The sequence below is a fragment of the Streptomyces sp. NPDC023573 genome (genome assembly GCF_055559735.1).
Genome location: NZ_JBVHKB010000001.1, coordinates 281,774 through 508,551 on the forward strand (window position 1 = coordinate 281,774; position 226,778 = coordinate 508,551).

The following is a 226,778-nucleotide window of genomic DNA, read 5'->3' on the forward strand; positions in this document are numbered from 1 at the left end:
GAGGCGTACGACGGCGAGGGCACGGGCCCCGGCCCGGCAGGCGGCGTCGACCTCGCCGAGGACCAGGGCCGAGGCGCCCGCCCGCAGGAGTTCCCCGGCGTCCTCGGCGCGGTCGGCGGAGTCGAGGCAACACCGCAGGAGGGCGTGGCCACGGTCGGGGTGCCCGGCGAGCACGGCGCACATCCCGGCGCGGTACTGGGCCATGGACCGGTCGGCGGAGGCGACGGGGACGCGGTTCATGGCGTCCAGGTACGCGATGGCGTCGCCCATGTCCCACGCCGCCTCCGCCGCACCGAACAGGGCGTCCAGGGTGCGGCGTCGATCGTGCGGGGCGAGCAGCTCCGCCGCGGTCAGGAGGGCCTCCCGGGCGTCGGCGACCGGTCCGTCGCGCAGGGCGAGCATGCCGCGTACGTAGGGTGCGGCGCCTCCGGCGAGGTGGGGGCCGACGCGGGCCAGCATGGCGCGGGCCCGGCCGGTGTCGCCGGCCAGCCGCGCCTGCTCGGCGGCGGCGGTGAACCGTGCGGCACGCAGGGCCTCGTCGGTGGAGAGCGCGGCGGCGCGGGCCAGCGCGGCCGACCGTTCGCCGTGCGGGCGCGGTGCGGTGGCCGCGGCCTCCAGCTGCCTGGCGAGGGAGGGGTCCGGCCCGGGCGCGGCGCAGGCCAGCTGGACGAGCGCGGGCAACGGAGCCGAGCCGGGCCCGGTGAGCAGCCCGGCGAGCAGTTCGTGCGCGGCCCTGCGGCGGCCGGGCGGCGCCCGGTGCAGGACCGCTCGACGCAGCAGCGGGTGGCTGAAGTGCACCCGGCTGCCCGCGCGTTGGAGCGCCCCCGCGGTGCCGACGGGCGCGAAGAGCACCCGGTCGAGATGTGCGGTCGCCAGCCCGGCCCGGGTGCCTGCCCGCAGCAGCAGGGCGGCGTCTGCTCCGGCCCCGTCCGGCTCGTGCTCCTCCGCGGCAGCGGCCAGCAGGAGCAGGGTGCGGGTGTCGGGGGGCAGGCCCTCCAGGTGCTCGGCGTGGGCGTCGAGGACACCCTCCGCGCCGGGGAGCGGGTACGGCAGCGCGGTGCGTCCGGCCAGCTGCCCGGGGGTGAGACGGCCGGCCAGGCCGGCCAGCAGCCGCGGGTTGCCCGCCGCCTCGCGCAGGAGTTCGCTGCGTACGACGGGGTCGACCTCGGCCGTGCCGTCGGTGAGCCGGTCCAGGAGCGCGGTCGCCGCGTCGTCGTCGAGCGGGCCGAGGCGCAACGCGGGAAGCCCGGCGAAGGCGGTCTCGTCGGCCGAGCCGATCACCACCGCGACGCGGCTGCCCGCACCGAGTCTGCGGGCGGCGAAGCCGAGTGCGGCACGGGAGTCGGGGTCCCAGGCGTGCGCGTCGTCCACGCAGACCAGCAGGGGCTGTTCGGCCCCCAGACCCCGGAGCAGGCCGAGCAGCCCGCCCGGAGTGATCCCGGAGCCGAGGATGGTGTCGGGGGTGACGGGCAGCGGACCGGGGGCGGAGCAGAGAAGGGCGTGCAGGCCGCTGTAGGGCAGTCGCTGTTCGGTGGGGGCCGCGGCGGCGTACAGGACGGGGCCGCCGTGCCTCCCGAGGTAGTGGGCGGCGGCCTGCCGCAGCAGGGCGGTACGGCCGAGGCCGGGCGGCGAGGTCAGCACGAGCGCTCCGCCGTCCCCCGCCCGCAGACGTGCCGACAAGGTTTCCAGGATGGCCAGTTCACCGCTGCGGCCGTACAGCCGGAGCGGACTGTGCACGGTCGTCGATGGGGTCACGCTGTCACGTTACTTCTGCGTAAACAGCGGCGGAAGGCTCGCGTCCGCTCCCTGTTCCCGGTCGGCCAGGAGCGGTGCGGGCTCCCAACGGAACGGCGTCCGTGCTGTGCCGGGGCACAGTTCCGGCCCGTTCCGCGGTGGCCGCCCGTAACGTCGGTGCATGACTCATGAATTGCGTACACACGACGGTTTGACCCTGCGTTACCGGTTCTGGTCGCGGAACCCGGACGGCGCCCTGCCCCCGGTGGTCCTGCTGCACGGCTTCGCCGCGAACGCCCGGCTGAACTGGGAGGGCCCCGGCGTCGTCGAGTCGCTCGTGGCGCGGGGCCGGCGGGTGTACGCCCTGGACGCGCGGGGCCACGGCGAGTCGGACCGGCCGCACGACGACACCCGTTACGGCGAGTCGCTGATGGCCCGTGACGTGTGTCTGCTCATCGACCGCATCGGCGCGGATCACGTGCATCTCGTGGGGTATTCGATGGGCGCCGTGGTGGCTGTCCTGGCCGCGGCGCAGGACGCGCGCGTCAGCCGCCTGGTGGCCGGGGGGATCGGCGCGGGTGCGGTGGAGGTGGGCGGCCTGGACACCCGGGTGATGCCTCCCGAGCTGGTGTCGGCGGCTCTGACGGCCGACGACGCGGCGGACGCGCCCGAGCGGACCCGGGCGTTCCGGGTGCTGGCCGACACGGCGGGCTGCGACCGGCTGGCGCTGGCCGCGCAGATACGGGCGGTGCACCGGGACGCGCTGCCGCTGGACCGCATCGTGGTCCCCACGCTGGTCCTGGCCGGTGCGGGCGATCCTCTCGCGACCCGGCCCGAGGTGCTGGCCTCGGCGATCGCGGGGGCGGAGCTGACCGTGCTGCCGGGCGACCATCTGACGGCTGTGCGCGATCCCGGATTCGCCGGGGCCATCGCGGCGTTCCTCGCGCGCGGCTGAGAGCGGGGCAACGCGAAGGGGCCGGACCACGGTACGCGTGGTCCGGCCCCGGTCGCCCCCCGGATCAGTGCGGGCAGTTGCCCCGGTACTCCGCGATCGTCAGGCTGGCCGACGGGATCGGGCAGAGGAACTGCTCGTAGCGGGTGTCGTTGTCGATGAAGCGCTTCAGCCACGAGATGCTGTACTTCGCGATCGTCGTGTTGGACGTGTTCGGGGTGAAGTGGCTGGCACCCCGGAGCTCCAGATACGCCTTGTCCAGCGAGCTCGGCAGCGAGTTGTAGAACGGCTCCGAGTGCGAGGCGACGGAGGCGACCGTGTCACCGTCCGCCCCGACGACCAGGGTCGGGGTCTGCACCTCCGGCCACGTCTTGTCCGTGTTCCAGCCGGTCAGCGGGATCGCCGCCTTCAGCGAGGGGCGGTCCTTGGCGGCTTCGAGTGTGCCGCCGCCGCCCATGGAGTGGCCCATCACGCCGAGCCGGGAGGAGTCGACCCGGCTGCGCACCGAGCTTTCCTCGGTCAGGTAGTCCAGAGCGGCGAGCAGCTGGTCACCGCGGCTGGCCGGCTGGTCCAGCGTGGTGTTGGTGTCGATGGTGAACACCACGAAGCCCTGCGACGCCAGACGCGGCCCCAGCCACGCGATGCTCGACTGGTAGGCGGTGAAGCCGGGCGAGATGACGACCGCGCCGAACGTCCCGTCCGAGGTGGACGTCGGGTAGTAGATCGTCCCGCCGCCGAAGCCTCTGACGCGCAGTGAGGACACGGACGTGTCCGAGACCGCGTACGTTCCGCGGCTCGCCTCGATGCTCGAATTGCTGGGCGCCGGACCACGCTCGTACGGATTGTCGGCGGCCTGGGCTCCGCCGGGGACCAGCGCGGTGAGCAGACCGGCGGTCGCCGCCGCTGCCGCCAGGGCGCCCTTGACGGTGCGGGAGCGGCTCTTCGACGTCCGGTGGCGGCGGGGGGAGATGTCGCCGGAGGGGAGGTGCTGCTGCACGGGGGATTCCTCTCGGTTGTGGCGGAACGGTGCGGCGGAACGGTGGGGCGGAACCGCATCGGGGCCGCCGACCGCCCCGTCGTCCGGGGGCTTCGGAGTGCACCGCGTCGGTAGCGCCGTCGTTCATCGGCCTGCCGCCACTTTCGCGGTGGGTCCCCCGCGCGGGCATCGGCGAGATCGCCGGTCTTCGCCGCGGGCCGCGCGTCCGGCGGACCGGGCGGCAGCACGAAGGGCCGGACCGCGTGTGCGCGGTCCGGCCCCTGGTCCTGTCGGTCAGGAGGTGTGCGGGCAGTTGCCCCGGTACTCCGCGATCGTCAGGCCGGCCGACGGGATCGGGCAGAGGAACTGCTCGTAGCGGGTGTCGTTGTCGATGAAGCGCTTGAGCCACGAGATGCTGTACTTCGCGATCGTCGTGTTGGACGTGTTCGGGGTGAAGTGGCTGGCACCCCGGAGCTCCAGGTACGCCTTGTCCAGCGAGCTCGGCAGCGAGTTGTAGAACGGCTCCGAGTGCGAGGCGACGGAGGCGACCGTGTCACCGTCCGCCCCGACGACCAGGGTCGGGGTCTTCACCTCCGGCCAGGACTTGTCGAGGTTCCAGCCGGTCAGCGGGATCGCCGCCTGCAACGACGGCCGGTCCTTGGCGGCTTCGAGTGTGCCGCCGCCACCCATGGAGTGGCCCATCACACCGAGCCGGGAGGAGTCGACCCGGCTGCGCACCGAGCTGTCCTCGGTCAGGTAGTCCAGAGCGGCGAGCAGCTGGTCACCGCGGCTGGCCGGCTGGTCCGATGTCGTGTTGGTGTCGATGGTGAACACCACGAAGCCCTGCGACGCCAGACGCGGCCCCAGCCACGCGATGCTCGACTGGTAGGCGGTGAAGCCGGGCGAGATGGCGACCGCGCCGAACGTCCCGTCGGACGTGGATGTCGGGTAGTAGATCGTCCCGCCGCCGAAGCCCCTGACGCTCAGCGAGGAGACGGTCGTCTGTGAGGTCGCGTACGAGCCGCGGCTCGCCTCGATGCTCGAATTGCTCGGCGCCGGACCACGCTCGTACGGATTGTCGGCGGCCTGCGCGCCCGGCATCAGCGCCGTGACCAGACCGGCCGTCGCGGCCGCCGCCGCGACGGCGAACCTGACGGTGCGGGAGCGGTTCTTCGACATCCGGTGGCGGCGGGGGGAGATGTCGCCGGAGGGGAGGTGCTGCTGCACGAGGGGGGATCCTCTCGGTTGTGGCGGACCACACCGCGGCAGCCGGCGGCCCCGTCGTCCTGGGGCCTTCGGGGGAGCACCGCGTGGTGGCGCCGTCATGTTGTTGACGGCGCCACTCTGGCGGCGTGCCCTCCGGGCGGACATCGGCGAGATCGCCGGTCTTCGCGACCGGCGATCTCCCTGTCGTGGGTCAGCGCACGGGGTGCCCGGCCTCGCGCAGGGCGCCCTTGACCTCGGAGATCCGCAGGTCACCGAAGTGGAAGACCGACGCGGCGAGGACCGCGTCGGCGCCCGCGCCGACGGCCGGCGGGAAGTCCGCGAGGCGGCCCGCGCCGCCCGAGGCGATGACGGGCACCGTGACGTGGGCCCGTACCGCCTTGATCATCTCGGTGTCGTAGCCGTCCTTCGTGCCGTCCGCGTCCATCGAGTTCAGCAGGATCTCGCCCGCCCCGAGTTCGGCCGCCCGGTGCGCCCACTCGACGGCGTCGATGCCGGTGCCCCTGCGGCCTCCGTGGGTCGTCACCTCGAAGGTGCCCTCGGGGGTGCGCCGGGCGTCGACGGAGAGCACGAGGACCTGGCGCCCGAAGCGTTCGGCGATCTCGCGGATCAGGTCGGGGCGGGCGATGGCGGCGGTGTTGACCCCGACCTTGTCGGCTCCGGCGCGCAGCAGCTTGTCGACGTCGTCGGGGGTGCGGACCCCGCCGCCGACGGTGAGCGGGATGAAGACCTGCTCGGCGGTGCGGCGCACCACGTCGTACGTCGTCTCGCGGTCACCGCTGGAGGCGGTGATGTCGAGGAAGGTCAGCTCGTCGGCGCCCTCGGCGTCGTACAGCTTGGCCATCTCGACGGGGTCGCCCGCGTCGCGCAGGTTCTGGAAGTTGACGCCCTTGACGACGCGGCCCTTGTCGACGTCCAGGCACGGGATGACCCGTACGGCCAGGGTCATCGCTCACCTGCCCGGTAGGCCTCGACCTCGACCTCGACGACCAGGGAGGGGTCGACGAAGCCGGACACGATGATCATGGAGGCGGCGGGGCGGACGTCGTCGAACAGCTCCTTGTGGGCGCGGCCCACCTCGTCGACGTCGCGGGCGTGTGTGACGTACATCCGGGTGCGGACGACATCCTCGCGACCGAGTCCGGTCTGCTTCAGTGCGTCGAAGGCGACCTGGAAGGAGGCGACGGTCTGCTCGTACGGACTGCCCGCGGAGATCTGGCCGTTGACCACGGAGGTGCAGCCGGAGACGAGGACGAGGCCGTTCGGGAGCTGGACCGCCCGGGAGTAGCCGAACTTCTCTTCCCAGGGTCCGCCCGAGGAGACGCGGCGTACGGAGTCGGTCATCCGGCGACCGCCTTGAGGGCCTCTTCCAGGGTGAACGCCTTGGCGTACAGCGCCTTGCCGACGATGGCTCCCTCGACGCCTTCCGGGACCAGCAGGGAGATGGCGCGGAGGTCGGCCAGCGAGGAGACGCCGCCGGAGGCGACGACGGGCTTGTCGGTGGCGGCGCAGACGTCGCGCAGGAGGGCCAGGTTGGGGCCCTGCAGCGTGCCGTCCTTGGCGATGTCGGTCACGACGTAGCGGGCGCAGCCCTCGGAGTCGAGGCGGGCGAGCGTCTCGTAGAGGTCGCCGCCGTCGCGGGTCCAGCCCCGGCCGCGCAGGGTGGTGCCCCGGACGTCGAGGCCGACGGCGATCTTGTCGCCGTGCTCGGCGATGACCTTGGCGACCCACTCGGGGGTCTCCAGGGCGGCGGTGCCGAGGTTGACCCGGCGGCAGCCGGTGGCGAGGGCGGCTTCGAGCGAGGCGTCGTCGCGGATGCCGCCGGAGAGCTCGACCTTGATGTCCATGGCGCCGGCCACCTCGGCGATGAGGGCGCGGTTGTCGCCGGTGCCGAAGGCGGCGTCCAGGTCGACCAGGTGCAGCCACTCGGCGCCGGAGCTCTGCCAGGCGAGGGCCGCCTCGAGCGGGGATCCGTAGGAGGTCTCGGAGCCGGATTCGCCGTGCACGAGGCGGACGGCCTGTCCGTCGCGGACGTCTACGGCGGGGAGCAGTTCAAGCTTCGGCATTACAGCGTCTCGATCCAGTTGGTCAGCAGCTGGGCGCCGGCGTCGCCGGACTTCTCGGGGTGGAACTGGGTGGCCCACAGCGCGCCGTTCTCCACGGCGGCGACGAACCGTTCCCCGTGCGTGGCCCAGGTGACCTTGGGGGCACGGATCTTGGCGTTGGTCACTTCGAGGGACCAGTCGTGCGCCGCGTAGGAGTGCACGAAGTAGTAGCGGGCCTCGGCGTCCAGGCCCGCGAAGAGCTGGGATCCCTCGGGGGATTCGACGGTGTTCCAGCCCATGTGGGGCACGACGTCGGCCTTCAGCGGTCCGACGGTGCCGGGCCACTCGTCGAGGCCCTCCGTCTCGACGCCGTGCTCGATGCCGCGCTCGAACAGGATCTGCATGCCGACGCAGATGCCCATGACGGGACGACCGCCGGACAGCCTGCGGCCGATGATCCATTCGCCGCGCGCCTGCTTCAGTCCCGCCATGCAGGCGGAGAAGGCCCCTACGCCGGGGACGAGCAGCCCGTCGGCGTTCATCGCGGTGTCGAAGTCGCGGGTGATCTCCACGTCCGCGCCGACGTGGGCGAGGGCCCGCTCGGCGGAACGGACGTTGCCGAAGCCGTAGTCGAAGACGACGACCTTCTTCTTGTCGCTCACAGTCCTCCTACCTCAGTCCCAGAGTCCCTGGATCCGCATGATGCCCGCCACCAGGCACATCACGGATCCGATCCCGAGGAGCACGACGACGCCCTTGGGCATGCCCTGCTTCCAGAAGGAGTAGACGCCGCCGGCCAGGAAGAGGCCGACGATGATCAGAACGGTGTTGAGGCCGGTCACAGGGCGCCCTTCGTGGACGGAAGGATGCCGGCCGCGCGCGGGTCGTGCTCGCTGGCGTAGCGCAGGGCGCGGGCGAGCGCCTTGAACTGGCACTCCACGATGTGGTGGGCGTTGCGGCCGTACGGCACGTGGACGTGCAGGGCGATCTGCGCCTGGGCGACGAAGGACTCCAGGATGTGCCGGGTCATCGTCGTGTCGTACTCGCCGATCATCGGCGCCATCTTCTCCGGTTCGGTGTGCACCAGGTAGGGGCGGCCGGAGAGGTCGACGGTGACCTGGGCGAGCGACTCGTCCAGCGGGACGGTGCAGTTGCCGAAGCGGTAGATGCCGACCTTGTCGCCGAGCGCCTGCTTGAAGGCGGCGCCGAGCGCGAGGGCGGTGTCCTCGATGGTGTGGTGCGAGTCGATGTGCAGGTCGCCCTCGGTCTTGACCGTGAGGTCGAAGAGGCCGTGGCGGCCGAGCTGGTCGAGCATGTGGTCGTAGAAGCCGACCCCGGTCGCGACATCGACCTTGCCGGTGCCGTCGAGGTTGATCTCGACGAGCACGGAGGTCTCCTTGGTGGTCCGTTCCACCCTGCCTACGCGGCTCATGCGTCGTGCTCCTTCTTCAGTTCGCGCACCGCATCGAGGAACGCGTCGTTCTCTGCCGGGGTTCCCGCGGAGACCCGCAGCCACCCCGGTACGCCGTTGTCCCGGACCAGGACTCCCCGGTCGAGGATCTGCCGCCAGGCGGCGCGGCTGTCGGCGAAGCGGCCGAACTGGACGAAGTTGGCGTCCGAGTCGGTGACGGCGAAGCCGGACTCCCGCAGCGCGTCGACCAGCCGGTCGCGCTCGCTCTTGAGCTGCGCGACGTACCCGAGCAGCGTATCGGTGTGCTCCAGGGCGGCGAGCGCGGTGGCCTGCGTGACGGAGGACAGGTGGTACGGCAGGCGCACCAGCTGGACCGCGTCGACGACGGCCGGGTCGGCCGCGAGGTAGCCGAGGCGCAGACCGGCGGCGCCGAACGCCTTGGACATGGTGCGCGAGAGCACCAGGTGCGGGCGGCCCTCGATCAGCGGGAGGAGTGAGGGGCGGTGGCTGAACTCGCCGTACGCCTCGTCGACGACGACCATCGAGGGCCGGGCGGCCTGGGCCGCGTCGTACAGCGCGACGACGGTCTCCGCGTCCACGGCGGTGCCGGTGGGGTTGTTGGGCGAGGTGATGAAGACCACTTCGGGCCGGTGCTCGGCGATGGCCTTCTTCGCAGACTCCACGTCGATGGTGAAGTCCTCGTTGCGCGGACCGGAGATCCAGCCGGTGCCGGTGCCGCGTGCGATGAGGGCGTGCATGGAGTAGGAGGGCTCGAAGCCGATCGCGGTGCGCCCGGGGCCGCCGAAGGTCTGCAGCAGCTGCTGGAGGACCTCGTTGGATCCGTTGGCCGCCCAGACGTTGGCGGCCGCGACCTCGTGGCCCGCGGTGCGGGTGAGGTAGCGGGCGAGCTCGGTGCGGAGCTCCACGGCGTCGCGGTCGGGGTAGCGGTTGAGGTCGCGGGCGGCCTCACGGACCCGCTCGGCGATGCGGTCGACGAGCGCGTCGGGCAGGGGGTACGGATTCTCGTTGGTGTTCAGCCGGACCGGCACGTCGAGCTGGGGCGCCCCGTACGGGGACTGGCCGCGCAGTTCGTCGCGGATCGGGAGCGCGTCCCAGGCGTTGGTGCTGTTCGTCACGCTTGCGGAACCTTCCAGCCGAACCTGGCCTTGAGCGCGGCGCCGTGGGCGGGGAGGTCCTCCGCCTCGGCGAGGGTCACCACGTGGTGGGTGACCTCGGCGAGGGCGTCGCGGGTGTAGTCGACGATGTGGATGCCGCGCAGGAAGGACTGCACGGAGAGGCCCGAGGAGTGGCAGGCGCAGCCGCCGGTGGGCAGGACGTGGTTGGAGCCGGCGCAGTAGTCGCCGAGGGAGACGGGCGACCAGGGGCCGACGAAGACCGCGCCGGCGTTGCGGACCCGGTCGGCGACGGCTGCGGCGTTCTCCGTCTGGATCTCCAGGTGCTCGGCGGCGTACGCGTCGACGACCTTGAGGCCGTCCTCCAGGTCGTCGACCAGGACGATCGCGGACTGGCGGCCGGCCAGGGCGGGCTCGATCCGGTCCGTGACGTGCTTGGTCGCGGCGATCTGGGGCGTCAGCTCGGCCTCGGTGGCGGCGGCCAGTTCCTCGGAGTCGGTGACGAGGACGGCGGCGGCCATCGGGTCGTGCTCGGCCTGGCTGATCAGGTCGGCGGCGACGTGCACCGGGTCGGCGCTCGCGTCGGCGAGGATCGCGATCTCGGTGGGGCCGGCCTCGGCGTCGATGCCGATGCGGCCCTTGAGGAGGCGCTTGGCGGCGGCGACGTAGATGTTGCCGGGGCCGGTGACGAGGTTCACGGGCAGGCAGTCCTCGGTGCCGTACGCGAACATCGCGATTCCCTGGGCACCGCCGGCGGCGTACACCTCGTCGACGCCGAGGAGGGCGCAGGCGGCGAGGATCGTGGGGTGCGGCAGGCCGCCGAACTCCTTCTGGGGCGGGGAGGAGACGGCGAGGCCCTCGACGCCCGCCTCCTGGGCGGGGACGACGTTCATCACGACGGAGGACGGGTAGACCGCACGCCCGCCCGGCACGTAGAGCCCGACGCGCTCGACGGGCACCCACTTCTCGGTGACCGTCCCGCCGGGGACGACCTGGGTGGTGTGCGTGGTGCGGCGCTGCTCGCGGTGGACGAGGCGGGCGCGGCGGATGGACTCCTCCAGGGCGGCACGCACGGCCGGGTCGAGCCGCTCCAGCGCCCCGGTGATCGCGTCGGCGGGGACCCGGATCGAGTCGAGCCGGACGCCGTCGAATTTCTCTCCCCACTCGATCACGGCCGCCGAGCCACGATGGCGTACGTCCTCGCAGATGGGCCGCACCGTCTCCAGGGCGGCTTCCACGTCGAACTCGGCACGGGGCAGCAGGTCGCGCAGGGCGCCACCCTCGGGGAGGGCGGTACCGCGCAGATCGATTCGAGAGATCACACCCCAATTCTCTCAGACCGGTTCAGCCGTCCGGTCGCCCGTATCACTGGCTGATACATGTCCCGGCTGTCACTGGTGACCATTAGCGTTCACCTGGTCACACAGAGGGAAGAACGACTGTACGAAGCGCGGGTGGCCCGCGCAGGCGGAGGTGGTGAGGCAGTGACCGAACCGCACGACGGCGGGATCCCCGACGGGCTCAGCGCCGCGGAGCTGGGTATGTGGCAGTCCTTCCGTAACGGCACGACCTACGATCTGCGTGTCCACGATCCGGTGCGCGACGATCCGTTCGCCCCGCACATCTGGGGCCCCGAGCGCAGTGTCGGCGCGCGCACGGTGGCGCGCCTGCTCCTCGACGGCCCGCCGGCGCGGCCGGGGCGGGTGGCGGCGCTGAAGCTACGGGGCGTGCGGATCACCGGGAAGCTGGACCTGGCGGGCGGCCGGGTGTCTCCGTACGTCGAGTTCACCGGCTGTCGTTTCGAGCAGGAGGTCGTGCTGCCCGAGTGCCACTTCACCACGTTGCGGATGGTGGGCTGCGCGGTGCCCAGGCTGGACGCGGCCCGGCTCCACACGGAGGGCGATCTTCATCTGCCGCGCTGCCGGATCGAGCGTGGCGTCCGGCTGACCGACGCCCAGATCGGCACGGATCTCCTGATCAACCAGATCGCCATCGGCCCGGACCGGCGCGGCCGCGCCTTCGTGGGTGACGGGATGTCGGTGGCGCAGGACCTTCAGGCCGAGATGATCGAGACGCGCGGCGAGCTGAGTCTGCGCGGGGCGAAGGTCGGCGGCTCGCTGAGCCTGCGCGGCAGCCGGCTGCGTGCCACGGACGGGCGGCGGGCGCTGAACGCCCCCCAGCTGAGCGTGGAGCGCACGCTGTACATGACGGAGGCGTGGGTGGTCATCGACACGGGCAACCAGGGCACCACTCCCCCCTTCGGTGTCGCGCGCGGCGGTGGTCCGGCGCGCGGGACGCGTGCGCAGGTCTTCGAGTGCCGGGGCGCGGTGCGGCTCGACGACGGAAGGTTCGGCGACGCGGTGGACCTGCACAAGGCCCGGTTCGTGCTCGCCGACCGCGAGGAGCTCTCGCTGCGCCGGATCGTCACGCCCGAGCTGCGCTTCAACGCGGAGCGCCCGAGGGAGGGCCGGGTCGTGCTGAACGGCGCGAAGGTGGTCACCCTGATCGACGTGTCGACCAGCTGGCCGGGCCCGGGCGGCCTGGCGATGGGCGGCTTCGTGTACGAGAACCTCGTCCCCTACGGCCATTTCCCGCTCTCCCGCCGCCTGGAGTGGGTGCTGGCCGCGACCCCGGAGTACGTCCCGGAGCCGTACGAGCGTCTCGCGGCGGTCCTCCGCAGCTGCGGGGAGGACGCGGACGCCCGCGAGGTGCTGCTGGCCAAGCAGCGGCGCCGGCGCGAGACGCTGCCGGCCGCGGGACGGATCTGGGGCTATCTGCAGGACTGGACGGTGGCATACGGCTACCGGCCGGGGCGGGCCCTGGTCTGGATGGCGGTGCTGTGGGCGGCGGGGGCGGTGGCCTTCTCGCAGTACCGCCCGGAGTCGATCAAGGGGAGCGAGCATCCGCAGTGGAATCCCGCGCTGTACGCGCTGGACCTGCTGGTGCCGGTGATCAATCTCGGGCAGGACGGCTACTGGCTGCTGGAGGGCGGATGGCAGTGGACGGCGGCGGCTCTCGTGCTGCTGGGTTGGATACTGGCCACGACGGTGGCGGCGGGCGCCTCCCGGCTCCTGCGGCGTGGCTGACCGGAGGCCGGCGCCCCCGTCCCGCCGGATCCCTGCCGGCTCAGCGGCCGAAAGGGCCGGCTCAGCGGTCGAATGGCCGGTCGAGGTCCGGCAGGACGGGCGGTCGCCGGCAACCGTACGGTCGGAATCGCGCCACTCACGCGCTCTTCCTTTGCCCTTTCTTGACCCTGCTCAGGGCAACCCTTCCACTCGCTACAGAAGCTTCACAGAGGCCCTCTGGCGCAGCCCTCACCAGGGCTTTTCAATGGTCTGCACCATGGCTTTCCTCCGTGCAGTGCTGAACTCCGCGCGCACGTTCCGGTACGGCCCCGGGCTGTCCGCCGGGCTGCCGGCGGACGACGCGGTGATGCTCGACGCCCCCGACGAACGGCTCTCCCCCGCGCTGGTGGCGGCTGCCCTCGGCGACTTCGGGCCCGCGGCCAAGCTCCTCGCCACCACCAGGGACGCCGCCGACTGGGAGGCCCGGGACCGCACGCTGGCCCGGCTGGTCGTGTTCGGGCGCAGTCGCGACGGCTGGCTCACCGGCTGGCTCGCCGCCGCCCCGCGCGACCCGGACGCCCTGCTCGTCAAGGCCGCGCTGGCGGTGCGCCGCGCCTGGGAGTCCCCCGCCCACGCCGAGCTGCTGCGCGAGGTGGGGCCGCTGATCACGGCGGCGGCCGAGGCCGATGCCCATGACCCGGTGCCGTGGCGGCTGGCGCTCGACCACGCCCGGGGCACGCATGCCTCGCACACGGTCTTCGAGGCGCTGTGGGAGCAGGCCGTCCGGCGGTCCCCGCACCACTACGGCAGCCATGTCTCCGCTCTCCGGTATCTCTCGGCCGAGTGGTACGGCTCCCACCGTGAGTGCTTCGACTTCGCCGAGCGGGCCGCCGAGGACGCCGCCGCGGACTCCCTGGTGCAGGCCCTGCCCGTGCGGGCGGCCTTCGCCCTGCTGCGGGACGAGAAGGCGTCCGCGCAGGCGACCTCCGTGCAGAGGGACCGGATCGACGCCGCCGCCGACCTCGCCATCCGGTTCTCGGCCGGTTTTCCCGCGGGCGACCCCTGGCCGGCCGAGGTCCGCAACCTGCTGGCCTACGTCCTGGTCGCCCGGGGCCGCGCGGCCGAGGCGCTGGAGCAGTTCCGGCTGATCGGGCCCTACGCGACCTCGTTCCCGTGGGCCGCCGTGACCGGGGAGGCGCTCGGCGGATTCCTCGACGCGCGGACCGATGTCCGGCTCCGCGTGGCCTCTTCCACACCCCTGTGCGGGCGGCCGGAACACAGCGGGCGCCGTGGCCATTAGGCTTGGCGGTTGTGACCACCGCTCGCCTGCCCCTCTTCCCGCTGAACGCGGTGCTGTTCCCCGGCCTCGTGCTGCCGCTCAACGTCTTCGAGGAGCGTTATCGCGCCATGATGCGCGACCTGCTCGAGATCGACGAGGACGAGCCGCGCCGCTTCGTGGTGGTCTCGATCCGCGACGGCCGCGAGACCGCCCCCACGGCCACCGGCATGCCGGACACGGCCGCCACCGCGCCTCCGGCCGAACGGGCTCCGGGTGACGGCTTCGGGGCCGACCCCCTGCAGACCTTCCACCGGGTCGGCTGCGTGGCCGACGCGGCGAAGATCCGTGAGCGCGCCGACGGCAGTTACGAGGTCCTGGCGACCGGCACCACGCGGGTCCGGCTGCTCGCCGTCGACGCGAGCGGCCCGTTCCTGACGGCCGAGGTCGAGGAGCTGCCCGAGGACCCGGGGGCCGACGAGGGCGAGGACTCGCCCACGGACGAGGCGGGCGCGCTGGCGGAGGGCGTCCTGCGGGCTTTCCGCAGCTACCAGAGGCGGCTGGCCGGGGCGAGCGAGCGTTCCCTGACGACCGGTGCGGACCTGCCGGACGACCCGTCCGTGGTCTCGTATCTCGTGGCCGCCGCCGCGGTGCTCGACGTCCCGACGAAGCAGCGGCTGCTCCAGGCCCCGGACACGGCGACCCGGCTGCGCGAGGAGCTGGCGCTGCTGCGCAGGGAGACGGCCGTCATCCGGCACCTGCCGTCTCTGCCCGCGTCCGACCTGACCCGCGACCCGACGTACCCCAACTGACCCGAGGACCGGCCCCGGTGGCGAAGAAGTCCAGGAAACAGCAGTCCGGCTCCACCCCGGCCACGGTCGCCCTGACCGCGGCCGGCACGGCGTTCACGGTGCACGCGTACGAACACGACCCCTCGTCGCCGTCGTACGGGGAGGAGGCGGCAGAGGCTCTCGGTGTCCCGCCCGGCCGGGTGTTCAAGACCCTGGTCGCGGACGTCGACGGTGAACTGGTCGTCGCGGTGGTCCCTGTGGCGGGATCCCTCGACCTGAAGGCTCTGGCGACGGCGGTGGGCGGCAAGCGTGCGGCCATGGCCGACCCGTCGGCGGCCGAACGCACCACGGGCTACGTGAGGGGAGGCATCTCCCCGCTGGGCCAGCGCAAGCGCCTGCGTACGGTGCTGGACGCGTCGGCCGGGTCGCACCCCACGATCTGCGTCTCGGCGGGCCGGCGGGGCCTGGAGGTCGAGCTCTCCCCCTCCGACCTGGCCGCTCTGACGGACGCCACCCTGGCCCCGGTCGGCCGGCCGTAGCGGGAATCCCGGCGCGTGGGGTCCGCGGAATGCGGACCCCCGGTGCGACCGTTTCCGCCCAGGTGAACGAACTTCCTTCCGCGGGAGCCGGACCGGGCGGCCTCGCGGCCACCCGGGAGCGGCTGCTCGCGGAACGCCGCTCCACGGAGTCCCGGCTCACGGCCCTGCGGAGCGATTTCGACGGGATCGTCGAGGCGAACGCGCTGGTGGCGGTCGACGACGAGCACGACCCGGAGGGATCCAGCACCGCCTTCGAACGGGCCCATGTCGCCTCGTTGCTGGACCGGGCGCGGGACCACCTGGAGGAGGTGGACTCGGCCCTGGAGCGGCTGGAGCGAGGCGAGTACGGGTGCTGCGAGGCGTGCCGCGAGCCGATCCCGCCGGGCCGTCTCGAGGTGCGCCCGGCAGCGAGGACCTGTGTGCGGTGCGCTGCCGGCCCACCCCGCTGACGCCGTGCGCGACGGGCCGGAAGCGTGAACCGCTTCGACGACGGGCCGGGAAGGGAAGCGTGCACCGCTTCCGCCCGCGCGCGGTCAGCGCTTGAAGGCGCCCTTCGACTTCTCCTTGGTGTCCCGGCCCTTGCCGCGGGCCTCCAGGGCCGCTCCCTTGGCCGCGGTGGTGTCGTCGCCGACCGCGTGGGCCACCTTGCGTACGGCCTTCCCGACGATCTGCTCGGTCTTGGCCTTGCTCTTCTCTCCGGCGCTCATGTCGGTCCTTTCGTAGGTGTTCACCCGGTCGCCTGCCCCTGTCCGGGAGGCGGAAACGGACCTGACGGAAACAACCGGGCGCAGCCGGAGGGACACCGCGGAGCCGAGCGGCTCCCGCACGGGACGCACGGGAAGCGCTACGGCCGTCCCGGGTCCGGCTTGTCCGCCGGCCGGCCGGCCTCTGCCGCCGGCCACTCGGGGGCATCGGCCGCAGGCCCGTCCCCCGCCTCGGCCCGGGGCGCCCCGTACGGGCTCTCCCACTCGGGCTCAGGATCCCGGGGCCCGAACAGCGCCGTCAGCCCCAGGTGGACGATCATCGCGGCGATGGGCCAGGCGAGCATCGCCGCACCCACCGCGTGCAGCTCCAGCGGCGCGTCGAAGGTGACCCCCTGGCCGGCCTCCTTGGCATGGGCCACCACGTCGGACGTCGGACCCAGCCAGGTGCCGACCCCCCACGCGAGCAGGGAACCGAGCAGCCCGCCCAGGGCGAGCCCCACCACGAGCGGGATGCCCCCGCGCCGGCGGAGGAGGAACACGACGGCCGCCGAGACCAGGCCGAAGGCGAGTGCCAGCAGCACGAACGTCCCGTCGGCGCCGATGGCCTCCTCGCCCTCGCTGTTCTCGAGGAACACGGCGGTCTCGTCGGAGACGAGCGGCACCCGGGGCGCCAGCCACACCCAGAGCAGCCCGAGGCCCGCACCGGCCACCGCCAGCACCGCCGCGATCACCCCGGCCTGCCGTAGCTCCGCACGCCGCTCGTCCGGGCCCGGCTGCTCGCCGGACACGAGGTGCGACCCGGCGGGCGGGGCCTGCCACGGGTCGTTCGGCTGGGGCTGGTGCGGCGGCGTCAACGGTGCGGTCACGGTGCCATCGTGCCAGGCGGACGTGTGTGCCGCCTCACCGGACCGCCGCACGCCGGTACGCCCAGGTGGCCACGGCCAAAGAGAGCACACCGACCGCCGCGCAGACCGCGAGGTCGAGAGCGACGACCGCCCAGTCGGGGTGGGCGTCGAAGGACCGGGTCAGCGCCTCGACGCCGTAGGTCGACGGGAGCAGATCCCGCGCCCACCCGACCGGTCCGGGCAGCCGCTCGGCCGGCAGCACGCCCAGCAGCAGCGCCGCCGACATGCCCAGCTGCCCGAGCAGGGTTGCCACCTCCTGCCGCGGCGCGAGCAGCCCGAGCGCGGCTCCGAGTCCGGAGAGCGCGGCCCCGGAGAGGGGGATGACGGCGACGAGCACCCACAGGTGCGTCATGGGGAGTCCGAAGAGCGCGCTGCCCGCCACCGCCGTGACGATCGTGCCGGGCACGGTGAACGAGGCGTACGCGCCCGCCGCCCCCAGCACCACGGCGGCCGGCGGCACCGGCAGCGTCGCGTAGTGGTCGAGCCCGCCGCCGGCCCGGAGCTGGCCGAAGTACTGCGCGAGCAGGTTGAGCGCGACGAAGGCCACGACCAGCACGCTGGAACCGGCGACGACGGCCCGTGCCTCCGCGCCGCCGTCGACGACCCCGCGCATCAGCACCATGATCCCGACGGACTGGAAGGTCGCGACGAACAGCAGCGGAATGCGCGCGACCCTCGCCCGAGACAGCTGCGCCCGGTAGACGGCGGCCAGCGAGGGGAGCAGCCTGGCCCGCGGCGCGAGGGCCGCGGGGGCCGTGCGGGCGGACGGGTCGGTCCGTACGGCGGAGGTCCGCACCTTCGGGCCGGTCGCCTTCGCGGACTCCGTGGGAACGATGCTCGTCACCTGGCAGTGCTCCCGTCCGACTCCGACACGTTTCGTGACACGTTCACCGTCCTGCTCACGCCTTCACCAGTCCCTCGGCCCTGGCGGCGTCCCCGCCGAGCGCCAGATAGACATCTTCCAGGCTGGGCGTGGCCAGTGTGAAGTCGTCGAGCGAGGAGAACGCCGCGCCGCCGGTCACCGCGGCGACCGCTGCCCGCGCCTCGTCGGGTCCGAGCCGCAGCACCCACTTGCGCCCCGACTCCTGCGCGGATTCGCGGAGCGCGGCCACCTCCGGGACGTCGAGCGGTGCGCGCTCGCGCCACACCAGCTCGACCCGCACCTCGCCGGCGACCCGTTCCTTGAGTCCGGACGGGGTGTCGCAGGCGATGACCTTGCCGCGTTCCATGACCGCCACGCGGTCCAGGACGGTCTCGGCCTCGATGACGTTGTGGGTCACGAGCAGCACCGTCGCACCGTGCTCGGCACGCCTCCGGTCGACGGCGGACCAGACGGAGCGCCGGGCGACGGGGTCCATGCCGGTCGTCGGCTCGTCCAGCACCAGGAGGGGACGCTCGCCGACCAGGGCCGCGGCGAAGCAGGCGAGCCGCCGCTGCCCGCCGGACAGCTTCTTCAGCGGGCGTCCGGCGAGACCGGTGATCCCGAGCTCCTCGAGCACGTCGTCGCGGGCGGCACGCGCCTCGCGTACGGGCAGGCCCCTGAGCCGCCCGGTGGTCTCCGCGGCGAGCGACACGGTCAGTTCGTCGAGGGCGGTGGACTCCTGGCCCAGGTAGCCGATGAGCCGCGAGGCCCGCTCGGGATGGCGCACCAGGTCGTGTCCCAGCACCTCCACGCTCCCGGAGTCGGGACGCATCAGTCCGGTGAGCTGGCGCACGAGCGTGGACTTGCCCGCGCCGTTGGGTCCGAGCAGTCCGAAGATCTCGCCGCGCCGGACATCGAGGCGGACCCCGTCGGTGGCGCGCACCTCGGGGGTGGCGGCGCGGCCTCGCCGGCCACGGACGGCTGGGTAGGTCTTGACCAGGTCACGCACCGCGCACACGGTGCCGGTCTGTGCCTGCGCTGCGCCCGTAGCCTGTGCTGTGCCCGTACTCACGAGGGATGAGCCTACGGGGTCGGATGCCCCGTATCGCGTCCGGGGCCGGGCACTGCCGCCCCGCTCACTCCGCCGCGGGAGCGTGCTCGGCGGCGGCCCGTACGTCGATCTCGCGCCAGAACCCCGCCCTGATCGCATAGCGGTCGTGCTCGTCGATCTGGTCGTCCTTGTGCGCCAGCAGCCCGAAGCGGGCCGCGTATCTGAGGAGTTCCCCGTCGATGCGGTGCGGGATACGGGGGTACATGGTGGACAGCTTCTGCAGGTGGACGGTCTCCGGCAGCCGTTCCATCCAGCGCCGGGCGAAGACCTGGCCGACCTCGAAGGGGTCACCGCCGACGGTGGTGATGTCCTCCTCCCGGTCCGCCCAGCGCTGTTCCGCGCTGGTGAGCTGGGCCAGGGTCGGCAGGGACGCGGTCTCGGCCGGTTCGCCGAGCGGTCCGCCGCGCTCGACCCAGCCCTTGTCGGACGACCAGCGCAGTGTCGCGTTGGCTGCCGGCGGCTGCGCGGTCTGCTGCGCCGTCCCCGCTCCGGGTGCGCGCAGGCTCGCCAGGTCCTTGGGGGTGGGGACGCCCTTGTGCCCGGGCGCCGGCTGGGGGTGCGGGACGGCGGCTTCCGTGTCCGCCGTGCCGGTGCCGTTACGGGCCGCGGCGGCCTGGGCCTCCGACGCCCGCTCGGCGGAGGCGGCGAGGGCGGCCTCGGGCAGCGGCGCGGACAGGATCGCGGCGATCTCGGGGCGCGGGACGGGCGGGGGCGCGCAGACGCCGCCGGTCTCCTTGGCGCGGACGGCCTTGGTGATCCAGACCCGGTCGAGCACCCGCCGCTCGTCGGCCTCGGCGACGAGGTCCTCGGACTGGTTGTAGTCGCCGTCGGCGGCCTGGACGGCCCAGAGGTGGACGGCGACGCCGTGCTCCTTGGCCGACATGAGCCCGGGCAGCAGATCGCCGTCACCGGTCACGAGCACCACGTCGGAGCAGGCGCGGTTCCTGGCCAGCTCGGTCAGTTCGGCGTGCATGGCCGCGTCCACGCCCTTCTGCGCCCACCGTCCGTCACTGCGTGTGAGGGCTCCCAGCCGGACGGTCACCCGTGGCATGACGCGCAGCCTGCGGTGCTCGGGCTGCGGCACGCGGTCGGGGGCGCCGTCGAACCAGTAGATGCGCAGCAGGGGCTGTTCCGTATCGGCCTCGGCGCGCTCACGCAGGCCCTGGATCAGCGCCGCGTGGTCGACGGTGATGCGGGAACGGGCGGGCTCTCCTGCCAGCAGACTCGCGGCTGCGCCCAGCAAGTAGCCGGCGTCCACCAGGACGACGCAACGGTCCACGCGTTCCACCCTCTTCCAGTTCGGGAGCGGATCAGCGGCCCCTGACATGGGGGTGCGTCCGCCGGCCCGGGGTTCGCTTACTCAGGGTTTCCTTCGAGTCTGCCCGACGGCACGGGGGTTAAGGTCCGGAACTCGATCATCGGCGTGGCGGATCCGGGAACGGCGGATGATACCTCGCCTACTACGCTCGGTAATGATCCAACATGCGTCCTTTGTGGTGATATGTGAGTCTGACAGCGGTTCTGGACCCCCCAGAGCTTCCACAGGAGGCATCACGATGGCGAAGAACAAGAACCGCAAGCAGGGCAGCCAGCACGACCGCGCTTCGGCCGCGGAGCGTGGCGCCGAGGAGGCCAAGTCGACGGCGTACGAGTCGCAGACCCAGCCCCAGGCGCAGGCGCAGGGCAGCCCGGCGGACGTCGCCCGCAAGCACCAGAAGCGGTTCGGCCACAACTGACCCGTGCACGGGCCGACAGGCCGAGAGGGGCGCCCCGCCAGTGGCGGGGCGCCCCTCTCACGGGTGCGGGGCGGGCCGTCAGCCGGCCAGGCAGGACGGGCCGAGCAGCACCTTGAGGTCGCCGAAGAGGGCGGGGTCCGGCTTGACGCGGTGCCGGTCGAGCCGGAGCACGGTGGTCTTGCGGGGGCCCTGGAGCCTGATGCGCACCTCGGTGTCGCCGCGGTGGTTGCTGAGGACCTCACCGAGCCGGCTGACCATGGGCGGGGTGACCCTGACCGTGGGGATCGTCAGGATGACGGGGGCGTTGGACCCGGCGTTGGAGATGTCGGGGACCTGCATCTCCATGGCGACGAGGCGCGGCACGTCCTCGCGCTTGTCGAGGCGTCCCTTGACGAAGACGACGGTGTCCTCGACGAGCTGGGTGGAGACCAGCTGGTAGGTCGCGGGGAAGAACATGCATTCGATGGAGCCCGCGAGGTCCTCCACGGTCGCGATGGCCCAGGCGTTGCCCTGCTTGGTCATCTTGCGCTGGAGGCCGGAGATGATGCCTCCCACGGTGACGATCGCTCCGTCGGAGTGCTCACCGCCGGTGAGCTGCGAGATCGCCGCGTCCGACTTGTCGGACAGGACGTGCTCCAGACCGAAGAGCGGGTGGTCGGAGACGTACAGTCCGAGCATCTCGCGCTCCTGCGCGAGCAGGTAGGACTTCTCCCACTCGATGTCGGAGAACTCCACGTCGAGTCCGAAGCCGGGTTCGCCGCTGTCCTCCTCGCCGCCGCCGAAGAGGTCGAACTGCCCCTCGGCCTCCTTGCGCTTGACCTGCACCACGTTGTCGATCATCGGCTCGTGGTGGGCGACGAGCCCCTTGCGGGTGTGCCCCATCTCGTCGAAGGCGCCGGCCTTGATCAGCGATTCGACGGTGCGCTTGTTGCAGACGACCGCTTCGACCTTGTCGAGGAAGTCGGGGAACGTGGAGTACTTTCCCTTCGCCTTACGGCACCTGATGATCGAGTCGACCACGTTCTGCCCGACGTTGCGGATGGCGGTCAGCCCGAAGAGGATCACGTCGTCACCCTGGGCGGCGAAGTTCGACTCGGACTCGTTGACGTTCGGCGGGAGCACCTTGATGCCCATGCGGCGGCACTCGTTGAGGTAGACCGCGGACTTGTCCTTGTCGTCCTTGACGGAGGTCAGCAGGGCCGCCATGTACTCGGCGGGGTAGTTCGCCTTGAGGTAGGCGGTCCAGTAGGTGACCAGCCCGTACGCGGAGGAGTGCGCCTTGTTGAACGCGTATCCGGCGAAGGGCACCAGGACGTCCCACAGGGCCTTGATCGCCGCGTCGGAGAAGCCGTTCTTCTTGGCGCCCGCCTCGAAGAGGACGAAGTTCTTCGCGAGCTCGTCGGCCTTCTTCTTGCCCATCACGCGGCGCAGGATGTCGGCCTCGCCGAGCGAGTACCCGGCGACGATCTGGGCGGCCTTCTGCACCTGCTCCTGGTAGACGATCAGGCCGTAGGTGAGGCCGAGGACCTCCTTGAGCGGCTCCTCCAGCTCCGGGTGGATCGGGGTGATCTCCTGGCGGCCGTTCTTGCGCTCCGCGTAGTTCGTGTGCGAGTTCATTCCCATCGGGCCCGGCCGGTAGAGGGCCGAGACGGCGGAGATGTCCTCGAAGTTGTCGGGCTGCATCTGGCGCAGCAGCGACCGCATGGGGCCGCCGTCGAACTGGAAAACCCCGAGCGTGTCACCGCGGCAGAGCAGCTCGTACGTCTTGGGGTCGTCCAGGGGCAGGGAGAGCATCTCCAGGTCGACGCCCTTGTTGGCCTTCACCATCTTGATGGCGTCGTCCATGATCGTCAGGTTGCGCAGGCCGAGGAAGTCCATCTTCAGCAGGCCGAGCGACTCGCACTGGGGGTAGTCCCACTGCGTGATGGTGACGCCGTCGGTGTGCCGCACCCAGACCGGGGCGTGGTCGACGATGGGCTCGCTGGACATGATCACGCCTGCGGCGTGCACGCCCATCTGCCGGACGAGGCCCTCGACGCCCTTGGCGGTGTCGATGACCTTCTGGACGTCCGGCTCGTTCTCGTACATCCCCCGGATCTCGCCCGCCTCGCTGTAGCGCGGGTGCTTGGGGTCGGTGATGCCGCTGAGGTCGATGCCCTTGCCGAGGACGTCGGCGGGCATGGCCTTGGTGAGGCGGTCGCCCATCGCGTAGGGGTAGCCGAGGACGCGGGCGGAGTCCTTGATCGCGTTCTTGGCCTTGATCTTGCCGTAGGTGCCGATCATGGCGACCTTGTCGGCGCCGTACTTCTCGGTGACGTACCTGATCACCTCGACGCGCCTGCGCTCGTCGAAGTCGATGTCGACGTCGGGCATGGAGACGCGCTCGGGGTTGAGGAAGCGCTCGAAGATCAGCCCGTGGGTGATCGGGTCGAGGTCGGTGATGCCCATGGCGTACGCGACGATCGAGCCGGCGGCGGAACCACGGCCGGGGCCGACCGCGATGCCGTTGTTCTTGGCCCACATGATGAAGTCGGCGACGACGAGGAAGTACCCCGGGAACCCCATCTGGATGATGATGTCCATCTCGTACTCGGCCTGCTTCTGCCGGTCCTCGGGGACACCGCCGGGGTAGCGGCGCTCCATGCCGACCCGGACCTCCTCCTGGAACCAGGTGACCTCGGTGAAGCCCTCAGGGATGTCGAACTTCGGCATCAGGTCGCGCTTCTCGAACATGCCGGTGGTGTCGATCTGCTGCGCGACCAGGAGGGTGTTGGCGCAGCCCTCCTGCCAGGCGTCCGAGGAGTCGACGGCGTACATCTCGTCCGTCGTCTTCAGGTAGTAACCCGTGCCGTCGAAACGGAAGCGGTCCGGGTCGGAGAGGTTCTTGCCGGTCTGGATGCAGAGCAGCGCGTCGTGCGCGGTCGCCTCGTGGGCGTAGGTGTAGTGCGAGTCGTTCGTCACGAGCGGCGGGATGCCGAGCTTCTTGCCGACCCGCAGCAGGTCGTCGCGGACCCGGCGCTCGATGTCGATGCCGTGGTCCATCAGCTCCAGGAAGTACCGGTCCTTGCCGAAGATGTCCTGGTACTCGGAGGCCGCCTTGACCGCCTCGTCGAACTGGCCGAGGCGCAGACGGGTCTGCAGCTCACCCGAGGGGCACCCGGTGGAGGCGATCAGGCCCTCGGACCACTGGGAGATGGTCTCCTTGTCCATGCGCGGCCACTTCTGCAGCCAGCCCTCGGCGTACGCGTCCGAGGAGAGCTTGAAGAGGTTGTGCAGTCCGGTGCTGTTCGCCGCCCAGATCGTCTTGTGGGTGTAACCACCGGAACCCGAGACGTCGTCCCGCTTCTGGTGCGGCTGGCCCCACTGGATCTTGCGCTTGTGCTTGCGCGACTCGGGGGCGACGTACGCCTCGATCCCGATGATCGGCGTCACACCCGCCTTCTTGGCCGAGTGGAAGAAGTCGTAGGCGCCGTGGAGGTTGCCGTGGTCGGTCATCGCGATGTGCGACATGCCCATCGTGTTCGCGGCCTCGAACATGTCCTTGAGCCGCGCGGCACCGTCCAGCAGCGAGTACTGGGTGTGGACGTGCAGGTGCGTGAAGGGCGGCTTGGTCACGGCGCTGTGCCTCCGGAAGAACTCGGGATGACGGCTGGGGAAGAGCCTGGGGGACAGCGTGGAAGTCTACGTCTCCGAGGTGACAAGCGGCGGGCACTCCGGGGTACGGTCGCGCGTTGGAAGACCGGGGACGCCCGTCCCATTTGTCATGAACGCCATGTACCAGGAGGCACCCAGCGATGTCGGACACGCAGACCGGCGCAGAGCGGCGCGGGGAGCAGATTCTCGCAGTTTTCGACACCGCGTTCGGGCAGCTCCTGGCCGCCGACCCCGCAGCCTTCAGGGTCAAGTTCCGCAAGATGGCGGGCTCGGCCTTCGCGTTCTACCGGGGCTCGGCCGGCCTCTTCTACGCCGACCTGGACCGCGAGCAGCACACGGGCGCCTATCTGGACGAGCGCACGAGCAGGGTGTGGATCCACGGCGACCTGCACGCCGAGAACTTCGGCACGTACATGGACGCCAACGGCCGGCTCGTGTTCAACGTCAACGACTTCGACGAGGCCTATGTGGGCCCCTTCACATGGGACCTCAAGCGCTTCGCCGCCTCGGTCGCCCTGATCGGTTACGCCAAGGCTCTGGGCGACGACCAGATCGGTGAGCTGGTCCGGGTCTACGCCGCCGCCTACCGCGAGCGGATCCACGCCCTGGCGACGGGTGCGAAGAACGACGAGGTACCGCCTTTCACCCTGGACACCGCCGACGGCCCGCTGCTGGGCGCGCTGCGCGACGCCCGGGCGCTGACCCGGTTCGGCCTGCTGGACTCGATGACGGAGATCCGGGACTTCGAGCGCCGGTTCAGCGCCGACGGCGGCGCGATCGATCTGGACGCGGCGACGCGCTACAAGGTGCTCGCGGCGTTCGACGGCTATCTGGAGACGCTGCCTGAGTCGAGCCTCACACGCCCCGACTCGTACCGCGTGAAGGACGTCGTCGGCCGCCGGGGCATCGGCATCGGGTCGGCCGGCCTGCCCTCGTACAACATCCTCCTGGAGGGCAACAGCGACGCCCTGGAGAACGATGTGGTGATCTATCTCAAGCAGGCGCAGACCCCGGCCGTGTCCCGGCACATCACGGACGCGGCCGTGCGGGACTACTTCCAGCACGAGGGACACCGCACGGTGATCTCGCAGCGCGCCCTCCAGGCGCACGCCGACCCGTGGCTGGGCTGGACCGAGCTGGACGGCTCCGGGCAGCTGGTCGCCGAGGTCTCGCCGTACGCGGTCGACCTGGACTGGTCCGACATCGACGAGCCGGAGGAGATCGCTGCGGTGGTCGCCGACCTCGGCCGGGCCACGGCGACGATGCACTCGGCGGCGGACGACGAGAGCGGCCACTCGCTGGTGCCGTTCTCCACGGAGCGCGCGATCGACGCGGCCATCGCGGCCGACGAGGAGGGCTTCGCCGAGCTGCTGGTGGACTTCGCGCACAGCTACGGCGCGCGCGCCCGTGCCGACCACCAGATCTTCGTCGACCTCTTCCGCAACGGCCGTATCCCGGGCCTCTAGGGCCTCCGCAGCTCTTTAGGGCTCTCCTACAGGAACGCATGGCAAACTCTCCGGCGATGGACGTATCAGGGACACGGATCAGAGCGGTACGCGCGGCGCTGTTCACCGCGCTCGTCGTCACGCTCTCGTCCGCGTCCCATGTGCTGCTCTCCCGGGTCCCCCTGCCGATGGCCGCCGTGGCCCTGCTGGCCGGGGCCGTCTTCGCCGTGGCGTTCGCGCTGGCGGGCCGGGAGCGGGGCTTCGGGGCGATCGCCGGGCTGCTGGTCCCGCTGGAGCTGGCCGCCGACACGGTGTTCACCACCGGCCAGCACCTCTGTTACGGGGCGGCGGGGGGCCCGATCGCGGGCCCGCTGCGCTCCGTGGGCGTCGACGTGCTCTGCGGCGGCGAGCCGGGGCGCGGCGCCGACGGACTCTCCGGTGTGGCCTCGGTCGGCACGCCGCTGGCCGGGGTGACGGGCGAGGGCGGCCACGCCGCCGCGCTGCTGTCCTCCCCCGGCCCCGCGGTCCCCTGGCTGCTGCTGGCAGCGCACGTGACGGTCGGCCTGCTGGCAGCCGCCTGGCTGCGGCGCGGCGAGTCCGCGCTCGCGGGGCTGCTGTGCGCGGCGGCCGCCGTCGCCTTCCGGCCGCTGCTCACCGCGGTCGGCGTGGTGGGCACGGCAGGGCGCCGCGTGCGGTCCGGCGCCCGGCGTGCCGGGCGCCCGCACCCGCTCGCCCCGGCCCGCTTCCTGGTGCACTCCGTGGGACGGAGGGGCCCGCCGCGTCCGGCTCTCACCCCTGCCTGAGTACGCGGTAAGTCCCCGAGCCACCCCATACCTCCACGGAGCACCCCCATGAGCAAGCGCAACAGCCAGGCCAACAAGAACGCCGCCCGCGAGCGGCTGCGCGCGGAGCGCGAGCGCCAGGCCAAGAAGGACAAGACCCGCAAGCAGATCGTCGTCGGCGTCTCGGTCGTCGCCGTGCTCGCGATCGCCGGCGGTGTCAGCTACGGCGTGATGCAGCTGAACAAGCCCTCCGCCTGGGAGGCCGCGGCGGACGCGAAGAACGTCACCGCCCCCAAGAACACCTCGGGTGACGACGGCACGACCGTCGTGATCGGCGAGTCGAGCGCCAAGAAGACGCTGGAGCTGTACGAGGACTCGCGCTGCCCGATCTGCGCCACGTTCGAGCAGGCGGTCGGCGAGACCGTGACCAAGGACGTCGACGCCGGCAAGTACAAGATCAAGTACGTCGGCGCCACCTTCATCGACAACTCGGACAACGGCGAGGGCTCGAAGAACGCCCTGAGCGCGCTGGGCGCGGCGTTGAACGTGAGCCCTGACGCGTTCATGGAGTACAAGGCCGCGCTGTACTCGGCGAAGTACCACCCGGAGGAGACCTCCGACAAGTTCGCCAAGGACAGCTACCTGATCGAGGTGGCGGACACCGTGGACGCGCTGAAGGGCAACAAGGCCTTCCAGAAGGACGTCGAGGGCGGCACGTACGACGCCTGGGCGATCAAGATGTCCAAGGCGTTCGACAAGAGCGGGGTCCAGGGCACGCCGACGCTCAAGATGGACGGCAAGACGCTCACCGCCGAGGGCAGCGAGAACGCGCCCATGACGGTGGCCGACTTCAACGCCGCTGTCACCAAGGCACTCAAGGGCTGACGGGACAACCCGCGGCCCAACGGTTGCCGCGGGCGTAACTCCTGGCGTCATCCGGCCAACAGGTGGGCGAACTTCCTTTGTTCGCCCACCTGTTCGCTCTACCCGCCAGTAGGGTGATCGTCCGTGACCAGACGACTCCTCTCCGCCGCACCCAGCCGACGCACGGTGGTGAAGGCCGCCGCCGCCACCGCGGTCGCCGGCACCGTGCTCACCGCCACCGGTGCCCAGGCCGCAGACGGCCCCGCCTTCCTGCACGGTGTCGCCTCCGGCGACCCCCTGCCCGACGGCATACTCCTGTGGACCCGCGTCACCCCCTCCCCGGACGCCGTGCCCGGCTCGGGTCTCGGGCCCCCCACGGGGGTGGTCTGGGAGGTGGCCGAGGACCAGGCCTTCTCCCGGGTCGCCGCCCGGGGCACGGCCGTCGCACGGGCCGAGGCCGACCACACCGTCAAGGCCGACGTCAGGGGGCTGCGCCCGGCGACGACGTACTGGTTCCGCTTCATGGCGGCGCCCCCGGGCGGTCCGGAGGGCGGGCACGGTGTCGTCTCCCCCGTCGGCCGCACCCGCACGGCGCCCGCCGCGGGGGCCGCCGTCCCCGGGATCCGCTTCGGGGTGGTCTCCTGCGCCAACTGGGAGGCCGGCTGGTTCTCCCCGTACCGCCATCTCGCGGACCGCGCCGACCTGGACGCCGTGCTGCACCTGGGCGACTACATCTACGAGTACGCGTCGGGCAGTTACCCGACCCAGGACACCGTCGTACGCCCCCACGCCCCGCTGCACGAGATCCTCACCCTCGCCGACTACCGCCTGCGGCACGCCACGTACAAGACCGACGCCGACCTCCAGGCCCTGCACGCCGCCCATCCGGTGATCGCGATCTGGGACGACCACGAGTTCGCCAACGACGCCTGGTCGGGGGGAGCCGAGAACCACACACCGGACACGGAGGGCTCCTGGGCCGCCCGGGTGGCGGCCGCGAAGCAGGCGTACTTCGAGTGGATGCCGGTCCGTGCCTCCACCGAGGGCACCGTCTACCGGCGTCTGAGCTTCGGCGGTCTCGCCGAGCTGCACCTGCTCGACCTGCGCAGCTTCCGCTCCGAACAGGCGTCGATCGGCGACGGCGCGGTCGACGACCCGGGGCGCTCGGTCACGGGGCGGGCCCAGCTGGACTGGCTGAAGGCCGGGCTGGCCGCGTCGAACGCCCGCTGGAAGCTCGTCGGTACCTCGGTGATGATCTCGCCGGTCGCCTTCGGGGCGTTGCCGGCCCATCTCCTCGCGCCGCTCGCGGAGCTGCTGGGGCTGCCCGCCGAGGGGCTGGCGGTCAACGTCGACCAGTGGGACGGCTACACGGCCGACCGCAAGGAGCTGATCTCCCATCTGCGGGACAACGGCATCGGCGACACGGTCTTCCTGACCGGCGACATCCACATGGCGTGGGCCAACGACGTGCCCGTGAGAGCGGCGACATATCCGCTCTCCGCCTCCGCGGCCACCGAGTTCGTGGTGACGTCGGTGACCTCGGACAACCTGGACGACATCCTGAGGGCCGCTCCGCAGACGGTGTCGCTCGTCGCCGCGACCGCGGTGAAGGCGGCCAACCGCCACGTGAAGTGGGTCGACCTGGACTCGCACGGCTACGGCGTCCTCGATGTGACGGCCGAGCGCTCGCAGATGGACTACTACGCGGTCTCCGACAAGACCGCGAAGGACGCGACGTCGTCCTGGGTCCGCTCCTACCGCACGCTCAGCGGCACCCAGCGCATCGAGCGGGTGAACGCGCCGGTGCGCTGACCGGCGAGCGCCCGGGCGGGGCCGCGCGCCGCGCGGCCCCGCCACGTGGCTACAGCGTGGCGAGGAAGCCGAGCGCCACCTTCCAGGTCAGCTCGGCGGCGTCCTGGTCGAAGTCGGGCAGCTCGGGGTCGGTGTAGAGGTGCCCGGCCCCGGGGTAGCGGTAGATCTCGACATCGGCGCCGGTCCGCTGCATCTGGAGGTACCAGCTGTTCAGCCAGTCCGGCGACTCGAACACGTCGGGGTCGGCGACGTGCAGCTGTACGGGCAGTTCCTCCACCGAGGCGTTCTCGGCGATGTCCGACGTGCCGTGGAGCAGCAGCAGGCCGCGGGCCTTGGCGTCGCCGAGCGCGAGGGTCTGCGCGACGGACGCCCCGAACGAGAATCCCGCGTACACGAGGCCCTGGTCGGAGTAGGGCGCCGCGGCCAGGACGGCGCGCTTGAGCAGCTCGTCCTTGCCCACCTGCTCCTTGAAGGCCATTCCTTCCTCGACCGTTTCGAAGGTGTGCCCTTCGAAGAGATCGGGCACGCGCACCTCGTGCCCGGCTGCGCGCAGCCGCTCGGCGGACGCGTGCACGGCCGGCCTCAGACCGTAGGTCGAGTGGAAAAGCATGATGTTCATGCGGTCCATGGTGCCAGGCCTGCCCCGACTCTTGGAGGACGACGGAATGGAGAACATACTGCGGCCGCTGCTCGTGCTGGGCGGGTCGCTGGTGATCACTCTGCTGGTGGGGTGGCTGGTCGACCTGCTGCTGCGCCGTGCCGACGGCCGCCATCACGAGACCCCTCTCTGGGGCCTGCTGCGGCTCTGCCGTCCGCCCATGCAGGTGGTCCTCTGCACGGCGCTGCTGAGGGCCAGCTTCGATCAGCTCCGGGTCGAGGTGGTGCGGGACAACCGGGAGACGATCGGCCAGGTCCTGACCCTGGTGCTGATCGCGGCGTCGGCGTGGCTGGTGATCCGCGTCGCCGCCACGATCGTGCAGTCCTCGTACGCCCGTTACGCGACCTCCACCCGTGATCCCGCCCGTGTCCGCCGGGTCCGGACCCAGGTCACGCTGATCCAGCGTGTGGTCACCGCGGTGGTGGCGACGGTCGCGGTCGCCGCGATGCTGCTCACCTTCCCCGCGATGCAGACCGTCGGCACCTCGATGCTGGCCTCGGCCGGTGTGCTCGGCATCGTCGCCGGTGTCGCGGCCCAGTCGACGCTCGGCAACCTCTTCGCCGGCTTCCAGATCGCCTTCGGTGACATGGTGCGGCTCGGTGACACCGTGGTGGTGGACGGGGAGTGGGGCACGGTGGAGGAGATCACCCTGACCTTCCTCACCGTGCGGACCTGGGACGAACGGCGGTTCACGATGCCCGTGTCCTACTTCACGAGCAATCCGTTCGAGAACTGGTCGCGCGGCGGCGTGCAGATGACCGGCACCGTCTTCTTCCAGCTCGACCACTCGGCCCCGGTCGCGGCGATGCGTGACCGGCTGCGCGACATCCTCGGCGAGTGCGCCGCCTGGGACGGCCGCGACTGGTCCCTGGCCGTCACGGACACCACCCCGACCACGATCGAGGTGCGGGCGGTGGTCACCGCGAAGGACGCGGACGACATCTGGACGGTGCGCTGCGCGGTGCGGGAGCAGATGATCGGCTGGCTCCGGGACCACCACCCGTACGCGCTGCCCCGTGTCGTGACCTCGCCGGCCGCGCTGCCGCCGGGCGACCACTGGCGGGAGCTGACGGGTGCGGACACCGACCTGACATCGTCCAACGGCCACGTCCCCACGCCGGGCAGGACGCCCCGCACCGGACGCGGCTGAGCGGTCCCCGGCCCGGTGGGCCGGTCAGCGCAGGCTGCGTACGTCCAGGTAGCGCAGCACCCGGTCCACCACCTCGGGGTCCGACCCGGGCTCGCTGCGCGCGGCGAGCACCGCGTGACGGGCGGCGGACATCATCTCGCGCTGGACCCGGGCGACCTCCTTGAAGCGCTCGGCGCGCTGCGCGTACGCCTCGCGCCGCTCCTCGTCGACCATGTCGGGGCTGATCCGCGCCCCGATGTCGTACGCGGCTCGCTGCAGCCGCTCCAGGACCTCCTCGGGAAGCCCCTCGGTGTCCTCCACCTCCTTGAGGCGGGTCTTGGCCGCCTTGGCCGCCCGGATCGCGAGGTCGCGCTCCAGTGCCTGTTCGGCCTCGGTGTCCGCCCGGACGCCGAGCTTGCGCACGAGCCACGGCAGGGTCAGGCCCTGGAGGACGAGGGTCACCATGATGACGACGAAGGCGATGAAGACGATCCCGTCCCGGCCGGGGAACGGCTTGCCGTCGTCCGTCTCCAGCGGGATCGCCAGCGCCAGCGCGACGGAGGCGACGCCGCGCATCCCCGCCCACCACATGACGACGGTCTCGCGCACGCCGGTGGGGATCTCCTCGCTGACGTCACGCCGGGTGTGCAGCCGCTTGGCGAGCCAGGCGGCGGGCAGGAGCCACAGGAGCCGGACGCCGATGACGACCGCGGCGACGGCGAGCCCCCAGCCCAGCAGGCGGGGTACGTGCCCGCCCGCGGTGCCGAAGACGTTGTGGAGTTCCAGGCCGATCAGGCCGAAGGCGACGCCGGTGACGAGGGTGTCGACGATCTCCCAGAAGGACCGGCCGGTGAGCCGCCCGAGGACGTCGTCGGCGTCCGCGGTGTGCTCGGCGAGGAAGAGCGCGGTGGTGAGGACGGCGAGCACGCCCGAGCCCATCAGCTCCTCGGCGAGTACGTAGCTGACGAACGGCACGAGGAGGGTCAGGCCGACCTGGAGGGTGGTGTCGCCCAGGTATCCCATGAGTTTGATGGTGAGCCAGGCGAGCACCAGGCCGACCACCACGGCGACGACGGCGGAGAGGATGAGCAGTCCGAACGCGGCCGGCAGCGAGAAGGTGCCGCTGACGGCGGCGGCGATCGCCACGTGGTAAAGGACGATGGCCGTCACGTCGTTGAACAGCCCCTCGCCCTCCAGGATCGACACCAGGCGGCGCGGCAGCCCCACCGATCCGGCCACGGCCGTCGCCGCGACCGGATCGGGCGGGGCGACGAGCGCCCCCAGGGCCACGGCGGCGGCGATCGGCAGACCGGGTACGAGCGCGTTGGCGACGGCCGCGACGGCCGCCGTGGTGACGAAGACGAGGGCGACGGCCAGCAGGAAGATCGGCCGCCGGTTGGCCGCGAACTGCCGCCAGGAGGTGCGCTGCACGGAGGCGTAGAGCAACGGCGGCAGGAGCGCCGGGAGGATGAACTCCGGGGGGATGTCCACGTCGGGCACGAAGCTGGCGAAGGCCATGACGATCCCGGCCAGGGTCATCAGGATCGGTGCCGGGAGACGCAGGCGCTCCCCGAGCGGCACCGTGACCACCGCTCCGATCAGGAGCAGGAGCAGGAGCGCCATCTGGTCCACGTTGTGCCTTCCGCAGCGCGCGCGGGCCTCCGGGCCCGTGTTGATCAGCCGGTCAGACCTCCCAGCCTGTCACGCGTGCCCCGCGGACCTGCGGCACCCCTGCGGGGCGCGCGGTCAGAGTGCGCGGCGCATGGCCCGGTGCGGGATCCCGGCGTCCGGGAACTCGGGGCCGTACGCCGTGTAGCCGAGCCGTTCGTAGAAGCCGAGCGCGTGCGTCTGGGCGTGCAGGTCCACGGCGGTCAGGCCGAGCGCGCGGGCCTGCTCCTCTATGGCACGGACCAGTGCCGCGCCGACGCCCAGCCCACGGGCCTCGCGGGTCACGGCGAGCCTGCCGAGCGAACCCACGGCCGGGTCGCCACCGGTCCTGTCCGCCACGTCCTCGCCGTACAGGAGCCGTCCCGTGCCGAGCGCGGAGCCGTCCGCGGCCACGGCGACGACGTGCACCGCGGAAGCGTCATGGACGTCGTACTCGATCTCCTCGGGGACCTGCTGCTCGCCGACGAAGACGTCCTTGCGGACCTGGAAGCACGCCGCGAGGTCGCTCTCGCCGAGGGCCCTGCGGGTGCTGTACGGGGAGGACCCGGGGTTCATTCGCTCTCCGCGGCGATCGTGTCGAGGGCGTGGCGCAGGTCGTCCGGGTAGCCGCTCTCGAATTCGACCCAGCCGCCGTCGGCCGGGTGCTCGAAGCCGAGCCGGACCGCGTGCAGCCACTGCCGGGTCAGGCCGAGGCGCTTGGCCAGCGTGGGGTCGGCGCCATAGGTCAGGTCGCCGACGCAGGGGTGGCGGTGCGCGGACATGTGCACGCGGATCTGGTGCGTGCGCCCGGTCTCCAGCTTGATGTCGAGCAGGCTGGCCGCACGGTAGGCCTCGATGAGGTCGTAGTGCGTCACGGAGGGCTTGCCCTCGGCGGTGACGGCCCACTTGTAGTCGTGCTGCGGGTGACGGCCGATGGGGGCGTCGATGGTGCCGCTCATCGGGTCGGGGTGGCCCTGCACGAGGGCGTGGTACTTCTTCTCGACGACCCGGTCGCGGAACTGCGCCTTGAGCAGGGTGTACGCCCGCTCGGACTTGGCCACGACCATCAGGCCGGAGGTGCCGACGTCCAGCCGGTGCACGATGCCCTGGCGCTCGGCGGCGCCCGACGTCGAGATGCGGTAGCCGGCCGCGGCGAGGCCGCCGATGACGGTGGTGCCGGTCCAGCCGGGGCTGGGGTGGGCGGCGACGCCGACCGGCTTCATGATGACGACTATGTCGTCGTCGTCATGGACGATCTCCATGCCCTCGACGGGTTCGGCGACGACCTGGACCGGAGCGGGTGCCTGGGGCATCTCCACTTCCAGCCAGGCACCGCCGTGCACCCGCTCGGACTTCCCGGCCACCGCGCCGTCCACCTGGACCTTCCCGGCAGCGGCCAGCTCGGCGGCCTTGGTGCGGGAGAAACCGAACATCCGGGAGATGGCGGCGTCGACACGCTCGCCCTCCAGGCCGTCGGGTACGGGCAGGGTGCGGACCTCGGGATACGTACTCACCAGTCGAGTATGCCTTGCGCCCGCTAGTCCTTGTGCACGGTGCCGTCGGGGTCCAGGCCCTTGAAGGAAAGGATCACGATGAGGATTCCGCCGCAGACGATCGCCGAGTCGGCGAGGTTGAAGACGGCGAAGTGCGCGGGGGCGATGAAGTCGACCACCGCACCCTTGAAGACCCCGGGCGCGCGGAAGATGCGGTCGGTGAGGTTGCCGAGCGCTCCGCCGAGCAGCAGCCCCAGGGCGATGGCCCAGGGCAGGCTGTAGAGCTTGCGGGCGAGCCGGACGATCACGACGATCACGACGGCCGCGATGGCGGTGAAGATCACGGTGAACGCCTCGCCGATCCCGAAGGCGGCGCCCGCGTTGCGGATCGCGTCGAACTTCAGCCAGTCGCCGAAGATCTCGATCGGCTCCTCGTGCTCCAGCTTCGCGACCACGATCATCTTGCTGATCAGGTCCAGAAGGTAGGCGAGGACCGCCACACCGAGGAGTACCAGGATCTTCTTGTTGCCCCGGCCGCTGCCGGGCTCGTCGCTCCCGGCCTGGGTCGAGCCCCCGGCGGGCTGCTGGGGCTCAGCCCCGTCGGCCCCCTCGGCATCAGGGATGTCCGGCGTACCGATGATGCGCTCCGCCTCTGTCACGTGAGTCCCTCAACCTAGGTGCCTGACTGAGGACGAGGGTACGACACACCCGGGGGATCAGGGGCGTCAGGACCCGGACCGGCCTCCCGGCCTCCTCTGCCCTGGGGCCACCGTGCGGCTTCGACGGCCGCCGGGGCCCTTCCGTCCGGATCGGACCCGATCCGGACGGAAGGCGGTCCTAGCCGCGCCGCTCCTGCTTCTGCTTGTCCTCGACGCAGAGCGTGGCCCGGGGGAAGGCCTGCATCCGCGCCTTGCCGATCGGCTTGCCACAGACCTCGCAGAGCCCGTAGGTGCCCGCGTCGAGCCTGGCGAGCGCCCGCTCGGTCTGGTCCAGGGTCTCCTGGGCGTGGGCCGCCAGGGAGAGCTCGTGCTCCCTGGTGATGTTCTTCGTGCCGGTGTCCGCGTCGTCGTCCCCCGCACCGTCCCCCGAGTCGCGCATCAGGCCGGCGAGCGCCGCGCCCGACACCTCCAGCTCGGTGCGCAGCCGCAGGACCTCACCGGCCAGCTCGGTCCGCGCCGCGTCGACCTCCTCCGCGGTCCAGGGGTCCTCCCCCGGCCTGACCGCCAGGTCCCCGGGCGCCGTCGCGGCGGCCCTGGCCGGGGGGACCGCGGTCGCGGTGCCCTCTCCCGCAGCCGCGGCCCGGGCCGCGCTCTTCTTGGCTACCACCGTGTGGACTCCTGTCTGCTCGGCGGCCTGGGCCGCCCCCGTGGCCTTCTTCTTCGACGCCTTCTTGGCTGCGCTCTTCTTCGCCGTGCTCTTCCTCCCCGGCTCGTGGTGCGCCGGGTCCTGACCGGTCTGTTCCGGTTCCGGCGGATGTGCCGCCGTCTTCCTCCCTGCGGCCTTCTCCTCGGCAGCCGCAGCCGTGGATCTCCCGGACGCCGATCTCGATGCGGCGGTCTTCTTCGCCACCATGGCCGCGGCCCCTTCACATATTGTGATCTTGCACGCGAATCGTGCTGGGACGATAAGTCGACCGCAGCTCCGCGGCAACGGGGCACGCCGCCGGTTCGCCCCCTCCCGCTGCCGGTCGGTGGCGCGCCTGCAACCGTTGTGCCCAGCTCCCCGCCGGGTAATCCGCCTCCGCGGGCTCTCCGGAGACTCCGCCGGCCCCGACTGGCCATTCGGGTGCAAGCGCCTTCCACGTCGCCGTACGGCGAAAACCGGTCGGCCGTCGCCCGCGGGGGCCCGTACACTGGCCGCAGCGAGAGGCATGGATGGGACGAGTAGCGTCGTACGCAGCCAGGAGCGACCCGGGGACGGTGGGAGCCCGGGGGCGAGCGCGCCGTGAAGATCAGCCCGGAGCCGTCGGAAGAAAGCTTTGGACCATGGGGGCCCGCCCCCGGGCACAAGGCGACTAGACCCGGCATCGCGACCCCAATGAGGGGGCCACGGGCGCACGCCCGGGGCCAAGGAGGGTGGTACCGCGGGAGCCGGCCAGGCTCTCGTCCCTCCGACGGAAGTGGAAGACGTCCGCCGGAGGAAGCCCGCACATGACATCGCCGCAGTACCGCCAGGTACCCGCCCAGGTCGACCTGCCCGCCCTCGAGCACGCCGTGCTCGACTTCTGGCGCGACAGCAAGGTCTTCGACAAGAGCCTCGAACAGTCCGAGGGCCGCCCCGAGTGGGTCTTCTACGAGGGCCCCCCGACGGCCAACGGCATGCCCGGGGCCCACCACATCGAGGCCCGCGTCTTCAAGGACGTCTTCCCGCGCTTCCGCACCATGCAGGGCTACCACGTCGGGCGTAAGGCCGGCTGGGACTGTCACGGCCTGCCGGTCGAGCTCGCGGTGGAGAAGGAGCTGGGCTTCAACGGCAAGAAGGACATCGAGGCGTACGGCATCGCCGAGTTCAACGCGAAGTGCCGTGAGTCCGTGACCCGCCACACCGACGCGTTCAGCGAGCTGACGACCCGCATGGGTTACTGGGTCGACCTGGACGACGCCTACCGCACGATGGACCCCGAGTACGTCGACTCCGTGTGGTGGTCGCTGAAGGAGATCTTCAACAAGGACCTGCTGGTCCAGGACCACCGCGTCGCCCCCTGGTGCCCGCGCTGCGGCACCGGCCTCTCGGACCACGAGCTCGCGCAGGGGTACGAGACGGTCGTCGACCCCTCGGTCTTCGTGCGCTTCCCGCTCACGTCCGGTCCGCTGGCCGGCGAGGCCGCGCTGCTGGTGTGGACGACGACCCCCTGGACCCTCGTCTCCAACACGGCCGTCGCCGCGCACCCCGACGTCGACTACGTGGTCGCGACGGACGGCGCGGAGAAGCTGGTCGTGGCCCGGCCGCTGGTCGAGAAGGCGCTCGGCGAGGGCTGGGAGCTCACCGGCGAGACCTTCACCGGCCGCGAGATGGAGCGCTGGACGTACGAACGCCCGTTCCAGCTCGTCGAGTTCCCGAGCGAGGCGCACTACGTCGTCAACGCCGAGTACGTCACGACCGAGGACGGCACGGGTCTGGTCCACCAGTCCCCCGCCTTCGGCGCCGACGACCTCCTCGTCTGCCGCTCGTACGGTCTGCCGGTCGTCAACCCGGTCCGTCCCGACGGGACCTTCGAGGAGGACCTCCCGCTGGTCGGCGGCGTCTTCTTCAAGAAGGCCGACGAGGCCCTCACCGAGGACCTGGCCGCGCGCGGGAAGCTCTTCCGCCACGTCCCGTACGAGCACAGCTACCCGCACTGCTGGCGCTGTCACACGGCCCTGCTGTACTACGCGCAGCCGTCCTGGTACATCCGCACGACGGCGGTCAAGGACCGGCTCCTCCAGGAGAACGCGAAGACCAACTGGTTCCCGGACTCGGTCAAGAACGGCCGCTTCGGCGACTGGCTGACCAACAACGTCGACTGGGCGCTGTCGCGCAACCGCTACTGGGGCACACCGCTGCCGATCTGGCGCTGCGAGGACGGCCACCTGACCTGCGTGGGCTCCCGCGCCGAGCTGTCGGAGCTCACCGGCGCCGACCAGTCGGGGCTCGACCCGCACCGGCCGTTCGTCGACGAGATCACGTTCACCTGCTCGCACGAGAACTGCCAGCTGGAGGCGTACCGCGTCCCGGAGGTCATCGACGCCTGGTACGACTCGGGTTCGATGCCGTTCGCGCAGTGGGGCTATCCGTACAAGAACAAGGAGGTCTTCGAGTCCCGCTATCCGGCGCAGTTCATCTCGGAGGCCATCGACCAGACCCGCGGCTGGTTCTACACGCTGATGGCGGTCGGCACGCTCGTCTTCGACAAGTCGAGTTACGAGAACGTGGTCTGCCTGGGCCACATCCTCGCCGAGGACGGCCGGAAGATGTCCAAGCACCTGGGCAACACCCTCGACCCGATCCCGCTGATGGACCAGCACGGCGCCGACGCGGTCCGCTGGTTCATGGCGGCGGGCGGCTCCCCCTGGGCCGCACGCCGGGTGGGCCACGGCACGATCCAGGAGGTCGTCCGCAAGACGCTCCTCACGTACTGGAACACGGTGGCCTTCCAGGCCCTGTACGCCCGTACGTCGAACTGGGCGCCGTCGGCGGCCGACCCGGCCCCCGCCGACCGCACGGTCCTGGACCGCTGGCTGCTGAGCGAGCTCGGCGCCCTGGTGGACGGGGTCACCAAGGCTCTGGAGGGTTACGACACCCAGCGCGCCGGCAAGCTGCTCTCGGCGTTCGTCGACGACCTGTCCAACTGGTACGTCCGCCGCTCGCGCCGCCGCTTCTGGCAGGGCGACAAGGCGGCGCTGCGCACGCTGCACGAGGTCGTGGAGACGATCACCCGGCTCCTGGCCCCGCTGACGCCGTTCATCACGGAGCGGGTCTGGCAGGACCTGATCGTCCCCGTCACCCCGGACGCCCCTGAGTCGGTCCACCTGTCCGACTGGCCGAAGGCGGACCCGGCGGCGATCGACCCGGCGCTCTCCTCGCAGATGGCGCTGGTGCGCCGCCTGGTGGAGCTCGGCCGTGCCACGCGTGCCGAGTCGGGGGTCAAGACCCGGCAGCCGCTGTCGCGGGCCCTGGTCGCGGCCTCGGGCTTCGAGTCGCTCACACCGGAGCTGCGCGCCCAGATCACGGAGGAGCTGAACGTCTCCTCCCTGGCCTCGCTGTCGGAGGTCGGCGGCTCGCTGGTCGACACCACGGCGAAGGCCAACTTCCGCGCACTGGGCAAGCGGTTCGGCAAGGGGGTCCAGGCGGTGGCCAAGGCCGTCGCGGACGCCGACGCCGCCGCGCTCAGCCTGGCGCTGCGCGAGGGCACGGCCTCCGTGGAGGTCGACGGCGAGCGGATCACCCTCGCCCCCGACGAGGTCATCATCACGGAGACCCCCCGCGAGGGCTGGTCGGTGGCGTCCGACTCCGGCGCGACGGTCGCCCTGGACCTGGAGATCACCCCGGAACTGCGGGCCGCCGGACTCGCCCGTGACGCGATCCGGCTGATCCAGGAGGCACGCAAGAACAGCGGCCTGGACGTGGCGGACCGGATCGCGGTCCGCTGGACGTCCACATCCCCGGCGACGGCCGAGGCCCTGACGGCCCACGCGACGCTGATCGCCGACGAGGTCCTGGCCCTGGACTACGCGCAGGGCGAGGCGGACGACTCGTACGGCGCCCCGTTCGAGGACGAGGGCCTGTCCCTCACGTTCCGCCTCCGCAGGACCGAGCGGTAACCAGCAGCACGCAGAGGCCCGGCCGGACATGTTCCGGCCGGGCCTCTGCTGTTCCCCCCACCCGCGCCTCGAACGCCGGCGAGGCCGGGCATCGCGGCCCTGGGGATCGAGCCGAGCGGGACAGAATCAAGCGCCTCCGGCGATCGAGGAGCGGGGGCCCGGGGGCAGAGCCCCCGGATACACGGCACGCAAAAGGGCCGGGCCCCGGGAAAACCCGGGGCCCGGCCCTCAGCCTGCCGACGGCTACGCGCTCAGCGAGCGCGAGCCGCTCAGTTGTCGTCCTCGTCGATCAGGAACCCGCGCATCGGCGAAGGCGCCTGCTGCATCGGCTGCGGCGCCTGCGGCCGCACCGGTGCCATCGGCTGCGTCATCGCGGGCGACATCTGCTGCTGACCGCCGCCGTACGACGGGCCGCCGCCCATCGACTGGTTGCCGCCGCCCATCTGCTGGTTGCCGTGACCACCGTGGTTGCCACCCATGGTGTGCCCCATCGCACCCGCACCGGCCGGAGCCAGCGAAGGCGACGGCGGCAGCGAGGCGGCGGCGGGCGTCCGCGGCGGAGCGAGCGAGTCGTCGGCCTGGGTCTCCAGCTGACGCAGCTGGCTCTCCAGATAGGACTTCAGACGGGTCCGGTACTCGCGCTCGAAGCCACGCAGGTCCTCGACCTTGCGCTCCAGCGTCGCGCGGGCGGACTCCAGCGAGCCCATCGCCACGCGGTGCTTCTCCTGCGCGTCCCGCTCCAGGGCGTCCGCCTTGGCACGGGCGTCACGCTCGAGGCCCTCGGCACGGCTGCGCGCCTCGCCGACGATCTTGTTGGCCTCGGAACGGGCCTCCGCGATCGCCTGGTCGGCGGTCTGCTGAGCAAGCGAGAGGACACGGGCGGCGCTGTCGCCACCGGGACCGCCCTGACCGGGCTGCTGCATCTGCTGCTGCTGCTGTTGCATCTGCTGCATCTGCTGCTGCGGCGCGTGACCGCCCATGGGGCCGCCCATCGGGCCGCCCATGGGACCGCCCTGCATAGGGCCGGGGCCGTGCTGGCCCTGCGGGCCGGGGCCGTGGCCACCCTGGGGGCCATGGCCGCTGGGACCGGCAGGCAGCTGCGGAGCTCCACCGGGCAGCTGGGGGGGACCCATCTGCGGGGGCTGCTGCTGCTGTACCGGCGGACCAGATATGGCGGCGGGCACCGGGGCCCCTGGCCGGTCCTGCTGCTCCGGCGGTTTACGCATTCCCTGCTGCTGCTGGTTCTGCGCGGCGGCACGCGTGGCCGCGGCCAGCTTGGCGCGCAGGTCCTCGTTCTCACGGAGCAGTCGGGTCAGTTCCGATTCGACCTCGTCGAGGAAGGCATCGACCTCGTCCTCGTCATAGCCTTCTCGGAGGCGGACGGTCGTGAACTGCTTGTTCCGCACGTCCTCGGGGGTCAGCGGCATCTCTTCTTCACCTCTACGTAGTCGTCGGCAGTCGGCAAGACCGTATCGTTCACACGCTGCTCGCAAGCTTGCCCACGAGGTTGAGCAGAATGTAGACGATGATCATCAGAACGAAGAAGGACAGGTCAAGTGCCACGCCCCCGAGACGCAACGGCGGTATGAACCGCCGCAGAAGCTTCAGCGGTGGATCCGTGACAGTGTAAGTGCCCTCGAGAACGACCACCATCGCCTTGCCTGGCTGCCATGAACGTGCGAACTGGAAGACATAGTCCATGACCAGCCGGAAGATCAGCACGATGAGGAAACACATCAGCGCGATATAGACCACATCCAGTGCGATGCCCATGTCCCGCGCTTCCCTCTCCCCTGGCTCTCGTAGCCCCGGCCACCCGGCCGGGTTTGTTCCCGGTGTTCTCAGCTCTGGTTGAAGAACCCGCCCTCTGCGATGCGGGCCTTGTCCTCCGCCGTGACATCGACGTTAGCAGGCGACAACAGGAACACCTTCTGCGTCACACGCTCAATGCTGCCATGGAGACCGAAGACAAGTCCCGCGGCAAAGTCGACAAGTCGCTTCGCATCCGTGTCGTCCATCTCCGTGAGATTCATGATCACCGGAGTGCCCTCGCGGAAGTGTTCCCCGATGGTACGGGCCTCGTTGTAGGTCCTGGGGTGCAGCGTGGTGATCCTGTAGGGCTCCCGCTCGGACACGACCTTGGGCATGATCACCGGTGCGTTCTTCTCCATGTTCGGGCGGTCAGGTGTGATAGATGCCACGGGGGCGATTCGGGCGGGTCGTCCGCTTTCCGCCGGGAGCTGAACCGGTTCCCGTGGCGCAGGCGGCTGCACCGATCGCACCGGTTCGTCCCGTTCCCGCTCCACAGGATGCGCGGGCTGATGCCGCCGCCGGTCCCGCTCGGGCTCCGGCTCGGGTTCGAATTCGTCGTCGGGGTCGAACCCCGGACCGTCGTACCCATCGTCCTCCACGAGGCCGAGGTAGACCGCCATCTTGCGCATCGCGCCGGCCATGCTCCGAGTCCTCCGCTCTGTGGTGGATCGGCATTCGTGTCACCAAGTGCCCGAGATCCACTCCGGCCTGCCCGCTTCGAGCGGGAATGACCATATTTTCTGCTGTGGTCCGACTTGCTTCGCGACGTTACCCGAGCCGGGGTCGGACTCCGAGTACCGCCGTACCGACGCGTACATGTGTCGCCCCGGCCGCCACCGCGTCCTCGAGATCCCCGCTCATCCCAGCAGAGACCATGTTCGCAGCCGGATGGTCCCCGCGCAGGCGGGATGAGAATTCCATCAGGCGGTCGAACGCGGCCCGTTGCCTGCCGGCGTAGGGGCCCGCGAGCGGGGCGACGGTCATCAGGCCGTCGAGCCTGAGCCCTTCCGCCGCTTCCACCGAGGCCGCCAACTCCTCGATACGGTCCGGCGCGACCCCGCCCCGCTCCCCCCGCTCGCCGCTCTCGGCGTCGAGGGCGACCTGGATGAGGCAGCCGAGCTCGCGCTCACGCCGGACGGCCGCAGCCGAGAGGGCGGTGACCAGCTTCACGCGGTCCACCGATTGCACGACGTCGGCATAACCGGCCACGGACCGGACCTTGTTGGTCTGCAACTGTCCGACAAAGTGCCATGTGAGCGACAGATCCGCACAGGCCTCGGCTTTTGGCGCCGCGTCCTGATCGCGGTTCTCCGCGACCTGTCGCACACCGAGTTCGTGCAGAATGCGCACATCGCTCGCCGGGTACGTCTTGGTGACCACGATGAGGGTCACCTCTTCCCGCTCACGGCCGGCCGCGACACAGGCGGAAGCGATACGTTCCTCCACCTGTGCCAGGTTCGCCGCGAGTTGAGCCCTGCGATCCGTCATGTCCTATCAGTCCAACCAGACATATCCGGCGAGCCGTCCAGTGGTGCGGTCGCGGCGGTACGAGAAATGGTCGCCGGATTCCAGGGTGCAGAACGACGAGCTGTGGAGGTCCCCGACGCCGAGCTCCGCGAGCTGGGCGTGGACCCCGGCCGTGACGTCCACCGCGGGTGTTCCCCAGGCGGTCTCCGACCACGAGGCCGGGACGGCCTGCGCGACCTCGGCGCGCATCTGCTCGGGAACCTCGTAACACCGTCCGCAGACGGCCGGACCGGTGTGCGCGGTGATCCTGGAGGGTTCCGCCCCGAGTGCGATCATGGCCTCGACCGCGGCCGGTACGACTCCCGCGACCAGACCGGGCCTTCCCGCGTGGGCGGCGGCCACGACACCGGCCGCCGGATCGGCGAGCAGCACGGGCGTGCAGTCGGCGGTGAGCACCGCGAGCGGGAGTCCGCGCCGCGCCGTCACCAGCGCGTCCACCGCGGGGATGTCCGCGGTGTCGCCCCAGGGGCCCTCGACCACGGCCACGTCGCGCCCGTGCACCTGGTTCATCCAGACCACCCGGTCCGGGTCGAGACCGAGGGTGCGGGCCGCGCGGGCGCGGTTCGCGCCGACGGCGGCGGGGTCGTCACCGACCGCACCGCCGAGGTTGAGCTCCTCGTACGGAACGGCGCTCACTCCGCCCCACCTGTCGGTGAAGGCGAAATGGGCGCCGCCCGCCGAAGACTCCGCGGCTTTCACCGCGTGCTGCGGACCTATCACTTCAAGAAGTCCGGTACGTCCAGCTCTTCGGCCTGGCTGTCCTGGTAGGGACGGGCCGTCGGGACGTGCGGCGGGCTGACCGGCGGCAGCGAGGTCTCGTTCGCCGCCGGCGCCGGCTCGGCCGGCGTCTGGGGCTCCTCGCGCGGGGGCACGGAGCCCAGACCGCCGGTCTGGCGCGCCGGCTCGGCGGTCCGGGCCGGCGGAGCCGACTCCTCCCGCTTGCCGGCACCGGCTCCGAGGACGTTCTCCCGGCGGGCCGGCGGCTGTCCGCCGTCGAAGCCCGCCGCGATGACGGTGACCCGCACCTCGTCGCCCAGCGCGTCGTCGATGACCGCGCCGAAGATGATGTTCGCCTCGGGGTGGGCCGCCTCGCTCACCAGCTGCGCGGCCTCGTTGATCTCGAAGAGACCGAGGTCGCTGCCGCCGGAGATCGAGAGCAGGACGCCGCGGGCGCCGTCGATGGACGCCTCCAGGAGGGGCGAGGAGATCGCCATCTCCGCGGCGGCCACCGCGCGGTCGTCGCCGCGGGCGGAGCCGATGCCCATGAGCGCCGATCCGGCCTCGGACATGACCGACTTGACGTCGGCGAAGTCGAGGTTGATCAGGCCCGGGGTGGTGATGAGGTCGGTGATGCCCTGGACACCCGAGAGCAGCACCTGGTCGGCCGACTTGAACGCGTCGAGCACGCTGACCTGGCGGTCCGAGATGGACAGCAGCCGGTCGTTGGGAATGACGATGAGGGTGTCGACCTCTTCGCGGAGTTCGGCGATGCCGTCCTCCGCCTGGTTCGCGCGTCGCCGGCCCTCGAATGTGAACGGGCGGGTGACCACACCGATCGTCAGGGCGCCCAGCGAACGGGCGATGTTGGCGACGACGGGTGCGCCGCCGGTGCCGGTGCCGCCGCCTTCTCCGGCGGTGACGAAGACCATGTCGGCCCCCTTGAGGACCTCCTCGATCTCCTCACGGTGGTCCTCTGCCGCCTTACGACCGACGGCCGGGTTCGCCCCGGCGCCGAGGCCACGGGTGAGTTCACGGCCGACGTCGAGCTTGACGTCGGCGTCGCTCATCAACAGTGCTTGCGCATCGGTGTTGATCGCGATGAACTCGACGCCCTTGAGACCGACCTCGATCATTCGGTTGATGGCATTGACACCACCGCCGCCGACACCGATGACCTTGATGACTGCGAGGTAGTTCTGCGGTGCTGCCACGTCGAAGGCCTCTCGCCTCGAGTTACGTGTCGTCGCTTCGCGGTAGTCCCGCCGCGACGACGGATGCCGATTGGGCCGGTCCGAACGCCGACCCAAACCCTAACCTTGAAGTTTAGGGTTACCAGTGTGTCTGCTTCTTGGACTCTTCCGAACAGGACACTAAGTCGACAAGTGGCGCACGTTCAACGAACACGCCGAACCTCCCGTTTTTCTTTTCACCCTATGTGATCACCCGTAGCGCTGACCAACCAGGGGGCTGGCCTGGCCAAACGCGCGTCAACTCTTCGACACCGCAGGGGCGGTGGGAGCGCTCACGTCGAAGTGTCCCGCTTTGGGAGACGCTTTCATGAGAGCGGTGAGCACCCGCGCCTTCACGGGCCCCTCCTCACCACTGCCCCACATCACGGTCCGTCCCCGGGTCAGTTCGAGGACGGTGGAGTCGTACGAGGTGACCCGCACGGTCTCCGTCTCCCTGGCCACCTGCCCCGGAAGGTCCCCCGCGACACGGACCGCTTCGCGCAGCAGACGGTCACTGCCGAAACGGCGCAGGCTCGCCGACCGATCGGGCGTCAATTCGAGCAGCGGCACATGCGGCGGCGCTTTGTCCACGGTTGCGAAGCGCACGCCCTTTGCGTCCACTTCGATGAACTTCGCGCCCTTTTCGATCAACAGGACCGGTTTCCGTTCGGTCACCTTAAGACTGACACCGTGCGGCCATGACCGTACGACATCCACGGAGTCGACACGAGGCAACTTCTGGCGCAACCGGTCCGCGATCGCCCCGGTGTCCACGGAGATCAGCGGTGATCCGACCGGGGCCGCCGCGGCGGCCTCCACCTCGCTCCGCGTGAGCACGTCCGTGCCGGTGGTCGTGACCCGCTCCAGCCTCAGCCAGGACGAGCCGTAGAGCACCCAGGCCGTGGCCGCGGCGGTCAGCACGAGGCCGACAGCGGCCAGGACGAGCCGTGTACGGCCCGTCGGTCCGCGCCCCCGAGGGCCGATGTGCGGCGGGCGGGCGGGGGTGTCGGCCCGCTCGGCCTCACCGCGCTGGGCGGTCGTCGGTCCGGCCACGCTCGCTCCTTCGCCGGACCCGGGGCGCGCGCCCCGGGTCCGCACCGCCTCACGCCTTGCGGCGTGCGGCAATCGCTTCGTACACCATGCCGACGAGCAGGTCGTCGGCGTCACGTCGCCCGAACTCCGCGGCGGCACGGGACATCTCGTACAGCCGGTGCGGGTCCGAGAGCACCGGAAGGACGTTGCCCTGCACCCATTCCGGGGTGAGCGCCGCGTCGTCCACCAGCAGACCACCGCCGGAGTTGACCACCGGCTGGGCGTTGAGCCGCTGTTCGCCGTTGCCGATCGGCAACGGGACGTAGGCGGCGGGCAGCCCGACGGCGGAGAGCTCGGCGACGGTCATCGCGCCCGCGCGGCAGAGCATCATGTCGGCCGCGGCGTACGCCAGATCCATCCGGTCCACGTACGGTACCGGGATGTAGGGCGGCATCCCCGGCATGTTGTCGATGCGCGGCATTTCGTTCTTCGGGCCGACCACGTGCAGGATCTGGATCCCGGACCGCTGGAGCAGCGGTGCGATCCGCTGGACCACCTCGTTGAGGTGGCGGGCGCCCTGCGAGCCGCCGGAGACGAGCAGCGTCGGCAGGTTGGGGTCGAGCCCGAAGGCGGCGCGCGCCTCCGGGCGGACCCGGGCCCGGTCGAGGGTGGCGATGGTGCGGCGCAGCGGGATGCCGATGTAGCGGGCGCCGCGCAGCTTGCTGTCCGGGGTGGAGACGGCGACGCCGTGGGCGTACCGCGAACCGATCTTGTTGGCCAGGCCCGGCCGGGCGTTGGCCTCGTGGACGACGATCGGGACCCCGGCGCGCTTGGCCGCGAGGTAGCCGGGCAGGGCGACGTAGCCGCCGAAGCCGACCACGCAGTCCGCCTTGGTGCGCTCCAGGATCTGCTCGGCGGCCTTGATGGTGCCGCGCAGCCGCCCCGGGACCGTGATCAGCTCGGGTGTGGGCTTACGCGGCAGCGGTACGGCAGGGATCAGTGCCAGTTCGTACCCCCGCTCGGGTACGAGCCTGGTCTCGAGTCCGCGCTCCGTGCCGAGGGCAGTGATTCCCACGGTCGGGTCCTGCCTCCGCAGGGCGTCTGCGAGGGCAAGCGCGGGCTCGATGTGCCCGGCGGTCCCCCCGCCGGCGAGTACGACATGCACCGAAATTCACCGCTCTCCGGACGGACGCTTCATGACGCGCCGTCTCATCGTCTTCCATCTGACCCCGGGCCTCCGCATGGCCAGGGCCGCTCTCGCCGCCGGGTCCTCTCGCGCGAAGGCGATCAGGAGTCCGACGGCGAACATGGTCGGCAGCAAGGCGGACCCTCCGTAGGAGAACAGCGGCAACGGGACACCGGCGATCGGCAACAGGCCGAGCACCGCACCGATGTTGATCACGGCCTGCGCCGTGATCCAGGTGGTCACGCCTCCCGCTGCGTACCTCACGAAGGGGTCCTCCGTGCGTCCGGCCACGCGGATACCCGCATAGCCTAGAGCCGCGAAGAGGGCCAGTACCGACAGCGTCCCCGCCAGGCCCAGTTCCTCCCCGGTGATGGCGAAGATGAAGTCGGTGTGGGGTTCGGGAAGTTGACCCCATTTTTCCACACTCGCACCGAGCCCGGAACCGAACCATCCGCCTGAGGCGAGAGCGTAGATTCCGTGCACCGCCTGCCAGCACGAGTCGCCGGGGCCGGGCTCGGACGCTCCGATGCAGCCGAGCCGGGACATCCGGTTGGGGCTGGTCTTGATGAGCAGGAAGCCGATGAGACACGCGAAGGCGAGCACTCCGGCGAAGAGCCTGGTGGGAGCGCCTGCCAGCCAGAGCAGGCCGAAGAGGATCGCGGTGAGGATGATCGCGGTCCCCATGTCGCCGCCCAGCATGATCAGCCCGAGCAGCATGAAGGCGACCGGGACGAGCGGCACGAGCATGTGCTTCCACTGGGCCAGCAGCCGCTTGTCCTGTTTGCGGGCGAGCAGGTCCGCGCCCCAGAGGATGAGGGCGAGCTTGCCGAACTCGCTGGGCTGGAGCTGGAAAGGGCCGCCGAGGTAGATCCAGTTCTGGTTGCCGTTGACCGACATCCCTATCCCCGGCACCTGGACCAGGACCATCAGGAAGACGGTACCCGCGAGCAGCGGGTAGGAGAGCGCTCGGTGGAGTTTGACGGGCATCCTGGAGGCCAGAAGCAGCAGGCCGGCGCCGATCACGGCGGCGAGGAACTGCTTGCGGAAGAAGTAGGTGCCGGGCCGTGACAGCTCCAGCGCCTTGATCATCGAGGCGGAGTACACCATGACGAGGCCGAGGACGGTGATGAGCAGGCCGGCGCCGAGGATCAGGTAGTACGCCGTCAGAGGCCGGTCCCAGGCCCGTCGTGCCTGCTCGTACGTCCGCCGCACCCGGGCGCCCCGGCGCGGCCCTGGCTGCCCGCCGCCGGGTCTCGACGGTCCCCCGCCACGCGGCGAGGGCGGCCTTCGGGGACCGGCGGCGGGCCGGCTGCGCAGGGCGAGCCCGGCCGGCGGTCCGGAGCCCGCGGGCAGCGCTCCGGCGAGCAGGGGCGGGATGAGCACCCGGCTGATCGCGGCGGTGGCCCGTGAACGGCCGGCTCCGCGCGCGGCTGAGCTCTCGTCGGCCGGCATTGTCGCTGTCCCCTCCACTGCTCGTGCCCGGGGCTGTCGCCCGGGGCCCCGGCCCCCGGCGGTGCTGCTCGTGCCGGGTCCCGGGACCCTCCCGGTCCTCCGGGACAGTACGACGCGGGGGCCGGGCCCGTCAGGCGCTCTCGTCGGCGAGTTGGCGGACCGCGTCCGCGAACGCCTCGCCCCGCTTGTTGTAGTTGACGAACATGTCCATCGAGGCACAGGCCGGGGCCAGCAGGACGGTGTCACCGCGCCGGGCCAGCCGTGCCGCTTCGCGGACCGCTGCGGACATCGCCCCAGTGTCGGTCCGGTCGAGGTCGACCACGGGTACCTCGGGGGCGTGTCGCGCCAGGGCTTCGCGGATCAGCGCCCGGTCGGCGCCCATCAGCACGGCACCCCGCAGCCGCTTCGCGGCCCCGCTGACCAAGTCGTCGAAGGTGGCGCCCTTGGCCAGGCCGCCGGCGATCCAGACGATCGGCTCGTAGGCCGCGAGGGAGGCCTCGGCGGCGTGGGTGTTGGTGGCCTTGGAGTCGTCGATGTAGGTGACTCCGGAGACATCGGCGACGTGTTCGATGCGGTGGGCGTCGGGGCGGAAGGCCCGCAGCCCGTCGCGCACGGCCGTCGGCGGTACGCCGAAGGCGCGGGCGAGGGCCGCCGCCGCCAGGGCGTTGGCGATGTTGTGCGGGGCCGGCGGATCGACGTCGCCGACCTCGGCGAGCTCCTGGGCCTGCTTCTGCCGGTTGGCCACGAAGGCCCGGTCGACGAGGATGCCGTCGACCACCCCGAGCTGCGAGGGGCCCGGCGTGCCGAGGGTGAACCCGATGGCCCGGCAGCCCTCCTCGACGTCGGCCTCGCGCACGAGGTCCTCCGTCGCCCCGTCCTGCGCGTTGTAGACGCAGGCGACGCTGTTGCCCTCGTAGATCCGGCCCTTGTCGGCGGCGTATCCGGCCATGGAGCCGTGCCAGTCGAGGTGGTCCGGGGCCAGGTTGAGCACGGCGCCGGAGTGGGCGCGCAGCGAGGGCGCCCAGTGGAGCTGGTAGCTGGAGAGCTCGACGGCGAGCACGTCGTACGTCTCTTCGCCGAGCACGGCGTCCAGCAGGGAGACCCCGATGTTGCCGACCGCGGCCGTGCGCAGGCCCGCGGCACCGAGGATCGAGGCGAGCATCCGCACGGTCGTGGTCTTGCCGTTGGTGCCGGTGACCGCGAGCCAGGGTGCCGCGTCGGGGCCCCGCAGCCGCCAGGCCAGCTCGACGTCGCCCCAGACGGGGACGCCGGCCTCGGCGGCCGCTCGGAAGAGCGGCTTTCCGGGCTTCCAGCCGGGGGCCGTGACCACGAGCTCGGTGGACTCCGGCAGGGTGTCGCCGTCGCCGAGGCGCACGGTGACCCCGAGCGCCTCCAGCTCGGCGGCCTGGGCGCGGGAGCGCTCGTCGTCGCCGTCGTTGACGACGGTGACGAGGGCTCCCCGCTCGTGCAGGGCGCGGGCGGCGGGGATGCCGCTGACGCCGAGCCCGGCGACCGTGACGTTCTTGCCCTGCCAGTCCACGTCGTTCACTTCTTGGCTGCCCATCCCGCGTAGAAGAGGCCGAGTCCGACGATCACGCACATGCCCTGGATGATCCAGAAGCGGACCACGACAAGGACTTCGGACCACCCCTTGAGTTCGAAGTGGTGCTGGAGCGGCGCCATCCGGAAGACCCGCTTGCCGGTCATCTTGAACGAGCCGACCTGGATGACCACCGACATCGTGATCATCACGAAGAGGCCGCCGAGGATGGCCATCAGGAACTCGGTGCGGGAGCAGATCGCGAGGCCGGCGAGCGCGCCGCCGAGGGCGAGCGAACCGGTGTCACCCATGAAGATCTTGGCGGGCGAGGTGTTCCACCACAGGAAGCCGAAGCAGGCGCCCATCAGGGCCGAGGCGACGACGGCCAGGTCGAGTGGGTCCCGTACCTCGAAACACGCCTCCGGGTTGGTGAGGGTGGTCGCGTTGGCGCAGGACTCCTGGAACTGCCACAGCCCGATGAAGGTGTACGCGCCGAAGACCATCACCGACGCGCCGGTGGCCAGGCCGTCCAGACCGTCCGTCAGGTTCACGCCGTTGGACATGGCGAGAATCATGAACAGGGCCCAGACGACGAACAGCACCGGCCCGATGGACCAGCCGAAGTCCTCGACGAAGGAGAGCCGGGTCGATGCCGGGGTGTTGCCGCGGAGGTCGGCGAACTGGAGCGAGAGCACCGCGAAGGCGATGCCGACGATCAGCTGGCCGGCCATCTTCGCCTTGGCGCGCAGGCCCAGCGAGCGCTGCTTGACGATCTTGATGTAGTCGTCGAGGAAGCCGACGAGGCCCATCCCGGCCATCAGGAACAGGACGAGGACGCCGGAGAAGCGCATCTCCTCGCCGGTGATCACCTTCGCCAGGACGTACGCGATGATCGTCGCCAGGATGAAGGCGATCCCGCCCATGGTGGGCGTGCCCTTCTTGCTGCCGTGGGTACGCGGGCCGTCGTCCCGGATGAACTGCCCGTAGCCCTTGCGGGCCAGAAGTTTGATCAGCAGCGGCGTGCCGACCAGGGTCAGGAAGAGCCCTATGGCTCCCGCGAAGAGGATCTGCCTCATCGGACGGCGACCTCGCCCTCGGTCGTCTCCAGCAGTGCCAGGGCGACCTTCTCCAGGCCGACCGACCGGGACGCCTTCACCAGCACGACGTCTCCCGGGCGCAGTTCACTGCGCAACAGGTCGACGGCCGCCTGTGCGTCGGACACGTGCACCGACTCCTCACCCCACGAACCCTCGTTATATGCGCCCAGTTGCAGCCAGGAGGCTTCTAGCCCCCCGACAGCGACGAGCTTGCTGACGTTGAGCCGGACGGCGAGCCGTCCGACCGCGTCGTGCTCGGCGAGCGACGCGTCACCGAGCTCGGCCATCTGACCGAGCACCGCCCACGTGCGCCCCCCGGCTGCCTGTCGGGCCTTGCCCATGGCGGCCAGCGCACGGAGTGCGGCCTTCATGGATTCGGGGTTCGCGTTGTAGGCGTCATTGACGACCGTCACACCGTCCGGACGCTCGGTGACCTCCATGCGCCAGCGGGAGAGGGTGCCCGCCCCGGAGAGCGCATCGGCGATCTCGGACACGGACATGCCCAACTCATGGGCGACGGCGGCCGCGGCGAGCGCGTTCGACACGTGGTGCTCACCGTACAGGCGCAAGGTCACGTCGCTGCACCCGGTCGGGGTGTGGAGCGCGAAAGCGGGGCGGCCGTCGTCCGTGAGCCGCACGTTCTCTCCCCGTACGTCCGCATCCGCGGCCTCTCCGAAGAGGAGCACCCGTGCCTTTGTGCGGGACGCCATGGCCCGCACGAGCGGATCGTCGGCGTTGAGGATCGCGGCGCCGTCCTCCGGGAGGACCTCGACGAGCTCGCCCTTGGCCTGGGCGATCGCCTGGCGGCTGCCGAACTCCCCGATGTGGGCGCTGCCCACGTTGAGGACCAGGCCGATCTTCGGAGGGGTCAGGTCGGCGAGGTAGTGGATGTGGCCGATGCCCCGCGCGCCCATCTCCAGCACGAGATGGCGCGTTTCCGCCGTCGCGCGCAGCGCGGTGAGCGGCAGACCGATCTCGTTGTTGAGGGAACCCGGCGTCCAGACCGTGGGCGCCTTGCGCTCCAGGAGCTGGGCGATCAGGTCCTTCGTGGACGTCTTGCCGGCCGAGCCGGTCAGAGCGACGACGGTGGTGCCGAGGCGTTCCACGACGGCGCGTGCGAGGGCTCCGAGCGCGGCCACGACGTCGTCGACGACGATCGCCGGGGCACCGACGGGGTGAGCGGCGAGCACGGCCACCGCGCCCGCCTCGACGGCGCGCTGCGCGTAGTCGTGGCCGTCGACACGCTCGCCCGCGAACGCGGCGAACAGGGAGCCCTGCCGCACCTCCCGGGAGTCGATGACGACGGGGCCGGTGACGACGGCGGAGCCGTCCGGTACGTCGTGCGGCTGCCCGCCGACGATTCCGGCGATCTCGGCGAGGGAAAGGGCGATCACTTGGTCATCCCTGACTGTTGTTCTCGTGGGTGTGTACGCGGTCCTCGGGGGCGTGCACGGCGCCCGTGCGCCCCAGGGAGCGTTCGATGGCCTCGCGCAGGACCTTCCGGTCGTCGAAGGGGCGCACCACTCCGTGGATGTCCTGGCCCTGCTCGTGTCCCTTTCCGGCCACCAGCACGGTGTCGGCGGGCTCGGCCCGGGCGACCGCGGCGGCGATGGCCGCGGCGCGGTCGGCCTCCACGAGTACGTCGCCGCGCTCGTGGACGGGCACCTCGGCCGCGCCGGAGAGCATCGCGGCGAGGATCGCGAGCGGGTCCTCGGAGCGGGGGTTGTCGGAGGTGAGTACGGCGGTGTCGGCGAGCCGCGCCGCGGCCGCGCCCATCGCTCCGCGCTTCGTCGTGTCGCGGTCGCCGCCGCAGCCGAGCACGATGTGCACCCGGCCCTCGGTGACCTTCCGCAGGGAGCGCAGGACGGATTCGACGGCGTCGGTCTTGTGCGCGTAGTCGACGACCGCGAGGTACGGCTGTCCGGCGTCGACGCGTTCCAGCCGGCCGGGTACGCCGGGAACGGCCGCGACCCCGTCGGCCGCGGTCTGCGGGTCGACGCCCGCGACGGCCAGGGTGACGATCGCGGCGAGGGTGTTGGCGACGTTGAACGGGCCGGGCAGCGGTGCCCTGGCGGTGACGCGCTCGCCCTTGGGGCCGATCACGGTGAAGCTGCTGTCCCGGGGGCCGACTTCGACGTCCTCGGCCCGCCACTCGGCGTCCGGGTGGCCTTCCGCCGAGAAGGTGACGACCGGGACGGACGCCTCCTTGACCAGCCGGCGGCCGTACTCGTCGTCGAAGTTGACGACGCCGAGCTTGCTGCGCTGCGGGGTGAACAGCTGCGCCTTGGCCTGGAAGTAGTCCTCCATGCCGGAGTGGAACTCCATGTGTTCCGGGCTGAGGTTGTTGAACACGGCGACGTCGAAGACGCAGCCGTCGACCCGGCCGAGCACCAGGGCGTGGCTGGAGACCTCCATGGCGACGGCCTCGACCCCGCGTTCCCGCATGACGGCGAAGAGTGCCTGGAGGTCGGTGGCTTCGGGGGTGGTGCGCTCCGACTTGATGCGCTCGTCGCCGATCCGCATCTCGACGGTGCCGATCAGCCCGGTGCTGCGTCCGGCGCCGCGCAGCCCGCCCTCGACGAGGTACGCCGTGGTGGTCTTGCCGGACGTTCCGGTGATGCCGATCTGGAGAAGGCCGACTCCCGGCCGTCCGTAGATCTCGGCCGCGAGGTCGCCCATCCGGCCGCGCGGGTCGTCGGTGACGAGGACCGGGAGGCCGGTTCCGGCGGCGCGCTCGGCGCCCGCCGGGTCGGTGAGGATCGCGGCCGCGCCCAGGCCCGCGGCCTGGGCGGCGAAGTCGGCGCCGTGGAAACGGGCACCGGGCAGGGCCGCGTACACGTCCCCGGGGCGCACGGCCCGGGAGTCGTGCGTGATTCCGGTGACCTCACCGGAATCCTGCGGTCCGGCACCGAGCCGGGCGGCCAGCTCTCCGAGGGGCGTGGGCCGGAGCCGGTCCGGTCGGGGCGCTCCCGGGTAGGTCACAGGCGCGTCCTTCTGAGTGGTTTGACACTGATCAGCGTGGGGCACGGCGGTGAGCGTACCGGGCGGACCCGGCCTCTCGCGAAGTGAGGGGCCGGGGTCGCGGTACTTCTCGTTCCGGTTCCCGGGATCAGGGGTGATGGTCGTCACTGAGGGTTCCCCCGAGTTACTCGCCCGGCTTGAAGGACACCGGCAGCCGGGCGGGATCGCTGCCGGAGGGAGGGGTCTGGAGGGTCTTCAGGGCGAACTCCATGACCTTCTTGTAGATCGGGCCACAGATCTGGCCGCCGAAGTAGCTGCCCTTGGTGGGGTTCTGGATGGCGCAGTAGACGGTGATCTGCGGGTCGTCGGCGGGGGCGAACCCCGCGAAGGACGCGGTGTAGCCCTTGTAGACGCCGCGTACGGGGTCGACGCGGTTGGCCGTGCCGGTCTTGCCCGCGACCCGGTAGCCCTCGATGTGGGCCTTGGTCCCGGTGCCCTCCTGGTCGTCCACCACGGACTCCAGCATCTTCGCCAGTGTCCTGGCCGTCTTCTCGCTGACCACCCGGGTGCGTTCGGGGGCTTCGGACGCCGTGTAGCGGCCGTCCGCGTCCTTGGTCCCGCGGACCAGGGTCGGCTCGATCCGGACCCCGTCGTTGGCGATGGCCTGGTAGACCGATGCGGCCTGCATGGCGTTGAGCGAGAGTCCCTGTCCGAACGGGATCGTGTACTGCTGCGAGGTCGACCAGTCCTCGGGCTTGGCGAAGATGCCGGGCGACTCGCCCGGGTAGTCGAGGCCCGTCTTGCTGCCGATGCCGAACTTGCGCAGGTAGGAGTACAGGACCTTGTTGGCCTCGGCCTGGGTCTTCCCCAGCTGCCCGGTGGCCAGGATGGTGCCGATGTTGCTCGACTTGGCGAGTACGCCGTTGAGCGTGAGGTACCAGGTGGGGTGGTCGATGTCGTCCTTGAAGAGCCGGTCGCCGCGGTGCAGCCGGTTGGGCACGGTGACGTGCGTACCGGGCGTCGCCACCCCCTCCTCCAGCACCGCGGCCATGGACATGACCTTGCTGGTGGAGCCGGGTTCGTACACGTCCTGGAGGGCGGCGTTGCCCAGGGCGGCCGCGTTGCTCTGCGCGAGGTCGTTGGGGTCGTAGCCGGGGGCGTTGGCCATGGCCAGCACCTCGCCGGTCCTCGTGTTCTGGACGACCACGTAGCCCCGGTCCGCCTCGGACTTCTCCACCTGGTCGGCGATGGCGCGCTGGGCCGCCCACTGGATGTCCCGGTCGATCGTCAGCTCGACGTCGGTGCCGGCGACGGCCGGGATCTCCGTGGAGCCGGCGGTGGGCACGGGCCGGCCGCCCGCCTGGGCGTAGCGGATCTTGCCGTCCTCGCCCTGGAGCTGCTTGTTCAGCTGTGCTTCCAGGCCGCCGCCGCCCTTGCCCTCGGCGTTGACGAACCCCAGTATCCCGGCGGCGAGGTCGCCGTTGGGGTACACGCGCTTGGTGGTGGGCTCCTGGAGGACTCCGGCCAGCACGTTGGCGCCGGGGCCGCCCTTCGCCTTGTCCTCGGCCGCCTTGTCGGCGAAGGCGGACTTGAGGTCCTTGATCTGCTTCCAGACCTGGGGGGTCTGGCGCCGTGCCAGCACGGTGTAGCGGCTCTTGGCGGAGAGCTTCTTCGCCAGGTCCGCCTCGTCCTCGCCGAGGATCGGGGCGAGCAGGGCAGCCGCCTGCTGCGGCGCGTCCGGGGCCTTGCTCTCCGCGGGTGTGAAGAGCTTCGGGTCGGCCGTGATGTCGTGCGCGTCGACGCTGGTGGCCAGGGCGATGCCGCTGCGGTCCGTGATCTCACCGCGTTCGGCGGCGATCGTGTACTCCAGGTAGCGGTTCTTCTCGGCCTTGGCGGAGTAGGTGTCGGCGTCGACGGCCTGGACCTGGAGGAGCCGGACGACGAACGCCATCATGACGAGGGTCAGGCAGAGGCTGATGAGGCGGAGCCGGGGACGCGGGCTGCCCAGCCGGATGGACCGCGCGGAGCCGCCGCGTCGCTTCCTGGCCGTCTGGCTCCGTGGGCGCCGGGCGTCAGGGCGGGCGGCGGGCCGGGGACGCCCCGGCCCCCCGCCCGCGTTACGGGAGCGCGCGGGGCCGGGGACACGGCGGCGCGGCGGTTCCTTGGACGGCACTGCGTCACCTGCCGGGGCTCGTCGGGGGCGGGGTCGGGGTGTTCGTGGCCGGTGCGGTGAGGGCCGTCGACGGCGTCGCGGCGGACGCGGAGGGCGAGACGGCGGGCGACGGGGAGGCGGGGGGCGTGGCCGGTCCGGCCGCACTCGCCTCCGGCTCCGGGGCCTCGGTGGGCAAAGGCTGCGCGGTGGCCCGCTCGGGCTCACCGCGTACGGTGCCGTCCGGGTCCAGGAAGGCGGGGCTGCCGCCGGGCACCATGCCGAGCTCCCTGGCCCGGCGCTCCAGCGCGTCCGGTTCGGAGTAGCTGTCGACGTCCCTCTGGAGGGCCTGCTGCTCGTCGGTGAGCTCGGTGGTCTCCCGCTCCAGCTTGCTCAGCCTGAACGATCCTTCATTGAGCGCCGAGTTCAGCAGCAGGAGCGAGATCAGGCCACCCGCGAGCAGCAGCACGACCAGCAGGACGAAGGGGGTGCGGGCGGCGGTGCTCGGCCCCGACGGCATCAGCCGGGCGAGCCGGCCGGCCCGCCCCTTCATCTGCTCGGCCGTCCTGGTCACCGCGGTGCCACCGTCCTCGTACGGGCCCGGCCGGCCGGGCGGGATCCGCTCATCGCTCCTCCTCGCGGATCCGCTGGGCGCCGCGCAGCCTGGCGGGGGCGGCGCGCCGGTTCTCGGCGACCTCTTCCTCGGTGGGCAGCTCGGCGCCGCGGGTCAGCAGCTTCAGCCGGGGCTGGTAACGCTCGGGGACCACGGGCAGTCCGGGCGGCGCCGTGTTGGCCGCGCCGGCGGCGAAGACCTGCTTGACGAGGCGGTCCTCCAGCGAGTGGTACGAGAGGACGGCGATCCGGCCGCCGACGGCGAGGCTCCCCACCGCCGCCGGAATCGCCCGCTCCAGGACGGTGAGTTCACCGTTCACCTCGATGCGCAGGGCCTGGAAGGTGCGCTTGGCCGGATTGCCGCCGGTGCGCTTGGCCGCCTGCGGCAGGGAGTCACGGATCAGCTCGACGAGGCGGGCGCTGTTGCTGAAGGGTTCCTTCTCGCGTTCGCGGACCACGGCGGAGACGATGCGCTTCGCCTGCTTCTCCTCGCCGTACGCCCGCAGGATCCGCACGAGTTCGCCCGGCGGGTAGGTGTTGAGCACCTCGGCCGCACCGATGCCGGTCGTCTGGTCCATGCGCATGTCGAGCGGCGCGTCCTGGGCGTACGCGAAGCCGCGGTCCGCCTCGTCCAGTTGCATGGAGGAGACGCCGAGGTCGAACAGCACGCCCTGGACCTTGGGGATTTCCAGCCGGTCGAGGACCTCGGGGAGTTCGTCGTAGACCGCGTGCACCAGCGTGGCGCGGTCGCCGTACGGGGCGAGGCGCTCGCCGGAGAGCCGCAGCGCTTCCTTGTCCCGGTCGAGGGCGATCAGCCGGGCCTCGGGGAAGGCGGCGAGCAGTGCCTCGCTGTGCCCGCCGAGCCCGAGGGTGCAGTCGACGACGACCGGGGGCCGCGGGCCCGCCGCCTCCAGAGCCGGGGCCAACAGGTCCAGGCATCGCTGGAGCATCACCGGGACGTGTCGGGTCTGGCTCAAAGCGCCCTCTCAGGCTATGTCCCGTGTGGCCGCACATACGGCCTGGTCCCCGCCCGCCCGGAAGGGGAGGCCGGCCGGCGCCGGGGAAGGAGGCGTCGGCCGGCCGCGAGCGGGAGAGGGCCGGACCGCATGTACGCCGCACATCACGGGGAACTCGAAACATGTAGAAATACGCAGAATGTGCAGGCGTGTCGGTAACTTCGCGTCACTTTAGAGCATCCGGCAATTGGGGTGCTCTCAGTCCACCCTGCCATTCGATCCATTTCCGATCAACGAACCGCTGGGCGCGTCGCACCGCCGCGACGGACCGGGAACCTCACCCGGCCGGGTGCGTGGCGGTGAGGTTTGTGGGTTAGCTCACAACAAGCGACGTTGACGCTCTTTGTCCCCTTCCACAGCACGCCAGGCGCGGTCGCGAACGCTAACGTCTTCAGCATGTCGACTTCTGCGCAGACTCCCGCCGAGACCGATTCCCTTTCGTCCTCCGCCACCCGCTCCGGCGGGACGGTCACCGACCGCCTGGTCGAACTGAACACCCGCTACGCGGAGGAGTTCAGCGACCCGGGCATGGACGCGCGGCCGGTACTGCGGGTCGCCGTGGTCGCCTGCATGGACGCCCGCCTCGACCTGCACGCCGCACTGGGCCTGGAACTGGGCGACTGCCACACCATCCGCAACGCGGGCGGCGTCGTCACCGACGACGTCATCCGGTCGCTGACGATCAGCCAGCGGGCGCTCGGTACCCGCAGCATCGTGCTCATCCACCACACGAACTGCGGCATGGAATCGATCACCGAGGAGTTCCGGAAGGACCTGGAGTTCGAGGTCGGACAGCGCCCGGCCTGGGCGGTGGAGGCCTACACGGACGCCGACCAGGACGTACGGCAGTCGATGCAGCGCGTGCGCACCTCTCCGTTCCTGCTGCACACTGACGACGTCCGCGGTTTCGTCTTCGACGTGACCACGGGCTCGCTCCGCGAGATCCTGCCCGCCTCCTGACCCCTCGACATAAGGACCACATCCGGCATTTCGCCCCCACTTGTCCACAGGCGAGTGACACGAAGCGGTAACGGCAACAAGAATGCGGGTGTGACATCCCTCCGGGTCCTCCGGAGAGTGTCCGTATTTCGGGGCGGGCCGTGCAGCTTTGTGCGTCGGCCCGTGCACAAGGGGCCGAGGAGGGCCGGGTGACGACCTATGACGATCGAGCGAGCCTCACAGATCTGACCACCACAGCGGAGCGGGTACGCAGGTCGGTCGAGGGTGTGATCGAGGGCAAGCCTGAGGTCGTACGGCTTTCTCTGACCGTGCTGCTCGCCGAGGGGCATCTTCTGATCGAGGATGTGCCCGGGGTCGGCAAGACGATGCTGGCCAAGGCGCTGGCACGGTCCATCGACTGTTCGGTGCGGCGCATCCAGTTCACGCCGGACCTGCTGCCCTCGGACATCACCGGGGTGTCGATCTTCGATCAGCAGCGACGGGACTTCGAGTTCAAACCGGGCGCGATCTTCGCCCAGATCGTGATCGGCGACGAGATCAACCGCGCGTCGCCCAAGACCCAGTCGGCGCTGCTGGAGTCGATGGAGGAACGCCAGGTCACGATCGACGGGCACACCTACGAGCTGCCCGACCCCTTCATGGTCGTCGCCACCCAGAACCCGGTGGAGATGGAGGGGACCTACCCCCTGCCCGAGGCGCAGCGCGACCGCTTCATGGCGCGGGTGTCGATCGGCTACCCGAGCGCCGAGGCCGAGCTCCAGATGCTCGACGTGCACGGCGGGGTCTCTCCCCTGGACGACCTGCAGCCGGTGGCCCACGCCCACGACATCGTGAAGCTGATCGACGCGGTGCGCACGGTGCACGTGGCCGAATCCGTCCGGCGCTACGCCGTGCAGCTGGTGGCGGCCACCCGCCAGCACCCGGACCTCAGACTCGGGGCCTCGCCGCGCGCGACCCTGCATCTGCTGCGCGCCGCCAAGGCGTCGGCCGCGCTGAGCGGGCGGGACTACGCACTGCCGGACGACGTCCAGGCCCTCGCGGTCGCGGTGCTCGCCCACCGGCTGCTGCCGACCGCCCAGGCGCAGCTCAACCGCCGTACGGCCGAGCAGGTCGTGCTGGACATCCTGCAGCGCACTCCGGTGCCGACGTCGGGCGGCACGGCGGCCCCCGCGCCGCCCCAGCACCAGCCGGGCACCCCGGTGTACGGCCGGCAGCCCGGCGCACGGCGGCTGTGATGACGTCCGGGGCGCCCGGCCCCGTGGACGAAAGCGACGACAAGGGCGGCCTGCGGGCGGCTCTCGGCGGACTCACGACGCGGGGGCGGTCCTTCCTGGCCGCCGGCGTGGCGGCGGCTGTCTGCGCCTATGTGCTGGGCCAGGGCGACCTGCTCCGGGTGGGCCTGCTGCTGGCGGTGCTGCCGCTGGTCTGCGTCACCGTCCTCTACCGCACCCGCTACAGGGTGGCAGGCAGCCGCCGGCTGTCGCCGTCCCGTGTGCCGGCGGGCTCGGAGGCGCGGGTCCATCTGCGCATGGACAACGTGTCGCGCCTGCACACGGGCCTGCTCATGCTCCAGGACCGCGTTCCGTACGTCCTCGGGCCCCGGCCCCGCTTCGTGCTGGACCGGGTGGAGCCCGGCGGCGTACGGGAGGTGTCCTACCGGGTCCGCTCCGACCTGCGCGGGCGCTACCCGCTGGGCCCCCTGCAACTGCAGCTGAGCGACCCGTTCGGGATGTGCGAGCTGACGCGCTCCTTCAGCGCCTACGACACGCTGGTGGTCATCCCCCGCACCGAACCGCTCCCCCCGCTCCGGCTGGCCGGGGCGACCTCCGGGTACGGCGACGGCAGGCAGCGTTCGCTGGCGCTGGCCGGCGAGGACGACATCATTCCGCGCGGTTACCGCCACGGTGACGACCTGCGCCGGGTGCACTGGCGCTCCACCGCACGCTACGGGGAGCTGATGGTGCGGCGGGAGGAACAGCCGCAGCGCGCCAGGTGCACGGTGCTGCTGGACACGCGGCGGATCGCCTATCAGGGGGCCGGCCCCGGGTCGGCCTTCGAATGGGCGGTGTCCGGGGCGGCTTCCGCGCTGGTGCACATGCTCGAGCGGGGCTACGCGGTGCGGCTGCTCACGGACGAGGGGAGCTCCATGCCGGGCGGGAGCGAGGACGGCTTCGCCGGAGCGGCGCAGGAGTCCGCGGACGCGGCGGGTCTGATGATGGACACCCTCGCGGTCGTCGACCACTCCGACGGAGGCGGTCTCTCCCGGGCGTACGACGTCCTGCGCGGGGGCGACGAAGGGCTGCTGGTGGCGTTCTTCGGCGCTCTCGACGAGGAGCAGACCGCGGTGGCGGCCAGGATGCGGCAGCGCACCCGGGGGGCCGTCGCGTTCGTGCTGGACGGCGCCGACTGGGCGCGCGGCGCGGAAGCCGTGCCGCCGGCGCCGGTCTCCGACCGCTTGCGGCTGCTGCGCGAGGCGGGGTGGACGGCGATGGCGGTGCCACCCGGGGCGGAGCTCGCCCGGCTGTGGCGGCAGGCGGGCCAGGAGGGCGGCTCGGGCGACCGGTCGCCCGCGGCCGGCACGACGACGGGGCACTCCGGGAGTTGGTCATGAGCGGGCGTACCCGGCTGGCGCTGTGCGCCTTCGCGGCCACGATGCTGGCGGCGGGCTCCCTGCTGCCCCTGGTCGAGGAGTCGAAGTGGGTCCTGCAGGCCGCGTTCCTGCTGGCCCTCCAGAGCGGGGTGGGCGTGCTCGCCCGCCGGATGCGCGTGACACGGGTCCTGACGGTCTCCCTCCAGGTGCTCGTGACCCTGCTTGCCCTGACCGTCGCGTTCGCCAGGGAGCAAGCCCTGTTCGGTGTGGTTCCGGGGCCGCAGGCGGTCCAGCGGCTCGCCGAGCTGCTGGCCCTGGGCGCCGACGACGTCAACAGGTATGCCATCCCGGCACCGGCGACGGACGGCATCCGGCTGATGCTGATCGGCGGCGTGCTGCTGATCGGGCTGGCCGTGGACGTCCTCGCGGTGACCGTCCGCGCCGCGGCGCCGGCCGGTCTGCCGCTGCTCGCGCTCTACTCGGTCGCGGCCGGGCTCTCCGACGGCGGGGCGGGATGGCTCTGGTTCCTTCTCGCGGCGTTCGGCTATCTGCTTCTGCTGCTGGCCGAGGGCCGGGACCGGCTGTCCCAGTGGGGACGGGTGTTCGGCGGTGTGTCCCGCACATCGGGCGGTCTGGCGGCCGGCCTGGAGGGGTCCGGGCGCGCCGTGGCGTCGGTCCGTACGGGCCGGCGGATCGGCGTGGTGGCGCTGGGCATCGCGCTGGCCGTGCCCGCAGCCCTTCCCGCACTCGACGGCGGGCTCCTGGGCGGCACGGGCGGCGGGTCGGGCAGGGGCAGCGGCGGGGGCACGATCTCCGCGGTGAACCCGCTGGTCTCGCTGCAGAACAATCTCAACCAGCCGGAGAACCGCGAGGTGATGTCGTACCGCACCAACGCGGGGAACCCGCAGGACTTCTACCTGCGCATCCTGGCCCTGGACCAGTTCGACGGCAGCGAGTGGCGTCCGTCGACCCGCCGGCTGAGGGATGTCCCGGCCCGGCTGCCGCAGCCGGCCGGGCTGGACGGAAGTGTCTCCGTCACCGAGATCCGGACGAACATCTCGGCGTCGCGCTCGTACCAGCAGACCTATCTGCCGCTCCCCTATCCGGCGAGCGAGGTGGACATCCAGGGCCGCTGGCGGTTCGAACCCGAGGGGCGCACCCTCGTCGGCGACGACGGCCAGACGACGCGCGGCGCCCGGTACGAGGTCAGCAGTCTGGTGGTGGAGCCGACGGCCGCGGAGCTCGCCGCGGCGATGGAACCGCGCTCGGACCTGGTCCGTGAGTACACGCGGGTTCCCGCGTCGCTGCCCGAGGTGGTCGAGGAGACCGCCCAGCAGGTGACCGCGGGGGCCGCCAACGACTACGAGCGGGCGGTGAAACTGCAGGACTGGTTCGCCTCGGAGGGTGGTTTCCGTTACGACACGACGGTGAAGTCGGGTACCGGCACCGCGGCGATCGAGCGCTTCCTGAAGGACAGGGAGGGCTTCTGCGTCCACTTCTCCTTCACCATGGCCGCCATGGCCAGGACCCTGGGCATCCCGGCCCGGGTCGCGGTGGGCTTCACGCCCGGCACGGTCCAGGCGGACGGTTCGGTGTCGGTCGGGCTGCGGGACGCGCACGCCTGGCCCGAGCTGTACTTCGAGGGCGTGGGTTGGACCCGCTTCGAGCCGACACCGTCCCGCGGTACCACCCCGGCGTACACCGTGCCGGACGCTCCCTCGCAGGACCCCAGCGATCCGGCGCTGCCGACGGAGGGTGCCTCCACGGCCCCCACGGCCGCCCCTTCCGCCACGGAGTCCTGTCCCGCGCAGATGCGTCAGCAGGGTGAGTGCGGTGCGTCCACGGCCCCCGGTGCGACGGACTCCGCCGGCCCGGGGACCCCAGCCGGCACGGTGGCGCTCCGGGTGATCGGCTCCCTGGTGGTGCTCACACTCCCGCTGCTGCCGATGCTCTGGCGGATACGGGTCCGTGGCCGGAGGCTCGGCTCCTCAGGCGGGCGTACGGCCGCTGACGCGATGGCCAGGGTGATGGCCGCCTGGCGGGAGATCACCGATTCGGCCTGGGATCACGGCATTCCGCCGGACGAGTCGCAAACCCCTCGGAGGACGGCGGCGCGCGTCGTGCGGCTGGGGCACCTCGACGGGCAGGCGGCCGCCGCGGTCCACCGGGTGGCGGGAGCGGTGGAGCAGGTGCTGTACGCGCCCGAGCCGGGCGCCGCCTCCGCCTCGGCCGAGGATGTGCGGGCCGTCAGGGCCGGTCTGTGGGCCTCGGCCGGCCGGTGGGCGAAGGTGCGGGCGACGCTCGCACCCCGTTCGGCCGTCCGGGTGATCTGGGCGCTGTCGGAGCGCCGGACGGAGTTCGGCCGCCGGTGGTCGGACCGCGCGGGACGCGACCGCTGGGCGGCACGGCTGCGCCGCCCGTCACGGCAGCAGGGCTGAGTCCACGGAGCGGGGTCGCGCCCGACCGCGGGCCCCGCTCTCCTGGACCGTGGTCCAGGAGAGCGGGGCCCCGGCGGTCGGGGCCGGGGCCCAGGGCGGCCGACGGCCGCCCCCGTTTCCGGACCGGCTCCGGGTGGCGCGGGAGACACGTGAGGGGCGGTCGCTGTGCAGCGACCGCCCCTCACGTGCGAGGTCCAGCGTCAAGTTCTCGGTGTGCGCGGACCGCGTCCTGTGCCGGTGGCTGCCCGCCGCCGGCCGGGAAGCGGAAAGCTCACTGGCCCTGTTCGTCGCGGCGGCGTTGCCACCTCTGTTCGATCCGGTTCATCATCGACCGGCGCTGCCTGGGATGTCGGCGTTCGCCTCCGCCCCCGCCCGCGCTCCCCGCCGGCTGCTGCTCACCGGGCTTCGGCGCCTTGCGCCATCCGGTGACCGCCAGCACGGCACAGCCCAGCATGACGAGGAACCCCGCCACGCTGACCCAGGTCTGCTGGAAAACCATTCCGGCCATGAGGAGCGCGATACCCACCAGAAAACCGGCTACCGCCTGGTAGACCCGTCGCCGGGTGTACCTGCGCAGCCCGCTTCCCTCAAGCGCTGTAGCGAACTTGGGATCTTCGGCGTACAGCGCTCGCTCCATCTGCTCGAGCATTCGCTGCTCGTGCTCCGAGAGCGGCACGGAGTCCTCCTCGTCGTCGGCCGCGGGGGCGACCGGTATGCGGCCCTTCCAGGATAGGCAGGGATTCGCCCCCGTGAAACCCGCCCTCTAGCCATAGCCAGTCCGGACCGCCATTTCGGCTCGGCTGCTGAGGCGTAGATTCCCCGACCTCCGATCCGTCATGCCGGATGGTGTCACCCGATCATACGGGGCTCGCGGCCCGATCGGGTGTTCCCGGCAGTACTCCGTCTGCAGCTGCGTTGCTGATCAGCCGTGCTCCCGCCGCTTTCGCGGCCGTACTCCGGCAGAGTCACCGCCGCCGCTCAGGCGCGCTTCTCTCCCAGAACGTGCAGCTGGGTCGCCACCGAGTGGAAGGCGGGCAGTTCCGCGACCGCCGCTTCCAGCCTGAGGAGCTCCTCCATGGCGCCCGGTTCGGTGTCCACCAGGACGCCCGGCACGAGGTCGCCGAAGACCCGTACGCCATGGACGGCGCCGACCTCGACACCCGCGGCGGCGACCAGTCCGGTCAGCTGGTCGGCGGTGAACCTGCGGGGCACGGGGTCGCCGTCGCCCCAGCGCCCGGCGGGGTCCGACAGCGCCTGACGGGCCTCGGTGAAGTGGCCCGCGAGCGCCCGGGCCAGCACGGCACCGCCGAGGCCCGCGCCGAGCAGGCTGAGGAAGCCGGACGGGCGGAGCGCGTCGACCGCGTTGCGCACGCCCTCGGCGGGGTCGTCCACGTACTCCAGGACGCCGTGGCACAGGACCGCGTCGTAACCGGCACGGTCCACCACCTCGAAGAGGCCGAGGATGTCGCCCTGGACGCCTCGGACGCGGTCGGCGACACCGGCCTCCTCGGCACGGCGCTCCAGTGCGAACAGGGCGTTCGGGCTGGGGTCGACGACGGTGACGCGGTGGCCGAGCCGGGCGACGGGCACGGCGAAATTGCCGGTGCCGCCGCCGGTGTCCAGCACGTCCAGGGCTTCCCTGCCGGTCGCCTTGACCCGGCGCTCGAGAGCGTCCTTGAGGACCTCCCAGACCACGGCGGTACGGAGGGAGGCGCGGGGGCGCAGCTGGTCCGACACGGCAGTTGACTCCTCGGCACGGTGCCGCCACGGACGGCGGAGCGTGAACAGTGCAGGTGGTACGGGTGGTACGGGTGGTCTCCACCCTATTGCCTCGCACCGCCGGCGCGGTCATCCCGCGTCGGACCGCTGATCGGAGCCGTCCCTCCGGGGCTGCGGCAGGACGGGCTGGAGGGCCAGCATCCGCTCGACCAGGCGCAGGAACATGGCCACGTGGCGCAGCAGGTCGTCGGCGTCGCGGCTGGTGGCCGCGCCGGGTATGCCCGCCTCCGCCCGGGCCCTGCGTGGGGCTCCGGAGGCGAACAGCGCGCTCCATTCGGTGAGTTCCGGCGCGATGTCGGGGAGGACCTCCCAGGCGCTGCGGATCCGCTCCCTGCGACGCCCGCCGCTCTCGGGCCGTCCGCGAGCGGCGAGCACGGCGGCCGCGGTCCGCAGCGCGGCGAGGTGGGCGGTGGCGTACCGCTCGTTGGGCACGTCGAGTACGGCGGCCTCCTCCAGGCCGGCGTGGGCCTGGGCGAGCAGATCGAGAGCGGCGGGCGGCGCCGTGGTGCGGCGCGGCACGGGGTGGACGTCGGTTGCCGGACCGGTCAGCGAGGGGGCAGGGCTGCCTGCGCGGCGCCGCGGGGCGGCGGCTGCGGACGAGCTGGCCATGACGAACCTCCTGTCGTCGTGTGACGGCTCCGTGGCCGTATGTATCCATCGTGACGGCCCCCACTGACAATCCCTCAGATCTCGCCTCCGACCAGGCACTTTGCTTCGCGCACAAGTTCGGGCTAGTTTTTTGCACTGACCAGTCAGTGCAAAAAATGGGGGTGGGGTCGTGGACAGCCCGCACGGGGCGTCTCTGAGCGCCGAGGACTTCGGGCTGAAGGGCCCGCGCGGCTGGGCCTTCCGGGGAGTGGGCTTCACCGCCGGCCCCGGATCGCTCGTCGCGGTGGAAGGGCCCTCCGGCTCCGGCCGTACCTGTCTGCTGTTGGCGCTCACCGGCCGGATGCGTTCCACGCACGGGCACGCCGAGGTCGGGGGTGAACGGCTGCCCGGACGGCTCGCTGCCGTGCGCCGCTTCAGTGCCCTCGGCCCGGTCCCCGGGGTCAGCGACCTGGATCCCTCTCTCACCGTGGCCGAGCATCTTCGGGAACGTGCCCTGCTGCGGCGCCGCTTCGGCGCCTCGCCGCGTGCCCTCCTGCGGCCCCGCGCCGAACGCGTCGCCACGGCACGGGCGTCGGTCGACACCGCGCTGGAGGCAGCGGGGCTCGACCTCGCGACGCTGCCCAAGGCCGGACGGACCTCCGTGCGCGATCTTGAGCGCCTGGAAGCCCTGCGCCTGTCCGTCGCCCTCGCCCTGATGAGCCGTCCGCGGCTCCTCGCCGTCGACGACACGGACCTCAAACTCTCCGCCGAGGACCGCGCCCTGGCCTGGGAGCTGCTGCGCACCCTCGCGGCCGGCGGCACCACCGTGCTGGCCGTGTGCAGCGAGTCCCCGGAGGACGCGCTCACCGTGCGCACCCGCCCTGAGGGCGGAGCGGACATGCCCGACGACACGACGACCGGGAAGGACACGGCCGATGCGATCGCCGAGACTGGCCGCGCTTGAGCTGAAACGGTTCGGGAGGGGCCGGATGCCGCGCGCCGCGCTCGTGGCGCTCCTCCTGCTGCCCCTGCTGTACGGGGCGCTCTACCTCTGGTCGTTCTGGGACCCGTACGGGCGGCTCGACCGCATCCCCGTGGCGCTGGTCAACGACGACAAGGGCGCGAGCGCCGAGGGCGAACGCCTCGCGGCCGGTGACGAGATCGCCGGCCGGCTGCTCGACTCGAAGGTCTTCGACTGGCACGAGGTCGGCTCCGCAGAGGCGGAGAAGGGCGTCGAGGACGGGACGTACTACCTCTCCCTGACCATGCCCGCGGACTTCAGCGAACAGATCGCTTCGAGCGGCGGGGACTCCCCCGAGAGCGGCGCCCTCGAGGTCCGCACGAACGACGCCAACAACTACATCGTCGGGCAGATCTCCAGGACGGTCTTCGCCGAGGTCCGCAGCGCCGCGTCCACCAAGGCCTCGCGCGGCTTCCTGGACCGGATTTTCGTCAACTTCTCCGGTCTGCACGACGCGACCGCGAAGGCGGCCAAGGGAGCCGACGACCTCCGGAGCGGTCTCACGAGGGCGAAGAAGGGCTCCGAGGACCTCGCGGACGGCCTCAAGGACGCCAAGTCGGGCAGCGGAACGCTCTCCACCGGCGTCACCAAGCTGAACAAGGGCGCGGGCGACCTGGAGACGGGTTCCCGGCAGGTCGCCGGCGGCACCCAGCGGCTCGCCGACAAGGTCAACGCGGTCGCCGCCGACGTACGCCCCTTCCTGAAGGACAACGGCAAGTCCATCGGGGACACGGCCCGGCTGGTCGCCGACTCCTCGAAGACCGTACGCGACAACCTCGACCTGCTGGCCGAAGCGGCGCCCACCGCCTCGGCCGCCGCCCACACGGCCTCCGACGACCTGACCGAGGTCTACCGCGACCGCTGCGAGGACCAGCCGCTGCCCGACCCGGGGGTCTGCCCGCAGCTGAAGCGTGCCAGGACCGCGGCCGAGGACGTCGCCAAGGTGTCCGACGACGTGAACGCGCTGGTCACGAACCAGAAGGGCGACCTCGCGAAGCTGCGCACCCGGCTGACCGACCTGGAGAAGCAGGCCGACGCCCTGGCGAAGCGGGCGCCGAACCTGGACACGGACCTGGAGTCGGCGGTGAAGAAGGTCAACGCGCTCAACACCGGCGCGCACAAGGTCGCCAAGGGCGCCGACGCGCTCCACACCGGCCTCGGCACCGCGAAGACGGGGGCCGGGGACCTGGACGCGGGCGTCAAGAAGCTCAAGGCGGGCGCCACGACCCTGGACAGCGGGCTGTACCGGCTGGGTGACGGCTCCTCGACGCTCGCGCAGGGGCTGAACGACGGGGTCGGCAAGATCCCGGACTACGACAAGAAGGACCGCGACGCCCGTACCGGCGTCATGGCCGACCCCGTGAGGCTGGCCTCTTCCTCGCTGCACGCGGCGCCCAACTACGGCACCGGCTTCGCCCCGTACTTCATCCCGCTCTCGCTGTGGGTCGGCGCGATGGTGGCGTACATGCTGATCCAGCCGCTCAACCGGCGGGCGCTCGCGGCCGGGGCGCCCGCCTGGCGGATCGCCTTCGCGGGCTGGCTGCCCGTCGCCGCGACGGGCCTGCTCCAGGTCGCCGCGCTGATGTCGGTGCTGCACTGGCAGCTCGGTCTGCAGATGGCGCACGCCGCCGGGACGGTGGGCTTCCTGGCCCTGGTGACCTGCTGCTTCGCCGCGATCGTGCAGTGGCTCAACGCCCGCTTCGGCGCGGCGGGGCGGATCCTCGTCCTGGCGGTGCTGATGCTGCAGCTGACCTCGGCCGGGGGCACCTATCCCGTCCAGACCAGCCCGGGGTTCTTCGGGGCGATCCACCCGTACCTGCCGATGACCTACGTCGTCGACGGGCTGCGCCGGCTGATCACGGGCGGTGGGCTCGGCCCGGTCTGGCAGGGCTGCGCCGTGCTGCTGGCCTTCACCGCGGGGGCTCTGGCGCTGACCGCCCTGTCCGCCCGCCGCAAGCAGGTGTGGACCCTGGACCGGCTGCACCCGGAGCTGAGTCTGTGACCGTACCGGGACCTGTGAGAATCAAGGGCATGGACAGCAGTGGCACCACGCGCCGACAGGTCACCCGGCAGAAGCTCTACGAGGCGGCGGTGACCCTCATCGCGGAGAAGGGGTTCTCCGCGACGACGGTCGACGAGATCGCCGAACGCGCCGGGGTGGCCAAGGGCACGGTCTACTACAACTTCAAGAGCAAGACCGAGCTGTTCGAGGAGCTGCTGCGGCACGGTGTCGGTCTGCTCACCCAGTCGCTGCGTTCGGCCGCCGACTCGGCGCAGGCGCGTGGCGGCACCCGTGTGGAGGCGCTGGACGCGATGATCAGGGCCGGTCTGGTCTTCATCGACCGCTACCCGGCCTTCACCCAGCTGTACGTCGCCGAGCTCTGGCGCACCAACCGTGCCTGGCAGTCGACCCTCCTGGTCGTGCGCCAGGAGGCCGTGGCCGTCGTCGAGGACGTGCTGCGCGAAGGCGTCGCGGGCGGCGAGCTCAGCGAGGAGATCGACATCCAACTGACGGCCGCCGCGCTGGTCGGGATGGTCCTGGTGGCGGCTCTCGACTGGCAGGCGTTCCAGCCCGAGCGGACGATCGACGACGTGCACTCCGCGCTGTCCCTGCTGCTGCACGGCCGGGTCAGCGGGCGCTGAGACGGCCCACGCACGGCAAACGCCGGTCCGGTGGAATTCGATCCCCCCGAATTCCGCCGGACCGGCGTTCCGTACCGCCGCGAAGCCCTCCCCCGTGACCCAGTGCTCTCCCCCGTGGTCCCGGAGCTCCGCGTCGTGCGTCCCCCGTCACGGTCCGGGGTGCCGCGCCGTTCCGCCGCCCCGTGCCGGCGGTCCGGGCGCCACGCCCTTTCCGTGGTCCCCACTCTTCCGTCCGCGCAGGTCGGAGCCCATCCGCGCGCCTACTCATCTCCGGCACTAGGTAGAGGTACTCAGCCCTGCGCCGCGGGGCCCAGCCCGCGCGGAGAGACGTCCGGCGGGAACGGGCAGGCACCGGCCTCACGAATGAGCTGTCGGTGGCACCCCTTAGGGTCACTGACATGGCACGAATTGCGGTGATCGGCGCCGGGACCGGCGCGATGGCGGCGGCTGCCCGGCTCTCCGTGGCAGGCCACCGGGTGACGGTGTACGAGCGGTCGGAGACCCACGGCGGCTCGCTCGGCCGGTACGCGCGTGACGGTTTCGTCTTCGACACCGGCCCCGGACTGCTGCATCTCCCCGCGGTCTACCGCGACCTGTTCGTGAAGACGGGCAAGGAGAGCCTGGAGCAGTGCGTCACACTCACCCAGGTCGACCCGGCGAGCCGTCATCTCTTCGCGGACGGCACGACGGTGTCCCTGCCCAACGCCTCCCGGGCGGGGGTGGTCGGCGCGCTGGACCGTGCACTCGGTGAGGGGGCCGGGGCCCTCTGGGGTGAGTTCCTCGGCCGGGCCGGGGCCGCCTGGGACCGGTCGCGCAGGCCTCTGCTGGAGGAGCCGCTGCCCGAGGATCAGCGCCCCCTGGGCCGCGACCCCTACCCCGCCGTGCGCCGGCGCAGGCTGTTGCGCGCCGCCCGGGAGGCGGGGACGGTGGCGGAGGTGGGTGCCTGGGAGCTGGCGGACCCCCGTCTGGCGGCCCTGCTCGACGGCTACGCCCTGTCGTACGGGCTCGACCCCCGCCGCGCCCCGGCCGCCGCGGCCCTCCTGCCGTACATGGAGGAGACGTTCGGCACCTGGTACGTCGCCGGGGGCATGCGCGCGCTGGCCGACGCGGTGTACGAGCGGTGCCTGGCGCGCAGGGTGGAGTTCGTCTTCGGCGCGGAGGCGGTCCGGGTGTCCGAGAAGGACGGGCGGGCGGCAGGGATCGAGCTGGCGGACGGCACCGGCGTGGAGGCCGACCATGTGGTCCTCGGTGCTCAGCCGGCGCCCGGGCTCCTGCCGGCCCTGGAGGGGTGGCCGGCCAGGGAGCACGGGGCTCCGGCACCGGGACGCTTCGTCGTCCTTCTGTCCCTGCGCGGCGCCCGGGAGGCCGGCTCCGCGCACCGGACCGTGGTGCACGCCGCGGACCCGGGCGCGGAGCAGGAGGCGGTGTTCGGCGGCCGGACGGCTGAGCGGCCCACGGTGACGGTGCTGCGCCCGGACGACCCGGCGACCCGCCCCGACGAGGAGCACGAGGCGGTGACCCTGATGGTGACGGTGGCGCCGCACGGCCCGGTCGACTGGACGGACGCCGAGGTGCGCCGGGGGTTCGCGGACACGGTGATCGACCGGGCCGCCGAGGCCGTCCCGGGGCTCCGCGAGCGGATGATCCACGCCGAGGTGCGCACGCCCGCCGAGACCGCGGCCGACACCGGAGCCGAGGGCGGCTCGGTGCCGGCTCCCGCGCTGGCCGGGGCGGGGGGCACGTATCTGCACCCCGGGAACCGCACCCCGCTGCCGGGCCTGTATCTGGCGGGCGGCTGGTCGCATCCGGGCGGCGGGCCGGCCCACGCCGGGATGTCGGGCGCCCTGGTGGCCGGACTCGTGGTGGAGGGGGACGGCTTCCGGGGCTCCCGATGAGCTCGCGCCCGGCGCACCGGAGCCGGCCGCCGGGTGCAGGCGGCCGGTCCGCGGATCAGTAGCGGTACTGCTCGTTCTGGCCGGTGTCGTGTCCGTTGCCGTACGGAGCGGGCTGGACCGGTGCTTCCGGCGGCAGCGGGGGGTACCGGTCGCTGTCCCGCTGCTGCGGGACCCAGACGCCGCCCGGCGGCGTGTCGGTGTACTGCTCGGTGTACGGGTCCGCGGGCTGCTGCCCGGCGCCGTAGGAGGGGTCGTAGCCGCTGCCGTAGCCGTCGTACGCCGCGTACTGCCCGGTGCCCGTGGTCGTGCCCGTGCCGGTGTAGGGGTCGGAGTAGGCGGCGTAGCCCGCCTGGTCCGTCCCGTGGTCGTACTGGCCCGCGTAGGTGCCCTGGTCCTGGTGGGTGTCCTGGCTGCCGTAGCCGCCCTGCCCGCCGTAGGAGTCGTGGCCGGCCGGCCGGCCGTAGTCGTTGAACGGGTCGTAGCCGGCGTGCTGGGGCTGCGGTTCGCCGTGCTGGTCCTGGCCGTCGCGCCCCGCGGGGGCGGGATCGGTGTAGACGCCGTACTGCCCGGTGTCGTCCGGCAGCGGCTCCGGTGCGTAGACGGCGGCGGGGGCCGCGTCCGTCTGCCGGTCGTTCCCCTCGTACTCCACGCCGGAGACCTCCAGCGTGGGCTTCTGCCCTGCCGGGCCGCCCGCACCGCGCCGGCGGCGGCTCGCACCCGGGCTGCCGCCGATGGCCCATCCCGTCGAGAAGCCGCGCCTGAAGGAGAGCGTCACATACGTCTGGCCCGTCGCGAAGGCGATCGCCCCGAGGGCGATCACCAGCACGGAGGGGATCAGGACCCCGAGGACGACACCGAGGAAGCCGGCGAAGGCGAGCAGCCGCCAGCGCAGGCGTGCCTTGTACTGCAGGAGCACCTCGCCCAGCAGCCACAGCGCCACTATGCCGAATGCGATGTAGAGGACCGTCCAGCCCACGCCCGCCCCCTCCTACGGCCACCGCCCCGGTCGGTGGCGGGTACGGCCGGTCAGGACTGCTTGTGCAGTCCGAGATTCTCGTAGATCTCGAGTGTCGCCGTCGAGTTGTTGAGCGTGATGAAGTGCAGCCCCGGGACACCCTCGGAGAGCAGTTTCGCGCAGAACTCCGTTGCGAACTCGATGCCAATGGAGCGTACAGCCGCCGGGTCGTCCTTCGCGGCGAGGATGCGCTCTTTCAGCGAGGAAGGCAGGGACGCGTTGCTGAGCTGCGCGAATCTCTCCAGCTGTTTGACACTGGTGAGCGGCATCACCTCGGGGATGACCGGGGTGTCGCAACCCGCGGCGACCACACGGTCACGCATCTGCAGATAGCTCTCCGGGTGGAAGAACATCTGGGTGATCGCGTAGTCGGCACCGGCGCGGCACTTGTCCACGAAATGACCGATGTCGGTGTCCCAGTCGGCGGAGCGCGGATGCATTTCGGGGAAAGCCGCGACGCCGACGCAGAAATCACCGGCTTCCTTGATCAGCCGGACGAGATCCGCCGCGTAGCGCACGCCCTGCGGGTGCTCTACCCACTCACCCATCGGGTCGCCGGGCGGGTCGCCGCGCACCGCGAGGATGTTGCGGATACCGGCGTCGGCGTACTGCCCGACCATGTTGCGCAGCTCGGCCACGGAGTGGTCGACGGCGGTGAGGTGGGCGACGGGCGTGAGCGTGGAGTCCGCGGCGATCTGCTGGGTCGCCCGGACCGTCCCGGCTCGGGTCGAACCGCCGGCCCCGTACGTCACGGAGACAAAGCTCGGTCCCACCGCCTCGACGCGGCGCAGGGCGTTCCAGAGGTTCCGTTCGCCCTTCTCCGTCTTGGGCGCCCAGAACTCGAACGAGAACGACGTCTCGCCGGTCGCGAGCAGCTCACGCACGGTGCGCGCGTGATCTGTCCGGGTGGAAGGTGTACCAAGGGCCATACTGGGAGGTTAACCAGGGCCTGGCGGTACCCCAACCAGAGCGAGCGAATTGCCCGGAATGAGGGGGGTCTTGTCCACCCTTCGGACAGCTGGTCCGGCCGGGCGCGAGGCCGCCGGGTTCATAGGGCGCGCGCCCGGACGCGTCGTGCGAGCGAGGCCGCCGCCTCGGCCGGGTCCGCCGCCTCCGTGATCGCCCGCACGACGACGACGCGGCGGGCGCCGGCGTCCAGCACCTCGTCCAGATTGCCGGCGTCGATCCCGCCGATGGCGAACCACGGCCGCGCCGTGCCGAGCGAGGCGGCGTAGCGCACCAGGCCGAGGCCCGGGGCGTGCCGGCCCGGCTTGGTCGGGGTGGGCCAGCAGGGGCCCGTGCAGAAGTAGTCGACGCCGGACTCGGCGACGGCGGCGTCGACCTCGGCCTCGGCATGGGTGGAGCGGCCGATCACCACGTCGTCGCCCATGACGGCGCGGGCGGCCGGCACCGGCAGGTCGCCCTGGCCGAGATGGAGCACGTCGGAGCCGATGGCATGGGCGACATCGGCCCGGTCGTTCACCGCGAGGAGCGCTCCGTGGCGCTTGCAGGCATCGGCGAACACCGCGAGGTGGTCCAGCTCCTCGGCCGCCTCCATGCCCTTGTCCCGCAGCTGCACGATGTCCACGCCGCCGGCCAGCACGGCGTCGAGGAACTCGGGGAGGTCCCCCTGCCGCTTCCGGGCGTCCGTGCACAGATAGAGCCGGGCGCCGGAAAGCTGGTCGCGAGGCGTGGACATGAAGATTTCCCCCGTCGGTACGTCGTTGGGTCGTGATGCGGCGACAAGGCGCCGTACGTCGATGGACCGTCGTGCCGGCAGACCCGGTCACGGCGGGGTGCGGGCCGTGATGTGCCACGGCCCGCACCCCGCTCACGGTCGTCCGGTCAGACGGCGAGCGCCTGGGCCCGGCGCTTCACCTCCGTACCGCGATTCTCGCTGAGCGCCTGCGCGGGCGTGCCGGGCAGGGTCGGGTCGGGGGTGAAGAGCCAGTCCAGCATCTCTTCGTCGTTGTAGCCGTCGTCCCTCAGGAGCGTCAGGGTCCCTACGAGACCCTTGACCACCTTGTTGCCGTCGATGAAGGCGGCAGGCACCTGGAGCGCCCGGTTCTCACCACGTCGTACGGCGATCAGCTGGCCTTCCTTGACCAGCTGCCGTACGCGCGTCACCTCGACATCGAGCATTTCCGCGATGTCGGGAAGGTGGAGCCATGCGGGGACGAGAGCATCGATCTTTGCGTCAATCTCGGTCACAGGGACAAGCGTGCCATCCCGGACCGACAGCCGGTAGCCGGGCCGGGCGTACGAGGCCGTGCCTAGCCCTGGAGCACCGCTGATTTCAGCGGTACGGAGGAGTCGGCGGCCCGCGCCGGATCGATCCGCGCGCCCGCTTCGACGAGCTTGCGCCCCTGCGCCAGGTCGCGGGGCCTGCTGACGGCCAGCACGGCGACCAGGACCCCCTGCCGCAGCCAGCAGACCGTCCAGGACGGGTCACCGGGGTCGCCCCGCCACAGCAGTGTGTCGGCGCCCGCGTGATGGCCGGCGTACTGCACGAAGCGGCCGAACTGCTCGGACCAGAAGTAGGGCACCGGGTCGTACGTCCCGACCGCGCCGTCGGCGAGGGCGGCGGCGACCGTCCGCGGCCCCTGGAGGGCGTTGTCCCAGTGGTGGACCAGCAGCCGTTCCCCGTAGCGGGCGGAGGGGAAGGAGGCGCAGTCGCCCACGGCGTAGACATCGGGCAGCGACGTGCGGAGCGAGCTGTCCGCGGTGACCGAACCGTCGGGGCCGAGGGCGATGCCCGAGCCGGCGAGCCACGCTGTGGCGGGCCTGGCGCCGATGCCGACGACCACCGCCCCGGCGGGGATCACCCGGCCGTCCGTGAGGTGGACGGCGCCCTCCTCGACGCGTGCGACCCGGGCGCCGGTGAGGAGTTCGGCTCCGCTCTCCGCGTACCAGGCGGCCATCGGCTCGGCGACCGCGGCGGGCATGGTGCCCGCGAGGGGTCGGCCGGCGGCCTCCACGACGGTCACCGCGCACCCGGCCGCGCGGGCCGCCGTGGCGAACTCGGCGCCGATCCAGCCCGCGCCGACGACGACCACGTCGTGCTGCCGCTCCAGGACGGGCCGCAGCCGTGCGGCGTCGTCGAGGGTGCGCAGCAGATGGACGCCGGGCACGCCCTCGGAACCGGGCAGGGCTACCGGTTCCGCTCCGGTGGCGAGGACCAGGACGTCGTAGCCGACGGGCCCCTCCGGGGTGTCCAGCTCGTGCGCCTCCGCACGCAGTCCGGCCACGTCGAGCCCTAGGCGCAGAGTGATGTCCAGGGCCTCGAAGTCGACGTCGAAGGCGGAGTCCTCCGCCTTGCCGAGCAGGACCGCCTTGGACAGGGGCGGCCTGTCGTACGGCTGGTGGGGTTCGGCACCGATCAGGGTGACCGGGCCGGTGAAGCCCTGTTCGCGAAGGGCAACGGCCGTCTGCACTCCGGCCATGCCGGCGCCCACGATCACGACTCCGCCCGGCCGCTGTCCCGCTGCCGGTTCCTGTGTCTGCTGGCTCACCCGTCCACCCTAGGGTCTGCCGCCGGCGGGCGGGCCACGGGTACCGGTCCCTTACGGGCCGCGAGGCGTGGGGTCTAGGCTGGCCGCCGTAAGGCACTCGCGGGAGTCCGGGCGTACCGGGCTGAGAGGGAGGCTGGCCGGCCTCCGACCGTACGAACCTGATCCGGGTCATGCCGGCGAAGGGAGGGGCTGGACGCCCATGCGTATCTCCGCAGACAGTTCCGACGTCCTGGTCGTCGGAGGCGGCATCATCGGGCTGGTGACCGCCTGGCGGTCGGCCCTGCACGGGCTGTGCACCACGCTGGCCGATCCCGCGCCGGGCGGCGGCGCGGCCCAGGTCGCGGCCGGGATGCTGGCCGCCGTCACCGAACTCCACTACGGCGAGCAGACGCTGCTCGGCCTCAACGTGGCTTCCGCCGCGCGCTATCCGGCGTTCGTGGCCGAGCTGGAGGAGGCGAGCGGCCAGGAGACCGGCTTCCGCGCCTGCGGCACCCTGTCGGTCGCGCTGGACTCGGACGACCGGGCGCATCTGCGGGAGCTGCACGCTCTGCAGCAGCGGTCGGGGCTGGAGTCCGAGTGGCTGAGCGGCCGCGAGTGCCGCCGTCTGGAACCGATGCTCGCCCCCGGCGTCCGTGGCGGGCTGCGGGTCGACGGCGACCACCAGGTGGATCCCAGGCGGCTCGCCTCGGCCCTGGTCACCGCCTGCGAGCGGGCGGGGGTGGTGTTCCGCCGGGACTGGGTCCAGCGGCTCTCCGTCACGGGCGGCCGGGCGACGGGAGCGGTCCTGGCGGACGGCACGCAGCTCGCGGCCGGCCAGGTGGTACTCGCCGGCGGCAGCCTCAGCGGCCGGCTCCAGGGCGTCCCCGAGGCTGTCCTGCCGCCGGTACGCCCGGTCAAGGGCCAGGTGCTGCGGCTGAAGGTTACTCCGGCCTACGCGCCTTTCCTCAGCCGGACGGTGCGGGCGGTCGTGCGCGGCAGCCAGGTCTATCTGGTCCCGCGTGCCGACGGTGAGCTGGTGGTCGGCGCGACCACGGAGGAGATGGGCTGGGACACCACGGTCACCGCGGGCGGGGTGTACGAGCTGCTGCGGGACGCCCATGAGCTGATGCCCGGCATCACGGAGCTGCCGCTGACCGAGACCCGGGCCGGACTGCGGCCCGCCTCGCCGGACAACGCCCCGCTGCTGGGCCCCACGACTCTGCCCGGGCTGCGTCTCGCCACCGGGCACCACCGCAACGGGGTGCTGCTGACCCCTGTCACCGGCGATGTGATGGCCCATGTGCTGACCACCGGCGAGCTGCCCGAGCTGGGCCGCCCCTTCGCGCCGCATCGCTTCGCCACCGCCTCCCCGGAGAGCTCACCGGCCTCCTCCCCCGAAGAAACCGCCCCCGCGCCGCAGGAGCAGCCCGTATGACACAGCCCGTGCCCGCCGCCGCACCCGGTTCCGAGCCCGAGGCCGGCTCCGTGCCCGTTTCCCGGCCCATGACCGCTTCCCGGCCCGTGTCCGTTTCCGAGGCCGTTTCCGTGTCCGTCAACGGGGAAGGCCGCACCGTGCCCGCCGGCACCGCGCTGGACACGTTGGTCGCGGCGCTGACCACCGCGCCCTCCGGGGTCGCCGCCGCGGTGAACGAGGCCGTCGTGCCACGCGGTCAGTGGCCGGCCACCACGCTCGCCGACGGCGACCGCGTCGAGGTCCTCACCGCGGTCCAGGGAGGCTGACCGATGTCCGACGACCTCCTCACGCTCGGTTCCACCGCGTTCTCGTCCCGGCTGATCATGGGGACGGGCGGGGCACCCAGCCTCGACGTCCTGGAGCGCTCCCTGATCGCTTCGGGCACCGAGCTCACCACCGTGGCGATGCGCCGGCTCGACCCGACCGTGCAGGGCTCGGTGCTCTCCGTCCTGGAACGCCTCTCCATCCAGGTCCTGCCGAACACCGCGGGCTGTTTCACCGCGGGCGAGGCCGTGCTGACGGCCCGACTGGCCAGGGAGGCGCTGGGCACCGAATGGATCAAGCTGGAGGTCGTGGCCGACGAGCGGACCCTGCTGCCCGACCCGATCGAGCTGCTGGACGCCGCCGAGATCCTGGTCGACGACGGCTTCACGGTCCTGCCGTACACCAATGACGACCCGGTGCTGGCCCGCAAGCTCCAGGACGTGGGCTGCGCGGCGGTCATGCCGCTCGGCTCCCCCATCGGTTCCGGGCTCGGCATCCGCAATCCCCACAACTTCCAGTTGATCGTCGAGCAGGCCGCGGTCCCGGTGATCCTGGACGCCGGCGCCGGGACGGCCTCGGACGCGGCACTGGCGATGGAGCTGGGCTGTGCCGCTGTGATGCTCGCCTCGGCGGTGACCCGGGCGCAGGAGCCCGAGCTGATGGCGGCGGCGATGCGGCACGCGGTGGACGGCGGACGTCTGGCGTACCGGGCTGGGCGCATCCCGCGCCGCCATTTCGCGGAGGCGTCCTCGCCCGCGGAGGGCCGCGCGGTGCTGGATCCGGAGCGCCCCGCCTTCTGAGGGCCGTGCACCGGCCGGGTTCCCCCCGTCACAGCACGCGCATGCCCCTGTCACGGCTCCGCACCGGAACGGCCCACCGGAGGCCTGGCCCATCCGCGGTGTCCGTGGCAGCTCGTAGACTCGCCCCGTGGACACGACCCTCCAGGACCCCCTCGTCGGGCAGCTGCTCGACGGCCGCTATCGCATCGATGCGCGCATCGCCGTCGGCGGTATGGCCACGGTCTACCGGGCCGTGGACACCCGGCTCGACCGGGTGCTCGCCCTCAAGGTGATGCACCCGGCGCTGGCGACCGACGCGGCGTTCGTCGAACGCTTCATCCGCGAGGCCAAGTCCGTCGCCCGGCTCGCCCACCCCAATGTGGTGGCCGTCTTCGACCAGGGCGCCCAGGGCGCGTACGTGTACCTCGCGATGGAGTACGTCGCCGGGTGCACCCTGCGCGACGTACTGCGCGAGCGCGGGGCGCTGCAGCCCCGGGCGGCGCTGGACATCCTCGAACCGGTGCTGGCCGCCCTCGGCGCCGCGCACCGGGCGGGCTTCGTCCACCGCGACATGAAGCCGGAGAACGTCCTGATCGGGGACGACGGCCGGGTGAAGGTCGCCGACTTCGGTCTCGTACGCGCTGTGGGGACCGCCACGGACACCACCGGTTCGCTGCTGGGCACGGTCTCGTACCTCGCTCCGGAGCAGATCGAGCAGGGCACGGCCGACACCCGGTCCGATGTGTACGCCTGCGGTGTGGTGCTCTACGAGATGCTGACCGGCGGCAAGCCCCATGGCGGGGACACCGCCGCCCAGGTCATCTACCAGCATCTGAACGAGGATGTCCCGGCGCCGTCCGGTGCCGTCCCCGGCCTGGCGGCCGGGCTGGACGGGCTGGTGGCCTCGGCGACGGCTCGCGACCCCGACGTCCGTCCGTCCGACGCGGTGGCGCTGCTCGCGCGGGCCCGTGAGATACGGGCGGCTCTCACCGAGGAGGAGCTCGACGCGATGCCTCCGCAGGCCATCGCGGAGGAGCACGACGGCGCCGAGGACCGTACGAGCGTGATCCCCAGGGTGATCCCGGCCGGCCAGGGCACCGCGCACCACACCAGCCGGCTGGAGATGCCGCCGTCCTCACCGCGGGAGCCCGGGCGCGGGCGGCGCGGGGCCTTCGCCGGACGCGGCCGGCGCGGGACGCTCGCCGTGCTCGTCGCCGTCCTGCTGGTGCTGGGCGCCGGCGTGGGCGTCTGGTACATCAACTCGGGGCAGTTCACCCGGGTCCCGTCCCTCCTGGGGCAGACCCGGAGCGCTGCCGAGAAGCGGCTCGCGGACGAGGGTCTCGACCTGAAGGGTGTCGAATACGCCTACAGCGACACGGTGGAGCGCTCCACGGTGATCAGCAGCGATCCGGGCTCCGGTGAGCGCATCCGGGGCAACGACGCGGTGAAGCTGGTGATCTCGCGCGGCCCGGAGATCGTGAAGGTCCCCGATGTCGAGGCGCTCGCCCTCGCCGAGGCCCGGCGTGAGCTGAAGAAGTCGGGGCTCACGCCGGGCATGGTGACCCGGGAGTTCGACGAGGAGATCGACCGGGGCAAGGTCATCCGTACGGATCCGCGGGCCGGCACCGAGCGCCGTCCCGACTCGGCGGTCGCACTGGTCGTCAGCAAGGGCAGCCCCGTCGACGTGCCCGATGTCTCCGGCCTCTCCGTCGAGGACGCCACGGCAGCGCTGGACGAGGCGGGTCTCCGGGCGAAGGTGCTGAGCGAGCGGGTCAACTCACGCGAGGCCGCGGGCGAGGTCGCCCGGCAGTCGCCCGGAAGCGGCGCCGAGGCCGCCGAGGGCGACACGGTGGAGCTGACGGTCTCCAAGGGCCCGCGCATGCTCCAGGTCCCCGATGTCACGGGGAAGGACGTCGACGAGGCCCGGGGCACACTGGAGGACGCGGGGTTCGAGGTCAAGGTCGACCGCCCGTTCCTCTCCTTCAGCGACACGGTCGGCAGCCAGTCGGTCGAGGGCGGCGAGAAGGCCGCGGAAGGCTCCACGATCACCATCAGGACCAAGGCCCTGTAGACCCACGAGGACTGGCAGCACATGCGCAACCCCATCGGCGGACACGTCCCCGTGGCCGGCGGACTCGCCAAGGTCGGCCTCGGCTACGCGCGGGAGCTGGCGGCGGAGACCGTGCAGGTCTTCGTCGCCAACCCGCGGGGCTGGGCGACGCCACCGGGGAACCCGGCACAGGACGAGCTGTTCCGCTCGGAGTGCGCCGCCGGGCGGATTCCCGCGTACGTCCACGCCCCGTACCTGATCAACTTCGGCTCGCACACCGAGGCCACGGTCGAGCGGTCGGTGGTGTCGCTGCGCCACTCGCTGCGCCGGGCGAGAGAGATCGGCGCCCTGGGTGTGGTGGTGCACACCGGTTCGGCGACCGGCGGACGTCCGCGTGAGGTCGCCCTCGCCCAGGTGCGTACGCACATGCTTCCGCTGCTGGACGAGCTGACCCATGACGACGACCCGTTCCTGCTGCTGGAGTCGACCGCGGGGCAGGGCTCCTCGCTCTGCTCCCGGACCTGGGACTTCGGCCCGTACTTCGAGGCCCTGGACTCCCACCCCAGGCTGGGTGTCTGCCTGGACACCTGCCACATCTACGCGGCGGGCCACGATCTGACCGGCCCCGCCGGCATGCGGCAGACCCTGGATCTGCTGGTGGACACGGTCGGCGAGGGCAGGCTGAAGCTGATCCACGCCAATGACTCCAAGGACGTGGTGGGCGCCCACAAGGACCGGCACGAGAACATCGGCGCGGGCCACATAGGCGCCGGGCCGTTCCGCGAGCTGTTCTCGCACCCGGCGACCGAGGGCGTGCCGCTGGTCATCGAGACGCCTGGCGGCAAGGAAGGCCATGCGGCGGATGTGGCCCGGCTGAAGGAGCTGCGGGAATCCCGCCGGCCATAGCGGGGACCGTCCCGCGGGGTCCCGGCGGGACCTTCAGAGCTCGGGGCCGTCCCCGGGCTCCTCCTGGTAGGAGTAGCGCTGCTCGCTCCACGGGTCGCCGATGTTGTGGTATCCGCGCTCCTCCCAGAACCCACGGCGGTCGGCCGACATGTATTCGATGCCCCGGACCCATTTGGGCCCCTTCCAGGCATACAGATGCGGCACGACGAGGCGCAGCGGGAATCCGTGTTCGGCAGTGAGCAGTTCGCCGTCCTTATGGGTGGCGAACAGCGTCCGGTCGGACGCGAAGTCGTCGATCCGGAGGTTCGAGCTGAATCCGTATTCGGCCCAGACCATCACATGGGTGACGTGAGGCGCGGGAGGTGCCAGCTCCACCACCTCACGGGCCAGGATTCCGCCCCATTCGGCGCCGAGCATGCTGAATTTCGTCACGCAGTGAAGGTCCGCGACGACGGAGGAGAAGGGAAGTGCCGTGAATTCCTGGTGATTCCAGCAGTGCTTGTCGCCGTCGGCCGTGGCCCCGAAGACCCTGAACTCCCAGCGGTCCGGTTTGAACTTGGGCACGGGCCCGTAATGGGTGACCGGCCAGCCGCGCTGCAGCCGTTGCCCCGGTGGAAGCCCGGACTGCTCTGCTGTGCCGCGTTCCCGGCTTTCCGGCTGACCCATGCCTCCATGGTGACAGACAGGCAGGGGTGGTCATGACCAGGGGAGAGTTGATTCGGGCAACTCATACTAAGCGTGCACTTACTGGACGGCCGCAGGGTGCGATGCGAGGATGCGCGCACACGTGCCCCGTTCACCGGTTGGAAGGAGCCTCTGCGATGCAGGGCGACCCCGAGGTCCTCGAGTTCCTGAACGAACAGCTGACCGCCGAATTGACTGCCATCAATCAGTACTTCCTGCACGCGAAGATGCAGGAAAACTTCGGCTGGACGAAGCTCGCCAAGTACACCCGGGCCGAATCGTTCGACGAGATGAAGCACGCGGAGATCCTCACCGACCGGATCCTGTTCCTGGACGGCCTGCCCAACTATCAGCGGCTCTTCCATGTGCGGGTCGGCCAGACGGTCACCGAGATGTTCCAGGCCGACCGCCAGGTCGAGGTGGAGGCGATCGACCGCCTCAGGCGGGGCATCGAGGTGATGCGCGGCAAGGGCGACATCACGTCGGCGAACATCTTCGAGTCCATCCTCGAGGACGAGGAACACCACATCGACTATCTCGACACCCAGCTGGAGCTGGTCGAGAAGCTCGGCGAAGCGCTCTACATCGCCCAGCTGATCGAGCAGCCGGACAGCTGATCCACGGTTGCGGCAGCAGTGTTCCGAAGGCCCGGGGCGAATGCTCAGGCGGCGTCGGAAAGGCCGGCGTCCGGCGTGGCGCCCAGAGTGACGGGCGCACCGGCCGGGGCGCCCGCCGGCGCCGTACGTCCCTCGATGAGCTCACGGCGCGAGCACTCGCCACGGCCGAGCAGCGCCTGGATCCTGCGGACGCAGCCCCCGCAGTCGGTACCGGCCTTGCACGCGGAAGCGATCTGGCGGGGTGTGCACGCTCCGCCGTCCGCATGTTGTTTGACCTGGTCCTCCGTGATGCCGAAGCAGGAGCAGACGTACATGCGGTTCACCTCCCGACGGGTCGATCGCTGCGCCGTCCCGAATGTCGGTGAGGCTAACCTAACCTTACCCGCGAGCCCTCGCGCACAAAAGCCCCGGTACGCCTGTGGGGCACGGATCACATCGATCCGTGCCCCACATGCGTCACCAGGGGTGATCCCTACTGGTCGCGGTACATCTCGGCGACCAGGAAGGCCAGGTCGAGGGACTGGCTGCGGTTGAGGCGCGGGTCGCAGGCCGTCTCGTAGCGCTGGTGCAGATCGTCGACGAAGATCTCGTGGCCGCCGCCGACGCACTCGGTGACGTCGTCGCCCGTGAGCTCGACGTGGATACCGCCGGGGTGCGTCCCGAGCTCCTTGTGCACCTCGAAGAAGCCCTTGACCTCGTCGAGGACGTCGTCGAAGCGGCGCGTCTTGTGGCCGGACGCGGCCTCGAAGGTGTTCCCGTGCATCGGGTCGGTCACCCACACCACCTTGGCACCGGACGCGGTGACCTTCTCGACCAGCTCGGGGAGCTTGTCACGGACCTTGTCGGCGCCCATGCGGACGATGAAGGTCAGCCGGCCGGGCTCGCGCTCGGGGTCGAGGCGGTCGATGTAGCCGAGTGCCTCGTCGACAGTGGTCGTCGGGCCGAGCTTAATGCCGATGGGGTTGCGGATCTTCGAGGCGAACTCGATGTGCGCGCCGTCCATCTGGCGGGTGCGTTCGCCGACCCAGACCATGTGGCCCGAGGTGTCGTACAGCCGGCCGGTGCGCGAGTCGGTGCGGGTCAGCGACGACTCGTAGTCCAGGAGCAGCGCCTCGTGCGAGGCGTAGAACTCGACCGCCTTGAACTCGGCCGGGTCCGTGCCGCACGCCTTCATGAAGTTCAGCGCGTTGTCGATCTCGCGGGCCAGGGCCTCGTAACGCTGCCCGGACGGCGAGGACTTCACGAAGTCCTGGTTCCAGGCGTGCACCTGGCGCAGGTCGGCGTAACCACCGGTGGTGAAGGCGCGCACCAGGTTCAGCGTGGAAGCGGACGCGTGGTACATCCGCTTCAGCCGCTCGGGGTCCGGGATGCGGGCCGCCTCGGTGAACTCGAAGCCGTTGACGGAGTCGCCGCGGTAGGTCGGCAGGGTCACGCCGTCGCGGGTCTCGGTCGGCTTGGAGCGCGGCTTGGAGTACTGCCCGGCGATCCGGCCGATCTTGACGACCGGCACGGAGGCCGCGTACGTCAGGACGGCGCTCATCTGGAGCAGCGTCTTCAGCTTGGCCCGGATGTGCTCGGCGGACACGGCGTCGAAGGCCTCGGCGCAGTCGCCGCCCTGCAGCAGGAACGCCTCGCCCTGGGCGACGGCTCCCAGACGGGCGCGCAGCTGGTCGCACTCGCCCGCGAAGACGAGCGGAGGATACGACTCGAGGTCCGCGAGTACGTCGCGCAGAGCCTCGGCATCGGGGTACTCGGGCTGCTGCGCCGCGGGAAGGTCTCGCCAGGTGTGGCCACCGGCGACGGAGGTATTGGCGTTCACGGTCACCTTGACAACATTACGGGGTCGGCAAGCGCGCCCCGTCCGCCCGCTCAGCAGATGAGACGCGCGCTCGTTCGTCCACCGCGTCCGCTAGGGTACGGGCATGTTCGCGCAGACAGTCCAGAACTGGTGGTGGACCGCTCATCCGGCGGCCCGCTGATTCATCGCGCGTACAGACTTCGCGAAGGCCGCCCGAGGGGCGGCCTTCTCTGCGTTCCGGAGCCGGGAGCCGTTCCTCATCAGGAAGGAACGCCCATGCCCGAGCCCTTGTCCGAGCCCGTGTCCCGGCCCACGCCCGGCCGTGCCGTCGACCTGCTGTCCATGCTGCTCCGTGACGACTCCCCGCCCTTCGCCCTGCTGCGCAGGCGCACGCCCGGCAGGGACCACGACGCCGTCGAGGTCCTGACCGGTGAGGTGCGGGAGGTGGAACGGCTCGCCGACATCCCGGTGGGTGAGCTGCCGTCGCTGGCCCTGGTGCCCTTCCGGCAGATCGCCGAGCGTGGTTTCGACGTACGCGACGACGGCACCCCGCTCTCCGTGCTGGTCGCCAAGGAGGCGTACGAACTGCCGCTGGCCGAGGTGCTGGCGGAGCTGCCCGGCCATGACGTGCGGGTCGAGGGCGGCGCCTTCGACGTCCCCGACGAGGAGTACGCCGGGATCGTCCGGCGGGTCGTCGAGGACGAGATCGGGCAGGGCGAGGGCGCGAACTTCGTGATCCGGCGGACTTTCGGCGGCGAGATCCCCGGCTTCGGCCGGGCCGACGCGCTGGCTCTGTTCCGGCGGCTGCTGTCGGGTGAGCGCGGGGCGTACTGGACGTTCGTCGTCCACACCGGGGACCGGACGCTGGTGGGTGCCAGCCCGGAGGTCCATGTGCGGATGTCCGGCGGGACCGTCGTGATGAACCCGATCAGCGGGACCTACCGCTACCCGGCCGAGGGGCCGACCGCGGAGAGTCTGCTGGCCTTCCTCGGCGACCGGAAGGAGACCGAGGAGCTCTCCATGGTGGTCGACGAGGAGCTCAAGATGATGTGCACCGTCGGTGACATGGGCGGCGTGGTGGTCGGGCCCCGGCTCAAGGAGATGGCCCATCTCGCGCACACGGAGTACGAGTTGCGCGGGCGTTCCTCGCTGGATGTGCGCGAGGTCCTGAGGGAGACCATGTTCGCGGCCACGGTCACCGGCTCCCCCGTGCAGAACGCCTGCCGGGTGATCGAGCGGTACGAGCCGGGGGGCCGCGGCTACTACGCGGGCGCCCTCGCGCTGGTGGGCCGGGAGCCCGGCGGGGCACAGACGCTGGACTCGCCGATCCTGATCCGCACCGCCGACATCTCGGCGTCCGGTCGGCTGCGGGTGCCGGTCGGGGCCACGCTCGTGCGCCACTCCGACCCTGCGGGGGAGGTCGCCGAGACCCATGCGAAGGCGGCTGGTGTGCTCGCGGCGCTGGGTGTCCGGCCGGGGCGGCCCGAGGCGGAGGCGGACCGTCCGCGGCTGGCGTCCGATCCGCGGGTGCAGGCGGCCCTGGACGACCGGCGCGGGGGGCTGGCGCCCTTCTGGCTGCGGATGCAGGAGCGCACGCGGGACCTGTCCGGTCATGCCCTGGTGGTGGACGGCGAGGACACCTTCACCGCGATGCTCGCCCATCTGCTGCGCTCCTCGGGCCTCACGGTCTCGGTGCGCCGGTACGACGAACCCGGGCTCCGCGAGGCCGTGCGGGCGCACGAGGGGCCGGTGGTGCTGGGGCCCGGGCCCGGGGACCCGGGGGACTCGGCCGATCCGAAGATGCGGCTGCTGCGGGGGCTGGCCGCCGAGCTGGTGCGGGAGCACCGTCACGGGCTGCTCGGCGTCTGCCTCGGCCATGAGCTGATCGCGGCGGAGCTGGGTCTGGAGATCGCGCGGAAGGCCGTGCCGTACCAGGGGGCGCAGACCCGGATCGATCTGTTCGGCAGGCCCGAGACGGTCGGCTTCTACAACAGCTTCACCGCGCTCTGCGACGACGCGGCGGCCACGGAGCTGGGCGCGCACGGCATCGAGGCGAGCCGGGACACGGCCTCCGGTGAGCTGCACGCGCTGCGGGGCCGGGGCTTCGCCTCGGTGCAGTTCCACCCCGAGTCGGTGCTGACGCTGCGCGGCGCCGAGATCGTGACCGGGCTGCTGGCGGAGCTGCCCGTGCCCAGCTGACGGACCAGGGCTCCGGCACACTCCGGCCGACAACTTTAGTTGCGTCAGTGGATTGCGGTAACTATAGTTGTCGGCATGGCAGCCAACGAGGTCACGCACAAGGAACTGACCACACTCGAGCGATCCCTCTGCGACGCCCTGGCCCCCCTCGCAACGGCCCTGCGGGCCCGAGCCTCGGGGCTCCCCGAGGACCGCATGTGGGCGGAGGACCCCGTCGAGGTGTCACTGTCGGTCCTCGCCGGCTGGAAGGTGGTGGACTCGGCGGTCTCCCGGCTGACGGCGCGCGCCGCACGCACCGCCGGCTCCTACGGCGCGAGTTACGAACAGCTGGGCGCGGCCTGGGGGATAACGCGGCAGGGCGCCCGTAAGAAGTGGCCCGACGCGGTCGACCGGCCGTCGGCAGCGGCGGAGCGGGGCACCGTCGAGCTGTTCGGGGGCACGGCCGAGCTCTTCCTGGAGTCCTCGTCGGGCAGCTGGCGCTGGACGGGGCGCGGTGCGGACGGCACGGCCGGCGCGGCCGACGGGGACTCCCCCTGCGGCTCCAAGGAGGAGGCAGCGGCGTACGCGGGCGCGTTCCTGAAGGAGCACGCGGAGGGAGACGTGGGCTAAGGCGCGGGGAGCGCCGGTACCAGGACGTTGTCGCTGCGGCGGCCCGCCAGGTAGTCGGTGACGTTGCGTACCGTGGCGTCGATGATCTGCCCCACCGCGTCGCGCGTGTAGTACGCCTGGTGAGAGGTCACGATGACGTTCGGGAAGGTGACGAGCCGGGCGAGGGTGTCGTCGTCGATGCCCTCCATGGACTTGTCGACGTAGAAGAGCCCCGCCTCCGCCTCGTAGACATCGAGCCCGACACCGGTGAACCGGCCGGTGCGCAGCTCGGTGACGAGAGCGCGAGTGTCGATGAGACCGCCACGGCTGGAGTTGACCAGGATCGCGTCGTCCTTCATCACGGAGAGGGCTTCCTCGCCGATGATGTGCTGCGTGGCCGGCAGCAGGGGCACATGGAGGCTGATCAGGTCGGACTCGGCGAAGAGGCGCTCCTTCTCCACGTACGTCATGCCGAGCGCGGTGCAGGCGGGGTTCTCGGCGACGTCCCATCCGAGCAGCTCCATGCCGAAGCCGTGGGCGATCCGGGTGAACGCCTCACCGATCTTGCCCGTGCCGACCACCCCTGCCGTGCGGCCGTGCATGTCCCGGCCGAGGAGCCCGTCGAGCCGGAAGTCGAAGTCCCGGGTGCGGCTCACCGCGCGGACGATCCGGCGGTTGACGGCCATGGCCAGGGTCCAGGCGAATTCGGCGACCGAGTGGGGCGAGTAGTACGAGACGCGGGCGACACGCAGGGCGAGCCGTTCGGCGACTTCGAGGTCGATGTTGTTGAAGCCGGTGGAGCGCTGCGCGATCATCTGCGTGCCGGCCGCCGCCAGTGACTGCAGGACGCGGCTGCCCAGGTCGGCGTTGACGCTGGTGGAGATGATCTCGTAGCCCGCGGCGATCGGGGCGGTGTCCTCGGTGAGGAAGACGTCCAGGCAGCGGACGTCGTGCAGGCCGGCGAAGGCTTTCTCGATCAGTGGCTTCTCGTCGGACTGCACGCCGAATGCCAGGATTTCCACGACGTCTCCCGGAAGAGGGGGCTGGGCCGGTCCTCGCGAATATACGGCCCTCGCCCCCCGGGCGCCGCCCGGCCGGAGCAGGCCGGCCGGAGCGGGATCAGCCGAAGAAGACCCCGGCCTCCGCGTACAGGGCGGGGTCGACCGTCTTCAGGCGGGCCGTCGCCTCCGAGATCGGCACCCGCACGATGTCCGTCCCCCGGAGGGCGACCATCACCCCGGTGGCGCCCTCGTGGACGGCGTCGATGGCGTGCAGCCCGAAGCGGGTCGCGAGCCAGCGGTCGAAGGCACTCGGCGTGCCGCCGCGCTGGACATGGCCGAGAACCGTGGTCCTGGCCTCCTTGCCGGTGCGCCGCTCGATCTCCTTGGCCAGCCATTCGCCCACACCCGAGAGCCGGACATGACCGAAGGAGTCGTGGGAGTCGTCCTTGAGGATCATCCCGCCCCGCGCGGGCGCCGCCCCCTCGGCCACCACCACGATCGGCGCGTAGCTCGCCCGGAAGCGGGAGGTGACCCACTCGCAGACCTGGTCGGTGTCGAAGCGCTGCTCCGGGATGAGGATGACGTTGGCCCCGCCGGCCAGACCGGAGTGGAGCGCGATCCAGCCCGCGTGGCGCCCCATCACCTCGACGACGAGGACCCGCATATGGGATTCCGCCGTGGTGTGGAGCCGGTCGATGGCCTCGGTCGCGATGGAGACGGCGGTGTCGAAACCGAAGGTGTAGTCGGTGCCGGAGAGGTCGTTGTCGATGGTCTTGGGCACGCCCACGCACGGGACGCCGTAGTCGTCGGACAGCTTCGCCGCGACGCCGAGGGTGTCCTCCCCGCCGATCGTGATCAGCGAGTCGATGTCGTACTCGGCGAGGCTGTCCTTGATGCGGCGGACCCCCCGGCCCGCGTACTCGGCGTCGAACGGATTGGTCCTGGAGGAGCCGAGGATCGTGCCCCCGCGCGGCAGGATGCCCCGCACCGCCGGTATGGAGAGCGGCACGGTCACGCCCTCCAGGGGGCCCCGCCAGCCGTCGCGGAACCCCGTGAAGTCGTAGCCGTACTCCTGCACGCCCTTGCGGACGATCGCGCGGATGACCGCGTTGAGCCCGGGGCAGTCGCCGCCCCCGGTCAGTACTCCGACCCGCATGAAAGCATCCCTTCGCCGAAGTGAGCTCGCTACGGGCCACGCTAATGGTGACCCAGGTCACTCCGGGATGGGTCGGACGGCCAATTCCCTCGCCGTACGCGCCGATTGTCCGTCAGGCGTCGTCGAGACCGGCCTGGATGGCGTAGCGGACGAGCTCCACCCTGTTGTGCAGCTGAAGCTTGCCCAGGGTGTTCTGGACGTGGTTCTGCACGGTGCGGTGGGAGATGACCAGCCGCTCGGCGATCTGCTTGTACGAGAGCCCCTTGGCGACCAGCCGCAGGACCTCCGTCTCGCGGTCGGTGAGCTGCGGGACCTTCGGCTGGTCCGGGGCCGCGGGGGCTGGGTCGGAAGCGAGCCGGCGGTATTCGCCGAGGACCAGTCCGGCGAGGCCGGGCGTGAAGACCGGGTCGCCGGCCGCGGTCGCGCGCACGGCGTCGGTCAGCTCCTGGGTACTGGCCGACTTCAGCAGATAGCCGGTGGCGCCCGACTTCACGGCCTCCAGGACGTCGGCGTGCTCCCCGCTGGCGGAGAGCACCAGGACCCGCAGCCCCGGGTGCGATCCGACCAGCTCCTTGCAGACCTGGACGCCTGGCATCCCGGGCAGATTCAGGTCGAGCACCAGGACGTCGGGACCGGCCGCCCTGGCCCGGCGCACGGCGCCCGGGCCGTCGCCCGCGGTCGCGACCACGTCGAAGCCGGACTCGGTCAGATCGCGGGCGACGGCGTCGCGCCACATCGGGTGGTCGTCGACGACCATCACCTTGATGGGCCGTTCCTCGGACGTCTGTGTCTGCGGTGTACTCATCGGGCCGTTCCTGCCTTCCCCCGTGAAACCTTCGGGACCTTCAGTTCGACCTCGGTGCCCTGGCCGGGGACCGAGATCAGTTCCGCTGTGCCGCCCAGATCGCGCAGCCGCCCGCGGATCGAGAGGGCGACGCCGAGCCGGCCCTCCCCCTCCGCCTGGTCGAGTCTGCCCTCCGGGATGCCCGGGCCGTCGTCCCGGACCGTGACGATCACCTCGTCCGGCTCGTCCTCGACCAGGATCCAGGCCTGGGCGTCCGGCCCCGCGTGGACCCGGACGTTGTCCAGCGCGGCGCTCACGGCGGCGGCCAGCTCACGCGCCGCGCCTGCCGCCAGCACCACCGGGGCGCCGGGCTCCGCGAAGGTGACCCGGGACCCGGCGTGCGGGGCGAGCAGCGCGCGCAGGTCGGCCTCGGCGCTCTCCGTCTCGTCGTGGGTCTCCACCGTGCGGACCACCGCACCCTCGGAGCTGTCCTCGGAGACCCGGGTCGGGGGCACCAGGCCGCTGGAGACCAGGGTCCGCAGGGCGACCTCCTGCTCCCCGGCCATCCGGCCGAGCTCCGCCGCCTCCCCGCCCAGGGCCGTGCCGCGCCGCTGCACCATGGCCAGGACCTGGAGGACGCTGTCGTGGATGTCGCGGGCGAGCCGCTCCCGCTCCCGGGTGGCGGCCTCGATCTCCAGGGCCCTGGCCAGGGTGCGCTCACTGGCCCGGGCCACCTCGACGACGTAGCCGATGGCGATGGAGGCGACCCAGACCAGCAGGACGTTGTGGAAGGTGTCCTCGCTGGGCTCGCCGCGCTCGACGATGTTGGCGGCGGCGACGAGGGTGGAGGCGAAGGCCGCCCAGCGCCAGCCGCCCTTGAGAGCGAAGGCGAGGACCGAGCCCGCGGTCCAGATCGACGGAAGCGTCGGGCCGTCCATGTGCTGGGCGTCGAAGTCGGCCAGCGGCGTCAGGAGGATGCCCGTCAGGGCGACCGCGAGGTCCAGGCCGAGGAAACGCTTCGTGCAGCTCGCCGCGTTGGCCACCCGGGGAAGGGTGACGATCGTCCAGAGCGCGAGGAACGCCAGGAAGGCGACGGCGACCCAGGGACGTTCCCACTTGTCACGGCCGAAGCCGGCGAGGAGCGCCGCGTAGATCAGCGTCAGCACGCGGTACGCGGTCAGCGCACGCCACAGCGGCTGCTCGACCGACATCCGTACGACTCGTTCACGCCCGGCCATGTCCCTGCGTCCCCTCCCCCGGTTCCCCGCCCCTGCCGTGTTGCCCGTTCCGGGCGGCCGGCCCCGCTCCTACGCGCTGCCCGGCCTGTCCGGTCCCTTGTTCTTCGCCTCCTCGGCGATCTGCCGTTTGGCCGCGGTCGCGTAGATGTCCACGTACTCCTGGCCGGAGAGCTTCATGATCTCGTACATGACCTCGTCGGTCACCGAGCGCAGGATGAACCGGTCACCCTCCATGCCCTGGTAGCGGCTGAAGTCCAGCGGCTTGCCGATCCTGATCCCGGGCCGCATCAGCCTGGGCATCACCTGGCCGGGAGGCTGGATCTTCTCCGTGTCGATCATCGCCACGGGGATGACGGGCGCACCGGTGGCGAGGGTCACCCGGGCGAGGCCTCCGGGCTTGCCCCGGTAGAGCCGTCCGTCGGGCGACCGGGTGCCCTCCGGGTAGATCCCGAAGAGCCCGCCGCTCTCGATGACCTGGATGCCCGCCCTGATGGCGGCCTCGCCCGCGCCGCGGCCGCCTGAGCGGTCCACCGGGAGCTGCCCGACGCCCTTGAAGAAGGCGGCGGTGAGCTTCCCCTTCACCCCGGGGGCGGTGAAGTACTCCGCCTTGGCGATGAAGGTCACCTTGCGGTCGAGCACCGCCGGCAGGAAGAAGGAGTCGGAGAACGACAGGTGGTTGCTCGCGAGGATCGCCGGCCCGTGTGCGGGGATGTTCTCCAGGCCCTCCACCCACGGCCTGAAGGCGAGCTTCAGGGAGCCGCCGATGGAGAACTTCATTGCGCCGTAGATCAACTCGGGTGCCTCCTGTGTGCCGTCGATGAGACCTTAACCTGTGGGGCCGCGGCCTCCCCCGCCCGCTCGGGACGGGGTCCTTCCCGGACGCCTCCGCAGGTGACGGCTGCTCGGGCGGTGACGGCCCTGGTCGGTGTCGGTCCGGTCGCGTACGGTGAAGTAATCCTTTTGCACACCCCTCGCACCCCCGCCCCGCTTCATGAACAGGAGACCCCGGTGCCGGTCCTCCCTGGAGCCGAGCCGTTCCGCCATGAGGGCGGAGAGGTCGGCGTCCTCCTCTGTCACGGATTCACGGGTTCGCCGCAGTCCCTGCGCCCCTGGGCCGGCTATCTGGCGGAGCGCGGACTGACCGTGTCGCTCCCTCTGCTGCCCGGCCACGGCACCCGCTGGGAGGACATGGCGGTCACGGGCTGGCAGGACTGGTATGCGGAGGTGGACCGTGAGCTGCGGGCGCTGCGGGCGCGGTGCGAGCGGGTCTTCGTCTTCGGCCTCTCCATGGGCGGCGCCCTGGCGCTGCGCCTCGCCGCGAAGCACGGGGACGAGATCGCGGGCCTGGTGCTGGTGAATCCGGCGAACAAGGTGCACGGCCTCTCGGCGTACGCCCTGCCGGTGGCCCGCCATGTGGTGCGGACGACGAAGGGGCTGACCAGCGACATCGCGCTGGAGGGCGCCGAGGAGATCGGCTACGACCGGGTGCCGCTGCACGCCGCGCACTCCGTGCGGGCGTTCTTCCGGCTCGTCGACGCCGATCTGCCGCAGGTCACCCAGCCGATCGTGCTGCTGCACAGTCCGCAGGACCATGTCGTGCCGCCGGCCGACTCCGCGCGGATCCTCAGCCGGGTCTCCTCCAGGGACGTCGAGGAGATCCTCCTGGAACAGAGCTACCACGTCGCGACGTTGGACCACGATGCGGAGCGGATCTTCGACGAGAGCTACCGGTTCGTCGGCCGCCTCGCGACCGACGCCGTCAAGAAGGGGAGCACGTCCGGTGGCTGAGCACGACGCGGAGCGCGCGGGCAGTGACGAGGAGCGCGAACCGCGCCCCACGGAAGGAACGGCTGTCCCCGAGGGCACGGAGGGGGCCCGGCCGATCGACGAGGCCGCGGCCTGGGAGGCGATCGTCGCGGGGTACGGCGAGGAGCCGCCGGACCCGCCGGGCGCCAAGCCGTTCAAGTCGATCGAGGATCTGGCGCTGCTGGAGGACGGTCAGGTCAACGTCCTGGACCCCTCCACGGAGTCCGGCGCGGGTGACGACGCCGACAAGGGTGTGGGCGGGAAGACGTCCGGCAGGCCGCCGGAGAAGAAGCCACTCGGCGGTTCGGTCGTCTTCGCGCCCGGGGTCGCGGGCCCGCGCGACTACGGCCTGGAGGAGCCCGGGGACGGCGACACCGACGATCCGGACGACAGCGAGGAGGGGCACTTCGTCCCGCCGGAGCCGCCGCCGCTTCCCGAGGCCGACGTGACGGCCAAGTTCGCCTGGCTCGCGGTCGTCGGCGGCCCCGTGCTGATGCTCGTCGCGGTGCTGCTGCAGTGGGAGATGACGTGGTGGCTCACCACGCTCTCCATCGGCGGCTTCCTGGGCGGGTTCGCCACCCTGGTGGCGCGCATGCCCCACGACGACGAAGAGGACGACGACCCGGGACGCGGCGCGGTCGTCTGATTCTCCCCGGCGCGGGCTCAGCTCCCCGCGGGCACCCTGAGGGCGGCCAGCACGGGCAGGTGGTCCGTGGCCGCCCGCAGGTCCGCGCCGGTGACGCCGGGCAGGTCCTCGGGCACGCCGCAGCCGAGCACCTCGATGCCGCCGGTCGCGAACACCGCGTCGATCCGCTTGCGCGGAGCGTCGGGCGGGAAGGTGAGCTCGCCGCCCCAGGGCACCACGGCCCGGCAGTCCTGAAGCCGTCCCGCCAGCCGCCGGAAGGCGCTCCCGTCCGGTACGTCGTTGAGGTCGCCGGCCACGACGGCGTGCGGGACGTCCATCGCGTCGAGCCGCTCCAGCAGCAGCCCGGCCTGGGTCTGCCGTTCCTCCCGCCGCAGGCTGAGGTGGCAGCTGACGACACCGATCCGCGCCCCGGCGATCCGTACGACCGCCGTGGCCAGGCCCCGCCGGTGCAGTCCGGGTGTGAGCGGCAGCAGGACGTCCTCGGTGCGTTCCACCGTGGCGCGCAGGGAGCAGAGCAGCAGCGGTCCCGCCGCCGTGGCGCCGCCGCTGAGGACCACCAGGTCGGTCATGGCCGCGAGCCGGGCCGCCGCCTTGCGCCAGCGGAAGAAGCGCGGGGCCTCCTGGACGCACACCAGGTCGGGTGCGCAGGCGCGGATGACACGGGCCAGTGCCTCGGTGTCGTCGCGCAGCGAGCGGACGTTGTAGCTGAGCACTCTGATGACGGCCGAACCGTCCGGCTCGGTACGGGAGTCGGGCAGCGGCATCGGCTTCGTGACCATGGGAGGCACGATACGACGGACGCCCGCCGCTCCCGGTGGGGCGCGACGGGCGTCGGACGTGCTGCGGATCGGGTCAGCCCTGGCGTGCCAGGTCCGCCGCGCCCACCAGGCCCGCCTTGCCGCCCAGTTGGGCCGCGAGGACCTGGGCGTGCGGGCGCCATTCGCCGCCAATCAGCCAGCGCCGGAACGACTTGCGGATCGGGTCGAGGACGAGCTCGCCCTCGTCCGAGACGCCGCCGCCGACGATGAAGGCCGACGGGTCGAAGAGCGAGGCGAGGTCGGCCAGTCCGGCTCCGGCCCAGCGGGCCAGCTCACGGAAGGAGTCGACGGCCACCGGGCAGCCCTGCCGGGCGGCCTCGCTGATGTGCTTGCCCTCGATGCCGTCCACGGTGCCGTCGCCGAGCCCCAGGAGGATCGGCGCGTTCTCCGGGGTGGCGTTGGCGCGCTGCTTGGCGTACCGCACGAGGGCGCGCCCGGAGGCGTACTGCTCCCAGCAGCCCTGGCTGCCGCAGCCGCAGAGCAGGCCGTCCGGGACGACCCGGATGTGGCCGAATTCCGCCGCCACACCGAAGCGTCCGCGGCGCAGCTTGTTGCCGATGATGATGCCGCCGCCCAGGCCGGTGCCGAGCGTGATGCAGATGACGTCGTCGTGGCCCTGGCCGGCACCGAAGCGGTATTCGCCCCAGGCCGCCGCGTTGGCGTCGTTCTCGACGACGACGGGCAGGCCGACGCGCTGCTCGACCTTGTCCTTGAGCGGCTCGTGGCGCCAGTTGATGTTCGGGGCGAACAACACGGTGGCACGCTTGTCGTCGACGTATCCGGCCGCGCCGATGCCTACGGCCTCGACGTCGTGTCCTTCGCTCGCCCCGGACACGGCGGCGCTGATCGCGTCCACGATGCCTTCGGCGGTCGGGGGGGTCGATACCTTGAACGTCGAGAGGATCCGGCCCTCTTCGTCGACCACTCCAGCCGCGATCTTCGTGCCGCCGATATCGACGCCGATGGTGAGTCCCATGAATCCCTCAGTTTCGGTCGAGCCCCGCTACGGCCAACCGTACCCGAGCCGGGGACGGGTATTTCCTGTCCAGGGTCAGAAGCCGTCGTCTTGCTCCGGTCGGGATCAGGACGGGGTGAGACGACAGCTTCCTAGTCCAGGTCGATGTGTTCGCTGCCGCCGGTGCCCTCGTCACGCGGGTCCGAGGGGTCGTCGGCGGCCTTCTTCCCCGCGCCGGGGGCCGGTCCGGTGCGGCCCGAGGCGCCTCCGGCGCCTTCGGTGCCCCGGGTCCAGCGGCCCTCCTGGCCCTCGACGGCGGAGCGGTAGGCGGCGAGGAGTTCGTTCCCCGCGGCGGCGAGATGGTCGAAGAGGTCCGGATTGCGCTCGATGACGGGCTCGACCGCGGATTTGGCCTGCCGGATCACCTGCTGGACGGTCCCCTGGGCGGCCATGCCGAGCAGCGGCGACTGCAGCGAGGAGACCTTGTCGGCCACGGCGTCGATGAGTTTGCGCAGCTCGTCGGCGGCGGACCCCGGCTGCTGCCCGTACTGTGCGCGGCGGCGGGCCTTCTCCGCTTCCAGGTCCTCGGCGCAGGCCTCCGCCCACGCGTCGTCGTCGACGGGACGATCGGTGGCTTCACTCATGACGGGCTCCTGCGACGCGGTTGTCTGCGTGACCGTGCGGGCCACGTACTACCGACGTTACCCGAACGGTGGTACGCCGTTCATGGTGTCCGGGGCCAGAGCGCCGGGTCAGGCGTGAACCGGACATGCAGGACGCCGTCGGTGAGCGCGGCCCCGGAGACGGTGCAGCGGCGGAGCGCGGACTCCAGGCGGACGATCCGGTGGAACGGTCCGGCGGTGAGGAAGAGTTCGTCGCCGCGCCGGACGAGCTTCAGGTCCTCCTTGACCGCCCCCGGCAGCGGCAGGCACCACGCGATGACGCCGTCCCCGGCGTCCTCGGTCCACCAGGGCTCCCCGGCGTGTCCCGGCGCCCGGTCGTCCGGCGCACAGGTCTCGGCGAGCGGGGCCAGGTCCTCGGCGGTGCGGGGCTCGCGGCCGAGGTGGGCGGCCTCGCGTACGGGCACCCCGGGCGCCCACTCCTGGCGCCAGTGGTCCACGCACTTCTCCTGCCGGGCGGCCAGATCGGCGAACCAGGGGTCGCAGGAGTGACGGGGAAGGACCCGGGAGGCCACGACGGAGTCGACGCGCAGGCCGTGCAGGGCGAGCCCGGTACGGGCGGAGCGCAGCGCCTCACCTGCGGCCTGCCCGGGTTCGGCGACCAGGCGCACGGTGGTCGCGTTGTCCTCGATCAGGGCCTCTACCGCGGCCAGTTCGGCGTCCTTGCGGGCCGCGGCCTCGTACAGCCACTGGGCCGGCATCGGGACGCCGGCGAGCTGGGCGAGCACCGGGCGCAGGGCGCGGGCCGCCTGGCGTTCGGCGGGCAGGAGGCGGCGGAGATAGCGGCGCAGCTGTCCGGGCAGGGCGAGCAGGGCGAGGGCGTCGGGGAGCGGGGGGAGGTCGACGACGAGGACCTCGTGGCCGGCCGCCGGCCCGTCGCCCCCGGCCGCCCGGCGCAGGGTGTGCAGGAGGGCGAACGGTGCGCTGCCCGGCAGTTCGGTGAGTTCCTCGCCGTCGAGCCGGTTGGCGCCGAGCAGGTCGAGCACCCCGGACGCCCGGTCCTGGAGCTCCAGGAGCTCGTCGCGGAAGTGCGCGGCGGAGTCGATACGGGCGCAGGACAGGCCCTCGGTGCCCGCGGGCAGTGCCGGCACGGCGTCCGCGGAGATCAGGAGGGTGCGGCGGCCGGCGCGTGCCGAGGCGAGCGCGGTCGCCGCGGCGACGGTGGTACGGCCTGCGCCGCCGGGGCCGGTGACGAGGACCGTACGCACGTGATCAGGCCTTCGGGACGGACTCGACGCGCTTCTTCAGCCCGGCGAGTGCCCGGTCGATGATGACCTTCTCGGCCTTGCGCTTGATCATGCCGAGGAGGGGGATCTTGACGTCGACGGCGAGGCGGTAGGTGACCTCGGTGCGGTCTCCGTCGCCGAGCGGCGCCAGCGCGTAGCTGCCGTCGAGGGCGCGCAGCATCTGGGACTTGACCAGGGACCAGTCGACCTCGTACGGGCTGTTCCAGGTGTAGGCGAGGACGTGGTCGTCCTTGATCGCTCCGGCGTCCAGGACGAGGCGGACCTGTTCGGCGCGGCCCTGGTCGTCGGTGGCCAGGATCTCGGCCTCCTTCACCTCGCCGGTCCACTCCGGATAGCGGGCGAAGTCGGCGATCACTCCCATGACGTCGGCCGGTGCCGCCTCGATCGTGATGCTCGAGCTGGTGTGTTCAGCCATCGCCGTGGCCCTCCAGTGCGGTGTACCGGTCGCGTTCGGCAGAGGCCTGCCGTGTGCAGGCTATCGCGTGCCGGTGGCCCTCCCGCCCGCGCCCCGGCCCCCGGGCGACGGCCGTGTCGCTCACCACTCCAGGGCCCACGGGCGCCCGCTGGAGGCGAAGTGGCCGACGTTGACGCACTCGGTGACGCCGATCCGCATCCTGCGGACCAGCGGCTGGTGGACATGGCCGAAAAGCGCGTAGCGGGGGCGGGTCCGGTGGATGGCGTCCAGGAGCGCGCGGCTGCCCCGCTCGAAGCGCCGGGCCACGGTGTCGTACGTCAGCTCCGGCACGTCCGGCGGGATGTGGGAGCAGAGGACGTCCACCGGACCGAGCGCCTCGACCTTGGCGGCGTACTCCTCGTCGCTGATCTCGTACGGGGTGTTCATGGGGGTCCTGAGGCCTCCTCCTACGAACCCGAAGACGCGGCCTCCGATCTCGGCACGTTCGCCGTCCAGCACGGTCGTACCGGAATGGGCGTACTCGGGCCAGAGGGTCGGGACGTCGACGTTGCCGTACGTGGCGTAGGTAGGGGTGGGCATGACCGCGAACATCTCGGCGTACTGCTTGCGCACCGCGGACAGGATCGCCGCGTTACGGTCCCTGCCCGCCCAGAGCTCGCGGCCGAAGGCGCGCGCCTCGTCGAAGCGGCGTGCGGTGCGCAGCTCGACGATGCGGTCGGCGTTGGCGACGCCGAACAGGTCGGGGAAGATGCCGCGCGAGTGGTCCGCGTAGTCGAGGAAGAGGACCAGGTCACCCAGACAGATCAGGGCGTCCGCGCCGTCCCCGGCGCGTGCCAGCGCCTCCGCGTTCCCGTGCACGTCGCTGACGACGTGCACGCGTGTCCGCCGAGTGGGGATTATGTGCTGATTGTGCGGTGTGCCGACTCCCATGGAGATCACCCTAGGTGTCCGCCCGCTGCTCTGGGTAGATGCCGCCGGACCTGCGATTACTTCCGGATCGGGACACGGGTGGACTAATGTGCGCCGAAGGACCACGGATATGTGTGATGCATAAGACATCTGGCCGGAACCCCCTTTCCGGAACCGAGTACCGGTGGGTAACGTCCCGCCAGTCCAGTCGTGCTCACCCCACTGAGCATCTGCCAGTCTTGGACCGATCCGGTGCGTCGCACAGAGCCGTGGAACCGGAGCCCGATGAGGAGCAGCAGTCTTGCGCGAGTTCAGCCTTCCGGCCCTGTACGAGGTCCCTACGGACGGCAACCTGACGGATCTCATCCGCCGCAACGCCGCTCAGCATCCCGATGTGGCGGTGATGAGCCGGAAGGTGGCCGGTGTCTGGACGGACGTCACGGCGACCCGCTTCCTCGCTGAGGTCAGGGAGACCGCCAAGGGGCTGATCGCGGCGGGCATCCAGCCCGGCGACCGGGTCGCGCTCATGTCCCGCACCCGCTTCGAGTGGGTCCTGCTGGACTTCGCCATCTGGAGCGCGGGCGCCGTCACCGTGCCGGTGTACGAGACCAGCTCCCCCGAGCAGGTCCAGTGGATACTCGGCGACTCGGGCGCGGTCGCGGTCGTGGTGGAGAGCGGGACCCACGCGGAGTCCGTCACCTCGGTGCGGGACCGGCTCCCCGGTCTGCGGCACGTCTGGGAGATCGACCGGGGCGCCGTCGCCGAGCTCGTCGCGGGGGGTGCCGGGGTCTCCGACGAGACGCTGGACCTGCGCATGGTGAGCGCCAAGGCCGACGACCCCGCGACGATCGTCTACACCTCGGGCACCACCGGGCGCCCCAAGGGCTGTGTGCTGACGCACCGCAGCTTCTTCGCGGAGTGCGGCAACATCGTGGAGCGGCTCAAGCCGCTCTTCCGCACGGGCGAGTGCTCCGTCCTGCTCTTCCTTCCCACCGCGCACGTCTTCGGCCGGCTGGTCGAGATCGCGTCGGTGATGGCCCCGATCAAGCTCGGCTGCGTGCCGGACATCAAGAACCTGACGGACGAGCTGGCCTCGTTCAGGCCGACGCTGATCCTCGGCGTGCCCCGGGTGTTCGAGAAGGTCTACAACTCGGCGCGGGCCAAGGCCCAGGCCGACGGCAAGGGCAGGATCTTCGACCGGGCCGCCGACACCGCGATCGCGTACAGCCGCGCCCTGGGCACGCCCGAGGGCCCGTCGGTGGGCCTGAAGATCAAGCACAAGGTCTTCGACAAGCTGGTGTTCAGCAAGCTGCGGGCCGTGCTCGGCGGCCGTGGCGAGTACGCGATCTCCGGCGGCGCCCCGCTGGGCGAGCGGCTCGGCCACTTCTTCCGCGGCATCGGCTTCACGGTGCTGGAGGGCTACGGGCTCACCGAGAGCTGCGCGGCCACGGCCTTCAACCCGTGGGACCGGCAGAAGATCGGTACGGTCGGCCAGCCGCTGCCGGGCTCGGTCGTGCGGATCGCGGACGACGGCGAGGTGCTGCTGCACGGCGAGCACCTGTTCACCGGGTACTGGCAGAACGAGGCCGCGACGGCCGACGCGCTGGCCGACGGCTGGTTCCACACGGGTGACATCGGCACGCTCGACGAGGACGGCTATCTCGCGATCACGGGCCGCAAGAAGGAGATCATCGTGACGGCGGGCGGCAAGAACGTCGCTCCCGCGGTGATCGAGGACCGGATCCGCGCGCACGCCCTGGTGGCCGAGTGCATGGTGGTCGGCGACGGACGCCCGTTCGTCGGCGCGCTGCTCACCCTCGACGAGGAGTTCCTCTCCCGCTGGGCCGAGGAGAACGGCAAGCCGGCCGGGTCGACGGCGGTCTCGCTGCGCGAGGACCCCGATCTGCTGGCCGAGGTGCAGCGGGCCGTGGACGACGGCAACGCGGCGGTCTCCAAGGCGGAGTCCGTACGCAAGTTCCGCGTCCTGGCAGCCCAGTTCACCGAGGAGGCGGGTCACATCACGCCGTCGCTGAAGCTGAAGCGAAACGTCGTGGCGAAGGACTTCGCGGACGAGGTCGAGTCGATCTACCGGGGCTGAGCCGGGCAGACGGACAGGAAGGAGGGGCCCGCACCGGTCATGGTGCGGGCCCCTCCTCGTGCGCGTTCAGAGCAGCGTCCTCAGCTTCTCCGCGAGCAGGTCCCAGCGCCACTTCTCCTCGACCCACGCCCTGCCCCGCTCCCCCATGCGGCGGCGCAGTTCCGGGTCGCGGAGCAGGGCGACGATCCGGTCGGCGGACTCCTCGGCGGAGCCGCCCCGCACCACCCATCCGGTCTCGCCGTCGAGCACGGCGTCGGGGGCGCCCCCCGAGTCGCCCGCCACGACGGGCAGTCCGGTCGCGGACGCCTCCAGGTAGACGATGCCGAGGCCCTCGACGTCGAGCCCGCCGCGCCGGGTGCGGCAGGGCATGGCGAACACGTCGCCGGCGCCGTAGTGGGCGGGCAGCTCCTCCCAGGGCACCGGCCCGGTGAAGCGCACGGAGTCCTCGACGCCGGTCTCGGCCGCCAGCTTCTTCAGCTGCCCCGCGTACGGGCCGCCGCCCACGACGAGCAGGACCGCGTCCGGCACGCGCGCCAGGATCGCGGGCATGGCCAGGACGAGTGTGTCCTGGCCCTTGCGCGGCACCAGGCGCGAGACGCAGACGACGACGGGCCGGTCCGCGAGCCCGAGCCGGGCCCTGATCCGGTCGCCGCCGGAGGCCGGGTGGAAGGTCTTCTCGTCGACCCCGGGCGGCAACTGCACCATGCGGGCCGCGGCCTCGGGGGTGAGCGCGGCGGCGATCCTGGACCGGGTGTACTCACCGAGGTAGGTGAGGGTGTCGGTGCCCTCGCCGATGCGGCGCAGCAGCTGCCGGGACGCGGGCAGCTGCGCCCAGCCCGCCTCGTGGCCGTGCGTGGTGGCCACGATCCGGCGGGCTCCGGCCTCGCGCAGCGCGGGCGCCATCAGCCCGAGGGGTGCGGCCGCGCCGAACCACACGGAGGAGCAGCCGTGTTCACGCAGCAGCCGGACCGCCCGCCGGGTGACTGCCGGGGTGGGCAGCAGCATCGTCGTACGGTCGCGTACGACGGTGTACGGCTGCTCGGCGTCGAAGGCGGCGGTGGCCTCGGTGCCCTCCGCGGAGCGCTTCCAGGTGGAGGCGTAGACCACGATCCGGTCGGGGTCCATGCGCAGCGCCATGTTGTGGAGGAAGGCCTGGATGCCGCCGGGGCGGGGCGGGAAGTCGTTCGTCACGATCAGCGTCTTGTCCATCGCCGCCGACAGTACCGGGCGGCCCGACGGCCCTGCCTGACGGCTCCCGCACAGCCCGGGCCTGCATCATGGCGTGCATGACGGTCAGGAAGGACGCGAGTGGCCGGGCTCTGTCCCTCGCCGTATGGGGTCTCACCCGGGCGGTGCTGCTGCTCTGCGTCTTCAAGGTGTTCACGGTGCCGGGCCCCGACGTCACGAGCGACGTCTCGGTGATCTACCGGGGCTGGTACGAGGTGCTCCGCACCGGCACGTACCCGCTGGACGACGTCACGTGGCAGTATCCGCCCGCCGCCGCCCTCGCCGTGCTCTCCCCGGATCTGCTGCCCTTCCTGGAGTACGCCTCCGCCTTCTTCGTCCTCGTACTGTTGTGTGACGCCCTGGTGTTCGGCCTTCTGCTGTACGCGGGAAGCCGTCCGGGCATGCGCGACGCGGGGGCCTGGCTGTGGGTGGCGGGCGTGCCGCTGCTCGGGCCGACCGTGTACGCGCGCTACGACCTGATGGTGACGGCCGTCGCGGTGGCGGCCCTGCTGGCAGGTGTCCGTCACCCCCGGGTGCTGGGGGCGCTGGCCGCCTTCGGCACGCTCCTGAAGGTCTGGCCGGTACTGGTGCTGGTGGGTACCGCCCGGGGCAGGGCCACCCGGCGTTCCTGGTCGGCGGCGGCGGTGACGCTCGCTCTGCTCGCCCTGGTGGCGGCGGTGGCGGTGCCCGGCGCGTTCGCCTTCCTGACGTTCCAGCGGGACCGGGGGCTGGAGATCGAGTCGCTGGGGGCGCTGGTCTTCCATGTGGCCCGGCAGTTCGGCTGGGAGGGCCGGGTGGAGCTCCGCTACGGCTCGATGGAGTTCGCCGGCCCGCATGTGGCGCTGGTGAGCACCCTGGCCCTGGCACTGAGCGTGCTCGCCTTCGGCTGGCTGCTGGTGTGGCGTCTGCGGGCGCGTACGTTCGCGGTGCACACCCCGGCCGACGCCGCGTTCACCGCGGTGCTGCTGTTCACCGTGACCAGCCGTGTCATCAGTCCCCAGTACATGGTGTGGCCGCTCGGTGTGGCCGCCGTGTGCCTGGTCTTCCGGGGCAGCAGGATGGCGCTGCCCGCGTGTCTGGTCCTGGTGGCCACGGCCGTCACCCTGCTGGAGTTCCCGCTGGGCTTCGGGCATGTGGTGGCAAGTGACGCGGAGGGCCTGGAGCTCATGGCCGTACGCAACGGTCTGCTGCTCGCCGCGACGCTGAGCGCCGGGCGGCGGCTCTGGCGGGACACCGTGCCAGGGACGCGGCGGGGGCGGGCGGCGGAGCGGGTCAGCCCAGCCGGGCGCGAAGATACTCCCGCCAGCGCGCCGTGAAGTCCTGGGGCGTGGTGCCGAGCACCGTGTGCATGGCCTGCTCGACGGCGCCGTCCCGCTCGGAGCGGCTCCCCACGGCCTTGTAGAGGGCGATCAGCTCCTCCTCGCCCCACTCCCGCGCGATCAGCTCGCAGGCCAGCCAGGCGCCCTCGTAGGCCTGGGAGAGCTGCGCCGCGTCCTCGCCGAAGCCGAAGTCCTCGTCGGTCGGGAGCCGCGCGGGCAGGTCACCTCCCCGGACGGCCTGGGCGAGCTCCGGCGCGATCTCCGGAGCCGTGCGGCTCTCCCGGCGGTAGGCGGTCCAGTCGGCGAAGCCCTCGGAGAGCCAGACGGGCGTGGCGGCGGAGGTGTGCGCACGGGTCGCCACATGGGTGGTCTCGTGGGTGAGGACGACCCGCTGCCCGAAGTCCCCCAGCATTCCGTACGCCTGCGGGTTGACGATCACCCGGTCCGCGGGCTCCCGGCCGCTTCCGCCGACCTTGCCGGTCGTGACAGCCGCTATGCCCCGGTAGCTGGCCGCGGGTGAGTCCAGGAGCCCGGCCATGTCCTCCACGGACTCCGGGACGAGCACCACGACCCGCTCCGCCCAGGGCTCCGGCCAGGTGCCGGTGACGGCAGGGACGGCCCGGTCCGCGGTGGCCGCGATCCGGCGCAGCTCCGCGGTACGGCGGCCGACCCCGAGGACCAGGCTGTGCGTGCCCCGTACGACCTCGACGTCGCCCTGCTGCCAGAGCTGCGCCGGGGTGCCGTCGGCGGCCCGGTCGGCGGCGACGTACCAGCGGCCGTCCTCCCCCCGGCGGACCAGCTCCACCGTGCGGGAGGAGGACATGGGGGCCATGTCGTAGCCCTTGATCCGGTAGCGCAGCTCGACCTCGGCGCTCACCCGGCCCGCGCCCTCGTCGGTCACGTCCCTGACCTTGTACGCCCATGACTCGAGCGGTACGTCGGCGAGGTTGCCCAGTTCGGTGCGCTGCGCGGCCCGGAAGGATGCGGCGCGGGGGTCGAGCGCGGCCAGGTAGGCATCGGTGTCGTGCTCCATGACCGCCTCGGCCCTGCGGTCCAGGGCGGCGCCGACCTCCCGCGCGGTGATGCCGGTGGCGGGGTCCCGGGGGCCGGCGCAGGCGGGCGCGAGCAGCAGAGCGGCGAGCACGGCACCCGCCGTGCTCCGTCTGCGGGTGCGCTCCCGCCGCGCGTCCTGTGTCCGAACAGCCATCGGGCCGATCGTACGGTCATACGCGGGTGACCGAGGAGACGGGCGTCACGGAAGCAGCTCCGCCCCGCCGGTGACCTGTGGTCTCCGGCGGGGCGGGGTGTCGTCGAGGGGTGCCGCGATTCGCCCGTTCGGGCGTCAGACGCGCACGCCGAACTGGAAGGTGCCCATGTAGTCCATCGACTCGTAGCGGACCACGGCGCCGGGCTTCGGGGCGTGCAGGATCTGGTTGTTGCCCGCGTACAGGCCGACGTGCGAGGTGTTGTTGAAGAAGACCAGGTCGCCCGGCTTCAGGGCGCTGCGGCCTATCCGGACACCGTCGTTGATCTGGGTGTACGTGGTGCGGGTGATCTGGACGCCGGCCTGGGCGTAGGCCCACTGGGTCAGACCCGAGCAGTCGTAGGCGTTGGGGCCGGTGGCGCCGGAGACGTATGCCTTGCCCTGCTGCGTGGACGCGGCCTGGAGGGCGGCGGCGCCACGGGCGGAGGCGGGGACCTCGTTGCCGAGATCGACCCGGTCACCGGCGGCGCGGCTGGCCCGCTGATCGTCCGCGGCCATCTTGGCGCGCTCGGCGGCGGTGAGGGTGTTGAGCAGCTTCTGGGCGTCGGCCAGCTTGCCCTGGTACTTCTTCTTGTTCTCGTTGAGCGACTCGCGGACGTCGGCGAGGTCCGCGAGCTTGCCCTGCGCCTCCTCGCGCTGCTGCGCGAGGGTGCGCTGCTTCGCCTGGATCTTCTGCAGCGACTCGGCCTGCTTGGCCGTCAGCTGGTCGAGCGCGGAGGCCTGGTCGAGGAAGCTGTCCGGGTCCGAGGAGAGCAGCAGCTGGACCGACGGGTCGAGACCACCGGAGCGGTACTGCGCGGTGGCCAGCGAACCGAGCTCGCCGCGCAGGGTGTTGAGCTCGTCCTGGCCGCGGGCGACCTTGTCCTGGAGCGCGTCGGCCTGCTTCTTGAGCTTGTCCTGCTGCTCCTTGGCGCCGTTGGCCTTCTCGGTGGCGACCTCGGCCTCGTGGTAGAGCTTGTCGACCTTCGCCTTGACCTCGCTCTTGGTCGGCTTGGGGTCGGCGTGCGCGGCCTGGGAGGTCAGGGCCACGGCTGCGGCGGCGGTCGCGGTGAGCACGGTCACGCGGGTGCGGCTCGGCTGCTTGGGACGACGGTGGGACGCCACGAAGGCGAGCTCCTTCTTCCTCGAGCCGCCTACCGGGCTGTGGGGGAAAGAATCCCCGGCTCCGTGCACGTCACGGACTCGGCGGTTCCTTCGCCGTCACCCCGGGTGGGCAATCAACCGTGCGAAGGTTCGAGGCCTGACCCTAGTGACCATCTTGTGATCAGTTCAAATCCTCACGAGCAAAATCTCGTCACACCAGGCACTTCTTTACTTTCATCACACTGCGTGTAGCGGTGACTTGACGGTACGTTCCAGAAATTCCGACAAGTCACCCATGCCTCACATGGCACATCAGACGCGCGAAAGGCGCTTCAGGAGCAAGGCGGACGCGACCGGCCGCGCACCGGCCTTCGCCACCCCGTCGGCGACTTCGCGGTCGGTGGAGACCACGACGACGGGCCTGCCCGGCGGTTCGGCGCGCGCCAGTTGCCGGATCAGCTCGTCCGCGGTCACTCCCGCCTTGCTGAAGAGGACGCGGACCCCGCGGGGCGGTGCGAGCAGGACCGGGGCGGCCAGTTCGGCGCCGTCGAAGACACAGGTCATCTCGGCCCCGGTCTGCGCCGCGAGGACCGAGAGACCGCCCAGGAGGCGCAACCGCTGCTTCTCCAGCGGCATCTGCGGATAGCCGGTCTTGGTGACGTTGTAGCCGTCGACGATGAGGTGCGCCTGCGGCAGGGCGAGCAACTGGTCGAGCAGCGCCGGATCGGTCTCCGAAAGGGCCCTGGCGGCGATGTCCTTCGGTGACATCCGGCCGGGCTCCACGGCCTCGACACCGTCCGCGGGGCGCAGCGAGGAGGGGGGCAGGGCCAGTTCGCGGCGGAGACCCTGTGCCGCGTCGAGCACGGTGTCCAGGAGCAGCCGCAGCCGCATGTCCTCGACCGAGCGCCCCTCCCTGGCCGCCCGGCGGCCCGCCTCGACCGAGGCCTCCGCCTCGGCCAGCCGCGCCTTGAGCCGCCGGGACTCGCTCTCGGCCGCGGAGACCTGGGCAGCGGCCTCGGCCCGCACGGCGTCGGTCTCGGCGCCGGCCTTGCGCAGAGCGGCCTCCTTGCGCTTCACCTCGCTGAGGGCGCTGCGCAGTTTGCGGTGCAGGGAGTCGCTCTCCTTGCGGGAGGCGTCCAGCTCCGAGCGCAGCCGCTCGGTGTCGGCCCTGGTCTGGCCGCGGGCGTGGTCGAGTTCCTCACGCAGCCGCTCCAGCTCGCGTCTGGCCTCCTCGTCCGCACGCTCGGCGTGGGCCCGCTGGACCTCCTCGCCGGCCGCGGCCACCAGCTTGACCCAGCCGGCCGGCCGCAGCACATAGGCGGCCGCCGCCACATCGACGGGGTCGGCGGCGGCGGGCGGGGCACCGGAGGTGAGGGCGTCGGCCAGTTCCGGCTGGGACTGGCCGATCCGCTCACCGATGCGCCGGCGGAACACCGGATCGCTCTCCAGGGCCGCGGCCATCGCGTTACCGGCGAACTTGGCCCGTCTGCTCGGGGTGAAACGAGCGTACTGACGGAGCTGGGCGGGGAGTTCGCCGACGGTCAGACCGCCGAACGCGTCCGAGACCAGCGCCACCACCTTGCGGCGTACGCCCTCGGGCAGCGGACGGTCGAGCGACTCCGCGGTGCCGTCGGCCGCGTCGGCCGGTCCGGCGCCGCCTGTCGGCTGCTCCACCATCCATCACCCCAATGTCTGTCCGCACGGCCCCGTCAGGAGTCGGCACCGGGCCTGTCGACCAGTTCGATCTGGTCCACGGCGTTGCACCAACGACAGCGCACCGACTCGATGGTCTCACTGACCACCTCGCGCTCCTCGACACTCGACTCCCCGGCCAGGTCGAGGTGCACGTACTCCACGACCTTGGAGGAGCGCGTCACATCGAAACGGGTCAGGTTGCCGCAGAGCGTGCAGCGCCAGCGGGTCCCGTCCGTCGGCTGGGGAACCGTCGTCATCGTTGCGTCCTCTTTCGTCGTTCGTCGAGTCTCGTGCGTGCCCAGGCTTCGATCTCGCGGTGCGCCGTCGAACTGCGGATGTCCTGCCGCAACCCTACGGCCTTGCGCATACCTATCGACACGGCGAGGCGGTCTGTGCCGTTCTCGCCCGGTGCGTCATGCTCTGTACGTGACCATTCGGCGGGAAGTCCACTGGCGGAGGCGTGCCGGAGAGCTCCGGGCCGCCGCCGCGGCGGACGGCGCCCCGGTCACGTACGGACTGATCGCGCTCTGCTGCGCGGTGTTCCTGATCAGTCCGCTCTCCGGGTTCAACCCCGTCCACGGCAGCGCCGACGCGCTGCTGGCCGCTCAGGCCGGGTACTTCGAGCGCTGGGGTGTGATCCCCGCCGAGCTCATGGAAGGCTCGGCCCACGCCGCCCTCACCCCGCTCACCGCACTCTTCGTCCACGGCAGCTGGCTGCATCTGCTGGGCAACATGCTCTTCCTCTACGTGTTCGGCGCGATGGCCGAGGAACGCATGGGCCGCACCGAGTTCACCGTCTTCTACCTCGCCTGCGGCTATTTCGCCCTGGTGGCCTACGCGGTGGTGCACGCGGACTCCGACCAGACGCTGGTCGGCGCGTCGGGGGCGATCTCCGCGGTGCTCGGCGCGTTCCTCTTCCTCTTCCCCAAGGCCCGCGTCACCAGCCTCTTCCCCTTCCTCTTCTTCCTGCCGCTGCGCTTCCCCGCCTGGATCGTCCTCGTGTTCTGGTTCGCCCTGCAGTGGCTGGCGGCGCAGAGCGCGGGGAGCGGCCCGGGCGTGGCGTACCTCGCGCACGTGGCGGGTTTCGCCGCCGGGTTCCTCTACGCCTGGGTGCGGTTCCGGGGGACTAGAGTGAAGTCTCCAGCCACGGCCACTGAGGGAGAAAGCCAGCCGTGATCACCGCGATCGTGCTCATCAAGACCAGCGTGGACCGGATTCCCGAGATCGCCGAGGCCATCGCCGCGCTGGACAGTGTCAGCGAGGTCTTCTCGGTCACCGGTACGTACGACCTGATCGCCATGGTCCGGGTCGCCCGGCACGACGATCTGGCCGACGTCATCCCGGGCCGGATCAGCAAGATCCAGGGCGTCGAGGGCACCGACACCCATGTGGCCTTCCGCACCTACTCGCAGCACGACCTCGAGGCGGCCTTCGCCATCGGGCTCGACGCCTGAGACCGCGTACGGCTCCGGCCGGGGACGGGAGGCGTGTCGCCCCGTCCCCGGCCGGAGCCGTGTCCGGACCCGCTCAGACCTGCGAGACACCCCGGTCGGGGACGCAGCGGCCCTCCTCGGTGCGGTAGGTCCAGCGGGCACCCTCGCCGACCAGCTCGCGGACGGCGCCCAGGAATCGCTCGATGTGCTCGTCCGGCGTGCCGGCGCCGAAGCTCACCCGGATGGCGTTGAGCGACTTCTCCCCGGGCGCGGCCTCCGGCGCGCCGCACTCGCCCGGCTCCTGCGGCTCGCTGCCCAGCAGGGTCCGCACCAGCGGGTGCGCGCAGAACAGTCCGTCGCGCACCCCGATGCCGTACTCGGCGGAGAGCGCCGCGGCGAAGTGCGAGCTGTTCCATCCCTCGACCACGAAGGAGATGACGCCGACCCTCGGGGCGTCGTCACCGAAGAGCGAGAGCACCTTGACCTCGGGGACGCCGGCGAGCCCCTCACGGACCCGTGTCACCAGCTGCTGCTCCCGGGCGACCAGCCGGTCGAACCCGGCCTCGGTCAGGGCCTTGCAGGCCGCGGCGATGGAGTAGACGCCGATGACGTTGGGCGATCCCGCCTCGTGCCGGGCCGCGGTGGTGTGCCACTCGACGTCCACGCCGCCGTCGGCACGCCTGGCGACCTTGCGGGAGGCGCCGCCGCCCGCGAGGTACGGCTCCGCGTCCACCAGCCAGTCGGCACGGCCCGCGAGGACGCCCGAGCCGAAGGGCGCGTAGAGCTTGTGCCCGGAGAAGGCGACCCAGTCGACGTCCAGCCCGGCGATGTCCACCGGGTGGTGGGGCGCCAGCTGCGCCGCGTCGAGCACGATGCGCGCGCCGTGGGCGTGGGCGGCGGCGGCCAGTTCCCTCACCGGCCACAGCTCACCGGTGACGTTGGACGCGCCGGTCACGCAGACCAAGGCGGGGCCGTGGGGCTTGCGGGCGGCCAGCGCCCGTTCCAGCGTGGCGACCGCCTGGGCCGGGGTGCGCGGGGCGTCGAGGCAGGTCACCCGGGCGTCACGCCAGGGCAGCAGCGAGGCGTGGTGCTCGGTCTCGAACACGAACACCTCGCAGTCGGCGGGCAGCGCGGCGGCGAGGAGGTTGAGGGAGTCGGTCGTCGAGCGGGTGAAGACCACCTGGTCCTCCGCACGGCAGCCGAGGAACTCCGCGACGGTCTCGCGGCTGTTCTCGAACAGGTCGGTGGAGAGCTGTGAGAGGTAGCCGGCGCCGCGGTGCACACTGCCGTAGTACGGGGCGTAGGCGGCCACGTCGTCCCAGACGCGCTGGAGCGCCGGGGCGCTGGCCGCGTAGTCGAGAGCGGCGTAGGTGACCTCTCCGCCGGTGACGAGCGGAACGGTGACATCGGCACCCAGAACCGGCAGCGGGGCACAAAGGGACTGGTCGACGGCAGCGGTGGAGACAGACATGGCGAACTCCCGTAAGAGGCAGGCGAAATCCTCGCGCCGGCGGCAGTGCGCGGCAGCGCGGGAACGTAAGGAAAAAGGCGTGCGGAGGAGGGCGTGGCGCCCTATCGCATTCGCTTGCTCACAGAAGGCTCCCTGGGACCAGGACCCCAAGGGGTGGCATCGAACGATGCCGAGGGGCCCGCGCTTGCCACAGACCTCGCTGCCTGCGGCCTGGTCTTCACCCGGGGCACCCCGCCACGGACGGAGGGTTGCCGGACAGCGGGCCGGGGCCGTAGTCGCTGTCACTCATGACCTGCGCAGCATCTTGCCATACCCACGGCGACGCGCAAGGGCGCGGTCCGCGATCCGGACCGCGCCCCCGCTCACACCGTGCGCGCTCAGGCGTTGCTGGCCGTCACCCAGCGCTCCAGCGCGCTCCTGGCCGCCCCCGAGTCGACCGACTGCGCGGCGCGCGCGATCCCGGCCGAGAGCTGCTCGTCCAGAGAGCCCTCGCCCGGCTCCAGCGCGACCAGCGCGGCAGCCGAGTTCAGCAGCACCGCGTCGCGCACGGGGCCGGTCTCCCCGTCGAGCAGCCGGCGGGCCACATCCGCGTTGTACGAGGAGTCAGCGCCCCGCAGCGCCTCGACGGGGACCAGGTCGAGGCCGACGTCGCGCGGGTCGAAGGCCTGCTCGCGCACGGTGCCGTCGCGGACGATCCAGACCCGTGAGGTAGCGGTGGTGGTCAGCTCGTCGAGACCGTCGTCGCCCCGGAAGACGAGCGCCGAATTCCCCCGGTCCGCCAGCACGCCCGCGACGATGGGCGCCATCTTCGGGTCGGCGACCCCGATGGCCTGGGAACGCACCCGGGCCGGGTTGGTGAGCGGGCCCAGGATGTTGAAGGTGGTCTGTGTGCCCAGTTCCTTGCGCGCCCTGGCCGCGTACCGCAGGGCGGGGTGGAACTTCACGGCGAAGCAGAAGGTGATGCCCGCCTCCTCGGCCACCGCGACGACGCGCTGCGGCGTCAGTTCGAGGTTGACGCCGAGCTTCTCCAGTACGTCGGAGGCACCGCTCGCCGAGGAGGAGGCACGGTTGCCGTGCTTGACGACCTTCGCGCCGGTCCCCGCGACGACGATCGCCGACATGGTGGAGATGTTGACCGTCTTGGCCATGTCGCCGCCGGTTCCCACGATGTCGACCGTACGACCGGGCACCTCGATGGTGTGGGCGTGCTCGTACATGGCGCGGACGAGTCCGGTGACCTCGTCGACGGTCTCTCCCTTGGCCCGCAGCGCGACGGCGAAGCCGGCGATCTGCACGTCCGTGGCCTCGCCGCTCATGATGCGGTCCATGGCCCACGCGGTGTCGTCCGCGCCCAGGTGCTCACCGCGCAGCAGAGGCGTCAGCACGCCGGGCCAGGTGCGTGCCGCCACGCTGTCGCCGCCGTCCGGGGTCACCACGTTCATGGTCCGCTCCTGGGGGTCCACAGCCGATACAAGGGATACCTCCCACCCTATCCAGGCCCGGGGACAGCGAAGAGCCCCGTCCATCGGATGGACGGGGCTCCCGCTGTGGCGGTCAGCTGAGGTGATCAGTGGTGGCCGTGGCCGCTGGTGATCTCCTTGTACTCCTCGGCGGTGGGCTTGGCGATCTGGTTGTCCTCGCCGTAGTAGCTCTTGCTGAGCCTGACCCGCAGCCTCTGCACTGCCGACGGCTTGCGCTCGACGCCGTTCTTGTCGACCCGCGGGCCGAGCTCGAGCGGCTTGTACTGCTCGTGCGCCGTGAGCGTGTGCAGCTGCTCCTGGCTGAGCGGCTCGTGGATCTCCACGAACTCACCGTGCGGCAGGCGCTTGATGGTGCCGGACTCGCGCCCGTGCAGCACCTTCTCCTTGTCGCGGCGCTGGAGACCGAGGCAGATCCGCCGGGTGACGACGAACGCCAGGACAGGTCCGACGAAGAAGGCGATCCGTACGAACCAGCTGATCGCGTTGAGCGACATGTGGAAGTGGGTCGCCCAGATGTCGTTACCGCCGCCGATCAGCATGACGAAGTAGATCGTCACCCAGGCGACGCCCAGCCCGGTGCGGGTCGGTGCGTTGCGCGGCTTGTCCAGGATGTGGTGCTCGCGCTTGTCCCCGGTGATCCAGGACTCGATGAACGGGTACAGGGCGAGTGCCCCGAGTACGACACCGAAGAGGACCAGCGGGATGAGGACGCCCAGGACCAGCGTGTGGCCCCAGAGGTTGATCTCCCAGCCAGGCATCACACGGACGAAGCCTTCCGCGAAGCCCATGTACCAGTCCGGCTGGGCGCCCGTGGACACCTGGTCGGGACGGTAGGGGCCGAGCGCCCAGATCGGGTTGATCGTGGCGATCGCCGAGAGGATCGCGATGAAGCCGAAGACCAGGAAGAAGAAGCCCCCGGCCTTGGCCATGTACACCGGCAGCAGCGGCATGCCGACGACGTTCTTGTTCGTCTTGCCCGGTCCGGCGAACTGCGTGTGCTTGTGGAAGAAGACCAGGATGAGGTGGCCGACCACGAGCCCGAGCATGATGCCCGGCAGCAGCAGGATGTGGATCGAGTAGAACCTCGAGATGATGTCCGTGCCGGGGAACTCCCCGCCGAACAGGAACATCGAGATGTACGTGCCGACGATCGGCATCGACAGGATGGCGCCCTGCGTGAAGCGCACACCCGTGCCGGAGAGCAGGTCGTCCGGGAGCGAGTAGCCGGTGAACCCGGTGAACATGCCGAGGACGAACAGCAGGAAGCCGAACAGCCAGTTGATCTCACGCGGCTTGCGGTACGCCCCGGTGAAGAACACCCGGAACATGTGCACGAACATGCCGGCGAGGAAGATGATCGCGGCCCAGTGGTGGATCTGGCGGACCAGCAGACCACCGCGGACGTCGAAGCTGATGTCCAGCGTCGACGCGTAGGCCGCGGACATCCGGATGCCCTGCATCGGCTCGTACGAGCCGTGGTAGACGACCTCGTTCATGCTCGGGTTGAAGAACAGCGTCAGGTACACACCCGTGAGGATGATGATGATGAAGCTGTAGAGGCAGATCTCACCCAGCATGAAGGACCAGTGGTCCGGGAAGATCTTGCGCATGTTGGCCTTGGCCAGGCTGTAGATGCCGAGCCGGCCGTCCGCCCAGTCGGCCACCCGCTCGCCGGCGGGCGCCTTGCGCTGTGTGTCTGTCGCAGTACTCATCCGCGCTCCCAGAAGGCAGGACCGACGGGCTCTTCGAAGTCACCGAGCGCCTCGAGGTTGCCCTCGCTGTTCACGCCGATCCGAAGCTGCGGAAGGGGGTGACCGGCCGGACCGAAGATGACGCGGGCGCCGTCGGAGAGGTCGAAGGTGGACTGGTGGCACGGGCAGAGCACGTGGTGGGTCTGCTGCTCGTACAGGCTGATGGGGCAGCCGACGTGGGTGCAGATCTTGGAGAAGGCCACGATTCCCTCGTGGGCCCACTCGCGCTCGCGCTTGTCCTTGATGTTGTCCGGCTCGATACGGATGATCATCAGGGCGGCCTTGGCGATCTGCGACTGGAAGTCGTGCGCGTCCTCCTCCAGCCCCTCGGGCATGGCGAAGGTCAGCGAACCGACCACGACGTCCTCGGGACGCAGCGGCTCCATGGTGTTCATGTTGACGAGCTGCTTGCCCTTGGCCCACAGCGTCTTGCGGAGCTTCTTCTCCGGCAGCGGACCGAGGTCGCGCAGCAGCACCACACCGGAGAGCGGCACCAGGGCCAGCGCGCCGAACATGGTGTTGCGGATCAGCTTCCGCCGCCCGATCGCGGACTCCTTGGCGCCGGCCGCGAAGTCGGCCATGACCTTCGCCTTGACCTCCGGCTCCGCCGCGATGGCGTGCCGGTCGTCGGCCACCTCCACGTCGGACATCAGGGTGCGCGCCCAGTGGACGGCCCCCGCGCCGATGAGGAAGAGCGCCAGACCAAGGGTCATGCCCAGGGAGAAGTTGAGCGCGCTCACATGGCCCAGCGGCCAGATGTAGACGATCTTGTCGACCGGGAAGATGACGTACGAGGCGATGAAGCCGACCGTCGCCAGCATGGACAGCGTGAACATGAAGGCGACGGCCCGCTCGGAGCGGTTCGCGGCCCGTTCGTCGATGTCCTGGATGCGCGGCTTGTGGGCCGGCAGCCCCGGGTCGGCGAACGGGTCGCCCGCACCCTCTACCGCGCCGTGCGCGGTGCCCTGCTCAACCGGCAGGTTCTCTTCTGGAATCTGTTGGCTACTCATGACTTCTTGGCCTTAGCGGTGTGGGCCGCGACCCATACGGCGACGGCGATCAGGCCGCCCAGGCCGAAGATCCAGCCGAAGAGACCTTCGCTGACGGGCCCGAGGCCGCCGAGCGAGAGCCCGCCGGGGGACTCGGACTCATTGCCGTTGACGGTCTGGACGTACGCGATGATGTCTTTCTTCTGCTGCTCCGGCATGGTGCTGTCCGGGAAGGACGGCATGCTCTGCGGGCCGGTCTGCATGGCCTCGTAGATGTGCTTCGGGCTCACGCCTTCCAGGTCCGGGGCGAACTTGCCTTCCGTCAGCGCGCCACCCTTGCCCGTGAAGTTGTGGCACTGCGCGCAGTTGTTGCGGAACAGGTCGCCGCCCTTGGCCACGTCCGCGCCCGAGGGGTCGACCTGGCTCTTGGTGGGCGTGATCGGGCCGGCGCCCAGGGACGCGACGTACGCCGCGAGCTGGTCGATCTCGGCCTGGTTGTAGATGACCGGCTTCTTCGGGACCTGGGCGCCCGGCTGCTGGGCCGGCATACGTCCGGTACCGACCTGGAAGTCGACGGCGGCGGAGCCGACGCCCACGAGGGACGGCCCGTCGGTGGTGCCCTGACCGCCGGATCCGTGGCAGCTTGCGCAGCCCACGGAGTAGAGCTTCTTGCCCTCGTCGATGGCGAGGGACTGGGCGGTTTCGTCGGCCTGCGCCTTACCCGCAGGCGCGAACGCGGCGTACAGCCCCCCGGTAGCCGCCAGCGCGAGGAGTAGTACGACGACCGCCGCCAGCGGATGGCGTCGTCGTGCGGAGAGCTTTTTCACGGATTACCCCGGTGTCAGGATCTTCTGCGTCGATGATGGGTGGGTGCGAGCCCGGTTACTTGATCATGTAGATCGTGGCGAACAGGCCGATCCAGACGACATCGACGAAGTGCCAGTAGTAGGACACGACGATGGCGGCGGTGGCCTGTTCATGGGTGAATCTCGAGGCCGCGTATGTCCTGCCCAGGACGAGCAGGAAGGCGATGAGACCGCCTGTCACATGCAGACCGTGGAAGCCGGTCGTCAGGTAGAACACCGAACCGTACGGGTCGGAGGACAGGGAGAGACCCGCCTCCTTGACCAGCTCGGTGTACTCGAGGACCTGGCCTCCGATGAAGATCGCACCCATCACGAACGTGATGATGAACCAGGTGCGGAGCTTCTTCACATCGCCCCGCTCCGCGGCGAAAACGCCGAGCTGGCAGGTGAGAGAGGAAAGCACCAGGATCGTGGTGTTCGTCGCCGAGAACGGGAAGTTCAGATGGTGAGCCATCTCCTTCCAGTGATCGGGTCCCATCACCGATCGCAGGGTGAAGTACATCGCGAAGAGGGCCGCGAAGAACATCAGCTCGGAACTCAACCAGATGATGGTTCCGACGCTGGTGAGGTTCGGCCGATTGACCGACGGGTGCGCGTGCCCGGTTTCTACTGTCGTTGCTGTCGCCACGACCGACATTATGTCGGTCGCTTATCCCGCCCTCACTCCGGGGGGTGCCGTTCGGTGTGTCAGAGGCGTGTGTCCTCACCGAACGGCCCATCGAATCGTCGTCCTTACCGGTGCTGACAGGCAGTCCGCCGGAGTACGATCCGCCCATCGGTTCATGCCCACAGAGCCCCGAAGACACAGACGTCACGGAGGAACAATGCAGCCGACCGCCACGGTCCTGGTCTACAGCGACGACGCCAACACCCGTGAGCAGGTGAGGCTGGCAGCCGGGCGCAGGCCCGCGGCGGACGTGCCGCCGGTGGAGTTCCTGGAGTGCGCCACCCTGCCCGCCGTCCTGAGCGCGCTGGACCGGGGCGGTGTCGACGTCTGCGTGCTGGACGGCGAGACGGCCCCGGCGGGCGGGATGGGCGTCTGCCGACAGATCAAGGACGAGATCTTCGACTGCCCGCCCGTCCTGCTGCTGATCGGACGCCCGCAGGACGCCTGGCTGGCCACGTGGAGCCGTGCGGACGCCGCTGTGACGCATCCGGTGGACCCGGTCGACTTCGCGGACGCCCTGGCCTCCCTGCTGCGCCACAGGCTGTCCGTGGGCGCCTGAGGCGCGGCGGCCGCGAAGCCCTCGGCGGTGTCCTTCCGGGGCGCGGCGCACTCCCGGCCGGTCAGACCTGGGGGCGCAGCCGCGCCGCCTCGACGTCGGTGGCCGAGTCCGGTGTGCCGCCCCCGTGCAGGGCGCTGCCCTTGCGCCAGGCGTCCCAGTCCAGGTTCCAGTCGCCGAAGCCGTTGTCGAACGGCGTCATCGTCTCGCCGTCGCTCCCGACGACCTTGACGATGTCGCCCTCGCGTACGGTCTCGAAGAACCACTGGGCGTCCGCGGTGCTCATCCCGGTGCAGCCGTGGCTGACGTTGGCGCTGCCCTGCGAGCCGGTCGACCAGGGCGCCGCGTGGACGTACTCACCGCTCCAGGTGACGCGTGTCGCCCAGTAGACGGGCAGGTCGTACGACTCCGAGGAGCCGGCGGCGATGCCGATGCTCTCCCCGCGCATGCGTACGAACTGCTCCTTGGCCAGCACGACCTTGACGCCGTTGCGCGTCTCGAAGCCGGGCTTGCCCGTGGTGACCGGCAGGGTGTTGATCACCTCACCGTTGCGCAGCACGGTCATGGAGTGGTCGGAGGCGTCGGTGATCGCTTCTATGCGGTCGCCGGTGGTGAGCTTCAGGGGCTTCGCGGCGGCCCCGTAGAGGGCGTTGGTGACCTTTATGCCCTTGAGGTTGCTGCGGACGTCGATGGTGGCGTCGGCGGGCCAGTACTCCTTGGGCCGGTAGTGCAGGGTCTTGGCGTCGACCCAGAACCAGGAGCCCGTGACGGCGGGGGTGGAGCGGACCTGCAGTCCGCGTTCCACGGTGGCTCTGGAGGCCTTGTCCGTGACCGGAGCGCTGAGTTCCGCTGTGACGGGCTGTCCGACGCCGTAGGTGCCCGCCTGCGGGCCGAAGGCGACCTTCAGGAACTTCTTGGCCGAGGTCGTGCCGAAGCCGTACGTACGGCTGCCGGGGGCGCCGTCGCCGTTCTCGGTGGAGACCTTGACGGTGTACCGGGTGCCGGCCGCGAGCGAGGTGGTGGAGTGCCACCGCTTCCCGTCGGCGTCGAGTTCGCCCGCCAGGTGGCGGCCCTCCCTGTCGACGGCCGTCACGTCCGTGATCTTCGCGTCGTCTTCCTTGACGGTGACTTCGAGGGGCTTGTCGGGGTCGGCCTTCTCGTTGCCCGAGGGGCCGTTGAAGGAGACCAGGTCGGCCGCGTCGTACGGCTTCAGCGACAGCGGATGACCATCGGGCTCGCCACAGGCGGTCGCACCCGCTACCAGGGTCACGACCAGCAGGGTGCAGCTCACTACGGTGCGGATGCGCGGCGTGTGGTTCATGAACCCACGCTAAGAAGATTCATCCGATCCAGCGCGTTCAGTGACTGCAAACGGGGGCCCGCCCCGCTCGTTGCTGAGCGGAACGGGCCCCCGTAAGGGTGTGACGCGTCCTGTGCGGGCGTGTCCTACTGGGTGCGGTTCTCTCCCCGGTAGTACTCGAAGACCCAGCCGAAGAGGCCGATCAGGAGCAGCGGGGCCGAGAAGTAGGCCAGCCACCAGCCGAAGACGACGGCCATGAAGAGGAAGGCTCCACCGATGGCCAGGGAGAGCGGCTGCCAGCTGTGCGGCGAGAAGAAGCCCACCTCACCGGCTTCGTCCGCGATGTCGGCTTCCTTGTTGTCCTGGGCCATCGCGTCGACCCTGTTGGCCGTGAAGGCCAGGTAGAAGCCGATCATGATGGCCAGCCCGAAGGCCAGGACCAGCGCGGTGGTGCCGACCGGCTCCTTGGACCAGACGCCGTACGTGACGGCCATGGCCAGCATGAAGACGCTCAGCCAGATGAAGAGCTTGCCCTGGATCTTCACTTGCCGTCCTCCTTGCCACCGACGAGGACCTTGTCACCCTCGGACAGGTGATCGAGCTGCTCGAGTGCCGCGATCTCCGGGTGGTGCAGGTCGAACGCCGGGGATTCGGAACGGATCCTCGGCAGGCTGAGGAAGTTGTGCCGCGGGGGCGGGCACGACGTCGCCCATTCGAGCGAACGGCCGTAACCCCAGGGGTCGTCGACCTCGATCTTCTTGCCGTACTTCGCGGTCTTCCAGACGTTGTACATGAACGGAAGCATCGACAGTCCGAGCACGAACGAGGAGATCGTCGAGATCGTGTTCAGGGCGGTGAAGCCGTCGGCCGCGAGGTAGTCCGCGTAGCGACGCGGCATGCCCTCGGCACCGAGCCAGTGCTGCACCAGGAAGGTGCCGTGGAAGCCGATGAACAGCGTCCAGAAGGTCATCTTCCCGAGCCGCTCGTCCAGCATCTTGCCGGTGAACTTCGGCCACCAGAAGTGGAAGCCGGCGAACATCGCGAAGACCACGGTGCCGAAGACGACGTAGTGGAAGTGCGCGACGACGAAGTACGAGTCGGAGATGTGGAAGTCCAGCGGCGGGGAGGCCAGGATCACGCCGGTCAGACCACCGAAGGCGAAGGTGATCAGGAAGCCGACCGACCAGAGCATCGGTGTCTCGAACGACAACGACCCCTTCCACATCGTGCCGATCCAGTTGAAGAACTTCACACCGGTCGGCACCGCGATGAGGAATGTCATGAAGGAGAAGAACGGCAACAGCACGCCGCCCGTCACATACATGTGGTGCGCCCACACCGTCACCGAAAGACCGGCGATGGCGATCGTCGCGCTGATCAGACCGACATAGCCGAACATCGGCTTGCGGCTGAACACCGGAATGATTTCGGAAATGATTCCGAAGAACGGTAGCGCGATGATGTACACCTCTGGATGGCCGAAGAACCAGAAGAGGTGTTGCCAGAGCAGTGCGCCGCCGTTGGCCGCATCGAAGATGTGTGCGCCGAATTTACGGTCGACCTCCAGCGCGAAGAGCGCGGCGGCCAGGACCGGGAAGGCCAGCAGGACCAGGACACCGGTCAGCAGGACGTTCCAGGTGAAGATCGGCATGCGGAACATCGTCATGCCGGGGGCGCGCATGCAGATGATCGTGGTGATGAAGTTGACCGAACCGAGGATCGTGCCGAAGCCGGAGAAGGCCAGACCCATGATCCACATGTCGGCGCCGACGCCCGGCGAGCGGACCGCGTCCGACAGCGGGGAGTAGGCGAACCAGCCGAAGTCGGCGGCACCCTGCGGGGTGAGGAAGCCGGCCACGGCGATCAGTGAGCCGAAGAGGTACAGCCAGTACGCGAACATGTTCAGCCGCGGGAACGCCACGTCGGGCGCGCCGATCTGCAGCGGCATGATCCAGTTCGCGAAGCCTGCGAACAGCGGCGTCGCGAACATCAGCAGCATGATCGTGCCGTGCATCGTGAACGCCTGGTTGAACTGCTCGTTCGACATGATCTGCGTACCCGGACGGGCCAGCTCGGCGCGCATGAAGAGCGCCAGGAGGCCACCGATGCAGAAGAACGCGAACGATGTGACCAGGTACATCGTGCCGATCGTCTTGTGGTCAGTGGTGGTCAGCCACTTGACGACGACACTCCCCGGCTGCTTGCGCCGCACCGGCAGCTCGTCCTCGAACGAGTCGTCTGCTGCCGCGGCACCCTGGGATTCATTGAGGATGCTCACAGTTTGTTCGTCTCCGCATTCCTGGCCGGGTCCGTCTGCTCGATGCCTGACGGCACGTAGCCCGTCTGACCCTTCTCCGCCAGCTCCTTGAGGTGCTGCTGGTAACGCTCCGGAGAAACGATCTTGACGTTGAAGAGCATCCGGGAGTGGTCGACGCCGCAGAGCTCGGCGCACTTACCCATGTACGTGCCCTCCTTCTTCGGCGTGACCTCGAAGGAGTTCGTGTGGCCCGGAATGACGTCCTGCTTCATGAGGAACGGCACCACCCAGAAGGAGTGGATGACGTCACGCGAAGTCAGGATGAAACGGACCTTCTCGCCCTTCGGCAGCCACAGGGTCGGACCCGGGTTGCCGTTCTGCGGGTTACGCGTACCAGGGACACCCACGTCGTAGACGCCGTTGGCGTTCGCGGGGAAGTCCTTCTGGAACTTGTCGGGGATGGCGGCGAGCTCCTTGGAGACCTTGCCGCCGGTGGAGGGCTCGCCCTCCACGTTCTCGATGTAGTTGAAGCCCCAGCTCCACTGGTAGCCGACCACGTTGATCGTGTGGGCCGGCTTCGGGCTGAGCTCGAGGAGCTTCGATTCATCGCGCGCGGTGAAGTAGAAGAACACCGAGACGATGATGAGGGGGACCACTGTGTACAGCGCCTCGATAGGCATGTTGTACCTGGTCTGCTGAGGTACCTCCACCTTGGTCCTGCTTCGCCGGTGGAAGATGACGCTCCACAGGATCAGCCCCCAGACAAGGACGCCCGTGGCGAGCGCTGCCGCCCACGAGCCCTGCCAGAGGGAGAGGATCCGAGGGGCCTCTTCCGTTACCGGGGTGGGCATACCGAGGCGGGGGAAATCCTCCCAGTTGTATGAACAACCGGAGGCCGTCGCCAGGACCAGGCCCGCAGTCAGCACCTGCGGCAGCTTCCGCCGCATCGGGCGCCGCGACGAGCGGTCGGAGCCGTTGGGACTCACGTAGCGCCTTCCCGAGAGTCTCGCCCGCACGGTCGGCGCGGCCGTCTCGCTTGGTCGGTCGCCGGCCCTGACGCGGGCAGGGGTTTGGATGTTTATGCGGACCAAACCCTACTGGACGCTATTTGGGGTCGCGCGGGGAGGGTGCCCAACGCGCCGCACGACACCCCGAAGGGATGGAATGCGAGCCTCCGACCGCCATCTGACGCTCCCTCTCCCCGTCGCCGAGGTGGCCGGTCACCTGGTCACGCACCTGCGCGGGCTAGCGTGAGGGTGTGCCCTACTTCGACGCGGCTTCCTCCGCCCCCCTGCACCCCGTCGCCCGCCAGGCGCTGCACGCCTCGCTGGACGAGGGATGGGCCGATCCCGCCCGGCTCTACCGCGAGGGGCGACGGGCCGCGATGCTGCTGGACGCGGCCAGGGAGACGGCGGCGGAGGCGGTCGGCTGCCGTCCGGACGAGCTCGTCTTCACCTCGTCCGGCACCCGGGCGGTGCACTCGGCGATCGCCGGCGCGCTTTCCGGGCGTCGGCGTGTCGGCCGCCATCTGGTGCTCTCCGCCGTCGAACACTCCTCGGTACTCCACTCGGCCGCGGCCCTCGAGGCCGCGGGGGGATCCTTCACCGAGGTGCCGGTGAGCCGCAGCGGCGCCGTGGATCCGTCGGCGTACGCCCGGGCCCTCCGCCCGGACACCGCGCTGGCCTGTCTGCAGTCCGCCAACCACGAGGTGGGGACCGAGCAGCCGGTGGCCGAGACCGCCGAGGTCTGTGCCGACGCGGGCGTGCCGCTGCTGGTGGACGCCGCGCAGTCGCTGGGCTGGGGGCCGGTGCCCGGCCACTGGTCGCTGCTGGCCGCCAGCGCCCACAAGTGGGGCGGGCCGGCCGGGGTCGGACTGCTGGCCGTGCGCAAGGGGGTCAGGTTCGCGCCCCAAGGACCGGCCGACGAACGGGAGTCGGGCCGGGCGGCCGGCTTCGAGAACATCCCCGCGATCGTGGCGGCAGCGGCCTCGCTGCGGGCGGTGCGCGCGGAGGCCGAGGCGGAGGGTGCCCGGCTGCGCGCCCTCGTGGACCGGATCCGGGCCTCGGTGGCGGGCCTGGTGCCCGATGTGGAGGTGGTCGGTGATCCGGTGCGGCGGCTGCCGCATCTGGTCACCTTCTCCTGTCTCTATGTCGACGGGGAGACGCTGCTCCACGAGCTGGACCGGGCCGGATTCTCCGTTTCATCCGGTTCGTCCTGTACGAGCAGCACGCTGACGCCCAGCCACGTCCTCAAGGCGATGGGGGTGCTCACCGAGGGGAACGTCCGGGTGTCGCTTCCGTCCGGGACGACGGAGGAAGAGGTCGGCGGCTTCCTGGGCGTGCTGCCCGGGGTGGTGGCCGAGGTGCGGGAGAGGCTCGGCGCGCCCGTCCCGGCGGCCCCCTCCCCGGCGCCGCGGGCCTCCCTCGTGGTCGACGCGCTGGGCCGGCGCTGCCCCGTTCCGGTGATCGAACTCGCAAAGGTGATCGCAGAGGTACCTGTGGGCGGCACGGTGACGGTGCTCTCGGACGACGAGGCGGCCCGCCTCGACATCCCGGCCTGGTGCGCGATGCGCGAACAGGAGTACGTGGGCGAGGAGCCGGCGGACCACGGCTCGGCCTATGTGGTCCGCCGGCTCCTGTGAGCCCCGTACTGCTCCCGGACCCTAGGAGAGGTGCTTGCGGACCTCGGAGGCCGCCTCGTCCCCGTACGCCTTGGTGAAGCGGTCCATGAAGTTGGTGCGGCGCAGGGTGTACTCCTGGGTGCCGACCGTCTCGATGACCAGGGTCGCGAGCATGCAGCCGACCTGGGCGGCGCGCTCGAGGCCGACGCCCCAGGCGAGGCCGGAGAGGAAACCGGCCCGGAAGGCGTCGCCCACGCCGGTCGGGTCCGCCTTCCGCTCCTCCTCGGCGCAGCCGACCTCGACGGGGTCCTGGCCGGCCCGCTCGATGCGGACGCCACGGGCGCCGAGGGTGGTGACGCGGTGGCCGACCTTGGACAGGATCTCCTCGTCGCTCCAGCCGGTCTTGGACTCGATGAGCCCCTTCTCGTACTCGTTGGAGAAGAGGTACGTCGCACCGTCGAGGAGGATCCGGATCTCCTCGCCGTCCATCCGGGCGATCTGCTGCGAGAAGTCCGCGGCGAACGGGATGCCCCGCGACCGGCACTCCTCCGTGTGGCGGAGCATCGCCTCGGGGTCGTCGGCGCCGATCGAGACGAGGTCGAGGCCGCCCACGCGGTCGGCGACGCTCTTGAGCTCGATCAGCCGGGCCTCGCTCATGGCCCCCGTGTAGAAGGAGCCGATCTGGTTGTGGTCGGCGTCCGTGGTGCAGACGAAGCGCGCGGTGTGCAGCACCTCGGAGACGCGGACGGAACCGGTGTCGACGCCGTGCCGGTCGAGCCAGGCGCGGTAGTCGTCGAAGTCCGACCCCACGGCGCCCACGAGGATGGGCTGCGTGCCGAGCACGCCCATGCCGAAGGCGATGTTGGCGCCGACCCCGCCGCGTCGCACGTCGAGGTTGTCGACGAGGAAGGAGAGCGAGACCGTGTGCAGCTGATCCGCGACCAGTTGGTCGGCGAATCGGCCGGGGAAGGTCATGAGGTGGTCTGTGGCGATGGAGCCGGTGACTGCGATGCGCACGGAGGCTGCTCCTGCGGAAGGCGGAGGGAGCGCGTGAACGCGCCCTCCGGGACGGCGTGACAGTTCACGCTACCCGGTGAGACCTCCGGGCCCGAAGGGGTAAAACTACCCGATAGTAGGTCTTTCTACGTGGGTACTCCTGTGCGTACGGTGCGGATATGTCGAACACCATGGTTCCGCGTGAGTCCGCTCCCCGTGAGTCCGAGATGAGCCTGGCCGAGCTGCGCGGTGACTGCGCGCGGATGGCGCCTCACTGGGTGGCGCCCACGAGGGCCACCACGAAGCCGGTGGAGCCGTCCCGCATCCACGGGGTCACGGTGCCGCCCTCCTCGGCCCGCCTGGTCGATTCCATGTCCGACTACGGGGACTGACCGGAGGCTTCCCCGGCGGCTCCCCCGCGCACGCGGTGGAACCGCGCGCTCCCCTGGCCCGTCCCACCGGTGTCCCCGCCCTTGGGGACGGATGATGTGCCCGTGACGGCCAGGCAGCCGAAGGAGCGATCCGGTGAGCACCGAGCAACCCGAGAATGACATGACGGGCCCCCGGCGGCGGCGGTCGCCGCTCGCCGTGGCCTCGGTTGCGGCAGCCGTGCTGCTGGCCGGGAGCGGCGGTGCGTACTGGGCGTCCAACACCCCGGGCGAGGCCGCGCCGGGCCTCCGCCCCGATCCCGGGACCGGTGCGGCCCCTGTCCTGGCGCTCGACGCCCCGGCGGACGGCGGCGGCACATCGGCGCCTGCGGGCATCGCGCCGGGTGAGCCGGATCCCCATGGCGGCACAACCGTCTACCGCGCCTCGGGCGAGCTGCCCGAAGGACCGGACGCGGCGGCCGTCCACCGCGCGACGGGCACGGTGACCGCGGCCGAGGTGACCCGCCTCGCGAAGGCCCTCGGAGTCAGCGGAACACCCCGCGCGGAGGGCACGGCCTGGAAGGTGGGCAGTGACGGGGACGGCTCCGGACCCCTTCTGCGGGTGGCCGAGCGGGCGCCGGGCACCTGGACGTTCGCGCGGTACGGCCAGGGCGGCACGGACGCGTGCGAGTCGCCCGCGGCCTGCTCGAAGGGCACCGCACCGGGCACCGGCACCGGCTCGCCGGTGGACGAGAAGGCCGCCGAGGCCGCGGCGGTACCGGTCCTGAAGGCGGTGGGGCAGGACGGCGCCTCGCTCGACGCGGCCCAGCTGATGGGCTCCGTGCGCGTGGTGAACGCCGACCCCGTGGTGGACGGGCTGCCGACCTACGGGTGGTCGACCGGGATCCAGGTGGGCGCGGGAGGCGAGATCGTCGGCGGCAGCGGGCATCTGAAGTCGTTGGTGAAGGGCGACAGCTATCCGGTGACGGGCGCGGACGACGCGCTGAAGCAGTTGAACGCGGAGAGCCGGCGGGGAGCGAAGTCGTCCGGCACCGGCGGCTGCGCCACACCGGAGCCGCTGGAGGGCGATCCGGGGTCACCGAAGGCCGACTGCGCCAGGACCCCGCCGGCCGCCACGGCGACGGTCGAGAGGGCCGAGTTCGGGCTCGCGGCGCGGTACTCGGACGGCGAGCCGATTCTCGTGCCCTCCTGGATCTTCTCCGTACGGCCCGAAGGGGGCGGCCCCGCGAGCACGGTCGTCCAGGTCGCGGTGGACCCGGACCGCCTGGCGCCGGAGAGCACCGGGCCGGCCCCGGAGCCCACGAAGGACCCGCGGGGCGAGGGCGCGAGCCTCATCGCGTACAGCGCGGACGGCCGGACGCTGGAGGTGACGTTCTGGGGCGGCGTGTGCGGCACCTACACGGCCCGCGCCACGGAGGACGCGACGACGGTGCGGGTCACGGTCTCCGAGTCGAAGCCGGACCCCGGGAAGGCCTGCATCATGATCGCCAAGGAGCTGACCCGGACGGTGACCCTGGACGCGCCGCTGGACGGCCGGAAGGTGGTCGACGCGGGGTCGGGTGAGGCGGTACCGCGCGCCTGAGGCCGCACGCGGAGACGACGGCGGCGGCGTTCCCGGAATCCGGGAGCGCCGCCGCCGTCGTACGACTCAGAGGTTCAGCTGAAGGAGTCACCGCAGGCGCAGGAGCCCGTGGCGTTCGGGTTGTCGATCGTGAAGCCCTGCTTCTCGATGGTGTCCACGAAGTCGACGGAGGCGCCGCCCAGGTACGGGGCGCTCATCCGGTCCGTGACGACCTTGACGCCGCCGAAGTCCTTCACGACGTCGCCGTCGAGCGAGCGCTCGTCGAAGAAGAGCTGGTAGCGCAGGCCCGAGCAGCCGCCGGGCTGTACGGCGACGCGCAGCGCGAGGTCATCACGGCCTTCCTGCTCCAGCAGGGTCCTGACCTTGTCTGCGGCGGCGTCGGACAGGAGGATGCCGTCGCTCACGGTGGTGGTCTCGTCCGATACGGACATCTGCTTCTCTCCCGGGGTTGTACGGACTGCTTGCCGACGGTCCAACCATCGGGGCCGCGGATTCATTCCGGGCCAGGCGCGTGTCTGTTCCCTTCATGCTCGCACACCGCGCGTGCGGGGGGATGCGTCACATCGACGCTATGGACATCGTCAAGCTGACACAAAGCGGTTATGATAGATAGCGTCAATTAGACGAAAAGGCTTTTCGCAGAAAAGAAAGGGTGCGTGTCGTGACCACCGCCCAGCCCCTGGATGTCCAGCCGACACCCCTCGCCCTTCTGCTGCTCGGCCGCGAGGCCGACCCGCGGAGCGAGCGCGGGGTCGAATGCCCCGGCGACCTGCCCTCCCCGTCCGACCCGGACCTGGTGGAGCGGGCTCGCGCCGCCAAGGAGAAGCTCGGGAACAAGGTCTTCGTGCTCGGGCACCACTACCAGCGCGACGAGGTCATCCAGTTCGCGGACGTCACCGGCGACTCCTTCAAGCTCGCCCGCGACGCGGCGGCACGGCCCGAGGCGGAGTACATCGTCTTCTGCGGCGTGCACTTCATGGCCGAGTCCGCGGACATCCTGACGGGCGACGACCAGAAGGTCGTCCTGCCGGACCTGGCCGCCGGCTGCTCGATGGCCGACATGGCCACCGCGGAGCAGGTCGCCGAGTGCTGGGACGTGCTGACGGAGGCGGGAGTCGCCGAGCAGGTCGTGCCGGTCTCGTACATGAACTCCTCCGCCGACATCAAGGCCTTCACCGGTAAGCACGGCGGCACGATCTGCACCTCGTCCAACGCGAAGCGGGCGCTGGAGTGGGCGTTCGAACAGGGCGAGAAGGTGCTCTTCCTGCCGGACCAGCACCTCGGCCGGAACACGGCCGTGCGGGACATGGGGATGACCCTGGAGGACTGCGTCCTCTACAACCCGCACAAGCCGAACGGCGGACTGACCGCCGAGCAGCTGCGCGACGCGAAGATGATCCTGTGGCGCGGGCACTGCTCGGTGCACGGACGCTTCTCGGTGGAGTCCGTCGAGGACGTGCGCGCGCGCATCCCGGGCGTCAACGTGCTGGTGCACCCGGAGTGCAAGCACGAGGTGGTGGCGGCCGCCGACTACGTGGGCTCGACCGAGTACATCATCAAGGCCCTGGAGGCGGCCCCGGCCGGTTCGAAGTGGGCGATCGGTACGGAGCTGAACCTGGTGAGCCGGCTCGCGAAGCGGTTCGCGGCCGAGGACAAGGAGGTCGTCTTCCTCGACAAGACGGTCTGCTTCTGCTCGACGATGAACCGGATCGACCTGCCCCACCTGGTGTGGACCCTGGAGTCCCTGGCCGAGGGAAACCTGGTCAACCGGATCCAGGTCGACGCGGAGACGGAGAAGTTCGCGAAGCTGGCGCTGGAGCGGATGCTGGCGCTGCCGTAGCCCCTGTCGGCTCCCTCGGCACAAAGGAAGGCCCCCGACGCCGTACGACGGCGTCGGGGGCCTTCCTCGCTGTTACCGCAGGGTGTGTCAGGCCTTCGCGGGCTCCGGCTCCACAGAGGTGGTTTCCTCGGCGCCGGACTTCGCCTCGCCGGATTTCGCCTCGCGCTTGGCCGCCTTCTTCTTCGCGCGGCGCTCCTTGCGGAGCTCGACCATCGCGTAGAGCGTCGGCACCAGGAGCAGGGTCAGCAGCGTGGAGGTGATCAGACCGCCGATCACCACGACCGCCAGCGGCTGGGAGATGAAGCCGCCCTCACCCGTGACGCCGAGCGCCATCGGGAGCAGGGCGAAGATCGTCGCCAGTGCCGTCATCAGGATCGGGCGCAGCCGGTGCCGGCCGCCCTCGACGACGGCTTCGACGACGCCCATGCCCTGCGCCCTGTACTGGTTGATCAGGTCGATCAGCACGATCGCGTTGGTCACCACGATGCCGATGAGCATCAGCATCCCGATCATCGCCGCGATGCCCATCGGGGTGCCGGTGACGACGAGGAGGCCGATGGCGCCCGTCGCCGCGAACGGGATGGAGACCAGCAGGATCAGCGGCTGGACGAGCGAGCGGAAGGTGGCCACCAGCAGCATGAAGATGATCGCGATGGCCGCCAGCATGGCCAGCATCAGCTTCGTGGTGGCGTCGTCCTGTTCCTGGGTGACACCGGCGATGGTGGCGGTGGCGCCCTCCGGGAGGTCCAGGGCGTCGAGCTTCTTCTGGAGCTCCATGCTGACCGCGCCGGTGTCGTCGGCGGTCGGCTTGGCGGTGATCGTCGCCGCGCGCTGACCGTCGATCCGGGTCATCGAGACCGGGCCGGGGACCAGCTTCACGTCGGCGATGTCGCCGAGCTTCACGGGGCCGAGCGGCAGCGCCTTCAGCTCGGCCATGGTGGTGGCCGGCTTCGCCGCCTTCACCAGGACGTCGCGCTCGGTGTCGTCCATGATCGCCGTGCCGGACGGGGTGCCGCGCACCGCACCGGCGACCACCGCGCCGAGGGTGGTCTCGTTGAACCCGGCGTCGGCCGCCTTGTCGTTGGCCTTGACCGAGATGCGCGGGACGCTCTGTGCCAGGTCGCTCTGGACGTCGGTGACGTCCGTGAGGCCGGCGACCTCGCCCCGTACCGCTTCGGACGCCTTCTTCAGGACGTCCGCGTCGGCCGCCTTGACGATGACGCTGAGGTCCTGCGAGCCGAAGCCGCCGTCGGCGACGATCGTCGTGTCACCGATGCCGTCGAGCTTGCCGAGCGCCTCGTCGATCCGTTCCTGGGCGGCGTCGTAGTCCGCCGCGTCCTCGAGGGTGATCTGGTAGGAGGCCTGGTTGGCGCCCGTACCGCCGCCGAAGGCCGCCATGAAGCCCGAGGAGCCCACGGTCACCTGGTAGTCCTCGACGCCCTTGTCGGCGGCGAGGACCTTCTCGACCTTCTGCGCGGCCTCGTCCGCCGCGGCCAGGCTGGTGCCGGGAGTCAGCTCCTGCTTGATGGAGAGGACCTCCTGCTCTCCCTGCTCGAAGAGGGTCGTCTTCAGCAGGGGTGCCATGCCGAAGGTGCCGAACAGGACCACCAGGGCGATCACGATGCTGGTGGCACGGCGCCTGGTGGCGAAGCGCAGCACCGGGACGTAGATCCGCTGGAGCCGGCTGGCGGCTTCCTTCTCCTCCGCCTCGCGACGCGCCTCGTCCGGGTTCGCGGCGGTGCCCTTGGGGGCCCGCAGGAACCAGTACGACAGGACCGGGACCACGGTCAGCGAGACCAGCAGGGAGGCCAGCAGGGCGGCCGTGACGGTGAGGGAGAACGAACCGAAGAGCTGGCCGACCATGCCGCCGACCAGACCGATGGGCAGGAAGACCGCGACGGTGGTGAGCGTGGACGAGGTGACCGCGCCGGCCACCTCCCTGACCGCGGTGATGATCGCCGACCGGCGCTCCTCTCCGTAGCCGAGGTGCCGCTTGATGTTCTCCAGGACCACGATCGAGTCGTCGACGACGCGGCCGATCGCGATGGTGAGCGCGCCGAGCGTGAGCATGTTCAGGGAGAGGCCCCGGGTCCAGAGCACGATCAGCGCCAGGACCACGGAGAGCGGGATGGAGACCGCGGTGACCAGCGTCGAGCGGATCGACGCGAGGAACACCAGGATCACGACGACCGCGAAGAGCAGGCCGAGCGCGCCTTCGGTGGTGAGACCGGAGATCGCCTTGGAGACGGCGGGCCCCTGGTCGGAGACGACGGTCAGCTCGGCGTCGGCGCCGAGGTCCTCGCGCAGGTCCGGGAGCTTGTCCAGCACCGCCTCCGAGATGGCGACGGCGCTGCCGTCCTTGTCCATCGTCGCCATGACGGCGAGGCTCGGCTTGCCGTTCGTACGGGTGATGGAGACCGCGGTGGCGGGCTCCTGCTTCACCGTGGCGACGTCGCTGACGCGGACCGGCTTTCCGGCCTTGCCCGTCGCCGGGTCCGCCGCGGAGACCTTCAGGTCCTCGATCTGCCGCAGCGAGGTGAAGGAGCCGCCCACCTGGATGGTGCGGCTCTTGCCCGACTCGGAGAAGGAGCCGGCCGGGACGGTGGCTCCGCCGCCCTGGAGCGCCTGGGCCAGCGAGGCGGCGTTCATCCCCGCCGCGGCGAGCTTCCTGTCGTCGGGGACGACGGAGACCTGGAGTTCCTGGACACCGTCGACCGTGACCTGGCCGACGCCCTCGATGCCCTCGAGCGCCGGGACGACCGTGCGCTCCAGCTTGTCGGCGAGCGCCTGCTGGTCCTCGTCGGAGGTGACGGCCAGGACGACGGTCGGGATGTCGTCCGTGGAGCCCGCGATGACCTGCGGGTCCACCTCGTCGGGCAGTTGGACGCGGGCGCGGTTCACGGCCTGCTGGATGTCGGCGACGAGCTGCTTCGTGCCTTCGTCACCGAAGTCGAAGCTCGCCATGATGACGGCGTTGCCCTCGCCGGCGGTCGAGGTGATGCCCTCGACTCCGTCGACGGCCTTGATCGCGTCCTCGAGGGGTTCGACGACCTGCTTCTCGACCACGTCGGGGGACGCACCCTGGTAGGGCGCCAGCACCGACACCATCGGGAGTTCGATGGTGGGCAGCAGCTGCTGCTTGAGCTGCGGGATCGCTATCGCTCCGAAAACGAGCGCGACGATCGAGATCAGCCCGATCAGGGCCCGTTGCGCGAGGCTGAATCTGGACAGCCAGGACATGGGTGGGTCTCTCTTCTGTGGCGTACGCGGCAGAAGGCGGGCCGTCCGGTGCTCACTCCGGTGAGCGCAGGGGACACAGCCCGCCCATCCATACGATCGCCGCTCCCGTGGCCGGAATCGTCCGCCCCCGGGTTGCTTTCTCGTCCCGCGCATACCGCAGCTGGAGTATCCGCCTCTCCACCCGTCACTCCACCCGGGGGCGGACCAGACCCGATTCGTAGGCAATGACGACCAATTGCGCACGGTCCCGGGCACCCAGTTTCGCCATGGCCCGGTTCACATGGGTCTTCACGGTGAGGGGGCTGACGACGAGCCGGTCGGCGATCTGGTCGTTGGAGTGACCGCCCGCGACCTGGACGAGCACCTCGCGCTCGCGCCCGGTGAGCGCGGCGAGGCGCTCGGTGTACTGCGTGCCGTCCGGGTCGTCCGTGCCGCCGCCCTGGGCCAGGAAGCTGGCGATGAGGCCCTTGGTCGCGACCGGGGAGAGCAGTGCCTCCCCGGCCGCCGCGACCCGGATGGCGTTGAGCAGCTCGTCCGGTTCCGCGCCCTTGCCCAGGAAGCCGGACGCGCCGGCGCGCAGGGACTGCACCACGTACTCGTCCACCTCGAAGGTGGTGAGCATGACGATCCGTACGCCCGCCAGGTCCGGGTCCGCGCTGATCATCCGGGTGGCGGCGAGTCCGTCGGTGCCCGGCATCCGGATGTCCATCAGCACGACGTCGGCGAGGGTCGAGCGGGCCAGTTCCACGGCCTCCGCCCCGTCGGCGGCCTCGCCGACGACCCGCATGTCGGGCTCGGAGTCGACCAGTACCCGGAAGGCGCTGCGCAGCAGCGCCTGGTCGTCGGCGAGCAGCACCTTGATGGGCGTCATGGGCGTCCCCCCGTCGTCCCCGCCGTGTCCGGCCCTTCCGGAGCGTGCGTCCGGGACGTGACGGGCAGGATCGCATGGACCCTGAACCCGCCTCCGTAACGGGGTCCGGCCGTGAGGGTGCCTCCCAGGGCGGTGACGCGCTCACGCATGCCGATCAGGCCGTGCCTGCCGCCGTCGTCCGGCGCGGGGCGCGGGTCCGCTCCCGTGCCGTTGTCGAGCACGGTGATCTCGGCGGTCCTCCCGACCCGTACGACGCTCACCTCGGCCTTCGCGTCGGCGCCCGCGTGTTTGCGTACGTTGGTCAGCGCTTCCTGGATGATCCGGTAGGCCGCGAGGTCGACCGCCGCCGGCAGCGGGCTCTCCGGGTCGGTGCCGGCGACCTCGACGGGGAGCCCGGCGTTGCGGAAGGTGGCGACCAGGGTGTCGAGGACGGCGAGCCCCGGGGCGGGTTCGGTGGGTGCCTCCGGGTCGCCGGACTGGCGCAGCAGCCCGACCGTGGTCCGCAGTTCGTTGAGGGCGGAGCGGCTGGCTTCCCTGACGTGGGCGAGCGCCTCCTTCGCCTGGTCGGGGCGCTTGTCCATGACGTGGGCCGCGACCCCGGCCTGGACGTTGACCAGGGCGATGTGGTGGGCGACGACGTCGTGGAGGTCCCGGGCGATCCGCAGCCGCTCCTCGGCGACCCTGCGGCCGGCCTCCTCCTCGCGGGTGCGCTCCGCGCGTTCGGCCCGTTCCCTGATCGCGTCGACGAACGCGCGCCTGCTGCGCACGGCGTCGCCCGCGGCGCCGGCGAGGCCGGTCCAGGCGAGGACACCGAGGTTCTCCTGGCTGTACCAGGGCGTCGTGCCGACCGCCATCGCGGAGACGGTCAGCGCCCCCATGGTCAGCAGGCCGACCCGCCAGGTGGTGGGGCGGTCGGTGCCGGCCGCGACGGAGAAGAGCGCGACGACCGCGCTCATCACGACGGGGGCGGGCGGGTCCATGAAGACGAACTCGACGACGGAGAGCAGCCCGGTCACCGCCAGCACCGGCACGGGCCGGCGCCGGCGCAGGACGAGCGCCGCGGCGGCGAGCACCATCAGCAGGACGCTGGGCGCCCCGGGCGTCCTGGCTCCGAAGACGGGCCCGTGGCCCGGGTCCGGCTCGGCGAACGACGCGCAGACCATGCAGGCGAGCACGGCCAGGGCGAGGCCACCGTCGAAGGCGAGGGGATGGCCGCGCAGCCAGCGGCGGGCGCGCACGAGCCCGGGTCCGAAGGTGGTCACATCGGGCTACGGTACGGCGTGCCGCCGGCGGTCCGGTCCGGAGCCGCGGCACGGGCTGGTGCGCACGGCGCGATGCCCCGCACCGGCCGGGCCGGTGCGGGGCATCGTGGGAGTGCGGAGCGGGTGGGCCGGTCAGCCGGGGATCAGCCCGTCGTCGCGGAGCATGGAGCGCACCTCTTCGAGGGTGGCGTCGGGTGACGGCAGGATCAGTTCGGACGGCTCCAGGGAGTCGTCCGGGAGCGGCGAGCCGAGCTCGCGCACCTTGTCCAGGAGAGCGTGGAGCGTGGTGCGGAAGCCCAATCCGTCACCGCTCTCCATCTCCGCGAGGAGTATGTCGTCGAGCTTGTTCAGCTCGGCGACATGACTTTCGGCCAGTACGACCTGGCCCTCCCCCATGATCCGTACGATCATGACGCCGCCCTCACTGCTTGTCGAACTTGTGCGGGGACTGCTGCGCCTGCGGTGCCGCGTCCTCGGCGCCGCCCTCGATGGCCTGCTGCTGCCCGGCGGAACCGCCGGCCAGCTCGGCCTTCATGCGCTGCAGCTCCAGTTCTACATCCGTACCACCGGAGATCCGGTCCAGCTCGGCGGCGATGTCGTCCTTCGCCGTGCCGGACGGGTCGTCGAGGGCGCCGGAGGCCAGCAGCTCGTCGATGGCACCGGCGCGCGCCTGGAGCTGCTGGGTCTTGTCCTCGGCCCGCTGGATCGCCAGGCCGACGTCGCCCATCTCCTCGGAGATGCCGGAGAAGGCCTCTCCGATCCGCGTCTGGGCCTGCGCGGCGGTGTAGGTGGCCTTGATGGTCTCCTTCTTCGTCCGGAAGGCGTCCACCTTGGCCTGCAGACGCTGGGCCGCGAGGGTGAGCTTCTCCTCCTCGCCCTGCAGCGTCCGGTGCTGCGTCTCCAGGTCGGTGACCTGCTGCTGGAGGGCGGCGCGCCTGGACAGCGCCTCGCGGGCCAGGTCCTCACGGCCGAGCGCGAGGGCCTTGCGGCCCTGGTCCTCCAGCTTGGACGACTGTCCCTGCAGCTGGTTCAGCTGCAGCTCCAGCCGCTTGCGCGAGGTCGCCACATCGGCGACACCGCGGCGCACCTTCTGCAACAGTTCGAGCTGCTTCTGGTACGAGTAATCGAGGGTCTCGCGCGGATCCTCGGCCCGGTCAAGGGCCTTGTTTGCCTTCGCGCGGAAGATCATTCCCATACGCTTCATGACACCGCTCATGGGCTTCGCGCGCCCCCTTCTGACGGACTGAGCTCCAGCACTCCAACAGAACCCACAGTACGGGCCCTGTCTCCATTACCGCACTGTTCGAGCACGGATGTGCTCCTCCGCAAGGACGACTGCCGCCGGTGATCGCTCCCGCGCAGGGAGTAGAAGACCATCAGGGATGACGTCGGCAACGTCCGTTCTGCCCCTGTCGGGACACTTTTCAGGACGCAGGCCGTTGCCGGATCGTTCCCGGCCGGTCCCCGGTAGTACCGGACGACCCCGTACCCTTGGGTTTTGTGTTCCGTAGCCGTTCCAAGGAAGAGAAGGCCCCCACCGGCAAGGTGACGGCGGACCTCTCCAAGCAGCCCCGCGACCCCCAGGCTCCCAAGGGTCGCCCCACCCCCAAGCGCAGCGATGCCCAGACGCAGCGCCGGCGCGCGTCCAGCGGTGCGCCGACCGACCGCAAGGAGGCCGCCAAGCGCCAGCGCGAAGCACGCCGGGCCGACATGGCCCGGCAGCGGGAGGCTCTCGCGTCCGGTGACGAGCGCTATCTGCCGGTGCGTGACAAGGGGCCCGTGCGGCGCTTCGTCCGTGACTTCGTGGACTCGCGCTTCTGCATCGCGGAGTATTTCCTTCCGCTCGCGGTGATCATCCTGATCCTCAGCGTGATCCAGGTGCAGAACATCCAGAACATCTCGCTGCTGCTCTGGCTCGGCGTGATCGTGCTGATCGTCGTCGACTCCATCGGCCTCGGGTTCCGGCTCAAGAAGCAGCTGGCCCAGCGCTTCCCGGACACCCCGAAGCGCGGCGCGGTGGCCTACGGCCTGATGCGTACGCTCCAGATGCGCCGGCTGCGTCTGCCCAAGCCCCAGGTCAAGCGGGGAGAGCGGCCCTGAGCACGGAGACCTCCGGCTTCACGGGGGTGTCCTCCCAGTGGCTGGGCGGGCTCGGCGGACTGCGCAACACGGTCCGCCAGGAGCTCGTCGCCCGGCAGCTCGACGAGCAGATAGCCGCGCGCTATCCCGTGGGGCAGCGGCTGCGGGTGCTCGACGTCGGCATGGGCCAGGGCACGCAGGCACTGCGCCTGGCCCGGGCCGGGCACTCCGTGACGGGCCTCGAGTCCGACGGCGAGATGCTGCGGTCGGCCAGGGAGTCCCTGGCGGCCGAGCCCGAGGGGATCCGGGAGCGGGTGCGGCTCATCGAGGGTGACGGCCGGGACACCGGGGTGCACTTCCTGCCCGGCAGCTTCGACGTGGTGCTCTGCCACGGGGTGCTGATGTATGTCCCCGAGCCGGACCCGCTGCTGGCCGGCCTGGCCAGGATGCTGGCACCCGGGGGGCTGCTGTCCCTGCTCGTGCGGAACGCCGACGCGCTCGCGATGCGCCCGGGAGCGGCCGGCGACTTCGGCGCGGCCCTCGCCGCGTTCGACACGGACACGTACACGAACCGGCTCGGCCTCGACGTCCGGGCCGACCGGCTCGAGGTCCTGCGGGCCACCCTCGCCGGGATCGCCGCCCCGCTGCACACCTGGTACGGCGTGCGGGTCTTCACGGACAACGTGAGCAACGAGGCGGAACTCCCCTGCCCCGAGGAGCTGGCGCGGGTGTTCGCGGCCGAGGACCGCGCGGGACGGACCGATCCGTACCGCGGGGTGGCGGCGCTGCTGCACCTCTGCGGCGTACGCGGCTGACGCGGCCCGCCGCCACGGCCTGACCGGCTGAACCCGTCGCCGCCGTACGCCTGATCGGCCCACCAGCGCAGGCCGCGGACCACGGACCCTGGCGATACTCCGGGCATGGACGCCACCCCTTCCCCCAGCCGGGTACGCCGCTCGCTCCCGCCCCTGGCCGCCGGTGCCTGCGCCATCGCCCTGGCGGTCGGCTGCGCCGGTCCGGGCCCCGCCCCGTCCGCCGCTCCGGCCCAGCAGGCGGTGGTGTCCCAGGCGACGGGCGATCTGGAGGAGCAGTACCAGACCGTCATCAAGGACGTACTGCCCTCCGTCGTGCAGATCGGCGCCGGGGACGCGCTCGGCTCGGGCATCGTCTACGACGACAAGGGCCACATCGTCACGAACGCCCATGTCGTGGGCCGCGAGAAGACCTTCGACGTCAGCGTCGCCACCGGCGAGAAGGTGCTCAAGGCGTCCCTGGTCTCCTCCTACCCGGAGCAGGACCTGGCCGTCATCAAGCTGGACAGCGTCCCCGACGGGCTGCGGGCCGCCCGGTTCGGGACCACGGACGAGGTCGAGGTGGGGCAGATCGTCCTGGCGATGGGCTCACCTCTCGGCCTCTCCAGCAGCGTCACCCAGGGCATCGTCTCGGCGGTGGGCCGGACGGTCAGCGAGGGCCGCTCGGGCGGCGGCACCGGGGCGACGCTCGCCGACATGGTGCAGACCTCGGCGGCCATCAACCCGGGCAACAGCGGCGGCGCCCTGGTGAACCTGGACAGCGAGATCATCGGCATCCCGACCCTCGCGGCGACGGACAGCGAGCAGGGTGGCAGCGCGGCGCCCGGGATCGGGTTCGCCATCCCCGTCTCGATGGTGCGGACGGTCGCGGACCAGATCATCCGGTCGGGGAAGGTCACCGACTCGGGGCGGGCCGCTCTGGACATCACGGGCCGCACCGTCGTCGACGACGAGTACCGGCCCGCCGGTGTCGCGATCGTCAGCGTCGAGGAGGACGGGGCGGCGGCGGAGGCCGGACTGCGCGTCGGGGACGTCATCACCCGGATCGGCGGCACCCCGGTCACGACGATCACCTCGCTCTCGGAGGCCCTGGCGGGCGAGGAGCCCGGCCGGAAGGTCCGGGTGACCTACACGCGAGGGGACTCGAGGAAGACGGCCGAGGTCACCCTCGGCGAGATCTGAGGGCCGGCCGGGTGAGGGGCCGGGAGACGAAGTCCCGCCCGGGCCCCGGGGCCCGGGCGGTCGCGGGGGCCTCAGTCGGCCTGGAGGCTCATCGGGCCGTAGATCTTCGTCGCGTCCTCGAAGAGCGTCACCTGGTCCGCGCCGCCTTCGAGGAGCTCCTTCCAGAACTCACCGATCCAGGACTCCGCGTCGCCCTGAGTCGTGAACTCCTCCGGCTGCAGCGCCGGCTCCGTCTCCGTACCGTCGGACTTCTCGAACCGCCACGTCCACGCCATGTCCGCCTCCTGGGTCACGTTGCTCCCCGAAGACTAGTGGGTGTCCCGGGCGCGCAGGTGGTTCATGGACACGGGAGGATCGACACGTGGAACTGACACTGCTCGGCACCGGAGCCCCCGACGGGCTGCCGCGGCCCGACTGCCCCTGCGCCGTCTGCGCGTCCTCCCGCGGCGCCGGCGCGCGCGCCGCGACCGCGCTGCTCGTGGACGACGCGCTGCTGCTGGACCTCACCCCGGGCGCCGTGTTCGCCGCCGCCCGCGCGGGACACTCGCTCGCCGGCGTACGGCAGGTGCTGCTGACCCACCCTCATGACGGGCCCGCCGTGGAGCTGCCCGCCTCGCTCCCGCCCGCGGGACGTGTTCCGGACGGCCAGGAGCTGACGCTGATCAGCGGGCACCGGATCCGGGCCCTGGCGATGGACGCCCCGGGCACCGGTTACGAGGTGACGGCACCGGAGGGCGAGCGCCTGCTCTATCTGCCGCCCGGGGCCTCCCCCGCCGGTCTCGCCGACCCGGTGGCGGAGCCGTACGACATGGTCGTGTGCGATGTGATCGGTCGGCCGGACGCCGTGGCGAGGCTGCGGGCCGTGCGGGCCGTGGGGCCCGCCACCGAGGTGATCGCCGTCCATCTGGACCACGACGCGCCGCCCGGCGCCGCGCTGGACCGCAGGCTCGCGGCGGGCGGGGCGCGGGCCGTGCCGGACGGGACGACGCTGCCGGTGGGCGCCTACCACGCGGTGCCCGAGGTGCCCCGGCGCACGCTGGTCACGGGCGGGGCGCGGTCGGGGAAGTCGGTGGAGGCCGAGCAGCGCCTGGAGACCTTCCCCGAGGTGGTGTACGTGGCGACGGGCGGCCGACGCCAGGGCGACGCGGAGTGGGAGGCGCGGATCGGTCTGCACCGTGAGCGCAGGCCGGCCGCGTGGCGCACCGAGGAGACCTGCGAGCTCGTCGGTCTGCTGGAGGAGGACGGCCCGCCGCTGCTGATCGACTGTCTGGCGCTGTGGCTGACGGACGCGATGGACCGGGTCGGCGCGTGGGACGACGACCGGTGGGCGGGCGGCGGGGAGGAGAAGCTGCGCGGCCGGGTCGCCGAGCTGGTCCGCGCGGTGCGCGGAACCCGTCGTACGGTCGTCGCCGTGACCAACGAGACCGGCTCGGGTGTCGTCCCGGCGACGGCGTCCGGGCGGCGCTTCCGGGACGAACTGGGCCGTCTGAACGCCGCGTTCGCCACCGAGTGCGAACAGGTTCTGCTGGTGGTCGCGGGGCAGGCGCTGGTGCTGCGGGGCTGAGCGGTGGGCGGACGCGGGGCCGTGGGGCGGGAAGGAGCTCCGGGTACTGTTCCGGGCAGGAGCCCCCCGGCGGGTTCCGTCCCACCTAGCGCCGACCCGCGAGGCAGACCCCCGTGAATCTGGACGACTTCTCCGACCTGATCGAACGCCCCGACGGGGGCGTACGGCGTGATGCCGAGGAACGCCGGGAGCGGCTCGCCGTTCCCGTCGGTGCGCTCGGCCGCCTCGACGAGCTGGGTGAATGGCTGTCGGCCGCCCAGCAGTCGGTGCCCGTCAAGGCGGTCGGGCAGCCGCGTGTCGTGCTGTTCGCCGGTGATCATGGGGTGGCGGAGCTGGAGGTCTCCGGGCGGGCCGCGGGGACCGCGTACGACCTCGTCCGCGCGGTGCTGGACGGCGCGAGCCCCGTCGCCGTGCTGGCCCGGCGCTTCTCCGTCCCCGTACGGATCGTGGACGCCGGCCTGGACTGCGATCCGGAGCTGCTGCCCGAAGCCGTCGTACGCCACCGGGTGCGGCGCGGCAGCGGCCGGATCGACGTCGAGGACGCGCTGACGGCCGAGGAGGCGGAGCAGGCCGTACGCCTCGGGATGCGGATCGCCGACGAGGAGGCGGACTCCGGCACTGATCTGGTGGTGCTGGGCGATCTGAGCGTCGGCGGTACGACGGCCGCCTCGACGCTGATCGCCGCCCTGTGCGGTACGGACGCCTCGGTGGTGACCGGGCGCGGCGGCGCGGGCATCGACGACCTGGCGTGGATGCGTAAGTGCGCCGCGATCAGGGACGCGCTGCGGCGGGCCCGGCCGGTCCTCGGTGACCAGCTGGAGCTGCTGGCGGCCGTGGGCGGCGCGGACCTGGCGGCCATGACGGGGTTCCTGCTGCAGAGCGCGGTGCGCCGGATGCCCGTGGTGCTGGACGGGGTGGTCTCGGCGGCCTGCGCACTGGTGGCGCAGCGGGCGGCCTTCCGGGCGCCGGACTGGTGGCTGGCGGGGCAGCTCAGCGGGGAGCCGGCCCAGTCGAAGGCGCTGGACCGGATGGCGCTGACCCCGTTGCTGGACCACGGCGTGACGGTGGGCGAGGGAAGCGGTGCCCTGCTGGCGCTGCCGCTCGTCCAGGCCGCGGCGGCGCTGGCGGCGGAGCTGCCGGAGCGCGCCGCGGAGCCCTCCGCGGAGTCCGCCTCGGAGCCTGGCTCGGAGTCCACGTCGGATTCCGCTTCGCCGGAGAAGGAAGAAGCGGCGGCCGAGGAGCCGTCGAAGGCCGCGGACACGACCGCCTGATCACCGCTCCCGACGGGCGGCCCGGTCGGCGTGCCTCAGGTTCCGCCGTCGGGAGAGGGGCCCGGCAGCGGGGTCCTGTCCGGCGCCCCACCGATCAGGTCCTGGAAGCGGCGCCGGGGTCCGGCCCAGCGGACGTCGTGGTGATAGGCCCTCAGCAGCGCCCTGGCGCGGGCCCGGTGGCGCCTGCGGTAGAAGCGCTTCGCCCACGGAGAGGCGGGCCGGGCCAGGCGGAGCGCCGCGATCAGCGCGATGAACGGGACGAGGGTGCCGAGGACCGCCATCCTGGCCTTGCCCTTGAACAGGGCGATCAGGACGAAGCCGAAGTTGACGACGTAGGTCAGGACGACGCCCAGCCTGTTCTGCTGCTGCTCACCGCTCAGTTCGTCCACGCCGAGCGGTGAGAAGCCGGCGAGCACGAGCAGGACGAGCGAGGCGGTGAGGACGACGACCTCCACGCTCTGGCGGCCCTCCTCGGTCCAGTACACGTCGTCGAGGTGCAGGATCAGGGCGAACTCGTCGAGGACCAGGCCGGCCCCCACGCCGAAGACCACCGCGAGGATCGCGGCCGCGACACCGTGCTGACCGCTCGCGACCGCTCCGAAGCCGCCGATCACCGTGAGCACGACGCCGGGCACCACGTGGTGGACGTGCACGCCGCCGGGCGTGATGTTGCGGAACGGGCCCTTCCCGGCCCTGATCATCCGGGTGACCGTCCGGGTGACGGCGAAGGTCAGCACGAACGCGCTCAGGGCGAGGAGCAGGGGGAGCTTGCCGGGCTCGACGATGTTCTGCTGGAACCAGTGACCCATGCCACCTCCGCCGTCCGGACAGCCACATGTGCGGCTTATGTGTCACTCTGCCCAATCCGGCACGCCGCCGCACCGGCTAGCCTGCGCGCGGTGACCTCCCTGAACAGCCACGGCCCGCGCTTCGCCTTCGGCACCCTGACCGCGCTCCCCGTCCGCGTCTCCCGCTGGGACCGCGGTACCGCCCGCGCCGGCATGCTGTGCGCCCCGCTCGCCGGACTCGTCGTGGGAGTGCTCGCGGCGGTCCCCGGGGCGCTGTTCCTGTGGGGCGGGTCGGGGCCCCTGGTGGCGGCGGTCGCCTCCGCCGCGCTCCCCGCCGCACTGACCCGTGGGCTGCACCTGGACGGACTCGCGGACACCGCGGACGGGCTCGGCAGCGGCAAGCCGGCCGAGGACGCGCTGCGGATCATGAAGCAGTCGGACATCGGCCCGTTCGGCGTGATCACACTGCTGTTCGTGCTGCTGGCGCAGGTCGCCGCGCTCCACGAGCTGTACGGCCGCGGCTGGGCGGAGGGCGCGCTGGGCACGGTCGCCGCCGCCGTCACCGCACGGCTCGCGCTCACCCTGGCCTCGCGCCGCGGCGTCCCGCCCGCCCGTCCGGAGGGCCTCGGCGCGGCGGTGGCGGGCACCGTCCCCGTCCGGGCCGCGGCGGCCGTCGTCTGCGCGGTGGTCGTCTGCTGCGCGGCGGCCGGTGCCCTTCTGGACGGGTACGGGACCGGCCTGCACCACGCCCTCGCCGCCCTGGCGGGCCTGGGCGCCGCTCAGCTGACGCTGCGTCACTGCGTGCGCCGCTTCGGCGGGGTGACCGGTGACGTGTTCGGCGCACTGGAGGAGACGGCGGCCACGGTGACGCTGCTGGCGCTGTCCCTCGGCCTCTCGTGACGGAGCCCCGAAGGCCCCGCACGGCCGGGCCGGCCCCCCGTACGGCCCCGCCCCCGTGAGCCTGGTGCTGGGGCGCGCGTAGGCTCGTTCCCGGCGCGTCACGGCGGGATCTGCGATGCGCCGGGCACGGTCGGCCACCCTCTCGACCAACACAGACCGGCACACAACTCAACGGAAGCGAGATTTCACCACCGTGACTGCTCTCACTCTCAGCACCTCAGGTGCGGCGACGCTGCGCGCCGACGCACTCGTCGTCGGCATCGCCAAGGGAGCCAAGGGGCCGGTCCTCGCACCGGGCGCCGAGGCCGTGGACAAGGCGTTCGACGGAAAGCTCGCCACCGTCCTGGAGACCCTGGGTGCCTCCGGTGCCGAGGGCGAAGTGACCAAGCTCCCCGCCCCGTCCGGCGTCAAGGCCCCGGTCGTCATCGCGGTCGGGCTCGGTCCGGTCCCGGCGAAGGACGAGGGGTACGAGGCCGAGGCGCTGCGCCGGGCCGCGGGCTCCGCGGCGCGTGCGCTGAAGGGGTCGAAGAAGGCCGGGTTCGCGCTGCCGGCCGAGACCGCCGAGGACGCCGGGGCCGTCGCGGAGGGCGCCCTGCTGGGCGCGTACGCGTTCACCGCCTACCAGGGCGGCGAGAACAAGCTCGCCCCCAAGGGGGCCAGGTCCGACGCGAAGCTGCCGCTCGCCGAGGTCGCCCTGCTCGGCGCCAAGCCGCGTGACAAGGCCTTCAAGGCCGCCGCCGAGCGCGCCGTCGCGGTCACCGAGGAGATCAACCGGGCCCGCGACCTGATCAACACCCCGCCGAACGACCTGTACCCCGAGTCCTTCGCCGCCGTGGCCACCGCCGCCGGCAAGGAGCACGGCATCAAGGTGCAGGTCCTCGACGAGAAGGCGCTCGTCAAGGGCGGCTACGGCGGCCTGCTCGGCGTCGGCCAGGGCTCCACGCACGGCCCGCGCCTGGTCAAGCTCGCCTACACCCACCCGAAGGCGGAGAAGACGCTCGCCCTGGTCGGCAAGGGGATCACCTACGACTCGGGCGGCATCTCGCTCAAGCCGGCGGGCCACAACGAGACGATGAAGTGCGACATGAGCGGCGCCGCCGCCGTGTTCGCCGCCGTCGTCGCGGCCTCCCGCCTCGGCCTCCAGGTCAACGTCACCGGCTGGCTGGCGCTCGCCGAGAACATGCCGTCCGGCAACGCCACCCGCCCCGGTGACGTGCTGCACATGTACAGCGGCAAGACCGTCGAGGTCCTCAACACCGACGCCGAGGGCCGGCTCGTCCTCGCCGACGCGCTGACCCGCGCCTCGGAGGAGAAGCCGGACGCGATCGTCGACGTGGCGACCCTGACCGGTGCGATGGTCCTGGCGCTGGGCAACCGCACCTTCGGTGTGATGGCCAACGACGACGCGTTCCGTACGTCGCTCCACGAGATCGCCGAGGAGGTCGGCGAGGCCTCCTGGCCGATGCCGCTCCCCGCCGACCTGCGCAAGGGCATGGACTCCCCGACCGCCGACATCGCCAACATGGGCGAGCGGATGGGCGGCGGCCTGGTGGCCGGCCTGTTCCTCAAGGAGTTCGTGGGCGAGGGCATCGCCTGGGCTCACCTGGACATCGCGGGCCCGGCCTTCCACGAGGGCGCGCCGTACGGCTACACGCCCAAGGGCGGCACCGGGTCCGCCGTCCGCACCCTGGTGCGGCTGGCGGAGCGGACCGCGGCCGGCGACCTCGGCTGAGTCCGGAGCCGGCACCGCGGGTGGACCCCGCGCGCGAGGTTCGCTCGCGGCGCAGACGGCCCCGGGCATACGTCCGGGGCCGTCGGTGTTCCTCACGGTGGATCCGACCGGCATATTTCCGGAAATATGTACGTATCGGCAACAATCCGGTCCGGATCTTCGTCCGGCCCGGAGCAGGGGCCCGCGTCCCGTCCGGACTCAACAAGTGCGAAGATGGGTTCTCGGCAGGACAGGGCCCCCACCACAGGGCCGAAAAACGCAAGCGGCCGAACACCAGCCGACCGGCCGGTCACACCCCAGCGACGGGGCCCGGCGTACGGCGCACATGCATGGAGGACGTGACGTGGCGAACGACGCCAGCACCGTTTTCGACCTAGTGATCCTCGGCGGTGGTAGCGGCGGTTACGCCGCGGCCCTGCGCGGAGCTCAGCTGGGCCTGGACGTCGCACTGATCGAGAAGGGCAAGGTCGGCGGCACCTGCCTGCACAACGGCTGCATCCCCACGAAGGCGCTGCTGCACGCCGGCGAGATCGCCGACCAGGCCCGCGAGGCCGAGCAGTTCGGTGTGAAGGCCACCTTCGAGGGCATCGACATGGAGGCCGTCCACAAGTACAAGGACGACGTGATCTCGGGCCTGTACAAGGGCCTGCAGGGTCTCATCGCCTCGCGCAAGGTGCACTACATCGAGGGTGAGGGCCGTCTCTCGTCGCCCACCTCGGTGGATGTCAACGGTCAGCGCGTCCAGGGCCGTCATGTCCTGCTGGCGACCGGCTCCGTGCCGAAGTCGCTGCCCGGCCTGGAGATCGACGGCAACCGCGTCATCTCCTCGGACCACGCCCTGAAGCTGGACCGGGTGCCGAAGTCCGCGATCGTCCTGGGCGGCGGCGTCATCGGCGTCGAGTTCGCCTCGGCGTGGAAGTCCTTCGGGGCCGACATCACGATCGTCGAGGGCCTGAAGCACCTGGTCCCGGTCGAGGACGAGAACAGCTCGAAGCTTCTTGAGCGCGCGTTCCGCAAGCGCGGCATCAAGTTCAACCTCGGCACCTTCTTCGACAAGGCCGAGTACACGCAGGACGGCGTCCGGGTGACCCTCGCCGACGGCAAGACCTTCGAGGCGGAGGTGCTGCTGGTCGCGATCGGCCGCGGCCCGGTCTCGCAGGGTCTGGGCTACGAGGAGGCGGGTGTCGCGATGGACCGCGGCTACGTCCTCGTCGACGAGTACATGCAGACCAACGTGGAGACGATCTCGGCCGTCGGCGACCTGGTCCCGACCCTCCAGCTCGCGCACGTCGGCTTCGCCGAGGGCATCCTGGTGGCGGAGCGGCTCGCCGGACTCAAGACCGTGCCGGTCGACTACGACGGCGTGCCGAAGGTGACGTACTGCCACCCCGAGGTCGCCTCCGTCGGCATCACCGAGGCCAAGGCCAAGGAGATCTACGGTGCGGACAAGGTCGTCGCCCTCAAGTACAACCTGGCGGGCAACGGCAAGAGCAAGATCCTGAAGACCGCGGGCGAGATCAAGCTCGTCCAGGTCAAGGACGGTGCCGTGGTCGGCGTCCACATGGTCGGTGACCGTATGGGCGAGCAGGTCGGCGAAGCCCAGCTGATCTACAACTGGGAGGCGCTGCCGGCCGAGGTCGCGCAGCTCATCCACGCCCACCCGACGCAGAACGAGGCGATGGGCGAGGCTCACCTGGCCCTGGCCGGCAAGCCTCTCCACTCCCACGACTGATCCAGTCCCGGGGACGACCGACCACTTCACACTTTCGTAAGGAGCAACTGAAACCATGTCGGTTTCCGTAACCCTTCCGGCGCTCGGCGAGAGCGTCACCGAGGGCACCGTCACCCGCTGGCTGAAGGCCGAGGGCGAGCACGTCGAGGCCGACGAGCCGCTGCTCGAGGTCTCGACCGACAAGGTCGACACCGAGATCCCGGCGCCCGCCTCGGGCACCCTCGCGTCCATCAAGGTCGCCGAGGACGAGACCGTCGAGGTCGGCGCCGAGCTGGCCGTCATCGACGACGGTTCGGGCGCGCCCGCCGCTGCGGCTCCGGCCGCCGAGCCGGAGGCCGCTCCGGCCCCGGCCGAGGAGGCTCCGGCGCCCGCCGCCGAGGCCCCCGCCGCGGAGGCCCCCGCCGCCGAGGCTCCCGCCGCCGCTCCGGCCGGTGGCGCCTCCGGCACCGACGTCACCCTCCCGGCGCTCGGCGAGAGCGTCACCGAGGGCACCGTCACCCGCTGGCTGAAGGAGGTCGGCGAGGAGGTCGCGGAGGACGAGCCCCTGCTCGAGGTCTCCACGGACAAGGTCGACACCGAGATCCCCGCCCCGGTCGCCGGTGTGCTGCTGGAGATCGTCGTCGGCGAGGACGAGACCGCCGAGGTGGGCGCCAAGCTCGCCGTCATCGGCGCTCCGGGTGCCGCACCGGCCGCCGCTCCGGCGGAGGCCACTCCGGCTCCCGCCGCCGCCCCGGCACCGGCTCCCGCAGCCCCCGCCCCCGCCCCCGCGGCACCGGAGGCCCCGGCCGCACCGGCTCCCGCAGCCCCGGCCGCCCCTGCTCCGGCACCGGCCCAGGCCGCGCCCGCAGCTCCGGCTCCGGCTCCGGCTCAGCCCGCCGCTCCGGCACCGGCCGCGCCTGCCGCACCTTCCGGTGACGACGGCGCGTACGTCACGCCGCTGGTCCGCAAGCTCGCCGCCGAGAACGGCGTCGACCTGGGCTCGGTCAAGGGCACCGGCGTCGGTGGCCGCATCCGCAAGCAGGACGTCGTCGCCGCCGCGGAGGCCGCCAAGGCCGCCGCTCCGGCTCCCGCCGCCGCCGCTCCGGCGGCCAAGGCCGCGCCGAAGCTCGAGGCGTCCCCGCTGCGCGGTCAGACGGTCAAGATGACCCGCATGCGCAAGGTCATCGGCGAGAACATGATGAAGGCGCTGCACTCGCAGGCCCAGCTGACCACGGTCCTCGAGGTCGACATCACGAAGCTGATGAAGCTGCGCAACCAGGCGAAGGAGTCCTTCGCGGCCCGTGAGGGCGTCAAGCTCTCCCCGATGCCGTTCTTCGTGAAGGCGGCGGCCCAGGCACTGAAGGCCCACCCGGTCGTCAACGCCCGGATCAACGAGGGCGAAGGCACCATCACGTACTTCGACTCGGAGAACATCGGCATCGCCGTGGACGCCGAGAAGGGTCTGATGACCCCGGTCATCAAGGGTGCGGGCGACCTGAACATCGCCGGTATCGCGAAGAAGACCGCCGAGCTGGCCGGCAAGGCCCGTGGTGGCGGCCTCACCCCGGACGACATGTCGGGCGCGACCTTCACCGTCAGCAACACCGGTTCGCGCGGTGCGCTGTTCGACACGGTCATCGTGCCGCCGAACCAGGCGGCCATCCTGGGCATCGGTGCCACGGTCAAGCGTCCGGCGGTCATCGAGACCGCCGAGGGCACCGTCATCGGCGTCCGTGACATGACCTACCTCTCGCTCTCCTACGACCACCGTCTGGTGGACGGCGCGGACGCCGCCCGTTACCTGACCACGGTCAAGGCGATCCTCGAGGCGGGCGAGTTCGAGGTCGAGCTCGGTCTCTGAGACGTACAGCTGTAACCAGCCTCACCAGCGGCGCCCCCGTCCGGAACACTTCCGGGCGGGGGCGCCGCCGTATTGTCTAGACACCACCGGTCGTCCCCGGCCACCGCATCGGTGAGCAGCACCGGTTTGTTCGCCCGAAGGAGCCCGTCATGACCCCGCCCGTCGTCCACTCGCTGCGCGAGCAGATCCGCGAGCACATCGTGGAGGGGATAGTCAGCGGGCGCTGGAAGCCGGGCGAACGGATCGTGGAGCGCCGCATCGCCACCGAGCTGGAGGTCAGCCAGACGCCCGTGCGGGAGGCCCTGCGGGAGCTGGAGACGCTGCGGCTGATCGAGTCGGCGCCCAACAAGGGCGTCCGGGTGCGCAATCTGACCGCGGGCGACCTGGAGGAGAGTTATCCCGTACGGGCCGGTCTCGAGCAGATCGCGGCGGAGCTGGCGGCCCCGTCGCTCGGCGAGGACTGCTCGGCGCTCGCCCCGCACGTGGCGGCGCTGTACGAGGCGGACCGGCTGGCCGACGGCGAGGCGCAGGTGCGGCACACGGTGGCCTTCCACCGGGAGATGGTGCGCGCCGCGGGGAACGCCGTGCTGCTGCACACCTGGGAGGGGCTGGGCATCGAGGTGTTCACGGCCCTGTCGATCCGCTGGCTGGGCACCGTGCAGAAGTCGTACGCGGAGGAGCACGAGGCGCTCATCGAGGCGTTCCTGCGCCGGGACCCGCAGATCGCCGTGATGGTGAAGGAGCACGTCCTCGGGTGCGCGCCGCGCGCCTGAGCTCCGGCGCCTGACGGGTCCGCACATCTGGGTCGCGCCCCGCTCGACCGTGCAGGTCAGCGCCCGTTTCGCCCCCTTGATCCCGTCACTCCGTGCCCCGTTTCGCGGCACCGCATGCCACTTTTCTTCATATCGAGAAGTTTTGCCCTTCACCCTTTGATCGATCATCGATCGGAGACTTACAGTTCAGTCGCGGGCCCACCCGGCCCCATCGCCCTGTCCTGCCAGCCAGGGACTTCTCCACCCCCTCCCACTCCGGAAGGCGGCGATCATGACCGACCCCGTAGCAACGCTTCCGAGCGAGCTCGACCAGCTCCCGGACCGCGACCCCGAGGAGACCGCCGAATGGGCGGCCTCCCTCGACGCCGTCACCAAGGCCGCGGGCCCGCACCGCGCCGCGTACCTGATGCGGCGTTCGCTCCAGCACGCTGAGGGCGCCGGCATCGCGCTGCCCAAGCTGCTGGAGAGCGATTACGTCAACACCATCCCCACCTCCGCCGAGCCCGCGTTCGACGGCGACCTGGAGATGGAATCGAAGATCACCGCGTGGAACCGCTGGAACGCGGCCGCGATGGTCACCCGTGGCGCCCGGTACGGCGTCGGAGGCCACATCGCCACGTTCGCCTCGGCGGCCTGGCTGTACGAGACAGGCTTCAACCACTTCTTCCACGGCAAGGAAGGTGACGGCTCCGGCGACCAGCTCTACATCCAGGGCCACGCCTCGCCCGGCATCTACGCCCGCGCCTTCCTCGACGGCCGCCTGAGCGAGCAGCAGCTCGACAACTTCCGTCAGGAGTCGGGTGGCGACGGCCTGCCGTCCTATCCGCACCCGCGGCGGCTGCCCTGGCTGTGGGAGTTCCCCACCGTCTCGATGGGCCTCGGCCCGCTCTCGGCGATCTACCAGGCGCGCTTCAACCGCTATCTGACCAACCGCAAGATCAAGGACACGTCGAACTCGCACGTCTGGGCCTTCCTGGGCGACGGCGAGATGGACGAGCCCGAGTCGACCGCCGCCCTCGCCCTCGCGGCCCGTGAGCAGCTCGACAACCTGACCTTCGTCATCAACTGCAACCTGCAGCGTCTCGACGGCCCGGTCCGCGCCAACTTCCGCGTGGTCCAGGAGCTCGAGGGTGCCTTCCGCGGGGCCGGCTGGAACGTCATCAAGACGCTCTGGGGCAACGCCTGGGACGAGCTGTTCCAGCTCGACACCACGGGCGCGCTGATCCGCCGCCTCCGTGAGGTCCCGGACGCGCAGTTCCAGACGTACGCGACGCGCGACGTGGCCTACATCCGCGAGCACTTCTTCGGCACCGAGCCCGCACTCGCCGAGCTGGCCAAACTCCTGAGTGACGCGAAGATCGCCGAGTGCTTCTACAGCTCCCGCGGCGGCCACGAGGCCCGCAAGGTGTACGCGGCCTACCGCGCCGCCCTGGAGCACAAGGGCGCTCCGACCGTGATCCTGGCCCAGACGGTCAAGGGCTACACGCTCGGCAAGGGCTTCGAGTCCAAGAACGCCAACCACCAGATGAAGAAGCTGTCGATCGACGAGTTCAAGAGCATGCGCGAGCTGCTCGGCCTCCCGATCCCGGACAGCGCCTTCGAGGACGGGCTGGTCCCCTACGGCCACCCGGGCGCCGACTCCCCCGAGGTCCGCTACCTCCAGGAGCGCCGTGCCGCCCTCGGCGGTCCGGCCCCCGCCCGCCGGGTGCACGCCGCCGCGCTGCCCCAGCCTGAGGAGCGCGCCTTCAAGGCCCTGTACAAGGGGTCCGGCAAGCAGGAGATGGCCACCACCATGGCGTTCGTCCGCCTGGTGAAGGACCTGATGCGGGACAAGGAGACCGGTAAGCGCTGGGTCCCGATCGTCCCGGACGAGGCCCGTACCTTCGGTATGGAGTCGCTGTTCCCCTCGGCCGGCATCTACTCGCCGATGGGTCAGACGTACGACCCGGTCGACCGCGACCAGCTGATGTACTACAAGGAGGCCAAGGACGGCCAGATCCTCAACGAGGGGATCACCGAGGCCGGGGCCATGGCCGACTTCATCGCCGCCTCCACGTCGTACGCGACGCACGGCGAGACGATGATCCCGTTCTACATCTTCTACTCGATGTTCGGCTGGCAGCGGACCGGCGACCAGATGTGGCAGCTCGCCGACCAGCTCGGCAAGGGCTTCATCGTCGGCGCAACGGCGGGCCGTACGACGCTCACGGGTGAGGGCCTCCAGCACGCGGACGGCCACTCGCACCTGATCGCGTCCACGAACCCGGCGTCGCTGAACTACGACCCGGCGTTCGCGTACGAGATCGCGGTGATCGTCAAGGACGGTCTGCGCAGGATGTACGGCCCCGAGGCCGAGAACGTCTTCTACTACCTGACGGTCTACAACGAGCCGAAGCAGCAGCCCGCGATGCCGGAGGGCGTCGAGGAAGGCATCGTCAAGGGCCTGTACCGCTTCAAGGAGGGCACACCCGCCTCGGCGGACGCGCCGCGCCTCCAGCTGCTGGGCTCCGGTACGGCGATCCACTGGGCCCTGAAGGCCCAGGAGCTGCTGGCCGCCGACTGGGGCGTCACGGCCGACGTCTGGTCCGCCACCTCGTGGGGCGAGCTGCGCCGCGACGCGCTGGAGTGCGACGAGGCGCTGCTCCGCGGCGAGGAGCGCGTGCCGTACGTGACCCAGGCGCTCTCCGGCGCGCCGGGCCCGGTCCTGGCGGTCAGCGACTGGATGCGCGCGGTCCCGGACTCCATCAGCCAGTGGGTGGAGCAGGACTGGTCCTCGCTGGGCACGGACGGCTTCGGCCTCTCCGACACCCGTGAGGGCGCCCGGCGCCACTTCGGTGTCGACGCCGAGTCCGTCGCGGTCGCCGCGCTGGCCCAGCTGGCCCGCCGTGGCGAGATCCCGGCCTCCAAGGTCAAGGAGGCCCGGGAGAAGTACGGCCTCTGAGAGGCCGGGAGCCGGAAGGCCGTCTCCCTCCACACCGCAGGGCGGGCTCACTTCGAGCCCGCCCTGCGGTCGTTCGCGCACCGTGCCCCTACCGCGAGCACACGTCCGTCGCATGAAGCCCGGCACAACGAATCAATAACGTGAGGGGATGAATCCGAGCTTCCGCGCAACGCGGGGCGGTGTTCGGCGGTCTAGGAGGGCGAGTCCTACGCCTCTCGGGCGACGGGTCGGCTTCCGGGGGGAACCGGACGGCACAGATCTGTCCCCTGAGCGGCGATTTATGGGCTCATACGGGTATATCTACCGAGTACCGTTTCGTGCGATTGGGCCGGGTATCCCCCACTACCCCCCGGCACGGCCTTGAGGGGACGCAGTATGACCACTGCCGAAAAGCTCGCACCGCACACGCTGCGGGCCACGATCGTCGTTCCGATCTACAACGCCTCGCACTACATCGAGTCGTGCGCCCCGTCCCTGCTCCGGCAGAGCATCGGGCCCGACCGTTACGAGGTCCTCTATGTCGACGACGGATCGACCGACGACTCCGGGGAGCGCCTGGACCGGCTCGCCGCCGCCCACGCGCACGTCCGCGTCATCCACCAGGAGAACTCGGGCTGGCCGGGCAAGCCGCGCAACGTGGGGGTGGCGAGCAGCAGGGGCGAGTTCATCCAGTTCGTGGACCAGGACGACGAGCTGGGTGAGGAGGCCCTGGAGCGGCTGTGCGCCCTGGGCACGAAGAACGGGTCGGACATCGTGCTGGGCAAGGTCGTGGGGACCATGCAGCCGCCCAGTACCGTGTTCGCCCGGACCATCGACCGCTGCTCGGTGCGCGACCACTCGCTGATGGATTCGCTCACCCCGCACAAGATGTTCCGGCGGTCCTTCCTCCTGGAGAACGGCATCACGTTTCCCGAGGGCAGATGCCGGCTGGAGGACCAGCTGTTCATGGCCCGCGCCTACGTCGCCACCGAGCGGGTCTCCGTGCTGGCCGACCACCCCTGTTACTACTGGATGCGCCGCGAGGACAGGGGCAACAACAGCAGCGCCCCGATCGACGTCAAGGGCTACTTCGGCAATCTCCGCCAGGTCGTCCAGGCCCTGAAGGCCGGCACGGAACCGGGCCCCGAGCGCGACGCGCTGCTGCGCCGCACCTACCGTGTGGAGATCCTCCACCAGGTGAGCGAGCCCCGGGTGCTCAGTTCCGCCCTGGACGTGCGATCCCGGTTCGAGACGGTCCGGCAGCTCGTCGCGGACGAGTTCTCCCCCGGCGTACGGGAAGGGCTCCCGGCCGTGCAGCGGCTGCGCGCGACGCTCCTGGAGGACGGCCGCCTCGACGGTCTGCGCGCCCTGGCCGAGCGCACCCGCACCCTGCGGGCACGGGCCGATGTGGGCCGGCTGCGCTGGCGGGACGGCAGGCTGACCGCCCCTCTCCGGATGGAGATGACGCACGCGGACGGCACGCCGGTGGTGATGGTGGAGCGCGACGGGCGCCTGCTGCTCGATCCCCGGCTGCTGGAGGGGAACCCGGCCGTCACGGAGTGGGAGATCGGCGACCCCTTGCGCGCGGCGTCCGCCCACGTCCTCCTGAAGGACCGCAAGCGCCCCATGGGCTGGTTCCCGGCCTGCGACCTCAGGGCGGCCCTCGTCCCCGCAGGCCCTGGGCGGCGCCGGCTGGTCGTCCGGGGCGAGCTGGAGATCGACCCGCTCACGGCGGCCGGGGGCGGCCCGCTGCAGCGCGGGGTCTACGACGTGCGGGGCTCGCTGCAGCTGCTCGGCGTGGGCAGGAGCGTCCGGATCGAAGGCGACCGGCGCGGTGAGCTCACCGCTGCCGGAGCCACCCGGGTCGGGCCCGGAGCCGTCGGCGTCGTTCCCTACTGGACCGCCGGGCGCACGCTCGCCGTCGACGTGGACGAGTTCTACCACCGCATGGACGCCCTCCCGCCGCGCAGATGGACCGTGCACATCCCGGCACCGGCGCGCCGCCCGCTCGGCCGGACCTGGCGCGGCCTGCGCGCGATGGCTGCCCGGCGCTGAGCCCGTGTCCCCGCGCCGCGCCTCCATGGCCCGGGCTCCCTGTGGAGGTGCGGCGCCGGCCCGCACAATGGCCGCATGCGTGCTGCCCGGCTCATCAAGATGGTGCTGCTCCTGCAGTCCCGGCCCTCCATGACCGCCGCCCAGCTGGCCGAGGAGCTGGAGGTCTCGGAGCGCACCGTCACACGGGACGCCCAGGCGCTCTCGGAGGCGGGCGTGCCCGTGTACGCCGACCGCGGCCGGGCGGGCGGCTACCGGCTCGTGGGCGGCTACCGGACGCGGCTCACCGGGCTGGCCCGCCATGAGGCCGAGGCGCTCTTCCTGTCCGGGCTGCCCTCCGCCCTGCGCGAGATGGGGCTCGACGACGCCGCCTCGGCCGCCCGGCTGAAGGTCTCGGCGGCCCTGCTTCCCTCGCTCCGGGACGCCTCGCGCACCGTCGCGCAGCGCTTCCATCTGGACGCCCCCGGCTGGTACCACGAACCGGCCACTCCTCAGCTGCTGCCCGCCGTCGCGGAGGCCGTCTGGGACGACCGGCTGGTCCGGGCGCGCTACGGACGCCCCTCGGGCGAGGTGGAGCGGGAGCTGGCGCCGTACGGGCTCGTCCTGAAGGCCGGGGTCTGGTATCTGTGCGCCCGGGCCGGGGAGGACTTCCGCGTCTACCGGATCGACCGGTTCGCCGCCGTCGCCGTCTCGGAGACCCGCTTCGTGCGGGACGAGGACTTCGACCTGCCGCGCTTCTGGGAGGACCGGGCCGCACAGTTCGCGCGGTCGATCCTGCGTACCGAGGTGACCGTGCGGCTCTCGGAGGCGGGTGTACGACGGCTGCCGCACGCCATGGACCGGGCGGCCGTGGACGAGGCCCTGGCCGGGGCCGCCGCGCCGGACTCGGAGGGCCGGCGCACGGTGGTCCTGCCGGTGGAGTCCGCCGAGGTGGCGTACGGCCAGCTGCTGTCCCTCGGGCCCGAGGTGGAGGTCCTGGCACCCGCCGCCCTGCGCGAACGCTTTGCCGATACCGCCGAACGCCTGCGCGACCTCTATCGCTGAAGTGGCCCGGAAGTGACGTCGAAGGCTTCAATTCGGTGTCTGGGCGTGCGTCGCCCGCCGCCGGGGCAGATGCTGGACCCGTGATGGACGAGACGGAGTTCTGGGAGATCATCGACAGCACCCGCGAGGCCGCCGAGGGCGACCCCGAGGACCACGCCGACCTGCTCGTCGAGCGGCTGGTGCGGCTCGATCCCGACTCCGTGCTGGACTTCGCCAGGCACTTCGAGGCCCGCTACAACCGCGCGTACCGCTGGGACCTGTGGGGCGCGGCGGCCGTGCTGCTCGGCGGGGCGAGCGACGACGCCTTCGACTACTTCCGCTGCTGGCTGATCGCGCAGGGCCGCGAGGTCTTCGAGGGGGCGGTGCACGACCCGGACAGTCTGGCCGAGCTGCTGGAGGACTTCGACGAGGAGCTCGACGGGGACGGCGAGGAGCTCGGTTACGCCGCCGACGAGGCGTACGAGCAGCTCACCGGCGTCGTCGCTCCCGACCTGGGGCTGCCGGCACAGGCGGCGGAACCGGTGGGCACGCCTTTCGGCTTCGACGACGACACGGCGCTGGCGGAGCGCTACCCGGCCCTCTGGGAACGCTTCGGCCCGGTCTGAGCCCCGGACGGGCGTCCGGGGTTCACGCCGTCAGTGAGCGGCCCATCAGGACGTCGTCGACATACCGCCCGCCCAGGAAGAACTCGCCGGGCAGGACGCCCTCGACGGCGAAGCCCTCGGAGGCGTAGAGCGCCTGCGCGGCCGTGTTGTGGCCGAGCACCCGCAGCGTGAGCCGTCCGGCGCCCTGCCGCCGCGCCTCGGCGTACGAGGCGCGCAGCAGCGCCCGTGCGACGCCCCGGCGCCGTGCCCAGTCGGCGACGACGAGGCCCTGTATCTGGCGGACGTGCGCGTTGCAGGCGAGCGGGGTCGGGCGGGCCAGCCGGATGTAGCCGGCCATGCTCACCTCGTCCGTGCCGGTGACCGCCTCGACGACGAGGTGTTCGCCGGGCAGGTGACGCGCGTCGAAGAAGGGCTCGTACGGCGGCTGCGGCCTCGGCTGCACGGCGTGGAGGGTCGACCAGGTGGCCCGGTCGAGCTCGCCGAGGGCGGTCCCGTCCTCGGGGACGGCGGGACGGACGGGCGCGAGGGACCGAAATCGTGGCACGGACATGCGTGCAACTGTGCCATGCGCGTCCGGCCCGTCCGACTACCGCGTGACCGGGTGCGCATGGGGCAGGATGGACGGCATGCTGCGTTCCCGAATCGCCGTCACCGGATCGACCGGACTCATCGGAGCGGCGCTCGTGCGCTCGCTGCGTGCCGACGGGCACGAGGTGGTGCGCATGGTGCGCCGCCCGGCCGCGACCGGTGACGAGGTGGAGTGGGACCCGAAGCGCCAGTACGTCGACGCGGCGGGCCTGGTGGGCTGCGACGCGGTCGTCCACCTCGCGGGGGCGGGGGTGGGCGACCACCGGTGGACGGAGGCGTACAAGCGGGAGATCCGTGACAGCCGGGTGCTGGGCACGGCGGCCGTCGCGGAGGCGGTGGCCTCGCTGGACGCCCCGCCGAAGGTGCTGCTGTCCGGGTCGGCCATCGGCTTCTACGGCGACACCGGCGACCGTGCCGTCGACGAGGGCGCGCCGCCCGGCGAGGGCTTCCTGCCGTCCGTCTGCGTGGAGTGGGAGGAGGCGACGGCTCCCGCCGAGGAGGCGGGCGTGCGCACGGTCCACGCGCGGACCGGTCTGGTCGTCTCCCGGCGGGGCGGAGCCTGGGGGCGGCTCTTCCCGCTGTTCAAGGCGGGGCTCGGCGGGCGCATGGGGAACGGCCGGCAGTACTGGAGCTTCATCGCGCTGCACGACCACATCGCGGCGCTGCGGCACATCCTGGACACCGAGGCGCTGTCGGGTCCGGTGAATCTGACGGGTCCCTCCCCCGTCACCAACGGCGAGGTGACGGCCGCCATGGGGCGGGTGCTGCGGCGCCCGACCCTGTTCACCGCCCCGGCGCCCGCACTGAAGGCCGCGCTCGGGGAGTTCTCCGGGGACGTCCTGGCCAGCCAGCGGGTGCTGCCCGGCCAACTTCTCGACTCGGGCTTCGCGTTCGCCTTCCCCGGCATCGACGACGCCATCCGCGCCGCACTGCGCTGACCACGGCCCGGCGCTCCCCCGGGCCCCGCAGCCGGCCGCCGTGCGACCCCGTGCACCGGTGCCCGGGGTGCGCGCGACTGCTCCTCTCTCGGCCATACACCTAGCCTCGACCCGAACTCGGGCATTCCGGGGGCCTGTTGGGGGCAATACCTCCCCACAAGTCGCACCGACTCGGGGAGGGGCACGTGATCGGGGCACACACAGCGGACCACGCGGATGTGGTCATCATCGGGGCCGGGATCGCCGGCCTGTCGGCGGCCCACCAGCTCATCGGCGCGGGGGTGGGCGTCAGCGTCCTCGAGGCCGCCTCACGGGTGGGCGGCCGGATGGCCACCCATGACATGGACGGGTTCAGGCTCGACCATCTGGGCCCGCTGCTCAGTTCCGCGTATCCGGAGCTGAGCACCGCCCCGGGGCTCGAAGGCCTGGTGCTGCGGGACTTCGCCCCGGGGGTGCTCGTCCACAGCGGGGGGCGGCGGTACCGCGCCGGGGACGTACGGAGCGCGAGGGGCGCACTCCGAGCGGTGCGCTCCCGGTCGAGCGCTCCTCACGCGCCCCTGGGCGGGGCGATCGAGCAGGCCAGGCTCGGCGCCTGGCTTGCCCGGCTCGCCACCGCTCCGGAGTCCCGGATCCTCGCCAGGCCCGACAGGGCCGCGTCCGAGGTGCTGTCCGGCCTCCCGCCCCGCACGGTCGGCGGGTTCCTGCGGCCCCTCCTCTCGGCGCTGCTCGGCGACCCCGGGCTCACCACGTCCAGCCGCATGGCCGACCTCGCCCTCCGGGACTACGCGCGCGGACGGCTCTGTGTGCCCGCGGGCGGCTCCGCGACGCTGCCCGACCTGCTGGCGGCCGCCCTGCCGCCCGGGACCGTACGCACCGGGGTGCACGTGACCGCGGCGGACATCACCTCCGTACGCACCAAGGAGCACGGCGAGCTCAGCTGCCGGTCGCTCCTGCTGGCCACCGGCGCGGGGGCCGCCGCCGAACTGCTGCCGGGGCTGCGGACGCCCGCCTTCCACCCGGTGACCGTGCTGCACCACACCACCGGGGAGCCACCGGCGACCGGGGGCCGGCTGCTGCTGGACGCGGACCGCTCGGGCCCGGTCGCGCACACCGCCGTGATGAGCGAGGTCGACCCCTCGCGCGCCCCGCGCGGCCGGGCCCTGATCACCTCCACGGTGCTCGGCTCCCCGCCGCGGGACCTCGACGGAGAGGTGCGCGCGCACCTGGCCACGCTCTACGGCACGTCCACCGACGACTGGGAGCTGCTGGCCGCCCACCACGACCCCGAGGCGGTCCCCGCCATGCCGCCGCCGCACGACCCGCGCCGGCCGGTCCGGCTGCTCGCCGGGCTGTACGTCTGCGGCGACCACCGCGACACCAGCACGGTCCAGGGCGCGCTGCGCTCCGGCAGGCGCGCCGCCTCGGCAGTCCTCGCGGACCTGGGGGTGCGCCGGCAGGGTGCGGACGGGGCGGTGCTGCCCACCGCCGCGTAGACCGCCGGTCAGCCCAGCGCCGCGACCCGGTCGCGGTAACCCCGGACGGCGACGGCATCGCGGTACGGCTCCAGGCGGCGCTCGAAGTCCCGTACGTACTCCGTCGCGCGCACCGACCGCATCTCCGCGGCCTGCTGGGCCGCCTCGGCGCCCAGCAGGCACGCCTGGTCCAGCTCCCCGAGCCCGAGCCGTGCCGAGGCCAGTACCACCCGGCAGAACAGCCGGCTCCGGGCATACGCCGGCGCGCGCAGTTGGAGCGACCGCTCGGCGTGCTGGGCGGAGACGCGGTACTGCTGCAGATCACGGTGGCAGTGAGCGAACTCGTCGGCGAGCTGCGCCTCGTCGAAGTAGCGGGCCCAGTGCGGCACGTCGTCCCCGGGCCGGGAGACCCCCAGCGCGCGTTCCGCGCGGACCAGGGCGGCGACGCACTGCCTGTTCTCCCCGAGGACGCCGTGTCCGCGCGCCTCGACCGAGTGCAGCAGGGCCATGACGACGGGCGGCGCGGAGGAGCCGATGCCCTGCTGGGCGACGCGCGCGAGCTGGACGGCTTCCCTGCCGTGCCCGAGATAGACCGCCTGCCGGCTCATCGTGATCAGGACGTAGGCGCCGTACGCCCGGTCCCCGGCGGCCTGGGCGAGCCGCAGTGCCTGGACGAAGTAGCGCTGGGCGAGGCCGTGCGCCGCGATGTCGTACGAGGTCCATCCCGCGAGCCGGGTCAGGTCGGCCGCGGCGGAGAACAGCCGGCGGCCCAGCGCCTCGCCGTAGCTCCCGCGGAGCATGGGCTCGGCCTCGTGCTCCAGGTACCGGACGAGGGCCTGCCTGGCGTGGCCGCCGCCGTAGGCGTTGTCCAGGGTGCGGAAGAGCTCGCCCACCGAGCGCAGGGCGGCGACGTCGCCGCTGCCGACCCGCTGGCCGGCGCCGCGGTCGGTCTGCCGCTGGCGCGGGACGCCCAGGAGCGGTGCCACGGGAGCGGGCGGGCGGGAGGGGACGGGGCCACGGCCGGCGCCGGCCCGTGCGCCGTGGGCCCCCGCCCCGTACACCGGGCCGGGGACGCCGGGCGTCTGGAGGGCTCTGTGGGCCTGCTGGAGCCCCTGCGGGGGCCGGTCCCCCCGGCCGTCGGCGGGCGTGCGGGGGGCGGGCAGGCCGGTGGCGGCGTTGGCACGCTCCTGGGGTTCGCCCCGGCCGACCCATTCGTCGGCCCGCCCGATCAGCCAGTCCCTGCTGGGGACGACCAGCCCGGCGGGGGTGAAGGCGATCTTGCGCAGCTCCGCATGGCTGCCCGAATCCTTGCGCCAGAGCCCGCTGACGATGTCGACGGCCTCGGCGGGCGTGGCCGCGAACTCCAGTCCGGCGTAGACGGGCGCACACGCGTCCAGGCCCAGGTCCTGCGCGGAGAGCCGGCGTCCGAGCCGTCTGGTGAAGACCTCGGCGATCAGTGCGGGGGTGGTGCCCCGGGGCTGCTGGCCGCGGAGCCAGCGGGTCACCGAGGTCTTGTCGTATCGCAGGTCGAGCCCGTGTTCGAGGCCGAGCTGGTCCACCCGGCGGGCCAAGCCCGCATGGGAGAACCCGGCCTCCGCGATGAGAGCAGCGAGCCGCCGGTTCGGGGTGCGCTGCGGAGGTCGTTCCGACATCAGCTGTAAGGTCTCCTGCCTTCGGCGCCGGGCGGGCAGCCCTTACGGGCTCCCCCACGATGGGAGCGGGCGAGCCCGTTATGGAACGGCGCGAACTTAACCGGCCCGGCGGCGGCGCCAGCGGCCTTCGCTCCACGTTCATCCGATCGTGTGAGGATTAACGGATCGCTGACGGGAAGCACCCCGTCCGTAACCTGCCGGACCCGGTGTTCGGGAGCGGTCGTACAGTGGCTCAGGGCGCACACGGATGGTGCCGTGACTCCGGGGACACCCCCCGGCCCTCCGGCACCGCGAGTAGGGAGGCACCCGAGTGAGTGAGCTGCGGTTCGTCCGTCTGGGATTCGGCGAGGAGCGGGTCGACTACCAGGAGGCCTGGCAGAAGCAGCGCGAGGTGCACGCCGCCAGGTTCGAGGACACCGTCCCCGACACCTGCCTGCTCCTCGAGCACCCGTCCGTCTACACGGCGGGGCGGCGCACCACCGAGAGCGAGCGGCCGCTCGACGGCACCCCGGTCATCGATGTCGACCGCGGCGGGAAGATCACCTGGCACGGGCCGGGACAGCTCATCGGCTACCCGATCCTCAAGCTCCCCCGCCCGGTGGACGTGGTGGCGCACGTCCGCCGCCTGGAGGACGCCCTGATCCGCACGGCCGCCGAGTTCGGCGTGGAGACCAGCCGGGTCGAGGGCCGCAGCGGTGTCTGGGTCCTCGGCGACCCGGTCGAGGACCGCCCCTCGCTCGGCGGGCTCTCCCTCGACTTCGACCCCCGGCTGCACGACGAGGAGTTCGACCCCCGGCTGAACGGCCCGGAGTACGCGCCCTCGAACGCCGGACAGCGCCGCGAGGACCGCAAGCTGGCCGCGATCGGCATCCGGGTCGCCAAGGGCGTCACCATGCACGGCTTCTCCCTGAACGTGAACCCGGACAACACCTCGTTCGACCGGATCGTGCCGTGCGGGATCCGGGACGCGGGCGTGACCTCGCTCTCGTACGAACTCGGCCGCGAGATCACCATCGACGACGTCCTCCCGGTCGCCGAGAGGCACCTGCGGGACGTCCTGGAGAACGCGGAGCTCGCGCCCCGCGTCCTCGCGCCGAAGGAACCGGCCGCCTCGGCGTAGGGAATAGGCCCCGTCGGCCACAGGTTGGCCAGACGCAAGGCCGTTCTAACCACGGGCGTACCCTGGTGTTCGCCGAAGAATCCAATGCAGCGAAAGCAAAGGGGTGCCGGAGTGTCCGGTGTCGCACCCGACGGGCGCAAGATGCTGCGCCTGGAGGTCCGAAACAGCCAGACCCCCATCGAGCGCAAGCCCGAGTGGATCAAAACCCGGGCGAAGATGGGCCCCGAGTACACGAAGATGCAGGCGCTCGTGAAGGGCGAGGGTCTGCACACGGTGTGCCAGGAGGCCGGCTGTCCGAACATCTACGAGTGCTGGGAGGACCGCGAGGCGACGTTCCTCATCGGCGGCGACCAGTGCACCCGGCGCTGCGACTTCTGCCAGATCGACACGGGCAAGCCGCAGGCGCTGGACCGCGACGAGCCCCGCCGCGTGGGCGAGTCCGTCGTGACGATGGACCTGAACTACGCCACGATCACCGGCGTCGCACGCGACGACCTGGACGACGGCGGCGCGTGGCTGTACGCGGAGACCGTGCGCCAGATCCACGCCCAGACCGCGGGACGGGAGGGCGGCGCCACGAAGGTGGAGCTGCTCATCCCCGACTTCAACGCGGAGCCCGCTCAGCTCGCCGAGGTCTTCTCCTCGCGCCCGCAGGTGCTCGCGCACAACGTCGAGACGGTGCCGCGGATCTTCAAGCGGATCCGGCCCGGCTTCCGTTACGAGCGCTCCCTCGAGGTCATCACGCGGGCCCGGGAGGCCGGCCTGGTGACGAAGTCCAACCTGATCCTCGGCATGGGCGAGACCCGCGAGGAAGTCAGCGAGGCGCTCCAGGACCTGTACGACGCGGGTTGCGAGCTCATCACGATTACGCAGTACCTCCGGCCTTCCGCGCGGCACCATCCGGTCGAGCGCTGGGTGAAGCCGCACGAGTTCGTGGAGCTGAAGGACGAGGCCGACGCGATCGGTTACTCGGGCGTCATGTCCGGGCCGCTGGTGCGCTCCTCGTACCGCGCGGGACGCCTCTTCCAGCAGGCGATGGAGCGGCGCGGCGCGACCGCCGCGGCCGCGCCCGCCGTGTGAATCGGCGCACAAGAAGCTACTGAGCGTCAATACCCGCAAAGACGCGGTCCGTACGTCCCCCGCAGGCCGGGGGCCCGTATGGGCCGCGTCGGCGTGCGCGCCGCCGAAATCAGAGTTTCATTGGTGTTTGACCGACCGGTCATGCACTGGTAACACCGAGCAGTGACCCTAGGTACATACGCGGTGGCTCCGCAGCCGCCGTCGTCATTGCTTCCCGCTACTCAGTGCGCGCCGGGCGCGCGCATCCGCTCCGAGGGGGAACACCCACGATGCACGCCGCACCGGTACGAGCCAACGCCATCCCGACCGTCACCACCGCACTCCGCGCAGTCGAGTCCCTGCTGATGAGCGGCGGCCAGCGCACCGCCCGCCGCAACGCCTGGACGGCCGTCCTGGAGGACCGCCGCAGGGCGCAGGACCGGGTCGAGGCGGAGCATGTGCTGAAGGCTGTGGCCGACCACCGTTCCTAGGTCACTCCCGCGCCACGTAAACTTCCGTACATGGCGAGGAAGGCAAACACTGACGGCGCGGACAGCGCCGAGAACGCGGGGCGGCTCAAGCAGATCGCCCTGACCTACAAGATGACCAGGCGGTCGGACCCCAAGGTGGGTCTTGTCGTCGCGGGTGTGGGAATCGTCACCTTCGGTGTCATCCTCGCCATCGGTTTCCTGATCGGTCACCCGGTCTACGCGGGCATCCTGGGCTTCGTCCTGGCCTTCCTCGCGATGGCGATCATCTTCGGACGGCGTGCCGAGCGTGCGGCCTTCGGTCAGATGGAGGGACAGCCCGGCGCGGCGGCGGCGGTGCTGGACCGGGTCGGCCGTGGCTGGACCACGACCCCGGCCGTCGCGATGAACCGCAGCCAGGACGTCGTCCACCGGGCGGTCGGCAAGGCCGGCATCGTCCTGGTGGCGGAGGGCAACCCGAACCGGGTGAAGAGCCTGCTGGCGGCCGAGAAGAAGCGGATGGCCCGCATCGTCGTGGACGTGCCGGTGCACGACATCATCGTCGGCGACGGCGAGGGCCAGGTGCCGCTGAAGAAGGTGCGTACCACGATGCTGAAGCTCCCGCGGGTCCTGACCGGCCCGCAGGTGACCGCCGCCAACGACCGGCTCCGGGCGATGGGCGATCTGATGAGCAACATGCCGCTGCCCAAGGGCCCGATGCCGAAGGGCATGCGGATGCCGCGCGGCGGAAAGATGCGCTGACCGAGCACGACGAAGAAGAGCGGCCCCGGACGCGTACACCGCCCGGGGCCGCTCTTCTTCGTGTGTGTGGCTCCGTACGTCTCAGATGCGGACCTGGACGGCACGGGCGAGCCGGTCGTGGAGGCCGCGGCTGTCGCGGTCCCAGACGATGGCCGGGATCACCAGGAGGAGCAGCACGCTCCGCACGACGACCCGCACGACGCCGAGCCGTCCGCCGTCCTCGGCGATGACCCGCAGGCCCAGAATCCGCTTGCCCGGGGTGGAACCGACGGTTCCGACCGTCAGGAAGCTCATGACGAGGAAGACGCCGAGCGCCCAGTTCCCCGCCGACTGCTGGTCACCGCGAGCGAGCAGGCCGTATGCGATCACCATGCACACGGCCCAGTCGATGAAGAGGGCCCCGAAGCGTCGGCCCAGCGGGGCGACGGACCCCGGGCCTTCCTGGGGCAGACCGAGGCGCTCGCCCCGGTAACCGAAGTCGGCGCCCATCTCCTCGGCCGCCGCGCGCGGCCCCGAGAGCCACGATCCGATTGCTTGCCTGTTGTCCACCCGACCACGGTACTGCGCCCGCCCCCGCACCCGACCTGGCGGGGCACGGAACACGTCGTTGAGGTGCCGCTCACAGCCCGCCTGGTTAACTTGTGCGAAACAATTGGGTCATGCTGGAGAAATCCTGTCTGCCTATGGTCGGGTCCAGCGTGTGCCACCGCACTGGCCACACAAACGAGCTGCAACCCCGCCCTTTCCCGGGTCGGGAGTAGGAGGAGTTGGATGTTCCAGAACGCCGACGAAGTCCAGAAGTACATCGCCGACAACGACGTCAAGTTCATCGACGTCCGGTTCTGCGACCTGCCGGGTGTGATGCAGCACTTCACGATTCCCGCAGCGACCTTCGACCCGGCCGAGGAACTGGCTTTCGACGGCTCGTCGATCCGCGGCTTCCAGGCCATCCACGAGTCGGACATGGCGCTCCGTGCGGACCTGTCCACGGCCCGTGTCGACCCGTTCCGCCGCGACAAGACGGTGAACGTCAACTTCTTCATCCATGACCCGATCACCGGCGAGCAGTACAGCCGTGACCCGCGGAACGTGGCCAAGAAGGCCGAGGCCTACCTCGCCTCGACCGGCATCGCCGACACGGCGTACTTCGGCCCCGAGGCGGAGTTCTACGTCTTCGACAACGTCCGCTTCCAGACGTCGGCGAACGAGAGCTTCTACCACATCGACTCCGAGGCGGGCGCCTGGAACACCGGTGCGGTCGAGAACAACCGCGGTTACAAGGTCCGCTACAAGGGCGGCTACTTCCCGACGCCGCCGGTCGACCACTTCGCCGACCTGCGCGCCGAGATCTCCATGGAGCTGGACAAGAACGGCCTCCAGGTCGAGCGCCAGCACCACGAGGTCGGCACCGCCGGCCAGGCCGAGATCAACTACAAGTTCAACACGCTGCTCGCCGCGGCCGACGACCTGATGCTCTTCAAGTACATCGTGAAGAACGTCGCCTGGCGCAACGGCAAGACCGCGACCTTCATGCCGAAGCCGATCTTCGGTGACAACGGCTCGGGCATGCACGTCCACCAGTCCCTGTGGTCCGGCGGCTCCCCGCTGTTCTACGACGAGCAGGGCTACGCGGGCCTCTCGGACATGGCGCGCTACTACATCGGCGGCATCCTGAAGCACGCTCCGTCGCTGCTGGCCTTCACCAACCCGACGGTGAACTCCTACCACCGTCTGGTCCCGGGCTTCGAGGCGCCGGTCAACATGGTGTACTCGCAGCGCAACCGCTCCGCCGCGATGCGCATCCCGATCACGGGATCCAACCCGAAGGCGAAGCGCGTCGAGTTCCGCGCCCCCGACCCGTCCTCCAACCCGTACCTGGCGTTCTCGGCCCTGCTGATGGCCGGCCTGGACGGCGTGAAGAACAAGATCGAGCCGCCGGAGCCGATCGACAAGGACCTCTACGAGCTGGCGCCCGAGGAGCACGCGAGCGTGCAGCAGGTCCCGACCTCGCTCCCGGCGGTCCTCGACGCGCTCGAGGCCGACCACGAGTACCTCCAGGCCGGCGGCGTCTTCACGCCCGACCTGATCGAGACGTGGATCGACTACAAGCGCACCCACGAGATCGCCCCGATCCAGCTGCGCCCGCACCCGCACGAGTTCGAGCTGTACTTCGACCTCTAGGCACACCGCGGTACGCAGGAACATGAGCGAGGGCCGCTGCTCCCCGGCCGGGGGTGGCGGCCCTCGCTCGTGCGGCATACCGGAAGCGCTCCGGCGGCCGGTGCGCTTCCCCGGTCAGTCCGCCAGCAGTACGCGCAGTTCCGCGACCGCCTCGCGGAGGTGGTCCGCGAAGGCGTGCATCTGGCCGGCCACCGCCCGCGGGGTGCTCAGGTAGAGGTTGAAGCGGTCCGGCAGCAGGACGTAGGCGACGCCGATGCAGCGGCTGCTCGTGGAGCCGAAGCCGAAGTACTGGATGTTCTCGGACGGCGCCGAGCTCGTGCTCAGGTAGTCGTCGCGCATGGTGAGCCAGCCCGGGGAGCGGTAGAGGGCGGGCTGCTCGCGCACTCCCAGTTCGTCGCCGCGGCGGCGCTGGATCAGTTCGAGCTCCCAGAGGTGCTGCTCGGGGGCCTCGCCCGCCTGGCACTCCTTCGCCCGCGCCACATGGGCCCCGGCGGCGGCCCGGAACGCGGCGCGGCGGGCGTCGCGGCCGGCCGTCGGGTCGTCCATCGTCGCGACGAAGGCGGACATCCCGGGGGTGACCACGCGCATGGCCTCGGTGCGGCCGTGGCGGTACTGCCGGGTGGCGATGGACTCGTACGTGGCTCCCAGGTGGCCCTTGGCCCGCTGGTGGGCCAGCTGGTACGCGACCTGGACGAAGGCGTCCGGGGACACCCCGAGCGCTTTGGCCGCCGTACTGCCGAAGTCCTCGAACGAAACGGTGCGGGTGGCGGTGGCGTCGCCGTACGCGGCGAACTCCTCGGCCGCGGCGCGCACCCGCGCCCGCTGGGACGCGTCCAGTTCGAAGGCCAGGGGACGCGGGGCCGGCACGCCCTGGGGGCGCGCCCCGGAGAGGCGGGAGTGCTCGTCCGGCGGGGTGCCGAGCAGGGCGTCGGTGAAGCTGAGGATGGTCGTCCCGTCCAGCTCGCAGTGTTCGACGTTGATGCCGGCCCGGCCGTCCGCGTGGACGACGAAGGAGACGGCCTTGTCGAACCAGCGGTTGCCCCGGTCCCCGTACAGCAGTTCGTCGCAGGCCGTCTGGGTGTCCTCGGGTGCGAAGTCCTCCAGGCAGACGCAGAAGAGCGCGGTCTCGATGTCGTCCAGCGTGCGGGCGTTGCCGGGGTGGCCGTCGACGAGGGACGCCCGGGTGGCCGCCCACTCGGCGCGCGCCATGGTGGTGAGGTGCCCGGCCCGCTCCTCCTCGGGCGTGTGGACGTCGGCCTTGGTGACGGCGCGCAGCCCGGCCTCGATCTCGTCGAGGCTGTGCGGCACACCGTCGGGGCCGAGCACGTCCAGCCGGAACATGGTGCCCCGGAAGAACACGACGATGTGCCGGGCCGTGGACGGCCCGGGTGCCTGTTCGCTGTACGGGGCGCGCACCGTGTCCAGCGGCACCCCGGGGATGCGGGTCGTGGAGAAGAGGTACGTGTTCTGCACCATGGACTGGGGAACGCCCCGCTGCTCCACCGGCGCGATCAGCCCTTCGTCGAGCCGCCGCTTGTAGTGCAGCGCGCCCGCGACAAGCCCGGCCGCCCGGTCGAGCTGCCCCTGCCCGGTGTCCTGGAACAGGAAGAAGAAGTTGGCGTTGAGCGCGATCCGGTCCCGGCGGCCGAGGTAGCGGTACGGCCAGAAGGTGTCGAGCCAGCTGTGCACACCCTCCGTGGCGTCGTACTCCTCCAGCGCCGCGTGCAGCGTCCGGCCGGGGCCGCCGGGCCGCAGGAAGGCGGCGACCTCGGACTCCGTCGCGGCCCGCTCCTCGGCGGTCAGCAGTGGGGCGCACCAGGCGAGGAACCTCTCGCAGCTCGCCTCGAGCGTGGGCAGCGGCACGCGCGGAAGGCTTCCTTCACGGGCGAAGGTCGCGCCGGCTGCTGCTTCCTGACTGACGTTCAATGCGGCTCTCTTCTCGGTGAGTTCGGTGAGTTCGGTGAGTTCGGTGAGTGGGGACGAGGAGGTCTACCGGTGCCGCGGCCTGGAGAGATGGAGCTGGGCGTAGAGCCAGCCGTCCTCCTCCAGCCCGCTCGCGTCCACACCGGCCTCGGCGAGACCGTCCAGGACGCCCTGCCGTTCCTCCGGGCCCGCGAAACGCCGCTGCCTGAAGACCCCGTCGACCCGGGTCGTGCGGTAACCCAGCTCCTCCAAGGCTTTCCCGACGGGGTCGAAGGGGAACATCCGCAGCACGAAGTGCGCCATCCAGGGGAGGCGGCCGTCCTGCGCCTCGACGACACGGGTGAGGGTGCGCTCGGTGACGTAGCCGATGCAGCCCGTCGAGATCACCAGGTCCGTCCCGGCGAGCAGGTCGCGCTGTGCGGGGGTGGGGTCGTCCGCCTCCAGGTCGGCGTTGACGGTGGCGTCGAGGAATCCGGCTTCGTGGGCGTAGGCCAGGGCCTCGGTGGAGGCGTCCAGGCCGGTGAAGCGCAGGGCCCGCGCGGGGCTGCGGGAGCGGGAGAGGTCGCGGTCGCGCTCCAGCAGCCCGGCGCGGGTGGCGGGGCCGCTGCCGTCGTAGCGCGCGTACAGCTCGTCCATCGTGGCGTCGTACTTGAGCAGGGCGGCGTTGATCCCGTACGAGCAGCCGATGTCCAGCACGCGGGGGACGGTGACCTGTTCCGTCTCCCGGTACTCCTTGACGAGCTTGTCGAACCAGGGCTTGGCCAGTTGGGGCACGCAGTAGCCGAGCGGGCGGAGCACCTGGAAGTAGGTGCGGGGGTCGGGCGCGGTGTAGATGTGGTCCAGCGAGACTTTTCCGGACGCGTCGAGACGCAAGGGGTTCTCCTCGGTGGGGCGCGTGGCAGTGCCTGAACCGTTCGCCGTGCCCTAGTCCAGGAGCTGGTCACCCCGTACGGCCCGGCCTTCCGCCCTCAGGTGTTCGGGCAGTACGCGGCCGAAGAGCTGCCGGGTGCGCGACACGCTGCCGATGACGCCGGGGCGCTCGCTGTAGGCGAAGATCGCGCTGTGGCGCGCGAGGCCGCCCCGGACGGGGCTGACCCGGTGCAGCGAGTAGCGGCCCTTGAACAGCTGGAGGTCACCCGGCCGCAGGGGCAGGCGCTCCGGTGTGCCCTTGCCGTCCAGGACGTCCCGGACGTCGTCGAAACGCTCGTCGTCGGCGGACCTGATGTTCGGGCAGTACTCGAACGATCCGCCCTCCCGGGCCTCCTGGGTCAGCATGCTGACCGTGTACTCGTTGGTGTCGAAGTGCCAGGGGTGCTCCATGCCCGGCCGTACGACGTTGAGCACCAGCCCGGAGAGCGGGTCGGCGAGTTCGTACAGGCGGGGCAGTCCGAAGCAGTCGGCGACGAAGCGCTGGAAGGACTCGTGGGCGTAGAGCCTGCCGATGAGGGAGTCCACGGGGATGTGGTCGCGGGCGACGAACGCGTTGCCGCGCTCGAAGGTGCGCCGGCCGGGGTGGTCATCGGGCAGGTCCGCGTCCACGTCGATGTTGTAGACGTTGACCGTCTCGACGTCGAAGTACGCGTGCGGGGCGAGGGCGGCGCACTCCTGCCGCAGGACCTCCTGGAGCGAGGGCCGGACGAAGTCCGGCAGTACGGTGCACCCGGCCTCGGCCAGTTCGCGCCGCGCCCGCGCGACGACGGCGCGGGCCTGTGGGCACCCGGGGTCCGACAAGGGGTAATGGTCCGTGTCGACCACCTGATCGAGCGTGACGGCTTGCAGAGTGCTCATAACGACCCTCTCACGCGTGGGCGTCGGTAACTCAACTGGCGGGTAACAGAGTTGAAGTTCCCACAGCCCGGTTGCGTTGTCTGTGACACGTCACACTTCCGGAGAGCGCCCACGGTGGCCAGAGGCGCTTTCCGGCCGCGCCCGGGGGTTCCCTCCGGTCCAGGCGGATGAAGGGGCGCGCGTCGAAGTCGGCACGCCCTCGGGCCCGTCGAGAAAGGCCGGGACCGCCGTCCGTGCCCCCGGATCCTCGGAGGCACGGACGGGCCGGGTCAGCGGCCGTAGCGGATCAGGGCGCGGACCATGCGGCAGGTGGTGTCGGACGGCGGGTGGATGGCGAGGCGGTCGGCCGCCGCGCGGATGCGGGCGTTGTCGGCGCTCGACGGCTGGTACACCCCGGTGTCGAGCAGGGCTATCGCCAGGCGCATGGCCTTCAGGCGGCGGTTGTGCGATACATACCACTCACGGGGCCGGCCCGCGGGGAGCGGCTTCTTCCGCAGCGGCTTGTGGAGCGGCTTGTGGAGCGGCTCGGTCGTGACTGTGGCGACGGCCATCGGCAACCTCCTGGCACGGTGGTGGAACCCTCACGAACTCCCCCTATTCTACTGCCCCCCACTGACAATCGCCCCTGGCCAGAGGGGTTTTCGGGGCCCCTCCCGTACCCTGGGCCCCATGGAGATCTGGATCAATCCCGCCTGTTCCAAATGCCGCAGCGCGATCAGCCTGCTCGACGCGGAGGGCGCCGACTACACGGTCCGCCGCTATCTGGAGGACGTGCCCTCGCCCGAGGAGATCCGGGCCGTGCTCGGCCGGCTCGGGCTGGAGCCGTGGGACATCACCCGGACCCAGGAGCCGGAGGCGAAGGAGCTCGGTGTCAAGGAGTGGGCGCGGGACGCCGGTTCGCGCGAGCGGTGGATCGAGGCGCTGGCCGGCCACCCGAAGCTGATCCAGCGCCCGATCATCACCGCGCAGGACGGTTCGGCCGTGGTGGCGCGGACGGACGATGCGGTCAGGGACGCGCTGGGGCGCTGAGGAAGCCTTCGGCCGGCCCGTCGCACATGTCTCCTGTCCCTCAGGAATCGCGCCGGTCGGCCCGCTTCTGCAGTGCCACACGGCGCTTGCGGTAATCGGCCTGGCGCCCGCGGCTCGCCCTGCCCGCCGCGGCCCGCGCCCTCTCCTCGGGGCTCTTCCTCTTCCGGCGTCCGATCCAGAAGAGCCCGGCGAACACGAGCACCAGGGCCAGGAGGACGAGGATGCCCAGAGCGGCTGCCGCACCGTCCGGAAGGTGGTCGAAGTCGTAGTCGCGGTAGCCCTTGCCGGACACCGTGCCCCCCTGTCGCGTGGTCTGTTCGCCGTGCGGTCCGGCCCTTCGACACCATAGCCACCCGCCCGTGCCCGATCCAGGGAGGTCACGAGCGGGTCAGGCCCGCCCCACCGCCTCCTCCGCCCGGGCGAGCACCTCGGTGAGCCGCAGCCCGAACCGTACGTCGCAGGGGTGCGCCACCCCCGTACGCGCCGCGTCGGCCAGCGCGTCCACGGCCGCCGCGAACGCGCCGAGCGCGTCGCCGCCGCCCGGGGGCAGGGCCGACACCCCCCGCTCGCCCCGGAACTCGACCTCGGTGCCGGCCGCGGCCTCCGGCGCGTCCAGGGCGAGTGTCACCGTGCTGGACGCCCCGGAGGTGTGGCGCAGGAGCAGATGCGTGGCGTCGGACGGACCCCGGGCCGCGACCACCTCGGTCACGTCGCCCAGGACCGGGACCAGGACCGACAGGGCGTGCGGGCCGCAGTCCCAGAGGCCGCCCTTCTCGCGGCGCCAGGGCGAGGCGGCGAACTCGTTGCCGGTGCCCGGGGCGTAGAGAGCGGCGAGCCACTGGGCACGTGCCGTGAACCAGCCGCCCACCGCGGCCTGTTCGGCGATCCACCCGGCCGTGCCCTCGGCGAACCGCAGGGTGCAGAAGACCACGGAGGCGACCCGGGCACGCCCGGCGGCGTCGGCGACCTCGCGCGCGCCCGCCACGGTGGTGGCGACCGGCTTGTCCAGCAGGAGGTGGCAGCCGGCCTGGGCGGCGCGTACGGCCAGGGGCGCCTGGACGTCCGGCGGCACGGCGAACGCCACCGCGTCGCTCTCGGCAAGGAGCGCGTCGATGCCCGCCTCGCCGGTGTACGCCTCGGTGCCGTGGGCGGCGGCGAGCGCGTCCGCCGCTTCGGGGCGGCGCCCCCATACGCCGCTCAGCACGGCGGCGGGGTGGGCGGCGAGGGCGGGCGCGTGGGTGAGGCGTGCCCAGGGGCCCGCCCCGACGAGGCCGACCCGCAGCGGCGCGGCGGAATCCGGGTGTGTGGTCATGCCGACAGTCTGCCCGGGCCGGGCCGCCGGCGCGGAACGTATCCAGTACGCCGCTGGGTGAGACGGCACCGGGCGGCGGGGACCTGGCGTCGCGTGCCTACGCGAAACCTCGGTAACACGGGGTTCACATTCGGGCAACGGTCGGGAAATCGCGCCTTGCGAAGCTGCGCACCATAGACCGCAGCACCCGCAAAGGATGGCGTCCGTGACGTTCAAGGCTGAGTACATCTGGATCGACGGCACCGAGCCGACCGCCAAGCTTCGCTCCAAGACGAAGATCATGGCCGGCAGCCCTTCGAAGGCCGTGGCGGACCTGCCCATCTGGGGCTTCGACGGTTCGAGCACCAACCAGGCCGAGGGCCACGCCTCCGACCGGGTCCTGAAGCCGGTCTTCGCGTGTCCGGACCCGATCCGCGGCGGTGACGACATCCTCGTCCTGTGCGAGGTCTTCCACATCGACATGACTCCGCACGAGTCCAACACCCGTGCCTCGCTGCGTCCGGTCGCCGAGCAGTTCGCGGGCCAGGAGCCGATCTTCGGCATCGAGCAGGAGTACACCTTCTTCGACGGACACCGTCCGCTCGGCTTCCCCGAGGGCGGCTTCCCGGCCGCGCAGGGCGGCTACTACTGCGGTGTGGGCTCCGACGAGATCTTCGGACGCGAGATCGTCGAGAAGCACCTGGACAACTGCCTGAAGGCGGGCCTCGCGATCTCCGGCATCAACGCCGAGGTCATGCCCGGCCAGTGGGAGTTCCAGGTCGGCCCCGTCTCGCCGCTGGAGGTCTCCGACCACCTGTGGATCGCCCGTTGGCTGCTCTACCGCACCGCCGAGGACTTCAACGTCTCCGCGACCCTGGACCCGAAGCCGGTCAAGGGCGACTGGAACGGCGCGGGCGCGCACACCAACTTCTCCACGAAGGCGATGCGCGAGGGCTACGAGGCGATCATCACCGCGGCGGAGTCGCTCGGTGAGGGCTCGAAGCCGATGGACCACGTCAAGAACTACGGCGCGGGCATCGACGACCGTCTGACCGGCCTGCACGAGACCGCCCCGTGGAACGAGTACAGCTACGGCGTCTCCAACCGCGGTGCCTCGGTCCGTATCCCGTGGCAGGTCGAGCAGGACCAGAAGGGCTACATCGAGGACCGTCGCCCGAACGCCAACGTCGACCCGTACGTGGTCACGCGGCTGATCGTCGACACCTGCTGCACCGCGCTGGAGAAGGCCGGCCAGGTCTGATCCGTCACCGGTACGGCACGAAGGGGCGTCCGCTCGCGGGCGCCCCTTCGGCGTACCCGGCCGGTGCGGGAGGGAAGCGTGAGCAAGCCGACACGGGGGGCCCGTCCCGACGGGTGGGAGGACCCTCCTGCGCGGCCGCAATCTCTGCTTCAATGGGGACATGGCCAGCTTCCAGCACACCGCGTCGGGTCGCAGCGACCTCGAGCCGTTCTGGCCCTCCCGTCAGCACCATGACTTCGACCGGGTGTGTTGCCGCGCGTGGAACGCGCAGGCCCTCTAAAGCCGCATCACCCCGGCCTTCGGCCCGCGCGCACGACGTACGTCCTGGACGACTCCTCGCGCGAAAGAGCTGACCCTCATGGCGAACACCCGTACCTTCTCCACCGCTTCCGCCGCCACCGCGGTGCCCGCCGCGGCCACCACCAACGCCCGCAACACCCTCTCCCCCAGCCGGCACCGGCTGCGTGCCGTCGACCGTGACGAGGTCGTCGAGCTCTCGGACGTCGCCGGCTTCCTGCCGCCGGGCGCCACCTGGCTGCCCGCGCCCCAGCACACGCTGCCGGCCCTGCCGGGGCGGCCTCCGATGGTCGGTTACCTGGTGCTCGTGCCCGCCGACCAGCAGCCCGCTCTGGCCGGGGCCGTGGCCTCCGCCCGGAACGGGGCGTTCGTTCCGGAGCCGGCGGTGACCGACGCCCCGGCCGGCCCCGTGCGGATCGACCCGACGCGGCGCACCGCCGCCGTGGACGGCGTCGCCCTCGATCTCACGTACCTGGAGTTCGAGTTGCTGGCACACCTGGTGGCTCACCCGCACCGGGTGCACACCCGGGACCAGCTGGTGACGACGGTCTGGGGTTACGGGCACGTGGGCGACGGGCGCACCGTCGACGTCCACGTCGCCCGGCTGCGCCGCAAGCTGGGCGCCGAGCACCGCCGGTCGATCCAGACCGTGCGGCGCGTGGGCTACAAGTACACTCCCTGATCGCACACAGCTCGTACAGGAGGCCCCGGGTTCCCCCTTCCCCGGGGCCCCCCACCGTGGTGATGGTGGTGCCAGGTACACCCCCGGCCGGGTGTCGGAACGGCTGACGGCGCCCCTTGCGCACAGGCGAGACTGGTGCCGAACGGGATCCGATGGGGACCCGGCGAGGGGAGACACCACCATGAAGTCGGCACAGAGCCGGGTACGGACCGCGATGCTCACCGCAGGGCGGGCGTTCGTCCTCTCCTTCACGAGCATCGTGGGCTCCGTCATCCTCCTCGTCCTGTCGGTCCTCTCGGTCACCCTCGTCCTGCTCGGGGTGGGACTGGTCACCACGCCGTGGGTCATGGAAGCCGTGCGCAGGCACGCCAACCGGCGCCGGCTGCTCGCGGCGAGCTGGTCGGACATCCGCATCCCGGTTCCCTACCGGCCGTTCCCGAAGGACGTGCGCCCCGGCTTCACCGGGCAGGTCGAGCGCACCACTCTGCTGCTGAAGGACCCCGCCACCTGGCGGGATCTCCGGTGGCTGCTGATCGACGTGACGGCGGGGTACTTCCTGCTGGTCCTCAGCTTCGCCCTGCTGGTCTGGCCGCTGGAAGGGCTCGTCCTGGCGGCGGGACTGTGGCGGGTGTTCGAGGACAGCGCGTACTGGTACGGATTCGTGCCGGTGGACAGCCAGATGACGGGCCTGGCCGCCGCCGCGCTCGGCGTCCTGGTCTTCCATGTCGGGCTGTTCGCGAGCAAGCCCCTGCTGCGCCTGCACTTCGTGCTCGCCCGGTCGGCGCTCTCGCCCACCCCGGAGGAGCTCGCGCAGCGCATCGACCGGCTCACCGAGACCCGGCACGAGGCCGTGGACACGGCGGCGTCCGAACTGCGGCGCATCGAGCGGGACCTGCACGACGGGGCGCAGGCCCGGCTGGTCGCCATGGGCATGAACCTCGGCACCATCGAGGCGCTCATCGAGAAGGATCCGGCGGAGGCGAAGAAGCTGCTGGCGATGGCCCGTACGTCCTCCGCGGAGGCCCTGACCGAGCTGCGTGACCTCGTACGGGGCATCCACCCGCCGGTGCTCGCCGAACGCGGGCTCGGGGACGCCGTGAAGGCGCTGGCCCTGCGGCTGCCGGTCGCGTCGGAGGTCACCGTGGAGCTCGGCGGCCGGGCGGAGCCGCCGGTCGAGTCGGCGGCGTACTTCGCGGTGAGCGAGATCCTGACGAACGCGGTGAAGCACTCCGGCGCCGACCGGCTCTGGGTGGACACGCACCACTCCGAGGGCATGCTGCGGATCTCCGTCACGGACAACGGCAAGGGCGGGGCGACCGTCGGAACGGGCTCGGGACTGAGCGGAGTCGAACGCCGGCTGGGTACATTCGACGGCGTCCTGGCCGTCAGCAGTCCTGCGGGCGGTCCCACCATGGTGACCATGGAGATCCCTTGCGCGTTGTCCTAGCCGAAGATCTCTTCCTGCTCCGCGACGGCCTCGTGCGCATGCTGGAAGCCTACGATTTCGAGATCGCGGCGGCGGTCGAGTCCGGACCCGAACTGACCAAGGCCCTGGCCGAGCTGGAGCCGGACGTCGCCGTCGTCGACGTCCGGCTCCCGCCGTCCCACACGGACGAGGGCCTCCAGTGCGCGCTGGCCGCCCGCCGCCGCAGACCCGGGCTTCCGGTCCTCGTCCTGTCGCAGCACGTGGAGCAGTTGTACGCACGGGAGCTGCTGGCCGACGGCAACGGCGGCATCGGCTATCTGCTGAAGGACCGGGTGTTCGACGCCGACCAGTTCATCGACGCCGTGCGGCGGGTCGCCGCGGGGGGTACGGCGATGGATCCGCAGGTCATCTCGCAACTTCTGTCGCGGCGTTCGGCGGACGAGCCGATGGGCGGCCTGACGCCCCGGGAGCGTGAGGTCATGGAGCTGATGGCGCAGGGCCGTTCGAACGTGGCGATCGCGTCGCAGATGGTGGTCACGGAGCGGGCGGTGGCCAAGCACACCTCGAACATCTTCGGCAAGCTCGGCCTTCCCGTCTCGGACGACGACAACCGGCGCGTGCTCGCGGTCCTGGCCTACCTCGACCGGGGCTGACCCGCACGGCCGGCGCGGGCCGGGCGGCCGGGGCCGACGCGCACGGCCGGCTCCGCTCAGCCGGCGAACCAGCGCTCCGCGTCCAGCCGGAAGGCGGCCGCGGGCGCCATCCTCCGCAGATCCGCCTCCAGAGCCCCGACCCGCTCCGCGCCGAGCACCCCGACCCATTCCGCGCGGAGCCGGTCGAAGCCCTCGGCGGATCTGACCAGCACGTCGACGCCGCGCGCGGTGAGTCTGACCAGTTTGCGGCGGCCGTCGCCGGGATCGTCGACCCGTTCCACGTATCCGAGGCCCTCCAGCTTGTCGACCGTCTTCCCCGCCGCCTGCTTGGAGACTCCCAGCCGACGGCCGATCTCACTGGCGCTCGCCCCCTCCCGCCCCACCGCCTGGAGCGCGAAGCCGTAGGCCGGACGCACGTCCGGGTGGCCATGCGCAGCCAGGTCGCGGTGCAGGGCGTCGATGATCGACCGGAAGCCGGCGAACAGCAGCAGGGGCAGCTCGAACCCCGCCTCTTTCCCTCCGCTCCTCTCCTCAGCCATTGCGCATCTCGACAACCTGGTTTACTTTTTCGACAATCACGTTGTCGAGTTTACCGCGAGGGGACCACCATGTCCGGTACGCACTTCCCCGATCACACCATCGGCTCGGCGCCGCAGGCGTCCCGCCCCACCATGGAGGCCATGGCCGCCAGACAGGGTGGCCGTGTCCCGTCCGCCGTGGCCCGGCTCGCCACGTCGCCGGAGACGCTCAACGGCTTCCTCCAGGCGAGCGCGGCCTTCGAGTCGAGCACGCTGGACCCGCTGTCCCGCGAGGTCGTCGTCATGACGGTGGCCACCCGCAACGACTGCCACATCTGCGTGGAGATGCACACGGGGAGGCTGCGGTCGCTCGGCGCGGCACCGGAGCTCGTCGCTGCACTGCGGGCCCCCGGTGAGCAGCCTCTGCCGGTCGAACGACTGGAAGGCGTAAGGCGTTTCACCCTCGCGGTGCTGGAGACGGCCGGCGCGGTCGAGGACGAGCGTCTCCGGGACTTCCTGGCGCTGGGCTACACCTCACGCAACGCCCTGGAGGTGGCTCTCGGGATCGGCGCCTACACGATGTCGACGCTGGCCAACCGGATGACGGGAGCGCCGGTGGAGGCCGTACCGGTGTAGGGCGCCCGTACGACTTCCGCGGTGTGCTGAACGGGTGGGGCCCGCGGTCCGTATGGGACGTCACGCTTCTGACTCGAAGCACCGGAGCGGAGGAGTTCCATGGGACGCACATCGCGCAGGAAACGCACGACGCCCGCCGGCCGGGCCGTGGCCACCGCGGCCGCACTGGCTCTGGGCGGGGGTGGGCTGGTCGCCGTCGATGTCCACGCGAGCGCCGGAGAGGGCGGGTCCGGTCCGCCTTCGGCGCAGGCCCGGGACACGGCCCGCCGGATGTCCACCATCGACTGTCCCGACGCGGGGATCGCCCTTCCCGGCGTGCCGGCCGGGGCGCGGCCGGAGGTCGACCGCGAACTGGCCGCCATGGACACGCAGATCACCGAGGCGTACCGGGAGTTCGCGGACCGCGGGGAGCGGATCGCCCGGGATCCGGATCTCGCCGGGAATGCGGTGCTCGGTCCGCTGAGGAGCAGGCGGGCGGCCGGCCTCGACCGCATCCGGATCGCCGTCGAGCGGGCCAGGGGCGAGCGGCCGCACGGCCTGGAGGACCTGGCGGAATGCAGCCTGCGTGCCGGCGACGACCGGGACCAGGGCGGCGGGCAGGGCCAGGAGGGCAACGGCCCCGAGGCGTCCGACTTCGTCGACATCCGGTCCGTCCGGCCCGGCACCGACCGCCCGCGTGACCGCAGGGGCGCCTCCCGGGGTACGTTCACCACCGACTGCGGCCGCAACGAGAACGGCAAGTTCAACTCCGACAACGTCATCGCCGCCCCGGGCGTGAGCAACGGCGCCCACCACATGCACGACTACGTCGGCAACCAGGCCACCGACGCGTTCGCCGGTGACGACGACCTGGCCGCCGGAGAGACCACCTGCCGCGACCAGGGCGACCGGTCCACGTACTACTGGCCCGTGCTCCGCCTGCGGAACGGCCAGGACGAGGACGACGCGGACGCGGACGGCGGCGGCAAGGACCGGAACACCGGGGAGATCCAGACCCCGTCCCAGGTCACGCTGAAGTTCACCGGCTCCCCCGCCGGGAAGGTCACGGCCATGCCGCGCTTCCTGCGGATCATCACCGGGGACGCCAAGGCCTTCACCAACGGTGACGCCAATGCCAACGCGTCCTGGAGCTGCACCGGTTTCGAGGACCGGCAGCTGAAGGACAAGTACCCGATCTGTCCGCAGGGCAGCCAGGTGGTCCGGTCCTTCGCGTTCCAGAGCTGCTGGGACGGCCGGAACACCGACAGCGCCAACCACCGCACCCATGTGGCGTTCGCCCAGGACGACGGCCGGTGCCCGGACGGCTTCAGGGCCGTCCCGCGGCTGGTCCAGCGCATCGTGTACGACATCCCGCCGGGCCCGGGCTTCGCCGTGGACTCCTTCCCTGAGCAGCTGCACAAGCCCGTGACCGATCACGGCGACTTCATCAACGTCTTCGACGACGCGTTGATGAAGAAGGTGGTGAGCTGTGTCAACGGCGGGCGCAGGTGCCGCTGACCCTGCGGCTCCTCCCTGCCCCCTCCACCTGCGCGGTCAGCTCCCGTGGTGACCGGAGTGCCCTTCCTCGCTCCCCCCACTGCCACTGCTCCCCGAGTGGTGCGGCGAGGCGGTCTCCACCGTCCCCCCGAGCCGGCCGCGCAGCGCCGTGACCACGGCCGCGTCACCGACCGCCACCCATTTGCGCCCGACCAGGTACGAGCCGCCGTAGTCGTCGGCCTCGTCGATCCACTCCCGCTGGCCGCGGTCGGTGGCGAAGGTCGCCAGCACGTAACGCCCGTTCCCGGCACGGCAGTTGGCCTGCCTGAGCTCTTCGGCATCGGTCTGCATGTCCGGCTCGCAGCGCGCCTTAGACGCGAGCTGCTCCAGGGTCCCGCTCGCGGTGGGCGGAACGGCGGGCTCGTCGTCGCCGTCCGCTCCCCCGCCGCACGCGGTGAGCAGGGCGATCCCCGCCAGCACGGCCACGGGCATGCGGCCGGCCCGCCGCAGTCGCCACTCCCGCTGCTCCGCCATGCGGCCATCGTGCCCCGGTCTCCCCGGCTTCCGGGGGGAAACCGCACAACCCGCTCCGGAGCGCGCGCGCCGGAGTGACCATCGCACCATTCGCTCGTTCAGCTGAACATGCCCCCACTGCGAGCAGTACCGCCGTCCGCCGGCCGCCCGTATGCGGAGCGGGCCGAGGCCGCACCGGCCGAGCACTACGCCCGGCTGGTGCGGCTCGCGTATCTCGTGCTGGCGCCCTCGCTCGGCCGTAACCGGCGGGTGCTGTCGGCCCACTGGCTCGTCCAGCGTGCCCTGGCCGGCGGGCAGGGCGGAGATCCGGGAAGCGCCTACGCGTACGTACGTCTGCGGGTGCTGCGTTCCGCGCTGGAGGCGGGTCTGCCGTTGTTCCGGTTCGGCCGGCCCCGGCGGGCGCAGTTCCCGCCGCTGGTGCCGACGGTGTGGGGGCTGCGGCTGTTCCCGCACTCCTGCGGCGCGGACGAGCTGGCTCTGGAGCAGGCGCTGGCCGAGACGTCGGGGCCCTGCCGGGCGGCGCATGTGCTGCGGGGTCTCGAAGGGCTCGACGACGCCGAGGTGTGCCGGGTCCTGGAGGCGGCGGGTGTCGACGACCCCCGGGCGGCGCTGCTGGAGGCCGACGCGCTCACGGCGCCCCACGCGCTGCTGGCCTCACCGGAGTTCGACCCGTGCTCGCTCCAGGTCAGGCCGACCGATCCGGTCCGACGCCGGCGGCGCGGGCGGGCCCTCCTGGCCGGTGCCGGCGCCCTGCTGGTCTGCGGGACGCTGGTGCTGATGCCGGGGGACGGCCTGGGCGGCCCCCGCGCCTCGTCCGCGCCGCTCTACTCGCGCAACCACACCGCCCAGCAGGCCCTGGATCCCGCCGAGTTGCGCAGGGTGCCCGGCGGGCTCTGGCGGGGCTCCACGCGCAGGGACTTCACGGTCTGGCCCACGCGCGGCGACCGGACCGGGGACACCGGTCTGCTGGGCCGCGCCCTGGCCACGTGGGCGCGGCCCGGTCCGGGGGTGGTCGCGTCGGCGACGCCCGGGACGCCCGACGGGCCGCCGATGGGCCCGCCGCAGCTGCTCTACGCGGGCGAGGTGGGCCGGGCGGCCGTGGCGCTTTTCCACGACGGCCTGCGCGTGGTGCGCTACGCCGAGCCCCGCAACGCCGATCCGTCCGGGGGCGCCGCACTGGACTTCGCCCGGGTGGACGGCGCGGACGCGGTGGCGGCGAGCGCCCTGGTGGTCCAGCGGCGGGCCGGCCGGATCCGCTATCTGACCGCGCCGTGGGTGCGGGACGTCGGCGTGCGCGACCTGCTCGCGCCGCACGAGGCGGCCCGGCCGCTGTCCCGTGACCGTCATGGGGTGACGGACCCGGTGGCCCTGCCGGAGACCGGGGAGGGGGACCGGGACGACTGCCGTTCCTGGCAGGCCCTCGAGATGCGGGACGGCAACGCGGCGCGTCTGATGACGGATCTGGGTGAGCTCACTCCCGTACGCCTCACCTCCGGTGCGCCGTCGGCCCCGCACGACGTGGCGGGCCGGGCCGAGCGGGAGAGCTGGGCGCGTACGGCCTGCCTGCTGCCGGCGGTGCGCTCCAACGGCGTGCGGTCGGTGAACTCCTGGCGGTACGCGAAGCAGCGGCTGCCGGAGGGAGAGGGCGACGCCCTGTGGTTCTGCACCAGGGCGGACACCTGGCGGGGCACGGGCAGCAGGGTCCTGGCGCAGTTCCAGGCGCCGCCCGAGCTCTCGGGCGGCGCCAGGACACCGGCGGCGGTCGCGGCGCGTGCCGAGGACTCGCCGGACTGCGGGATACGCAGGCCCCGGGTGCTGGCGGGTGTGCTCTGGAAGTCGGACGGCGGCAGGTGGTACGTACTGGCGGCGGGCTCCCGGCAGTTCGCGGCCCTGACCGCGACCGGAGGTGTGCGGGGCGGCACGCACGGGCGGCTGCTGGCGCTGCCCGCCAGGGAGGGCGACCGCCCCCGGCTGGACGGGCTGCTGGCGGACGGCAGCCGGGTGGGCTCGCTGCACTGAGGCCGGAGGCGGGCAGGCGCAGGTCACTTGCCCTGTCCCGTTAGGCTGTTCGGCATGACGACCGGGGTGCGACGCAGGATGGGCGTCGATGAGCGCAGGGCCCAGTTGATCGGTGTCGCGCTGGAGTTGTTCAGTCACCGCTCGCCCGATGATGTGTCCATCGACGAGATCGCCGCGGCGGCCGGCATCTCGCGCCCACTCGTCTACCACTACTTCCCGGGGAAGCGCAGCCTGTACGAGGCGGCGCTGAAGCGGGCCGCCGACGAACTGGCGGGCCGCTTCCTGGAGGCGCACGAAGGGCCCCTGGGGGCTCGCCTGCTCCGGGTGATGCGCCGGTTCTTCGACTTCGTCGAGGAGCACGGCCCGGGCTTCGCCGCGCTGATGCGGGGTGGCCCGGCGCGTGGTTCCTCCACGGCCGACGCCCTGGTGGACGGGGTGCGGCAGGCGGCGTACGAGCAGATCATCGCGCATCTCGGCGTCCCGCACCCGCCTGCCAGGCTGGAGCTCGTGGTGCGGTCCTGGGTGTCGCTGGCCGAGTCGACCGCGCTGTTCTGGCTCGACGGGAAGCGCATTCCGCGTGCGGAGCTGGAGTTGCAACTGGTGCACGACTTCGCGGCGCTGGCGTCGGTGAGCGCGGCGTACGACCAGGAGATGGCCGGCGTCATGCTGCGGGTCTTCGCGCAGGAGCCGGCGGACGGCCCGTTCGGCGAACTGCTCGCCAGGCTCTCGGTCCTGGCCCCCGCCGCACCGGCCGTCCCGCCGCAGCGGCTGCCTCAGTTCTTCCGGTAGGACGCGTCCAGGTCCCGCACCTCGGCCGAGGCGTGGACGGTGAGTCCGTCGGCCGGCTTCAGGTGGCCGGACAGCAGATCCAGGACGGCCTGGGTCAGCTGCGCCTTGATCTCGGGGGTCCGGCCGGGCAGCATCGCGATGGAGACGTTCACGATGGAGTCGCCCGAGGGCGCGTCACCGACGACGGATTCCTCGGCCCTGCGGAACCGGGTCTTGCAGGCGGGGACCTTCGTGGAGACGGTCCGGGCGACGAGCGGGTGCAGGGCGAGGGCGAAGCCGCGCCGGTCGAAGCTGTCGTCGAGCTCGGCGGAGTAGTCGACGGTGATCTGCGGCATCAAGCGCTCCTGATCGCGGGTACGGGTACGCATACGTGTACAGCGTGCACACACGTGTACGGATTCAGCTTCGCGTGATCCCGTCGCCCGCACAAGTGAGCGCGGAGAACTGAGGTTTCCGCCCCTTCTATGAAGCTAGGGGCGACGCGCCCCCCGGCCGGAAGGGACCGTCGTTCGCGAAGGCGTGGGTGGCGAACCGCTTGCCCATCCGGCGGTACGCGGCGGCCGTGGGGTGCAGGCCGTCGGCCAGGTCCTCTGTCTCGTCCGGACCGAGCATCTCGCGGCCGTCGAGATGATGGAGGTGGGGATCGCGGGTCCGCCGGGCGGCCACGATCCGTTCCAGCTCGGCACGGACCACGGCCAGCGTCAACGCCCCGGCGGCCACCTGGGACGGGTCGCCCAGCGCCGTGATCTTCCCGTCCGGGCCCGTCGTCGTCGGCCCGGGGGTCTCCTCGACGGCGGGACAGCTCACCGGGGACATCAAGAGCAGCGGGGTGTCCGGGTGACCATCCCGGATGGTGTCCAGGAACCCGTGCACCGCAGGGCCGAACGTCCGCAGCCGGAAGGCGGCCAGACCCACGATGTTGATGCCCACCTTGAGACTGATCAGGTCGGCGGGCACATCACGGATCGTCCGGGCGACATAGGGGTCCAGCAGCGCGTTGCCGGCCTGGCTGAGGTTGATCACCTCCACTCCCCCGAGCGCGGCTGCCACCACCGGCCACGTACCGGTCGGGCCGTCGGCCCCGACGCAGTGGCTGATGGAGCTGCCGTGGTGCACCCAGCGGCGCCGGCCGTCCGGCAGTGGTGGAAGCACTTCGCCGTCGGCGCGCAGTGCGATCAGTTCCGTGGGGGTCTGCTGCGGCAGCCACAGCTCGACGCTCTTCATGCCGGCCGGCAGCCCGGTGAACCGCACCGTACCTGGATCGCCCGGAATCAGCCGCTGGGCGGCTCCGGGACCCGACATCCGCAGCACGTTTCCCACCGGTGCCTGACGACGCCCGGCCGGAGCGCCGTTCACCAGCAGTTCCAGCATCCCGGTCGGCCGGGGAAGGGGGTCGGTGTCGAACTGCCCCGTGAAGGTGAGCACCTCGAACTCCAGCTCACGCGCATCGGTGCGGAACACCAGGCGCACGCCCGAAGGCATCACGGTCACTCCGTGGACCGACGGGTCCTGGTACTGCTCCTTGGTCCACGCGGGCAGCCGGCGCGGCATCACCCCCGTGGGCGTGATCTCCAGATCCAGCGCACCCCGGAACTCGACCGGCCCGCCCACCAGAGGAAACGCCCGCATCGCCACCGTCACCGCTCCTGCCCCCAGGTCAACCTGCGATCGGGATCACGCACGCCGCGACGGTGCGGTCGTCGTTCCGCGACCGGCCCGGCTCACTCACACTACGCAACGAACCGGTGGAGGAGCGCCGGTCCGGACGGACCGGTACGCCGGAAGCGGCCGGTCCCGGCTTCCGCCACGTAGGCGGGAGCCGGGACCGGCAGCCGGCGCGTCGGGCGTCAGCTCCGGGTGAACACGGCGACCGTGCGTCCCGGGACGGTGAAGCCGCCCGTCTCCTTCTCGTACGAGGACTTCCTCACGACGGCGTCCGCGCCCGCCGCCTGGACGGGGTGCAGGGCGTACGCCTTCCCGGCGAGCCCGGGGATGACCTGACTCCGCGTACCGGGGGTGGCGTTCATGACGACGACCAGGTCGCCCACGCGCATGGTGATCACGCCGGGGGTCTCCGCCTTGCCGGAGAGCGGGAAGGACAGCGTGTCCTGGACCTGCTCGGTGGTGGCGAGACCGAAGTCCTGCTCCGTGGTGCGGATGGTGAGCAGGTCCTGGTACGCCGCTGAGGCGCCGGTGATCTGCGTACACCCGGGGGTGAGCGCGGCGGCGGTCAGCAGCGGCTTGCCGTAGGACCACTTGTCCTTGTTGTCGGCGGCGGGAGGCAGGCCCCGTCCGAAGCCGTTGCCCTTGCGGCAGTCCCAGTGCAGTGCGTTGAACCAGTCGCCGCTGTCGTAGGAGTTGCGGTCCAGCGACTTGGAGCGCAGCAGGTCGGTGCCGGCCTGGGAGAGCGCCGGTCCCTGCGAGAGCACGGCGGTCGCCATCGCCACGACCTGCATGCGGGCCCGGTCGGCGGCCGGGGTGTCCGACGGGAGCTTGAAGGCGAGGGCGTCGTAGAGGGTTTCGTTGTCGTGGGCGTCGGCGTAGGCGAGCGCGTCACCGGGTGCCGCCGCGTATCCGGCGGGGGCGCCGTTGTAGTCGACGGCCGAGCCCTTGACCGTGCGGCCCTGGGTGTCGGTGAAGGTGTAGTCGGCGAGGTTGCCGGTGAGGCCGACCTTGATCAGGTCCTGGTAGTGGAGCAGCCGGGCCTTCTGCTCGGCCTCGGTGCCGTTGGCGGAGGAGGTGTTGGGGTCGGTGTAGAGGCCGGAGGCGAAGCCCTGGACGCCGGGGTCCTCGTCGAAGGGGCCGCCGCCGCGCACGGCGTCGCGGGACCGGTCGGAGAAGGTGGCGATGCCGGTGCCGGCCATGTTCTTCTGGGTGGCCTGGACGAAGCGGGCGTCGTCGGCGATCTCGCCGAAGTTCCAGCCCTCGCCGTACAGGATGATCTTCTTCCCGTCGACGCCGTCCTCGGCGACGGTCAGCTCGTCGAGTGCCTCGCGGACCGCGAGGACGTTCTCCTTGGGGTGGTGTCCCATCAGGTCGAAGCGGAAGCCGTCGACCTTGTACTCCTTGGCCCAGGTGACGATCGAGTCGACGACGAGCTTGCCCATCATGGTGTTCTCGGGCGCGGTGTTGGCGCAGCAGGTCGAGGTGGCGACGGTGCCGTCCTCCAGGAGCCGCTGGTAGTAGCCGGGCACGATCCTGTCGAGGACGGACTTTCCGTCCTGGCCCGATGCGACGGTGTGGTTGTAGACGACGTCCATGACCGTCCGCAGTCCGGCGCCGTTGAGCCCCTGGACCATCTGCCGGAACTCGACCGTGCGCTTGGTGCCGTCGGGGTCGGAGGCGTAGGAACCTTCGGGGACCGTGTAGTGCAGCGGGTCGTATCCCCAGTTGAAGGCGTCCTTCGCGGCGGCCTCGGTGACGCAGGCCTGCTGTTCCTCGGAGTCGGGGGCGTAGACGGACAGGTCGCAGGCCGGCTTCTGCTGTGCCGACTTCTTCTCGGGGATCGTCCCGATGTCGAAGGCGGGCAGCAGGTGGACGTAGCTGGTGCCGGAGTCCGCGAGCTCCTTGAGGTGTTTCATGCCGTCGGAGCGGGTGTCGGTGAAGGCGAGGTATTCGCCGGGGTGCTTCGAGGTGGCGTCCGTGACCGAGAAGTCGCGGATGTGCAGCTCCTGGATCTGGGCGTCGCGCATCGGGACGGCGGCGGGCTTCTTCAGACCGGACCAGCCGCGCGGGGCGAGCTTCGGGTCGTCGAGGTCGACGACGAGGCTGCGGGCGGAGTCGGTGGTCAGGGCGGTGGAGTAGGGGTCGGTCACCTTGTTGGTGACCATCTTCTGGACGGTGGGTGCCCAGACCTGGACGGCGTAGCGGTAGGGCTTGCCCGTCCAGGTCTTCTTCCCGGTGACCGACCAGACGCCGGTGCGGTCGTCGCGCCGCATCGGGAGGCTCTTCCCGTCGAGTTCGAGCGAGACGGTGCGGGCGGTGGGCGCCCAGACGGAGAGCGTGGGCCGACCGTGGTGGAAGACCGGTCCGAGGTCCACTCCGGCGGCCTTCTTCCCGTACAGCGCGTCCAGGACACCCGCGGTCTGTACGCCGGTGGCGGCGAGCAGGGCGCCGTTGGCGGCGCGCTGGGTGGCGATCAGCTGGCCACGCAGGGATTCGCGGACCCTGTCCCGGTCACGGGTGTCGACGGTGAACGCCGGATAGTCCTTGAGGTGCGGGTACTTCGCCTTCTGGGCGTCGGTGAGGGCGGTGGCGCCGAGCCGGAGCCACTGCCCTTCGTCGGAGAGGGCTCCGTCCACGACGGAGACGCCGCCCTTCTTCGCGTACACGAGCTGCTGGCTGGTGGCGTCGGTGGCCTTCACCTTCCAGACGACGGTGTTCGCGTCGATCCACTGGGCCTCGGCCTCGGTCAGGTCCGGGGTGGGCACGCCGCCTGCCTGCGGCAGCAGGTAGCCGGGCTTCCCGCCGAGCATCCAGACCTCGTGCCCATGCGAGGCGATGTCGAGGGACTGGTCGCTCGGGAGGTCCTTCTCGTCGCCCTTGTGCAGGATGTAGCTGAGCGAGGTGGCACCGTCGGTGAGCGGGACCTCGAAGGTGACGCCGTACGCGTCGCTCCTCACGGGCTCCAGGGGCTTCGCCCAGTCCGTGGGAGCGGCGGCACCGGTCCAGGTGTGCAGGCCCCAGCCGTCGTAGTCGCCGTCGGCGCGGTGGTAGTGCAGGACGGCCTTGGAGGTGTCCTGCGCCGGGGCCTCGGGTGCCTCGGTGGCCTGCTCGTCCTTGCCCTGCTCGATCCAGACCTGGCCGGTCCTGGCCAGGTCGACGGTGCGCTCGGGGCCGTCGGCCGTGCCGTTCTTCTCGACCGTGTACGGGACCGAGGAGGCGCCCTCGTCGAGGTCGATCCAGGCGAACGCGCCGTAGGCGTCCCGCCCGATGAAGTCGGCGCTCCTGCCTCCGGACTTCAGCTGCCAGCCCTCGTAGTCACCGTCGGCGCGCTTGTAGTGGACGACGGCGTGGTCACGTTCGACGGCGACGGGCTTCGGGGTGGGCGGTGCCTGGCCCGAGGTGGTGGAGGCCAGGGCGCTCGCGGTGCGTCCGGCGCGGTCGACGACCACGGCCTTGTAGCGCAGTGGCGTCCCGGCCTTCACCGACTCGTCCAGGTGCTGGGTGACCTTGTACGGGGCGTGGTCGGCGGAGCCGAGGGTGACCCATTTCCCGTTGCCGGTCTGCGCGGCGAAGACGACGCGGTCGAGGCCGCCGCCGTCCACGTCGGCGCTGATCTCGACGGTGCCGGTGGCTCCGGCGGCCGGGGCCTTCAGGGTGACCGACGGCTTGGCGGCAGGGGCGCCGAGCGCCTTGTCGGCGCGGAGCACGACGCTGGACAGCGCGGGCACGGTGACCTCGACGGTCTTGTCGGAGCCGCTACGAATGGCGCCGGAACCGCCGTACAGCGTGCGGAAGTTCATGCCGGCCGACTCCGTGGGCAGCTCGACGGTCCTCGCCTCGGCGGAGTTGTTGGCGGCGACGACGTATTCGTACGGGCGCTCGGTGTCCGTGCGCGAGAAGGCGTAGACGGAGTCCTTGGAGTAGCGCTCGGTCTGCACGCCGTCGCGCAGCGCCGGGTGCTTCGCGGTGAGCTTCGACAGCGCCGCTATCGACCGGTAGAGCGGGTGGGCCGTGTCGTACGCGTCGGAGGCGTGCGTACGGTCGGTGCCCAGCTGGTCGTCGTCGAGGTAGTCGGCGGTCTTCGACGCGAACATCGTCTGGCGGGCGTCCTTGTCGCCGCCCGCACCGGTGTAGCCCTGCTCGTCGCCGTAGTAGACGACCGGGTTGCCGCGGCCGAGGAACATCAGCTCGTTGGCGAGGCGGGCGCGGTCCAGGAGCTCGGCGTCGCCGGCCTTCGGGTTGTCCTGCTTCAGGAAGGTCCCGATGCGGCCCATGTCGTGGTTGCCCAGGAAGGTGACCTGCTCGTAGGCGTTGGCCTTGTCGGTGGTGTAGCGGTAGTCGTCACCGTAGACCGAGGCGAGCTCGGAGGCCGGGGCGCCCTGGGAGGCGTACTGCCGGGCGGCTTCCTGGAAGGGAAAGTCGAGCGTGGCGTCGAGCCTGCCCCGCGTCACGTAGGGCGAGGTGATCGCGGTGTCGGCGGAGTAGACCTCGCCGAACATGAAGAAGTCGTCGCGGCCGCGCTTCGCCGCGTAGTCGTCGAGGGCGGTGGCCCACTGGGTCCAGAAGTCCAGGTCGACGTGTTTGACGGTGTCGATGCGGAAGCCGTCGATGTCGAAGTCGCGGACCCACTTCTCGTAGATCTTCTCCATGCCGGAGACGACCTCGGGTCGCTCGGTCCACAGGTCGTCGAGGCCGGAGAAGTCGCCGTACTCGGTGGACTCGCCGGCGTAGGTCGAGTCACCCCTGTTGTGGTACATCGTGGTGTCGTTGAGCCAGGCCGGGACCTTCTTGCCGGTCTGCGCCGGCGTGTACGGGAAGGAGCCCGCGTCCACCTCCTCGACGCCCTGGGTGTCGTCGAACGGGCGGCCGTTCTCGTCGAGGTACGGGAAGGCGCCCTTGGGCTTGTAGCCGTACGTCTTCTCGGCGTAGTCGACGGTGTCGGCCGTGTGGTTGGTGATGACGTCGAAGAAGACCTTCATGCCCTTGCCGTGGGCCTTGTCGATCAGCTTCGTGAGGTCTGCGTTGGTCCCGAAGTGCGGGTCGACCTGGGTGAAGTCGGTGATCCAGTAACCGTGGTAGCCGGCCGAGGCGTTGTCTCCGGTGCCCTGGACTGGACGGTTCTTGAAGATCGGGGCGAGCCAGATCGCGGTGGTGCCGAGGTCCTTGATGTAGTCGAGCCGCTGGGTGAGCCCCTTGAGGTCGCCGCCCTGGTAGAAGCCCTTGTCGGTCGGGTCGTAGCCGGTCTCCAGCCGTGACCCGGTCAGTCCGCCCCGGTCGTTGGAGGTGTCGCCGTTCGCGAACCGGTCGGGCAGCACGAAGTAGAACTGCTCGCGGGTCAGGTCGTTCCTGGCCGGTTCCCTCGCGAGCTTCGCGTCCGAAGGCGGGGAAGGCGGTCCGGGCGCGGCGGACGCGGAGGCCGCCGGCACGACGGGCAGCAGCGCCGCGCACAGGGCGGCGACGGCTCCCCGCCGGAGGGTGGTTCGGGACACGGGCGGGTACTCCTCTTTCGGGGATCGGGCGGTGTGGAGCGGTGCGGGCCGGGGACGCTCACCTCGCGTCCCCGGCCCGCGGGTGTGGTTCAGCCGCGCCAGACGTCGGCGGTCAGGGCGACCTTGCCGGAGGCGGGCACGGTGGCGGTGCGGTTGGCGCCGCTCTCCCAGGTGACGTTGCCGCTCGCGTCCTTGCGGATGTACTTGTACGCGAACGACGTCCCGGCGGGCAGGCTGACGTCGAGCTTCCAGACCGGGTACGTCGCCGGGTCGAGCTTCAGGGCGCTGCCCGGGTTCCAGTTGCCGAGCGCGGACTGGTCGCCGGTGACGTAGATGTTCTGGCCGGGCTGGGTGGTGGCGTTGACGCCGAAGGAGGCACCGGACCGGCCGTTCCCCGGGTCCGGGTCGGGAGTGGTTCCCCCTCCGGAGCAGGTGCGGGCGTCGACGTGCAGGGCGACGGCGGTGTTCGCGCCCAGGGTGGCGGTGAACTGCCCCGACCCGTTGACGGTGACGCCCTTGCCCGACTGGACGTCGCAGTAGTCACCTGCGGGCAGCGACGTCTGGAACGTACGGCTGAGCGAGGAGCCCTCGTGGTTGATGGCGACGTACGCCTTGGAGCCCCGGCCGAAGGCGATCTGGTCGCCCCCGTTGTCCCACCAGTTCGAGACGCCCTGGCCGCGGGCGGCGTTGCGGAAGCCGACCATCGAGGAGATCTCGCGCCAGGCGTGCTGGCACTTCCAGCCGTCGCTGTAGCAGGCGTTCACCTGGCCCCCGTTGGGCGGGCCGGCGTCATGGCTGCTGAACTCGTAGCCGGAGTGGACGTCCGGGGAGCCGTAGGGGTGGGCGAGCATGAAGACACTGGCCAGGGTGTAGTTGGCGCCGTCCTTGTAGCTCAGGGTGTCGCCACCGCGCTCGGTGTCGTGGTTGTCGACGAAGACGGCCGACCTGCCCGACTCCATGAAGCCCCAGCCCTCGCCGAAGTTCTTGAGGTCGGCGAGGTTCTGGTTGTTGAAGACCTGCTTGAGGCCGCGGCCGTAGCGGAACTCCTGGACGTCGCCGCTGCCGAGGTACTCGGTGGGCGAGACGGCCTCGCCGGCCCCGTGGATGGCCTCGTGCTTCCAGTGCACACCGGGGTTGCTGAGCCGGGACTTGATGTTGGCGAGGTCGCCGGCCGGCATGTGCTTGGCGGCGTCGATGCGGAAGCCGTCGACACCGAGGGAGAGCAGGTCGTTGAGGTAGCCCGCGATCTTGCCGCGTACGTAGTCCTCGCCCGTGTCCAGGTCGGCCAGGCCCACCAGTTCGCAGTTCTGGACGTTGCCGCGGTCGCCGTAGTTGTTGATCTGCGACTGGCAGTCGTTCATGTCGTTCACGGAGTAGAGGCCGGGGTAGTCGTACTTGCCGTACGAGGACCCGCCGGTCCCGGTGCCCGATCCGGCCGACATGTGGTTGATGACCGAGTCGGCGATGACCTTGACGCCCGCGCCGTGGCAGGTGTTGACCATGTTCGCGAAGGAGTTGCGGTCACCGAGCCGTCCGGCGATCTTGTAGCTCACGGGCTGGTACGAGGTCCACCACTGTCCACCCTGGATGTGTTCCTGGGGCGGCGAGACCTGGACGAACCCGTAACCGGCCGGACCGAGGCTGTCGGTGCAGGCCTTGGCCACGGAGTCGAATTTCCACTCGAACATCACCGCGGTGACGTCCTTCTCGCCGGGCGGCGCGGCTTGGGCGGTCCCGGCGCCGAACCCGGCGGGGACAGCGAGGACTGCGGCGCCCGTGGCGAGGGCGAGCGCGGCAGACAAGGGTCTGCGTGCCATGACGTTCCTCCTGCGGTGGGGGAAAGTGCGGGGATGGCGGAGCAGCCTCACGTGGCAACGCGCCGTGCCGTCAAGGCTCATGAAGGTTCTTGCAGCAAGGATGCAAAACTTCGTGTGCCGCAGACCGTACGAGCCTGACCTGCCCCGGTCAACCCCCTGGACATGACGCGATTACGTCCCGCTCACATCCGCGAAACCTGGGAAACAGAGACCTGCAAGCCCTTACGCAAGTTATTGCGAGCCTGTTAAATTCATCCCGACTCCGGCCCGGCCGGCCGGGGGTCCGGCACCCCGGGCCCCACGCGCCCGGCCGACCGGGCCGGTCACCACGTGGAGAGGTCCGGACGTCGCTTCCCCGCCGGCCCACCCAGGGCTGACGCCCGGACCTCTCCCGCGCGTTGACCCGCTAGGATCCCGCCCCATGAGCACCGGACAGCCACTGCGCACCCGCCAGCGGGTTCTCATACGGATAGCCATCGGCTTCGTCCTGCTCATCGCCCTCGGCGGCGGGCTGGGGCTGGCGGCCGAGGGGATCGAAGGCCGCACCGCCCTGCGGGACGGCCCCGTCGGCGTCCTGACTCCTACCGATCGCGAGTGCGGCAAGGACTCCTGCGACTGGATCGGCTCGTTCACCGGCGCCGACGGCACCGTCACCGAGCAGGACGTCGAGCTGAAGGACGACGCCAAGGTTCGCCGCGGCGACGCGATGCCGGGCGCGATCGACGGCGTACGGCTCGCGGAGGACGCCGAGACCGCCTACACCCCCGACTACGGCTGGCGCGCGCCGATCGTGAAGGGAGCCGTCCTGGGCGCAGTGGGCCTGGCCGTCGCGACCGCCCTCATCGTGATGCTGCACCGCCGGCGGGCCACCGCCGTGTCGTCCTGAACCCGGGGGCTCACCGCCCTGGTTCCGCGACGGCGCAGGCCGCCGTGCCGACGGCGGGTAGCCGAGGATACCGAGCGCCGCGAGCACCCGCCGGCACGTGGTGTCCGCGACGCCCGGCGTCCGGATCGGTCAGGTGGCGCGTTCTGCTTCCTCAAGCAGATAGCGGCGCTCGACCTGATTGCCGGTCAGGGCTGCCGCCTCGCGGTACAGCGCGGCCGCACCGGCGGTGTCCCCGGCCATCTTCAACAGGTGGGCGCGCACCGCGCGTTCCCGTCGGCGGGTGAGAGGGTCCTGGTCCAGCCCGTGACGCCTGTTGAGGTCGTCGAGCAAGGCCCTCCCGCGGGCCGGTCCGTAAGCCTGGGCCACCGCGACCACCCGGCTCAGCCGCACCGGCGCGGTCGGGGTGAGCCGTTCGAGCCACAGGTACAGCATCGCGATCTGCGGCCAGTCCGTCCGCTCCGGCGTCGCAGCCGCCGCGTGCAGTGCCGCGATCGCCGCCTGCAGCTGATAAGGGCCCGTCTCGCGCCGGCCCCATACGCCGTCGATCAGCCGGGTACCCTCACGGATCAGCTCACGGTTCCAGCGCGTGCGGTCCTGCTCGCCCAGCGGTACCAGCCCGCCGTCGCCACCGCTGCGGGCCGCATACCGCGACCCGGTGAGCAGCATCAGCGCCAACAGGCCGGTCACCTCGGCGTCGTCCGGAACCGCGTCACCGAGCATCCGGGTCAGCCGGATCGCCTCATCGGTCAGGTCGAGGCGGGAGAGTTCTCCTCCGGCGGAGGCGGTGTAGCCCTCGTTGAAGATCAGGTAGAGCACCCGCATGACTGCGGTCACACGGCCTTGCCGGTCTTCGGCGGTGGGCGCGGCGAAGCGGACACCGGCCCGGGCGAGCTGTTGTTTGGCGCGGCTGATCCGCGTGGCCAGGGTGGCTTCGCCCTGTCCGAAGGCGTGGGCGATCTCGGCGGTCGTCAGACCGCCGACCGCGCGCAGGGTGAGCGCCACCTGCGAGGCGGGGCTCAGCCCGGGATGGCAGCAGAGCAACAACAGGGTGAGGCCGTCGTCCGTCTCCTCCGAAGGGCCTGCCCGGCGGGCCGGTTCCCGCATGGCGAGTTCGGCCAGGCCGGCTTCCCGCTCACGCCGGCGCCGCGCCTGTTCCGAGCGGAGCAGGTCGACCATCCGCCGGTAGCCGATCCGGATCAGCCAGCTGCGCGGATTCGCCGGGGCTCCTGCGGCCGACCACGTCCGGTGCGCCGCCAGCAGCGCCTCCTGGACGGCGTCCTCGGCGATGTCGAAGCGCCCGAAGCGCCGCACCAACGCGCCGAGCACCTGCGGCGCTTCGGCGCGGAGCAGTTGCTCGATGTCCGTGGTCGTGACCGGCGCGTCCTTCACCGGCCGGTGTGGCACGCAGCCCGTGCCAGGCCTCGTGGGGAACGGCCGGTCATGCGGCGAAGTCCTCTCCCATGACCGGCCGGATCTCGATCGGCTCGCCCAGCACCTCCACGATCCGTGAGGCGATCTCCACGGCCCGTTCCCGGCCGGTCACATCGATGACGGCGAAGCTGGCCAGGACCTCCTTGAGCTCGGCGAACGGCCCGTCCGTCGCCGTCACACCGTCCGGGCCCCGGTTCACCGTGGTGCTGAGGGCCGGATGGGCCAGACCCTCGGTGCCGACCAGCTCTCCGGTTTCGAACAGTTCCTTCTCGAACCTCTGATAGGCGGCGAAGGCGGCCAGCGCCTCCTCCGTCGGCGCATCGGCGGTCGCGGCGTCCCAGGCGGCGGCAGGCGTGTATCCGAGCAGCAGGTACTTCACGGGGTCCCTCTCCGACGATGTCCGGCGATGGTAGAGCAGGTGCGGCACATGACGCGGGGAGAGCGCCAGGGCGGCGATGGCCAGGGCACCGCAGGAGGCGACCGCCGATGCCGAATGCTCGGTCCCGTGCCGACGGTCGGCGGAGTCGGTGGTGGCAGCGGTCACGGATTCCTCCTCGATGGGTCCTGCCGGCTACCTCGACGCGGGGTCCGGATCCTCGACACGCTCACCATGTGACGTAAGACACATGTCGCGGGTGTCGAGAACGATCCGCCGACTTCGAGGTAGCCGCGAGAACCCAACCCACCAAGGAGGACGAGATGTCTGAGTCCAACCAGCCGAGCGCCGAACTGAAGGCTCTGGATCGCCTGGTCGGCACCTGGACGGTGACCGGCGGAGCCGAGGGAACCGTGCGCTACGAGTGGATGCCCGGCCGTTTCTTCCTGAGCCAGCACGTCGAACTCACCCAGTCCGGCGAGCGGGTCAGCGGCCTGGAGCTGATCGGCAACCTGCGTCCGTTCGGCGAGCCGGCCGGCGCGGACGTGGTGTCGCGGTTCTACGACTCGACGGGCAACACCTTCGACTACGTCTACGAACTGACCGGCGACACACTCGTCATCTGGGCCGGGGCTAAGGGGAGCCCGGCCTACTTCGAGGGCACCTTCGGTGCCGGCGACGCCACGATGACCGGCGACTGGGTCTACCCGGGCGGGGGCGGATACCCGTCGACCATGACCAGGGTCTGAACTCGACGACACCCCCGGCATCGTCCTGATCTCGGCTCAGGCCGGTGACACGCTTTCATGCCGTCTCCGGGCGGCCCGGCTCCACGCCCCGCACCCACGCGGGCGCGCGAGCCGGGCCGGCCATGGTTCAGGCATCCGGGGGCCTGCCCGTGGCCGGCCCGACGATCCGTACGGCGGGACCTGGGCGGATAGGCTCAGCGGATCAGCGATGAGCCGGAGGAGCGAAGTGTGCGCGACGCCGTTGTGACCCCCGGAGGGGACCGGATCCGATGGGTGGAGCTGCCCGGGCAGGAGCCCGCCCGTGTCTATGTGCACGGTCTCGGCGCCACCTCCCCCGCCTACTTCGCGCAGGCCGCCGCCCACCCGCTCCTCACCGGCCACCGGTCTCTGCTGGTCGACCTGCTGGGGCACGGCGTCAGTGACCGGCCGACGGACTTCGACTACCGCCTGGAATCACACGCCGACGCACTGGCCGCCGCTCTGCGGCACGCGGGCGTCGCCGGCGCGGAGTTGGTGGCGCACAGCATGGGCGGCTCCGTCGCCGTGGTCCTGGCGGCCCGCCACCCGCGGCTGGTGTCGCGACTGGTCCTGGTGGACGCGAATCTCGATCCCGCGACGCCCGTGCCCGGCGCCCCGGGGAGCAGCGGGATAGCCGCGCTCTCCGAGGCCCGCTTCCTGGCGGGCGGCTGGCGGCAGATCCGCGATCTCGCGGGTCCGCACTGGTGGTCCACGATGCGCCTGGCCGGCCTGGAGGGCCTGCACCGCAGCGCCGTGCACCTCACCCGCGGGACCACGCCCACGATGCGTGAGCTGCTGCTGGAGCTGAGCATCCCCCGTACCTTCCTGTACCCGCGGGCCGACGGCGCCCCCGCCGGGGCGGGGGCTCTCACCGAAGCCGGTGTGCGGGTGGTCCCGGTCGCGGACTGCGGGCACAACGTCATGCTGGACAACCCGGACGCGTTCGCACGGGAGACCGCGGCCGCGCTCTCCGCTTCCGCCTGAGACCGCGGGGCCGAGGCGGCGCCGCTCAGGCCCGGCCGGTCCGGAAGCGGCGCCGGTATTCGGTCGGTGTCGTGTCGAGTCGGCGGCGGAACGCCCTGACGAGGGTGTCCACGGTGCCGAACCCGCACGCGGACGCGACGCGTTCGAGGGTGGCGTCGGTGGATTCGAGCCGGCTCCGCGCCGCCTCGACACGGGCCGATTCGATGTAGGCGTACGGAGTCGTGCCGAGCTCGGTCTTGAAGATCCGGGTGAGCTGCCGGTCACTGATGTGGGCGTGTGCGGCGAGGTCCGCGACGGTGAGCGGCTCGCCGAGGTTGCGCAGGATGTGGTGGCGGAGGTCTTCGATGCGCCGCGTCGGGGACAGCTGTTCCAGGGGGACGCTGAACTGGCTCTGGCCGCTCGGCCGTTTCAGGTACATCACGAGTTGCCGCGCGACGCTCAACGCGATGGCCTCACCGAGGTCGTCGGCGACGAGGGCGAGTGAGAGATCGAGGCAGGCGCTGATTCCCGCGCCGGTCCACACGTCGCCCTCGCGGATGAAGATCGGATCGGCGTCGACCTCGACGGCCGGATGGTCGGCGGCGAGCTGCTGAGCGGTCGACCAGTGGGTGGTGGCACGTTTGCCGTCGAGGAGACCGGCCGCCGCCAGGAGGTGCGCTCCGACGCAGACGGAGGCGACCCTCCGGGTGCGGTCCGCGAGTTGCTTGACCCGCGCCACCACCCGGGGGTCGGTGAGCGGGTGCACGCGGCGACGACTGTCGATCTCGACCGCGCCGGGCACGATCAGGGTGTCGATGCGCTTCGTGGACAGATCGTCGAAGGTGACGTCCGGGAGGACGCGGACCCCGGCGCCGGTGGTGACCGGGTCCATGGTCTCGGCGGCGAGGACCACGTCGTAGCCCGCCGCTTCGTCCGACTCGCGTCGCGCGAGGGAGAACACCTCCGGAGGGCCGGTGACATCGAGCAGGTCCACGCCGGTGAAGAGGACGATGACGATCAGGCGTCCGACGGTACTCATGGGGCTCCCGGGGTCGGCGGCGGACTCGATGTCGGTTTCTGCAGGTTAGACGACATTGCCGACACGCGGGTGGTGGCCGTAGCGTCGTAGGCGCAGGTCACCGCACCGGTGAGCTGCCCCCCGGCCCTCGACCCCCAGGTGGTTCCCCATGCCCAGAACGACGCTGCGCCGGCTCAACGGTCTCGACGACACCCCCGCGAAGCTCGCCGAGTCGACCCTGGTCCTCATCGACTACCAGAACACCTACACGACCGGTGTGATGGAGCTGGACGGCTGGCGGGCCGCGCTCGACGCCGCGGCCGAGCTGCTGGCACGGGCCCGCCAGGAGGGCACGAAGGTCATCCACGTCATCAACGACGGCGGCGAAGGCACCCCGTACGACATCCGGGCCGAGATCGGACAGATCCACCCCGCCGTCGCACCGGTCGACGGAGAGCCCGTCGTCGTGAAGCGGGCACCGGACTCCTTCGTCGGTACGGAACTGGGCGGGCACGTCGACGCCGCGGGCAACACCGATCTGGTCATCGCCGGGTTCATGACGCACATGTGCGTGGCCTTCACCGCCCAGGGCGCCTTCCTTCGCGGCAACCGTCCCACCGTCGTGGCCGACACCTGCGCCACCCGGGCACTGCCGGTCGCCGGAACCGAACTGGACGCCCACCAGGTGCACCACAGCGCGCTGGCCACCATCGCCGACCTGTACGGGGTCGTCGTGCCGTCACTGAAGGACCTGTCCTGAAGCGGCTGCTCGGCCCGCTCAGAAAATAGTAGCCATGGACATAGTAGCTAAGTACTCTGTTCGGCATGAGTAAGGGTTCACCGGGCCCCACACCCGGTTATCTGGTGTGGCGGCTCGCCAACAAGTGGCGTGTGGCGGTCGATCGCGCGGTGGCGCCGCTGGGGCTCACCCACGCGCAGTACGTGCTGGCCGCGTCACTGCACGGCCTGCAACGTGCCGGCGAGCGGCCCAGCCAGCGCCGGCTCGCCGACCACACCGGCTTGGAGGCGCTGTACGTCTCGAAGCTGGCGCGAGCCCTGGAGTCCGCCGGTCTGATCGAGCGCACCCGCGATCCCCGCGACCCGCGCGCCGTGCAGCTCGCCCTCACCGAGCAGGGGCAGGCCGTCACGCAGCGGGCCGTCGCGGTGGTCCAGGAACTGCTTCAGCAGGTGCTGGAGCCGCTCGGCGGCCTCGACGCCCCGCGGACGCGCGCGTTCACCGACGAGCTGATGACCCTGCTCGATGTACCCATCGCTCCATCCGTACCGAACGACGAGAGCACTCAGGGGACAACACCATGACCACTCCGTCCACCACCGGACCCGTCGCCGACGCCCGTACCCTCGGCCTGGCCCACTACGCCGCCCGCGGCGTCCTGGAACACGTCCTGGCCCGGCACGGCGCGACGTTCCAGCAGCAGATCGTCCTGCGCGCCGCCCTCACCGCCGACGCCCCGCAGACGGCGGACGATCTCGTCACCCAGGTGCAGGGCCTCCTCAAGGCCGATCCGGCCGGCATCCGCGCCACCCTCGACGAACTGCTCGCCAAGCACCTGCTCGACGCGGACGGCGACCGCCTGCGCCCCACGGATGCAGGGCGCGAGCTGCTCGCCGCCGTCGGCGCGGAGACCGCTCCCTTCAGCGCCCGCATCTGGGGCGGGATACCCGCCGAGGACCTGGCCGCCGCCGGACGCGTCCTCGCCCTGGTCACGGAGCGGGCCGATGCGGAGCTCGCGGCGCTGACCGTCTGACCTCCCGTTGGCGCTCAGGGCGTGGCAGTGGCTGACGCCAGTCGCCTAGCGTCGTGAGGAGGGCCTGGCGGGCGAGAAGGCGTATCTCGCTCCACGCCAGATCGGCAGAGAGCTCGTCGGCCCAGAGGCCGGTCCGGCAGGTGGCATCGATCTCGCCGAGGCGACGGCCTACGGCCCGGAAGGAGCGCAGGTCCTGGGGCGCGAAGGCGCCGCGCTCCGCAAGCTCTTCGGAGATCCGGCAGATGAGCTCCAGCTCGTCGACGACGTCCTTCGTCTCCAGCGCACGCTCGCGCAGCCAGGCGAGCTGATCCGGGGCGTCGGCAGCGAGGAGCGCCATGAAGCGCAGCGTCCAGGTGCGCAGGTTCGCGTCGCCGAGGTCATTCATCCGTGCACCGTCATGGCTATCGGAGCGGTCCTTGCTCGTCGATGAACGTGGTGGGCGTGGACAGGAACACATCGGTACGCACCGGGCCGTAGGCGATGTTGAAGGTGTCCAGCCAGTACGACCAGCCCCGGACCCCCATGGCACTGCTGAAGCGGTAGTTGAGCTGCCAGCGCACCCACTGGCCGGGGACGAGCCGCACGGCCGGAGGCCGCCGGGGCCGGGGCGGCAGGGCGAACAATGGCTGGACTCGCGGGAGGACCCGCAGTCGTGCGCCAGCTTCCCGTAGCTGGACATCGACTGTGCTGCGGTCCGCCTGGGCGTCGTAGGGCGCGAAACCGTCACACTCACGCATACGGATCACGTGCGCGGAGGTGACCGTCTCGGGAGGCGGGAGAGTGAAACCGGCCGGGGCCGCGTTCCTGCGCGAGGCACCCTCCCCGCCCCGGGACTCCTTCGTCCAGGACGTCCGTATCCACTGGACGGTGATCTCCATGGCGTCCCCCGCCGAGTCGTCGAGGGGATCACCATATGCGCCTCTCGGATCATCGCCTCTGTCCGGAGCCACATCCCCCGGACCGAGTCCCGTTGCTGTCAGCGGACGGCTTCTCGCTGAAGATTTCATCCGCCGTGGCGGCGACGAGCGCGCGCATCAACCAACGGTGCGAGAGTTCCGAGTCGCGGCAAGTGGTGATCCTCTCGCGAGTCGCGTCGGTGACATCGATACCGCGTGCGCCGAGGATGATCAGGATGTTCTCTGCGCGACCTTCAGCACGCCCTTGCTCACATCCTTCTTCCCTGATCTCCTCAGAGAGGGGTGAGACGTAGAGGGAGAGATCGCCCATCAGCTTCCTCCACTGTTGTGAGGGGAGTCGAGCCGATGCCGGTATGTCGCGCAGGGCCGCCGGCATCGGAGCGACGTCACCGATCGACGGAAGTCTCGTCCTCGAAGACCTCCCCCGCCGTGGTGGCGAGGAGTGCGCGAGTCAGCCATCGGCGGAGTAGTTCCGGGTCGCTACACGTGATGATCTTCTCCCGGATGACATCCGTGATGCCGATGCCTCGCACATCGAGGGTGAGCAGAAGGTCCTCGGCTCGGCCCTCAGCACGGCCCTCGGCGCGGCCTTGTGCGCGGCCTTCGTCGCGGATTTCCTCGGAGAGCGGCGAGGTGTAGAAGGAGAGATCCACGGCCACCAGGTTCCTCCACTGTTGCGCGGCGGGGCGGTTGCCCAGCCCTTGTGCGATGAATTCGACGAGTGGTGCAACGATCGATTCCGGTGCGTCGCGCAGGGCGACGGACATCGTCTTCAGTATCGCATCGACGTCCGGATTGTCAGCGTGTGTGATCGCCGAAAGCGTGGCGAGCGCGAGGTCCTTCCGGGCTTCGGCCACATTCGTGATGACGGGCATGTTGTGCGGCCCCACCACGAGCGGGCGGGTGGTCACGGTCGGCCATTGCGCCAGGCCGATCGTGAGAGGACGGGCCGCCCAGGCGGCGGTCGCGTGGTCCTGACAGATCACGAGCAGCAGGACCGGAATCCGGTACTTGTTGTTGAGGTAGGTGACGTAGTACGGCCAGCTGGCTGTTTTGCGTGGGTCCTTCTTGCCCTGGGCCTCGACGACGAGGAGAAAAGGACCGTCGTTCTCCGTCCTGATCCGCAGGAGAGTGTCGACGCGCCGTTCGAGCGGCTCGTTCTCTGTGAGGTCGACGGTCAGGAGCTCTGCCGAGACGAGGGGCGGTAATGCGAGCCCGAGGACGTCGGAGAGCTGGGAGAAGAGGCCCGGGTGTTCCTGGAAGATGCGGTGCATCGCTTCGTGCGGTGCGCTGACCATGGGTTTCCGTTCGGGTTCAGGCGGCGGCGGACAGGTCGGTGCGGCAGTCGCGGCAGTGGCCGGGATGCCGCGAGCGGAAGGCGCGGTCGCAGCTGTCGCAGTTCTGGAGCGGGATGACGATCACGCCGGGGCGTACGGCCTCCAGCTCGCGCGCGCCGGGCAGCGGTGGCGGGAGCAGGGCGGTGATGCGGTGCCGCAGGAGCTTGGCCGGGTGCTTGAGCGGGACGGGAAGGTCGGCGGTGAGCGCGTGCCGGACGGTGTCGGGGTGGGCGTCGCGTTCGAGCCAGGTGACGATCCCGGGCGTGAGCACGCTGATGTCCGCTTCGGACAGGACGAGTTGGGGCGCGTGACGGCGCAGGTCGGCCAGGAGCGCGGCGGCCGTGCGCTGGAGCTCCGGGGTGAGTGCCCGGGGCTGCGGGAGCGGTACGGGTGGCGCCGTGCGGGCGGTCGGGGGCGGCACGAGTGCGGCGGCGGGCTGCGGTGCGGGAGTCGGCAGCGGCGGGGCGGGCTCGGGCGTGCCGCGTGTCACCCGGGGCTGAGGGGCCCGGGCGGTGGGTGCTTCCGCTCCCGGCTGGTTGTACGAGACCGTACGGCTCACGATGCGGCCGTCGGCGAGGCGTACGCGGCTGCGGTGCAGATATCCCGCTGCCTCCAACTCCCTCAGGGCGGCGGCGATACGGGTCTCGCTCTCCGGGAAGCGTTCGGCGAGACGCTTGATGCCGATCCTCGCCCCGGCCGGCAGCGACTGGATGTGCACGGCCAGGCCGATCGCGACGAGGGAGAGGCCGCGATGCTGGGCGAGGTGGTTACCGATGACGGTGAAGCCTGCGGTGTGCCGGACGTTGATGTGGATGACGCCGGATACAGCGGGCCGGTCGCACGGAGGCGCGGTAATCTGCTGGGTACCCATCGGGAAGGGCCTAACTTCCTTGGTGGTCAGGCCCTCGATCGGGATGCCAGTCCCGTCGGGGGCCGTCGCATGTCTGTGGCGGTCGAGGCGAGCATATGCCCGGCAATACGTCGGAAATCCAGCCCAGTTGCCTTATGTCACCCGAGTGAGTGACGAAGCATGCATGGGGTCGGGTTGGGTGGGGATGGGTCATTTCCCGAGTTCTTTCAAAAGCTTTTAAGTGTCGTGGGCCACCACGTCACGGCCCACCGGGTCGCGGGTTCCCGCGACCCGGTGGCGGCGGTCACGGCAGGAGGTCGAGTTCGAGGACCGGGAGCCGGCGCCCTCGCTCAGCTTCGTCCAGGAAGAGGCATCGCTTCGACGGCCCATCGGAGGCAGGACGGCACTGCGATGCCAACTCGAACGCCTGCTGGAGGTAGGGCTACTGCGCAACGTCTCGTTGCAGGTGATGCCACTGCACTGCGAATCCCACCCCGGCATGGGCGGTGACATCGAGATTCTCAAGTTCGGTGACGGAACCGCTGTCGGCCGCTCCGCCGGCGCATTCAGCGGCCGCCCGGTGTCCGACCCCAGACAGCTCAGGATCCTTGAACTCCGCTATGGGATGATCCGATCCCAGGCGCTCACACCACGGGAGTCGCTCGCCTTCATCGAGCAAGTGCTGGGAGAGACATGATCGACAACCCTTCTGTCGAAGACACCCGCGAACTTGACTGGTTCAAGAGCAGCTACAGCAGCAACAGCAGCGAGGCCGACTGCGTCGAGGTGGCCTCCACACCCGGCACCGTGCACGTCCGCGACTCCAAGGATCTGCCCGGCCCCCGCCTCGGGTTCGCGCCCGCCACGTGGGCGGCCTTCCTGACGTACGCCGTCGAGAACTGACGAACGGAGCAGCCCCCGAGCCGGGCGGGGCCGGAGAGCAAGGAGTGCGCGCCCTCGGTGGGGTGATCGGCCGGCCACGGAACGGCCACCCCACTCGGCAGTGAGGATGACCGCCGGTCAGCCCTCGGGGCCAGAGGTCGGCGGGCCGGGCACACGGAAGCGGGGCCGGGTCCCCCCTCCGGGCCCGGCCCCGCTTCCGCGCCCGTTCAGGCGGCGCGTGCCGCCGCGGTGGAGCCCCGTACCACCAGCTCCGGCTGGAAGACGTACTCCGTGCGCTGTACGGGGCTTCCGGCGATCTCCTCCAGCAGCGCCCCGACCGCCGCCGACGCCATGGCCTGCACCGGCTGGCGCACCGTGGTCAGTGGCGGGTCGGTGAAGGCGATGAGCTGGGAGTCGTCGAAGCCGACGACGGAGACGTCGCGCGGGACGTCGAGGCCCCTCCCCCGGGCCGCCCTGACCACGCCGAGCGCCATCAGGTCGCTGCCGCAGACGATGCCGGTGCAGCCCGCGTCGAGCAGGGCGCCTGCGGCGACCTGGCCGCCCTCGACGCTGAACAAGGTGGAGCAGACGAGGAGTTCGGCGTCCTCGCGGTCCAGGCCCAGCAGGGAGACGGCCGCGTCGACGAAACCGTCGCGCTTGCGGCGGGAGGGCACATAGCGCTGCGGCCCGATCGCCAGGCCGACCCGCCGGTGGCCGAGCTCGGCGAGATGGCCGACGGCCATGCGAACGGCGGCCTGGTCGTCGGGCGAGACGAACGGGGCGCTGATGCGCTCGTTGTAGCCGTTGATCAGGACGAACGGAACGCCCCGGTCGGTGAGCGCCGCATAGCGCGCCGGGTCGGCCGAGGTGTCGGCGTGCAGCCCGGACAGGAAGACGATGCCGCCCACACCGCGCTCGACCAGCTGTTCGACGAGCTCGTCCTCCGTCGCGCCACCGGGCAGCTGGGTGCAGAGCACGGGGGTGTAGCCGTGCCCCGCGAGCACCTGCTCCACGGACTGCGCGAACGCCGGGAAGATCGGGTTGGTGAGCTCGGGAGTCACCAGCCCGATCAGTCCGGCGCTGCGCTGCCGCAGCCGTACGGGCCGTTCGTAACCGAGGATGTCGAGCGCCGCGAGCACGCGCTGCCGCGTGGTGTCCGCGACGCCCTGCTTGCCGTTCAGCACCCGGCTGACGGTGGCCTCGCTGACCGCGGCCTGACCGGCGATGTCGGAGAGCCGCAGCGCCGGCCCGGTCCTGGGTGCGGGGACGGTCACACCGTCCACCACACCGTGGTGTCGGCGGGCAGCTCGACCGTGTCGCCGTCGGCGGTCACCGGGCTGGCGGCGAGCAGCACGGTGCCGGGGGTGGTGATCCGTACCGGCGTGCCCGTCGTGTTGACGGTGCAGACGAAGCCGGGGCGGGCGAGGGCGAGCACGCCCTCGGGGGCGTCCAGCCACTCGACGTCCGTGCCGGCGCCGAGGCCCGGGTGCTCGCGCCGGGCGGCGATCGCGGCGCGGTACAGCTCCAGCGTGGAACCCTCCGTGCCGGTCTGCGCCTCGACGGAGTACGCGCCCCAGCTGTCGGGCTGCGGCAGCCAGCTGCCGCCGTCGCCGAAGCCGTACGAGCTGCCCTCGCGGGTCCACGGGATCGGCACCCGGCATCCGTCGCGGAAGCCGTCCTGGCCCTCGGCGCGGAAGAAGGACGGGTCCTGACGGATCTCGTCGGGCAGGTCGGTGACGTCGGGGAGGCCGAGCTCCTCGCCCTGGTAGACGTAGGCGGAGCCGGGCAGGGCAAGCATCAGCAGGGTCGCGGCGCGCGCCCTGCGGAGGCCGAGCTCAGGGTCGCCGGGGGTGCGGATCTGGGTGCCCAGGCCCGGCGGGTTGCCGAAGCGGGTGGTGTGCCGGGTGACGTCGTGGTTGGAGAGCACCCAGGTGGTGGGGGCGCCCACCGGACGCATGGCGTCGAGCGAGGAGTCGATGACCTTGCGCAGCTCGGCGGCGTCCCAGGCGGTCGACAGGTACTGGAAGTTGAAGGCCTGGTGCATCTCGTCGGGGCGCACGTAGTTGGCGGTGCGCTCCACGGTGGGGGTCCACGCCTCGGCGACGAGAATGCGGTCGCCGGGGTACTCGTCAAGGATGGTCCGCCAGCTGCGGTAGATCTCGTGCACACCGTCCTGGTCGAAGAACGGCATGACATCGTTGCCCAGCAGCTTCAGCTGGTCGTGAGATCCGAGGTCCGGGAGGCCCTCCGCCTTCACGAGGCCGTGGGCGACGTCGACGCGGAAGCCGTCGGCGCCCATGTCGAGCCAGAAGCGCAGGATGGAGCGGAACTCGTCGGCGACGGCCGGGTGTTCCCAGTTGAAGTCGGGCTGCTCCGGTGCGAAGAGGTGGAGATACCAGTCGCCGGGGGTGCCGTCCGGGTCGGTGGTCCGGGTCCAGGCGGGGCCGCCGAAGATGGACTCCCAGTCGTTGGGCGGGAGTTCGCCGTCGGTGCCCTTGCCGGGGCGGAAGTGGTAGCGGTCACGCAGGGCGGAGCCGGGGCCCTCGGCGAGGGCACGCTTGAACCACTCGTGCTGGTCGGAGGAGTGGTTGGGGACCAGGTCGACGATGATGCGCAGACCCAGGTCGTGGGCCTCGCGGATCAGCGCGTCGGCGTCGAGGAGCGTGCCGAACATCGGGTCGATGGCCCGGTAGTCGGCGACGTCGTAGCCCGCGTCGGCCTGCGGCGAGGCGTAGAAGGGGCTGAGCCAGACGGCGTCCACACCGAGGTCCCGGAGGTAGGGGAGCCGCGCGGTGACACCGGCGAGGTCCCCCATGCCGTCGCCGTTGCCGTCGGCGAAGCTGCGCGGGTACACCTGGTAGATCACCGCGTCCTGCCACCAGCCGGTGCGGTGGCCCGGGGCGTCGTCGGACGTGCCGGTGGAGGGGGCAGCGAGGTGCTGGGTCATGTCGTCCCTGGGGTGTCTGGGTGGGGAGCGGCGCCGGGACCGGGTCGGGGGTCCGGCGCCGCCCTGACGGGTGCGGTCGTACGGTCGTGCGGGACTGCGCTCAGCCCTTGACGGCTCCGGCGGACATGCCGGTGACCAGGTGCTTCTGCGCGAAGAGGAAGACCAGCGCGGCCGGGATCGCGATGAGCACGGACGCCGCGGTCATCGGGCCCCACTGGGCTCCGTACTGGTTGACGAACTTCTGCAGTCCGCCGGCGAGCGTGAGGTTCTCGTCACCGACCATGAACGCGGAGGCGTACGCCACTTCGCCCCAGGCGGTGATGAAGGAGTAGAAGGCGGTGACGGCGAGGCCGGGCTTGGCGAGCGGCAGGATGAGCCGCCAGAACGTGCCGAACGGGGTGAGCCCGTCGACCTGGCCCGACTCGTCGATCTCGCGCGGGATCGTGTCGAAGAAGCCCTTCATCATCCAGGCGCAGAAGGGCACCGAGATGGTGAGGTAGGTGATGACGAGTCCGGCCGGCTGGTTGAGCAGGCCCATCGTCGACATGATGTTGTAGATCGGCACGATGAGGACGGCCACCGGGAACATCTGGGTGACCAGCAGGGTCCACATCAGGCCGCGCTTGCCGGGGAAGCGGAAGCGGCTGACGGCGTAGCCGGTGGTGGCGGAGACGAAGACACCGATGACGGTGGAGAGCCCCGCGATGATCACGGAGTTGGCGAACCAGCTCAGGAACTCGGTGTCCTTGATCAGGTTCGTGTAGTTCTCGAAGGTCGTCTCTTTGAAGAAGTCCGTCGTCGACGCGAACTTCGCGGGCTTCAGCGAGGTCAGCAGGACCCACAGCACCGGGAAGACCGCGATCACCGACGTGATGATCAGGGTGAGGTGCAGGGCCAGGGAGGCGGCCGGCGAACGGTCGCCGCGCTTGCGGACCTTGCGGGCGGTGTGCCGGGCGGGGGTTGCCGTAGCGGTGGTCACCAGTTGTCTCCCTGCGTGCGGAGCACTCGCCGGTACACCATGGCGAAGAGCATCAGGAGTACGAGGATCAGGACGCCCCAGGTGGAGGACTGCGCGAAGTCGCGCGGGCTGATCTCGAAGGAGAATTTGTACGCCTGGGTCACCAGGATCTGGGTGGCCTCGCCGGGACCGCCGCGGGTCAGCAGGAAGATCACCGGGAACATGTTGAAGGTCCAGATGGTGGAGAGCAGGACCACCGTGGTGGAGACCGGGCGCAGTCCGGGGAGCGTGACGTGGCGGAAGCGCTGCCAGGCGGTGGCACCGTCCATCTCCGCGGCCTCGTACTGCTCCGAGGGGATGGACTGCAGTCCGCCGAGCAGGGCGACCATCATGAACGGCACGCCGAGCCAGACGTTGACGGCGATGACGGAGAACTTCGCCCAGGTGGGGTCGTTCAGCCAGGGTATGCCGTCGATCCCGGCGCCGCCGAGGATCTTGTTGAGCAGCCCGTTGTTCTCGTTGTAGAGGAAGCGCCAGGCGAAGACGGAGACGAAGCCGGGGATGGCCCAGGGCAGGATCAGCGCCATGCGGTAGGCGGAGCGGCCGGCGATCCTGCGGTTGAGGATGTTGGCCAGCGCCATGCCCAGGCAGAAGGTGATGGTCACACAGGAGACCGTCCACACCAGCGTCCAGCCCAGCGTCCCGAGGAACTGGCTGCCGGTGAGCGCGTCGGCGTAGTTGTCCAGGCCCACGAACTCGTAGGTGGCGGGCATCTCGTTGACGCCGATGGACCGGGCGACGTTGCGCTCGTCGGCGTCGGTCAGCGACAGCCAGATACCGCGGACCAGCGGGTAGCCGATGATCACGCCGATCACGAGCACGACCGGGGCGACCATGGTCCAGGCGTACCAGTGGACCGAGAGGGCGCGCCGGAGCCTGCTCGGCGGCGGGGGGTTGCCAGTACCGCGGCTCCGGCCGCGGGCGACGTCGTCGCCCGCGGCCTTCGCCACCGACTGGCTGGTGTGGACAGCCATCAGTCGGCCTGCCTTCCTGGGTTACTTCCAGCCCTCGAGGAGCTTGCGGTAGGAGTCGCCGGTCGCCTTGGCCGCCTTCTCCGGCGTGGTCTGACCGGTGAGGACCTTGGTGTACTCGACGTTCAGCGGGGCGAAGAGGCTGCCGGTCTCCGGGATCCAGGGACGCTCGACCGCGGTCTCGACGACCGGCTTGAAGAACTGGACGATCTCGCTGTCCACGGCCTCCTTCTTGGCGTACGCGGAGGTGCGGGTCGGCAGCAGGTTCAGCTCACCGGCGGTCTGCGCCTGGGACTCGACCGACGTCATGTAGTCGACGAAGGCGTAGGAGGCCTCGAGGTTCTTGGAGCCCGCGTAGACGCCGAGGTTGTGGCCGCCCTGCGGGGCGCCCTGCGCGGCGGAGCCGGCCGGCACCGTGGAGATGCCGAGGTTCGCCTTGTCGGTGAACTCCTTGCCGGTCAGCGTGTCGGCCACGGCCCAGGGGCCGTTGATCATCATCGCGACGTCGCCGTTCTTGAACGACTGCATCATGTTCTCCCAGCCGTCCGTGGCGTCGGTCTTGGCCGCCCCGGAGTCGACGAGGTCCTTCACGACGCCGAACGCCTTGACGCCCTCGGCGTTGTCCACGGTGACGGTCTTGGAGTCCGCGTCGACCAGGTCGCCGCCCTCGCCGTAGAGGAAGGAGAGGAAGTAGTACGAGTCGTCGCCGCGCAGGTAGAGACCGGTCTTGCCGGTCTTGTCCTTGATCTTCTCGGCGATGCTCTTCAGGTCGGAGATCTTCGCGGGCGGCTCGACGCCGGCGTCCTTGAACATCTTCTTGTTGTAGAAGATGCCCATGGAGTCGATGACCTGCGGGACCGCGTACGTCTTGCCGTTGTACTCGGTCGACGCGGCGGCCTGCTTGAGGAAGTCACCCTCATCCTTCAGCGCCGCGGTGCCGTCCAGCGGGGCGAGGTAGCCGAGGTCGGCGAACTCGGGAGTCCAGGCGACCTCGGAGCGGATGACGTCGGGGGCGCCGGAACCGGCCTGGGCGGCGTTCTTGAACTTGTTCTGCGCCTCACCGAAGGGGACGTTGACGTACTTGACGTCGACCTTCGGGTGCTTCTTCTCGAAGCCCTCGGCGATCTTCTTGAAGACCTTGTCCTCGCTGCCGACGTTCGAGGTGTCCCACCACGTCACCGTGCCGGAGAGCTCGCCCGAACTCTTGCTGCCGCCGGACTCGTCGTCGCTTCCGCAAGCGGTCGCCGCGAGCGCCAGGGTCGCGACCAGGGCGGTGGCCGTTATGCCACGTCGCATCTGAACTCCTTCAACTGCCGTACCGCTCCGTCGCGGCGCCGGGTCGACGTGAACGTAACAAGGATGAAAGACGACCGAAAGACTTTGCGGAAGATTTCTGCAAGCGCCGCTGATCGTTACATTGGCGTGTCCTCAAGGTTGCCGTCAAGCCTCTTGACGGAAGCTCCTTCACCCTGCCCACGCCTGGCCAGGCCCGCTGTGGCGGCTGTACGACGATCCGACTGGCGCGGCGGCGAAGACGTCCGCAAGGCCTTGCAAGATGTTGCCGCGAGGGGCACTCCGGGCGGCCGTCGCCGGGGCGGATGGCCCGAATCCCGTGCATGGTGGGCAATCCGACACGCGCCCGGTACAGTCCAGTGCCATGACCGCACGGCTTGCCGATATCGCAACTCAGGCGGGGGTCAGCGAAGCGACGGTCAGCCGCGTTCTGAACGGCAAGCCCGGTGTTGCAGCGGCCACCCGCGAATCCGTCCTCGCGGCGCTCGACGTCCTCGGATACGAACGCCCGGTCCGGCTGCGCCGGCGCAGCGCCGGTCTCGTCGGGCTGATCACGCCCGAGCTGGAGAACCCCATCTTCCCCGCGCTGGCCCAGGTCATCGGCCAGGCGCTCACCAGGCAGGGCTACACGCCGGTGCTGGCGACGCAGACGCCGGGCGGCTCCACCGAGGACGAGCTCACGGAGATGCTGGTCGACCGGGGCGTCTCGGGGATCATCTTCGTCTCCGGACTGCACGCCGACACCTCGGCAGACATGCAGCGCTACGAGCAACTGCGCGCGCAGGGTGTGCCCTTCGTGCTGGTCAACGGCTTCTCCCCCAAGGTGCAGGCCCCGTTCATCTCCCCCGACGACCGGGCGGCGATGCGCCTCGCGGTGACCCACCTGGTGGCGCTCGGTCATCAGCGCATCGGTCTGGCGGTCGGGCCTAAGCGCTTCGTGCCGGTGCTCCGCAAGATAGAGGGATTCCACGCCACGATGCGGGAGCAGCTGGACCTCACGGCCGATGCCGTGGAGGAGTTGATCCAGCACTCCCTGTACACGCTGGAGGGCGGCCAGGCGGCCGCCTCGGCGCTGATGGAGCGCGGCTGCACCGCGGTGGTGTGCGCGAGCGACATGATGGCGCTCGGCGCGATCCGGGCGGCCCGCAGGCTGTCGATGGAGGTGCCGCGCGACCTCTCGGTGGTCGGCTACGACGACTCGCCCCTCATAGCGTTCACCGACCCGCCGCTGACCACGATCCGGCAGCCGGTGACGGCGATGGGCCAGGCCGCGGTCCGCACGCTGCTGGAGGAGATCGGCGGCACACCCGCGCCCCACAGCGAGTTCGTGTTCATGCCCGAACTGGTCGTCCGCGGATCGACCGCCTCGGGTCCGGGCCCTTCCCCGGCACCGCGCGCGCGTCGGTAAAGTACTGGACGTGCGACCGGAACCCGACCGGAGGATCATCGGGCAGAGGGGGACGTATCTGGCAGACTCTGCGCCTATGGGTGAATCGCACGTGACCACAGAGGAAAACCGCACGGCGGCCACCCCGTCACCCGTCGCGGACGGAATGACAGCGTCCGGTTCGACGAGAGCGATCACCCCCTCACGTATGCGCCTCCCTCACTTCTCCCTCCGTTCGCTGCGCTCGCCGCGGCGCCCGCGTCTCTGGTTCGAGATCCTGCTCATCGCGATCAGTTACTGGCTCTACTCGCTGGTGCGCAACGCCGTTCCGGAGCAGAAGGCCGCGGCCCTGCGGAACGCCGACTGGATCTGGTCGCTGGAGCACACCGTCGGCCTCGCCTTCGAGGAGACGGTCAACCAGGCCGTCAATTCGGTGACATGGCTGATCGTGTCGATGAACTACTACTACGCGACCCTGCACTTCGTCGTGACCATCGGTGTGCTCGTCTGGCTCTTCCGCCGCCATCCGGGCCGCTACGCCGCCACCCGTCTGGTCCTCTTCGCCACCACGGCGGTGGCCCTGCTCGGCTACTACCTCTTCCCGCTGGCCCCGCCCCGGCTGATGAACGGCGGCGGCTTCATAGACACGGTGATGCTGCACCAGACGTGGGGCTCGATGGCTTCGGGCAACTTCAAGCACATGTCGAACCAGTACGCGGCGATGCCGTCCATGCACATCGGCTGGTCCCTGTGGTGCGGTCTGACCATATGCGTCCTGGCGAAGGCCCCCTGGGCGCGCATCCTGGGCGCGCTGTACCCGGTGGCCACCCTGGTCGTGATCGTGGCGACGGCGAACCACTTCTGGCTGGACGCGGTGGGCGGCATGGCCTGTCTGGCGTTCGGCGTCACCCTCTCCTACGCCTGGTACGGCTCGCTGCCGCACCGGCTGCCGAAGCGGGTGCTGCGCCCCTCCGCGAGCCGTCTGCGCGCCCTGCGAAGGCCACCCTCCCGGGCGCCGGAGCTGAGCCCCGGGGCCGGCACGGCGCCCGCCGGGCAGCCCGTGAAGGCGTCGAGCCCGGCAGGCGACTGACGGCAGGGGCCGGCCGTCGCGGGCCGAGCGTGCGGCGAACGGCCGGCGGTCGCGGGTCGCCCGCCTTCGGGGGTCACCCCACGGCGCCGTAGAAGCGCTCCTCCACGACGGCCCGGGCCCGCCGGGTGATCCGCCGGTAGTCCTCCAGCATGTCCCCCACGTGCCCCGGCTCGTAGCCGAGGTAGCGGCCCACCGCCGTCAGCTCACGCGGGTTCGAGGGGAACGTGTCGCCCGGCCGCCCCCGCACCAGCATCACCGCGTTGCGCACCCGCGAGGCCAGCACCCACGCCTCGTCCAGCGTCCGGGCATCCTCCGCCGGGATCAGCTCCGCCGCGCACGCCGCCGCCAGCGCCTCCCTCGTACGCGTGGTCCGCAGCCCTGGCTCCGACCAGCCGTGCTGCATCTGCATCAGCTGGACCGTCCACTCCACGTCGCTCAGGCCACCGCGTCCCAGCTTGGTGTGCAGCGTCGGATCGGCGCCGCGCGGCATGCGTTCGGTCTCCATCCGCGCCTTGAGCCGCCGGATCTCCCGGACCGCGTCGTCCCTGAGCCCTTCCACCGGGTACCGCAGGGGGTCCACGAGTTCGACGAAGGCGCGGCCCAGCTCCTCGTCCCCGGCCACCGGGTCGGCGCGCAGCAGCGCCTGGCTCTCCCAGATCAGCGACCAGCGCCGGTAGTACGCCTCGTACGACTTCAGGGTGCGGGCCAGGGGGCCGGTCTTCCCTTCCGGACGCAGGTCGACGTCGATGAGCAGCGGCGGGTCGGCGGTCGGCAGCTCCAGCAGTCTGCGCATCTCCGTGACGACGGCGTTCGCGGCCCGGGCCGCCTCCTCGTCGCTGACGCCCTCCCGGGGCGCGTGCACGAAGAGGACGTCCGCGTCCGACCCGTAGCCCAGCTCGTGCCCGCCGAAGCGGCCCATGCCGATGACGGCGAACCGGGTCGGCAGGGTGTCACCCCACTTGTCACGGACTGCGGCACGCAGCGCACCGGAGAGGGTGGCGGCGTTGAGGTCGGTGACCGCAGATCCGACCCGGTCGACGAGGGCGCCCGGGTCGGATTCGGCCGGGTTGTCCTCGGTGCCGTAGGAGCCGATGATGTCGGCCGCCGTCGTACGGAACAGTTCCCGGCGCCGCACCCCGCGCGCCACCGCGACGGCCGCTTCGGCCCCGGGCGCCCGGCCGACCGCGGCCAGCACCTCCTGTTCCAGGTGGTCCCGGGTGCGCGGCTTCAGTCCTTCGGGGTCGCCGAGGATGGCGACGGCCTCGGGGGCGCGCATCAGCAGGTCGGGGGCGAGGCGGCCGGCGGAGAGGACCCGGGCGAGGTTCTCGGCCGCGGCGCCCTCGTCGCGCAGCAGCCGGAGATACCACGGGGTCTTGCCGAGGGCGTCCGACACCTGGCGGAAGCCGAGGAGCCCGGCGTCCGGGTCGGCGGAGTCCGCGAACCAGCCGAGCAGCACCGGCAGCAGCGTGCGCTGGATCGCCGCCTTGCGGGAGACGCCGGACGAGAGGGCCTCCAGGTGCCGCAGCGCGGCGGCCGGATCGGCGTAGCCGAGGGCCTCCAGGCGGACGACGGCGGCCTTGGCGCTGAGCCTGCTCTCGCCGGGTGCGAGCTGGGCGACGGCGTCCAGGAGCGGCCGGTAGAAGAGCTTCTCGTGGAGGCGGCGTACGACGGAGGCGTGCCGCCGCCACGCCCTGTTGAGCTCGGCGACCGGGTCCGTACGCAGACCGAGGGAGCGGCCGAGCCTGCGCAGGTCGGCGTCGTCCTCGGGGACCAGGTGGGTGCGGCGCAGCCGGTAGAGCTGGATGCGGTGCTCCATGGCGCGCAGGAAGCGGTAGGCCTCGTCCAGCTGCGCGGCGTCGGCGCGCCCGACGTATCCGCCGTCCGCGAGGGCCCCCAGGGCCGCCAGGGTGGAGCCGGCGTGCAGGGTGCTGTCGCTGCGGCCGTGGACGAGCTGGAGCAGCTGGACGGCGAATTCGACGTCCCGGAGCCCGCCGGGGCCGAGCTTGAGCTCCCGGTCGACGCGGTCGACGGGGATGTTGTCGACGACCCGGCGGCGCATCTTCTGTACGTCGCCGACGAAGTTCTCCCGGTCGGCGGCCTGCCACACCAGCGGCGACACGGCCTCGAGGTAGGCCGCGCCGAGCTCGGGGTCCCCCGCGACCGGCCGGGCCTTGAGCAGGGCCTGGAACTCCCAGGTCTTGGCCCAGCGCTGGTAGTACGCGAGGTGCGAGGTCAGGGTGCGCACCAGCGGCCCGTTGCGGCCCTCGGGGCGGAGGTTGGCGTCGACGGGCCAGATCGTGCCTTCGACGGTGGTGTCGGAGCAGATCCGCATCAGGTGGGCGGCGAGCCGGGTGGCGGCCTGCATGGCGCCGCTCTCCTCCGCGCCGTCGACGGGCTCGGCGACGAAGATGACGTCGACGTCGGACACGTAGTTCAGCTCGTGTCCGCCGCATTTGCCCATCGCGATGACGGCGAGCCGGCACTGCGCGGCGTCCGAGGGCGCGGCGGCGCGGGCGATGTCGAGCGCCGCCCGCAGGGTGGCCGTCGCCAGGTCGGCGAGCTCGGCCGCGACCTCGGCGACATCGGTCGTCCCGCACACGTCGCGGGCCGCGATGGACAGGAGGGACCTGCGGTAGGCGGCCCGCAGCGAGTCCGGGTCGACGGCGTCGCCGAGCATCTGCTCGAACTCGGGGATCCCGGGGTGCAGGTCGGTGGCCTCGTAGGTGACGAGCACCTGCCAGTCGCGCGGGTGCCGTGCCAGGTGGTCCCCGAGCGCCTCGGATGCTCCGAGGGCGCCGAGCAGCCGGTCCCGCAGCGGTTTGGCCGTGACGAGCGTGTCCAGCAGGATCTGCCGTTCGGCGGTCTCCTCGGCCTCGACGAGCCGTACGAGGCCGTGGAGGGCCAGATCGGGGTCGGCGGTCGCGCCGAGTGCCTCGAAGAGGACGGGATCGGCCCGTACGGACGAGAGCTCGGGCAGGTCCAGCAGCCGTTCGGCGGCGGACGGGTCGGTGAAACCGTGCCGCAGCAGTCTGGTGAACGTACTGCTCCTGCGTCCCGGCACCGTCGTCATCCTGAGTCTCCTGCCCGCCGATCCCGCACATCCGCCCTTCGAGCCTAGCCCGGCACCGATGAATCCGGAGCGCGGGCGGAGTCATCGGTGCACGGGCACGATCGACGAGAAGACCGCGCCCACCGCCACATGGCTCCTGGAGGCCCGAAATGCCGGAGAAGGACACCGCTCCCGACACCGCCCTGGACCCGCACTACAGCAGCGAGGGCGCCGCCGCCCGTCCGTGGGCGGAGGCGGTCGACCTGCTGGAGCGCGCGGAGCTGTACTGGCTCTCCACGGTCCGGCCCGACGGCCGCCCGCATGTCACCCCGCTGATCGGCCTCTGGTCGGACGGCGCGCTGCATTTCTGCACGGGGCCCTCCGAGCGCAAGGCACGGAACCTGGCGGGGAACCCGGAGGTCGTCCTGACCACCGGCGCCAACACCCTGAACGAGGGGTTCGACGTGGTGGTCGAGGGCCGGGCCGTCCGGGTGACGGACGAGCAGCGGCTCATCGCGCTGGCCGAGGCGTGGGAGGCGAAGTACGGCGCCGACTGGCACTTCGGCGTCACGGACGGCATGTTCTCCAACGGCGCGGGCGGCCGTGCGGAGGTCTTCGCGGTGGCCCCCCGCACCGCCTTCGGCTTCGTCAAGGGCGATCCCTTCGGCCAGACGCGCTGGCGCTTCGCCTGAGCCGGGCGCGCTGCCCCGCTACCGGGGCCTGGTTCCGATGACGACGGTCGCGTACAGCTCCTCGGAGACGACGACGCGCGCGACGAGTCCGCTGCTGCCCACCGTCTCCCGGGCGTGCGCCGCCTGCCGCTCGCTCGTCTCGACCAGGAGACTGCCGCCCGGGGCCAGCCAGTCGGTCGCCCCGGCGACGACGCGCCGCATCACGTCGAGCCCGTCACCGCCTCCGTCGAGTGCGACGCGCGGCTCGTGGATCCGCGCCTCGGCGGGCAGCAGCTCGACGTCGTCGGTCGGCACGTACGGCACGTTGGCGAGCAGGACGTCGACACGGCCGCGCAGCGACCGGGGCAGGGGCTCGAAGAGGTCGCCCTCGTGGACGGTCCCGTGTCCGCCCACGTTGCGGCGGGCACATCTCACGGCGGCCGGTTCGACGTCGGCGGCGTGCAGTTCGACCTCGCGCAGGGACGACGCGAGCGCCCTGCCGAGCGCACCGCTGCCGCAGCAGAGGTCGACGACGACCGCCCGGTCGGGGGCGAGTGCCGCGGCCTGCCGCACGAGGAACTCCGTACGCCTCCGGGGCACGAAGACCCCGGGGTCCACGGCGATCCGCAGCCCGCAGAACTCGGCCCAGCCGAGCACGTGTTCAAGTGGCAGACCGGCTACGCGGCGTTCCAGCATGGTGGCGAGTTCCACGGGGCCGGAAGCCGTGGAGAGGAGGAGTTCCGCCTCGTCCTCGGCGAAGACACAGCCTGCGGCGCGGAGCGTGGTGACGAGGGTGGAGAAGGTGAGCGGCGGAGCGAATTCCTGCACGTGCGGAGCCTTTCGGGTGAACCGATGGGCGCTCCGCGATCGCTCAGGCCCGGTCGGCCACGCGACGGCGAGGGGTGAGCGCCCAGCCTGCTGAAGCGGTAATGGGTCTCACCTCCTGGGTCGGTCCCGTTCTCGGGAGGGGCCACACTACCGGAACCGCGCCGGGTGACTCACCGTCCGCCCGCTCCTCCCGGGGAGCGGGGCGCGCGGGTCGGGTGCCCGGCTCAGAGCACGACGCGGTAGTGGGTGGTCAGCCGGCCGTCGTCATCCAGGACGTGGAAGGCGAGCCCCGGCGGCTGGTCGCGGTCGGCGGCCCCCTCGCCCTCCCACGGCATCCGCAGCGTCCAGGTGATCGCCGGCCCCACGATCAGAGGGCGCCCCGCGAAGACGGAGGCCGCCGCGGTGTGGGCGTGCCCCGTGAGCACGGCGGAGACCCGTGGATGGGCGTCGAGCAGGGCGGCCAGGTCACCGGGGCGTTCGAGCATGCCGGAGTCGGGCAGCGGGTGGTGGAGCTCGACGGGCGGCTGGTGAAAGGCGATCAGAGCCCTTGTGTCCTCAGGGAGTCCGGCGAGGGTGGTGTCGATCCAGGCGAGGGTCTGCTCGTCGAGGCGCCCCTCGTCGCGCCCGGGGATGGTGGAGTCGCACATCAGGATCGCGACGCCGCCGATGTGGTGCACCCGGTTGACGGGTCCGGCGTCGGGCGACTCCCCCAGCAGGACCTTCCGGTACGCGGGACGCACGTCATGGTTCCCGGGGCACGGGAGGACCGGGAAGGGCGCGGCCAGGATCCGCGCGGCCTCCTCGTACTCCGCCTCCGTGCCGTGGTCCGCGATGTCCCCGGTGACCAGCACGGCGTCGACGGGGCGGGGCAGGGCCCTCAGGTGGTCCATGACCCGTACGGCACGCCGCGTCGCCCTCTCGCTGCCGTCCAGGTGCAGGTCGCTGATCTGCGCGAGCAGCACGGTCACGTCTCCCCCTAATGATTATTTCCAGTTATCCGTTAGGGACCATAGAGTGTGCGTGCCACCTCGATCAACAGGTACGGGCAGGAGCGGGACATCATGGAGCGCTGGGCGGCACTGGAGCTGGCGAGCACGATCCGCCATGACGGCGAGGGCGGCGTGGCGGACGAACTGGCCACCGTCCAGGGCCTCAAGGACTGGCTCCGCCGGCAGCAGGCGCTGCTGGACGTCCCCGTGGGCGAGGAGGCGGTGGACGAGGACCTCAGGGTCCGTGTCGTCGAGGTACGGCGCGCGGTGCGCGCGCTGTTCGCCCGCGCGGTCAGCCCCGCGCGCCCCAGCCCCCCGGACGCCCACCGGCTGATGCCGGCCGACCGGGCGGTGGCGCACCTGAACACGACCGCCGCGCTGGCCCCTGCGGTCCCCCAGCTGGAGTGGCCGCTCGAAGGCCCCCCGACGGCACGCCTGTCAGCCCCGGGGGACGGCCCGCGCCCCGCACTCCTCGCGGCGCTCGCGCGGGCCGCCATCGACTTCCTCAGCGGCCCGCAGCGCGAACAGTTGCGGGCCTGCACGGCTCCCCGCTGCGTGCGCTACTTCGTGAAAGGCCACGGCCGCCAGGAGTGGTGCAAGCCCTCCTGCGGCAACCGCGCCCGCGCGGCCCGCCACTACGACCGCCACCACCGGGCCCAGGGCGGGACGGCCACCTAGTACGGAACGACGCCCACGACATCGAGCAGTTGGTGCATGAGCCCGGCAGGCAGCGCCGGGTTGCCGGCCGCCGAGCGCGGCAGCCCGTCTCCGCCGAGCAGTTCGACGAGCCTCGGCAGAGGGAGGCGCGGGTCGGCCGCCGCGTGGCGGCGCACCATGTCCTCCTCGTCGTACGAGAGCCGGTCCACGAGCTCCGGTTCCGCCTCCGGGTCGAAGAGGGCCGCGTACCGCAGCCGGTAGTTCGGGTCGTCCGCGAACCGGGCCAGGCCGGGGCGCGCGAAGTTACGGCGGTACGCCAGCATCCCCCAGCTGAGCCCGCGCCAGTCGGCGAACATCCGCATCAGCAGCTCTTGCGGGGCGTGGTCGCTCTCGCAGAGCATCAGTCTGACGAAGTAGTCGTCGTCGGCCGCCAACCGCTCGACCACATCGGCGGGCAGCTCCGGTGCGCGGGTGACGCCACGGCGCAGCAGGACGTGGCTGGAGGCCGCGATCTCCCGCAGCGCGTCCGGGTCGCCGAAGCGTTCCCTCACCCAGGGCGGCACCGGTTCGTGGCCCTGGGGCACGGTGTAGTCGATCGCCGCCCGCTGTGCCTCGGTCACGTCCGGGCGGAGGGACACCGTGAGACGGACGAAGGGATCGGGGTCGGCGGCGAGCCCGAGAGCGATGGTGGCGGGCACATGAGGGTTGCGGGCCGCTCCGAGACGCAGCGAACTGTCCTCGTGGGCCGCGAGGAGCTCGGCCAGGGCCGTCTCGACGGGTGCGGTGAACGCGGCTTCACGGCGACGGCGTTCGTCCGGCTCGGCGAGGAAGCCCTCTACGGTCGTCGGCAGAGGCACATCGACGTGCGTGGCGCGTGCGACCGCCTCGCGCACCTCCGGATCGGGGTCGGCCTCGGCCGCGGCCCGGACCTCCGGGCGCAGCCGGGGCCAGCTCCAGGAGTCGATGGCGGCGGCGCGGACGCGGGGGTGAGGATCCTCGGCCAGCACGAGCCGCGCCTGCTCGGGCAGACCGCGCAGCCCGGCGGCCCAGTACCGCATCCGGGCCTCCGGGCCGGTGGCGAGGCGTACGGTCAGCTCGGCCGGCAGCTCGACGCCGAACTCGCACGCCGTCATCGCCGCGATGCGCCGCACTCTCGGTTCCGGGTCCTCGACCAGCACGGCGAGCACAGCCGACGGCACGGACTGGTTCTGGGCCAGCATCGCGCGGACCCGTGGATCAGGGTGCGCCACGGCGGCTTCTGCCGTCCGGGCCGGCAGCCGGTAGTGGGGCAGCCAGTGCCGGGCCTCGGGCAGCGGGTCGACCGTGAACACCCGCCGCAGCACCTCGTCCGGGGCGGCACGGTTCATGGCGAGCCCCAGGATCCACTCCGCGTGGAGACCGCTGTCGGCTTCGAGCAGCCGGAGGGCATCGACGCGATCCGCCTCCGACGCCTCCGACATCCCGAACGCGACCCGTGTCAGCTGCTCACCTCTGTGCGCCATGGGGCGATCTTCTCAAGGGCGGGTGAGACAACCGCCCGCTGACCGCGCTCGGCCAACTGCGCAATCAGATCGGGCATGCAGGTCCGCGCACGATCACGCTGTGGAAACGGCGTCCGGAACGGCTTGGGGCCGGCAGTATGGCACCGCCGGCCCCAAGCCCGTACGTACGACAGGTGCCGCTACAGCACCGGCAGCAGGTTCTTCAGCTCGAAGGCCGTGACCTCGCTGCGGTACTCCTCCCACTCCTGCTTCTTGTTGCGCAGGAAGAAGTCGAAGACGTGCTCGCCCAGCGTCTCGGCGACCAGTTCGCTCTTCTCCATCAGCGAGATCGCCTCGCCCAGGTTCTGCGGAAGCGGCTCGATGCCCATCGCGCGGCGTTCCGAGTCGGAGAGGGCCCAGACGTCGTCGTCGGCGCCGGCCGGGAGTTCGTAGCCCTCCTCGATGCCCTTGAGGCCTGCGGCCAGCAGCACCGCGTACGTCAGGTAGGGGTTGGCGCCGGAGTCGATGGAGCGGACCTCGACGCGGGCCGAGCCGGTCTTGCCGGGCTTGTACATCGGGACCCGGATCAGCGCGGAGCGGTTGTTGTGGCCCCAGCAGATGTACGAGGGGGCCTCGCCGCCGGCGCCCGCGGAACGGCTGGAGCCGCCCCAGATGCGCTTGTAGGAGTTGACCCACTGGTTGGTCACGGCGGAGATCTCCGCGGCGTGCTTCAGCAGGCCCGCGATGAAGGACCGGCCGACCTTCGACAGCTGGTACTCGGCGCCCGACTCGTAGAAGGCGTTGCGGTCGCCCTCGAAGAGGGAGAGGTGCGTGTGCATGCCCGAGCCCGGGTACTCCGAGAACGGCTTCGGCATGAAGGTGGCCTGCACGCCCTGCTCCAGCGCGACCTGCTTCATGACCAGGCGGAAGGTCATGATGTTGTCGGCGGTGGAGAGCGCGTCGGCGTACCGCAGGTCGATCTCCTGCTGGCCGGGGGCGCCCTCGTGGTGGCTGAACTCGACGGAGATACCCATCGATTCGAGCATCGTGATCGCCTGGCGGCGGAAGTCCATGCCGACGTTCTGCGGCGTGTGGTCGAAGTAGCCGGAGCTGTCGGCCGGGGTGGGACGGCTGCCGTCGACCGGCTTGTTCTTCAGCAGGAAGAACTCGATCTCCGGGTGGGTGTAGAAGGTGAAGCCCAGGTCGGAGGTCTTGGCGAGGATCCGCTTGAGCACGAAGCGCGGGTCCGCGAAGGAGGGCGAGCCGTCCGGCATCAGGATGTCGCAGAACATCCGGGCGGTCCCGGGGGCCTCGGCGCGCCACGGAAGGATCTGGAAGGTGCCGGGGTCCGGCTTCGCGATCATGTCCGATTCGTATACACGGGCGAAGCCCTCGATCGCGGAGCCATCGAAGCCGATGCCCTCGTCAAAGGCCTGTTCGAGCTCGGCCGGGGCCACGGCGACGGACTTGAGGTAACCGAGAACATCGGTGAACCACAGCCGTACGAAGCGGATGTCACGCTCCTCAAGCGTCCTGAGGACGAATTCCTGCTGCTTGTCCATAGCCACATCCTTGCAGTTCAGACGGTCCGTGCACCACCGCCCGGGGTAGGGGGACACCTCAGTATCGCGACCCGGGATTTCACCCAGATTACGCACACGGTGTGAGAGAGAGCACGCGGCCACCCACTACGATCGGCGCCCATGGTGTGCAAGGGCTGTAGCCGCTCGGCCACGGTCCGCCACGGCCAGGTTTTCCCGTTCCGTCCCCGCCCCTCCCGACCCCTTGGCAGAAGGACCCGACGTCATGAGCTTCGACCGCAGGAACCGCGTGGAGCAGATGCGCAGTGCCGACCGTGCGCACGACCGGCGCAACCGGGTCGTCGCCATAGGCCTGAGTGCCGTCGTGGTCGCCGGGCTGCTGGGCTTCGGCTCGTACACGCTCCTGGAGAAGTCCGAGGCGAAGGAGAGGACCGGGGAGACCCGGGCGCGGGACTCGAAGCAGACCGAGCAGGAGAAGAAGGAGCTCGCCGCGGGGCCGATCGCGGGCGAGAAGACGTGGGACGCGGCGAAGCTGGGCCGTGACCACGTCACCACCGACGTGAAGTACCCCATGGAGCCGCCCGTCGGCGGGAACCACAACCCGGCCTGGCTGAACTGCGACGGCGTCGTATACGAAAAGGCCGTCCCGAACGTCAACGCCGTGCACGCCCTGGAGCACGGCGCGGTCTGGGTGACGATCAGCGAGAAGGCCTCTCCGGACGCCTTCGCCGGACTCGCGTCCCGCGTCAGGAGCACCCCTTACTCCCTGATGTCACCGTACGAGGGCCAGGCCGGGGCGATCATGCTGACCGCCTGGGGCAAGCAGGTCACGGTGGACAGCGCCGACGACCCCCGGGTGGCCGCCTTCTTCGCGAAGTACGTCCAGGGCGCGCAGACGCCCGAGCCGGGCGCGCCCTGCACCGGTGGGGTGGACGGGTGATCCCGTCGGGCAGCCGGCGTACGCGGTGGGTCGCGGGCTCCGCCGTGGCTCTCGCCCTGCTGTTCGCCGGAGCCGCGACGGTCGCCTCCGCGCGGGGCGAGGCGGAGCCCCCCGGGCCCCGTACGCCCTCGGCGCGGTCCGCGGACGCGGGCTTCGCGCGGGACATGGCCGTCCACCATCAGCAGGCCGTGGAGATGTCCTTCATCGTGCGCGACGGGACGAAGGACGAGGACGTACGTCGTCTCGCGTACGACATCGCCAACACGCAGGCCAACCAGCGGGGCATGCTGCTCGGCTGGCTTGATCTGTGGGAGCTGCCGAAGACGGCGCCCGACGGGCAGGGGCCGATGGCCTGGATGCCGGGCGGCGGCCACAGCGGCCACGGCATGGCCGGGATGGAGGGCATGGATCACGACGGTGCCCTCATGCCCGGCATGGCGACCAGGACCGAGCTCGACCGGCTCCGTGCCGCCCGTGGCGAGGAGGCCGAGATTCTCTTCCTGCGGCTGATGACCGACCACCACGAGGGCGGCGTCGCGATGGCCCGTGGCTGCGCCGAGCAGTGCGCCGTGCCCGTGGAGAAGCGCTTGGCCCGGGGCATGGTCGAGGCCCAGCAGTCCGAGCTGGACCTGATGGCGGACATGCTCACGGCACGCGGGTCCGCTCCCCGCCCCTGAGCGCGGGACCGGCTCGGCGTACGTCCGAACGGGTGACACAGTTCGTGTGCGCCGGGCGGGTCCGCCCAGCGTTCGCGTACGCCGGGCGGGCCCGCCACGATGGAAGGACTCGGGGCCGTACAGCAGTGCCCACAGGCACGCAGGAGGCAACCACATGACCACGGCCAAGGACATCATGCACACCGGGGCCCACTGGATCCCCGCCCACGAGACGCTCGACCGCGCCGCCCAGATGATGCGTGACCACGAGGTGGGGGCGCTTCCCGTCTCCGCCAACGGTGAGCAGGACCGGATGGTCGGGATCATCACCGACCGCGACATCGTGATCGAGTGCGTGGCGTCGGGGCACGATCCGTCGAAGGTGACGGCGGGCGAGCTCTGTGAGGGCACCCCGCGCTGGATCGAGTCGACGGCGGACGTCGACGCCGTGCTGGAGGAGATGCAGAGCCACCGCATCCGCCGGCTCCCGGTGGTCGAGGACAAGAAGCTGATCGGCATGATCAGCGAGGCGGATCTGGCACTCCACCTCTCGGACGAGCAGGTCGCCGGCTGGGCGGAGAAGGTGTACACCCGCACCTGACACACAGGCCGCCCGCACCGGTCCCCGGCAGGCCCCCGTCCGGGGGCGGTCCGCCGCCTCCGGACGGGAAGGCCAGGACATAGCGTCAGTCAGACGATTACACTGGCGGGGTGCCTCAACTACGCCTCGCCCTCAATCAGATCGACGCGACCGTCGGAGACCTCGCCGGCAACTCCGAGTCGATCGTCCACTGGACCCGGCACGCCGCCGAGCAGGGTGCCCACCTGGTGGCCTTTCCCGAGATGGTGCTGACCGGTTACCCCGTCGAGGACCTGGCCCTGCGGTCGTCCTTCGTCGAAGCCTCGCGCAAGGCGCTGCGCGCGCTCGCCGCACGCCTCGCCGACGAGGGCTTCGGGGAGGTCCCGGTCGTCGTCGGCTACCTCGACCGCTCGGAGCACGCCGCGGCACGCTACGGCCAGCCCGCCGGGTCCCCGCGCAACGCCGCCGCGGTGCTGCACCGCGGGCAGGTCGCGCTGAACTTCGCCAAGCACCACCTGCCCAACTACGGCGTCTTCGACGAGTTCCGGTACTTCGTGCCGGGTGACTCGATGCCCGTCGTGCGGGTGCACGGCATCGACGTGGCGCTCGCGATCTGCGAGGACCTCTGGCAGGACGGCGGTCGCGTCCCGGCCGCGCGCGCCGCGGGGGCCGGGCTGCTGCTGTCCGTCAACGCCTCCCCGTACGAGCGCGACAAGGACGACACCAGGCTGGAGCTGGTCCGCACGCGGGCGCGGCAAGCCGGATGCACGACGGCGTACCTGGCGATGACCGGCGGCCAGGACGAGCTGGTCTTCGACGGGGACTCGATCGTCGTCGACAGGGACGGCGAAGTCATCGCCCGCGCACCCCAGTTCACCGAGGGCAGTGTGATCCTCGACCTGGACCTTCCCGCCGCCGCGGCCGAGGCTCCCTCGGGGGTCGTGAACGACGGGCTGCGCATCGACCACGTGGTGCTGAGCGGGAAGCCGCTGCCCGCCTACGAGCCGGAGCTGGCCGGCGGCTGCTCGGAGCGGCTCGACGACGACGAGGAGCTGTACACGGCGCTGGTCGTGGGCCTGCGCGCGTACGCCGCGAAGAACGGATTCAGCAGCGTCCTGATCGGGCTCTCGGGCGGGATCGACTCGGCGCTCGTCGCGGCGATCGCGTGTGACGCGCTGGGGGCCCAGCACGTGTACGGCATCTCGATGCCGTCGAAGTACTCCTCGGACCACTCCAAGGGCGACGCGGCGGAGTTGGCCCGGCGTACGGGGCTGAACTTCCGCACCGTACCGATCGAGCCGATGTTCGACGCGTACATGGAGTCGCTCGGGCTCACCGGTCTGGCGGAGGAGAACCTCCAGTCCCGGCTGCGCGGCACGATGCTGATGGCCGTCTCCAACCAGGAGGGCCAGATCGTGCTGGCGCCGGGCAACAAGTCCGAGCTGGCGGTGGGTTACTCCACGCTGTACGGGGACTCCGTCGGCGCGTACGGGCCGATCAAGGACGTGTACAAGACGTCGGTCTTCCGCCTCGCGAAGTGGCGCAACCGCGCCGCCGAGGAGCGCGGCCAGACCCCGCCCATCCCGGAGGCGTCCATCACCAAGCCTCCGAGCGCCGAACTGCGCCCGGGCCAGGCGGACACGGACTCGCTGCCGGACTACGACGTGCTGGACCGGATCCTGGAGCTGTACGTCGACCGGGACCAGGGGCGGGAGGCGATCGTGGCGGCCGGGTTCGAAGAAGCCCTGGTGACGAAGACGCTGCGGATGGTCGACACGGCGGAGTACAAGCGGCGGCAGTACCCGCCGGGCACGAAGATCTCCCCGAAGGGCTTCGGCAAGGACCGCCGGCTGCCGGTCACCAACCGCTGGCGCGAGACGGGCTGAGGGCGGAGGGCGGTCTCCGTGGCGGCTCAGCGGAGCAGGGCGCCCCTCAGGGTGATGCCGTGCCGCGTGCGCAGCCGCCGCAGCTCCCACATCGCCACCAGGGTGACGGACAGCGGGCCTCCCAGGGTGAAGGCCACCCGCACCGCGAGCGGCACGCCGTCGTAGGCGCCCCGGAAGACGTCCAGGAGCGCGACCTCCCAGACGAGCAGCGTCGCGAGCAGCGGCGGGACGGTCTCGTGGAGGTCCGCCGTCCGGAAGACGTGGACGAGCGACTGCGCGATGCCGTAGAGCACGAAGGGAGCGAGCCACAACAGCCAGGCTCCCAGGGCGAACAACACCACGACCCGCCCCGGCGACGCCGTCCAGTCCGTCTCCTCGGTGACGTAGCCCAGCCCGGTGATCAGCCTCGGCGCGGCGAGGGCGACGAACAGCGCGAGCAGCGCCCCGACGGGCTTGGCCGCGCGGCGCAGGAACAGGCCCCGGTTGGGCGGGCGTGCCGCCGCGACGAATGCGGCGACGGCGACCGGGAAGGTCACTGCCAGCACGATGAGGGTGGTGCGGATCTGGCCGAAGCGGTCGTCCACCACGGCGTCGGCGTCCTCCGCCAGCCCGTAGGACAGCATCATCCAGGTGAGGGCGGCGATGCCGACGACCGTCCTCACGACCTGTGCCTTCTTCACCGCCGGGTCGTGCACACGGTCGGGCCTGGACGGCGTGAACACCGCGCGTCCCACAGCGATCGGGTTGAAGAGCCGTCCGAAGGTCAGCCGGCGCACCGGCTGCCCTCCCCCGTACGGATTCCATGGCACGCCGCCCCCGTCTGCGCTCATCCCCCGGCCTTCCTGTCGCCAGCTTGTGGTCCTCATCAGGAGAATACGCAGGCTTCGGGGCATGAGGCCGCCTCTGTTCCGCCGTGGTCGCGCTGCGGTCGTGTACAGACGCGACCGGTCGGCCACCGGGACCGCGGGCCCATGCCTGGAAGGGCATGGAGATCTCGGAGCGACTCGGTCGACACTGTCGGGCCGTCGAACGGACCATGGCCCGGCTCGCGGGCTGCCTCCGACTCCACCGCCGCTACGAGCGCGAAGCCGAGCTCTTCCCTGCTTTCACAGGCATCGCCCGCACCCTCCTGTGCTACCGCCGTACGAACCCCTGAGTTCACGCCACACCCGCTGCCGCGTACAGGAGTATGGCCAGATGATCAGACCTGAACTGGTGCGGGAGGCCGCCCGCCTCTGGCAGGAACACCTCGACACCGCATTCCCGGCAAACCTGCGAGGCGCCGAGTTCGAGGACATCGACATGGTGCTGCTCGATGCGGATGCCGCAGGCTGCGCCCACACGTGGATCAACAACGACGGCGCCCTCGATCCAGGGCGCCGACGCATCCTGCGGGCCTGCGTCGAAGACCTGGACCGAGTGGTTCCGCAGATCAGCGACCCGTCAGGTCGCGAGTACTACCAGCGGTTGCGCCAACTCGCCCTTCTCGTTTCACAAGTGCCTGACGCCGATTGAGATGCTTCCGAGGCGTCTGCCCGGTGCCACCGAACCCCCTCAGTCACCAGCATGGCCAGGGGCGCGCCCCGGCCGGGAGCGCGGGACACGCGGGTGCGGAGGGAGTCGACGGTGGCATCGGCCGGTCGCCGTGCTGGACGTCCGGCTGCCGCTCGCGCCGAGGGCGCTCGCGGGACTGGTCACGGCGGCCCTGCTGGGCTCGGGCCGGCGCGTGTCCCGCGCCGGCCCGGAGCCGTCGTAGCGCTCAGAAGGAGTGCGTCTCCACCGGCTCGCGCGCCTCGGCGCGGGCTCCGGACGCCACCACGCGCGAGGTGCCCGGGGCCCGGTCGAGGAAGCCCGCCGTGACGGCCACGGCGAGACCGGCCACGGCCAGCACCGCGCCGACCAGGGCCGGAGAGGTCCAGCCCCAGCCCGCCGCGATGGCGACGCCGCCGAGCCAGGCACCGCCCGCGTTGGCGAGGTTGAAGGCGGAGTGGTTGGAGGCGGACGCCAGCGTGGGGGCGTCCTTGGCCTTGTTCATCACCAGCATCTGCAGGGGTGTGGTCGTCATGAAGCCGACGCCGCCGAGCAGCACCACCATGACCAGGGCCGCCCACTGCACATGCACGGTGAAGGGGAAGACGACCAGGATGACGGCCAGGGCCCCCAGCGAGCCGTAGAGGGTGGGGCGCAGTGCCCGGTCGGTCAGCGGTCCCGCCGCCAGGGCGCCGAGCGTCATCCCGATGCCGAAGAGGGCGAGGACGAGCGTCACGGAGGACTCGCCGAAGCCCATCGCCTCGGTCGTCATGGACGAGAGGTAGGAGTAGACGGCGAAGACACCCGCGAAGCCGAGGACGGCGGTGAGCAGGCCGAGGACGACCTGCCGGTTGCCGAGCGCGCTCAGTTCACGGCGTACGTTCTGGTGCGCCTCGACGGGGATCTGCGGGACGAGGCGGGCGAGGGCGGCCATCGCGACCAGCCCGATCACGGCGACCACCATGAACGTGGCACGCCAGCCGAGGTGCTGTCCCAGCAGGGTGGCGGCGGGCACGCCGACGATGTTGGCCACGGTCAGGCCGAGGAACATCGTGGCCACGGCGCGCGCCTGGCGCCCGTCCGGCACGAGGCGCGCGGCGACGACCGCGCCGACCCCGAAGAAGGCGCCGTGCGGCAGCCCGGCCAGGAACCGCCCGGCCAGCAGCCAGCCGAAGTCGGGGGCGAAGGCGGAAGCGAGGTTGCCGACGGTGAAGACGGCCATCAGCAGCAGGAGCATCCGCTTGCGCGGGATCCTGGAGCCGAGACCGGTGAGCAGCGGGGCACCGAGGACGACGCCGATCGCGTACGCCGAGACGAGGTAACCGGCGGTGGGTACGGACGTTCCCAGATCGTCCGCGACGTTGGGCAGCAGCCCCATCATCACGAACTCGGTGGTGCCGATGCCGAAGGCGCTCACAGCGAGGGCGAGCAGGGCCAGGGGCATGGAGATGACCTTTCGGGCGGGGCCGCCCGGGCCGTGGAGGCCGGGCGGCGGCGATGTGTGCGGGAGCGTCGGCTTCGTTGCCGGGACGGGTTATGTACCCCGTCGGAACAAAGTCTCTCAGACGTTTTATGCCCGGACGTGAACATGCCGTTGCGTCGGGGTGTGATGTCTGCGTCACTCAGCGGCTCCGGCCCGCCCCGGCAGCCGGGACACCCCCGCGGAAGAGGACACCGCCAGCGCCCCCGCACCCGCGAGTGCCAGGCACATCAGCACGGCGCTCACCCAGACCGGGGCGCGGAAGCCGAAGCCCGCGCCGAGGGCCAGGCCGCCCAGCCAGGGGCCGGCCGCGGCGCCCACGTTGAAGGCGGCCGTGGCGAAGGAGCCGGCCAGCGTCGGGGCGTCGGGAGCCAGGTGGAAGACCCGGGTGATCAGCGTCGTCCCCGTACCGAAGGCCAGCGCGCCCTGGAGCGGGACGAGGGCGAGGGCCGCCGCCGGGTGGGCCGCGGTCAGGGCCAGCGCGGCCCAC

General features: G+C 71.4%; 208 protein-coding genes, 1 pseudogene and 2 riboswitches (2 of these 211 running past the window's edge). Of the genes and pseudogenes, 88 read left to right on the forward strand and 121 right to left on the reverse strand.

Annotation, left to right across the window (positions count from 1 at the left end; all coding sequences use genetic code 11):
- Positions 1-1,755: the 5' portion of a LuxR C-terminal-related transcriptional regulator gene (locus tag ACZ32T_RS01290; RefSeq protein WP_467364789.1), read on the reverse strand. The gene continues 1,038 nt to the left of window position 1, outside the view; the window shows 1,755 of its 2,793 coding nt (coding positions 1-1,755); it begins with the start codon at positions 1,753-1,755; its stop codon lies off the left edge, out of view.
- A gap of 160 nt (positions 1,756-1,915) precedes the next feature.
- On the opposite strand from ACZ32T_RS01290, the gene ACZ32T_RS01295 reads away from it, so the two are divergent.
- Positions 1,916-2,689 (forward strand): alpha/beta fold hydrolase, encoded by a 774-nt coding sequence (locus tag ACZ32T_RS01295; RefSeq protein WP_467267230.1) that lies wholly within the window; start codon positions 1,916-1,918, stop codon positions 2,687-2,689.
- Between the two features lie 64 nt (positions 2,690-2,753).
- On the opposite strand, the gene bdeA (ACZ32T_RS01300) is transcribed toward ACZ32T_RS01295, so the two are convergent.
- The 10 genes from bdeA (ACZ32T_RS01300) to hisD all read right to left on the reverse strand — a co-directional run bounded on the left by bdeA (ACZ32T_RS01300) (position 2,754) and on the right by hisD (position 10,797).
- Positions 2,754-3,683, reverse strand: a complete 930-nt coding sequence (bdeA, locus tag ACZ32T_RS01300; RefSeq protein ID WP_467267229.1) for a bis(hydroxyethyl) terephthalate hydrolase — start codon at positions 3,681-3,683, stop codon at positions 2,754-2,756.
- A 273-nt stretch (positions 3,684-3,956) separates the two neighbouring features.
- The gene (gene bdeA, locus ACZ32T_RS01305) at positions 3,957-4,889 is read right to left on the reverse strand and encodes a bis(hydroxyethyl) terephthalate hydrolase (protein WP_467364790.1); all 933 of its coding nucleotides are present in this window, start codon (positions 4,887-4,889) and stop codon (positions 3,957-3,959) included.
- A 190-nt stretch (positions 4,890-5,079) separates the two neighbouring features.
- On the reverse strand, positions 5,080-5,835 hold the full coding sequence (gene hisF / locus ACZ32T_RS01310; protein ID WP_356712313.1) for an imidazole glycerol phosphate synthase subunit HisF: 756 nt from the start codon (positions 5,833-5,835) through the stop codon (positions 5,080-5,082).
- Positions 5,832-6,230, reverse strand: a complete 399-nt coding sequence (locus ACZ32T_RS01315; protein WP_467267223.1) for a RidA family protein — start codon at positions 6,228-6,230, stop codon at positions 5,832-5,834. Before ACZ32T_RS01315 ends, hisF begins: the two co-directional genes overlap by 4 nt.
- A complete protein-coding gene (gene priA / locus ACZ32T_RS01320; RefSeq protein ID WP_104789850.1) occupies positions 6,227-6,952 on the reverse strand; it encodes a bifunctional 1-(5-phosphoribosyl)-5-((5-phosphoribosylamino)methylideneamino)imidazole-4-carboxamide isomerase/phosphoribosylanthranilate isomerase PriA in 726 nt (241 codons plus the stop codon). Before priA ends, ACZ32T_RS01315 begins: the two co-directional genes overlap by 4 nt.
- Positions 6,952-7,593, reverse strand: a complete 642-nt coding sequence (hisH, locus tag ACZ32T_RS01325) for an imidazole glycerol phosphate synthase subunit HisH (protein ID WP_356712319.1) — start codon at positions 7,591-7,593, stop codon at positions 6,952-6,954. Before hisH ends, priA begins: the two co-directional genes overlap by 1 nt.
- A 12-nt stretch (positions 7,594-7,605) precedes the next feature.
- Positions 7,606-7,773 carry a hypothetical protein gene (locus ACZ32T_RS01330; RefSeq protein ID WP_164493711.1) on the reverse strand — a complete coding sequence of 56 codons (168 nt, stop codon included), beginning with the start codon at positions 7,771-7,773 and terminating at the stop codon, positions 7,606-7,608.
- Entirely contained in the window at positions 7,770-8,363 is a 594-nt protein-coding gene (gene hisB, locus ACZ32T_RS01335) for an imidazoleglycerol-phosphate dehydratase HisB (RefSeq protein WP_031098999.1), read from the reverse strand. Before hisB ends, ACZ32T_RS01330 begins: the two co-directional genes overlap by 4 nt.
- On the reverse strand, positions 8,360-9,478 hold the full coding sequence (locus ACZ32T_RS01340) for a histidinol-phosphate transaminase (protein ID WP_467267220.1): 1,119 nt from the start codon (positions 9,476-9,478) through the stop codon (positions 8,360-8,362). Before ACZ32T_RS01340 ends, hisB begins: the two co-directional genes overlap by 4 nt.
- A complete protein-coding gene (gene hisD, locus ACZ32T_RS01345; protein WP_467364793.1) occupies positions 9,475-10,797 on the reverse strand; it encodes a histidinol dehydrogenase in 1,323 nt (440 codons plus the stop codon). The genes ACZ32T_RS01340 and hisD overlap by 4 nt, the downstream gene beginning before the upstream one ends.
- Before the next feature lie 162 nt (positions 10,798-10,959).
- Here hisD and ACZ32T_RS01350 point away from each other — a divergent pair, with 162 nt between their 5' ends.
- The 5 genes from ACZ32T_RS01350 to ACZ32T_RS01370 all read left to right on the forward strand — a co-directional run bounded on the left by ACZ32T_RS01350 (position 10,960) and on the right by ACZ32T_RS01370 (position 15,595).
- A complete protein-coding gene (locus ACZ32T_RS01350) occupies positions 10,960-12,561 on the forward strand; it encodes an oxidoreductase (protein WP_467364794.1) in 1,602 nt (533 codons plus the stop codon).
- A 244-nt stretch (positions 12,562-12,805) separates the two neighbouring features.
- Positions 12,806-13,840, forward strand: a complete 1,035-nt coding sequence (locus ACZ32T_RS01355) for a hypothetical protein (RefSeq protein WP_467364795.1) — start codon at positions 12,806-12,808, stop codon at positions 13,838-13,840.
- An 11-nt stretch (positions 13,841-13,851) separates the two neighbouring features.
- Positions 13,852-14,628 carry an LON peptidase substrate-binding domain-containing protein gene (locus tag ACZ32T_RS01360; RefSeq protein WP_467364796.1) on the forward strand — a complete coding sequence of 259 codons (777 nt, stop codon included), beginning with the start codon at positions 13,852-13,854 and terminating at the stop codon, positions 14,626-14,628.
- Between the two features lie 17 nt (positions 14,629-14,645).
- Positions 14,646-15,146, forward strand: a complete 501-nt coding sequence (gene ybaK, locus ACZ32T_RS01365) for a Cys-tRNA(Pro) deacylase (RefSeq protein WP_467267211.1) — start codon at positions 14,646-14,648, stop codon at positions 15,144-15,146.
- 62 nt (positions 15,147-15,208) lie between these two features.
- Entirely contained in the window at positions 15,209-15,595 is a 387-nt protein-coding gene (locus ACZ32T_RS01370) for a TraR/DksA family transcriptional regulator (protein WP_467364798.1), read from the forward strand.
- Between the two features lie 84 nt (positions 15,596-15,679).
- Here ACZ32T_RS01370 and ACZ32T_RS01375 read toward each other — a convergent pair whose 3' ends face one another.
- The 5 genes from ACZ32T_RS01375 to ACZ32T_RS01395 all read right to left on the reverse strand — a co-directional run bounded on the left by ACZ32T_RS01375 (position 15,680) and on the right by ACZ32T_RS01395 (position 20,016).
- A complete protein-coding gene (locus tag ACZ32T_RS01375; protein ID WP_401626975.1) occupies positions 15,680-15,853 on the reverse strand; it encodes a hypothetical protein in 174 nt (57 codons plus the stop codon).
- Between the two features lie 137 nt (positions 15,854-15,990).
- The gene (locus ACZ32T_RS01380; protein WP_467267207.1) at positions 15,991-16,716 is read right to left on the reverse strand and encodes an ABC transporter permease; all 726 of its coding nucleotides are present in this window, start codon (positions 16,714-16,716) and stop codon (positions 15,991-15,993) included.
- 34 nt (positions 16,717-16,750) lie between these two features.
- Complete coding sequence (locus ACZ32T_RS01385) at positions 16,751-17,599, reverse strand: ABC transporter permease (protein WP_467267205.1); 849 nt, start codon at positions 17,597-17,599, stop codon at positions 16,751-16,753.
- Between the two features lie 55 nt (positions 17,600-17,654).
- The gene (locus tag ACZ32T_RS01390; protein WP_356712354.1) at positions 17,655-18,635 is read right to left on the reverse strand and encodes an ABC transporter ATP-binding protein; all 981 of its coding nucleotides are present in this window, start codon (positions 18,633-18,635) and stop codon (positions 17,655-17,657) included.
- Positions 18,636-18,753: 118 nt separating this feature from the next.
- The gene (locus ACZ32T_RS01395) at positions 18,754-20,016 is read right to left on the reverse strand and encodes an NYN domain-containing protein (protein ID WP_467267203.1); all 1,263 of its coding nucleotides are present in this window, start codon (positions 20,014-20,016) and stop codon (positions 18,754-18,756) included.
- Positions 20,017-20,284: 268 nt separating this feature from the next.
- On the opposite strand from ACZ32T_RS01395, the gene ACZ32T_RS01400 reads away from it, so the two are divergent.
- Entirely contained in the window at positions 20,285-20,464 is a 180-nt protein-coding gene (locus ACZ32T_RS01400; RefSeq protein ID WP_467267201.1) for a hypothetical protein, read from the forward strand.
- A 78-nt stretch (positions 20,465-20,542) separates the two neighbouring features.
- On the opposite strand, the gene dnaE is transcribed toward ACZ32T_RS01400, so the two are convergent.
- Positions 20,543-24,079, reverse strand: a complete 3,537-nt coding sequence (gene dnaE, locus ACZ32T_RS01405) for a DNA polymerase III subunit alpha (protein ID WP_467267199.1) — start codon at positions 24,077-24,079, stop codon at positions 20,543-20,545.
- Positions 24,080-24,258: 179 nt separating this feature from the next.
- Between dnaE and ACZ32T_RS01410 the strand changes: the two genes are divergently transcribed.
- The 4 genes from ACZ32T_RS01410 to ACZ32T_RS01425 all read left to right on the forward strand — a co-directional run bounded on the left by ACZ32T_RS01410 (position 24,259) and on the right by ACZ32T_RS01425 (position 29,021).
- Positions 24,259-25,584 carry a DUF2252 domain-containing protein gene (locus tag ACZ32T_RS01410; RefSeq protein ID WP_467364800.1) on the forward strand — a complete coding sequence of 442 codons (1,326 nt, stop codon included), beginning with the start codon at positions 24,259-24,261 and terminating at the stop codon, positions 25,582-25,584.
- 56 nt (positions 25,585-25,640) lie between these two features.
- On the forward strand, positions 25,641-26,366 hold the full coding sequence (locus ACZ32T_RS01415; RefSeq protein ID WP_467267594.1) for a hypothetical protein: 726 nt from the start codon (positions 25,641-25,643) through the stop codon (positions 26,364-26,366).
- A gap of 48 nt (positions 26,367-26,414) precedes the next feature.
- Positions 26,415-27,230, forward strand: a complete 816-nt coding sequence (locus ACZ32T_RS01420; RefSeq protein ID WP_467267196.1) for a thioredoxin domain-containing protein — start codon at positions 26,415-26,417, stop codon at positions 27,228-27,230.
- A gap of 123 nt (positions 27,231-27,353) precedes the next feature.
- Positions 27,354-29,021, forward strand: a complete 1,668-nt coding sequence (locus ACZ32T_RS01425) for an alkaline phosphatase D family protein (RefSeq protein WP_467267194.1) — start codon at positions 27,354-27,356, stop codon at positions 29,019-29,021.
- Between the two features lie 49 nt (positions 29,022-29,070).
- On the opposite strand, the gene ACZ32T_RS01430 is transcribed toward ACZ32T_RS01425, so the two are convergent.
- Positions 29,071-29,649: a dienelactone hydrolase family protein gene (locus ACZ32T_RS01430; RefSeq protein WP_356716614.1), complete on the reverse strand. Its 579-nt coding sequence runs from the start codon at positions 29,647-29,649 to the stop codon at positions 29,071-29,073.
- Between the two features lie 37 nt (positions 29,650-29,686).
- Here ACZ32T_RS01430 and ACZ32T_RS01435 point away from each other — a divergent pair, with 37 nt between their 5' ends.
- Positions 29,687-30,829: a mechanosensitive ion channel family protein gene (locus tag ACZ32T_RS01435; RefSeq protein ID WP_467273976.1), complete on the forward strand. Its 1,143-nt coding sequence runs from the start codon at positions 29,687-29,689 to the stop codon at positions 30,827-30,829.
- Positions 30,830-30,853: 24 nt separating this feature from the next.
- On the opposite strand, the gene ACZ32T_RS01440 is transcribed toward ACZ32T_RS01435, so the two are convergent.
- The 5 genes from ACZ32T_RS01440 to ACZ32T_RS01460 all read right to left on the reverse strand — a co-directional run bounded on the left by ACZ32T_RS01440 (position 30,854) and on the right by ACZ32T_RS01460 (position 35,520).
- Positions 30,854-32,440: a Na+/H+ antiporter gene (locus tag ACZ32T_RS01440; protein WP_467273978.1), complete on the reverse strand. Its 1,587-nt coding sequence runs from the start codon at positions 32,438-32,440 to the stop codon at positions 30,854-30,856.
- A 114-nt stretch (positions 32,441-32,554) separates the two neighbouring features.
- Complete coding sequence (locus ACZ32T_RS01445; protein WP_467273980.1) at positions 32,555-33,031, reverse strand: GNAT family N-acetyltransferase; 477 nt, start codon at positions 33,029-33,031, stop codon at positions 32,555-32,557.
- A complete protein-coding gene (locus tag ACZ32T_RS01450) occupies positions 33,028-33,969 on the reverse strand; it encodes an RluA family pseudouridine synthase (RefSeq protein ID WP_104789821.1) in 942 nt (313 codons plus the stop codon). The genes ACZ32T_RS01445 and ACZ32T_RS01450 overlap by 4 nt, the downstream gene beginning before the upstream one ends.
- A gap of 23 nt (positions 33,970-33,992) precedes the next feature.
- Complete coding sequence (gene lspA, locus ACZ32T_RS01455; RefSeq protein ID WP_467273982.1) at positions 33,993-34,607, reverse strand: signal peptidase II; 615 nt, start codon at positions 34,605-34,607, stop codon at positions 33,993-33,995.
- A gap of 178 nt (positions 34,608-34,785) precedes the next feature.
- On the reverse strand, positions 34,786-35,520 hold the full coding sequence (locus tag ACZ32T_RS01460; protein ID WP_467273984.1) for a TraR/DksA family transcriptional regulator: 735 nt from the start codon (positions 35,518-35,520) through the stop codon (positions 34,786-34,788).
- A 578-nt stretch (positions 35,521-36,098) separates the two neighbouring features.
- Between ACZ32T_RS01460 and ileS the strand changes: the two genes are divergently transcribed.
- A complete protein-coding gene (gene ileS, locus ACZ32T_RS01465; protein WP_467273986.1) occupies positions 36,099-39,248 on the forward strand; it encodes an isoleucine--tRNA ligase in 3,150 nt (1,049 codons plus the stop codon).
- A 269-nt stretch (positions 39,249-39,517) separates the two neighbouring features.
- Here ileS and ACZ32T_RS01470 read toward each other — a convergent pair whose 3' ends face one another.
- The 16 genes from ACZ32T_RS01470 to rsmH form a co-directional block, all read right to left on the reverse strand.
- On the reverse strand, positions 39,518-40,675 hold the full coding sequence (locus ACZ32T_RS01470) for a DivIVA domain-containing protein (protein WP_467273988.1): 1,158 nt from the start codon (positions 40,673-40,675) through the stop codon (positions 39,518-39,520).
- A 49-nt stretch (positions 40,676-40,724) separates the two neighbouring features.
- Complete coding sequence (locus tag ACZ32T_RS01475; RefSeq protein ID WP_104789816.1) at positions 40,725-41,021, reverse strand: YggT family protein; 297 nt, start codon at positions 41,019-41,021, stop codon at positions 40,725-40,727.
- 68 nt (positions 41,022-41,089) lie between these two features.
- Positions 41,090-41,701: a cell division protein SepF gene (locus ACZ32T_RS01480; RefSeq protein WP_031098945.1), complete on the reverse strand. Its 612-nt coding sequence runs from the start codon at positions 41,699-41,701 to the stop codon at positions 41,090-41,092.
- Positions 41,702-41,828: 127 nt separating this feature from the next.
- Positions 41,829-42,548 carry a YggS family pyridoxal phosphate-dependent enzyme gene (locus tag ACZ32T_RS01485; protein WP_467273990.1) on the reverse strand — a complete coding sequence of 240 codons (720 nt, stop codon included), beginning with the start codon at positions 42,546-42,548 and terminating at the stop codon, positions 41,829-41,831.
- Between the two features lie 6 nt (positions 42,549-42,554).
- On the reverse strand, positions 42,555-43,286 hold the full coding sequence (gene pgeF / locus ACZ32T_RS01490; protein ID WP_467273992.1) for a peptidoglycan editing factor PgeF: 732 nt from the start codon (positions 43,284-43,286) through the stop codon (positions 42,555-42,557).
- A gap of 17 nt (positions 43,287-43,303) precedes the next feature.
- A complete protein-coding gene (ftsZ, locus tag ACZ32T_RS01495; RefSeq protein WP_467273993.1) occupies positions 43,304-44,518 on the reverse strand; it encodes a cell division protein FtsZ in 1,215 nt (404 codons plus the stop codon).
- 276 nt (positions 44,519-44,794) lie between these two features.
- The gene (locus ACZ32T_RS01500; protein ID WP_467364802.1) at positions 44,795-45,589 is read right to left on the reverse strand and encodes a cell division protein FtsQ/DivIB; all 795 of its coding nucleotides are present in this window, start codon (positions 45,587-45,589) and stop codon (positions 44,795-44,797) included.
- 49 nt (positions 45,590-45,638) lie between these two features.
- Entirely contained in the window at positions 45,639-46,733 is a 1,095-nt protein-coding gene (gene murG / locus ACZ32T_RS01505) for an undecaprenyldiphospho-muramoylpentapeptide beta-N-acetylglucosaminyltransferase (RefSeq protein WP_356716588.1), read from the reverse strand.
- A 6-nt stretch (positions 46,734-46,739) separates the two neighbouring features.
- A complete protein-coding gene (ftsW, locus tag ACZ32T_RS01510) occupies positions 46,740-48,206 on the reverse strand; it encodes a putative lipid II flippase FtsW (protein WP_467273998.1) in 1,467 nt (488 codons plus the stop codon).
- Positions 48,207-48,336: 130 nt separating this feature from the next.
- Complete coding sequence (murD, locus tag ACZ32T_RS01515) at positions 48,337-49,770, reverse strand: UDP-N-acetylmuramoyl-L-alanine--D-glutamate ligase (protein ID WP_467274000.1); 1,434 nt, start codon at positions 49,768-49,770, stop codon at positions 48,337-48,339.
- Positions 49,752-50,822 (reverse strand): phospho-N-acetylmuramoyl-pentapeptide-transferase, encoded by a 1,071-nt coding sequence (gene mraY, locus ACZ32T_RS01520; RefSeq protein WP_104789809.1) that lies wholly within the window; start codon positions 50,820-50,822, stop codon positions 49,752-49,754. Before mraY ends, murD begins: the two co-directional genes overlap by 19 nt.
- Entirely contained in the window at positions 50,819-52,237 is a 1,419-nt protein-coding gene (locus ACZ32T_RS01525) for a UDP-N-acetylmuramoyl-tripeptide--D-alanyl-D-alanine ligase (protein WP_467274002.1), read from the reverse strand. Before ACZ32T_RS01525 ends, mraY begins: the two co-directional genes overlap by 4 nt.
- 4 nt (positions 52,238-52,241) lie before the next feature.
- A complete protein-coding gene (locus ACZ32T_RS01530; protein ID WP_467364805.1) occupies positions 52,242-53,972 on the reverse strand; it encodes a UDP-N-acetylmuramoyl-L-alanyl-D-glutamate--2,6-diaminopimelate ligase in 1,731 nt (576 codons plus the stop codon).
- A gap of 16 nt (positions 53,973-53,988) precedes the next feature.
- Positions 53,989-55,977 (reverse strand): peptidoglycan D,D-transpeptidase FtsI family protein, encoded by a 1,989-nt coding sequence (locus ACZ32T_RS01535; RefSeq protein ID WP_467364807.1) that lies wholly within the window; start codon positions 55,975-55,977, stop codon positions 53,989-53,991.
- A gap of 4 nt (positions 55,978-55,981) precedes the next feature.
- Positions 55,982-56,527, reverse strand: a complete 546-nt coding sequence (gene ftsL / locus ACZ32T_RS01540; protein WP_467364809.1) for a cell division protein FtsL — start codon at positions 56,525-56,527, stop codon at positions 55,982-55,984.
- A 49-nt stretch (positions 56,528-56,576) separates the two neighbouring features.
- Complete coding sequence (gene rsmH, locus ACZ32T_RS01545) at positions 56,577-57,542, reverse strand: 16S rRNA (cytosine(1402)-N(4))-methyltransferase RsmH (RefSeq protein ID WP_467364811.1); 966 nt, start codon at positions 57,540-57,542, stop codon at positions 56,577-56,579.
- 435 nt (positions 57,543-57,977) lie between these two features.
- Here rsmH and ACZ32T_RS01550 point away from each other — a divergent pair, with 435 nt between their 5' ends.
- From ACZ32T_RS01550 to ACZ32T_RS01565, 4 genes are all read left to right on the forward strand, one after another.
- The gene (locus tag ACZ32T_RS01550) at positions 57,978-58,541 is read left to right on the forward strand and encodes a beta-class carbonic anhydrase (protein WP_467364812.1); all 564 of its coding nucleotides are present in this window, start codon (positions 57,978-57,980) and stop codon (positions 58,539-58,541) included.
- Positions 58,542-58,729: 188 nt separating this feature from the next.
- Positions 58,730-59,776 (forward strand): AAA family ATPase, encoded by a 1,047-nt coding sequence (locus ACZ32T_RS01555; protein WP_467364814.1) that lies wholly within the window; start codon positions 58,730-58,732, stop codon positions 59,774-59,776.
- Positions 59,776-61,152, forward strand: coding sequence for a DUF58 domain-containing protein (locus ACZ32T_RS01560; protein WP_467364816.1), 1,377 nt, complete (start codon positions 59,776-59,778; stop codon positions 61,150-61,152). The genes ACZ32T_RS01555 and ACZ32T_RS01560 overlap by 1 nt, the downstream gene beginning before the upstream one ends.
- Positions 61,149-63,569, forward strand: a complete 2,421-nt coding sequence (locus tag ACZ32T_RS01565) for a transglutaminase TgpA family protein (RefSeq protein ID WP_467364819.1) — start codon at positions 61,149-61,151, stop codon at positions 63,567-63,569. The genes ACZ32T_RS01560 and ACZ32T_RS01565 overlap by 4 nt, the downstream gene beginning before the upstream one ends.
- A 271-nt stretch (positions 63,570-63,840) precedes the next feature.
- Here ACZ32T_RS01565 and ACZ32T_RS01570 read toward each other — a convergent pair whose 3' ends face one another.
- From ACZ32T_RS01570 to ACZ32T_RS01580, 3 genes are all read right to left on the reverse strand, one after another.
- Positions 63,841-64,245, reverse strand: a complete 405-nt coding sequence (locus tag ACZ32T_RS01570) for a DUF3040 domain-containing protein (protein WP_356707285.1) — start codon at positions 64,243-64,245, stop codon at positions 63,841-63,843.
- A 302-nt stretch (positions 64,246-64,547) separates the two neighbouring features.
- Positions 64,548-65,306, reverse strand: a complete 759-nt coding sequence (locus ACZ32T_RS01575; protein WP_467264401.1) for a class I SAM-dependent methyltransferase — start codon at positions 65,304-65,306, stop codon at positions 64,548-64,550.
- Positions 65,307-65,417: 111 nt separating this feature from the next.
- Complete coding sequence (locus ACZ32T_RS01580) at positions 65,418-65,957, reverse strand: SAV_6107 family HEPN domain-containing protein (protein WP_467264403.1); 540 nt, start codon at positions 65,955-65,957, stop codon at positions 65,418-65,420.
- Positions 65,958-66,126: 169 nt separating this feature from the next.
- On the opposite strand from ACZ32T_RS01580, the gene ACZ32T_RS01585 reads away from it, so the two are divergent.
- From ACZ32T_RS01585 to ACZ32T_RS01600, 4 genes are all read left to right on the forward strand, one after another.
- A complete protein-coding gene (locus ACZ32T_RS01585) occupies positions 66,127-66,900 on the forward strand; it encodes an ATP-binding cassette domain-containing protein (RefSeq protein WP_467364821.1) in 774 nt (257 codons plus the stop codon).
- A complete protein-coding gene (locus ACZ32T_RS01590; protein WP_467364823.1) occupies positions 66,872-68,959 on the forward strand; it encodes a YhgE/Pip family protein in 2,088 nt (695 codons plus the stop codon). The genes ACZ32T_RS01585 and ACZ32T_RS01590 overlap by 29 nt, the downstream gene beginning before the upstream one ends.
- A gap of 29 nt (positions 68,960-68,988) precedes the next feature.
- Entirely contained in the window at positions 68,989-69,600 is a 612-nt protein-coding gene (locus tag ACZ32T_RS01595) for a TetR/AcrR family transcriptional regulator (RefSeq protein ID WP_467264409.1), read from the forward strand.
- 398 nt (positions 69,601-69,998) lie between these two features.
- Positions 69,999-71,495, forward strand: coding sequence for a phytoene desaturase family protein (locus ACZ32T_RS01600; RefSeq protein WP_467364825.1), 1,497 nt, complete (start codon positions 69,999-70,001; stop codon positions 71,493-71,495).
- A gap of 55 nt (positions 71,496-71,550) precedes the next feature.
- On the opposite strand, the gene ACZ32T_RS01605 is transcribed toward ACZ32T_RS01600, so the two are convergent.
- The 5 genes from ACZ32T_RS01605 to ACZ32T_RS01625 form a co-directional block, all read right to left on the reverse strand.
- On the reverse strand, positions 71,551-72,471 hold the full coding sequence (locus tag ACZ32T_RS01605; protein ID WP_467264413.1) for a hypothetical protein: 921 nt from the start codon (positions 72,469-72,471) through the stop codon (positions 71,551-71,553).
- A 50-nt stretch (positions 72,472-72,521) separates the two neighbouring features.
- Positions 72,522-73,439, reverse strand: coding sequence for a methylenetetrahydrofolate reductase [NAD(P)H] (metF, locus tag ACZ32T_RS01610; RefSeq protein ID WP_401510459.1), 918 nt, complete (start codon positions 73,437-73,439; stop codon positions 72,522-72,524).
- Between the two features lie 119 nt (positions 73,440-73,558).
- Positions 73,559-74,209 carry a thiamine phosphate synthase gene (gene thiE, locus ACZ32T_RS01615; RefSeq protein ID WP_467264415.1) on the reverse strand — a complete coding sequence of 217 codons (651 nt, stop codon included), beginning with the start codon at positions 74,207-74,209 and terminating at the stop codon, positions 73,559-73,561.
- A 146-nt stretch (positions 74,210-74,355) separates the two neighbouring features.
- On the reverse strand, positions 74,356-74,721 hold the full coding sequence (locus ACZ32T_RS01620; RefSeq protein ID WP_356707295.1) for an Rv2175c family DNA-binding protein: 366 nt from the start codon (positions 74,719-74,721) through the stop codon (positions 74,356-74,358).
- 62 nt (positions 74,722-74,783) lie between these two features.
- Entirely contained in the window at positions 74,784-76,022 is a 1,239-nt protein-coding gene (locus tag ACZ32T_RS01625) for an NAD(P)/FAD-dependent oxidoreductase (RefSeq protein ID WP_467273520.1), read from the reverse strand.
- 89 nt (positions 76,023-76,111) lie between these two features.
- Positions 76,112-76,224: riboswitch (TPP riboswitch) on the forward strand.
- On the opposite strand from ACZ32T_RS01625, the gene thiO reads away from it, so the two are divergent.
- The 5 genes from thiO to ACZ32T_RS01650 all read left to right on the forward strand — a co-directional run bounded on the left by thiO (position 76,222) and on the right by ACZ32T_RS01650 (position 81,474).
- Positions 76,222-77,436: a glycine oxidase ThiO gene (gene thiO, locus ACZ32T_RS01630; protein ID WP_467364827.1), complete on the forward strand. Its 1,215-nt coding sequence runs from the start codon at positions 76,222-76,224 to the stop codon at positions 77,434-77,436. Its footprint overlaps the riboswitch before it by 3 nt.
- A gap of 68 nt (positions 77,437-77,504) precedes the next feature.
- A complete protein-coding gene (gene thiS / locus ACZ32T_RS01635; RefSeq protein WP_467273523.1) occupies positions 77,505-77,741 on the forward strand; it encodes a sulfur carrier protein ThiS in 237 nt (78 codons plus the stop codon).
- 3 nt (positions 77,742-77,744) lie between these two features.
- A complete protein-coding gene (locus tag ACZ32T_RS01640; protein WP_467273516.1) occupies positions 77,745-78,539 on the forward strand; it encodes a thiazole synthase in 795 nt (264 codons plus the stop codon).
- A 127-nt stretch (positions 78,540-78,666) separates the two neighbouring features.
- Positions 78,667-80,589 (forward strand): Stk1 family PASTA domain-containing Ser/Thr kinase, encoded by a 1,923-nt coding sequence (gene pknB / locus ACZ32T_RS01645; RefSeq protein ID WP_467364829.1) that lies wholly within the window; start codon positions 78,667-78,669, stop codon positions 80,587-80,589.
- Between the two features lie 21 nt (positions 80,590-80,610).
- On the forward strand, positions 80,611-81,474 hold the full coding sequence (locus ACZ32T_RS01650) for a deoxyribonuclease IV (protein WP_467364831.1): 864 nt from the start codon (positions 80,611-80,613) through the stop codon (positions 81,472-81,474).
- A 33-nt stretch (positions 81,475-81,507) separates the two neighbouring features.
- On the opposite strand, the gene ACZ32T_RS01655 is transcribed toward ACZ32T_RS01650, so the two are convergent.
- Positions 81,508-82,140, reverse strand: coding sequence for a sulfite oxidase-like oxidoreductase (locus ACZ32T_RS01655; protein ID WP_467273510.1), 633 nt, complete (start codon positions 82,138-82,140; stop codon positions 81,508-81,510).
- Between the two features lie 155 nt (positions 82,141-82,295).
- Between ACZ32T_RS01655 and bfr the strand changes: the two genes are divergently transcribed.
- A complete protein-coding gene (gene bfr, locus ACZ32T_RS01660; RefSeq protein WP_104789781.1) occupies positions 82,296-82,775 on the forward strand; it encodes a bacterioferritin in 480 nt (159 codons plus the stop codon).
- A 44-nt stretch (positions 82,776-82,819) separates the two neighbouring features.
- Here bfr and ACZ32T_RS01665 read toward each other — a convergent pair whose 3' ends face one another.
- Positions 82,820-83,089 carry a (2Fe-2S)-binding protein gene (locus ACZ32T_RS01665; protein WP_467273507.1) on the reverse strand — a complete coding sequence of 90 codons (270 nt, stop codon included), beginning with the start codon at positions 83,087-83,089 and terminating at the stop codon, positions 82,820-82,822.
- A 158-nt stretch (positions 83,090-83,247) separates the two neighbouring features.
- Positions 83,248-84,594: a class II 3-deoxy-7-phosphoheptulonate synthase gene (locus ACZ32T_RS01670; protein ID WP_467273505.1), complete on the reverse strand. Its 1,347-nt coding sequence runs from the start codon at positions 84,592-84,594 to the stop codon at positions 83,248-83,250.
- A gap of 103 nt (positions 84,595-84,697) precedes the next feature.
- On the opposite strand from ACZ32T_RS01670, the gene ACZ32T_RS01675 reads away from it, so the two are divergent.
- The 3 genes from ACZ32T_RS01675 (at position 84,698) to ACZ32T_RS01685 (ending at position 87,381) form a co-directional block, all read left to right on the forward strand.
- Positions 84,698-84,754 (forward strand): trp operon leader peptide, encoded by a 57-nt coding sequence (locus ACZ32T_RS01675; RefSeq protein WP_356707688.1) that lies wholly within the window; start codon positions 84,698-84,700, stop codon positions 84,752-84,754.
- Between the two features lie 161 nt (positions 84,755-84,915).
- Complete coding sequence (locus ACZ32T_RS01680) at positions 84,916-86,772, forward strand: anthranilate synthase family protein (protein WP_467273521.1); 1,857 nt, start codon at positions 84,916-84,918, stop codon at positions 86,770-86,772.
- A gap of 75 nt (positions 86,773-86,847) precedes the next feature.
- The gene (locus tag ACZ32T_RS01685; protein ID WP_467273504.1) at positions 86,848-87,381 is read left to right on the forward strand and encodes a hypothetical protein; all 534 of its coding nucleotides are present in this window, start codon (positions 86,848-86,850) and stop codon (positions 87,379-87,381) included.
- Here the strand turns inward: ACZ32T_RS01685 and ACZ32T_RS01690 are convergent.
- The 5 genes from ACZ32T_RS01690 to ACZ32T_RS01710 form a co-directional block, all read right to left on the reverse strand.
- Complete coding sequence (locus ACZ32T_RS01690) at positions 87,378-88,382, reverse strand: 2-hydroxyacid dehydrogenase (RefSeq protein WP_467273503.1); 1,005 nt, start codon at positions 88,380-88,382, stop codon at positions 87,378-87,380. The two genes, ACZ32T_RS01685 and ACZ32T_RS01690, sit on opposite strands and share 4 nt — an antisense overlap.
- A 97-nt stretch (positions 88,383-88,479) precedes the next feature.
- A complete protein-coding gene (locus tag ACZ32T_RS01695; protein ID WP_467273502.1) occupies positions 88,480-89,517 on the reverse strand; it encodes a 6-phosphofructokinase in 1,038 nt (345 codons plus the stop codon).
- A 112-nt stretch (positions 89,518-89,629) separates the two neighbouring features.
- Entirely contained in the window at positions 89,630-90,322 is a 693-nt protein-coding gene (locus tag ACZ32T_RS01700) for a response regulator (RefSeq protein ID WP_467273501.1), read from the reverse strand.
- A complete protein-coding gene (gene macS, locus ACZ32T_RS01705; protein WP_467273500.1) occupies positions 90,319-91,539 on the reverse strand; it encodes a MacS family sensor histidine kinase in 1,221 nt (406 codons plus the stop codon). Before macS ends, ACZ32T_RS01700 begins: the two co-directional genes overlap by 4 nt.
- A gap of 69 nt (positions 91,540-91,608) precedes the next feature.
- Positions 91,609-92,331 carry a lysophospholipid acyltransferase family protein gene (locus tag ACZ32T_RS01710; protein ID WP_467273499.1) on the reverse strand — a complete coding sequence of 241 codons (723 nt, stop codon included), beginning with the start codon at positions 92,329-92,331 and terminating at the stop codon, positions 91,609-91,611.
- 216 nt (positions 92,332-92,547) lie between these two features.
- Between ACZ32T_RS01710 and ACZ32T_RS01715 the strand changes: the two genes are divergently transcribed.
- Both ACZ32T_RS01715 and ACZ32T_RS01720 read left to right on the forward strand, forming a co-directional pair.
- Entirely contained in the window at positions 92,548-93,327 is a 780-nt protein-coding gene (locus ACZ32T_RS01715) for an alpha/beta hydrolase (RefSeq protein WP_467273498.1), read from the forward strand.
- Entirely contained in the window at positions 93,320-93,991 is a 672-nt protein-coding gene (locus ACZ32T_RS01720) for a hypothetical protein (protein WP_467364832.1), read from the forward strand. The genes ACZ32T_RS01715 and ACZ32T_RS01720 overlap by 8 nt, the downstream gene beginning before the upstream one ends.
- A gap of 17 nt (positions 93,992-94,008) precedes the next feature.
- Here the strand turns inward: ACZ32T_RS01720 and ACZ32T_RS01725 are convergent, their stop codons facing one another.
- The 6 genes from ACZ32T_RS01725 to ACZ32T_RS01750 form a co-directional block, all read right to left on the reverse strand.
- Positions 94,009-94,770 carry an endonuclease/exonuclease/phosphatase family protein gene (locus ACZ32T_RS01725; RefSeq protein ID WP_467273496.1) on the reverse strand — a complete coding sequence of 254 codons (762 nt, stop codon included), beginning with the start codon at positions 94,768-94,770 and terminating at the stop codon, positions 94,009-94,011.
- A gap of 73 nt (positions 94,771-94,843) precedes the next feature.
- Complete coding sequence (locus ACZ32T_RS01730) at positions 94,844-95,785, reverse strand: ROK family glucokinase (RefSeq protein WP_467273495.1); 942 nt, start codon at positions 95,783-95,785, stop codon at positions 94,844-94,846.
- A gap of 131 nt (positions 95,786-95,916) precedes the next feature.
- On the reverse strand, positions 95,917-96,408 hold the full coding sequence (locus ACZ32T_RS01735; RefSeq protein WP_467364834.1) for a DUF5304 domain-containing protein: 492 nt from the start codon (positions 96,406-96,408) through the stop codon (positions 95,917-95,919).
- A gap of 80 nt (positions 96,409-96,488) precedes the next feature.
- Positions 96,489-97,652 carry an ArsA family ATPase gene (locus ACZ32T_RS01740; RefSeq protein ID WP_467364836.1) on the reverse strand — a complete coding sequence of 388 codons (1,164 nt, stop codon included), beginning with the start codon at positions 97,650-97,652 and terminating at the stop codon, positions 96,489-96,491.
- A 4-nt stretch (positions 97,653-97,656) separates the two neighbouring features.
- A complete protein-coding gene (locus ACZ32T_RS01745) occupies positions 97,657-98,106 on the reverse strand; it encodes an SRPBCC family protein (RefSeq protein ID WP_124276889.1) in 450 nt (149 codons plus the stop codon).
- A gap of 120 nt (positions 98,107-98,226) precedes the next feature.
- Positions 98,227-99,036 carry a metallophosphoesterase family protein gene (locus ACZ32T_RS01750; protein WP_467273492.1) on the reverse strand — a complete coding sequence of 270 codons (810 nt, stop codon included), beginning with the start codon at positions 99,034-99,036 and terminating at the stop codon, positions 98,227-98,229.
- A gap of 280 nt (positions 99,037-99,316) precedes the next feature.
- Here ACZ32T_RS01750 and ACZ32T_RS01755 point away from each other — a divergent pair, with 280 nt between their 5' ends.
- Positions 99,317-101,113, forward strand: coding sequence for an AMP-dependent synthetase/ligase (locus tag ACZ32T_RS01755; RefSeq protein WP_467273491.1), 1,797 nt, complete (start codon positions 99,317-99,319; stop codon positions 101,111-101,113).
- Positions 101,114-101,179: 66 nt separating this feature from the next.
- Here the strand turns inward: ACZ32T_RS01755 and ACZ32T_RS01760 are convergent, their stop codons facing one another.
- Positions 101,180-102,322, reverse strand: coding sequence for a glycosyltransferase family 4 protein (locus ACZ32T_RS01760; RefSeq protein WP_467273490.1), 1,143 nt, complete (start codon positions 102,320-102,322; stop codon positions 101,180-101,182).
- 77 nt (positions 102,323-102,399) lie between these two features.
- Between ACZ32T_RS01760 and ACZ32T_RS01765 the strand changes: the two genes are divergently transcribed.
- Positions 102,400-103,656 (forward strand): glycosyltransferase 87 family protein, encoded by a 1,257-nt coding sequence (locus ACZ32T_RS01765; protein WP_467364838.1) that lies wholly within the window; start codon positions 102,400-102,402, stop codon positions 103,654-103,656.
- On the opposite strand, the gene ACZ32T_RS01770 is transcribed toward ACZ32T_RS01765, so the two are convergent.
- The 4 genes from ACZ32T_RS01770 to ACZ32T_RS01785 form a co-directional block, all read right to left on the reverse strand.
- Entirely contained in the window at positions 103,613-104,866 is a 1,254-nt protein-coding gene (locus tag ACZ32T_RS01770) for a hypothetical protein (RefSeq protein WP_467273488.1), read from the reverse strand. The genes ACZ32T_RS01765 and ACZ32T_RS01770 overlap by 44 nt on opposite strands.
- A 135-nt stretch (positions 104,867-105,001) precedes the next feature.
- The gene (locus ACZ32T_RS01775; protein WP_467364840.1) at positions 105,002-106,027 is read right to left on the reverse strand and encodes a C40 family peptidase; all 1,026 of its coding nucleotides are present in this window, start codon (positions 106,025-106,027) and stop codon (positions 105,002-105,004) included.
- A 291-nt stretch (positions 106,028-106,318) separates the two neighbouring features.
- Positions 106,319-107,680, reverse strand: a complete 1,362-nt coding sequence (locus tag ACZ32T_RS01780; RefSeq protein WP_467273486.1) for an NYN domain-containing protein — start codon at positions 107,678-107,680, stop codon at positions 106,319-106,321.
- A 35-nt stretch (positions 107,681-107,715) separates the two neighbouring features.
- On the reverse strand, positions 107,716-107,958 hold the full coding sequence (locus ACZ32T_RS01785; protein ID WP_014156692.1) for a hypothetical protein: 243 nt from the start codon (positions 107,956-107,958) through the stop codon (positions 107,716-107,718).
- A gap of 151 nt (positions 107,959-108,109) precedes the next feature.
- On the opposite strand from ACZ32T_RS01785, the gene ACZ32T_RS01790 reads away from it, so the two are divergent.
- Together ACZ32T_RS01790 and ACZ32T_RS01795 are read left to right on the forward strand one after the other, a co-directional pair.
- Entirely contained in the window at positions 108,110-108,877 is a 768-nt protein-coding gene (locus tag ACZ32T_RS01790) for a rhomboid family intramembrane serine protease (protein WP_467364842.1), read from the forward strand.
- Positions 108,874-109,155 (forward strand): Lrp/AsnC family transcriptional regulator, encoded by a 282-nt coding sequence (locus tag ACZ32T_RS01795; RefSeq protein WP_104784870.1) that lies wholly within the window; start codon positions 108,874-108,876, stop codon positions 109,153-109,155. Before ACZ32T_RS01790 ends, ACZ32T_RS01795 begins: the two co-directional genes overlap by 4 nt.
- 73 nt (positions 109,156-109,228) lie before the next feature.
- Here ACZ32T_RS01795 and ACZ32T_RS01800 read toward each other — a convergent pair whose 3' ends face one another.
- From ACZ32T_RS01800 to ctaE, 6 genes are all read right to left on the reverse strand, one after another.
- Positions 109,229-110,605, reverse strand: a complete 1,377-nt coding sequence (locus ACZ32T_RS01800) for an aminotransferase class V-fold PLP-dependent enzyme (protein WP_467273484.1) — start codon at positions 110,603-110,605, stop codon at positions 109,229-109,231.
- A 175-nt stretch (positions 110,606-110,780) separates the two neighbouring features.
- A riboswitch (SAM riboswitch) is annotated at positions 110,781-110,898 on the reverse strand.
- A gap of 84 nt (positions 110,899-110,982) precedes the next feature.
- On the reverse strand, positions 110,983-112,047 hold the full coding sequence (trpD, locus tag ACZ32T_RS01805; protein ID WP_467273483.1) for an anthranilate phosphoribosyltransferase: 1,065 nt from the start codon (positions 112,045-112,047) through the stop codon (positions 110,983-110,985).
- 125 nt (positions 112,048-112,172) lie between these two features.
- Positions 112,173-113,798, reverse strand: coding sequence for a cytochrome bc1 complex cytochrome b subunit (gene qcrB, locus ACZ32T_RS01810; protein ID WP_467273482.1), 1,626 nt, complete (start codon positions 113,796-113,798; stop codon positions 112,173-112,175).
- Positions 113,795-114,847, reverse strand: a complete 1,053-nt coding sequence (qcrA, locus tag ACZ32T_RS01815) for a cytochrome bc1 complex Rieske iron-sulfur subunit (protein ID WP_356707329.1) — start codon at positions 114,845-114,847, stop codon at positions 113,795-113,797. Before qcrA ends, qcrB begins: the two co-directional genes overlap by 4 nt.
- Positions 114,844-115,653 carry a cytochrome bc1 complex diheme cytochrome c subunit gene (qcrC, locus tag ACZ32T_RS01820; protein ID WP_467273481.1) on the reverse strand — a complete coding sequence of 270 codons (810 nt, stop codon included), beginning with the start codon at positions 115,651-115,653 and terminating at the stop codon, positions 114,844-114,846. Before qcrC ends, qcrA begins: the two co-directional genes overlap by 4 nt.
- Positions 115,654-115,708: 55 nt before the next feature.
- On the reverse strand, positions 115,709-116,329 hold the full coding sequence (gene ctaE / locus ACZ32T_RS01825; protein ID WP_014045480.1) for an aa3-type cytochrome oxidase subunit III: 621 nt from the start codon (positions 116,327-116,329) through the stop codon (positions 115,709-115,711).
- 187 nt (positions 116,330-116,516) lie between these two features.
- Here ctaE and ACZ32T_RS01830 point away from each other — a divergent pair, with 187 nt between their 5' ends.
- On the forward strand, positions 116,517-116,918 hold the full coding sequence (locus tag ACZ32T_RS01830) for a DNA-binding transcriptional response regulator (protein ID WP_362930549.1): 402 nt from the start codon (positions 116,517-116,519) through the stop codon (positions 116,916-116,918).
- A gap of 61 nt (positions 116,919-116,979) precedes the next feature.
- Here the strand turns inward: ACZ32T_RS01830 and ACZ32T_RS01835 are convergent, their stop codons facing one another.
- The 4 genes from ACZ32T_RS01835 to ctaC all read right to left on the reverse strand — a co-directional run bounded on the left by ACZ32T_RS01835 (position 116,980) and on the right by ctaC (position 121,458).
- Positions 116,980-118,236 carry a L,D-transpeptidase gene (locus ACZ32T_RS01835; protein WP_467273480.1) on the reverse strand — a complete coding sequence of 419 codons (1,257 nt, stop codon included), beginning with the start codon at positions 118,234-118,236 and terminating at the stop codon, positions 116,980-116,982.
- A gap of 125 nt (positions 118,237-118,361) precedes the next feature.
- Complete coding sequence (locus tag ACZ32T_RS01840) at positions 118,362-118,760, reverse strand: cytochrome c oxidase subunit 4 (protein ID WP_467273479.1); 399 nt, start codon at positions 118,758-118,760, stop codon at positions 118,362-118,364.
- Positions 118,757-120,493 (reverse strand): aa3-type cytochrome oxidase subunit I, encoded by a 1,737-nt coding sequence (ctaD, locus tag ACZ32T_RS01845; RefSeq protein WP_362930553.1) that lies wholly within the window; start codon positions 120,491-120,493, stop codon positions 118,757-118,759. The genes ACZ32T_RS01840 and ctaD overlap by 4 nt, the downstream gene beginning before the upstream one ends.
- Positions 120,490-121,458: an aa3-type cytochrome oxidase subunit II gene (gene ctaC / locus ACZ32T_RS01850; RefSeq protein ID WP_356707335.1), complete on the reverse strand. Its 969-nt coding sequence runs from the start codon at positions 121,456-121,458 to the stop codon at positions 120,490-120,492. Before ctaC ends, ctaD begins: the two co-directional genes overlap by 4 nt.
- Before the next feature lie 272 nt (positions 121,459-121,730).
- On the opposite strand from ctaC, the gene ACZ32T_RS01855 reads away from it, so the two are divergent.
- Positions 121,731-123,113 (forward strand): aminotransferase class V-fold PLP-dependent enzyme, encoded by a 1,383-nt coding sequence (locus tag ACZ32T_RS01855; protein ID WP_467271846.1) that lies wholly within the window; start codon positions 121,731-121,733, stop codon positions 123,111-123,113.
- 21 nt (positions 123,114-123,134) lie between these two features.
- On the opposite strand, the gene ACZ32T_RS01860 is transcribed toward ACZ32T_RS01855, so the two are convergent.
- Positions 123,135-124,109 (reverse strand): carbohydrate kinase family protein, encoded by a 975-nt coding sequence (locus ACZ32T_RS01860; protein ID WP_467271844.1) that lies wholly within the window; start codon positions 124,107-124,109, stop codon positions 123,135-123,137.
- 158 nt (positions 124,110-124,267) lie between these two features.
- Between ACZ32T_RS01860 and ACZ32T_RS01865 the strand changes: the two genes are divergently transcribed.
- Both ACZ32T_RS01865 and ACZ32T_RS01870 read left to right on the forward strand, forming a co-directional pair.
- Positions 124,268-124,480, forward strand: a complete 213-nt coding sequence (locus ACZ32T_RS01865) for a hypothetical protein (RefSeq protein WP_467271842.1) — start codon at positions 124,268-124,270, stop codon at positions 124,478-124,480.
- 133 nt (positions 124,481-124,613) lie between these two features.
- Complete coding sequence (locus ACZ32T_RS01870) at positions 124,614-126,059, forward strand: hypothetical protein (RefSeq protein WP_467364845.1); 1,446 nt, start codon at positions 124,614-124,616, stop codon at positions 126,057-126,059.
- 74 nt (positions 126,060-126,133) lie between these two features.
- Here ACZ32T_RS01870 and ACZ32T_RS01875 read toward each other — a convergent pair whose 3' ends face one another.
- Positions 126,134-126,490 carry a HesB/IscA family protein gene (locus ACZ32T_RS01875; protein ID WP_056784314.1) on the reverse strand — a complete coding sequence of 119 codons (357 nt, stop codon included), beginning with the start codon at positions 126,488-126,490 and terminating at the stop codon, positions 126,134-126,136.
- 221 nt (positions 126,491-126,711) lie between these two features.
- Here ACZ32T_RS01875 and nadA point away from each other — a divergent pair, with 221 nt between their 5' ends.
- Positions 126,712-127,899 (forward strand): quinolinate synthase NadA, encoded by a 1,188-nt coding sequence (gene nadA / locus ACZ32T_RS01880; protein ID WP_467271837.1) that lies wholly within the window; start codon positions 126,712-126,714, stop codon positions 127,897-127,899.
- An 87-nt stretch (positions 127,900-127,986) separates the two neighbouring features.
- Here nadA and ACZ32T_RS01885 read toward each other — a convergent pair whose 3' ends face one another.
- The 5 genes from ACZ32T_RS01885 to ACZ32T_RS01905 all read right to left on the reverse strand — a co-directional run bounded on the left by ACZ32T_RS01885 (position 127,987) and on the right by ACZ32T_RS01905 (position 134,476).
- Complete coding sequence (locus tag ACZ32T_RS01885) at positions 127,987-131,139, reverse strand: efflux RND transporter permease subunit (protein ID WP_467364847.1); 3,153 nt, start codon at positions 131,137-131,139, stop codon at positions 127,987-127,989.
- Between the two features lie 184 nt (positions 131,140-131,323).
- On the reverse strand, positions 131,324-132,010 hold the full coding sequence (locus ACZ32T_RS01890; protein ID WP_467271832.1) for a response regulator: 687 nt from the start codon (positions 132,008-132,010) through the stop codon (positions 131,324-131,326).
- Positions 132,007-133,272: a sensor histidine kinase gene (locus ACZ32T_RS01895; protein WP_467271830.1), complete on the reverse strand. Its 1,266-nt coding sequence runs from the start codon at positions 133,270-133,272 to the stop codon at positions 132,007-132,009. The genes ACZ32T_RS01890 and ACZ32T_RS01895 overlap by 4 nt, the downstream gene beginning before the upstream one ends.
- A 132-nt stretch (positions 133,273-133,404) precedes the next feature.
- Positions 133,405-133,683: a PspA-associated protein PspAA gene (pspAA, locus tag ACZ32T_RS01900; RefSeq protein WP_467364849.1), complete on the reverse strand. Its 279-nt coding sequence runs from the start codon at positions 133,681-133,683 to the stop codon at positions 133,405-133,407.
- Between the two features lie 10 nt (positions 133,684-133,693).
- Positions 133,694-134,476, reverse strand: coding sequence for a PspA/IM30 family protein (locus ACZ32T_RS01905; RefSeq protein ID WP_467271826.1), 783 nt, complete (start codon positions 134,474-134,476; stop codon positions 133,694-133,696).
- Positions 134,477-134,772: 296 nt separating this feature from the next.
- On the opposite strand from ACZ32T_RS01905, the gene ACZ32T_RS01910 reads away from it, so the two are divergent.
- The 3 genes from ACZ32T_RS01910 to ACZ32T_RS01920 all read left to right on the forward strand — a co-directional run bounded on the left by ACZ32T_RS01910 (position 134,773) and on the right by ACZ32T_RS01920 (position 137,345).
- Positions 134,773-135,372: a DUF3043 domain-containing protein gene (locus ACZ32T_RS01910; protein ID WP_124276868.1), complete on the forward strand. Its 600-nt coding sequence runs from the start codon at positions 134,773-134,775 to the stop codon at positions 135,370-135,372.
- A gap of 26 nt (positions 135,373-135,398) precedes the next feature.
- Positions 135,399-136,166, forward strand: a complete 768-nt coding sequence (locus ACZ32T_RS01915) for a class I SAM-dependent methyltransferase (RefSeq protein WP_467271822.1) — start codon at positions 135,399-135,401, stop codon at positions 136,164-136,166.
- Between the two features lie 105 nt (positions 136,167-136,271).
- The gene (locus ACZ32T_RS01920; RefSeq protein WP_467364851.1) at positions 136,272-137,345 is read left to right on the forward strand and encodes a S1C family serine protease; all 1,074 of its coding nucleotides are present in this window, start codon (positions 136,272-136,274) and stop codon (positions 137,343-137,345) included.
- A gap of 71 nt (positions 137,346-137,416) precedes the next feature.
- Here ACZ32T_RS01920 and ACZ32T_RS01925 read toward each other — a convergent pair whose 3' ends face one another.
- Positions 137,417-137,620 carry a hypothetical protein gene (locus ACZ32T_RS01925; RefSeq protein ID WP_099176312.1) on the reverse strand — a complete coding sequence of 68 codons (204 nt, stop codon included), beginning with the start codon at positions 137,618-137,620 and terminating at the stop codon, positions 137,417-137,419.
- An 86-nt stretch (positions 137,621-137,706) separates the two neighbouring features.
- On the opposite strand from ACZ32T_RS01925, the gene ACZ32T_RS01930 reads away from it, so the two are divergent.
- Positions 137,707-138,909, forward strand: a complete 1,203-nt coding sequence (locus tag ACZ32T_RS01930) for a bifunctional adenosylcobinamide kinase/adenosylcobinamide-phosphate guanylyltransferase (RefSeq protein ID WP_467271820.1) — start codon at positions 137,707-137,709, stop codon at positions 138,907-138,909.
- Positions 138,910-139,022: 113 nt separating this feature from the next.
- Positions 139,023-140,180 carry a nicotinate-nucleotide--dimethylbenzimidazole phosphoribosyltransferase gene (cobT, locus tag ACZ32T_RS01935; RefSeq protein ID WP_467364853.1) on the forward strand — a complete coding sequence of 386 codons (1,158 nt, stop codon included), beginning with the start codon at positions 139,023-139,025 and terminating at the stop codon, positions 140,178-140,180.
- A 35-nt stretch (positions 140,181-140,215) separates the two neighbouring features.
- Here the strand turns inward: cobT and ACZ32T_RS01940 are convergent, their stop codons facing one another.
- Complete coding sequence (locus ACZ32T_RS01940) at positions 140,216-140,989, reverse strand: hypothetical protein (RefSeq protein ID WP_467364855.1); 774 nt, start codon at positions 140,987-140,989, stop codon at positions 140,216-140,218.
- Between the two features lie 90 nt (positions 140,990-141,079).
- Here ACZ32T_RS01940 and ACZ32T_RS01945 point away from each other — a divergent pair, with 90 nt between their 5' ends.
- The 9 genes from ACZ32T_RS01945 to ACZ32T_RS01985 all read left to right on the forward strand — a co-directional run bounded on the left by ACZ32T_RS01945 (position 141,080) and on the right by ACZ32T_RS01985 (position 154,566).
- A complete protein-coding gene (locus tag ACZ32T_RS01945) occupies positions 141,080-141,868 on the forward strand; it encodes an adenosylcobinamide-GDP ribazoletransferase (protein ID WP_467364857.1) in 789 nt (262 codons plus the stop codon).
- Positions 141,869-142,061: 193 nt separating this feature from the next.
- Positions 142,062-143,600 carry a leucyl aminopeptidase gene (locus ACZ32T_RS01950; RefSeq protein WP_467271811.1) on the forward strand — a complete coding sequence of 513 codons (1,539 nt, stop codon included), beginning with the start codon at positions 142,062-142,064 and terminating at the stop codon, positions 143,598-143,600.
- A 343-nt stretch (positions 143,601-143,943) separates the two neighbouring features.
- A complete protein-coding gene (lpdA, locus tag ACZ32T_RS01955; RefSeq protein ID WP_467271807.1) occupies positions 143,944-145,332 on the forward strand; it encodes a dihydrolipoyl dehydrogenase in 1,389 nt (462 codons plus the stop codon).
- 55 nt (positions 145,333-145,387) lie between these two features.
- Entirely contained in the window at positions 145,388-147,172 is a 1,785-nt protein-coding gene (sucB, locus tag ACZ32T_RS01960; protein ID WP_467364859.1) for a 2-oxoglutarate dehydrogenase, E2 component, dihydrolipoamide succinyltransferase, read from the forward strand.
- Positions 147,173-147,321: 149 nt separating this feature from the next.
- Positions 147,322-147,945, forward strand: coding sequence for a GntR family transcriptional regulator (locus ACZ32T_RS01965; RefSeq protein WP_467364862.1), 624 nt, complete (start codon positions 147,322-147,324; stop codon positions 147,943-147,945).
- A gap of 271 nt (positions 147,946-148,216) precedes the next feature.
- Positions 148,217-150,886 carry a pyruvate dehydrogenase (acetyl-transferring), homodimeric type gene (gene aceE / locus ACZ32T_RS01970; RefSeq protein WP_467271801.1) on the forward strand — a complete coding sequence of 890 codons (2,670 nt, stop codon included), beginning with the start codon at positions 148,217-148,219 and terminating at the stop codon, positions 150,884-150,886.
- A 375-nt stretch (positions 150,887-151,261) separates the two neighbouring features.
- The gene (locus ACZ32T_RS01975) at positions 151,262-152,920 is read left to right on the forward strand and encodes a glycosyltransferase family 2 protein (protein ID WP_467364863.1); all 1,659 of its coding nucleotides are present in this window, start codon (positions 151,262-151,264) and stop codon (positions 152,918-152,920) included.
- Between the two features lie 75 nt (positions 152,921-152,995).
- Complete coding sequence (locus ACZ32T_RS01980; RefSeq protein WP_467364865.1) at positions 152,996-153,961, forward strand: helix-turn-helix transcriptional regulator; 966 nt, start codon at positions 152,996-152,998, stop codon at positions 153,959-153,961.
- An 83-nt stretch (positions 153,962-154,044) separates the two neighbouring features.
- On the forward strand, positions 154,045-154,566 hold the full coding sequence (locus tag ACZ32T_RS01985) for a DUF4240 domain-containing protein (protein WP_467271855.1): 522 nt from the start codon (positions 154,045-154,047) through the stop codon (positions 154,564-154,566).
- A gap of 22 nt (positions 154,567-154,588) precedes the next feature.
- Here ACZ32T_RS01985 and ACZ32T_RS01990 read toward each other — a convergent pair whose 3' ends face one another.
- On the reverse strand, positions 154,589-155,116 hold the full coding sequence (locus ACZ32T_RS01990) for a GNAT family N-acetyltransferase (RefSeq protein WP_467271793.1): 528 nt from the start codon (positions 155,114-155,116) through the stop codon (positions 154,589-154,591).
- Between the two features lie 76 nt (positions 155,117-155,192).
- Between ACZ32T_RS01990 and ACZ32T_RS01995 the strand changes: the two genes are divergently transcribed.
- Positions 155,193-156,092 (forward strand): TIGR01777 family oxidoreductase, encoded by a 900-nt coding sequence (locus tag ACZ32T_RS01995; protein WP_467271791.1) that lies wholly within the window; start codon positions 155,193-155,195, stop codon positions 156,090-156,092.
- 185 nt (positions 156,093-156,277) lie between these two features.
- Complete coding sequence (locus ACZ32T_RS02000) at positions 156,278-157,585, forward strand: NAD(P)/FAD-dependent oxidoreductase (RefSeq protein ID WP_467271789.1); 1,308 nt, start codon at positions 156,278-156,280, stop codon at positions 157,583-157,585.
- Positions 157,586-157,593: 8 nt separating this feature from the next.
- Here ACZ32T_RS02000 and ACZ32T_RS02005 read toward each other — a convergent pair whose 3' ends face one another.
- A complete protein-coding gene (locus tag ACZ32T_RS02005; protein WP_467271787.1) occupies positions 157,594-159,216 on the reverse strand; it encodes a regulator in 1,623 nt (540 codons plus the stop codon).
- 310 nt (positions 159,217-159,526) lie between these two features.
- Between ACZ32T_RS02005 and lipB the strand changes: the two genes are divergently transcribed.
- The 4 genes from lipB to ACZ32T_RS02025 all read left to right on the forward strand — a co-directional run bounded on the left by lipB (position 159,527) and on the right by ACZ32T_RS02025 (position 162,624).
- Complete coding sequence (gene lipB / locus ACZ32T_RS02010) at positions 159,527-160,336, forward strand: lipoyl(octanoyl) transferase LipB (RefSeq protein WP_405661678.1); 810 nt, start codon at positions 159,527-159,529, stop codon at positions 160,334-160,336.
- A gap of 111 nt (positions 160,337-160,447) precedes the next feature.
- Positions 160,448-161,416, forward strand: coding sequence for a lipoyl synthase (gene lipA / locus ACZ32T_RS02015; protein ID WP_467271782.1), 969 nt, complete (start codon positions 160,448-160,450; stop codon positions 161,414-161,416).
- A gap of 269 nt (positions 161,417-161,685) precedes the next feature.
- Positions 161,686-161,886, forward strand: coding sequence for an SCO2195 family GlnR-regulated protein (locus ACZ32T_RS02020; protein ID WP_356707364.1), 201 nt, complete (start codon positions 161,686-161,688; stop codon positions 161,884-161,886).
- Between the two features lie 30 nt (positions 161,887-161,916).
- Positions 161,917-162,624: a DUF4191 domain-containing protein gene (locus ACZ32T_RS02025; protein WP_356707365.1), complete on the forward strand. Its 708-nt coding sequence runs from the start codon at positions 161,917-161,919 to the stop codon at positions 162,622-162,624.
- Positions 162,625-162,705: 81 nt separating this feature from the next.
- Here ACZ32T_RS02025 and ACZ32T_RS02030 read toward each other — a convergent pair whose 3' ends face one another.
- Positions 162,706-163,173, reverse strand: a complete 468-nt coding sequence (locus ACZ32T_RS02030; RefSeq protein ID WP_467271779.1) for an RDD family protein — start codon at positions 163,171-163,173, stop codon at positions 162,706-162,708.
- A 222-nt stretch (positions 163,174-163,395) separates the two neighbouring features.
- Between ACZ32T_RS02030 and glnA (ACZ32T_RS02035) the strand changes: the two genes are divergently transcribed.
- On the forward strand, positions 163,396-164,805 hold the full coding sequence (gene glnA / locus ACZ32T_RS02035) for a type I glutamate--ammonia ligase (RefSeq protein ID WP_356707367.1): 1,410 nt from the start codon (positions 163,396-163,398) through the stop codon (positions 164,803-164,805).
- 114 nt (positions 164,806-164,919) lie between these two features.
- Here the strand turns inward: glnA (ACZ32T_RS02035) and ACZ32T_RS02040 are convergent, their stop codons facing one another.
- From ACZ32T_RS02040 to ACZ32T_RS02055, 4 genes are all read right to left on the reverse strand, one after another.
- Positions 164,920-166,668 carry a choline/carnitine O-acyltransferase gene (locus ACZ32T_RS02040; RefSeq protein ID WP_467364867.1) on the reverse strand — a complete coding sequence of 583 codons (1,749 nt, stop codon included), beginning with the start codon at positions 166,666-166,668 and terminating at the stop codon, positions 164,920-164,922.
- A gap of 126 nt (positions 166,669-166,794) precedes the next feature.
- A complete protein-coding gene (locus ACZ32T_RS02045; protein WP_467364869.1) occupies positions 166,795-167,601 on the reverse strand; it encodes a class I SAM-dependent methyltransferase in 807 nt (268 codons plus the stop codon).
- 51 nt (positions 167,602-167,652) lie between these two features.
- A complete protein-coding gene (locus tag ACZ32T_RS02050) occupies positions 167,653-168,516 on the reverse strand; it encodes a HalD/BesD family halogenase (protein ID WP_467271772.1) in 864 nt (287 codons plus the stop codon).
- 269 nt (positions 168,517-168,785) lie between these two features.
- Positions 168,786-169,067, reverse strand: a complete 282-nt coding sequence (locus ACZ32T_RS02055; protein ID WP_467364871.1) for a hypothetical protein — start codon at positions 169,065-169,067, stop codon at positions 168,786-168,788.
- Positions 169,068-169,185: 118 nt separating this feature from the next.
- Between ACZ32T_RS02055 and ACZ32T_RS02060 the strand changes: the two genes are divergently transcribed.
- Entirely contained in the window at positions 169,186-169,545 is a 360-nt protein-coding gene (locus tag ACZ32T_RS02060) for an arsenate reductase family protein (RefSeq protein ID WP_467271769.1), read from the forward strand.
- 40 nt (positions 169,546-169,585) lie between these two features.
- On the opposite strand, the gene ACZ32T_RS02065 is transcribed toward ACZ32T_RS02060, so the two are convergent.
- Positions 169,586-169,837, reverse strand: a complete 252-nt coding sequence (locus ACZ32T_RS02065) for a hypothetical protein (protein WP_467364873.1) — start codon at positions 169,835-169,837, stop codon at positions 169,586-169,588.
- Between the two features lie 96 nt (positions 169,838-169,933).
- On the reverse strand, positions 169,934-170,857 hold the full coding sequence (locus ACZ32T_RS02070) for a Gfo/Idh/MocA family protein (protein WP_467364875.1): 924 nt from the start codon (positions 170,855-170,857) through the stop codon (positions 169,934-169,936).
- Between the two features lie 205 nt (positions 170,858-171,062).
- Here ACZ32T_RS02070 and glnII point away from each other — a divergent pair, with 205 nt between their 5' ends.
- The 4 genes from glnII to ACZ32T_RS02090 all read left to right on the forward strand — a co-directional run bounded on the left by glnII (position 171,063) and on the right by ACZ32T_RS02090 (position 175,155).
- On the forward strand, positions 171,063-172,097 hold the full coding sequence (gene glnII / locus ACZ32T_RS02075; RefSeq protein WP_393766253.1) for a glutamine synthetase: 1,035 nt from the start codon (positions 171,063-171,065) through the stop codon (positions 172,095-172,097).
- A 358-nt stretch (positions 172,098-172,455) separates the two neighbouring features.
- Positions 172,456-173,076: a winged helix-turn-helix domain-containing protein gene (locus tag ACZ32T_RS02080; RefSeq protein WP_467271761.1), complete on the forward strand. Its 621-nt coding sequence runs from the start codon at positions 172,456-172,458 to the stop codon at positions 173,074-173,076.
- A 181-nt stretch (positions 173,077-173,257) separates the two neighbouring features.
- Positions 173,258-174,523 (forward strand): sensor histidine kinase, encoded by a 1,266-nt coding sequence (locus ACZ32T_RS02085; protein WP_467271759.1) that lies wholly within the window; start codon positions 173,258-173,260, stop codon positions 174,521-174,523.
- On the forward strand, positions 174,508-175,155 hold the full coding sequence (locus ACZ32T_RS02090) for a LuxR C-terminal-related transcriptional regulator (RefSeq protein ID WP_467364877.1): 648 nt from the start codon (positions 174,508-174,510) through the stop codon (positions 175,153-175,155). The genes ACZ32T_RS02085 and ACZ32T_RS02090 overlap by 16 nt, the downstream gene beginning before the upstream one ends.
- 56 nt (positions 175,156-175,211) lie before the next feature.
- On the opposite strand, the gene ACZ32T_RS02095 is transcribed toward ACZ32T_RS02090, so the two are convergent.
- Positions 175,212-175,694 carry a MarR family winged helix-turn-helix transcriptional regulator gene (locus ACZ32T_RS02095; protein WP_467271755.1) on the reverse strand — a complete coding sequence of 161 codons (483 nt, stop codon included), beginning with the start codon at positions 175,692-175,694 and terminating at the stop codon, positions 175,212-175,214.
- 69 nt (positions 175,695-175,763) lie between these two features.
- On the opposite strand from ACZ32T_RS02095, the gene ACZ32T_RS02100 reads away from it, so the two are divergent.
- Both ACZ32T_RS02100 and ACZ32T_RS02105 read left to right on the forward strand, forming a co-directional pair.
- Positions 175,764-176,309 (forward strand): carboxymuconolactone decarboxylase family protein, encoded by a 546-nt coding sequence (locus ACZ32T_RS02100; RefSeq protein ID WP_467364879.1) that lies wholly within the window; start codon positions 175,764-175,766, stop codon positions 176,307-176,309.
- A 99-nt stretch (positions 176,310-176,408) separates the two neighbouring features.
- Positions 176,409-177,806, forward strand: coding sequence for a DUF1996 domain-containing protein (locus ACZ32T_RS02105; protein WP_467364881.1), 1,398 nt, complete (start codon positions 176,409-176,411; stop codon positions 177,804-177,806).
- A 36-nt stretch (positions 177,807-177,842) separates the two neighbouring features.
- On the opposite strand, the gene ACZ32T_RS02110 is transcribed toward ACZ32T_RS02105, so the two are convergent.
- Complete coding sequence (locus tag ACZ32T_RS02110) at positions 177,843-178,277, reverse strand: hypothetical protein (RefSeq protein WP_467365653.1); 435 nt, start codon at positions 178,275-178,277, stop codon at positions 177,843-177,845.
- A 150-nt stretch (positions 178,278-178,427) separates the two neighbouring features.
- Between ACZ32T_RS02110 and ACZ32T_RS02115 the strand changes: the two genes are divergently transcribed.
- Positions 178,428-180,338, forward strand: a complete 1,911-nt coding sequence (locus tag ACZ32T_RS02115) for a hypothetical protein (protein WP_467364883.1) — start codon at positions 178,428-178,430, stop codon at positions 180,336-180,338.
- A 54-nt stretch (positions 180,339-180,392) separates the two neighbouring features.
- Positions 180,393-181,127, forward strand: a complete 735-nt coding sequence (locus tag ACZ32T_RS02120) for a TetR/AcrR family transcriptional regulator (protein WP_467271745.1) — start codon at positions 180,393-180,395, stop codon at positions 181,125-181,127.
- Here the strand turns inward: ACZ32T_RS02120 and ACZ32T_RS02125 are convergent.
- The 4 genes from ACZ32T_RS02125 to ACZ32T_RS02140 all read right to left on the reverse strand — a co-directional run bounded on the left by ACZ32T_RS02125 (position 181,112) and on the right by ACZ32T_RS02140 (position 190,098).
- A complete protein-coding gene (locus ACZ32T_RS02125) occupies positions 181,112-181,462 on the reverse strand; it encodes a 5-carboxymethyl-2-hydroxymuconate Delta-isomerase (RefSeq protein ID WP_467364885.1) in 351 nt (116 codons plus the stop codon). The two genes, ACZ32T_RS02120 and ACZ32T_RS02125, sit on opposite strands and share 16 nt — an antisense overlap.
- A gap of 127 nt (positions 181,463-181,589) precedes the next feature.
- Positions 181,590-182,756 carry a GDSL-type esterase/lipase family protein gene (locus ACZ32T_RS02130; protein ID WP_467364887.1) on the reverse strand — a complete coding sequence of 389 codons (1,167 nt, stop codon included), beginning with the start codon at positions 182,754-182,756 and terminating at the stop codon, positions 181,590-181,592.
- 218 nt (positions 182,757-182,974) lie between these two features.
- The gene (gene pulA, locus ACZ32T_RS02135; RefSeq protein WP_467364890.1) at positions 182,975-188,281 is read right to left on the reverse strand and encodes a pullulanase-type alpha-1,6-glucosidase; all 5,307 of its coding nucleotides are present in this window, start codon (positions 188,279-188,281) and stop codon (positions 182,975-182,977) included.
- Between the two features lie 89 nt (positions 188,282-188,370).
- Complete coding sequence (locus ACZ32T_RS02140; protein WP_467364892.1) at positions 188,371-190,098, reverse strand: carbohydrate-binding module family 20 domain-containing protein; 1,728 nt, start codon at positions 190,096-190,098, stop codon at positions 188,371-188,373.
- Between the two features lie 421 nt (positions 190,099-190,519).
- Here ACZ32T_RS02140 and ACZ32T_RS02145 point away from each other — a divergent pair, with 421 nt between their 5' ends.
- Entirely contained in the window at positions 190,520-190,984 is a 465-nt protein-coding gene (locus ACZ32T_RS02145) for a hypothetical protein (RefSeq protein WP_467364894.1), read from the forward strand.
- 129 nt (positions 190,985-191,113) lie between these two features.
- Here the strand turns inward: ACZ32T_RS02145 and ACZ32T_RS02150 are convergent, their stop codons facing one another.
- Together ACZ32T_RS02150 and ACZ32T_RS02155 are read right to left on the reverse strand one after the other, a co-directional pair.
- Positions 191,114-192,373: an RNA polymerase sigma factor gene (locus tag ACZ32T_RS02150; RefSeq protein ID WP_467364896.1), complete on the reverse strand. Its 1,260-nt coding sequence runs from the start codon at positions 192,371-192,373 to the stop codon at positions 191,114-191,116.
- A gap of 49 nt (positions 192,374-192,422) precedes the next feature.
- Positions 192,423-192,959 carry a YciI family protein gene (locus tag ACZ32T_RS02155; RefSeq protein ID WP_467271730.1) on the reverse strand — a complete coding sequence of 179 codons (537 nt, stop codon included), beginning with the start codon at positions 192,957-192,959 and terminating at the stop codon, positions 192,423-192,425.
- Positions 192,960-193,114: 155 nt separating this feature from the next.
- Between ACZ32T_RS02155 and ACZ32T_RS02160 the strand changes: the two genes are divergently transcribed.
- Both ACZ32T_RS02160 and ACZ32T_RS02165 read left to right on the forward strand, forming a co-directional pair.
- Entirely contained in the window at positions 193,115-193,540 is a 426-nt protein-coding gene (locus ACZ32T_RS02160; RefSeq protein WP_467364898.1) for a hypothetical protein, read from the forward strand.
- Between the two features lie 228 nt (positions 193,541-193,768).
- Positions 193,769-194,542: an alpha/beta fold hydrolase gene (locus tag ACZ32T_RS02165; protein ID WP_467271726.1), complete on the forward strand. Its 774-nt coding sequence runs from the start codon at positions 193,769-193,771 to the stop codon at positions 194,540-194,542.
- Positions 194,543-194,567: 25 nt separating this feature from the next.
- Here ACZ32T_RS02165 and ACZ32T_RS02170 read toward each other — a convergent pair whose 3' ends face one another.
- Entirely contained in the window at positions 194,568-195,560 is a 993-nt protein-coding gene (locus tag ACZ32T_RS02170) for a GlxA family transcriptional regulator (RefSeq protein ID WP_467271724.1), read from the reverse strand.
- 148 nt (positions 195,561-195,708) lie between these two features.
- On the opposite strand from ACZ32T_RS02170, the gene ACZ32T_RS02175 reads away from it, so the two are divergent.
- The 3 genes from ACZ32T_RS02175 (at position 195,709) to ACZ32T_RS02185 (ending at position 197,308) form a co-directional block, all read left to right on the forward strand.
- Entirely contained in the window at positions 195,709-196,299 is a 591-nt protein-coding gene (locus tag ACZ32T_RS02175; protein WP_467271722.1) for an isochorismatase family protein, read from the forward strand.
- Positions 196,300-196,364: 65 nt separating this feature from the next.
- Entirely contained in the window at positions 196,365-196,859 is a 495-nt protein-coding gene (locus ACZ32T_RS02180; protein WP_467271721.1) for a MarR family winged helix-turn-helix transcriptional regulator, read from the forward strand.
- Positions 196,856-197,308, forward strand: a complete 453-nt coding sequence (locus tag ACZ32T_RS02185; RefSeq protein WP_467271719.1) for a MarR family transcriptional regulator — start codon at positions 196,856-196,858, stop codon at positions 197,306-197,308. Before ACZ32T_RS02180 ends, ACZ32T_RS02185 begins: the two co-directional genes overlap by 4 nt.
- Here the strand turns inward: ACZ32T_RS02185 and ACZ32T_RS02190 are convergent.
- The 5 genes from ACZ32T_RS02190 to ACZ32T_RS02210 form a co-directional block, all read right to left on the reverse strand.
- Complete coding sequence (locus tag ACZ32T_RS02190) at positions 197,265-197,693, reverse strand: hypothetical protein (protein WP_467271717.1); 429 nt, start codon at positions 197,691-197,693, stop codon at positions 197,265-197,267. The genes ACZ32T_RS02185 and ACZ32T_RS02190 overlap by 44 nt on opposite strands.
- A gap of 16 nt (positions 197,694-197,709) precedes the next feature.
- Positions 197,710-198,186 carry a hypothetical protein gene (locus tag ACZ32T_RS02195; protein WP_467364900.1) on the reverse strand — a complete coding sequence of 159 codons (477 nt, stop codon included), beginning with the start codon at positions 198,184-198,186 and terminating at the stop codon, positions 197,710-197,712.
- 49 nt (positions 198,187-198,235) lie between these two features.
- Positions 198,236-198,535: a hypothetical protein gene (locus ACZ32T_RS02200; protein ID WP_467364902.1), complete on the reverse strand. Its 300-nt coding sequence runs from the start codon at positions 198,533-198,535 to the stop codon at positions 198,236-198,238.
- Positions 198,536-198,611: 76 nt separating this feature from the next.
- Positions 198,612-199,523: an RpnC/YadD family protein gene (locus tag ACZ32T_RS02205; protein ID WP_467271711.1), complete on the reverse strand. Its 912-nt coding sequence runs from the start codon at positions 199,521-199,523 to the stop codon at positions 198,612-198,614.
- Between the two features lie 16 nt (positions 199,524-199,539).
- Positions 199,540-200,433, reverse strand: a complete 894-nt coding sequence (locus ACZ32T_RS02210) for a helix-turn-helix domain-containing protein (RefSeq protein WP_467364904.1) — start codon at positions 200,431-200,433, stop codon at positions 199,540-199,542.
- A 277-nt stretch (positions 200,434-200,710) separates the two neighbouring features.
- Here ACZ32T_RS02210 and ACZ32T_RS02215 point away from each other — a divergent pair.
- Positions 200,711-201,109, forward strand: a pseudogene (locus ACZ32T_RS02215) (DUF5753 domain-containing protein); the annotation flags it as partial.
- On the forward strand, positions 201,106-201,315 hold the full coding sequence (locus ACZ32T_RS02220) for a DUF397 domain-containing protein (protein WP_467271707.1): 210 nt from the start codon (positions 201,106-201,108) through the stop codon (positions 201,313-201,315). The pseudogene ACZ32T_RS02215 and the gene ACZ32T_RS02220, both read left to right, overlap by 4 nt.
- Positions 201,316-201,521: 206 nt before the next feature.
- Here the strand turns inward: ACZ32T_RS02220 and ACZ32T_RS02225 are convergent, their stop codons facing one another.
- The 5 genes from ACZ32T_RS02225 to ACZ32T_RS02245 all read right to left on the reverse strand — a co-directional run bounded on the left by ACZ32T_RS02225 (position 201,522) and on the right by ACZ32T_RS02245 (position 207,526).
- Positions 201,522-202,580, reverse strand: coding sequence for a LacI family DNA-binding transcriptional regulator (locus tag ACZ32T_RS02225; RefSeq protein WP_467364906.1), 1,059 nt, complete (start codon positions 202,578-202,580; stop codon positions 201,522-201,524).
- A complete protein-coding gene (locus ACZ32T_RS02230) occupies positions 202,565-204,241 on the reverse strand; it encodes a glycoside hydrolase family 13 protein (RefSeq protein WP_467271703.1) in 1,677 nt (558 codons plus the stop codon). Before ACZ32T_RS02230 ends, ACZ32T_RS02225 begins: the two co-directional genes overlap by 16 nt.
- A gap of 100 nt (positions 204,242-204,341) precedes the next feature.
- Positions 204,342-205,220, reverse strand: coding sequence for a sugar ABC transporter permease (locus tag ACZ32T_RS02235; protein WP_467271701.1), 879 nt, complete (start codon positions 205,218-205,220; stop codon positions 204,342-204,344).
- Positions 205,217-206,233, reverse strand: coding sequence for a carbohydrate ABC transporter permease (locus ACZ32T_RS02240; RefSeq protein WP_467271699.1), 1,017 nt, complete (start codon positions 206,231-206,233; stop codon positions 205,217-205,219). The genes ACZ32T_RS02235 and ACZ32T_RS02240 overlap by 4 nt, the downstream gene beginning before the upstream one ends.
- 21 nt (positions 206,234-206,254) lie before the next feature.
- On the reverse strand, positions 206,255-207,526 hold the full coding sequence (locus tag ACZ32T_RS02245) for an extracellular solute-binding protein (protein WP_467271697.1): 1,272 nt from the start codon (positions 207,524-207,526) through the stop codon (positions 206,255-206,257).
- 361 nt (positions 207,527-207,887) lie between these two features.
- Between ACZ32T_RS02245 and ACZ32T_RS02250 the strand changes: the two genes are divergently transcribed.
- Positions 207,888-208,931 (forward strand): LacI family DNA-binding transcriptional regulator, encoded by a 1,044-nt coding sequence (locus tag ACZ32T_RS02250; protein ID WP_467271695.1) that lies wholly within the window; start codon positions 207,888-207,890, stop codon positions 208,929-208,931.
- Positions 208,932-209,007: 76 nt separating this feature from the next.
- Entirely contained in the window at positions 209,008-210,000 is a 993-nt protein-coding gene (locus ACZ32T_RS02255) for a phosphatase PAP2 family protein (RefSeq protein ID WP_467271694.1), read from the forward strand.
- 73 nt (positions 210,001-210,073) lie between these two features.
- On the opposite strand, the gene ACZ32T_RS02260 is transcribed toward ACZ32T_RS02255, so the two are convergent.
- Positions 210,074-213,070, reverse strand: a complete 2,997-nt coding sequence (locus tag ACZ32T_RS02260; protein ID WP_467364908.1) for a bifunctional [glutamine synthetase] adenylyltransferase/[glutamine synthetase]-adenylyl-L-tyrosine phosphorylase — start codon at positions 213,068-213,070, stop codon at positions 210,074-210,076.
- A 149-nt stretch (positions 213,071-213,219) separates the two neighbouring features.
- On the opposite strand from ACZ32T_RS02260, the gene ACZ32T_RS02265 reads away from it, so the two are divergent.
- A complete protein-coding gene (locus tag ACZ32T_RS02265; protein ID WP_467364910.1) occupies positions 213,220-213,741 on the forward strand; it encodes a pyridoxamine 5'-phosphate oxidase family protein in 522 nt (173 codons plus the stop codon).
- An 18-nt stretch (positions 213,742-213,759) separates the two neighbouring features.
- Here the strand turns inward: ACZ32T_RS02265 and ACZ32T_RS02270 are convergent, their stop codons facing one another.
- On the reverse strand, positions 213,760-214,548 hold the full coding sequence (locus tag ACZ32T_RS02270) for a putative protein N(5)-glutamine methyltransferase (protein ID WP_467271688.1): 789 nt from the start codon (positions 214,546-214,548) through the stop codon (positions 213,760-213,762).
- Between the two features lie 224 nt (positions 214,549-214,772).
- Positions 214,773-215,510, reverse strand: a complete 738-nt coding sequence (locus ACZ32T_RS02275; RefSeq protein ID WP_467271853.1) for a phosphodiesterase — start codon at positions 215,508-215,510, stop codon at positions 214,773-214,775.
- Positions 215,511-215,609: 99 nt separating this feature from the next.
- Between ACZ32T_RS02275 and ACZ32T_RS02280 the strand changes: the two genes are divergently transcribed.
- Positions 215,610-216,215 (forward strand): CGNR zinc finger domain-containing protein, encoded by a 606-nt coding sequence (locus tag ACZ32T_RS02280; RefSeq protein ID WP_467365656.1) that lies wholly within the window; start codon positions 215,610-215,612, stop codon positions 216,213-216,215.
- On the opposite strand, the gene ACZ32T_RS02285 is transcribed toward ACZ32T_RS02280, so the two are convergent.
- Together ACZ32T_RS02285 and glnA (ACZ32T_RS02290) are read right to left on the reverse strand one after the other, a co-directional pair.
- Positions 216,212-217,696, reverse strand: coding sequence for a hypothetical protein (locus tag ACZ32T_RS02285; RefSeq protein WP_467364912.1), 1,485 nt, complete (start codon positions 217,694-217,696; stop codon positions 216,212-216,214). The genes ACZ32T_RS02280 and ACZ32T_RS02285 overlap by 4 nt on opposite strands.
- A gap of 179 nt (positions 217,697-217,875) precedes the next feature.
- Positions 217,876-219,237: a type I glutamate--ammonia ligase gene (gene glnA, locus ACZ32T_RS02290; RefSeq protein WP_014156604.1), complete on the reverse strand. Its 1,362-nt coding sequence runs from the start codon at positions 219,235-219,237 to the stop codon at positions 217,876-217,878.
- Positions 219,238-219,481: 244 nt separating this feature from the next.
- Between glnA (ACZ32T_RS02290) and ACZ32T_RS02295 the strand changes: the two genes are divergently transcribed.
- The 4 genes from ACZ32T_RS02295 (at position 219,482) to ACZ32T_RS02310 (ending at position 223,278) form a co-directional block, all read left to right on the forward strand.
- A complete protein-coding gene (locus ACZ32T_RS02295) occupies positions 219,482-220,156 on the forward strand; it encodes a DUF3105 domain-containing protein (RefSeq protein WP_467271684.1) in 675 nt (224 codons plus the stop codon).
- Entirely contained in the window at positions 220,153-220,833 is a 681-nt protein-coding gene (locus tag ACZ32T_RS02300) for a DUF305 domain-containing protein (protein WP_467364914.1), read from the forward strand. The genes ACZ32T_RS02295 and ACZ32T_RS02300 overlap by 4 nt, the downstream gene beginning before the upstream one ends.
- Positions 220,834-220,987: 154 nt before the next feature.
- Complete coding sequence (locus ACZ32T_RS02305; protein ID WP_467271681.1) at positions 220,988-221,413, forward strand: CBS domain-containing protein; 426 nt, start codon at positions 220,988-220,990, stop codon at positions 221,411-221,413.
- 110 nt (positions 221,414-221,523) lie between these two features.
- Positions 221,524-223,278, forward strand: coding sequence for an NAD+ synthase (locus ACZ32T_RS02310; protein ID WP_467364916.1), 1,755 nt, complete (start codon positions 221,524-221,526; stop codon positions 223,276-223,278).
- 26 nt (positions 223,279-223,304) lie between these two features.
- Here ACZ32T_RS02310 and ACZ32T_RS02315 read toward each other — a convergent pair whose 3' ends face one another.
- Positions 223,305-224,108 (reverse strand): hypothetical protein, encoded by an 804-nt coding sequence (locus tag ACZ32T_RS02315; protein ID WP_467364918.1) that lies wholly within the window; start codon positions 224,106-224,108, stop codon positions 223,305-223,307.
- Between the two features lie 367 nt (positions 224,109-224,475).
- On the opposite strand from ACZ32T_RS02315, the gene ACZ32T_RS02320 reads away from it, so the two are divergent.
- Positions 224,476-224,793 (forward strand): hypothetical protein, encoded by a 318-nt coding sequence (locus ACZ32T_RS02320; protein WP_467364920.1) that lies wholly within the window; start codon positions 224,476-224,478, stop codon positions 224,791-224,793.
- A 244-nt stretch (positions 224,794-225,037) separates the two neighbouring features.
- Here the strand turns inward: ACZ32T_RS02320 and ACZ32T_RS02325 are convergent, their stop codons facing one another.
- Positions 225,038-226,252, reverse strand: a complete 1,215-nt coding sequence (locus ACZ32T_RS02325; RefSeq protein WP_467273199.1) for an MFS transporter — start codon at positions 226,250-226,252, stop codon at positions 225,038-225,040.
- A 174-nt stretch (positions 226,253-226,426) separates the two neighbouring features.
- A protein-coding gene (locus ACZ32T_RS02330; RefSeq protein WP_467273200.1) for a Cmx/CmrA family chloramphenicol efflux MFS transporter crosses the window boundary here: on the reverse strand, positions 226,427-226,778 show its final stretch. The gene runs 839 nt beyond the window's last position; only the last 352 of its 1,191 coding nucleotides appear in the window; its start codon lies off the right edge, out of view — the gene reads right to left on this strand; the stop codon is at positions 226,427-226,429.

Bases quoted from the DNA above. Each gene is read 5' to 3' on its own strand.
- ACZ32T_RS01295 (WP_467267230.1), top strand. From the start codon at position 1,916: ATGACTCATGAATTGCGTACACACGACGGTTTGACCCTGCGTTACCGG.
- hisF (WP_356712313.1), bottom strand. From the start codon at position 5,835: ATGACCCTGGCCGTACGGGTCATCCCGTGCCTGGACGTCGACAAGGGC.
- ACZ32T_RS01315 (WP_467267223.1), bottom strand. From the start codon at position 6,230: ATGACCGACTCCGTACGCCGCGTCTCCTCGGGCGGACCCTGGGAAGAG.
- priA (WP_104789850.1), bottom strand. From the start codon at position 6,952: ATGCCGAAGCTTGAACTGCTCCCCGCCGTAGACGTCCGCGACGGACAG.
- hisB (WP_031098999.1), bottom strand. From the start codon at position 8,363: ATGAGCCGCGTAGGCAGGGTGGAACGGACCACCAAGGAGACCTCCGTG.
- ACZ32T_RS01355 (WP_467364795.1), top strand. From the start codon at position 12,806: ATGGTCTGCACCATGGCTTTCCTCCGTGCAGTGCTGAACTCCGCGCGC.
- ACZ32T_RS01375 (WP_401626975.1), bottom strand. From the start codon at position 15,853: ATGAGCGCCGGAGAGAAGAGCAAGGCCAAGACCGAGCAGATCGTCGGG.
- ACZ32T_RS01400 (WP_467267201.1), top strand. From the start codon at position 20,285: ATGGCGAAGAACAAGAACCGCAAGCAGGGCAGCCAGCACGACCGCGCT.
- ACZ32T_RS01410 (WP_467364800.1), top strand. From the start codon at position 24,259: ATGTCGGACACGCAGACCGGCGCAGAGCGGCGCGGGGAGCAGATTCTC.
- ACZ32T_RS01415 (WP_467267594.1), top strand. From the start codon at position 25,641: ATGGACGTATCAGGGACACGGATCAGAGCGGTACGCGCGGCGCTGTTC.
- ACZ32T_RS01420 (WP_467267196.1), top strand. From the start codon at position 26,415: ATGAGCAAGCGCAACAGCCAGGCCAACAAGAACGCCGCCCGCGAGCGG.
- ACZ32T_RS01430 (WP_356716614.1), bottom strand. From the start codon at position 29,649: ATGGACCGCATGAACATCATGCTTTTCCACTCGACCTACGGTCTGAGG.
- ACZ32T_RS01435 (WP_467273976.1), top strand. From the start codon at position 29,687: ATGGAGAACATACTGCGGCCGCTGCTCGTGCTGGGCGGGTCGCTGGTG.
- ACZ32T_RS01445 (WP_467273980.1), bottom strand. From the start codon at position 33,031: ATGAACCCCGGGTCCTCCCCGTACAGCACCCGCAGGGCCCTCGGCGAG.
- ACZ32T_RS01460 (WP_467273984.1), bottom strand. From the start codon at position 35,520: ATGGTGGCGAAGAAGACCGCCGCATCGAGATCGGCGTCCGGGAGATCC.
- ileS (WP_467273986.1), top strand. From the start codon at position 36,099: ATGACATCGCCGCAGTACCGCCAGGTACCCGCCCAGGTCGACCTGCCC.
- ACZ32T_RS01470 (WP_467273988.1), bottom strand. From the start codon at position 40,675: ATGCCGCTGACCCCCGAGGACGTGCGGAACAAGCAGTTCACGACCGTC.
- ACZ32T_RS01475 (WP_104789816.1), bottom strand. From the start codon at position 41,021: ATGGGCATCGCACTGGATGTGGTCTATATCGCGCTGATGTGTTTCCTC.
- ACZ32T_RS01480 (WP_031098945.1), bottom strand. From the start codon at position 41,701: ATGGCCGGCGCGATGCGCAAGATGGCGGTCTACCTCGGCCTCGTGGAG.
- ACZ32T_RS01485 (WP_467273990.1), bottom strand. From the start codon at position 42,548: ATGACGGATCGCAGGGCTCAACTCGCGGCGAACCTGGCACAGGTGGAG.
- ftsW (WP_467273998.1), bottom strand. From the start codon at position 48,206: ATGCCGGCCGACGAGAGCTCAGCCGCGCGCGGAGCCGGCCGTTCACGG.
- murD (WP_467274000.1), bottom strand. From the start codon at position 49,770: ATGGGCAGCCAAGAAGTGAACGACGTGGACTGGCAGGGCAAGAACGTC.
- mraY (WP_104789809.1), bottom strand. From the start codon at position 50,822: ATGAGGCAGATCCTCTTCGCGGGAGCCATAGGGCTCTTCCTGACCCTG.
- ACZ32T_RS01550 (WP_467364812.1), top strand. From the start codon at position 57,978: ATGTCGACTTCTGCGCAGACTCCCGCCGAGACCGATTCCCTTTCGTCC.
- ACZ32T_RS01560 (WP_467364816.1), top strand. From the start codon at position 59,776: ATGACGTCCGGGGCGCCCGGCCCCGTGGACGAAAGCGACGACAAGGGC.
- ACZ32T_RS01565 (WP_467364819.1), top strand. From the start codon at position 61,149: ATGAGCGGGCGTACCCGGCTGGCGCTGTGCGCCTTCGCGGCCACGATG.
- ACZ32T_RS01580 (WP_467264403.1), bottom strand. From the start codon at position 65,957: ATGGCCAGCTCGTCCGCAGCCGCCGCCCCGCGGCGCCGCGCAGGCAGC.
- ACZ32T_RS01590 (WP_467364823.1), top strand. From the start codon at position 66,872: ATGCGATCGCCGAGACTGGCCGCGCTTGAGCTGAAACGGTTCGGGAGG.
- ACZ32T_RS01595 (WP_467264409.1), top strand. From the start codon at position 68,989: ATGGACAGCAGTGGCACCACGCGCCGACAGGTCACCCGGCAGAAGCTC.
- ACZ32T_RS01600 (WP_467364825.1), top strand. From the start codon at position 69,999: ATGGCACGAATTGCGGTGATCGGCGCCGGGACCGGCGCGATGGCGGCG.
- metF (WP_401510459.1), bottom strand. From the start codon at position 73,439: ATGGCCCTTGGTACACCTTCCACCCGGACAGATCACGCGCGCACCGTG.
- thiE (WP_467264415.1), bottom strand. From the start codon at position 74,209: ATGTCCACGCCTCGCGACCAGCTTTCCGGCGCCCGGCTCTATCTGTGC.
- thiO (WP_467364827.1), top strand. From the start codon at position 76,222: ATGCGTATCTCCGCAGACAGTTCCGACGTCCTGGTCGTCGGAGGCGGC.
- thiS (WP_467273523.1), top strand. From the start codon at position 77,505: ATGACCGCTTCCCGGCCCGTGTCCGTTTCCGAGGCCGTTTCCGTGTCC.
- ACZ32T_RS01640 (WP_467273516.1), top strand. From the start codon at position 77,745: ATGTCCGACGACCTCCTCACGCTCGGTTCCACCGCGTTCTCGTCCCGG.
- ACZ32T_RS01650 (WP_467364831.1), top strand. From the start codon at position 80,611: ATGCGCAACCCCATCGGCGGACACGTCCCCGTGGCCGGCGGACTCGCC.
- ACZ32T_RS01655 (WP_467273510.1), bottom strand. From the start codon at position 82,140: ATGGGTCAGCCGGAAAGCCGGGAACGCGGCACAGCAGAGCAGTCCGGG.
- bfr (WP_104789781.1), top strand. From the start codon at position 82,296: ATGCAGGGCGACCCCGAGGTCCTCGAGTTCCTGAACGAACAGCTGACC.
- ACZ32T_RS01665 (WP_467273507.1), bottom strand. From the start codon at position 83,089: ATGTACGTCTGCTCCTGCTTCGGCATCACGGAGGACCAGGTCAAACAA.
- ACZ32T_RS01680 (WP_467273521.1), top strand. From the start codon at position 84,916: ATGCTGCTCCGTGACGACTCCCCGCCCTTCGCCCTGCTGCGCAGGCGC.
- ACZ32T_RS01685 (WP_467273504.1), top strand. From the start codon at position 86,848: ATGGCAGCCAACGAGGTCACGCACAAGGAACTGACCACACTCGAGCGA.
- ACZ32T_RS01695 (WP_467273502.1), bottom strand. From the start codon at position 89,517: ATGCGGGTCGGAGTACTGACCGGGGGCGGCGACTGCCCCGGGCTCAAC.
- ACZ32T_RS01700 (WP_467273501.1), bottom strand. From the start codon at position 90,322: ATGAGTACACCGCAGACACAGACGTCCGAGGAACGGCCCATCAAGGTG.
- macS (WP_467273500.1), bottom strand. From the start codon at position 91,539: ATGGCCGGGCGTGAACGAGTCGTACGGATGTCGGTCGAGCAGCCGCTG.
- ACZ32T_RS01725 (WP_467273496.1), bottom strand. From the start codon at position 94,770: ATGGTCACGAAGCCGATGCCGCTGCCCGACTCCCGTACCGAGCCGGAC.
- ACZ32T_RS01730 (WP_467273495.1), bottom strand. From the start codon at position 95,785: ATGGGACTCACCATCGGCGTCGATATCGGCGGCACGAAGATCGCGGCT.
- ACZ32T_RS01735 (WP_467364834.1), bottom strand. From the start codon at position 96,408: ATGAGTGAAGCCACCGATCGTCCCGTCGACGACGACGCGTGGGCGGAG.
- ACZ32T_RS01745 (WP_124276889.1), bottom strand. From the start codon at position 98,106: ATGGCTGAACACACCAGCTCGAGCATCACGATCGAGGCGGCACCGGCC.
- ACZ32T_RS01750 (WP_467273492.1), bottom strand. From the start codon at position 99,036: ATGGGAGTCGGCACACCGCACAATCAGCACATAATCCCCACTCGGCGG.
- ACZ32T_RS01760 (WP_467273490.1), bottom strand. From the start codon at position 102,322: ATGGACAAGACGCTGATCGTGACGAACGACTTCCCGCCCCGCCCCGGC.
- ACZ32T_RS01765 (WP_467364838.1), top strand. From the start codon at position 102,400: ATGACGGTCAGGAAGGACGCGAGTGGCCGGGCTCTGTCCCTCGCCGTA.
- ACZ32T_RS01770 (WP_467273488.1), bottom strand. From the start codon at position 104,866: ATGGCTGTTCGGACACAGGACGCGCGGCGGGAGCGCACCCGCAGACGG.
- ACZ32T_RS01785 (WP_014156692.1), bottom strand. From the start codon at position 107,958: ATGACGACGGTTCCCCAGCCGACGGACGGGACCCGCTGGCGCTGCACG.
- ACZ32T_RS01800 (WP_467273484.1), bottom strand. From the start codon at position 110,605: ATGTCTGTCTCCACCGCTGCCGTCGACCAGTCCCTTTGTGCCCCGCTG.
- trpD (WP_467273483.1), bottom strand. From the start codon at position 112,047: ATGAACGTGGTGACCCCGGACGGCGGCGACAGCGTGGCGGCACGCACC.
- qcrB (WP_467273482.1), bottom strand. From the start codon at position 113,798: ATGAGTACTGCGACAGACACACAGCGCAAGGCGCCCGCCGGCGAGCGG.
- qcrA (WP_356707329.1), bottom strand. From the start codon at position 114,847: ATGAGTAGCCAACAGATTCCAGAAGAGAACCTGCCGGTTGAGCAGGGC.
- ctaE (WP_014045480.1), bottom strand. From the start codon at position 116,329: ATGTCGGTCGTGGCGACAGCAACGACAGTAGAAACCGGGCACGCGCAC.
- ACZ32T_RS01830 (WP_362930549.1), top strand. From the start codon at position 116,517: ATGCAGCCGACCGCCACGGTCCTGGTCTACAGCGACGACGCCAACACC.
- ACZ32T_RS01835 (WP_467273480.1), bottom strand. From the start codon at position 118,236: ATGAACCACACGCCGCGCATCCGCACCGTAGTGAGCTGCACCCTGCTG.
- ACZ32T_RS01865 (WP_467271842.1), top strand. From the start codon at position 124,268: ATGTCGAACACCATGGTTCCGCGTGAGTCCGCTCCCCGTGAGTCCGAG.
- ACZ32T_RS01875 (WP_056784314.1), bottom strand. From the start codon at position 126,490: ATGTCCGTATCGGACGAGACCACCACCGTGAGCGACGGCATCCTCCTG.
- ACZ32T_RS01885 (WP_467364847.1), bottom strand. From the start codon at position 131,139: ATGTCCTGGCTGTCCAGATTCAGCCTCGCGCAACGGGCCCTGATCGGG.
- ACZ32T_RS01890 (WP_467271832.1), bottom strand. From the start codon at position 132,010: ATGACGCCCATCAAGGTGCTGCTCGCCGACGACCAGGCGCTGCTGCGC.
- pspAA (WP_467364849.1), bottom strand. From the start codon at position 133,683: ATGATCGTACGGATCATGGGGGAGGGCCAGGTCGTACTGGCCGAAAGT.
- ACZ32T_RS01905 (WP_467271826.1), bottom strand. From the start codon at position 134,476: ATGAAGCGTATGGGAATGATCTTCCGCGCGAAGGCAAACAAGGCCCTT.
- ACZ32T_RS01920 (WP_467364851.1), top strand. From the start codon at position 136,272: ATGGACGCCACCCCTTCCCCCAGCCGGGTACGCCGCTCGCTCCCGCCC.
- ACZ32T_RS01925 (WP_099176312.1), bottom strand. From the start codon at position 137,620: ATGGCGTGGACGTGGCGGTTCGAGAAGTCCGACGGTACGGAGACGGAG.
- ACZ32T_RS01940 (WP_467364855.1), bottom strand. From the start codon at position 140,989: ATGGGTCACTGGTTCCAGCAGAACATCGTCGAGCCCGGCAAGCTCCCC.
- sucB (WP_467364859.1), top strand. From the start codon at position 145,388: ATGTCGGTTTCCGTAACCCTTCCGGCGCTCGGCGAGAGCGTCACCGAG.
- ACZ32T_RS01965 (WP_467364862.1), top strand. From the start codon at position 147,322: ATGACCCCGCCCGTCGTCCACTCGCTGCGCGAGCAGATCCGCGAGCAC.
- aceE (WP_467271801.1), top strand. From the start codon at position 148,217: ATGACCGACCCCGTAGCAACGCTTCCGAGCGAGCTCGACCAGCTCCCG.
- ACZ32T_RS01975 (WP_467364863.1), top strand. From the start codon at position 151,262: ATGACCACTGCCGAAAAGCTCGCACCGCACACGCTGCGGGCCACGATC.
- ACZ32T_RS01980 (WP_467364865.1), top strand. From the start codon at position 152,996: ATGCGTGCTGCCCGGCTCATCAAGATGGTGCTGCTCCTGCAGTCCCGG.
- ACZ32T_RS01985 (WP_467271855.1), top strand. From the start codon at position 154,045: ATGGACGAGACGGAGTTCTGGGAGATCATCGACAGCACCCGCGAGGCC.
- ACZ32T_RS01990 (WP_467271793.1), bottom strand. From the start codon at position 155,116: ATGTCCGTGCCACGATTTCGGTCCCTCGCGCCCGTCCGTCCCGCCGTC.
- ACZ32T_RS01995 (WP_467271791.1), top strand. From the start codon at position 155,193: ATGCTGCGTTCCCGAATCGCCGTCACCGGATCGACCGGACTCATCGGA.
- ACZ32T_RS02005 (WP_467271787.1), bottom strand. From the start codon at position 159,216: ATGTCGGAACGACCTCCGCAGCGCACCCCGAACCGGCGGCTCGCTGCT.
- ACZ32T_RS02020 (WP_356707364.1), top strand. From the start codon at position 161,686: ATGCACGCCGCACCGGTACGAGCCAACGCCATCCCGACCGTCACCACC.
- ACZ32T_RS02025 (WP_356707365.1), top strand. From the start codon at position 161,917: ATGGCGAGGAAGGCAAACACTGACGGCGCGGACAGCGCCGAGAACGCG.
- glnA (WP_356707367.1), top strand. From the start codon at position 163,396: ATGTTCCAGAACGCCGACGAAGTCCAGAAGTACATCGCCGACAACGAC.
- ACZ32T_RS02050 (WP_467271772.1), bottom strand. From the start codon at position 168,516: ATGAGCACTCTGCAAGCCGTCACGCTCGATCAGGTGGTCGACACGGAC.
- ACZ32T_RS02055 (WP_467364871.1), bottom strand. From the start codon at position 169,067: ATGGCCGTCGCCACAGTCACGACCGAGCCGCTCCACAAGCCGCTCCAC.
- ACZ32T_RS02060 (WP_467271769.1), top strand. From the start codon at position 169,186: ATGGAGATCTGGATCAATCCCGCCTGTTCCAAATGCCGCAGCGCGATC.
- ACZ32T_RS02070 (WP_467364875.1), bottom strand. From the start codon at position 170,857: ATGACCACACACCCGGATTCCGCCGCGCCGCTGCGGGTCGGCCTCGTC.
- ACZ32T_RS02080 (WP_467271761.1), top strand. From the start codon at position 172,456: ATGGCGAACACCCGTACCTTCTCCACCGCTTCCGCCGCCACCGCGGTG.
- ACZ32T_RS02085 (WP_467271759.1), top strand. From the start codon at position 173,258: ATGAAGTCGGCACAGAGCCGGGTACGGACCGCGATGCTCACCGCAGGG.
- ACZ32T_RS02095 (WP_467271755.1), bottom strand. From the start codon at position 175,694: ATGGCTGAGGAGAGGAGCGGAGGGAAAGAGGCGGGGTTCGAGCTGCCC.
- ACZ32T_RS02100 (WP_467364879.1), top strand. From the start codon at position 175,764: ATGTCCGGTACGCACTTCCCCGATCACACCATCGGCTCGGCGCCGCAG.
- ACZ32T_RS02105 (WP_467364881.1), top strand. From the start codon at position 176,409: ATGGGACGCACATCGCGCAGGAAACGCACGACGCCCGCCGGCCGGGCC.
- ACZ32T_RS02110 (WP_467365653.1), bottom strand. From the start codon at position 178,277: ATGCCCGTGGCCGTGCTGGCGGGGATCGCCCTGCTCACCGCGTGCGGC.
- ACZ32T_RS02115 (WP_467364883.1), top strand. From the start codon at position 178,428: ATGCCCCCACTGCGAGCAGTACCGCCGTCCGCCGGCCGCCCGTATGCG.
- ACZ32T_RS02120 (WP_467271745.1), top strand. From the start codon at position 180,393: ATGACGACCGGGGTGCGACGCAGGATGGGCGTCGATGAGCGCAGGGCC.
- ACZ32T_RS02125 (WP_467364885.1), bottom strand. From the start codon at position 181,462: ATGCCGCAGATCACCGTCGACTACTCCGCCGAGCTCGACGACAGCTTC.
- ACZ32T_RS02130 (WP_467364887.1), bottom strand. From the start codon at position 182,756: ATGCGGGCGTTTCCTCTGGTGGGCGGGCCGGTCGAGTTCCGGGGTGCG.
- ACZ32T_RS02140 (WP_467364892.1), bottom strand. From the start codon at position 190,098: ATGGCACGCAGACCCTTGTCTGCCGCGCTCGCCCTCGCCACGGGCGCC.
- ACZ32T_RS02145 (WP_467364894.1), top strand. From the start codon at position 190,520: ATGAGCACCGGACAGCCACTGCGCACCCGCCAGCGGGTTCTCATACGG.
- ACZ32T_RS02160 (WP_467364898.1), top strand. From the start codon at position 193,115: ATGTCTGAGTCCAACCAGCCGAGCGCCGAACTGAAGGCTCTGGATCGC.
- ACZ32T_RS02170 (WP_467271724.1), bottom strand. From the start codon at position 195,560: ATGAGTACCGTCGGACGCCTGATCGTCATCGTCCTCTTCACCGGCGTG.
- ACZ32T_RS02175 (WP_467271722.1), top strand. From the start codon at position 195,709: ATGCCCAGAACGACGCTGCGCCGGCTCAACGGTCTCGACGACACCCCC.
- ACZ32T_RS02180 (WP_467271721.1), top strand. From the start codon at position 196,365: ATGAGTAAGGGTTCACCGGGCCCCACACCCGGTTATCTGGTGTGGCGG.
- ACZ32T_RS02185 (WP_467271719.1), top strand. From the start codon at position 196,856: ATGACCACTCCGTCCACCACCGGACCCGTCGCCGACGCCCGTACCCTC.
- ACZ32T_RS02190 (WP_467271717.1), bottom strand. From the start codon at position 197,693: ATGAATGACCTCGGCGACGCGAACCTGCGCACCTGGACGCTGCGCTTC.
- ACZ32T_RS02195 (WP_467364900.1), bottom strand. From the start codon at position 198,186: ATGGAGATCACCGTCCAGTGGATACGGACGTCCTGGACGAAGGAGTCC.
- ACZ32T_RS02200 (WP_467364902.1), bottom strand. From the start codon at position 198,535: ATGGGCGATCTCTCCCTCTACGTCTCACCCCTCTCTGAGGAGATCAGG.
- ACZ32T_RS02205 (WP_467271711.1), bottom strand. From the start codon at position 199,523: ATGGTCAGCGCACCGCACGAAGCGATGCACCGCATCTTCCAGGAACAC.
- ACZ32T_RS02210 (WP_467364904.1), bottom strand. From the start codon at position 200,433: ATGGGTACCCAGCAGATTACCGCGCCTCCGTGCGACCGGCCCGCTGTA.
- ACZ32T_RS02220 (WP_467271707.1), top strand. From the start codon at position 201,106: ATGATCGACAACCCTTCTGTCGAAGACACCCGCGAACTTGACTGGTTC.
- ACZ32T_RS02230 (WP_467271703.1), bottom strand. From the start codon at position 204,241: ATGACCCAGCACCTCGCTGCCCCCTCCACCGGCACGTCCGACGACGCC.
- ACZ32T_RS02240 (WP_467271699.1), bottom strand. From the start codon at position 206,233: ATGGCTGTCCACACCAGCCAGTCGGTGGCGAAGGCCGCGGGCGACGAC.
- ACZ32T_RS02245 (WP_467271697.1), bottom strand. From the start codon at position 207,526: ATGCGACGTGGCATAACGGCCACCGCCCTGGTCGCGACCCTGGCGCTC.
- ACZ32T_RS02250 (WP_467271695.1), top strand. From the start codon at position 207,888: ATGACCGCACGGCTTGCCGATATCGCAACTCAGGCGGGGGTCAGCGAA.
- ACZ32T_RS02255 (WP_467271694.1), top strand. From the start codon at position 209,008: ATGGGTGAATCGCACGTGACCACAGAGGAAAACCGCACGGCGGCCACC.
- ACZ32T_RS02260 (WP_467364908.1), bottom strand. From the start codon at position 213,070: ATGACGACGGTGCCGGGACGCAGGAGCAGTACGTTCACCAGACTGCTG.
- ACZ32T_RS02265 (WP_467364910.1), top strand. From the start codon at position 213,220: ATGCCGGAGAAGGACACCGCTCCCGACACCGCCCTGGACCCGCACTAC.
- ACZ32T_RS02280 (WP_467365656.1), top strand. From the start codon at position 215,610: ATGGAGCGCTGGGCGGCACTGGAGCTGGCGAGCACGATCCGCCATGAC.
- ACZ32T_RS02285 (WP_467364912.1), bottom strand. From the start codon at position 217,696: ATGGCGCACAGAGGTGAGCAGCTGACACGGGTCGCGTTCGGGATGTCG.
- glnA (WP_014156604.1), bottom strand. From the start codon at position 219,237: ATGGACAAGCAGCAGGAATTCGTCCTCAGGACGCTTGAGGAGCGTGAC.
- ACZ32T_RS02295 (WP_467271684.1), top strand. From the start codon at position 219,482: ATGAGCTTCGACCGCAGGAACCGCGTGGAGCAGATGCGCAGTGCCGAC.
- ACZ32T_RS02305 (WP_467271681.1), top strand. From the start codon at position 220,988: ATGACCACGGCCAAGGACATCATGCACACCGGGGCCCACTGGATCCCC.
- ACZ32T_RS02315 (WP_467364918.1), bottom strand. From the start codon at position 224,108: ATGAGCGCAGACGGGGGCGGCGTGCCATGGAATCCGTACGGGGGAGGG.
- ACZ32T_RS02320 (WP_467364920.1), top strand. From the start codon at position 224,476: ATGATCAGACCTGAACTGGTGCGGGAGGCCGCCCGCCTCTGGCAGGAA.
- ACZ32T_RS02325 (WP_467273199.1), bottom strand. From the start codon at position 226,252: ATGCCCCTGGCCCTGCTCGCCCTCGCTGTGAGCGCCTTCGGCATCGGC.